The sequence below is a fragment of the Mesobacillus boroniphilus genome (genome assembly GCF_018424685.1).
Taxonomy (GTDB): domain Bacteria; phylum Bacillota; class Bacilli; order Bacillales; family Cytobacillaceae; genus Mesobacillus; species Mesobacillus boroniphilus_A.
Map to the genome: position 1 here is coordinate 519,043 of NZ_QTKX01000002.1, position 230,686 is coordinate 749,728.

At 44.5% G+C, this 230,686-nt stretch carries 236 protein-coding genes, 1 tRNA gene, 1 other RNA gene, 1 pseudogene, 4 riboswitches and 2 other annotated features (2 of these 245 running past the window's edge); of the genes and pseudogenes, 156 read left to right on the forward strand and 83 right to left on the reverse strand.

Annotation, left to right across the window (positions count from 1 at the left end; genetic code table 11):
* Positions 1-1,542 carry the 5' portion of a CoA-disulfide reductase gene (locus DYI25_RS15345; protein ID WP_213370439.1) on the reverse strand. The gene continues 1,038 nt to the left of window position 1, outside the view, so 1,542 of the gene's 2,580 nt are visible here — the first part of the coding sequence; the start codon lies at positions 1,540-1,542; its stop codon lies off the left edge, out of view.
* Positions 1,543-2,096: 554 nt separating this feature from the next.
* Here DYI25_RS15345 and DYI25_RS15350 point away from each other — a divergent pair.
* The 8 genes from DYI25_RS15350 (at position 2,097) to DYI25_RS15385 (ending at position 11,132) form a co-directional block, all read left to right on the forward strand.
* Positions 2,097-2,960, forward strand: coding sequence for a YitT family protein (locus tag DYI25_RS15350; RefSeq protein ID WP_213370441.1), 864 nt, complete (start codon positions 2,097-2,099; stop codon positions 2,958-2,960).
* A 51-nt stretch (positions 2,961-3,011) separates the two neighbouring features.
* Entirely contained in the window at positions 3,012-3,326 is a 315-nt protein-coding gene (gene cccB, locus DYI25_RS15355; protein ID WP_213370443.1) for a cytochrome c551, read from the forward strand.
* 435 nt (positions 3,327-3,761) lie between these two features.
* On the forward strand, positions 3,762-4,448 hold the full coding sequence (gene ftsE, locus DYI25_RS15360) for a cell division ATP-binding protein FtsE (protein ID WP_213370445.1): 687 nt from the start codon (positions 3,762-3,764) through the stop codon (positions 4,446-4,448).
* Positions 4,438-5,331 (forward strand): permease-like cell division protein FtsX, encoded by an 894-nt coding sequence (ftsX, locus tag DYI25_RS15365; protein WP_213370447.1) that lies wholly within the window; start codon positions 4,438-4,440, stop codon positions 5,329-5,331. Before ftsE ends, ftsX begins: the two co-directional genes overlap by 11 nt.
* 116 nt (positions 5,332-5,447) lie before the next feature.
* Entirely contained in the window at positions 5,448-6,758 is a 1,311-nt protein-coding gene (locus tag DYI25_RS15370; protein WP_213370449.1) for a murein hydrolase activator EnvC family protein, read from the forward strand.
* A gap of 165 nt (positions 6,759-6,923) precedes the next feature.
* Positions 6,924-8,003, forward strand: a complete 1,080-nt coding sequence (locus DYI25_RS15375) for an HD-GYP domain-containing protein (RefSeq protein ID WP_213370451.1) — start codon at positions 6,924-6,926, stop codon at positions 8,001-8,003.
* Between the two features lie 140 nt (positions 8,004-8,143).
* Positions 8,144-9,595: a S41 family peptidase gene (locus DYI25_RS15380; protein WP_213370453.1), complete on the forward strand. Its 1,452-nt coding sequence runs from the start codon at positions 8,144-8,146 to the stop codon at positions 9,593-9,595.
* 343 nt (positions 9,596-9,938) lie between these two features.
* Positions 9,939-11,132, forward strand: coding sequence for a PDZ domain-containing protein (locus tag DYI25_RS15385; RefSeq protein WP_213370455.1), 1,194 nt, complete (start codon positions 9,939-9,941; stop codon positions 11,130-11,132).
* A gap of 48 nt (positions 11,133-11,180) precedes the next feature.
* Here DYI25_RS15385 and DYI25_RS15390 read toward each other — a convergent pair whose 3' ends face one another.
* The 4 genes from DYI25_RS15390 to DYI25_RS15405 form a co-directional block, all read right to left on the reverse strand.
* Positions 11,181-12,308 carry a Ger(x)C family spore germination protein gene (locus DYI25_RS15390; protein WP_213370457.1) on the reverse strand — a complete coding sequence of 376 codons (1,128 nt, stop codon included), beginning with the start codon at positions 12,306-12,308 and terminating at the stop codon, positions 11,181-11,183.
* Complete coding sequence (locus tag DYI25_RS15395) at positions 12,289-13,416, reverse strand: GerAB/ArcD/ProY family transporter (RefSeq protein WP_213370459.1); 1,128 nt, start codon at positions 13,414-13,416, stop codon at positions 12,289-12,291. Before DYI25_RS15395 ends, DYI25_RS15390 begins: the two co-directional genes overlap by 20 nt.
* Before the next feature lie 16 nt (positions 13,417-13,432).
* Positions 13,433-14,941 (reverse strand): spore germination protein, encoded by a 1,509-nt coding sequence (locus tag DYI25_RS15400; protein ID WP_249745469.1) that lies wholly within the window; start codon positions 14,939-14,941, stop codon positions 13,433-13,435.
* A 129-nt stretch (positions 14,942-15,070) separates the two neighbouring features.
* Positions 15,071-16,408: a sodium-dependent transporter gene (locus DYI25_RS15405; RefSeq protein WP_213370463.1), complete on the reverse strand. Its 1,338-nt coding sequence runs from the start codon at positions 16,406-16,408 to the stop codon at positions 15,071-15,073.
* Positions 16,409-16,494: 86 nt separating this feature from the next.
* Positions 16,495-16,731 (reverse strand) — a binding site (T-box leader).
* 111 nt (positions 16,732-16,842) lie between these two features.
* Here DYI25_RS15405 and iadA point away from each other — a divergent pair.
* Positions 16,843-18,012: a beta-aspartyl-peptidase gene (gene iadA / locus DYI25_RS15410; RefSeq protein ID WP_213370465.1), complete on the forward strand. Its 1,170-nt coding sequence runs from the start codon at positions 16,843-16,845 to the stop codon at positions 18,010-18,012.
* A gap of 288 nt (positions 18,013-18,300) precedes the next feature.
* On the opposite strand, the gene chrA is transcribed toward iadA, so the two are convergent.
* From chrA to DYI25_RS15430, 4 genes are read right to left on the reverse strand one after another with little or no spacing between them, the layout of a single operon-like run.
* Positions 18,301-19,494 carry a chromate efflux transporter gene (chrA, locus tag DYI25_RS15415; RefSeq protein WP_213370467.1) on the reverse strand — a complete coding sequence of 398 codons (1,194 nt, stop codon included), beginning with the start codon at positions 19,492-19,494 and terminating at the stop codon, positions 18,301-18,303.
* On the reverse strand, positions 19,491-20,285 hold the full coding sequence (locus tag DYI25_RS15420) for an ABC transporter permease (RefSeq protein WP_213370469.1): 795 nt from the start codon (positions 20,283-20,285) through the stop codon (positions 19,491-19,493). Before DYI25_RS15420 ends, chrA begins: the two co-directional genes overlap by 4 nt.
* Positions 20,285-20,920 carry an ABC transporter ATP-binding protein gene (locus tag DYI25_RS15425; RefSeq protein WP_213370471.1) on the reverse strand — a complete coding sequence of 212 codons (636 nt, stop codon included), beginning with the start codon at positions 20,918-20,920 and terminating at the stop codon, positions 20,285-20,287. Before DYI25_RS15425 ends, DYI25_RS15420 begins: the two co-directional genes overlap by 1 nt.
* Before the next feature lie 13 nt (positions 20,921-20,933).
* Entirely contained in the window at positions 20,934-21,242 is a 309-nt protein-coding gene (locus DYI25_RS15430; protein ID WP_213370473.1) for a PadR family transcriptional regulator, read from the reverse strand.
* A gap of 253 nt (positions 21,243-21,495) precedes the next feature.
* Here DYI25_RS15430 and DYI25_RS15435 point away from each other — a divergent pair, with 253 nt between their 5' ends.
* Positions 21,496-22,122 carry a nitrite reductase gene (locus tag DYI25_RS15435; RefSeq protein WP_213370475.1) on the forward strand — a complete coding sequence of 209 codons (627 nt, stop codon included), beginning with the start codon at positions 21,496-21,498 and terminating at the stop codon, positions 22,120-22,122.
* Positions 22,123-23,270: 1,148 nt separating this feature from the next.
* Here DYI25_RS15435 and DYI25_RS15440 read toward each other — a convergent pair.
* A complete protein-coding gene (locus DYI25_RS15440) occupies positions 23,271-24,800 on the reverse strand; it encodes a multicopper oxidase family protein (protein ID WP_249745470.1) in 1,530 nt (509 codons plus the stop codon).
* A 205-nt stretch (positions 24,801-25,005) separates the two neighbouring features.
* On the opposite strand from DYI25_RS15440, the gene DYI25_RS15445 reads away from it, so the two are divergent.
* The 15 genes from DYI25_RS15445 (at position 25,006) to DYI25_RS15515 (ending at position 40,861) form a co-directional block, all read left to right on the forward strand.
* On the forward strand, positions 25,006-25,524 hold the full coding sequence (locus DYI25_RS15445; protein ID WP_213370477.1) for a hypothetical protein: 519 nt from the start codon (positions 25,006-25,008) through the stop codon (positions 25,522-25,524).
* Positions 25,525-25,548: 24 nt separating this feature from the next.
* Positions 25,549-26,436, forward strand: a complete 888-nt coding sequence (locus tag DYI25_RS15450; protein WP_249745471.1) for a hypothetical protein — start codon at positions 25,549-25,551, stop codon at positions 26,434-26,436.
* Between the two features lie 105 nt (positions 26,437-26,541).
* The gene (locus tag DYI25_RS15455) at positions 26,542-27,948 is read left to right on the forward strand and encodes an MATE family efflux transporter (protein ID WP_213371246.1); all 1,407 of its coding nucleotides are present in this window, start codon (positions 26,542-26,544) and stop codon (positions 27,946-27,948) included.
* A 110-nt stretch (positions 27,949-28,058) separates the two neighbouring features.
* A complete protein-coding gene (locus DYI25_RS15460; protein WP_213370479.1) occupies positions 28,059-28,541 on the forward strand; it encodes a hypothetical protein in 483 nt (160 codons plus the stop codon).
* On the forward strand, positions 28,528-29,058 hold the full coding sequence (locus DYI25_RS15465; RefSeq protein ID WP_213370480.1) for a hypothetical protein: 531 nt from the start codon (positions 28,528-28,530) through the stop codon (positions 29,056-29,058). The genes DYI25_RS15460 and DYI25_RS15465 overlap by 14 nt, the downstream gene beginning before the upstream one ends.
* Before the next feature lie 36 nt (positions 29,059-29,094).
* Positions 29,095-29,442: a hypothetical protein gene (locus DYI25_RS15470; RefSeq protein WP_213370482.1), complete on the forward strand. Its 348-nt coding sequence runs from the start codon at positions 29,095-29,097 to the stop codon at positions 29,440-29,442.
* Positions 29,443-29,474: 32 nt separating this feature from the next.
* Complete coding sequence (locus tag DYI25_RS15475) at positions 29,475-29,942, forward strand: ABC transporter permease subunit (RefSeq protein WP_249745472.1); 468 nt, start codon at positions 29,475-29,477, stop codon at positions 29,940-29,942.
* Positions 29,939-30,865 carry a peptide ABC transporter permease gene (locus tag DYI25_RS15480; protein WP_213370486.1) on the forward strand — a complete coding sequence of 309 codons (927 nt, stop codon included), beginning with the start codon at positions 29,939-29,941 and terminating at the stop codon, positions 30,863-30,865. Before DYI25_RS15475 ends, DYI25_RS15480 begins: the two co-directional genes overlap by 4 nt.
* A 222-nt stretch (positions 30,866-31,087) precedes the next feature.
* Positions 31,088-32,956 carry a GAF domain-containing sensor histidine kinase gene (locus DYI25_RS15485; protein WP_342032529.1) on the forward strand — a complete coding sequence of 623 codons (1,869 nt, stop codon included), beginning with the start codon at positions 31,088-31,090 and terminating at the stop codon, positions 32,954-32,956.
* Entirely contained in the window at positions 32,931-33,587 is a 657-nt protein-coding gene (locus DYI25_RS15490) for a response regulator (protein ID WP_213370488.1), read from the forward strand. The genes DYI25_RS15485 and DYI25_RS15490 overlap by 26 nt, the downstream gene beginning before the upstream one ends.
* Before the next feature lie 169 nt (positions 33,588-33,756).
* A complete protein-coding gene (locus tag DYI25_RS15495) occupies positions 33,757-35,184 on the forward strand; it encodes a S8 family serine peptidase (protein WP_249745474.1) in 1,428 nt (475 codons plus the stop codon).
* Between the two features lie 546 nt (positions 35,185-35,730).
* Entirely contained in the window at positions 35,731-38,187 is a 2,457-nt protein-coding gene (locus DYI25_RS15500; RefSeq protein WP_213370491.1) for a S8 family serine peptidase, read from the forward strand.
* Between the two features lie 57 nt (positions 38,188-38,244).
* The gene (locus DYI25_RS15505) at positions 38,245-38,943 is read left to right on the forward strand and encodes an HAD family hydrolase (RefSeq protein WP_213370493.1); all 699 of its coding nucleotides are present in this window, start codon (positions 38,245-38,247) and stop codon (positions 38,941-38,943) included.
* A gap of 279 nt (positions 38,944-39,222) precedes the next feature.
* Positions 39,223-40,488, forward strand: a complete 1,266-nt coding sequence (locus tag DYI25_RS15510) for an EAL and HDOD domain-containing protein (protein ID WP_213370495.1) — start codon at positions 39,223-39,225, stop codon at positions 40,486-40,488.
* Between the two features lie 139 nt (positions 40,489-40,627).
* Positions 40,628-40,861: a CsbA family protein gene (locus tag DYI25_RS15515; protein ID WP_213370498.1), complete on the forward strand. Its 234-nt coding sequence runs from the start codon at positions 40,628-40,630 to the stop codon at positions 40,859-40,861.
* 138 nt (positions 40,862-40,999) lie between these two features.
* Here the strand turns inward: DYI25_RS15515 and DYI25_RS15520 are convergent, their stop codons facing one another.
* Entirely contained in the window at positions 41,000-41,185 is a 186-nt protein-coding gene (locus DYI25_RS15520) for a hypothetical protein (protein ID WP_213370500.1), read from the reverse strand.
* Positions 41,186-41,589: 404 nt separating this feature from the next.
* Between DYI25_RS15520 and uvrB the strand changes: the two genes are divergently transcribed.
* The 6 genes from uvrB to DYI25_RS15550 all read left to right on the forward strand — a co-directional run bounded on the left by uvrB (position 41,590) and on the right by DYI25_RS15550 (position 48,865).
* The gene (uvrB, locus tag DYI25_RS15525) at positions 41,590-43,569 is read left to right on the forward strand and encodes an excinuclease ABC subunit UvrB (RefSeq protein WP_213370502.1); all 1,980 of its coding nucleotides are present in this window, start codon (positions 41,590-41,592) and stop codon (positions 43,567-43,569) included.
* 7 nt (positions 43,570-43,576) lie between these two features.
* Positions 43,577-46,456 carry an excinuclease ABC subunit UvrA gene (gene uvrA, locus DYI25_RS15530; RefSeq protein WP_213370504.1) on the forward strand — a complete coding sequence of 960 codons (2,880 nt, stop codon included), beginning with the start codon at positions 43,577-43,579 and terminating at the stop codon, positions 46,454-46,456.
* 389 nt (positions 46,457-46,845) lie between these two features.
* Positions 46,846-47,160 carry a DUF4870 domain-containing protein gene (locus DYI25_RS15535; protein ID WP_213370506.1) on the forward strand — a complete coding sequence of 105 codons (315 nt, stop codon included), beginning with the start codon at positions 46,846-46,848 and terminating at the stop codon, positions 47,158-47,160.
* Positions 47,161-47,174: 14 nt separating this feature from the next.
* Entirely contained in the window at positions 47,175-48,284 is a 1,110-nt protein-coding gene (locus DYI25_RS15540; RefSeq protein WP_213370509.1) for a DUF4097 family beta strand repeat-containing protein, read from the forward strand.
* 29 nt (positions 48,285-48,313) lie between these two features.
* Positions 48,314-48,505 carry a PspC domain-containing protein gene (locus tag DYI25_RS15545; protein WP_213370511.1) on the forward strand — a complete coding sequence of 64 codons (192 nt, stop codon included), beginning with the start codon at positions 48,314-48,316 and terminating at the stop codon, positions 48,503-48,505.
* A 3-nt stretch (positions 48,506-48,508) separates the two neighbouring features.
* A complete protein-coding gene (locus tag DYI25_RS15550) occupies positions 48,509-48,865 on the forward strand; it encodes a phage holin family protein (protein ID WP_213370513.1) in 357 nt (118 codons plus the stop codon).
* A gap of 33 nt (positions 48,866-48,898) precedes the next feature.
* Here DYI25_RS15550 and DYI25_RS15555 read toward each other — a convergent pair whose 3' ends face one another.
* The 8 genes from DYI25_RS15555 to DYI25_RS15590 form a co-directional block, all read right to left on the reverse strand.
* Positions 48,899-49,621 carry an N-acetylmuramoyl-L-alanine amidase gene (locus DYI25_RS15555; protein ID WP_342032536.1) on the reverse strand — a complete coding sequence of 241 codons (723 nt, stop codon included), beginning with the start codon at positions 49,619-49,621 and terminating at the stop codon, positions 48,899-48,901.
* A 185-nt stretch (positions 49,622-49,806) separates the two neighbouring features.
* A complete protein-coding gene (locus DYI25_RS15560; RefSeq protein WP_213370517.1) occupies positions 49,807-50,034 on the reverse strand; it encodes a DUF2164 domain-containing protein in 228 nt (75 codons plus the stop codon).
* 188 nt (positions 50,035-50,222) lie between these two features.
* Positions 50,223-50,948 (reverse strand): GntR family transcriptional regulator, encoded by a 726-nt coding sequence (locus DYI25_RS15565; protein WP_213370519.1) that lies wholly within the window; start codon positions 50,946-50,948, stop codon positions 50,223-50,225.
* Between the two features lie 41 nt (positions 50,949-50,989).
* On the reverse strand, positions 50,990-51,715 hold the full coding sequence (gene nagB, locus DYI25_RS15570) for a glucosamine-6-phosphate deaminase (RefSeq protein WP_213370521.1): 726 nt from the start codon (positions 51,713-51,715) through the stop codon (positions 50,990-50,992).
* A 27-nt stretch (positions 51,716-51,742) separates the two neighbouring features.
* Positions 51,743-52,912: an N-acetylglucosamine-6-phosphate deacetylase gene (gene nagA, locus DYI25_RS15575; RefSeq protein WP_213370523.1), complete on the reverse strand. Its 1,170-nt coding sequence runs from the start codon at positions 52,910-52,912 to the stop codon at positions 51,743-51,745.
* A gap of 133 nt (positions 52,913-53,045) precedes the next feature.
* On the reverse strand, positions 53,046-53,960 hold the full coding sequence (murQ, locus tag DYI25_RS15580; protein WP_213370525.1) for an N-acetylmuramic acid 6-phosphate etherase: 915 nt from the start codon (positions 53,958-53,960) through the stop codon (positions 53,046-53,048).
* Positions 53,941-55,026, reverse strand: coding sequence for a DUF871 domain-containing protein (locus DYI25_RS15585; protein WP_213370527.1), 1,086 nt, complete (start codon positions 55,024-55,026; stop codon positions 53,941-53,943). Before DYI25_RS15585 ends, murQ begins: the two co-directional genes overlap by 20 nt.
* An 81-nt stretch (positions 55,027-55,107) precedes the next feature.
* Positions 55,108-56,481, reverse strand: coding sequence for a PTS transporter subunit EIIC (locus DYI25_RS15590; RefSeq protein WP_213370529.1), 1,374 nt, complete (start codon positions 56,479-56,481; stop codon positions 55,108-55,110).
* 270 nt (positions 56,482-56,751) lie between these two features.
* Between DYI25_RS15590 and hprK the strand changes: the two genes are divergently transcribed.
* From hprK to DYI25_RS15615, 5 genes are all read left to right on the forward strand, one after another.
* Positions 56,752-57,687 carry an HPr(Ser) kinase/phosphatase gene (gene hprK / locus DYI25_RS15595; protein ID WP_213370531.1) on the forward strand — a complete coding sequence of 312 codons (936 nt, stop codon included), beginning with the start codon at positions 56,752-56,754 and terminating at the stop codon, positions 57,685-57,687.
* 88 nt (positions 57,688-57,775) lie between these two features.
* On the forward strand, positions 57,776-58,588 hold the full coding sequence (gene lgt, locus DYI25_RS15600; RefSeq protein ID WP_213370534.1) for a prolipoprotein diacylglyceryl transferase: 813 nt from the start codon (positions 57,776-57,778) through the stop codon (positions 58,586-58,588).
* Between the two features lie 75 nt (positions 58,589-58,663).
* The gene (locus DYI25_RS15605) at positions 58,664-59,608 is read left to right on the forward strand and encodes a nucleoside recognition domain-containing protein (RefSeq protein ID WP_213370536.1); all 945 of its coding nucleotides are present in this window, start codon (positions 58,664-58,666) and stop codon (positions 59,606-59,608) included.
* Complete coding sequence (gene ppaX / locus DYI25_RS15610) at positions 59,598-60,242, forward strand: pyrophosphatase PpaX (protein WP_102264312.1); 645 nt, start codon at positions 59,598-59,600, stop codon at positions 60,240-60,242. The genes DYI25_RS15605 and ppaX overlap by 11 nt, the downstream gene beginning before the upstream one ends.
* Position 60,243: 1 nt before the next feature.
* A complete protein-coding gene (locus tag DYI25_RS15615; protein ID WP_213370538.1) occupies positions 60,244-60,783 on the forward strand; it encodes an acyltransferase in 540 nt (179 codons plus the stop codon).
* Positions 60,784-60,948: 165 nt separating this feature from the next.
* On the opposite strand, the gene DYI25_RS22625 is transcribed toward DYI25_RS15615, so the two are convergent.
* Both DYI25_RS22625 and DYI25_RS15620 read right to left on the reverse strand, forming a co-directional pair.
* Positions 60,949-61,077, reverse strand: coding sequence for a hypothetical protein (locus DYI25_RS22625; protein WP_274609519.1), 129 nt, complete (start codon positions 61,075-61,077; stop codon positions 60,949-60,951).
* A gap of 65 nt (positions 61,078-61,142) precedes the next feature.
* On the reverse strand, positions 61,143-61,694 hold the full coding sequence (locus tag DYI25_RS15620; protein WP_213370540.1) for an HAD family hydrolase: 552 nt from the start codon (positions 61,692-61,694) through the stop codon (positions 61,143-61,145).
* A 252-nt stretch (positions 61,695-61,946) separates the two neighbouring features.
* On the opposite strand from DYI25_RS15620, the gene DYI25_RS15625 reads away from it, so the two are divergent.
* The 8 genes from DYI25_RS15625 (at position 61,947) to hisIE (ending at position 68,505) form a co-directional block, all read left to right on the forward strand.
* Entirely contained in the window at positions 61,947-63,122 is a 1,176-nt protein-coding gene (locus tag DYI25_RS15625; RefSeq protein WP_213370542.1) for an ATP phosphoribosyltransferase regulatory subunit, read from the forward strand.
* On the forward strand, positions 63,119-63,742 hold the full coding sequence (hisG, locus tag DYI25_RS15630; RefSeq protein WP_213370544.1) for an ATP phosphoribosyltransferase: 624 nt from the start codon (positions 63,119-63,121) through the stop codon (positions 63,740-63,742). The genes DYI25_RS15625 and hisG overlap by 4 nt, the downstream gene beginning before the upstream one ends.
* 29 nt (positions 63,743-63,771) lie before the next feature.
* Positions 63,772-65,037: a histidinol dehydrogenase gene (gene hisD / locus DYI25_RS15635; RefSeq protein ID WP_213370546.1), complete on the forward strand. Its 1,266-nt coding sequence runs from the start codon at positions 63,772-63,774 to the stop codon at positions 65,035-65,037.
* Between the two features lie 32 nt (positions 65,038-65,069).
* The gene (gene hisB / locus DYI25_RS15640; protein ID WP_213370549.1) at positions 65,070-65,657 is read left to right on the forward strand and encodes an imidazoleglycerol-phosphate dehydratase HisB; all 588 of its coding nucleotides are present in this window, start codon (positions 65,070-65,072) and stop codon (positions 65,655-65,657) included.
* A 79-nt stretch (positions 65,658-65,736) separates the two neighbouring features.
* Positions 65,737-66,378: an imidazole glycerol phosphate synthase subunit HisH gene (hisH, locus tag DYI25_RS15645; protein ID WP_213370551.1), complete on the forward strand. Its 642-nt coding sequence runs from the start codon at positions 65,737-65,739 to the stop codon at positions 66,376-66,378.
* A complete protein-coding gene (gene hisA, locus DYI25_RS15650; RefSeq protein WP_213370553.1) occupies positions 66,375-67,106 on the forward strand; it encodes a 1-(5-phosphoribosyl)-5-[(5-phosphoribosylamino)methylideneamino]imidazole-4-carboxamide isomerase in 732 nt (243 codons plus the stop codon). The genes hisH and hisA overlap by 4 nt, the downstream gene beginning before the upstream one ends.
* Entirely contained in the window at positions 67,106-67,864 is a 759-nt protein-coding gene (gene hisF / locus DYI25_RS15655) for an imidazole glycerol phosphate synthase subunit HisF (RefSeq protein WP_213370556.1), read from the forward strand. Before hisA ends, hisF begins: the two co-directional genes overlap by 1 nt.
* Positions 67,861-68,505, forward strand: coding sequence for a bifunctional phosphoribosyl-AMP cyclohydrolase/phosphoribosyl-ATP diphosphatase HisIE (gene hisIE, locus DYI25_RS15660; protein ID WP_213370558.1), 645 nt, complete (start codon positions 67,861-67,863; stop codon positions 68,503-68,505). Before hisF ends, hisIE begins: the two co-directional genes overlap by 4 nt.
* Before the next feature lie 47 nt (positions 68,506-68,552).
* On the opposite strand, the gene DYI25_RS15665 is transcribed toward hisIE, so the two are convergent.
* The gene (locus DYI25_RS15665; RefSeq protein ID WP_213370560.1) at positions 68,553-69,524 is read right to left on the reverse strand and encodes a nuclease-related domain-containing protein; all 972 of its coding nucleotides are present in this window, start codon (positions 69,522-69,524) and stop codon (positions 68,553-68,555) included.
* A gap of 392 nt (positions 69,525-69,916) precedes the next feature.
* Between DYI25_RS15665 and DYI25_RS15670 the strand changes: the two genes are divergently transcribed.
* Positions 69,917-71,425 (forward strand): tetratricopeptide repeat protein, encoded by a 1,509-nt coding sequence (locus tag DYI25_RS15670; protein ID WP_213370562.1) that lies wholly within the window; start codon positions 69,917-69,919, stop codon positions 71,423-71,425.
* A 479-nt stretch (positions 71,426-71,904) separates the two neighbouring features.
* On the opposite strand, the gene DYI25_RS15675 is transcribed toward DYI25_RS15670, so the two are convergent.
* The 9 genes from DYI25_RS15675 to tenA all read right to left on the reverse strand — a co-directional run bounded on the left by DYI25_RS15675 (position 71,905) and on the right by tenA (position 79,310).
* The gene (locus tag DYI25_RS15675; RefSeq protein ID WP_213370564.1) at positions 71,905-72,924 is read right to left on the reverse strand and encodes a MoeB/ThiF family adenylyltransferase; all 1,020 of its coding nucleotides are present in this window, start codon (positions 72,922-72,924) and stop codon (positions 71,905-71,907) included.
* Positions 72,921-73,688, reverse strand: a complete 768-nt coding sequence (locus tag DYI25_RS15680) for a thiazole synthase (protein ID WP_213370566.1) — start codon at positions 73,686-73,688, stop codon at positions 72,921-72,923. The genes DYI25_RS15675 and DYI25_RS15680 overlap by 4 nt, the downstream gene beginning before the upstream one ends.
* Before the next feature lies 1 nt (position 73,689).
* Positions 73,690-73,893 carry a sulfur carrier protein ThiS gene (gene thiS, locus DYI25_RS15685; protein WP_213370568.1) on the reverse strand — a complete coding sequence of 68 codons (204 nt, stop codon included), beginning with the start codon at positions 73,891-73,893 and terminating at the stop codon, positions 73,690-73,692.
* Between the two features lie 14 nt (positions 73,894-73,907).
* Positions 73,908-75,029 carry a glycine oxidase ThiO gene (gene thiO, locus DYI25_RS15690; protein ID WP_213370570.1) on the reverse strand — a complete coding sequence of 374 codons (1,122 nt, stop codon included), beginning with the start codon at positions 75,027-75,029 and terminating at the stop codon, positions 73,908-73,910.
* Entirely contained in the window at positions 75,022-75,639 is a 618-nt protein-coding gene (locus DYI25_RS15695) for a thiamine phosphate synthase (RefSeq protein WP_213370572.1), read from the reverse strand. The genes thiO and DYI25_RS15695 overlap by 8 nt, the downstream gene beginning before the upstream one ends.
* An 81-nt stretch (positions 75,640-75,720) precedes the next feature.
* A complete protein-coding gene (locus DYI25_RS15700; protein WP_213370574.1) occupies positions 75,721-76,521 on the reverse strand; it encodes an energy-coupling factor transporter transmembrane component T family protein in 801 nt (266 codons plus the stop codon).
* Positions 76,505-77,980 carry an ABC transporter ATP-binding protein gene (locus DYI25_RS15705; RefSeq protein WP_213370576.1) on the reverse strand — a complete coding sequence of 492 codons (1,476 nt, stop codon included), beginning with the start codon at positions 77,978-77,980 and terminating at the stop codon, positions 76,505-76,507. The genes DYI25_RS15700 and DYI25_RS15705 overlap by 17 nt, the downstream gene beginning before the upstream one ends.
* 14 nt (positions 77,981-77,994) lie before the next feature.
* Entirely contained in the window at positions 77,995-78,576 is a 582-nt protein-coding gene (locus DYI25_RS15710) for an ECF transporter S component (protein WP_213370578.1), read from the reverse strand.
* Between the two features lie 44 nt (positions 78,577-78,620).
* A complete protein-coding gene (gene tenA / locus DYI25_RS15715) occupies positions 78,621-79,310 on the reverse strand; it encodes a thiaminase II (RefSeq protein WP_213370580.1) in 690 nt (229 codons plus the stop codon).
* A gap of 122 nt (positions 79,311-79,432) precedes the next feature.
* Positions 79,433-79,541: riboswitch (TPP riboswitch) on the reverse strand.
* A 376-nt stretch (positions 79,542-79,917) separates the two neighbouring features.
* On the opposite strand from tenA, the gene trxB reads away from it, so the two are divergent.
* The 6 genes from trxB to DYI25_RS15745 all read left to right on the forward strand — a co-directional run bounded on the left by trxB (position 79,918) and on the right by DYI25_RS15745 (position 85,117).
* A complete protein-coding gene (trxB, locus tag DYI25_RS15720) occupies positions 79,918-80,868 on the forward strand; it encodes a thioredoxin-disulfide reductase (RefSeq protein ID WP_213370582.1) in 951 nt (316 codons plus the stop codon).
* Between the two features lie 541 nt (positions 80,869-81,409).
* The gene (locus DYI25_RS15725; RefSeq protein WP_213370584.1) at positions 81,410-81,868 is read left to right on the forward strand and encodes an NUDIX hydrolase; all 459 of its coding nucleotides are present in this window, start codon (positions 81,410-81,412) and stop codon (positions 81,866-81,868) included.
* A 36-nt stretch (positions 81,869-81,904) separates the two neighbouring features.
* Positions 81,905-82,798, forward strand: coding sequence for an RNase adapter RapZ (gene rapZ, locus DYI25_RS15730; protein ID WP_213370586.1), 894 nt, complete (start codon positions 81,905-81,907; stop codon positions 82,796-82,798).
* Entirely contained in the window at positions 82,795-83,778 is a 984-nt protein-coding gene (locus DYI25_RS15735; RefSeq protein WP_213370589.1) for a gluconeogenesis factor YvcK family protein, read from the forward strand. The genes rapZ and DYI25_RS15735 overlap by 4 nt, the downstream gene beginning before the upstream one ends.
* Before the next feature lie 112 nt (positions 83,779-83,890).
* Positions 83,891-84,838, forward strand: a complete 948-nt coding sequence (gene whiA / locus DYI25_RS15740; RefSeq protein WP_213370591.1) for a DNA-binding protein WhiA — start codon at positions 83,891-83,893, stop codon at positions 84,836-84,838.
* Between the two features lie 21 nt (positions 84,839-84,859).
* Positions 84,860-85,117, forward strand: coding sequence for an HPr family phosphocarrier protein (locus tag DYI25_RS15745; protein ID WP_041967465.1), 258 nt, complete (start codon positions 84,860-84,862; stop codon positions 85,115-85,117).
* 65 nt (positions 85,118-85,182) lie between these two features.
* Here the strand turns inward: DYI25_RS15745 and clpP are convergent, their stop codons facing one another.
* Positions 85,183-85,788, reverse strand: a complete 606-nt coding sequence (gene clpP, locus DYI25_RS15750) for an ATP-dependent Clp endopeptidase proteolytic subunit ClpP (RefSeq protein WP_213370593.1) — start codon at positions 85,786-85,788, stop codon at positions 85,183-85,185.
* Between the two features lie 341 nt (positions 85,789-86,129).
* On the opposite strand from clpP, the gene DYI25_RS15755 reads away from it, so the two are divergent.
* The 19 genes from DYI25_RS15755 to DYI25_RS15845 all read left to right on the forward strand — a co-directional run bounded on the left by DYI25_RS15755 (position 86,130) and on the right by DYI25_RS15845 (position 104,133).
* A tRNA-Arg gene (locus tag DYI25_RS15755) sits at positions 86,130-86,201 on the forward strand.
* 288 nt (positions 86,202-86,489) lie between these two features.
* Positions 86,490-86,840 carry a hypothetical protein gene (locus DYI25_RS15760; protein ID WP_213370595.1) on the forward strand — a complete coding sequence of 117 codons (351 nt, stop codon included), beginning with the start codon at positions 86,490-86,492 and terminating at the stop codon, positions 86,838-86,840.
* Positions 86,841-87,031: 191 nt separating this feature from the next.
* The gene (locus DYI25_RS15765; RefSeq protein ID WP_213370597.1) at positions 87,032-87,346 is read left to right on the forward strand and encodes a hypothetical protein; all 315 of its coding nucleotides are present in this window, start codon (positions 87,032-87,034) and stop codon (positions 87,344-87,346) included.
* 178 nt (positions 87,347-87,524) lie between these two features.
* Entirely contained in the window at positions 87,525-88,868 is a 1,344-nt protein-coding gene (gene rpoN, locus DYI25_RS15770; RefSeq protein WP_213370599.1) for an RNA polymerase factor sigma-54, read from the forward strand.
* Between the two features lie 173 nt (positions 88,869-89,041).
* Positions 89,042-89,302 (forward strand): glutaredoxin family protein, encoded by a 261-nt coding sequence (locus DYI25_RS15775; RefSeq protein ID WP_213370602.1) that lies wholly within the window; start codon positions 89,042-89,044, stop codon positions 89,300-89,302.
* Between the two features lie 121 nt (positions 89,303-89,423).
* Complete coding sequence (locus DYI25_RS15780) at positions 89,424-90,449, forward strand: sugar-binding transcriptional regulator (protein WP_213370604.1); 1,026 nt, start codon at positions 89,424-89,426, stop codon at positions 90,447-90,449.
* A 49-nt stretch (positions 90,450-90,498) separates the two neighbouring features.
* Entirely contained in the window at positions 90,499-91,506 is a 1,008-nt protein-coding gene (gap, locus tag DYI25_RS15785) for a type I glyceraldehyde-3-phosphate dehydrogenase (protein WP_213370605.1), read from the forward strand.
* A gap of 129 nt (positions 91,507-91,635) precedes the next feature.
* Positions 91,636-92,820 (forward strand): phosphoglycerate kinase, encoded by a 1,185-nt coding sequence (locus DYI25_RS15790; RefSeq protein WP_213370606.1) that lies wholly within the window; start codon positions 91,636-91,638, stop codon positions 92,818-92,820.
* Between the two features lie 352 nt (positions 92,821-93,172).
* Positions 93,173-93,934 (forward strand): triose-phosphate isomerase, encoded by a 762-nt coding sequence (gene tpiA / locus DYI25_RS15795; RefSeq protein ID WP_213370607.1) that lies wholly within the window; start codon positions 93,173-93,175, stop codon positions 93,932-93,934.
* Positions 93,927-95,465, forward strand: coding sequence for a 2,3-bisphosphoglycerate-independent phosphoglycerate mutase (gpmI, locus tag DYI25_RS15800; protein WP_213370608.1), 1,539 nt, complete (start codon positions 93,927-93,929; stop codon positions 95,463-95,465). The genes tpiA and gpmI overlap by 8 nt, the downstream gene beginning before the upstream one ends.
* Before the next feature lie 25 nt (positions 95,466-95,490).
* Entirely contained in the window at positions 95,491-96,789 is a 1,299-nt protein-coding gene (eno, locus tag DYI25_RS15805) for a phosphopyruvate hydratase (RefSeq protein WP_213370609.1), read from the forward strand.
* Positions 96,790-97,034: 245 nt separating this feature from the next.
* Entirely contained in the window at positions 97,035-97,784 is a 750-nt protein-coding gene (locus tag DYI25_RS15810; RefSeq protein WP_213370610.1) for a polysaccharide deacetylase family protein, read from the forward strand.
* A gap of 109 nt (positions 97,785-97,893) precedes the next feature.
* Complete coding sequence (gene secG, locus DYI25_RS15815; RefSeq protein ID WP_102264285.1) at positions 97,894-98,127, forward strand: preprotein translocase subunit SecG; 234 nt, start codon at positions 97,894-97,896, stop codon at positions 98,125-98,127.
* Positions 98,128-98,298: 171 nt separating this feature from the next.
* Entirely contained in the window at positions 98,299-99,045 is a 747-nt protein-coding gene (locus DYI25_RS15820) for an alpha/beta hydrolase (RefSeq protein ID WP_213370612.1), read from the forward strand.
* Positions 99,046-99,131: 86 nt separating this feature from the next.
* Positions 99,132-101,507, forward strand: coding sequence for a ribonuclease R (gene rnr, locus DYI25_RS15825; RefSeq protein WP_213370614.1), 2,376 nt, complete (start codon positions 99,132-99,134; stop codon positions 101,505-101,507).
* 305 nt (positions 101,508-101,812) lie between these two features.
* The gene (smpB, locus tag DYI25_RS15830) at positions 101,813-102,280 is read left to right on the forward strand and encodes an SsrA-binding protein SmpB (RefSeq protein ID WP_102264282.1); all 468 of its coding nucleotides are present in this window, start codon (positions 101,813-101,815) and stop codon (positions 102,278-102,280) included.
* Positions 102,281-102,429: 149 nt separating this feature from the next.
* Positions 102,430-102,788: a transfer-messenger RNA gene (gene ssrA / locus DYI25_RS15835) on the forward strand.
* A gap of 186 nt (positions 102,789-102,974) precedes the next feature.
* Entirely contained in the window at positions 102,975-103,412 is a 438-nt protein-coding gene (locus tag DYI25_RS15840; protein ID WP_213370616.1) for a GNAT family N-acetyltransferase, read from the forward strand.
* A 208-nt stretch (positions 103,413-103,620) separates the two neighbouring features.
* Positions 103,621-104,133 (forward strand): hypothetical protein, encoded by a 513-nt coding sequence (locus tag DYI25_RS15845; protein WP_213371306.1) that lies wholly within the window; start codon positions 103,621-103,623, stop codon positions 104,131-104,133.
* 93 nt (positions 104,134-104,226) lie between these two features.
* Here DYI25_RS15845 and DYI25_RS15850 read toward each other — a convergent pair whose 3' ends face one another.
* A complete protein-coding gene (locus DYI25_RS15850; RefSeq protein ID WP_213370618.1) occupies positions 104,227-104,961 on the reverse strand; it encodes a TIGR02206 family membrane protein in 735 nt (244 codons plus the stop codon).
* A 132-nt stretch (positions 104,962-105,093) separates the two neighbouring features.
* Between DYI25_RS15850 and DYI25_RS15855 the strand changes: the two genes are divergently transcribed.
* Both DYI25_RS15855 and DYI25_RS15860 read left to right on the forward strand, forming a co-directional pair.
* A complete protein-coding gene (locus DYI25_RS15855; RefSeq protein ID WP_213370620.1) occupies positions 105,094-105,528 on the forward strand; it encodes a DUF2935 domain-containing protein in 435 nt (144 codons plus the stop codon).
* 113 nt (positions 105,529-105,641) lie between these two features.
* A complete protein-coding gene (locus DYI25_RS15860) occupies positions 105,642-106,205 on the forward strand; it encodes an FAD-dependent oxidoreductase (protein ID WP_213370622.1) in 564 nt (187 codons plus the stop codon).
* Between the two features lie 107 nt (positions 106,206-106,312).
* Here the strand turns inward: DYI25_RS15860 and DYI25_RS15865 are convergent, their stop codons facing one another.
* Positions 106,313-106,579, reverse strand: coding sequence for a DUF2188 domain-containing protein (locus DYI25_RS15865; RefSeq protein ID WP_213370624.1), 267 nt, complete (start codon positions 106,577-106,579; stop codon positions 106,313-106,315).
* Positions 106,580-106,670: 91 nt separating this feature from the next.
* Complete coding sequence (locus DYI25_RS15870; protein WP_213370626.1) at positions 106,671-107,222, reverse strand: DUF6944 family repetitive protein; 552 nt, start codon at positions 107,220-107,222, stop codon at positions 106,671-106,673.
* A 184-nt stretch (positions 107,223-107,406) separates the two neighbouring features.
* On the opposite strand from DYI25_RS15870, the gene DYI25_RS15875 reads away from it, so the two are divergent.
* From DYI25_RS15875 to DYI25_RS15885, 3 genes are all read left to right on the forward strand, one after another.
* A complete protein-coding gene (locus tag DYI25_RS15875) occupies positions 107,407-107,835 on the forward strand; it encodes a cell wall hydrolase (RefSeq protein ID WP_213370628.1) in 429 nt (142 codons plus the stop codon).
* Positions 107,836-107,873: 38 nt separating this feature from the next.
* A complete protein-coding gene (locus DYI25_RS15880; protein ID WP_213370630.1) occupies positions 107,874-108,017 on the forward strand; it encodes a hypothetical protein in 144 nt (47 codons plus the stop codon).
* 260 nt (positions 108,018-108,277) lie between these two features.
* A complete protein-coding gene (locus DYI25_RS15885) occupies positions 108,278-108,820 on the forward strand; it encodes a GNAT family N-acetyltransferase (RefSeq protein WP_213370632.1) in 543 nt (180 codons plus the stop codon).
* A gap of 50 nt (positions 108,821-108,870) precedes the next feature.
* Here the strand turns inward: DYI25_RS15885 and brnQ are convergent, their stop codons facing one another.
* The gene (gene brnQ, locus DYI25_RS15890; protein WP_213370634.1) at positions 108,871-110,202 is read right to left on the reverse strand and encodes a branched-chain amino acid transport system II carrier protein; all 1,332 of its coding nucleotides are present in this window, start codon (positions 110,200-110,202) and stop codon (positions 108,871-108,873) included.
* 96 nt (positions 110,203-110,298) lie between these two features.
* Positions 110,299-110,542 (reverse strand) — a binding site (T-box leader).
* Positions 110,543-110,702: 160 nt separating this feature from the next.
* Here brnQ and DYI25_RS15895 point away from each other — a divergent pair.
* The 3 genes from DYI25_RS15895 to DYI25_RS15905 all read left to right on the forward strand — a co-directional run bounded on the left by DYI25_RS15895 (position 110,703) and on the right by DYI25_RS15905 (position 112,215).
* The gene (locus DYI25_RS15895; protein ID WP_213370636.1) at positions 110,703-111,599 is read left to right on the forward strand and encodes a selenium metabolism-associated LysR family transcriptional regulator; all 897 of its coding nucleotides are present in this window, start codon (positions 110,703-110,705) and stop codon (positions 111,597-111,599) included.
* 69 nt (positions 111,600-111,668) lie between these two features.
* The gene (locus DYI25_RS15900) at positions 111,669-111,941 is read left to right on the forward strand and encodes a ubiquitin-like small modifier protein 1 (protein WP_213370638.1); all 273 of its coding nucleotides are present in this window, start codon (positions 111,669-111,671) and stop codon (positions 111,939-111,941) included.
* A 1-nt stretch (position 111,942) separates the two neighbouring features.
* Entirely contained in the window at positions 111,943-112,215 is a 273-nt protein-coding gene (locus DYI25_RS15905) for a hypothetical protein (protein WP_213370640.1), read from the forward strand.
* A gap of 349 nt (positions 112,216-112,564) precedes the next feature.
* On the opposite strand, the gene DYI25_RS15910 is transcribed toward DYI25_RS15905, so the two are convergent.
* Positions 112,565-114,406: an aldehyde ferredoxin oxidoreductase family protein gene (locus DYI25_RS15910; RefSeq protein ID WP_213370642.1), complete on the reverse strand. Its 1,842-nt coding sequence runs from the start codon at positions 114,404-114,406 to the stop codon at positions 112,565-112,567.
* A gap of 146 nt (positions 114,407-114,552) precedes the next feature.
* On the opposite strand from DYI25_RS15910, the gene DYI25_RS15915 reads away from it, so the two are divergent.
* Both DYI25_RS15915 and DYI25_RS15920 read left to right on the forward strand, forming a co-directional pair.
* Positions 114,553-115,581, forward strand: coding sequence for a ThiF family adenylyltransferase (locus tag DYI25_RS15915; RefSeq protein WP_425374524.1), 1,029 nt, complete (start codon positions 114,553-114,555; stop codon positions 115,579-115,581).
* Between the two features lie 104 nt (positions 115,582-115,685).
* A complete protein-coding gene (locus DYI25_RS15920; protein ID WP_213371254.1) occupies positions 115,686-116,999 on the forward strand; it encodes an FAD-binding oxidoreductase in 1,314 nt (437 codons plus the stop codon).
* Between the two features lie 278 nt (positions 117,000-117,277).
* On the opposite strand, the gene DYI25_RS15925 is transcribed toward DYI25_RS15920, so the two are convergent.
* Complete coding sequence (locus DYI25_RS15925; RefSeq protein ID WP_213370644.1) at positions 117,278-118,297, reverse strand: YeiH family protein; 1,020 nt, start codon at positions 118,295-118,297, stop codon at positions 117,278-117,280.
* 184 nt (positions 118,298-118,481) lie between these two features.
* Between DYI25_RS15925 and DYI25_RS15930 the strand changes: the two genes are divergently transcribed.
* The 5 genes from DYI25_RS15930 (at position 118,482) to DYI25_RS15950 (ending at position 123,273) form a co-directional block, all read left to right on the forward strand.
* On the forward strand, positions 118,482-119,687 hold the full coding sequence (locus tag DYI25_RS15930) for an MASE3 domain-containing protein (protein WP_213370646.1): 1,206 nt from the start codon (positions 118,482-118,484) through the stop codon (positions 119,685-119,687).
* 378 nt (positions 119,688-120,065) lie between these two features.
* Positions 120,066-121,442, forward strand: coding sequence for an N-acetylglucosamine-specific PTS transporter subunit IIBC (gene nagE, locus DYI25_RS15935; protein WP_213370648.1), 1,377 nt, complete (start codon positions 120,066-120,068; stop codon positions 121,440-121,442).
* A gap of 107 nt (positions 121,443-121,549) precedes the next feature.
* Positions 121,550-121,762, forward strand: coding sequence for a hypothetical protein (locus DYI25_RS15940; RefSeq protein ID WP_213370650.1), 213 nt, complete (start codon positions 121,550-121,552; stop codon positions 121,760-121,762).
* Between the two features lie 317 nt (positions 121,763-122,079).
* On the forward strand, positions 122,080-122,997 hold the full coding sequence (locus DYI25_RS15945; protein WP_213370652.1) for a haloacid dehalogenase-like hydrolase: 918 nt from the start codon (positions 122,080-122,082) through the stop codon (positions 122,995-122,997).
* 84 nt (positions 122,998-123,081) lie between these two features.
* The gene (locus DYI25_RS15950; RefSeq protein WP_213370654.1) at positions 123,082-123,273 is read left to right on the forward strand and encodes a hypothetical protein; all 192 of its coding nucleotides are present in this window, start codon (positions 123,082-123,084) and stop codon (positions 123,271-123,273) included.
* A 54-nt stretch (positions 123,274-123,327) separates the two neighbouring features.
* Here DYI25_RS15950 and DYI25_RS15955 read toward each other — a convergent pair whose 3' ends face one another.
* The 10 genes from DYI25_RS15955 to DYI25_RS16000 all read right to left on the reverse strand — a co-directional run bounded on the left by DYI25_RS15955 (position 123,328) and on the right by DYI25_RS16000 (position 131,906).
* Positions 123,328-123,483, reverse strand: a complete 156-nt coding sequence (locus DYI25_RS15955) for a hypothetical protein (protein ID WP_213370656.1) — start codon at positions 123,481-123,483, stop codon at positions 123,328-123,330.
* A gap of 219 nt (positions 123,484-123,702) precedes the next feature.
* The gene (locus DYI25_RS15960; RefSeq protein ID WP_213370658.1) at positions 123,703-124,005 is read right to left on the reverse strand and encodes a hypothetical protein; all 303 of its coding nucleotides are present in this window, start codon (positions 124,003-124,005) and stop codon (positions 123,703-123,705) included.
* Positions 124,006-124,056: 51 nt separating this feature from the next.
* Positions 124,057-125,406: a sensor histidine kinase gene (locus DYI25_RS15965; protein WP_213370660.1), complete on the reverse strand. Its 1,350-nt coding sequence runs from the start codon at positions 125,404-125,406 to the stop codon at positions 124,057-124,059.
* 201 nt (positions 125,407-125,607) lie between these two features.
* A complete protein-coding gene (locus DYI25_RS15970) occupies positions 125,608-126,360 on the reverse strand; it encodes a (S)-benzoin forming benzil reductase (RefSeq protein WP_213370662.1) in 753 nt (250 codons plus the stop codon).
* Between the two features lie 55 nt (positions 126,361-126,415).
* Complete coding sequence (locus DYI25_RS15975; protein ID WP_213370664.1) at positions 126,416-126,886, reverse strand: hypothetical protein; 471 nt, start codon at positions 126,884-126,886, stop codon at positions 126,416-126,418.
* 112 nt (positions 126,887-126,998) lie between these two features.
* Positions 126,999-127,730, reverse strand: a complete 732-nt coding sequence (locus tag DYI25_RS15980) for an ABC transporter ATP-binding protein (RefSeq protein WP_213370666.1) — start codon at positions 127,728-127,730, stop codon at positions 126,999-127,001.
* Positions 127,727-128,425, reverse strand: coding sequence for an ABC transporter permease (locus DYI25_RS15985; protein WP_213371256.1), 699 nt, complete (start codon positions 128,423-128,425; stop codon positions 127,727-127,729). Before DYI25_RS15985 ends, DYI25_RS15980 begins: the two co-directional genes overlap by 4 nt.
* A 51-nt stretch (positions 128,426-128,476) precedes the next feature.
* Entirely contained in the window at positions 128,477-129,325 is an 849-nt protein-coding gene (locus DYI25_RS15990) for a substrate-binding domain-containing protein (protein ID WP_213370668.1), read from the reverse strand.
* 4 nt (positions 129,326-129,329) lie between these two features.
* Positions 129,330-130,238, reverse strand: a complete 909-nt coding sequence (locus DYI25_RS15995; protein ID WP_249745476.1) for a substrate-binding domain-containing protein — start codon at positions 130,236-130,238, stop codon at positions 129,330-129,332.
* 885 nt (positions 130,239-131,123) lie between these two features.
* Positions 131,124-131,906 (reverse strand): undecaprenyl-diphosphate phosphatase, encoded by a 783-nt coding sequence (locus DYI25_RS16000; RefSeq protein ID WP_213370670.1) that lies wholly within the window; start codon positions 131,904-131,906, stop codon positions 131,124-131,126.
* Positions 131,907-132,348: 442 nt separating this feature from the next.
* On the opposite strand from DYI25_RS16000, the gene DYI25_RS16005 reads away from it, so the two are divergent.
* Positions 132,349-133,524 carry an FtsW/RodA/SpoVE family cell cycle protein gene (locus DYI25_RS16005; RefSeq protein WP_213370672.1) on the forward strand — a complete coding sequence of 392 codons (1,176 nt, stop codon included), beginning with the start codon at positions 132,349-132,351 and terminating at the stop codon, positions 133,522-133,524.
* A 32-nt stretch (positions 133,525-133,556) separates the two neighbouring features.
* Here DYI25_RS16005 and DYI25_RS16010 read toward each other — a convergent pair whose 3' ends face one another.
* From DYI25_RS16010 to DYI25_RS16025, 4 genes are all read right to left on the reverse strand, one after another.
* Positions 133,557-134,624 carry a Ger(x)C family spore germination protein gene (locus tag DYI25_RS16010; protein WP_213370674.1) on the reverse strand — a complete coding sequence of 356 codons (1,068 nt, stop codon included), beginning with the start codon at positions 134,622-134,624 and terminating at the stop codon, positions 133,557-133,559.
* Complete coding sequence (locus DYI25_RS16015; protein ID WP_213370676.1) at positions 134,611-135,708, reverse strand: GerAB/ArcD/ProY family transporter; 1,098 nt, start codon at positions 135,706-135,708, stop codon at positions 134,611-134,613. The genes DYI25_RS16010 and DYI25_RS16015 overlap by 14 nt, the downstream gene beginning before the upstream one ends.
* Before the next feature lie 19 nt (positions 135,709-135,727).
* The gene (locus DYI25_RS16020) at positions 135,728-137,272 is read right to left on the reverse strand and encodes a spore germination protein (RefSeq protein ID WP_249745477.1); all 1,545 of its coding nucleotides are present in this window, start codon (positions 137,270-137,272) and stop codon (positions 135,728-135,730) included.
* Between the two features lie 343 nt (positions 137,273-137,615).
* A complete protein-coding gene (locus DYI25_RS16025; protein WP_213370678.1) occupies positions 137,616-138,578 on the reverse strand; it encodes an ABC transporter substrate-binding protein in 963 nt (320 codons plus the stop codon).
* 220 nt (positions 138,579-138,798) lie between these two features.
* Between DYI25_RS16025 and DYI25_RS16030 the strand changes: the two genes are divergently transcribed.
* The 5 genes from DYI25_RS16030 to DYI25_RS16050 are packed head-to-tail and all read left to right on the forward strand — an operon-like array spanning position 138,799 to position 142,717.
* Positions 138,799-139,803 (forward strand): FecCD family ABC transporter permease, encoded by a 1,005-nt coding sequence (locus tag DYI25_RS16030; protein ID WP_213370680.1) that lies wholly within the window; start codon positions 138,799-138,801, stop codon positions 139,801-139,803.
* The gene (locus DYI25_RS16035; protein ID WP_213370682.1) at positions 139,800-140,855 is read left to right on the forward strand and encodes a FecCD family ABC transporter permease; all 1,056 of its coding nucleotides are present in this window, start codon (positions 139,800-139,802) and stop codon (positions 140,853-140,855) included. The genes DYI25_RS16030 and DYI25_RS16035 overlap by 4 nt, the downstream gene beginning before the upstream one ends.
* Positions 140,856-140,877: 22 nt before the next feature.
* Positions 140,878-141,699 (forward strand): ABC transporter ATP-binding protein, encoded by an 822-nt coding sequence (locus tag DYI25_RS16040; protein WP_213370684.1) that lies wholly within the window; start codon positions 140,878-140,880, stop codon positions 141,697-141,699.
* A complete protein-coding gene (locus tag DYI25_RS16045) occupies positions 141,696-142,472 on the forward strand; it encodes an IucA/IucC family C-terminal-domain containing protein (protein WP_213371262.1) in 777 nt (258 codons plus the stop codon). Before DYI25_RS16040 ends, DYI25_RS16045 begins: the two co-directional genes overlap by 4 nt.
* 2 nt (positions 142,473-142,474) lie before the next feature.
* Positions 142,475-142,717: a YusU family protein gene (locus DYI25_RS16050; RefSeq protein WP_213370686.1), complete on the forward strand. Its 243-nt coding sequence runs from the start codon at positions 142,475-142,477 to the stop codon at positions 142,715-142,717.
* Positions 142,718-143,063: 346 nt separating this feature from the next.
* Here DYI25_RS16050 and DYI25_RS16055 read toward each other — a convergent pair whose 3' ends face one another.
* Positions 143,064-143,411, reverse strand: coding sequence for a spore coat protein (locus DYI25_RS16055; protein WP_213370688.1), 348 nt, complete (start codon positions 143,409-143,411; stop codon positions 143,064-143,066).
* A gap of 42 nt (positions 143,412-143,453) precedes the next feature.
* On the reverse strand, positions 143,454-143,738 hold the full coding sequence (locus tag DYI25_RS16060; RefSeq protein WP_213370690.1) for a hypothetical protein: 285 nt from the start codon (positions 143,736-143,738) through the stop codon (positions 143,454-143,456).
* A gap of 217 nt (positions 143,739-143,955) precedes the next feature.
* Here DYI25_RS16060 and DYI25_RS16065 point away from each other — a divergent pair, with 217 nt between their 5' ends.
* Positions 143,956-144,873: a proline dehydrogenase family protein gene (locus DYI25_RS16065; protein ID WP_213370692.1), complete on the forward strand. Its 918-nt coding sequence runs from the start codon at positions 143,956-143,958 to the stop codon at positions 144,871-144,873.
* 32 nt (positions 144,874-144,905) lie between these two features.
* Here the strand turns inward: DYI25_RS16065 and DYI25_RS16070 are convergent, their stop codons facing one another.
* A complete protein-coding gene (locus DYI25_RS16070) occupies positions 144,906-145,037 on the reverse strand; it encodes a YuzL family protein (RefSeq protein WP_213370695.1) in 132 nt (43 codons plus the stop codon).
* 241 nt (positions 145,038-145,278) lie between these two features.
* Between DYI25_RS16070 and DYI25_RS16075 the strand changes: the two genes are divergently transcribed.
* From DYI25_RS16075 to DYI25_RS16210, 28 genes are all read left to right on the forward strand, one after another.
* A complete protein-coding gene (locus DYI25_RS16075; protein WP_425374525.1) occupies positions 145,279-147,660 on the forward strand; it encodes a 3-hydroxyacyl-CoA dehydrogenase NAD-binding domain-containing protein in 2,382 nt (793 codons plus the stop codon).
* Positions 147,661-147,720: 60 nt separating this feature from the next.
* The gene (locus DYI25_RS16080; protein WP_213370699.1) at positions 147,721-148,896 is read left to right on the forward strand and encodes an acetyl-CoA C-acetyltransferase; all 1,176 of its coding nucleotides are present in this window, start codon (positions 147,721-147,723) and stop codon (positions 148,894-148,896) included.
* 55 nt (positions 148,897-148,951) lie between these two features.
* Positions 148,952-150,736, forward strand: coding sequence for an acyl-CoA dehydrogenase family protein (locus DYI25_RS16085; protein WP_213370701.1), 1,785 nt, complete (start codon positions 148,952-148,954; stop codon positions 150,734-150,736).
* A gap of 228 nt (positions 150,737-150,964) precedes the next feature.
* Positions 150,965-151,321, forward strand: coding sequence for an arsenate reductase family protein (locus DYI25_RS16090; RefSeq protein ID WP_213370703.1), 357 nt, complete (start codon positions 150,965-150,967; stop codon positions 151,319-151,321).
* 53 nt (positions 151,322-151,374) lie between these two features.
* On the forward strand, positions 151,375-151,755 hold the full coding sequence (gene gcvH / locus DYI25_RS16095; RefSeq protein ID WP_213370705.1) for a glycine cleavage system protein GcvH: 381 nt from the start codon (positions 151,375-151,377) through the stop codon (positions 151,753-151,755).
* 325 nt (positions 151,756-152,080) lie between these two features.
* Complete coding sequence (locus DYI25_RS16100; RefSeq protein WP_249745478.1) at positions 152,081-152,323, forward strand: YusG family protein; 243 nt, start codon at positions 152,081-152,083, stop codon at positions 152,321-152,323.
* A 317-nt stretch (positions 152,324-152,640) separates the two neighbouring features.
* On the forward strand, positions 152,641-152,997 hold the full coding sequence (locus DYI25_RS16105) for a toprim domain-containing protein (protein ID WP_425374526.1): 357 nt from the start codon (positions 152,641-152,643) through the stop codon (positions 152,995-152,997).
* Positions 152,998-153,003: 6 nt separating this feature from the next.
* Positions 153,004-153,315, forward strand: a complete 312-nt coding sequence (locus DYI25_RS16110; RefSeq protein WP_213370709.1) for a thioredoxin family protein — start codon at positions 153,004-153,006, stop codon at positions 153,313-153,315.
* A 146-nt stretch (positions 153,316-153,461) separates the two neighbouring features.
* A complete protein-coding gene (locus DYI25_RS16115; protein ID WP_213370712.1) occupies positions 153,462-154,727 on the forward strand; it encodes an MFS transporter in 1,266 nt (421 codons plus the stop codon).
* Positions 154,728-154,909: 182 nt separating this feature from the next.
* Positions 154,910-155,248: a hypothetical protein gene (locus DYI25_RS16120; protein WP_213370714.1), complete on the forward strand. Its 339-nt coding sequence runs from the start codon at positions 154,910-154,912 to the stop codon at positions 155,246-155,248.
* 86 nt (positions 155,249-155,334) lie between these two features.
* Positions 155,335-155,437: riboswitch (SAM riboswitch) on the forward strand.
* Between the two features lie 84 nt (positions 155,438-155,521).
* Positions 155,522-156,838 carry an O-acetylhomoserine aminocarboxypropyltransferase/cysteine synthase family protein gene (locus DYI25_RS16125; protein ID WP_213370716.1) on the forward strand — a complete coding sequence of 439 codons (1,317 nt, stop codon included), beginning with the start codon at positions 155,522-155,524 and terminating at the stop codon, positions 156,836-156,838.
* A gap of 113 nt (positions 156,839-156,951) precedes the next feature.
* A riboswitch (SAM riboswitch) is annotated at positions 156,952-157,066 on the forward strand.
* A 286-nt stretch (positions 157,067-157,352) separates the two neighbouring features.
* Positions 157,353-158,378 (forward strand): methionine ABC transporter ATP-binding protein, encoded by a 1,026-nt coding sequence (locus DYI25_RS16130; RefSeq protein ID WP_213370718.1) that lies wholly within the window; start codon positions 157,353-157,355, stop codon positions 158,376-158,378.
* Positions 158,371-159,039: a methionine ABC transporter permease gene (locus tag DYI25_RS16135; protein WP_213370720.1), complete on the forward strand. Its 669-nt coding sequence runs from the start codon at positions 158,371-158,373 to the stop codon at positions 159,037-159,039. The genes DYI25_RS16130 and DYI25_RS16135 overlap by 8 nt, the downstream gene beginning before the upstream one ends.
* A 14-nt stretch (positions 159,040-159,053) precedes the next feature.
* Positions 159,054-159,893 (forward strand): MetQ/NlpA family ABC transporter substrate-binding protein, encoded by an 840-nt coding sequence (locus DYI25_RS16140; protein WP_213370722.1) that lies wholly within the window; start codon positions 159,054-159,056, stop codon positions 159,891-159,893.
* Between the two features lie 105 nt (positions 159,894-159,998).
* Positions 159,999-160,370: a carboxymuconolactone decarboxylase family protein gene (locus DYI25_RS16145; protein ID WP_213370724.1), complete on the forward strand. Its 372-nt coding sequence runs from the start codon at positions 159,999-160,001 to the stop codon at positions 160,368-160,370.
* A 1,665-nt stretch (positions 160,371-162,035) separates the two neighbouring features.
* Entirely contained in the window at positions 162,036-162,821 is a 786-nt protein-coding gene (gene sufC, locus DYI25_RS16150; RefSeq protein ID WP_213370726.1) for a Fe-S cluster assembly ATPase SufC, read from the forward strand.
* 18 nt (positions 162,822-162,839) lie between these two features.
* Positions 162,840-164,147 (forward strand): Fe-S cluster assembly protein SufD, encoded by a 1,308-nt coding sequence (gene sufD, locus DYI25_RS16155; protein ID WP_213370728.1) that lies wholly within the window; start codon positions 162,840-162,842, stop codon positions 164,145-164,147.
* On the forward strand, positions 164,147-165,376 hold the full coding sequence (locus tag DYI25_RS16160) for a cysteine desulfurase (protein WP_213370730.1): 1,230 nt from the start codon (positions 164,147-164,149) through the stop codon (positions 165,374-165,376). The genes sufD and DYI25_RS16160 overlap by 1 nt, the downstream gene beginning before the upstream one ends.
* Positions 165,366-165,812, forward strand: a complete 447-nt coding sequence (sufU, locus tag DYI25_RS16165; protein WP_213370732.1) for a Fe-S cluster assembly sulfur transfer protein SufU — start codon at positions 165,366-165,368, stop codon at positions 165,810-165,812. The genes DYI25_RS16160 and sufU overlap by 11 nt, the downstream gene beginning before the upstream one ends.
* A gap of 114 nt (positions 165,813-165,926) precedes the next feature.
* Entirely contained in the window at positions 165,927-167,324 is a 1,398-nt protein-coding gene (gene sufB / locus DYI25_RS16170; protein WP_213370734.1) for a Fe-S cluster assembly protein SufB, read from the forward strand.
* Between the two features lie 315 nt (positions 167,325-167,639).
* The gene (locus tag DYI25_RS16175) at positions 167,640-168,488 is read left to right on the forward strand and encodes a DUF72 domain-containing protein (RefSeq protein WP_213370736.1); all 849 of its coding nucleotides are present in this window, start codon (positions 167,640-167,642) and stop codon (positions 168,486-168,488) included.
* A 66-nt stretch (positions 168,489-168,554) separates the two neighbouring features.
* The gene (locus DYI25_RS16180; RefSeq protein ID WP_213370738.1) at positions 168,555-169,934 is read left to right on the forward strand and encodes a bifunctional metallophosphatase/5'-nucleotidase; all 1,380 of its coding nucleotides are present in this window, start codon (positions 168,555-168,557) and stop codon (positions 169,932-169,934) included.
* A 137-nt stretch (positions 169,935-170,071) separates the two neighbouring features.
* Complete coding sequence (locus DYI25_RS16185; protein ID WP_213370740.1) at positions 170,072-170,374, forward strand: YunC family protein; 303 nt, start codon at positions 170,072-170,074, stop codon at positions 170,372-170,374.
* Between the two features lie 267 nt (positions 170,375-170,641).
* Positions 170,642-171,751: an HD-GYP domain-containing protein gene (locus DYI25_RS16190; protein WP_213370742.1), complete on the forward strand. Its 1,110-nt coding sequence runs from the start codon at positions 170,642-170,644 to the stop codon at positions 171,749-171,751.
* Positions 171,752-171,873: 122 nt separating this feature from the next.
* Positions 171,874-172,647 carry a sporulation protein YunB gene (gene yunB, locus DYI25_RS16195; RefSeq protein WP_213370744.1) on the forward strand — a complete coding sequence of 258 codons (774 nt, stop codon included), beginning with the start codon at positions 171,874-171,876 and terminating at the stop codon, positions 172,645-172,647.
* A gap of 66 nt (positions 172,648-172,713) precedes the next feature.
* Positions 172,714-172,897: riboswitch (Lysine riboswitch) on the forward strand.
* Positions 172,898-173,038: 141 nt separating this feature from the next.
* A complete protein-coding gene (locus DYI25_RS16200) occupies positions 173,039-174,625 on the forward strand; it encodes a Na+/H+ antiporter NhaC family protein (protein WP_213370746.1) in 1,587 nt (528 codons plus the stop codon).
* Between the two features lie 249 nt (positions 174,626-174,874).
* Positions 174,875-176,386, forward strand: coding sequence for a sodium-dependent transporter (locus DYI25_RS16205; RefSeq protein ID WP_213370748.1), 1,512 nt, complete (start codon positions 174,875-174,877; stop codon positions 176,384-176,386).
* Positions 176,386-176,487, forward strand: a complete 102-nt coding sequence (locus tag DYI25_RS16210; RefSeq protein WP_213370750.1) for a methionine/alanine import family NSS transporter small subunit — start codon at positions 176,386-176,388, stop codon at positions 176,485-176,487. The genes DYI25_RS16205 and DYI25_RS16210 overlap by 1 nt, the downstream gene beginning before the upstream one ends.
* A 38-nt stretch (positions 176,488-176,525) precedes the next feature.
* Here DYI25_RS16210 and DYI25_RS16215 read toward each other — a convergent pair whose 3' ends face one another.
* On the reverse strand, positions 176,526-177,521 hold the full coding sequence (locus DYI25_RS16215) for a M23 family metallopeptidase (RefSeq protein ID WP_425374527.1): 996 nt from the start codon (positions 177,519-177,521) through the stop codon (positions 176,526-176,528).
* A 470-nt stretch (positions 177,522-177,991) separates the two neighbouring features.
* Between DYI25_RS16215 and lipA the strand changes: the two genes are divergently transcribed.
* Positions 177,992-178,906, forward strand: coding sequence for a lipoyl synthase (lipA, locus tag DYI25_RS16220; protein WP_249745479.1), 915 nt, complete (start codon positions 177,992-177,994; stop codon positions 178,904-178,906).
* A 42-nt stretch (positions 178,907-178,948) separates the two neighbouring features.
* Here lipA and DYI25_RS16225 read toward each other — a convergent pair whose 3' ends face one another.
* Positions 178,949-179,647, reverse strand: a complete 699-nt coding sequence (locus tag DYI25_RS16225; protein ID WP_213370752.1) for a YhcN/YlaJ family sporulation lipoprotein — start codon at positions 179,645-179,647, stop codon at positions 178,949-178,951.
* Between the two features lie 157 nt (positions 179,648-179,804).
* On the opposite strand from DYI25_RS16225, the gene DYI25_RS16230 reads away from it, so the two are divergent.
* Positions 179,805-180,086 (forward strand): YutD family protein, encoded by a 282-nt coding sequence (locus tag DYI25_RS16230; RefSeq protein ID WP_213370754.1) that lies wholly within the window; start codon positions 179,805-179,807, stop codon positions 180,084-180,086.
* A 121-nt stretch (positions 180,087-180,207) separates the two neighbouring features.
* Here the strand turns inward: DYI25_RS16230 and DYI25_RS16235 are convergent, their stop codons facing one another.
* From DYI25_RS16235 to glpX, 3 genes are all read right to left on the reverse strand, one after another.
* The gene (locus tag DYI25_RS16235) at positions 180,208-180,495 is read right to left on the reverse strand and encodes a cytosolic protein (protein WP_213370756.1); all 288 of its coding nucleotides are present in this window, start codon (positions 180,493-180,495) and stop codon (positions 180,208-180,210) included.
* A 77-nt stretch (positions 180,496-180,572) separates the two neighbouring features.
* Positions 180,573-180,839 carry a DUF3055 domain-containing protein gene (locus DYI25_RS16240; protein WP_213370766.1) on the reverse strand — a complete coding sequence of 89 codons (267 nt, stop codon included), beginning with the start codon at positions 180,837-180,839 and terminating at the stop codon, positions 180,573-180,575.
* A gap of 30 nt (positions 180,840-180,869) precedes the next feature.
* Positions 180,870-181,838: a class II fructose-bisphosphatase gene (gene glpX, locus DYI25_RS16245; RefSeq protein ID WP_213370768.1), complete on the reverse strand. Its 969-nt coding sequence runs from the start codon at positions 181,836-181,838 to the stop codon at positions 180,870-180,872.
* Positions 181,839-182,953: 1,115 nt separating this feature from the next.
* Here glpX and DYI25_RS16250 point away from each other — a divergent pair.
* From DYI25_RS16250 to DYI25_RS16260, 3 genes are all read left to right on the forward strand, one after another.
* Positions 182,954-184,189 carry an EAL domain-containing protein gene (locus DYI25_RS16250; RefSeq protein WP_249745480.1) on the forward strand — a complete coding sequence of 412 codons (1,236 nt, stop codon included), beginning with the start codon at positions 182,954-182,956 and terminating at the stop codon, positions 184,187-184,189.
* A 22-nt stretch (positions 184,190-184,211) separates the two neighbouring features.
* The gene (locus tag DYI25_RS16255) at positions 184,212-184,649 is read left to right on the forward strand and encodes a DUF86 domain-containing protein (RefSeq protein ID WP_213370772.1); all 438 of its coding nucleotides are present in this window, start codon (positions 184,212-184,214) and stop codon (positions 184,647-184,649) included.
* 146 nt (positions 184,650-184,795) lie between these two features.
* Positions 184,796-185,560 carry a TIGR01457 family HAD-type hydrolase gene (locus DYI25_RS16260; RefSeq protein WP_213370774.1) on the forward strand — a complete coding sequence of 255 codons (765 nt, stop codon included), beginning with the start codon at positions 184,796-184,798 and terminating at the stop codon, positions 185,558-185,560.
* 59 nt (positions 185,561-185,619) lie between these two features.
* Here the strand turns inward: DYI25_RS16260 and DYI25_RS16265 are convergent, their stop codons facing one another.
* A complete protein-coding gene (locus tag DYI25_RS16265) occupies positions 185,620-186,129 on the reverse strand; it encodes a phosphatidylglycerophosphatase A family protein (RefSeq protein WP_213370775.1) in 510 nt (169 codons plus the stop codon).
* Positions 186,130-186,400: 271 nt separating this feature from the next.
* On the opposite strand from DYI25_RS16265, the gene yutH reads away from it, so the two are divergent.
* The 5 genes and pseudogenes from yutH to thrB all read left to right on the forward strand — a co-directional run bounded on the left by yutH (position 186,401) and on the right by thrB (position 191,993).
* Positions 186,401-187,408, forward strand: a complete 1,008-nt coding sequence (yutH, locus tag DYI25_RS16270) for a spore coat putative kinase YutH (protein ID WP_213370776.1) — start codon at positions 186,401-186,403, stop codon at positions 187,406-187,408.
* A gap of 160 nt (positions 187,409-187,568) precedes the next feature.
* Positions 187,569-188,473: pseudogene (locus DYI25_RS16275) on the forward strand (2-hydroxyacid dehydrogenase).
* Positions 188,474-188,701: 228 nt separating this feature from the next.
* Positions 188,702-190,000 carry a homoserine dehydrogenase gene (locus tag DYI25_RS16280; protein WP_213370777.1) on the forward strand — a complete coding sequence of 433 codons (1,299 nt, stop codon included), beginning with the start codon at positions 188,702-188,704 and terminating at the stop codon, positions 189,998-190,000.
* Positions 189,997-191,058 (forward strand): threonine synthase, encoded by a 1,062-nt coding sequence (thrC, locus tag DYI25_RS16285; RefSeq protein WP_213370778.1) that lies wholly within the window; start codon positions 189,997-189,999, stop codon positions 191,056-191,058. Before DYI25_RS16280 ends, thrC begins: the two co-directional genes overlap by 4 nt.
* Positions 191,055-191,993 (forward strand): homoserine kinase, encoded by a 939-nt coding sequence (gene thrB / locus DYI25_RS16290; protein WP_213370779.1) that lies wholly within the window; start codon positions 191,055-191,057, stop codon positions 191,991-191,993. The genes thrC and thrB overlap by 4 nt, the downstream gene beginning before the upstream one ends.
* Before the next feature lie 46 nt (positions 191,994-192,039).
* Here the strand turns inward: thrB and DYI25_RS16295 are convergent, their stop codons facing one another.
* Complete coding sequence (locus tag DYI25_RS16295) at positions 192,040-192,276, reverse strand: NifU family protein (protein WP_041966137.1); 237 nt, start codon at positions 192,274-192,276, stop codon at positions 192,040-192,042.
* 151 nt (positions 192,277-192,427) lie between these two features.
* Between DYI25_RS16295 and DYI25_RS16300 the strand changes: the two genes are divergently transcribed.
* Positions 192,428-192,754: a YuzD family protein gene (locus DYI25_RS16300; protein ID WP_213370780.1), complete on the forward strand. Its 327-nt coding sequence runs from the start codon at positions 192,428-192,430 to the stop codon at positions 192,752-192,754.
* Between the two features lie 305 nt (positions 192,755-193,059).
* Here DYI25_RS16300 and DYI25_RS16305 read toward each other — a convergent pair whose 3' ends face one another.
* Positions 193,060-194,127, reverse strand: a complete 1,068-nt coding sequence (locus tag DYI25_RS16305) for an NAD(P)/FAD-dependent oxidoreductase (RefSeq protein ID WP_213370781.1) — start codon at positions 194,125-194,127, stop codon at positions 193,060-193,062.
* Between the two features lie 246 nt (positions 194,128-194,373).
* Between DYI25_RS16305 and DYI25_RS16310 the strand changes: the two genes are divergently transcribed.
* A complete protein-coding gene (locus tag DYI25_RS16310) occupies positions 194,374-194,613 on the forward strand; it encodes a YuzB family protein (protein ID WP_213370782.1) in 240 nt (79 codons plus the stop codon).
* A gap of 61 nt (positions 194,614-194,674) precedes the next feature.
* On the opposite strand, the gene DYI25_RS16315 is transcribed toward DYI25_RS16310, so the two are convergent.
* On the reverse strand, positions 194,675-195,370 hold the full coding sequence (locus DYI25_RS16315) for a DUF2225 domain-containing protein (protein ID WP_213370784.1): 696 nt from the start codon (positions 195,368-195,370) through the stop codon (positions 194,675-194,677).
* A 188-nt stretch (positions 195,371-195,558) separates the two neighbouring features.
* Here DYI25_RS16315 and DYI25_RS16320 point away from each other — a divergent pair, with 188 nt between their 5' ends.
* Complete coding sequence (locus DYI25_RS16320; RefSeq protein WP_213370785.1) at positions 195,559-195,738, forward strand: hypothetical protein; 180 nt, start codon at positions 195,559-195,561, stop codon at positions 195,736-195,738.
* A 35-nt stretch (positions 195,739-195,773) separates the two neighbouring features.
* Positions 195,774-196,136 (forward strand): HesB/IscA family protein, encoded by a 363-nt coding sequence (locus DYI25_RS16325; protein WP_213370786.1) that lies wholly within the window; start codon positions 195,774-195,776, stop codon positions 196,134-196,136.
* A 66-nt stretch (positions 196,137-196,202) separates the two neighbouring features.
* Here DYI25_RS16325 and DYI25_RS16330 read toward each other — a convergent pair whose 3' ends face one another.
* Positions 196,203-197,198: an NAD(P)/FAD-dependent oxidoreductase gene (locus DYI25_RS16330; protein WP_213370787.1), complete on the reverse strand. Its 996-nt coding sequence runs from the start codon at positions 197,196-197,198 to the stop codon at positions 196,203-196,205.
* A 376-nt stretch (positions 197,199-197,574) separates the two neighbouring features.
* On the opposite strand from DYI25_RS16330, the gene DYI25_RS16335 reads away from it, so the two are divergent.
* The 5 genes from DYI25_RS16335 (at position 197,575) to DYI25_RS16355 (ending at position 201,047) form a co-directional block, all read left to right on the forward strand.
* Positions 197,575-198,792, forward strand: coding sequence for an NAD(P)/FAD-dependent oxidoreductase (locus tag DYI25_RS16335; protein ID WP_213370788.1), 1,218 nt, complete (start codon positions 197,575-197,577; stop codon positions 198,790-198,792).
* A 131-nt stretch (positions 198,793-198,923) separates the two neighbouring features.
* Entirely contained in the window at positions 198,924-199,406 is a 483-nt protein-coding gene (locus DYI25_RS16340) for an NUDIX domain-containing protein (RefSeq protein ID WP_213370789.1), read from the forward strand.
* Positions 199,407-199,560: 154 nt separating this feature from the next.
* Positions 199,561-199,686 (forward strand): YuiA family protein, encoded by a 126-nt coding sequence (locus tag DYI25_RS16345; protein WP_158651598.1) that lies wholly within the window; start codon positions 199,561-199,563, stop codon positions 199,684-199,686.
* A gap of 144 nt (positions 199,687-199,830) precedes the next feature.
* Entirely contained in the window at positions 199,831-200,151 is a 321-nt protein-coding gene (locus tag DYI25_RS16350) for a YuiB family protein (protein ID WP_213370791.1), read from the forward strand.
* A gap of 185 nt (positions 200,152-200,336) precedes the next feature.
* Positions 200,337-201,047 carry a 3D domain-containing protein gene (locus tag DYI25_RS16355; protein WP_213370793.1) on the forward strand — a complete coding sequence of 237 codons (711 nt, stop codon included), beginning with the start codon at positions 200,337-200,339 and terminating at the stop codon, positions 201,045-201,047.
* Between the two features lie 59 nt (positions 201,048-201,106).
* Here the strand turns inward: DYI25_RS16355 and DYI25_RS16360 are convergent, their stop codons facing one another.
* A complete protein-coding gene (locus DYI25_RS16360) occupies positions 201,107-201,874 on the reverse strand; it encodes a cobalamin-binding protein (RefSeq protein WP_213370795.1) in 768 nt (255 codons plus the stop codon).
* 15 nt (positions 201,875-201,889) lie between these two features.
* The gene (locus DYI25_RS16365) at positions 201,890-202,363 is read right to left on the reverse strand and encodes a divergent PAP2 family protein (protein WP_213370797.1); all 474 of its coding nucleotides are present in this window, start codon (positions 202,361-202,363) and stop codon (positions 201,890-201,892) included.
* A gap of 123 nt (positions 202,364-202,486) precedes the next feature.
* Here DYI25_RS16365 and DYI25_RS16370 point away from each other — a divergent pair, with 123 nt between their 5' ends.
* The 5 genes from DYI25_RS16370 (at position 202,487) to DYI25_RS16390 (ending at position 206,990) form a co-directional block, all read left to right on the forward strand.
* On the forward strand, positions 202,487-202,864 hold the full coding sequence (locus DYI25_RS16370; protein WP_213370799.1) for a DUF309 domain-containing protein: 378 nt from the start codon (positions 202,487-202,489) through the stop codon (positions 202,862-202,864).
* Positions 202,865-202,960: 96 nt separating this feature from the next.
* The gene (locus DYI25_RS16375; protein WP_213370801.1) at positions 202,961-204,469 is read left to right on the forward strand and encodes a leucyl aminopeptidase; all 1,509 of its coding nucleotides are present in this window, start codon (positions 202,961-202,963) and stop codon (positions 204,467-204,469) included.
* A gap of 232 nt (positions 204,470-204,701) precedes the next feature.
* The gene (locus tag DYI25_RS16380; RefSeq protein ID WP_213370803.1) at positions 204,702-206,015 is read left to right on the forward strand and encodes a Na+/H+ antiporter family protein; all 1,314 of its coding nucleotides are present in this window, start codon (positions 204,702-204,704) and stop codon (positions 206,013-206,015) included.
* Between the two features lie 92 nt (positions 206,016-206,107).
* A complete protein-coding gene (locus DYI25_RS16385; RefSeq protein WP_213370805.1) occupies positions 206,108-206,704 on the forward strand; it encodes a sulfite oxidase-like oxidoreductase in 597 nt (198 codons plus the stop codon).
* Between the two features lie 94 nt (positions 206,705-206,798).
* Positions 206,799-206,990 (forward strand): hypothetical protein, encoded by a 192-nt coding sequence (locus DYI25_RS16390; RefSeq protein ID WP_213370806.1) that lies wholly within the window; start codon positions 206,799-206,801, stop codon positions 206,988-206,990.
* 374 nt (positions 206,991-207,364) lie between these two features.
* Here the strand turns inward: DYI25_RS16390 and DYI25_RS16395 are convergent, their stop codons facing one another.
* Positions 207,365-207,724, reverse strand: a complete 360-nt coding sequence (locus DYI25_RS16395) for a hypothetical protein (protein ID WP_213370807.1) — start codon at positions 207,722-207,724, stop codon at positions 207,365-207,367.
* Positions 207,725-207,929: 205 nt separating this feature from the next.
* Here DYI25_RS16395 and DYI25_RS16400 point away from each other — a divergent pair, with 205 nt between their 5' ends.
* Positions 207,930-208,562: a DedA family protein gene (locus DYI25_RS16400; protein ID WP_213370808.1), complete on the forward strand. Its 633-nt coding sequence runs from the start codon at positions 207,930-207,932 to the stop codon at positions 208,560-208,562.
* 49 nt (positions 208,563-208,611) lie between these two features.
* On the opposite strand, the gene DYI25_RS16405 is transcribed toward DYI25_RS16400, so the two are convergent.
* Positions 208,612-208,794 carry an asparagine synthase gene (locus DYI25_RS16405; protein ID WP_213370809.1) on the reverse strand — a complete coding sequence of 61 codons (183 nt, stop codon included), beginning with the start codon at positions 208,792-208,794 and terminating at the stop codon, positions 208,612-208,614.
* A gap of 96 nt (positions 208,795-208,890) precedes the next feature.
* On the opposite strand from DYI25_RS16405, the gene DYI25_RS16410 reads away from it, so the two are divergent.
* On the forward strand, positions 208,891-209,283 hold the full coding sequence (locus tag DYI25_RS16410; protein WP_249745481.1) for a hotdog fold thioesterase: 393 nt from the start codon (positions 208,891-208,893) through the stop codon (positions 209,281-209,283).
* Positions 209,284-209,862: 579 nt separating this feature from the next.
* Here DYI25_RS16410 and DYI25_RS16415 read toward each other — a convergent pair.
* The 8 genes from DYI25_RS16415 to DYI25_RS16450 all read right to left on the reverse strand — a co-directional run bounded on the left by DYI25_RS16415 (position 209,863) and on the right by DYI25_RS16450 (position 216,934).
* Complete coding sequence (locus DYI25_RS16415; RefSeq protein WP_213370811.1) at positions 209,863-211,017, reverse strand: FAD-dependent monooxygenase; 1,155 nt, start codon at positions 211,015-211,017, stop codon at positions 209,863-209,865.
* A 150-nt stretch (positions 211,018-211,167) separates the two neighbouring features.
* Positions 211,168-211,542 (reverse strand): monovalent cation/H(+) antiporter subunit G, encoded by a 375-nt coding sequence (mnhG, locus tag DYI25_RS16420; protein ID WP_213370812.1) that lies wholly within the window; start codon positions 211,540-211,542, stop codon positions 211,168-211,170.
* Positions 211,520-211,810 carry a Na(+)/H(+) antiporter subunit F1 gene (locus tag DYI25_RS16425; RefSeq protein ID WP_213370813.1) on the reverse strand — a complete coding sequence of 97 codons (291 nt, stop codon included), beginning with the start codon at positions 211,808-211,810 and terminating at the stop codon, positions 211,520-211,522. The genes mnhG and DYI25_RS16425 overlap by 23 nt, the downstream gene beginning before the upstream one ends.
* Positions 211,810-212,286, reverse strand: a complete 477-nt coding sequence (locus DYI25_RS16430) for a Na+/H+ antiporter subunit E (protein WP_213370815.1) — start codon at positions 212,284-212,286, stop codon at positions 211,810-211,812. Before DYI25_RS16430 ends, DYI25_RS16425 begins: the two co-directional genes overlap by 1 nt.
* A 6-nt stretch (positions 212,287-212,292) precedes the next feature.
* A complete protein-coding gene (locus DYI25_RS16435) occupies positions 212,293-213,774 on the reverse strand; it encodes a Na+/H+ antiporter subunit D (protein WP_213370817.1) in 1,482 nt (493 codons plus the stop codon).
* On the reverse strand, positions 213,767-214,108 hold the full coding sequence (locus DYI25_RS16440; RefSeq protein WP_213370819.1) for a Na(+)/H(+) antiporter subunit C: 342 nt from the start codon (positions 214,106-214,108) through the stop codon (positions 213,767-213,769). The genes DYI25_RS16435 and DYI25_RS16440 overlap by 8 nt, the downstream gene beginning before the upstream one ends.
* On the reverse strand, positions 214,108-214,530 hold the full coding sequence (locus DYI25_RS16445) for a Na(+)/H(+) antiporter subunit B (RefSeq protein ID WP_213370821.1): 423 nt from the start codon (positions 214,528-214,530) through the stop codon (positions 214,108-214,110). The genes DYI25_RS16440 and DYI25_RS16445 overlap by 1 nt, the downstream gene beginning before the upstream one ends.
* Positions 214,517-216,934, reverse strand: coding sequence for a Na+/H+ antiporter subunit A (locus DYI25_RS16450; RefSeq protein WP_213370823.1), 2,418 nt, complete (start codon positions 216,932-216,934; stop codon positions 214,517-214,519). Before DYI25_RS16450 ends, DYI25_RS16445 begins: the two co-directional genes overlap by 14 nt.
* A 217-nt stretch (positions 216,935-217,151) precedes the next feature.
* Between DYI25_RS16450 and DYI25_RS16455 the strand changes: the two genes are divergently transcribed.
* Both DYI25_RS16455 and DYI25_RS16460 read left to right on the forward strand, forming a co-directional pair.
* Entirely contained in the window at positions 217,152-217,355 is a 204-nt protein-coding gene (locus DYI25_RS16455; protein WP_213370825.1) for a hypothetical protein, read from the forward strand.
* A 153-nt stretch (positions 217,356-217,508) separates the two neighbouring features.
* Positions 217,509-218,066, forward strand: coding sequence for a YufK family protein (locus tag DYI25_RS16460; protein ID WP_213370827.1), 558 nt, complete (start codon positions 217,509-217,511; stop codon positions 218,064-218,066).
* Positions 218,067-218,245: 179 nt separating this feature from the next.
* On the opposite strand, the gene DYI25_RS16465 is transcribed toward DYI25_RS16460, so the two are convergent.
* Entirely contained in the window at positions 218,246-220,039 is a 1,794-nt protein-coding gene (locus DYI25_RS16465) for a transglycosylase domain-containing protein (protein WP_249745482.1), read from the reverse strand.
* A 339-nt stretch (positions 220,040-220,378) separates the two neighbouring features.
* Here DYI25_RS16465 and kapD point away from each other — a divergent pair, with 339 nt between their 5' ends.
* Positions 220,379-221,002: a 3'-5' exonuclease KapD gene (gene kapD, locus DYI25_RS16470; protein ID WP_213370831.1), complete on the forward strand. Its 624-nt coding sequence runs from the start codon at positions 220,379-220,381 to the stop codon at positions 221,000-221,002.
* 51 nt (positions 221,003-221,053) lie between these two features.
* On the opposite strand, the gene DYI25_RS16475 is transcribed toward kapD, so the two are convergent.
* Positions 221,054-221,440: a kinase-associated lipoprotein B gene (locus tag DYI25_RS16475; RefSeq protein ID WP_213370833.1), complete on the reverse strand. Its 387-nt coding sequence runs from the start codon at positions 221,438-221,440 to the stop codon at positions 221,054-221,056.
* Between the two features lie 107 nt (positions 221,441-221,547).
* Here DYI25_RS16475 and DYI25_RS16480 point away from each other — a divergent pair, with 107 nt between their 5' ends.
* The 3 genes from DYI25_RS16480 (at position 221,548) to DYI25_RS16490 (ending at position 223,322) form a co-directional block, all read left to right on the forward strand.
* A complete protein-coding gene (locus DYI25_RS16480; protein ID WP_213370835.1) occupies positions 221,548-222,285 on the forward strand; it encodes a peptidylprolyl isomerase in 738 nt (245 codons plus the stop codon).
* Between the two features lie 68 nt (positions 222,286-222,353).
* Positions 222,354-222,572, forward strand: a complete 219-nt coding sequence (locus DYI25_RS16485) for a hypothetical protein (protein ID WP_249745483.1) — start codon at positions 222,354-222,356, stop codon at positions 222,570-222,572.
* A 300-nt stretch (positions 222,573-222,872) separates the two neighbouring features.
* Positions 222,873-223,322 carry a hypothetical protein gene (locus tag DYI25_RS16490; protein WP_213370839.1) on the forward strand — a complete coding sequence of 150 codons (450 nt, stop codon included), beginning with the start codon at positions 222,873-222,875 and terminating at the stop codon, positions 223,320-223,322.
* 71 nt (positions 223,323-223,393) lie between these two features.
* Here the strand turns inward: DYI25_RS16490 and DYI25_RS16495 are convergent, their stop codons facing one another.
* Positions 223,394-224,563, reverse strand: a complete 1,170-nt coding sequence (locus tag DYI25_RS16495) for a MalY/PatB family protein (protein WP_249745484.1) — start codon at positions 224,561-224,563, stop codon at positions 223,394-223,396.
* An 84-nt stretch (positions 224,564-224,647) separates the two neighbouring features.
* Here DYI25_RS16495 and DYI25_RS16500 point away from each other — a divergent pair, with 84 nt between their 5' ends.
* On the forward strand, positions 224,648-224,908 hold the full coding sequence (locus DYI25_RS16500; RefSeq protein WP_213370841.1) for a DUF1871 family protein: 261 nt from the start codon (positions 224,648-224,650) through the stop codon (positions 224,906-224,908).
* A gap of 32 nt (positions 224,909-224,940) precedes the next feature.
* On the opposite strand, the gene DYI25_RS16505 is transcribed toward DYI25_RS16500, so the two are convergent.
* The 3 genes from DYI25_RS16505 to DYI25_RS16515 form a co-directional block, all read right to left on the reverse strand.
* Positions 224,941-225,795, reverse strand: coding sequence for an alpha/beta fold hydrolase (locus tag DYI25_RS16505; RefSeq protein ID WP_213370843.1), 855 nt, complete (start codon positions 225,793-225,795; stop codon positions 224,941-224,943).
* Positions 225,796-226,125: 330 nt separating this feature from the next.
* Entirely contained in the window at positions 226,126-226,371 is a 246-nt protein-coding gene (locus DYI25_RS16510) for a helix-turn-helix domain-containing protein (protein ID WP_213370845.1), read from the reverse strand.
* 93 nt (positions 226,372-226,464) lie between these two features.
* Positions 226,465-227,808: a sodium-dependent transporter gene (locus DYI25_RS16515; RefSeq protein ID WP_213370847.1), complete on the reverse strand. Its 1,344-nt coding sequence runs from the start codon at positions 227,806-227,808 to the stop codon at positions 226,465-226,467.
* 274 nt (positions 227,809-228,082) lie between these two features.
* Between DYI25_RS16515 and DYI25_RS16520 the strand changes: the two genes are divergently transcribed.
* From DYI25_RS16520 to yugI, 3 genes are all read left to right on the forward strand, one after another.
* Complete coding sequence (locus DYI25_RS16520; protein WP_213370849.1) at positions 228,083-228,640, forward strand: RNA polymerase sigma factor; 558 nt, start codon at positions 228,083-228,085, stop codon at positions 228,638-228,640.
* Positions 228,633-230,321 carry a hypothetical protein gene (locus DYI25_RS16525; RefSeq protein WP_213370851.1) on the forward strand — a complete coding sequence of 563 codons (1,689 nt, stop codon included), beginning with the start codon at positions 228,633-228,635 and terminating at the stop codon, positions 230,319-230,321. The genes DYI25_RS16520 and DYI25_RS16525 overlap by 8 nt, the downstream gene beginning before the upstream one ends.
* A gap of 120 nt (positions 230,322-230,441) precedes the next feature.
* Positions 230,442-230,686: the 5' portion of a S1 domain-containing post-transcriptional regulator GSP13 gene (gene yugI, locus DYI25_RS16530; protein WP_213370853.1), read on the forward strand. 151 nt of this gene lie beyond the right edge of the window; 245 of the gene's 396 nt are visible here — the first part of the coding sequence; its start codon is at positions 230,442-230,444; its stop codon lies beyond the right edge, outside the window.

A 230,686-nucleotide genomic window follows, 5' to 3' on the forward strand; every position in this document is an offset into this window, starting at 1 on the left:
CACCTGGCAGTAAACGTAAACTTCTTTCGTCGGGATTTCACCTAGTCGTTCGCGAAGTTCCCCAAGCGGGATGTTTACAGAGCCTTCTATCATGCCCATATCGCGCTCGATCGGCTCGCGGACGTCGATCAGGTAACCACCATCAGCTAGAATGTCATTAATCTCATGCCATTGAACAGTTTCCACAAGTCCCTCGGCAATATTCTTAGCAGCATAGCCAGCCATATTGACTGGGTCTTTTGCGGAAGAGTATGGCGGTGCGTAAGCCAGTTCTAGGTCTGGCAGGTCAAAAATTGTCATGCCGCCTTTGATGGCAGTTGCCAGAACGTCGATACGCTTGTCCGCGCCATCATAAGATACAGCCTGTGCACCGAAGATTTTTCCTGTTTCTCGGTCAAAGATCAATTTTAGCGCGATCGGGAATGCGCCAGGATAGTATCCAGCGTGAGAGCTTGGGTGAACGTGCACGACATCGTAAGAGATGCCAAGACGTTTTAAAGTCTTCTCGTTATTACCTGTTGCCGCAACCGTCATGTCAAATACCTTCGCAATGGATGTGCCAAGTGTGCCCTGGTATTTTGAATCAATGTCGTTGATATGGTCAGCAACGATGCGTCCCTGGCGGTTGGCCGGCCATGCAAGCGGGATGTGAGTCGCCTGTCCGTTGATATAGTCTTTCACTTCAATCGCATCGCCAATTGCGTAAATGCTATCATCAGTAGTCTGCAGGCGCTCGTTGACACGGATTGCTCCACGCAAGCCTAGTTCAAGGCCAGTATCTTTCGCCAGCTTGTTTTCAGGTGCCACACCAATCGCAAGGATCACTAAATCAGTGTCAATTTGCTTTCCGCTGTTCAGGTTGATCAGCTTGCCGTTCTTCTCAAAAGTTTTAACGCCATCTTCAAGAACAAGGTTTACACCTTTTTCACGAAGATGCTGATGTAAAATAGAAGCCATTTCAAAGTCGATTGGCGCCATGATCTGGTCAGCCATTTCAACGAGTGTTACTTCAACACCGCGTTCCCAAAGGTTTTCCGCCATTTCAACACCAATAAATCCACCGCCGATGACGGTTGCCTTCTTCGGTTGTTGTTCATCAACATATGCCTTGATTTTATCAGTGTCAGGAATGTTACGAAGCGTGAACAATGCTTCAGCTTCATTAATGCCTGGGATAGGAGGCTTGATTGGGCTAGCTCCAGGTGATAAAACTAATACATCATAGTTTTCTTCATATGTTTCACCAGTTTTAAGGTTCTTGATCTCAACTACTTTACGCTCGCGGTCGATGCGCGTCACTTCACTCAGGTTGCGGATGTCCATATTGAATTTTCTGGACATGCCTTCAACAGTCTGCACAAGCAATGCGTCGCGCTCTTGGATCGCACCGCCAATATAATAAGGAAGTCCGCAATTCGCAAAAGAGATATATTCACCACGTTCGATCATCACGATTTCTGTTTTTTCATCTAATCTTCTTAAACGGGCAGCTGTTGTAGCTCCGCCAGCAACTCCACCTACGATCACAACTTTTTTAGACATATTCATTACCCTCTTTCTGAACAATTTTATATAGTTTCGTTTTGTTTTTGGTTAATTGCTCATTCGCTTTTCCGTTATAAACCGTAATCTACAGTCTGGCCAGATGCTGAGCACGGCTATTGTGTAATGGTGAGCAAACAAGGTTTAAAAAATGTATTTTTCTTTTCTACAGGAAAGACTAATCAATGTGATCGCCTCCTTATACGTGAAATATATCACAAAGTACTACTAGGGGTAAGGGTATATGATTAATCGTCAAATAATGTTCATAAATTCACAAACTTAACTTGTCAGTTTGAAATTTAGCCTTGCAAAAATAACAATACTAATTGTTTAGATATAATAATCACCTAAGAGGCCATACTCAAGCTAAATGCAATTATCTATCTTAAAATAAAAATTCAATAGTGTTTCTTTAATAAACGTTTCGTATAAAGCACTGAAAACAAAAGACCAAACTTTTGCCCTTTAACACGGCGCACTATTAGCGTTTACAGGAAATTCGACACGTGCTATACTCACTGACGGCATTAAAGGAAAAAGGGGATAGGACTTTGAAGAAAAGGCGTAATCATACATTAAATCCAACTTTAGAAAAGCTTTTTGAATATTTTTATGTACTGGTAGGATCAGCGATTGTTGCAATCTCTTTCAATGTGTTCTTGCTGCCGAATCGGGTAGCTTCCGGAGGGGTCAGCGGGATCAGTACGATTTTGGATGCGACGCTTGGCTGGGAGCCGGCCTACGTTCAGTGGGCCTTTAATATACCGTTGTTTATTGCCGGGGTTGTTTTACTAGGGCGCCAATATGGGTATAAAACTCTTGCAGGTACCATTTTCCTTCCATTTGTAGTGTTTCTGACAAATGATGTGAAGCCGTGGACTCTAGATCCTTTGCTTGGATCTTTGTTCGGCGGTATCGGTGTCGGTCTGGGCCTTGGCATTGTATTTAGAGGAAATGCGTCAACTGGCGGTACAGATTTGGCGGCGCAAATCATCCACAAGTTCACAGGGCTCTCGCTTGGTACCTGTGTGGCGATGATCGACGGATTGATTGTATTATCAGCTGCAATTGTATTCGATATCGAACGCGGTCTATATGCTTTAATTGGGCTGTATGTTACTAGTAAAACGATTGATCTTGTGCAGGTCGGAATTGGGCGCTCGAAGATGGCGATGGTCATTACAAACCGCCAGGATGAAGTTCGTGAAGCGATTTTGAATAAAATTGATCGTGGAGTGACAAAACTATCAGCATACGGCGGCTATACGGACCAAGAACGGCCAATTATCATGTGTGTTGTGGACCAGACGGAGTTCACAAAATTGAAACAATTGGTCCAATCCATTGATCCATCTGCATTTGTCATTGTAATGGATGCTTCTGAGGTTTTGGGTGAGGGTTTTAAAAGGGCTTGATATTGGTATAAAATAGTCGTGTATGCAAAATTTTCTTAGGGGGAGTTAAGTTTGAAGAAGAAATTATTAGCTCTATTAATGGGAACCTCCTTGGCACTGGCAGCTTGCGGTGGCGGCGATGAAGCTGGCGGAGGCGGAGACACGGCTGGTGCAGATCCAGAAAAGCTCTATAATCAAAAATGCTCTAGCTGCCATGGCGGTGATCTAGAAGGCGGCGTAGGACCGAAACTAAGCGATGTAGGTTCACGTTTATCTCAAGAGGACATTGAAAGTGTAATCGCAAACGGCCAGGGCTCAATGCCTCCAAAACTGCTTGAAGGCGAAAATGCGTCGGCAGTTGCTGAATGGCTGGCAAACAAAAAATAAGAGTTATAAGGGAAACGTCCTGAAATCGTCAGGGCGTTTTTTTGTGCTGTTTTTTCCAATACATATATGGTGGAAATGCTGTCTTTATGCATTTTCGTAAAATCGCCAAATTATTTAGCAATTCAGCAAGCTTCACAATTTGTACATACAAGTTATGACAAAACCTTGTTACACTATAGTAATAAAACTGAAAATTCTAATTAATAAGAAAGACGACGATGACAGGATTTTACTAGGTAAATAGCTAAGTTCAACATTCATTATATTAGTTAGAATAACCTTCAAAGGAATTTAATGGGACTTTAATTGAGATTTGAAAAGAAACTGTAATATTTAAAAGGGTTTTTTTGATAGAGGGAGATGCTATAATAGGTTTGTTACAAATTGTCGAAGTTTAGCCGCGTGACAAGACTAACTATCTAAGGTGATACAAAAATGATAGATATGCAGGATGTTTATAAAACATATTCCAACGGTATCACAGCCGCTAACGGGATTAATGTTCATATAGATGCAGGTGAATTTTTATACGTAGTGGGACCCAGCGGTGCTGGAAAATCTACTTTTATAAAAATGATGTACCGTGAAGTTAAGCCTTCTAAAGGTTCCATCATTATAAATGGTGTCAATCTAGCAAAGCTAAAGGACAGCAAAGTACCATTGCTTCGCCGTAATATTGGCGTCGTGTTCCAGGACTTCAAATTGCTGAATACTCTTTCAGTCTATGAAAATGTCGCTTTTGCGATGGAAGTTATCGAGGAATCGCCCCAATATATTAAAAAGCGCGTCTTGGAAACTTTGGAACTTGTTGGCCTGAAGCATAAAGCTAGAGCACTTCCTACTGAGCTTTCAGGCGGGGAGCAGCAGCGTGTTGCCATCGCTCGCTCAATTGTGAACGCACCAAAAGTGGTGATTGCTGACGAACCTACAGGAAACCTTGACCCTGATACGTCATGGGAAATCATGAACATCTTCGAAGAAATTAACTTAAGGGGAACCACGATCGTCATGGCCACCCACAACAAAGAAATCGTCAACACAATCAAGCATCGCGTCATCGCGATCGAGAACGGCAGGATTGCCCGTGACGAAGTGAAAGGTGATTACGGATATGAAAGCTAGAACATTTCGCCGCCATGTCCGAGAAAGTTTTAAGAGTCTGGGGCGGAACGGCTGGATGACGTTTGCATCCGTAAGCGCCGTTACGGTTACCTTGCTTTTGGTCGGTGTCTTTTTCGTCATTATGATGAATTTAAATAAAGTCGCAACCACAATCGAGGAAGATGTTGAAATCCGAGTCCATGTGGATGTAGCAGCGAACGACAAAGATAAAGAGGTATTGGAACGGCGAATCAACCAGATTTCTGGTATCAAGAATGTAACCTATTCTTCCAAGGAACAAGAACTTGCGAGCCTTATCGAAAGTCTTGGAGATGAAGGGGAAGCCTTCCAGCTGTTTGAACAGGACAATCCTTTGAACGATGTGTTCGTCGTAAAGACGAAAAACCCTACTGACACAATGAAAGTTGCCAAGCAGATCGAGAAACTCGACTACGTCGCTACTGTAAAGTATGGGCAAGGCAAGGTGGAAAAATTATTCAGTTTTATAAAAGTAAGCCGCAATGTCGGGCTGATCTTGATTGTAGGACTTCTTTTTACAGCAATGTTTTTAATCTCTAACACTATAAAAATTACGATAATGGCACGTAAGCGAGAGATTGAGATTATGAGACTCGTTGGTGCTACAAATGGTTTTATCAGATGGCCATTTTTCCTTGAAGGTCTCTGGTTGGGGATTCTTGGGGCAGTTGTGCCGATTGCGGTTGTCTCCGCAGCCTATTATTACGCTTATGACTTCATAAACGATAAACTGAAAGATCATTTTATAAAATTGCTTGAATTCAATCCGTTTGTTTACCAGTTATCAGCCATCCTGATTATCATGGGAGCGGCAATAGGAATCTGGGGTAGTCTCATGTCCGTCCGCAAGTTCTTGAAGGTGTAAGGGACTGAATTTTCGGGCCTTACCGGAAATTCCCCCTAAACACTACATAGCCAATAGACGATAGATAGAAAGACAAAGTTACGAAACTATCATGAGTAAGAGAGGGGAAAGATCTAGTGAAAAAGCAGATACTCTCACTAGCAGTAGTCAGTACTTTAAGCCTGGGTTCATTGTTAAGCCCATTAACTTTAGATCAAGTAACAGCAGCCAGCATTTCGGAAATGCAGAAGCAGAAAAATGAATTGAAAAACGAACGTTCAGGCATCAATGCTGAAATAAATGAGAAAAAGTCTAAAATCGGCGAGCTGCAAAACGAGCAGAAGAGATTAAATGACCAAATCAAGCAGCTTGATTTTGCCGTAAGTGATGCTGAACAGAAAATCGAAGCAAAAAATAAGGAAATTGCGCAGACAACTGAAGAAATTGAAATATTAAAAGTGGAAATCGCAGAATTAATCGAGCGTATTGAAAAGCGCAATGAAATGCTTAAAGATAAGGCGCGTTCTTTCCAGGAAAACGGTGGAACGGTAAACTATATTGATGTATTGCTCGGAGCAAATAGTTTCAGCGACTTCGTTGACCGAGTCAGTGCGGTTACAACAATTGTAAATGCAGATAAGGATATCCTTGCACAGCACAAACAGGATAAACAAGACCTTGAAACGAAGCAACAGCAAGTGGAAGCCAAACTTAATAGCTTACAAGACATGAAGAAGGATCTTGAAGCATTAAAAGTAAGACTCAACAGCCAGATCAAAGAAAAGAATGAACTTATGAGCACTCTTAAGCATGAAGAAGAGCAAATGCATGCGGAAGCAATGGAAATGGAAGAAGAAGCACAGCTTCTAAAAGAACAGGAAGCTGCAATGGCACAGGTAATTGAATTGGAGCGAAAACGCCAAGCCGAGAGAGCAAGACAGGCTGAACTTGAAAGACAAAGGAAAGCAGCAGCAGCGGCAGCAGCAGCTAAGAATAACAGTGGCAGCGGAAGCTCGACTCCAGAACCAGTTTCAGCTGAACCACCAGCATCAAGCGGCATGCTTCAAATGCCAGCAAATGGTCGTATAACGTCTGGAATCGGACAGCGTTGGGGAACTTTCCATGCTGGTATCGACATCGCTAACAGAGCAGCTAATGTTCCGATTGTCGCAGCAGCAGATGGTGTGGTAATCCGTTCTTATTATTCATCAAGCTACGGGAATGCGATTTTCATTGCCCATTCAATCAATGGGCAAACTTATACAACTGTGTATGCACATATGAGTAATCGTAAGGTGAGCAGTGGACAAGTAGTATCCAGAGGTCAGCGTATCGGAACAATGGGTAACACAGGCCAATCTTACGGCCAGCACTTGCATTTCGAATTGCACAAAGGCTCTTGGAATGCATCTAAGTCAAATGCGATCAATCCAATGCCTCACTTTTAAATACACTTCCAGGAAGAGACTCATGTCTCTTCCTTTTTTCCTTTCCCGAATATAAATCTGGGAAACTTGTAAATAATGTAAATTGAATAGTTTGTTGACAACCCTATAAGAGAAGCTGATAATTTTAATAGGTATATTTCCCTAAAAGGATCTGGGGTGGACATATTGAGACTGGTTTCCATACATAACTGCGAGGAAGGGTTTATCCTTGCGAAGTCAATATTTGACCAAAGCAACCGTATTTTATTAAGTGCGGGCAGTGTCATGACAGACAGCTTTATTCAGAGGCTAAAAGATAAGAATGTACACCACATCTATGTTAAATCCGAGATTACGGAAGATGTTGAAGTGAATGATGATTTAAACCCTAAATTAAGATTTGAAGCGGTTCAAAAGTTAAGCGAAGTCTTTAATACTCTCCAAGAGGGCATAACAGGAAAGAATGCCGCTTTAGGACGGGTAAAATCGATTCGAAGCATGTCAGATGTTTTCAGCCAAATCATGAACGAGATGAACTCATCCAAGCATCTGCTGAATTTATTAAGCCATATGCAATCCTCTGTCGATACCATGTTTGATCATTCTATTAATACGGGTCTTTATTCTTTGACAATGGGAAGGCATCTTGGTCTAAAAGAAAAGGAATTGCAAATTTTAGGTCTTGGGGCACTATTCCATGATATAGGAAAGCTTCAATTGGAGGCTGTAACAAAATCGAATCGTAAAGAGTGGGAAAGACACCCCGAACTGGCATTCCAGGCTCTCAGAAAAGAATCAAGCCTGCACCTGCTGGTGGCACATTGCGCATACCAGCATCACGAACATGTGGATGGGTCAGGGTTTCCGAGAGGTTTAAAGGGGCAGGATATTCACTTATACGCAAAGATCATAGCGGTTGCAGAAGCCTTCGACTACTTAATTAACAGCAAGAGTTTGCTGCCTCACGAGGCCATGGAGGTCATTGTTGCACGAACCTTTACACGTTACGATCATCAGGTAGTAGAAGCGTTTAAAAGTGCAATTGCCATTTACCCTATTGGTGTAACAGTTATCCTGAATACCGGAGAAAGTGGCGTGGTGATTGCTTACAATAACAAATATCCACAGCGGCCAGTAGTGAGGGTATTTAAAGATCGGTATGGCAGAAAGATAAATGAATTTTACAATATTGATCTTATGGCTTCATTAAATACAATGATTGTTAAATGTGATGCCGTAATTGAAAGAGAACCTGTTAAGAGCTAGCTGCAGCTTTTAGCAGGTTTTTGCTTTTCCCTCTTAAAATTAATCCTTCATACCCTGTCCTAGTTCATCATATAATTGGAATCAAAGAAAATTTTACGGCGGAGGAGCAGTTGAAGCGGTAAACAGGGAGGAGTTTGGCAATGGAACGTAAGTGGATTGCCATTTTGATGGCGGGCTCGCTGCTGACAGGTGCGGGGAGTACATACGCCGGAATGCAATGGTACGAGAGCAAGGCGGGGGTTCTGGAACGCCAGATTGTTCCTTTCAAAGATAATGTGAGGGCAGAATCTGGCGAGCCGGGCAGCCTTGAAAAAGTCGAGCAGGCATACAGTTTGATTTTTAACAGTTACGTTGAAAAGGTAGAGGAAGAAAAGCTGGTTGAAGGAGCGATCCAGGGAATGCTATCCACCCTGGAAGATCCGTATTCGGTCTATATGGACAAAGAAACCGCGAAACAATTCAATGAAACGCTCGAGTCGTCCTTTGAAGGAATTGGTGCCGAGGTCAGTACGGTCGATGGAAAAATCGTGATTGTTTCACCTTTTAAAAATTCCCCGGCAGAAAAAGCAGGCTTGAAGCCGAATGACCAGATTTTAAAGGTCGATGGTGAAAGTATCGAAGGATTGGGTTTGTATGAGGCGACATTGAAAATCCGCGGCAAAAAAGGAACGCCTGTTGTACTGGAAATTGAGCGTAAAGGTTTGAATGACACGCTGAAGGTAAAAGTGATTCGTGACGAGATCCCGCAGATTACCGTCCATGCTGATATGAAAAAGGTGAACGGTGAAAAGATTGGTTACATGGAGATCACCTCGTTTTCAGAAGATACATCCAAAGAGTTCAACAAGGAGCTTAAAGCTTTTGAAAAAGCAGGAATGGATGCGCTGCTGATTGATGTCCGCGGAAATCCCGGGGGACTGCTTTCAAGTGTGGAAGAGATTTTACGAGAATTGATTTCGAAGGAGAAGCCGCTTTATCAAATTGAAGAGCGCAGCGGCGATAAGACTCGTTATTTTTCCAATCTGGAAAATGCGAAAAAGTATCCGATCGCTGTGTTGACAGACGACGGCAGTGCCTCAGCCTCGGAAATTTTGGCAGGTGCAATGAAGGAAGCAGGCGGCTATCCGATCATTGGCGAGAAGACCTTCGGCAAGGGGACCGTCCAGCAGGCTGTGCCGATGGGGGATGGCAGCAATATCAAGCTGACGCTGTTCAAATGGCTGACACCGGACGGCAACTGGATCCATAAAAAGGGCATCGAGCCAACCGTCGAAGTCAATCAGCCAGCTCTATATGATACCCATCCAATCCAGGCGGAAAAGCCGCTCAAGCTTGATATGAATAATGAGCAGGTCAAAAACGCCCAGGAAATCCTCGGTGGTCTCGGTTTTGAGCCGGGACGTACGGATGGCTACTTCAGCAGCATGACTGAAATTGCCGTCAAAGCATTCCAGCGGAAAAGCGATATGAACGTTACTGGTGTGATAGATGCAAAAACAGCTACCGCTCTCGAGGATGCGGCAAGAGAAGCAATGAAACAAGAAGAAAATGACCTTCAGCTGCAGACCGCATTGAGGCTGCTGGCGAAATAAGTTGATTGACGCTGTACCTTGAAGCGAGGTGCAGCGTTTTTTATTAAGTGCTTAACCAGTATTATGGAAAATGTAGAGATTATCTATTATTTCGTAGAGAATAAAGCATTTTTCGTAGAGAATAAGTAGATGTTTGTAGAGAATCTACTTGAAATCGTAGAGAATAACCTGTATTTCATAGAGAACCGTTCTATTATTAATCTATCTTGGTGACATAACAGCTTTCTTTTTTACCACAAGAAAAAAATCCCATCAAGATTCCACAACTATTGATAGGTTTTACCCAACAGATTTGGTAGAATAAGCTTAATATCATTTAATCTTAAAGGCTGGTGACATAGGGGTGGCACAAGATTGGTTCATTGAACTTTTGAAAGGGATGGGCAGGCTTCTGCTTCACCCTGTGTTCTATTATTCTATATTTTTGGCTGCGGTCCTTGGTGTTTCACGCGTGAAGAGGGAGCGGAAAAACTTTACGGTGAGGGCGAAGGATGCTTATTTTGAGCTCAGGCAGCTGTTCCCGCTGGGATTGCTGGTCGGGCTGATTGTCTCAATCATGATCACTGCGGCGGGCATTGCGATTCCATTCGCGGCAATTGTTTTAGTTGCTGCAGCAACACTGCTATTGAGTTTGACAACAAGAGTCAGGCTGCTCGCGCCAGCATATACGGTCGGCGCCGCGTTTTTCGCGTTGATCTTCCTTTCAGGAAAAGAAATCGAACTTCCATTAGCAGGCGACTTATTTTCAAGCCTTGATGAAAAAATCTATCCATCCATTGCGATTTTGTTAGCATTATTAACTATTGGCGAAGGCTTCCTTATTTTAAAAAATGGAAAAAAAGGAACTTCCCCTAAATTGATCAAGAGCAAGCGCGGACAGACGGTCGGTGTCCACGAGGTAAAGCGCCTCTGGGTTGTGCCGGTATTCATGCTTATTCCGGGCAGTGTGCTTACACTCCCATTTGAGTGGTGGCCTGTGTTCACGCTTGGTGACAATACATATTCGCTGATTCTTGTTCCATTTGCGATCGGTTTGCATCAGCAAATCCAGGGGTTGCTCCCAAAAGAAGCTATCCAACAGCTAGGAAGCCGTGTGATTGGCCTTGGAATCCTAATCTCACTCGTTGCTGTTGCAGGACACTGGTACCCAATCGCTTCAATCATTGCTGTCGTGATTGCAATTATTGGACGCGAAGCCTTGACGCTGGCACAGCGAATAAAGGAAGAGAATATGCCGTTCTATTTTTCAAAAAAGAACCAGGGCGTGATGATTCTCGGTATCCTGCCCGAATCCCCGGCCGATAAAATGGCTCTTGGTGTAGGCGAGCTTATCACAAAGGTCAACGGCACGAATATTCATGATGAACAAACATTCTACGAGGCTCTGTCACGAAACAGGGCGCATTGCAAGCTTGAAGTCCTTGATACAAACGGGCAAATCCGCTTTGTGCAAAGGGCATTGTATGAAGGCGATCATCACGAATTGGGCATCCTTTTTGTTCTGGATGAAAAGAAGTGGGATAGTGCTGTTGTATAAAGCGGGAGCCTTATTAAAGGCCTCCCGCTTTTTGTCTTTCCGGAACTTCTACTCCACAACCCCGGTCCTAACAATCTCCAAGTCAACCTTCACATTGACCTTGCTATCGGGATACATCTCGTGCCATTTCTCGGTCGTTAAATTTGACCCTCTGACGCTTTTGCGATAAATTTCTCCGAGTCCGAATGGGTCTGAACCTAGTTCTTTTGCTTTTGTGATGAAGTCTCCTAAGTCTTTTTCGATTTTTTCGCTAAGTTTTTTGTCAATCTGCTTTAGATTGGCAGGGTTCTTGAGGTCGACCGCCTGGTTGATTTCCAATAGCCTCGTGTTCAGTTTAATTTTCAATTCAAATTCAAGCTTCTCTTTGTTAGTGAGGGTGATCTCACTATTGCTTCTAATCGTATCCAAAACGACAACTACTGCCTCAGAGCCTTCCGGTTCCTGAAGATATTGTAATCCCTCATTGCTGAGTGACATTTCAATCGAACCAGCTGTATAGCGGTCATTGATCAATTTTAAATAAAAGGAATCTTTGATATTGATTTTACCGACCATCTTGTCACTTTTAATCAGTGCCATTCCAGCGATTTCAATTTCCCCGTTGCTCGCTTTTAAAATAGGCATAGATGGGTCGATGCCATCAGAATAGTAATCATGCATGACTTCCTGCAGGGTTGCTGAAGGGATGTTTTCTCCTTTGATGTTCTGGTCCAATTCCTTATAAATTAGCTGGCTGATATCAGAAAATTTTCTGTTCTCTAGATTTAGCAGGTCATTCACACTGCCTTCTACAACGGCTAAATAAGTAAGATCGCTGATGGAAGGGTCTCGTGCAAGGGTATCAGCCAGATTGACAAGCCCTTTCCTGACGACTTCTTCACTGAAAAGGGCCACCCGGAGCTGCCCTGATTGCAATTTCTTAGGGCTCTTCATGTCTGCCTTTATTCTTGCCCCTTTAGAGGTATCTGCTTTAGTAGTAAGAATCACGAAATTCTGTGGGGCTTCCGGATCGATTTGCAGCAGCACCATTGTTGTTAAAACCTTTCCATCCTCCGCCACATCATAACCAATCGTTGTAATCAAACCCATTCGCTCAAGAGTCTTGGGTTCGGCACAGCCTGTGAACAGGATGGCCACGAGGAACAAAGCCGTCAGCCTAGTGATGGTTTTTTGCATTCGTACCACCCTTTTTCTTGAAAAATTTCTTCTTAACTAAAACAGCGGCGTAAAGGAGGAAGGGATACCCAAAGATGACATAAAATGCTCCTTTGGCAAAGTAATCATTCATCATGTTGATTTCGGTCCTGGTCATAGGATAGATCAAGCTTAAATAGATAATCCCCATCAGGACCCATCCGACTTTTTTCTCCTTTTTATTTAGCATTCTTGCCACTCCGCGTGTTGCTGCCCACAGGTACAGCATGAGATTAGGGAGAATAATCAAGATCCAGAATGTGATCGCTACATATTCAAATCGTTCAATAAAAGGGAAGCGGACGATTTTAAAAAGCGACAGAGTTCCCCAGATGGTTCGTTCAAGCTGGCCGCCGCTGAAATAAGCAAGGGAGATGACCATAACCGCAAGGTACAAGATGGTGGTGAATAGCAGGCCTAATTGCAAATGCTTATGGACCTTCTCTTTTTCTTTTAAAAAAGGAAAAATCACCAGGATGATTTCAAACCCGATTACCGTAAAGGTCATTTGTTTGGCTCCCATTACTATTTCTGTAAGGTTGGACTCAAATAAGGGAAATAAATAATCCCAATTGGCAAACTGAAATGGATATGCGAGCATGAGAATCAGCCACAAGGATAGAACCACGCTGAAGAAGCTGACGCCGACAATTGTCCGCAGCCCGCCGTTCAGTCCGTAATACACAAGAAAGACAAGCGTAAAGGCCAGCAGCCAGTTGGGAACCTCTGGGAAAATCCACGCCTGGATGACTTCAATATAGTTGCGGACAATGATATGAAAGGCGCCAAGAAAGTATAAGACGAATAGGATATTCAAAAAATTCCCGATCCATCTCCCTAACACATCATACTGAATCCCAAAAAGGTCTGAGGATTCATAGGCAGCCATTATTTTAACCATGACAAAGCCAACAACAGCGCTGAAAATACCGCCGAGGATAACGGAAATCCAGGCGTCATGCTTTGCTTCAAGGTAGATAATCCTTTGGAAGCCCTGGATTCCTACCCCTATCTGCATGGAATGGACAATAAAAATCAGCAGGAAAGTATTGACCATTGTATGAGGTTTTGGCTCAATTAACACCTTCATTTGTAACACCACAACTTTACTTTTTATCAGATTTGCGAGCGTCGTATTTCTGTTTGTCCTCTGGCCTTGACTGTGCTGGTCTTGTATTTGTCCAACCAATAGGCAGACGGACAATGCTGTCCCGCCAATCGGCAAACCGCGGTGGATAAAATGGCGCCAAAAAAGGGCTTCCCAAGCTGGATTGTCTGAGTAGGTGAATCAAAAGGAAACAGAAGCCGACCATAAGTCCATAAAAACCCCAAAATCCTGCAAGGGCAATTAACGGGAAGCGCAGAATCCTGATGACATTGCCCATCATATAATTTGGAGTCGTAAAAGAAGCAAGTGCACTTACGGCGATGATGATAATCAAGATGTTACTGGTGAAGCCAGCGTCAACTGCAGCGGTTCCAACCACTATACCGCCTACGATACCCATCGTTTGGCCGACTTTTGTAGGCAAGCGGGCTCCAGCTTCCCTCAAGAGCTCAATCATCGTCTCTAACAACAATGCCTCAATGATAGGAGGGAAGGGAACCTTTGACCTTGATTCACCCAAAGGGATGAGCAATGTCTGAGGGATGATTTCGTAATGGAACGTTAATGAGGCAACATAAATCGGCGTAAAAAAAATGGACACAACCATCGAAAAAATCCTCAATCCGCGAAGGAAGGTAGCGATTTGCCAGCGTACACTCTGATCTTCCATGCTTTGGAAAAATTCAATGAAAGAATGGGGCGCCCCTATGACTTGTACACTTCCGTCTACGAGGACAACCAGTTTTCCATTGAGCAGCCATGCACAGGCACGGTCTGGCCTTTCTGTCATCAGCATTTGCGGAAAAATGGCCAGTGAATTATCCTCGATCAACTGGACCAGGATCGAACTATCAAGAATGCTGTCAATTTGAATGTTCTTGATTCTTTCCCGCATCCTGTCAACCATCTCTTCATCAGCAAGTCCTTTCATATAGAGAAGTGACACCCCAGAACGTGTTTGTTTTCCTACTGTGAAGCTTTCATTGCAAACATTCGGGTTGGTTAAATACCTTCGGATAAGGGAAATGTTCGTCGCCATGCTCTCATTGAAGGCGATTTGCGGCCCTAAAACCTGTGACTCATTTTCCGGGCGTGTCAATGATCGGTTTTCCTGGGTACCAACCATTGCGCTGATGATGACGGGGTGGCCTGGCGAATGAACCGCCACTGCTCCATGCAACATTGAATCAACCACATCATCTACATATTTATGTTTAGAGGTACTTGAAACTGTTATATGCTTAAATGCTTCGTCTGGGGATGCTTGAGCATCTTCGAGACGAGCGAGAACATCTTCATTCATCATCCTCTTATCTGTCAAAGTATCAAAGTAAATAAGTGTAAAGCCATTAGGGAGTTCCTTGATATTTAAATCCGCACTATCGTGAAGGCGCTCCTTCATTTTTTGGATGAAATCATCCTTATTTACAGGGATTAGCTCCTTGTCGTCGAGGTTTTTTTGATTCATCCTTTTGTCGACTTCGCCTTTCTTTTTCTTGAAGAACATCAAAAATCCCTCCGATGCAGTCATCTACTCAATATCTTCTGCCTTAATGGAAAAAATTATACGGATGATAGTTTTAGTGATTGCATGAAAAAGGGAGCTGACAAAAAAGTCAGCTCCCCATTTGAATAGTTATAAAACTCCCAATGAATCAAGAAACACTATAATAATGAAGACCGGCACGATGAATCTCATCACATTGTACCAGAGGTTAAAGAGAAGGCTGCCGCTTTTTGAGTGCTGCAGCAGCTCCTGGCGCAATACTTCCTTCTTGATTTTTAACGGAACAAATATCGAAATCAGCAGCACTCCGAGCGGCATCAGGATGTTGCTTACAAGGAAATCAGCTGTATCAAAAATATTCTTCCCAAAAATCGTTGCTTCCGCCATCGCCCCGAATGATAGGGCAGAAGGGATGCCAAGCAGGAAAATCAAGCCTCCTGCAATCCATGCAAATTGTGGCCGCTTTTTTTGGTTACCTTTTGCGAGTGTTGCTACAACAATCTCAAGCATTGAGAAGGCGGATGTCAGTGTCGCAAATAGGAATAATGCCAAAAACAGAAGCAGGAACAGCTCACCGAAAACCATTTGTTCAAAAACAGCAGGGAGGACAACAAACAGCAGTCCCGGACCTTCCGCTGGTTCAAATCCGAGCGAGAAAACAGCAGGGAAGATCGCCAGCCCGGCAAGCAGCGCGATAAATAAATTCATCCCTACAACCGACAGGGCGGGCTGGACGATGCTGCCTTTTTTCGGCAGGTACGAGCTGTATGTCACCATCACTGATACGCCGATGCTCAAAGAGAAGAAAGATTGCCCCATCGCGAACAAGATGCTTTCCGAAGTGATGCTTGAAAAATCAGGCTCGAGGAAAAACCTCACTCCATCAAGCGCGTTTTCAAGCGTCAATGAGCGAATGATCAAGATGATAAACAGAAGGAACAATGCCGGCATCAGCACTTTGCTCGCTTTTTCAATCCCGGATTGAATTCCTCTGGCCACAACAATAATCGTAATCAATAAGAAGGCAGCTTGTGCAGCGAGCACGCTCCATGCACTGCTGATCGTCTGTCCGAACAATTCCCCATAATTAGCTCCTTCTTCTATTACTCCGCCAGCCAGTCCTTTTACAAAATACAGGCTGATCCAGCCGCCGACAACACTGTAAAAGCTGAGCAGCACAAAGCTAGTGACGACACCGAGTATCCCAATCAAATACCATTTACTTTTAGGCGCGATTTCCAAATAGGCGCGGATCGCTTCCTTGCCAGTACTGCGACCGATGACAAACTCCGCAAGCAATAGTGGCAAGCCAATGAATAATGAAAACAAGATAAACATCAGGAAAAATGCCCCGCCGCCGCTGACGCCGGTTACATAAGGCAGCTTCCAGATTGCTCCTATGCCAATTGCCGAACCGGCAGCGGCAAGGATGAACCCAATTTTTGATGACCATTGTTCTTTCTCCATGTGTAGTCTCCCTTTTGCTCTCTATTTCAGCTGAAATGATTGATGTCCGGGCAAAATAAAAAGCCACGCCGCTATCCATCAATCTGGATAGGGACGTGGCTGAACACGCGGTACCACCCTATTTGGAAGCAACAAACGCTTCCCGCTCAAGTTTCATGATAACGGCAAAAAACCGCCCTATTAAGGATCTGTACAAAAATAGACCTTTATCAAGGGAAAGCTCCAAGAACGAAATTCACCTGGCCTTTGTATCAGTTTCCACCATCCACTGATTCTCTATTAACAGGGAGACCGGCTTAATAGACTCTCTTCAACGCTTCAACTTATTAAAATGTTTTTTGAAATTATAGTATGATAATAAAAAAGTGTCAAGTTATTCTGTCTATTTAATTTATAATAAGGATACATTGCTCGGAAAAAATGGAGGAATTCAAATGCTAACGCTGATAAAAAATGGAGAGGTTTTTGCCCCCGATTATCTTGGGAAAAAGGATCTTTTAATTGTGGATCAGAAAATTGGCTTCATAAAGGAGGAAATCGAGTTTCCTGAAAACTTCGTAGAAATAAAGGTCATTGATGCGACAGGGAAGAAGGTCGTACCGGGATTCATCGATTCCCACGTACACCTGATTGGCGGAGGCGGGGAAGGCGGGTTTCGCACGAGGACGCCAGAGATTCAACTGACTCAGGCTACGACTGCCGGAATTACGACTCTTGTCGGTGTGCTTGGCACAGATGGCACGACACGAACGATGCCAAGCCTGATTGCCAAGGCCCGCTCGCTTGAGGAAGAAGGGATTACCACCTATGTTCAGACAGGTTCCTATCAGGTCCCTGTTAAAACGCTTACCGGCAAAATTGAGGATGATATCATTTTAATCGATAAAATAATCGGCGCCGGTGAAATCGCGATAGCAGACCATCGTTCATCGCAGCCAACAGCCGAGGAATTGGCCAAAATCGCTTCGGATGCAAGGATTGGCGGTATGCTTTCCGGTAAAAGCGGCATCGTCAATATCCATGTCGGTGACAGTCTGGACCATTTGAAGCTGATCGAGCAGGTGGTTGAAAATACCGATATCCCGATCAGGCAATTTTACCCGACCCATATTAATCGCAATCCACATCTGTTTGAAGCCGGGATTGAATATGCGAAGAAGGGCGGATGGGTCGATTTCACAACCAGTTCCATTCCAAAGTTTTTAGAGGAAGGCGAAGTGAAATGCAGTGCCGCATTGAAAAGGGTGCTGGAGGCCGGAGTGGATATCAGCCAGATTACTTTTACTTCCGACGGACAGGCTAGCCTGCCAGATTTCGATGTAAATGGCGAATTGATCGGCCTGCAAATTGGCCAGGTTTCATCTTTGTACGATGCGGTTAAGGAAGCCATTTTAGCGGAGGGGATTCCGCTCGAAACGGCTATCCGTGTGATTACCGCAAATCCTGCTGCGGTTTTAAAGCTTTTGCAAAAAGGGCGGATTGAAACAGGGCGTGACGCAGACCTGGTGCTGCTAGATGAAAACCTGGAAATTGATACGGTCATCGCAATGGGCAAGGTTATGGTAGAAAATAGAGTTCCGTTGGTGAAAGGAACATTTGAATGATAAAAAGAACCTTGACCGTGAGTGGTCAAGGTTCTCTTTTACTCTGAACTATTATTTTTTGCTGGTATGTATGTTCCACTTGGTCGATATATTTGTAAAAGTGGTCGATATATTCGAAAAAGTGGTCGAAATAATAGAAAATCCGCCAATATATTCAAAAATGTGGTCGAATAAATCATATTTTCGCCAATAAAACCACTTTAGCGTGAATCTGAAACGAATTAAAAGTGCTTATTTAAATATTTACTGGTAAAACAGCAAAAAAACCAGACAAACGCCCGGTTTATTTTAAAAAATCATATACAAAACCAATCCCCCGACAGCTCCGGTAACAACGACAATCCATGGAGCAAGCTTCCAATACACGAGCATGCTGAACAGAACGGCGGCAAAGACGAAATCGATCGGTGCCAGAATGGAACTCGTCCAAATAGGATAGTAAAACGCCGCAATCAAAATCCCTACGACTGCTGCATTGACGCCCATCAAAGCTCGGCTGATTTTGCTGTTTCGTCTCAATGCATCCCAGAAAGGAAGCGTCCCAAGGATCAGCAGGAACGCCGGCAGGAAGATTGCAGCAGTCGCGAGCAAACCACCTTGCCAGCCATTGATGATCGCTCCGATATAAGCGGCGAACGTGAACAATGGGCCAGGAACCGCCTGGGCAGCGCCGTAACCTGCAAGGAAGGCTTCTTCACTCAGCCAGCCTGTTGGCACGAATTCACGCTCCAACAGCGGCAGGACAACATGGCCGCCGCCAAATACAAGCGAACCTGAGCGGTAAAAGCTGTCAAACATCGCAATCCAGTTCAATGAAGTCGCTTCTCGTAAAATAGGCAATAAGATCAGCAATCCGAAAAACAGTGCCAGGCTGACATATCCTACGCCTTTGGAAATCGAGAAAGTCATCCTTTTATCATCTGCGACAGTATGGGACCTGAATAAAACATATCCCAAAATTCCAGCGATAATAATGACACCGATTTGCGTGAACGCGGTTTGCCACAGCAAAGTTACTGCCAGCGCGACTAAAGCAATCGTCTTCCTCGGCAAATCTGGAGTCAGTTTTTGTGCCATTCCTAAAATAGCATGGGCAACAACAGCGACAGCAACGATTTTCAGCCCGTGAACCCAGCCTGCATCCCCGATATCGAAACCTTTCAGGATCATCGCAAATAAAATAAGTGCAAGAACAGAAGGCAGCGTAAAACCTAGAAAGGCAAACAATCCGCCCAGCAATCCGCCGCGCATCAGCCCTACACCGATACCGACCTGGCTGCTTGCGGGTCCGGGCAGGAACTGGCATAATGCCACCAAATCTGCATAACTTTCTTCATCCATCCACTTTCTGCGGCGGACATATTCCTCATGGAAATATCCAAGGTGGGCGACAGGGCCGCCAAAAGATGTCAGGCCGAGCCTGGTGGAAACCATCAATATCTCCAGCAATGATTGGAGCGTAATACTTTTTTTCTCTGTCATTTCTTTAACTCCTTCATAACTAATTGAAAACGCTCATTAAAAAAAGATTTATAGGCCATCTGCAAATACAAAATCACTGTCAGTGACACGCTTCCGACAATCCCGAGCATAATGGCAATCTGGTATTCAACGGCAACGATTGGGGAAGTGCCAGATAGTATTTGTCCCGTCATCATTCCTGGCAAGAATATGATTCCCATTCCGACCATCGAGTTAATCGTCGGCAGCATCGCTGAGTCAAATGCCTCGTTGACGACCTTTTTGGCGGCATCCTTTGGAGCGGCGCCAAGCATCAGGGCTCCTTCAATCTCAGCCCTGCGCGATGAAAATCCCGAGATCAAATGATTCACTCCTAGCGAAACACCGGTCATCGAATTCCCGATGATCATCCCGGCAATCGGGATGAAATAACGAGGCTCATACCATGGCGTGACATCCAGGACAACCAGAATGAAAAAGAATAAGCTCGTCAGGATGCCAATGGCCATTGCATAGGCGATGTGCTTTTTCATCCCGACGCCAAGCGGATGCTTCGTCCGTTTGTAGACATTATAGATCGCAAATATTTGCATGATGGCGATGATCACTAATGTATAAAAGGGATTCGGATTATCGAAAAGATAGACGAGCAGGTACCCGACCAGGACAAGCTGGAGGGACATCCGCACAGTTGCCAGGAGGATTTCTTTTTCCCGCGGAATCCTGCGAACCCTGACAATGACGATCAAAATCAGGATGAAGATATATGCTGCAGCAAGCTGTAAAAAGGATAGATCCATCACATCATCCATCAGCCCACCCCGCTTTCAATGGAATATTGCGACATGTCTATCGTATTCTCGGAGACAAGCTCGGCAAGCTCTCTCGAATGGGTGATCATGATGACTGTTTTTGCATTTTGCTTTGAATATTCATAAAACCTTGTTAACACAGTACGGGCTGTTTCCTCATCCAGCGCGGAGGTCGGCTCGTCCAGCAAAAATACTTCGGGATCAAGCAGCATGGTCCTTGCCCAGGAAAGCCGCTGCTTTTCGCCTCCGGATAAGTGTTCTGCATCTTCGCTGAGCTTTTTATCCAGCATAAACAGCTTTAACATCGATTCCATTTCAGGCACTTCAGCTGCTTTTTTTTCGGAAAAAGTAAGGCCGATTTGCAAATTATCTTCAATGCTGCCATCAAAGATGACTGGCGCCTGTGACAACATTACAACCGTTCTTCTGAGCTGTAGCGGTTCGATTTCATTGATGAGCTTGTTTTTGAAAAAAATCTCCCCTTCGTCAGGACTGGACAGATCATTCAAAAGCCTCAACAGCGTTGATTTGCCGCTTCCGCTTGGTCCAAGGATACAGGTAAATTGATTTTCCGGAATTTTCAGCTGCTCGATTTGTAAAATACCGTTCACTCTGACATTCTTCAATTCAAACATTCTATCCCTCCAATCAATCTTTGATTTCCTTGAATAGTTCATACGCCTTCAATTGGGCTTCCTCAAGCACGCTATTCCCTTTATCCGTTGTCCGATAGTATTTGCGGATTTTACCCTCGACATTTCTTTCTTCTTTTATAAGCAAGCCGTCTGATTCCATACTGTGCAGAATCGGATATAGAGTGCCAGCGCTCAAACTGTAGCCATGTTCTTTAAGCTCTTCCAGCATCCACAACCCAAAAATCGGCTGTTCCTTGGCGTGATGCAAAATATGTATCTGGATGAATCCGAGAAAAAGTTTCCTGAGAACTTTATCCTCCATGAAAAATTCCTTCTTTCTTTGATATCGAAACTCAATAACGAAACCCGATATCATTTTAGCGTATCTGAAAGATTATTCAACTATTTTTACTTTATGTTTGACATAGAAGAGGGGAACTCTGCAAAAATTTTGATAGGAATTTTATAGAAATGCCATTCGAGGGAAATCTGCACGAATTCTTCATTTTTTTACGATATGATAGAATTAATTTTGAATTTTCACGAAAATAAGGTGAAGGGAGACTATACTTAAATTGGAAGCGACAGAAAAGACAATAAAGCTGGCTGTTAATGGCGGCATAGATTTTGGCTCCAAGCTGAATGCCAAACAACTGCTCGTCCTGGCAAAATATCTGGAAGATGATCAGGAACTGGAGCTGACAACGTTTCAGCAACTGTATATCGAAATTCCGGAAAGTCGTAAAGATGAGGCAATAGCTGAATTTGAACAGGCTGGACTCAGCTGTTATCCAGTAGGGAGCTTTGTGAAAAGCCTCCGCACATGTAATTTTTGCAAAGGAGCGGAGGAGGAAGGTATGCCAGTGGCAATCGAACTCAACAAAAGGATTGCCGGCAAAGCTGTGCCTTTCACCCTCAAACCCGCCTATACCGGCTGCCCGGTTGGCTGCGGCGAACCACTGATCAACGACATCGGCATCATGAAAGTGAAGGACGGATACAATCTGTATGCGGGCGGAAAATCAAAGGGCCAGGACGCTGCGGCTGGCAGCTTGCTATTCGAACAGCTTAGCCCGGATGAACTCTATCAAAAGGTTGATAGGCTTATCGAAATATATAGCGAGCAAGGGAAAAAGCGTGAGCAAATGCATAAATTCATTAATCGCTTCGGAAAAGACGCGTTAATTGATCTATTAAATTAGGGGATATTAACATAAAAACTAGCATAGGCCATGAACCTATGCTTTTTTCATTGAAAAAAGAACCCATTTACAAAACCGGAGCTTAAATACGATTTCAGACCAGAGTTTCGCCTTTTCCTCATGATTTTGTCCGAAGTCAAGCCATGTTCGGACAAAGTCACAGCATTGCCTCTAGATTTTGTCCGAAGTGATGCCATGTTCGGACAAAGTCACAGCATTTCCTCTAGATTTTGTCCGAAGTCAAGCCATGTTCGGACAAAGTCACAGCATTTCCCTCTAGATTTTGTCCGAAGTCAAGCCATGTTCGGACAAAGTCACAGCACTTTCTCTAGATTTTGTCCGAAGTGATGCCATGTTCGGACAAAGTCACAGCACTTTCTCTAGATTTTGTCCGAAGTGATGCCGGGTTCGGACAAAGTCATAGCATTTCCTCTAGATTTTGTCCGAAGTCAAGCCATGTTCGGACAAAGTCACAGCATTTCCTCTAGATTTTGTCCGAAGTCAAGCCATGTTCGGACAAAGTCATAGCATTTCCTCTAGATTTTGTCCGAAGTGATGCCATGTTCGGACAAAGTAACAGCACTTTCTCTAGATTTTGTCCGAAGTCAAGCCATGTTCGGACAAAGTCACAGCATTGCCTCTAGATTTTGTCCGAAGTGATGCCATGTTCGGACAAAGTCATAGCATTTCCTCTAGATTTTGTCCGAAGTCAAGCCATGTTCGGACAAAGTCATAGCATTTCCTCTAGATTTTGTCCGAAGTCAAGCCATGTTCGGACAAAGTCACAGCACTTTCTCTAGATTTTGTCCGAAGTGATGCCATGTTCGGACAAAGTCACAGCATTGCCTCTAGATTTTGTCCGAAGTGATGCCATGTTCGGACAAAGTAACAGCACTTTCTCTAGATTTTGTCCGAAGTGATGCCATGTTCGGACAAAGTAACAGCATTACCTCTAGATTTTGTCCGAAGTGATGCCATGTTCGGACAAAGTCACAGCATTACCTCTAGATTTTGTCCGAAGTCAAGCTGTGTTCGGACAAAGTCACAGCATTACCTCTAGATTTTGTCCGAAGTCAAGCCATGTTCGGGCAAAGTCACAGCACTTTCTCTAGATTTTGTCCGAAGTGATACCGGCTTCGGACACGGATTTATTCTACATTAAACTGTCCCATCATCCCGGCATCCTCATGCTCAAGGATATGGCAGTGGTACATGAACAATCCTTTATGATCGAACGTGGCAATCGCACGTACTTTTTCACCTGGTGCGACCAAAATCGTATCCTTCCATCCGCGTTCGTTTGGCGGCGGCGGATTGCCATCCCGGTCGAGGATCAGGAATTGGGTACCGTGTCCGTGGAAGGGGTGAGCCATTCCCATGTTATTGCCCATCATTCCCATGCCTTCGTTCGAAATTTCCCATATCTCGGTATCATGAAGCTTGAGCTGCTCGTCAATCCGGTCCATGTCCATCTGTTTGCCATTGATAGTGACATTGCGGCCCATTCCAGACATGACAAACTCCCTGGTTCTTGCAGCCATTGATTCGTTCACTTCCGGAATGTCCACCAACTTGGAAGGGATTTCCTCAGGTCCTTTTTCTTCACCAGTAACGACGAATTTCATAAAAGAAGTGCCCTGGTCAGTCAGTTCGACCCTTTCACCCTCTTCATAATCGGAAAAATCTACAATCAATTCCGCTCGCTCTGCAGAACTTAAAATAAGGCTATTCAGCTTTACCGGTTCTTCCAGAAGTCCGCCATCTGTACCGATCTGGTAAAATTCCTGTCCATTGCTTAGTGCGAATTGATAGATTCGTGCATTCGAGCCGTTCAACAGCCTGAAGCGGACCTTGCCTTTTGGAACCTCGACATAAGGATTAATGGCTCCATTGACCATGATGGTGTCCCCCTGAAGGCCCATCATCACATCGTGCATGCTCAAATCATAATCAAACTGTCCATTTTCATCGAGCTGTTTATCCTGGACGACCAGCGGGATATCATTGACGCCATATTCATCTGGCAAGTCCAGTTTTTCGCTTTCTTCATCATCGATTAAAAATAAACCAGCAAGCCCTTTATAAACATGTTCTCCTGTTTCATGAAGCAGGTGGGGATGATACCATAATGTTGCGGCATTTTGTTCAATCGTGAACTGTGGATTCCAGGTTTTGCCTGGCTGGATTCCGGAATGAGGTCCGCCATCATCCTCGCCATCGACCTCTAGGCCATGCCAGTGTACCGTTGTGGCTTCATCAAGTTCATTTTTCACCTTAATGGAGACATCATCGCCCTTTTTGACGCGAATGACCGGCCCTAAATAATCCCCATTGTACCCAAACGTGTCTGTTTCTTTCCCTTCTAAAAACTCCATTGATCCTTTTTGCGATACAAGAGTGAACTCTGCTTTGTCTGGGTCAGGATTCTCGTCTTCAAGGATTGGCGGAATCGGAAGGGGCTTTTCTCCCTCGGTAAAAGAGTCGTTCTTCATATCCTCGACCGAGCCGGAACCTCCGCCCATCATGCCGCCATTTCCCATACCGCCGCCGTTCATCATGCCTCCGCCTTGGCCTGGCATATTGCCTCCTGTGCCGCCGCCCATCATCCTCATGAAAAGCCAGCCACCGCCTATGACTAAAACAAGAATGATAATTGCTGCAATTCCAACCTTTTTCATTTTGCGCCTCCTCTGATGTCTTTATTATTTTTCACAACATGCCGTGGTTACATTCTATATACCTCAGCCTGTATTTTATAAGCGCCATTTTCTATATGCAAACAATTGATACCATATCAGCTGAATATGCATTTTTTGTGGAGTTTAACTGTTCCTGATAGTGGTAGAGATAATTTGAACTTTAAAATATGAGGAGGAATCTTATATGTTACTTCCAGCATCAGATTTAGGATTGATTACGACACACTTACCAGCTCATGACGGCATGATTATGAAAGTAAAGCTTTTAGCAAAAGAAGCAAAGGATGAAAAATTACTGGAGTTGCTTAATAAAAAAGTAGGAATCATGAGAAGCCATGTGCGCATCATGATGGACATGCTTGATCCTGATAAAAGCGAATTTGAGAAACTGCCTGGCTTTGATGAGATTCCGGAAGATCAATTGGAAACGACTACTAGAGGAACAGAGAAGATGGACAAGCATATCGCCATGGAGATAAAGGCTTCTACAGAGGCAATGGCAAAAGATAATTTCGTTTCAGCATTGAAAATGAAGGACCCAAAGGTCAAGCAAACCCATGTTGACATGGCCCTCCAGCAAGTGCAGCTGCTGAACATGATCACCGAATTCCTTAAGGAACATGAAGCGGACGTAACACCACTCGGTACGCCGGAAGAACAAAAGAAAGTAGTGGATCATTTCAGCCATATGATGGAAGAATAACCTTATAGTTGGGAGGTTGAAAAGATGAATCGTGAACCGGAGGAACGTGGCAGTGGGACCCGTCACAGCCACTCACAGCAAGATAGCTTAACCGGAGAAAGCAGGCAGGCCGGGGTAACTACACATGACACCAGTGCTCATCATCAGCCGCATAACATGCAGAGTTCGAACGCTGGTCACGCCGGCCATCACGGCCACGGCCAGCTTTCAGGTGAGGTTAATGCTGCCAAAGTCAAGGTTGAGTGGAGCTCAAACCCGGAACCAATCCAAAGCAATCAGGAAACAGACATATTTCTTGATATCAAGGATGCATCCGGCAAGCCTGTCGAGATTTTTTCCGCTGTCCATGAAAAAGAAATGCACCTCCTGGCCATTAAAAGGGGTTTATCTGTGTTCAAGCATCTTCATCCCGATTACCTCGGGAAGGGCAGATTCCAAATCAAAACGATTTTCCAAAAGGCAGGGAGATATAAACTGTACGCAGACTTCCTGCCAGAAGGTGCGAATCAACAGCTGGCATCGCATGAGCTTGTAGTTACCGGACAGGAATCCATTGATGAGGTCAATGCAGATAAAGTTCTGAAAAAGAAAGTAGACGACCTTGAAATCGAGCTTATCCTTCCCGAAGCAAGAGTGGATGAACATATAAAGTTGATTTTTGCGCTCAGCGATGAGTCAGGAGAACCAGTTACTGAACTGGAGCCTTATCTTGGTTCTGCGGGACATGTGGTGATTGTCAGCGAGGACATGAATGAATTCCTTCATGTCCATCCAGCGGACGAGAACACCAAAGGACCAAAAGTAGAGTATATGACAAGTTTCCCTAGTGTTGGATTGTACAAGATTTGGGGGCAGTTCAAGTATAAAGGCAAGCTCTATACCGTTCCTTTTGTCATAGAGGTCCAAGAGTAAGCCATACTAAAAACAATTGCACACTGTTATAGTGTGCTTTTGTTTTAGTTCCTCAGTAAAGGAGGCTGGAAGTTGAAGGATCAAGTTACTGAAGGGAAAATCAATATGCCGCAAACGAACAAAGGGCGGCTGAAAATCATTATTGTGCTGGCAATCCCTGAAGTCATCGAGAATTTTTTTCAGACCATACTAGGCTTTGTTGATACTTACTTTGTTTCAAAGATCGGCCTGGCCGAAGTTTCGGCGGTAGGGGTGACCAATGCCGTACTCGCCATCTATTTCGCATTATTCATGGCAATTGGGGTAGCAGCCAATGTCAGGATTGCGAACTTTCTCGGTGCGAACCTGCCGGAAAAAGCAAGGCATATCTCTCAGCAATCGATTGTGCTCGCAGCTGTTTTTGGCATATTGACGGGCATCATCACTTTAATATTTGCCGAACCTCTGCTTAAACTGATGGGCATCGAAGCAGAGGTGCTTGAGGCCGGCGCCCTTTATTTCAGGATTGTCGGTATTCCGTCAATTGTTATGAGCTTCATGTTTGTATTGAGTGCCATCCTTCGCGGGGCAGGCGATACAAAAGCACCGATGAAGGTCAGTATTGTCATCAATATCGTGAATGCGATTTTGGATTACGTCCTTATTTTCGGTTTTTTGTTCATACCGGAAATGGGTATTGTCGGAGCGGCATTGGCAACGGTATTCTCACGGCTGATTGGCAGCATGGCATTATTTTACTATGTGAATCGTACAGAAACACTTGCATTTCGCAAGGATTACTGGAGTATTGACAAGACTCATTTGATGGAGCTGACAACCCTGGGAGCACCAGCAGCTGGTGAGAGGCTGGTCATGCGCGCGGGACAAATCGTATACTTCGGTTTCGTCGTTGCCCTCGGGACCAGCGCATTCGCCGCCCATCAGATTGCTGGCAATGTCGAAGTGTTTTCCTATATGATTGGTTACGGTTTTGCGACAGCGGCGACGATTCTCGTCGGCCAGCAAATAGGAGCAGGAAAGCTGGAAGAAGCAAAGCATTATGCCAGATTATCCACTTATCTCACGGTTGGTTTGATGACCGTGCTTGGAGCCTTGCTTTTCTTCCTCGGCGATTGGGCCGGCAGCTTTTTTACCGAGGATCAGCAGGTCATTGACAATATCGGTACAGCATTGAAAATCTCAGGGGTTTTCCAGCCATTCCTTGCCGTATTGATGGTGCTGACAGGTGCCTTCCAGGGTGCAAATAACACCAAGTTCCCGATGTACCTGACAGGATTCGGGATGTGGGCTGTACGGACTGTGCTAGTCTATGTCCTGGGAATCAAGCTGGGCTGGGGCCTTGCAGGTGTCTGGATCGCCATAGGCATTGATATCGCATTCCGTGCAGTTGTCCTCGCTATTCAGTTCAAAAGAGGAAAATGGATGGCACTCGAAAAAGCTCCAGACCCAGAATCACACTGCCACCCACAAACTACAAAAGAAAACATGTCGGCCTGCGCCAATAATTATTGACCACAAGCATACAGTTCCGGCTGTATGCTTATTTTAATTCAAATGGTTAGTATGCTTGAAGATGGACAAAGTAAGGAGTGAAAAAATGAATTTTAATTAAGGATGTTAATATGGTTCTCTCGATATATTTCACAATTACAATCTTGCTGCTTCATTTTGCCTATCATCTGCAAAAACCGCTGAATTTCCTGCAAAACGCGCTGGTCTTCATGGTGGTTGCGATCATTACGCGCCAATGCGTGACGCTTTTTGCGCTGGAATGGAAACTTTTAAAAATGACCGAGGATCATTGGTTGTTCGTTTGTATGCTCCTTTGCCGGGACGTGCTGACTCCGATGTTAACCGTGCTTTTTGCCAACTATTATGTGCGCGCCCACTCGCCGCTTTATAGAACAGTAATCTTCTTGATTTCACTGGTAGTAATGGTTAGCATTCATGAGTTGACTGTGCTATTTCATATCCTCACATATGTTAAGTGGAACTTTTTCTATACGATTTTATTGAATGCCGGCTTCCTGCTCTCGGCGGTAGCTGTTTTAAAGCTGGTATCATTCATACAGACAATGGAGAATGAACAAAATGAAAGTTTATGATCATGCGTTTAATGAAAATGAATGGTTCGTGATCATCAGCATCATCGTCATGAACCTCGCGATTTGGTTCGCCCCAAAAATTTTCAGCAAGCTTGAGAGTTTTGGATATTATATTTTCGGCATCTACATAGGCTTGTTTTATGACCATACCCTCTCAATCAAGCCCTGGGATTATTATGACGTCAACGACAATTCATCCTATCAGTTCATCGATTTTCTTAGCTATGTGATGTACGGTCCTTATGGATATTTCTTTCTTTATTTTTACGTAAAATGGAACATTAAAAGGCTTAAAATTATTCCTTATATCCTTTTATGGTCATCCTTTTCAATGGCGATGGAATGGGTTGGCCTCAAGGTCGGCCTGTTCCATTTTGACAAAGGCTATAAAATGTACTGGTCCTTTCCGATCTACCTGTTTTCGCAAAGCTTGATCATCATTTTTTATCAACTAAGTATAAATTCCAAAAAGAGTGGTCATGAAATAAATGGAAAATCCAAGAAAACTCAACTATAATTTAAGTACTAAAATTCTAGCTGGGGAGTTTCGGAAATGGTGAAAAAAGGGACACTGCGATTAGCTCAAGTGTTAACACAGTACTTAATAGGAGTGTTTATTTTTATTATTATTGGCAGCCTGCCAGTCCTTTTAAGGGATTTGACGTTCGACACGGAGAGCTATTTTCACAGTGTAAGGGATTTGGCTGTTAAAATTTTCACTTTAAGTAATTTGACTTACGATGGCCAGCATGAAATGCTGCCGGCGGTAATCGACCGTTTTTTCTATTCAATGAAGATATTGGGAATTGCATTTTTTACGGCATTGGCTTTTGCTTTCATGCTTTCTTATTTGATCATCCTCTTTTTTGAAAAGAAAAAAGACTATATTTTAAGTTTTTAGAAATTATTAGATCTGTACCTGACGTGTTATGGATGTTCCTGCTGCAGGTCTTCTTTATCTGGATCTTTCGGGTTACTGGAGTGAAACTAGTCCAGACTGTTTCATTGGGAGATGGCAATCAGGCGTTTCTGCTGCCTCTCATCAGCTTGAGTCTGCCGATATTTCTTTTTTTAACACAAATCATTGTCCTCAAAATTTTTGAGGAATTGGATAAGCAGTACATTATCTACGCAAAGGCAAAGGGATTATCGAATTTTTATTTGCTGAATATCCACGTGATACGGAATATCAAGCAAGACCTTGAGGGTCATCTTAAGACGGTTATTTGGATGATGCTTTCTACCCTTGTAATGGTCGAATACATCTTTAACCTGGATGGAGTAATGATGTTCAATATCAAAAATCTTTCAGTAGAGCTTTTCGTCTTCACTTGTATATTGTTTTTTACAGTGTTTTTCGTCATTTATAGATTAATAGAGCTAAGAAGGTATTCAATATGAGCTTGTTAAGAACGAAAAAATTCCTATTCGGGTCTTCATTCCTGATTATTTTAATGACATTAAGCATCCTGAATACTGTGTTGAATGATGGGGAAATCAGACAGGAACCGTTTTTCTATAATGACGATGGAACGATCAATAAAGCTCCGCCATATCCTCCTTTCGATGTCTTTCCTTTAGGGTCAGATATGTATGGCTATGATATGCTTCATACGGTTGTCGAGGGAGCAAAGTACTCGATTGGCATCGTTTTGGTCGTTGCTTTTTTAAGAATGTTTTTCTCAGTTGTTCTAAGTTACTTTTTATTCCGTGTTCCAGAATCGGTCTTCAAAGCTTTAAAGACATTCGCTGAACCATTATCTTTTTTTCCGCAAACGCTGATTGCTTATTTTCTTCTCAGCACGGTAGTACTATATACAATCCACGGCTTCCATCATCCTTTGTGGGTCAGGGTGAGCTATGAATTCATCATCTTGATCTTAATCGCGATGCCATCTCTGAATGTCCAGTTGATTGAGCAAAAACGCAGGGTGTGGAAGGAAGAATTCATACAATCGGCAATCACGCTCGGCGGGAGCAAACGGCATATCTACTTTAAGCACATCCTTCCGCAGCTGTATGAAGAATGGATCTTAATGTTCGGCCAGCAGTTTTTGCAGGTGCTGGCGCTGCTTGTCCATCTTGGGGTCCTGCACGTCCTGTTTGGAGGAACCATCATGGGTGAGGGTCCGCCTTCATCGGTCACACATGAATGGTCTGGGTTGATTGGCCTCAACAAACGCTTCATGCTGACATATGAATGGATTGTCTATGTACCGATCATGTTTTTCGCGCTGACCGCCATAAGCGTGGCAATGATCAATAAGGCTTTGAGCGACCTTTTCAAACATAGGGAAATGGTCAGGAACAATAGGGATATGTAGGGGAGCACCTCGCTATAACACTTTTGTACTATAAGAATACCCCATTTGATGAATAGTCTGAGCGCGCAAATTTTGCCATAATAGTTTTCAACTAAACTCTTCATGAGTTTGGCCCATTCATTGGCTAGTGGCACCCCCATTCGGCCAGTGAGTGGGTTTTATTTGTGTTTTGAGGACCTGCGCGATAAAATTAATTAACTGAAAATTCTAAACTTAAAGGGGGTGCATTGTTTGGAAAAGGCACTTTCGCAAAAAAGGGAGAAAGCTGCAAAGTTGTTTATGAATACGGTCTCCCTGATTGGCTGGCTGCTCATCCTTTTTTCCTTTGTAAAATTGGAACCGCCCGGCGAACCGATTGTTTTGGCCCTTTTATTTATATTCCTGCTTATTAGCGAGTACTATCCAATGCCGGTTTGGAGAGGCCATACGGCCATCACGTTCCCGGTTGTCTACGTGTTATTTTTGCTGTATGGATTCCCGTATACTGCGATTGCCTATGCAGGAGCAGTCCTGATTGTGAACCTCATCCACAGAAGGCCGCTCCGGATAGTATTGTTCAACCCCGCCCAGCTAGTGATTAGTTTTTACGTTGCCGCAATGATGCTGCCTCTAACGGAAGCTCTATTGGAAAAGCTGGCACTCACACCTATTATACAAGGGGTGTTAGCTTATATTTTTTTGCTAGCAGTCTATGTTCTGGTCAACAACGTGATTGTCGACCTCGTTCTTTTTATCAGGCCGCAGCATTATTCTTTTAAAATGTGGAAGCAAAAGACTCTTACAGAACTTAATAGTGCGGCGATTTCCTTGATTTACGGAATTACCCTGTATGTCGTTGGCAGCCAAAATCGCGGTGAAATCGATGTCTTTGCCTACTTCTTCTTTTTCTCGCCGCTTGTCGGGATTTCCCTGCTGAGCGCGACGATTACCAGGCTGAAAAGAGAGAAGAATCGTTTGAAGCTTCTTTTTTCGATCACTTCCGAGTTGAACCAGATGCTTCCTTCACAGGACTGGCTTTCAGCTTTACGAGGGAGCTTCAACGAGTTGATTGGGGCAGAAGCAAGCATATTATGGATCAAAAAGGATGGTGAATGGGAACTGAGCTTCAAGGATGGCAGGACGGTTTCGAAGTGTGAACTACTGCCAGAGGCTTTTGCTGAATTCGATGGGATGCGCAGCCCGGTAATCTATAATGACCGTAAAAAGGATGGCGGTGTCGCGTCCTCTTGCTTTGAAGAAGATGTAAAAGCATTCGTATACTCGCCGCTTGTCATCGAGAATGAAACAATCGGAATGTTCATCATCGCCAGGAGCCGGACGAAAAGCTTCGAGGATCACGATGTTCAATCCATTGCGACGCTCGCCAACCAGCTTGCCGTCATCATCAAGACTCGGATTCTTTTTACCGAAAAAGAAAAGCGGATTGTCCTTGAGGAACGGAACCGGATTGCCCGCGACATCCACGACGGTGTGGCCCAGACACTTGCCGGGGCGGTCATGAAGCTGGAAACAGCGGGAAAGAAGTTCACTAAAAATCCTGAAGAAACGAGGAAGCTTGTGGACGAAAGTGTCATTGGCCTCAGGGAAAGCCTGAAGGAGGTGCGCGAATCCATCTATGCATTGCGCCCGTATCCAACTCAAAAAGCAACACTGGCAGAAGCGATTTTAAGAAAGATCGAAGCTGTCCAAAAGGAATACCGGCAGGATATCGAATTTGAGATCAGGGGGCAGGAGCAGGAGCTTAGCCCGATGGTTGAAAAGGTTCTGTTCGACACTTTCCAGGAAAGCCTGCACAATGCCATCAAGCATTCGCAGGCAATGAAGGTAGAGGTTCTCTTAAGCTATCAAACGGAGCATATACTTTTAAAAATCAAGGATGAAGGAAAAGGATTCTCGCTGTTCCAGGCGATGCTGAAGGCGAGGAACCAGCCGCATTTCGGCATCCTGCAAATGAACGATGCAGCAGAAAAAATCAACGCTTCCCTGCAAATCGACAGCAAGGAAGGCTCGGGAACGGAAGTCAGCATCACTGTTCCTAGAATGGGAATCGAGGGGGAAAACACAAATGATCAGGCTCATGCTAGTGGATGACCATGCCGTGCTGCGCGATGGGCTGCGGAATATAATATCAGTTGAAGAAGATATCGAAGTCGTTGGTGAAGCCGTATCTGGTGACGATGCACTTTTACAGGTGGAAAAATGCAAGCCGGATATGATCTTAATGGATATCAACATGCCGGTGAAAAATGGCGTCGAAGTCACGGGCATTTTGAAAAAGAAATATCCCAGTATCAAAATCCTTGTGCTGACAATGCACAGCCACGAGGAATATTTCATGTCAGCGATCCGTGAAGGAGCGGACGGCTACTTATTGAAGGACGCGCCTTCCGACCAGGTCGTCGAGGCAATCCGGACCGTCGCCCGCGGCGAATCGGTCATCCATCCTTCAATGACGAGAAAGCTGCTCGCCTTTCATCAGCAAAAACAAACCGAGCAGGAGGACACAACCCTGACTGAGCGGGAAAAGGAAGTTTTGCTATGCCTGGTCGAAGGGCTCAGCAACAAAGAAATCGCAGACCGCCTGTTCATCAGCGACAAAACCGTCAAAATCCACGTCAGCAAAATCTTCAAAAAGCTGAACGTCAAAAGCCGCTCCCAGGTCGTCATCCACGCCGTCCAGCACCAGCTCGTACCAATCCCGCCGACATCCAGCGGGGCATAGATTAATTTTTGAGAGTCCCTGAGAAAGGGGCTCTTTTAATTTTTGGATACTACTTTAGTAGTAACCAAGATTAGTACGGAGGTTATTATTTTTTAAATACAATGCAGAATGGTTTTCATGTAAATATTGTGGGAATATTAAGAAAAATAGCTAAGGAGCTGAAAATTGAATGAAGTTTAAAGCTGCATTTTTATCATTTATTCTCATGGCCGCGACGGTCTTTGCTTCGATTGTTCCTGGAACAACGACAAAGGCAGTGGAGCCGGTCAATGCTGTGGTTGACTCCGAGTTGACAAAGTCTCTTTTATCCGCGATAGGTCCAGTGGAAGCGATTGTTACTTTTAAAAGTGAAGAGGGTGTCCTGCCGGGGCAAGTAAAGCTTCTTGAAGAAATCGGCATCACAAAGGGGCTGACATTCGAAAGCCTGCCGATTGCAGGAGTATTAGCGACAAAAACACAGATTGATAGCCTCGCCCAAAGTGATCAAGTTGTATCTATCTATTTAAACAAGAAGCTTGAATACGAAAATGAGGAAGCGACTGACCTTACTGGCGTTGACCAGGTTCGGACAGATGAAACAATGAGAAAATTGAACGGCGGCTTGCCGGTAACTGGCAAGGGAATTGGCGTCGTCATCAATGACAGCGGTGTTGACGGAACGCATCGTGACCTGGAGTTTGGCAGCCATCTTGTCCAAAATGTGCTGGGCTCGACAAATCTGAATGCACTTAGCACCCTATTGCCTGTTTCTTATGCTGAAAATGTACCAAATACAGACACCAGCTCTGGCCATGGTACACATGTAGCCGGAATCGTTGGCGGGACAGGCGAAATGTCAGGCGGCAAGTATGAAGGTGTCGCACCAGGCGCGAACTTGATTGGTTACGGATCAGGCGCGGCGGTTGCAATGCTTGATACGATTGGCGGGTTCGATTACGCCCTTACTCATCAACAGCAGTACAATATTCGCGTGATCACGAATTCTTGGGGAGATACAGGTGATGCCGGGACTGACTTTGATCCATACAACCCTATTAATATCGCAACGAAAAAACTGTATGACCGCGGAATTGTGACGGTTTTCTCTGCAGGGAATTCAGGTCCGGACGCAAAAACCATTTCCGGGAATTATAAAAAAGCTCCTTGGGTAGTCACCGTAGCAGCTGGAGATAAGTCCGGCAATCTTGCTGATTTCTCTTCACGCGGCGAAGAGGGACGGGGCGGAACTGTCACAGTTGATGGCCAGACATGGAAATGGGCAGACCAGCCGACAGTGACATCACCTGGCGTCGACATCATTTCCACTCGGGTTATTAGCCCGCTCGTGGTACTTGGTGCGACTGCTGATGCTGAATACATTGAACCGGCATACCTGCCTTATTACACGACGATGAGCGGGACATCGATGGCCGCTCCGCATGTCGCCGGCACCATTGCCTTGATGCTTGAAGCTAATCCGTTGCTGTCACCCTCTGAGGTAAAATCAATCCTTGAAAAAACAGCCACATCAATGCCAGATTACGCGGTATGGGAAGTCGGCGCAGGCTATGTAAATGCTTATAAAGCAGTAGATGCAGCTTTTAAGAAGAAATACTGATGATTAGTGATCTCCCTTGCCCGGGCAAGGGAGATTTTTACTCCGTCGCGCTAGAAATTCACACTGCTGAGATGAAAAACTTACGAATTAAGCGTGAAATTGGCCGGAAAATGCTTTCCTGCATGGAATAGGGGACTTCGAATCTAGAAAATTTCACTTTTCAAGAGAAAATCACCTCTGAAAATAAGCCATTTTCAAACTGGAAAAATTATTCTCTTAATCAGCATCAATAATTGCCCTAAACTTCACCGGAATCTCTCAATTAACCACGGTAATTGCCTGAACAATGACGATAATTGAGCAAAAAAACAAGATAATCGTGCCGTCATCCTAATTTTGGAAAAAGCACGCCTGCCTTATTTAGAAACTTGAAGAGATCGTACGATAAAAAACAACAGCACTACACATCTATAACTTTAGTACGATGCCAGAATAGACATTCCGGAAAATGATTTTACAACCTTTGAAGAATAGTTTTCCAGAGGGGCTTTCATGATAATTAAGTTAGGAATATTCAAAATTTTAATAGAATGAGAGGAGAATACGATGAAACGTTTTATGTATCTGCTGTTTGCTTTGTTGCTCACATTTCCGGTATTTGCTGCACCCCAGGGGAAGGCGAGCAGCCTGGCGGTCATTGATCCGCTTGTCAGCAAGGCGCTTGACACTGCAAGCTCGCTAGAAGTCATCGTCACTTTTAAAGGGGACGGGGCTCCAACAAGCTCGCAATTATCGTTATTAAAAACGCTCGGCATCGAAACAGGGGTAAGTATGAAATCCCTGCCGATTACCGGAGTTATTGCAACAAAAGAGCAAATCGAAAAGCTTGCGGCAAGTCCGGAAGTACAGTCGATTTACATGAATAGAAAGCTTACTTACTTCAACGCAGATGCCACAGCAATAACTGGCGTTGATAAAGCGAGGACGGACGACAGCTTCCGCAAAGCAAACGGCGGGTTACCTGTTTCAGGAAAAGGAATTGGTGTCGTCGTGAATGACAGTGGTGTTGACGGAACACATAAAGACCATGAATTAGGTAAAAATCTTGTCCAGAATGTAATGGGTTCAACAAACCTGAATGCACTTGCACCAGGCTTGCTGCCAATCACATACCAGGAAAACGTACCGAACACGGATACAAATTCAGGCCATGGGACGCACGTAGCCGGCACGGTTGGCGGGACTGGAGCGATGTCTGGCGGTAAATATGAAGGTGCTGCACCAGGTGCGGATTTAATTGGTTACGGTTCAGGTGCTGCATTATTCGTTCTTGATGGCATCGGCGGTTTTGACTACGCGATTACACATCAGTCACAGTACAATATCCGCGTCATCACGAATTCGTGGGGTTCATCAGGAGACTTCGATCCGAACGACCCAATCAATATTGCTAGCAAAAAAGCGCACGACCGCGGTATTACGGTTCTTTTTGCGGCAGGTAATGAAGGGCCCGGGGAAAACACGCATAACCCATACGCAAAAGCTCCATGGGTCATTTCAGTCGCCGCCGGAGTAAAGGATGGAACGCTGGCTGATTTCTCTTCAAGAGGCACGAAAGGTGTAGGAGGCACTTTTACAATGGATGGCAAGGAATGGACGTGGAAGGATGAACCGACCATCACTGCACCTGGGGTGGATATCGTTTCTACCAGGGTCCTCGCCCCAGTATCAAGCCTTTCAGCAGACCAGGATGCTGAAACAATCGAAACAGCGTATTTGCCCTACTATACAACGATGAGCGGGACATCGATGGCGACTCCGCATGTCGCAGGAATCGTCGCTTTGATGCTTGAGGCGAATCCATTATTGTCACCTGCTGAGGTAAAACAGATTCTTGAGCAGACAGCCACGAATATGCCAGGTTATGAAACCTGGGAAGTTGGCGCAGGCTATGTGAATGCTTATAGTGCCATTGATAAAGTCTTCAACGATACGGCTTATGGTTCGACGTTAAATTCAAACCAGACATTTTATAGTAATGTCGAATCTTCAACAGAAAGAAAGGAATTTTCGGTTGATTACAACCCGCTGACATTTATATCTGATAATCAATATGAGTTCACAGTCGAAGAAGGAATGGCCAGCCTTATGGCAAAAGTAGATGGAGCAGGCCTAATCGAACAAACGGGCAATCCGGTCAATCTTGTGCTGATTGCTCCAGACGGCACAGAGTACAGCTCGGGTGTCAGCCTGTTGTTCCCTCTCTACTATGATCGCACCGTATCAGTTACTTCTCCGGCATCCGGGGCATGGAAAGCAGAAATCCGCGGACTTCGTGGCGCTGATGCCAATCCACTCGGCATCGCCCTGCCTGAAACGGTAAAAGGTGAAATGGCCTTCACGAAGGTCAGCGGTTTCTCGGGATTGAACGACATTGCCGGCCACCCGGCAGCAGATGCGATTAAAATGGGCGTGAGTGAACGATTATTCGATGGCTTCTCGAACGGAGCCTTCAAGCCGGATGCACTTTTAACAAGAGCAGAGCTGGCAAAATATTTGGTGATGGGTGCTGAGATTAAGCAGACGATGCCGGCGACACCGAGCTTTTCCGATGTTGCAGGAGCAGACCTTCCATTCGTAGAAGCAGCAACAGCAAAAGGAGCTTCCTTCCGCGATCAGCAGCATATCCAGAAAGGGGTCATCTTGCCGAAAGCACACGGCAAATTCGCACCAAAGGATGGCGTGACCCGCGCTGAGCTGGCATATTCACTGGTCCAATCATTAGGTCTGCAAAAAGAAGCGGAGGAATTCGACGGGCAGCTGACTGTCCAGTATAACGACGAAAGAATTGCGATTTCAGATGCTTCTGAAGTACCAGAACAACTGAAAGGCTATGTCCAGGTAGCTCTCGACCTGAATATCCTTAATGCGAAATTCGCTGTGACACAGGGGCCATATGACTTGAAACCAAAGGTAACAGCAAGCTTCAACCCATCTGTAAAAAATACACGCGGTGACTTTGCAGTTGCAATGACACGCTACTATAACGCCTTCCTAAAATAAGGTAAAATGAGAACAGGCTGAACTGGCCTGTTCTTTTACCATATAGGGGGAGTTTTTATGCGTAAAATAGAAGCCGTGTTTTTTGACCTTGATGGCACTTTACTGGACCGCAGTGCTTCTGTCTTGAAATTTATCGAAGATCAGTATGAACGCTTTCGTCCTCAATTAAGTTTGATAGATAAGCAACTGTATAAAAATAGATTCATTGAATTGGACGCCCGCGGTTACGTCTGGAAGGACAAAGTATACAGCCAGCTTTTACAGGAATTGAACATAGCGTCCCTGACATGGGAAGAGCTGCTGGAAGATTACATAATCAATTTCAAGAATTCGAGCATAGGGTTTCCGAATCTGCATGCTGTGCTCGGAAAACTCAGGCAAATGGGAATTAAACTGTGCCTCATTTCGAATGGCAAAACCCTTTTCCAGATGGCTAATATAAAAGCTTTGGGAATCGAGGGGTACTTTGATTCGATTTTAATCTCGGAAGCAGTGGGATTAAGAAAGCCTGATATCCGGATTTTTCATAAGGGGATGGAAGATCTTTCGGTATCAGCATCACGCAGTATATTTGTAGGCGACCATCCTGAAAATGATGTGAAGGCCTCCAGAAGTACTGGGATGATTGGTATTTGGAAGCGTGACGACTATTGGGACAGGGCGGAAGCGGATTTTACCATTGATGAACTGGTAGAATTGTTAGGTATTATTCAAACAGGAGCGGAAGAGCATGACCAATTTTCATGTTTCATATAAATCCTGGAAAATCATAGGGTAAGTCATGAATTACAAATCCTTTACAAGGCAGGAAGAAAAGCTGGTACTAGAATGGTGATGCTGTGGGGAAATGCTGGCAGAAATCGCTGATATGATCGGACAAGAAAGTCCATCTTCATAAATTCAAATGGTTTACAAAGATCATCTCGTTTAAGCTTAGCCAACTCCTCTTGTAATACTTGTTAAATAATAGTATATTTTTCCTTAAATAATATTTTTATATTAACCCGTTGTTCATAGTTCTCTGGAGGAGTCAAGATGGATATTTACGTTGCCAGGCAGCCGATTTTTAATAGAAATGAAGAAACAGTGGCTTATGAGCTGCTATATCGTAGCGGCAATACAAACAGCTATCAGCATACCGATGGGGACCAGGCTACTACTGATGTACTGGTGAACAGTTTCATGAACATTGGCATCAAGGAAATTTCACATGGAAAACCTTGTTTCATCAATTTTACTGAAAAACTATTAAAGTTAAGGGTGCCTTCCCAGTTTGATCCTGGTACAGTTGTTGTTGAAATATTGGAGACGGTTGAGATCACGGATGAAATTTTAGAGATATGCAAGGAGCTTAAGGAAGCAGGATATAAAGTCGCACTTGACGATTTTTTTATCTCAAAATGGAATGAACGGACAATCAAACTGCTTGATCATGTACATGTAATCAAGATAGATTTCAGGGCAACTACGCGCACTGAGAGAAAAATCTTGCTCCGTTTCATTAAGTCTAGGAATAGCAATATCGAGTTTCTCGCCGAAAAAGTGGAGACCCTTGAAGAATATGCTGAAGCAATTACCGATGGTTTTACGTATTTTCAGGGCTTTTATTTCAGCAAGCCAGTCATTTTAAACAGTTATGATATTCCTGGATACTATCATTCTTATTTCCAAATCCTGAATGAAATCGAAAACCCGGAGCCTGATATCGACAAAATTAAAGATGTGATTGAGAGGGACCTATCCCTTTCCTATAAGTTGTTAAAACTGATCAATAACCCGACATTGAGACCTAGAAAAGAAATATCTTCTATTAAACAGGCAATCGTCCTGCTGGGCCTTACAGAAATAAAGAAATGGATCTATGTACTTATGCTTCGCGGTAGAGAGAACGGCAGTGGAGCTGAAAAAGAAAGAGAAATCATCCATTTTTCTCTGGTAAGAGGGAAGCTTGGGGAGCTCATTGGCTACAAAATGGGTGGAGAAACACGGGCATCAAAATACTTCCTTTTAGGAATGTTCTCACTGATGGATACACTGATGCACATTCCAATGGCTGACTTACTGGAAGACCTTCCATTAAGCTTTGATATTAAGGAAGCGCTATCAGGGAATGAAAATGAAGCAGCTGATATGCTCCGTTTTCTGATGGAAATTGAGCAAGCCTTCCACCATGGAAAGGTATTAGAGAAAAATCCTACGGCGATGAAAATAGATGAACTTTTCAAGCTGTATGCAGAGGCAAGCGATTGGGGCACGAAAGTATTAGTTGAAATTAGTGCTGCCACTATGGCAACAAATTAAATCCTGGCATGCAGAGTGATCTTTCTGCATGCTTTTTTTTATAATTAAAGATTCTTGTAACCTTCCTCTAAAAAAGATATATTTTTAAATAGATGATCGAAAAATTTCGTAATTTTCTCTGAATGAGGTGTTTAATCAATTGGTGCTGAAATATTTGTCCGCACTGTTCCTGCCTGGTTTCATGGTCGTGTTTTTCACCAGGGTTGCCTATAACCACATCCTTGCGCTCGTGTTGACGGTCGCGTTGATTGCGGCTTCTGTTTATAAAGGATACACAGACTCTTTCCTGCTGATTGTCGTCGATGCCTTTTCATTGACTGTCGGTTTCTATTTTGCGAACCGGATGATGAAGCGCAACAGCAAGAAGTCATAATTTTAAAAAGTAAGCCTGTCGGATTTTGTTCGGCGGGTTTTTCTTGTTGTCCAGGAAATTATAAAATAATTTCGTTGTGGATATCTATATATGGTTTTCTTAATCCAGCTCCAGCGCCTAGCCCCTCGAGTCGCTTGTCTAGCTGCGGCTCCTAACTCCTCGAGACGCTTGTCTAGTGTCGCCTCCTAGAAACTCCGAAACTTCAACTCCGCCGGCAGAAGCAAAAAGCGCTTCTTTGTCGGAGTCTCCAGTTTTTGCGTTTCTGGGCAGTCGGCTATACATTTCGTTTTCGGTCCGCCCAATGAAGTCAAAGAGCGCCTTCACCGGTCGGCCCTCTAAGGCACAGAACGTGCAGACCCGCCAGCCACACGATGTGGCGTTTTAGGCGGGCATCTCTTGTCAGGGCTGAACGAGGTGCTTGCGCTTTTTGCTCTTGTAAAAGGATTGGATCCACTTTAATCAAACGTTTGTTTAACGAAGATTCGACAACCTACAACATCGCCTTTTAAAAGCAAGATAACAATTCGAATGTTTGTTCGCTTTTTGTTGGTTTGTTTTACCTTCTTTGTGGTAGAATGAGGATATGACTTTTTGACAACTATGTAAGACTTATATATTAGGAAAGCTCTTTTCGAAATAGTTTCTGAATCAATGAATGCATTAAGGCTGTGAATCCGACTAAGTTTACGAAAAGAGCCTAGAAATTTAAAATTACAGGAGGCTTTTCTGTGAAGGACCAATTTGAATTAGTCTCGAAGTATTCTCCGCAGGGAGACCAGCCTGCGGCAATTAAAGAGCTGGTACAAGGAATCCGTGATAACAAGAAGCATCAGACTCTCCTTGGCGCGACAGGAACAGGGAAGACATTCACGATTTCGAATGTCATTAAAGAAGTGAACAAGCCGACGCTTGTCATCGCCCACAATAAGACTTTGGCCGGCCAGTTGTACAGTGAGTTCAAGGAATTTTTCCCGAACAACGCGGTTGAATATTTCGTCAGCTACTATGATTATTATCAGCCAGAGGCTTATGTGCCGCAGACGGATACATTCATTGAGAAGGACGCGAGCATCAATGATGAGATTGACAAGCTGCGTCACTCAGCTACATCCTCTTTATTTGAGCGCAAGGATGTCATCATCATTGCCAGTGTTTCGTGCATCTACGGTCTCGGTAATCCGGATGAATACCGTGACATGGTTGTATCGTTGAGAACCGGGATGGAAATTGAGCGAAACAAGCTCCTCCACAAGCTAGTCGATATCCAATATGAACGGAATGATATTGACTTCAAGCGCGGGACGTTCCGTGTCCGTGGCGATGTGGTCGAGATTTTTCCGGCATCACGTGATGAACACTGCATGAGGGTCGAGTTTTTCGGTGACGAGATTGACCGGATCCGCGAGGTTGATGCGCTGACTGGCGAGATTATCGGTGAACGTGACCATGTCGCGATCTTCCCGGCATCCCACTTCGTAACCCGTGAGGAAAAGATGAGGGTTGCGATTGAGAATATCGAAAAAGAACTGGAAGAGCGACTGGAAGTAATGCGCGCTGAGGAAAAGCTTCTTGAGGCACAAAGGCTTGAGCAGAGGACAAGGTATGACCTTGAGATGATGCGTGAGATGGGATTCTGCTCCGGCATCGAGAACTATTCGCGCCATTTGACTTTAAGACCTGCGGGTGCGACTCCATATACTTTACTTGATTACTTCCCGGACGACTTTATGATTGTCGTTGATGAGTCGCATGTTACATTGCCGCAAATAAGGGGAATGTTTAATGGTGACCAGGCACGTAAACAGGTGCTCGTTGAGCACGGTTTCCGCCTGCCGTCAGCGATGGACAATCGCCCGCTGACTTTCGCGGAATTTGAAAAACATGTCAAACAAGCCGTTTTCGTTTCGGCGACTCCAGGGCCATATGAGCTGGAGCATACTCCGGAAATGGTACAGCAGATTATTCGTCCGACAGGGTTGCTGGATCCAACGATCGATGTAAGGCCGATTGAGGGCCAAATTGACGACTTAATCGGGGAAATTCAGGAACGGACAAAACGAAACGAGCGCGTATTGGTAACGACATTGACGAAAAAGATGTCCGAAGATCTGACTGATTACCTGAAGGAAATCGGAATCAAGGTTCAATACCTCCACTCAGAGATCAAAACGCTTGAGCGGATTGAAATCATCCGTGAGCTGCGGCTTGGTAAATATGATGTCCTCATCGGGATCAACCTTTTGAGGGAAGGTCTCGATATTCCAGAGGTATCACTCGTGACAATTCTCGATGCAGATAAGGAAGGCTTCCTGCGTTCGGAAAGGTCGCTGATTCAGACGATTGGACGTGCAGCGAGAAATGCAAGCGGACATGTCATCATGTATGCAGACAGGATGACCGATTCAATGGAAAAGGCGATCAGTGAAACGAAGCGCCGCCGGGAGATCCAGGAAGAATATAACGAAAAGCATGGCATAACGCCACAAACGATCCAGAAGGATATCCGCGACGTGATCCGCGCAACGATTGCTGCGGAGGAGCAGGAAGACTACAGCCCGGCAGAAGGCTTGAAGAAATTGACGAAGAAAGATCGCGAACAAGTGATTTTAAATATGGAAAAAGAGATGAAGGAAGCGGCGAAGGCTCTCAATTTCGAACGGGCAGCCGAACTTCGTGACCTCATTCTTGAGTTAAAAGCGGAAGGATGACGAAAACATGGCTATGGATAAACTGATTGTCAAAGGCGCCAGGGCCCATAATTTAAAAAATATTGATGTCACCATTCCGAGAGACAAGCTTGTTGTGCTGACAGGACTTTCCGGTTCCGGGAAGTCCTCGCTGGCTTTCGATACCATCTATGCAGAAGGACAGCGCCGTTATGTAGAGTCATTGTCTGCTTACGCTCGCCAGTTCCTTGGCCAGATGGACAAGCCAGATGTCGATTCGATCGAGGGACTGTCCCCGGCCATCTCCATCGACCAGAAAACAACAAGTAGAAATCCCCGTTCAACGGTTGGAACGGTGACCGAGATTTATGATTATTTACGTTTGCTATTCGCCAGGGTTGGGCGTCCAACCTGCCCGGTGCATAATATAGAGATTTCATCCCAGACAATCGAGCAAATGGTCGACCGGGTGCTCGAATATCCTGAGAGGACAAAGCTGCAGATTCTTGCACCGCTTGTTTCAGGCAGAAAGGGCACCCACGTCAAGATCCTTGAAGATGTGAAAAAGCAAGGCTATGTCCGTGTCCGTATTGACGGAGAGATGCATGATCTTGGTGATGAAATCGAACTTGAGAAAAACAAGAAGCATTCGATTGAAGTGGTCATCGACCGGATTGTCGTCAAGGAAGGCATTGCTGCCCGTTTGGCAGATTCACTGGAAGCTGCGCTAAAACTAGGCGAAGGTAATGTCCTCATCGACGTAATCGGGGAAGAAGAGCTGATGTTCAGCGAGAACCATGCCTGCCCGATTTGCGGCTTCTCGATCGGCGAGCTTGAGCCAAGGATGTTCTCTTTCAACAGTCCGTTTGGCGCCTGCCCGGAATGTGACGGACTCGGTGCAAAGCTGGAGGTCGACGTGGATTTGGTCGTTCCGAACAAGGAGCTATCATTAAGACAGCATGCAATCGCTCCGTGGGAACCAACGAGCTCCCAATACTACCCGCAGCTGCTCGAATCAGTATGCAATCATTATGGAATCGATATGGATGTCCCGGTAAAAGACCTGCCTGACCATGAGATGGACAAGATACTTTTTGGCTCAGACAAGGACCGTATTTATTTCCGATATGAAAATGACTGGGGCCAGGTACGTGAAAACTATATTGTTTTCGAGGGTGTCCTTAAAAATGTCGAACGCCGCTATAAGGAAACAGGCTCTGATTATATCCGCGAGCAAATGGAAAAGTATATGGGCGAGCATGCCTGCCCGACATGTAAAGGCTACAGACTCAAGCGAGAAAGTCTTGCTGTCCTTGTGGATGGCCGACATATCGGTGAAGTGACTGTCTTGTCTGTAGAGGAAGCGCACCAATTTTTCCAGAGCCTCGAGCTTTCGGAAAAAGAAATGAAGATTGCCAACATGATTTTCCGTGAGATCACGGAACGTCTCGGCTTCCTGATCAATGTCGGATTGGACTACCTGACGATGAGCCGTTCTGCTGGGACACTTTCCGGCGGTGAGGCCCAGCGAATCAGGCTGGCAACCCAGATTGGCTCGCGTCTCACCGGAGTCCTTTACATCCTTGATGAGCCGTCCATCGGTTTACATCAGCGTGACAACGACAGACTGATTGATACGCTAAAAAACATGCGTGACATCGGCAATACATTGATCGTCGTCGAGCATGATGAAGATACGATGCTCGCCGCTGATCACTTGATCGATATCGGTCCTGGAGCAGGTGTCCATGGCGGTGAAATCATTTCACAGGGTACTCCTGCAGAGGTGATGGATGATCCAAATTCATTGACAGGCCAATACCTGTCCGGTAAAAAGTTCATCCCGCTTCCAATTGAGCGCCGCAAACCAGACGGCCGCTATATCGAAATTAAAGGCGCGAAGGAAAACAATCTTAAAAATGTAAATGTGAAGTTTCCGCTTGGAACCTTCATGGCCGTCACTGGTGTATCAGGTTCGGGTAAAAGTACATTGATCAATGAAATCCTTCATAAATCGCTCGCGATGCAGCTGCACCGTGCAAAAAGCAAACCAGGCGAGTTCAAGGAAATCAAGGGCGTCGATCATCTCGATAAGGTCATCGACATTGACCAGTCACCGATTGGCCGTACGCCAAGATCCAACCCTGCTACCTATACTGGTGTGTTCGATGATATTCGTGACGTGTTTGCATCAACGAATGAAGCGAAGGTCCGCGGATATAAAAAAGGACGCTTCAGCTTCAACGTAAAAGGCGGACGCTGTGAAGCATGCCGAGGCGATGGAATCATCAAAATCGAAATGCACTTCCTGCCAGACGTATACGTTCCATGTGAAGTGTGCCATGGCAAGCGATATAATCGTGAAACTTTGGAAGTTAAGTATAAAGGAAAGAACATTTCCGATATCCTTGATATGACAGTCGAGGCTGCGGTGGAATTTTTCGCGAACATCCCGAAAATCGCCCGCAAGCTGCAGACAATTTACGATGTCGGACTTGGCTATATCACACTCGGCCAGCCTGCGACGACTCTGTCCGGCGGGGAAGCGCAGCGTGTCAAGCTGGCGTCCGAGCTGCACCGACGATCAACCGGCCGTTCGCTGTACATTTTGGACGAACCAACAACAGGCTTGCATGTCGATGACATTTCCCGCCTGCTGGTAGTCCTGCAGCGTCTCGTTGAAAACGGCGATACCGTGCTGGTGATTGAGCATAATCTCGACGTCATCAAGGCAGCCGATTATATTGTCGATCTAGGCCCAGAAGGCGGAGACCGTGGCGGTACAATCTTAGCTACGGGAACACCGGAAAAAATCGCCGAGGTTCCTGAATCCTATACCGGCAAGTATTTGAAGCCAATCCTCGAACGCGACAGACTGCGGATGAAAGAACAAATCGAGGAAAAAGAAAAAAGCACAAGCAATGCATAATAGTTTTTAACAGCCCTTCCGGTTTTGGAAGGGTTTTTCTTTTTGGGGAGGCCTATGGCAACCGAAATAGCGGAAATATGGAAAAAGAAGTCACCAATGAAGCCAATTGGCGCCCGAAATAGCGAAAAAACGGAAAAAGAGGTCACCAATGAAGCCGATTGGCGCCCGAAATAGCGAGAAAATGAAAAAAGAGGTCATTAATGAAGCTATGCCGCAATCTGCTCGGCCGCTATAACTTAGGAACCCCCCCATATCCCTCATTCACAAAACTTTCACCAGCCAGAACTGGATTTTAACAAGGGTTACATGACAATTTGTCGAACTAATTTCATAAAGATATGAAACTTCTCTGGTTCCTGAGCGTATTAATTTCTAAGGAGATGAAGAGGATGGATACGAAAAGAATACTGTCTGCTTTGTGCTATTTCAGTATTATGTTTGCCGGAATATTGTTTCCGCTTGTTGCCTATTTTGCTTCAGAGGATGAGGATGTAAAGATTCATGCAAAAAAGGCTCTGCTTTCGCATCTTATCCCGTTGATTCCGCTGCCGCTTATTTTAATTGCCGTTTTCATCGATATGAGCGGAGGAACGGGAGATTTCCCTGTACTCATGTTTAGCAGTGCAATACTAATGGTTATATTGAGTTTCATTGTACTAATCTGGAACCTGGTTAAAGGGATAAAAGTACTTAATATAAAATGAGGGGGATGAACCTTATGAAGGAAGAACGGAAACGGATACTCAAGCTAGTTGAGGAAGGGAAAATGACGGTTGATGAAGCTTTATTCCTGATCGAACAGCTCGAGCAGGGAAAGATGCAGCAACAGGAAAAATCAACGGATCTGTCAACGGATGTAAAGTTTGAAGAATCGAAAAAGGAAGAGTTCAAAAAAGAAGATTTCAATACGTATAAATTTAATTCTGTAAAAGATAAGGTGCTGGATTTTATGGATTCCGCATTCAAGAAAATAAGAGATTTTGATCTGGATCTTAATTTTGGCCAGTCAGTCGATATCACACATATTTTCCAGCAGGGCGACGCTTACTTAAACCAGGTGGATATTGATATGGCGAATGGTTCCGTAAAAGTGGTGCCGTGGGAGCAAAAGGATGTGCGGATTGAGTGCAGCGCTAAGGTGTACCGTGTCGAAAACCAGGATGAGGCACGCAGGAAGTTTTTAGAGGACGCCATTTTCACAATTGAAAACCAGAAACTCCGGTTTTCAGTCCAGCAGAAGTGGATGAAGGTCGATGCGGTCATCCATATTCCGAAAGAAGAATATGAAAATGTCCGGATTCGTTTGTTTAATGGCTCCATCGAAAGTGAAAACTTAGCAGTGAAGGATTACCGAGCAAAAACAGCGAACGGGAAAGTTTTGCTTGGAAATCTTGAGTGCGGCAAGCTGGAAACAGAAACAGCGAATGGCCAAATCAATATCAGTAGAAGCGCAATCAAAGACCTTGAGGCTGAAACAATCAATGGAGCAATCAAGGTTGATGGCTTTTTTGACAATGTCGATCTTCAGTCTTTCAATGGAAATGTGACTTGCACAGTGAATAATAATGATTGCGAAAGTGTGGAAGTGAAGGCGACTACTGGTAGCATTGAAGTCTTCCTGCCAGAAAAAACGCCAGCCAGCGGTGAACTGAAATCGAACCTTGGCGGCTTTACAATTGAACTCGACGGCATTCAGGTTGTTGAGGAGAAGAGTGACATGGTTCAAAAAAACCTCCGCTTCAAGCCGGCTGATGGAGGCCAAAAAGCTGTCAGGCTCCATGCGGATACAAAAACCGGCTCAATCGCTGTGAAGAAATTAATCCAATAGTATTGTGGAAAACAGGAAGGGTGTTTGAAATGAAATTAACCCGCTCAAGGAAAAATCGAATGCTGGCAGGGGTGCTCGGAGGCATGGCTGAATCCTTTGGAATGAGTGCTGCGCTGTTACGCATATTATTTGTAATCTTGACGTTCAGTACCGCATTCTTTCCAATGGCTGTGATATACCTGGTGCTTGTGTTTGTGCTGCCGAACAGGGAAGGGTATTAAAAGATGAGATGGATGTTAGGAATTGTCATTAACGCTGTTCTCTTCATGGCTCTCGCCGGTTACTTCGAGAATGAAATTTATCTATCTGGTTTTGGCGCCGCTCTTGGAGCCAGTTTCATTCTATCGATATTGAATGTTCTGGTTAAGCCGGTCTTGATTTTGCTGACGCTTCCAGTGACGGTGCTTAGCTTGGGATTATTCTTGTTTGTCATCAATGCGATCACTTTGATGCTGACAGATAGTTTGATGGGAAGCTCATTCGAGATATCCAGTTTTGGAATGGCGCTGCTTACGGCGATCATTATGTCAGTCGCAAACCTGATTATCCAGAACACGTTATTGCGTAAATCAAAAGAATAGAGAAAAGGCCGGCACATAAGTGTCGGCCTTTATCTATTCTTTGTCTATATAGACATCAAAGCCAGCTTTCCTTAAGCGCTCAGCAAGCTCTTGGGCGTTTTCTTCATCTTCGAACGCTCCTGCCTGGACTTTATAAAGCCCGTCTTTCTTGGCTGAGGCAGGGGATTTGGAAGATGGCGCATCAGGTGCCGGTGTTGGTGCAGTATTGGCCTTGCGCTGGAGCCTGAACTGTTCGGCTAATGCTTTTACAATGCCTTCCGCAATCGTTCGGCGGTATGTTTCAGAACGCAGTAATTTGATTTCATTCCGGTTTGTCATGAATCCACATTCCACTAGCACGGCGTCCATTTTCGTTTCCCGTAGGACATGGAAATCGGCTGTTTTTACACCACGGTTTTCTAGGCCCGTTGAGATGACAAGATTGCGCTGAATCTTTTGGGCTAACTGATAAGCCACAGGCGGCCTTGTTGGATAGACAAAAGTTTCAATCCCGCCGACATTGCTCCAGCCGCCACCACCAAATGCATTGGCATGAATCGAAACAAATATATCTACATTCAGGCTGTTCGCCTTATCTGTCCTAGCCTTCAATGATACATCCCGCTGATCGGAATGAGAAAAATACACTGTGACATTCTTATAGTTTGCCAGCAGCTGTTTGGCATAATTCGCCACAGCCCTGTTAAACTCATATTCTCTCATACCATCAGGACTTCGCTTACCCGGGGTGTTGTAGCCATGCCCAGCATCAAGCATGATCTTCAAGATTATCACACCTTCCGATAAAAGATTTCCTCATCAGTATATATATGACCAAAGGCGGAAAAAGGACATAGTGACATTTGATAATGGCTGTTTTTAAACATAATATTGTTTATTGTAACCAATCTTCCAACCGCTTTTACAAAGATTTCGGGGTCTTCCTCCAAAAATTTCAGCAATTACTTATTTAATTCGAAAATATCTTCCACCCGCTGGGACATAAATTCATGGGCATCCTGGATTCCGATGTTATAAAAATGAGGTGCGAGCTTATCGGCAACAAATTCAAGAACCAGCAAGGCAGCCAGATCCCCTAGCTCCTCACCGCGTTCTTCAAGGAAATATTTTTTAATTTCATCCGTCATTTGGTTCTTCACGTGATCATCAACCTGGAAATTCTTAAGCATGGTATCTACTCCTTCTTGGTAATCTATTACCCCATTCTAATCCAATGAGACAAACATTTCGACAAATGCGTTCGATTATTTCCGTGGAAATAAGCTAGGATTAACTTGCCTTTCGACATTTCGTGAAGACTGGCTCAATTTCGATCTATTAAAGAAAAAAGAGACCCTAATAGGATCTCTTCAAATAATCAGCCACGCTGCATGGTGTGTACGAATTTGTATCGGTCTGCTCGATAGGCTGATTTGACGAATTCAAATGGAGTGCCATCCTTTAAATAAGAAGTCCTGAGAATCAGCAGGACGGGGGAGCCTTTTTCGATTTCCAGGAGGCGCAGTTCCTGTTCCTTCGCAATAGACGCTTCTATTTGCTGTGTGGCCTCGTGGATCGTAAGCGATAATTTCTCTTCGATATAATGGTAAAGTGACTGGTTGATGATTTCCTCTGTCAATCCCTTGACCAGATTTGCTGGCAGATAGGTGGTTTCAAGGGCCATTGGTACATTATCTGCAAGCCTGACACGTTTGATTTCGTATACTGGTGTATTTTCACTTATCTTGAGACGATCGGCTACTTCCCGTCCGGATGGAATAATTTCAAACGAAACAAGTCTGCTTCCGGGAGTGAAGCCGCGTTCTTTCATATCTTCTGTGAAACTTGTCAATCCCTGCAGACGCTGTTCGACCTTCTTTTTGTTCACGAACGTGCCTTTGCCTTTTTGCCGGTATAAATATCCGTCATTCACAAGGTTTGTCAATGCCTGCCTGATGGTCATCCTGCTGATTTGGAACATGTCTGCATAGACGCGTTCTGAGGGAATCGCTTCATCTGGCTGGAGGTCGCCGTTGTCGATTTGGGCTTTGATATACTCCTCAAGCTGGTGGTAAATAGGTATTGGTGAATTTTTATCAATCATAGGTCATTCTCCTGACTGTTGCAATTTTTCAGAAGGAGGCTTTAAAGAAATGCTGTCGCTTCTTTATCGGCGAAAATCGTTACATTTTGGTGAGTTTTGAGAACAGAGGCAGGGAATTGCTCGTTAATTTCGCCATTCATTAAACGAGCAAGTGCTTTTGCCTTTGAAGCACCTGAAACAAGCAGGAAGATTTCTTTACAGTCCATAATTGAGGCGATTCCCATGGTAATTGCTTGCTTAGGAACGTCTTCTAATGATTCGAAAAATCTTGCGTTTGCCTTGCGCGTGCTTTCTGCCAGGTCGATGATATGCGTTCTGCTATCGAAGGGTGTTCCTGGTTCGTTAAAACCAATATGGCCGTTCTGTCCAATCCCGAGAATCTGGAGGTCGATGCCGCCATGTTCGTTAATGAACTGTTCATAGCGACTGCATTCCTCGTCCAGATTCTTCGCCGTTCCATCTGGAATATGCGTCTGGTCAAGCGGAATATCAATGTGTTCAAATAAATTTTCACACATAAAGTAGTGATAGCTATTTCGATCTTTTTTCGGGATGCCAATGTACTCATCCAGATTGAACGTGTTCATTTCTTTGTAGGAAGTCTTATTTTGCTTATGGTCTCTGATGAGCTCTTTATAAAGGCCCGTTGGCGTACTCCCGGTAGCAAGTCCAAGGTTTAGTGATGGGTTTTTCTTGATTTGTAAGATGATTTCCTCTGCAGCTAGCTGGCTAAGCTTCTCGTAATTTGATGTAGAAATCAGTTTCAAATGTCATCACCTCTTTCAAAGCTTAGTTTAACGGGTATAGCTGAAGACTCCACGGCAAAACGCCATGGCGACCTCATGGTTACGGTCCAGTATGACAAGGTCGGCGTCCTTACCTGAAGCAATGCTACCCTTTCGGTCAAAAACCTTCAGCTGCCTGGCGGGATTTTCACTGGCAAGCTTCACTGCTTCTTCAAGGCTGATGCCTGTGAATTCCATCATGTTTTTCAAAGAGTCTTTCATTTTTAAAATACTTCCAGCAAGCGTGCCATCAGCTAAAAGAGCTTTTCCGTCTGCAACACTGACTTCCTGTCCGCCAAGGTCATAGATGCCATTTTTAAGGCATTTCGCTCTCATTGAGTCGGTGATCAAAATGACACCATCAGTTCCTTTGGCGCGAATCGATAAATCGAGCATTTCGGGGACGACATGGATGCCGTCTGCAATCATTTCAATTTTCAACTCGTCAAAAAGCAGGGCGGCACCAGCGACACCTGGATCTCGATGATGCATCCCGCGCATGCCATTGAATAGATGGGTAACATGGGTTGCCCCGGCTTTAACGGCTTCTGCCATTTGGCCGTAGGTAGCATCCGAATGTCCTACCGAAGCGATGACACCATTCCCGGCTAAATAAGCAATGAGTTCATTGCCATTTTCTTTTTCTGGGGCCAGCGTGACAAGTTTGATATTGTTTCCCGACGCTTCCTGCATCTTTGCGAACAGTTCGATATCCGGTTCGATAATATGTTCCTCAGGCTGGGCTCCTTTGCGGGATTCATTGATGAAAGGTCCTTCCAAATGGATTCCGAGCATCTCTGCTTTACCTGGCTTGTTATGATGGCTGATATAATCAGCAGCATTTTCCAATCCTTTTATTATGGCTTTTTGCCCCTGGGTGATGGTGGTTGCCAGGAAGCTCGTTGTTCCTTCCTCAGGCAGAATTGATGCCATTGTCGACAATGCTTCAGTGGTTGCATCCATTGCGTCGGCTCCGCCAGCACCGTGGATATGCACATCGATAAAGCCTGGAACGATTGTGCTGTCCTCAGGAAGCTCAATGACCTCGGCCTGGTATTGGGGGAGGGGGGAGGCAAGCCCTGTTTCAGCAATCTTCCCATCCTTTATATAAATGTATCCTTTTTCAATCATACCCTCTTCGGTCAATACGCTGGCATTGATGAGCAATAAATCCTTCATTTTATATCACCTGAAAGTTATGTCCTCGTTCTTCTTTTCTTTACCCTCTGTTACTTATATTATACAAATACCTGCAGGGGTTGTCTATACCGCACTTAATTACGCAAGGTGACTACAAGGTGGTATAGACAATCTATTTTGCGCCACCTTTGTAAAAATTGCTGATGGCATCCCGCAGGTAGCCGTCGTGCTTTTCCAATAGCTCTTTTACTTCAGTTCCCCTGAGCCCCGTAGTGATTTGGAGTATGGCAGCTTTCGTATGATAGTTTTGTTCCTTGATTGCCGCTCTTGCTTCCTCATCAGAAGCACCGGTTGCCATCTTGACGATATTGACGGCGCGGTTATGTAGCTTTTCGTTCGTCATCTGTACATCAACCATCAGGTTGCCATACACTTTGCCCAGTTTGATCATTGAAGCGGTAGAGAGCATGTTCAAAATCAATTTCTGGGCAGTGCCAGCTTTCATCCTTGTGGAACCGGTGATGACTTCCGGCCCGACGACTGCGGCAATTGTGTGTTCGGAGATTTTCTCCATTTCGGAGTCCTTGCTGCAAACGACAGATACAGTCAGGGCACCGATTTTCTTTGCATACTCTAGTGCACCAATCGTATAAGGTGTGCGTCCGCTGGCAGCGATCCCGACAACGATGTCTTTATCCGTAAGATTGATGTTTACCAGATCAGCCTTACCCAGCTTTTTGTCATCCTCGACACCTTCGAGTGCTTCGGTCATAGCTTCCTTGCCGCCGGCTATGATTCCGATGACAAGTCCTGGATCGGTTCCGAACGTGGGAGGGCATTCGGAAGCATCGATTATTCCGAGTCGTCCGGAAGTCCCCGCACCAATATAAATAAGCCGGCCGCCTTTATTGAAGGCAGCGACAATCCTGTCGACAACCTCCGAAATATTCGGAACCTGCCTTGCGAGCACGTTCGGAACGAGGGTGTCCTCCTGGTTGATGATGGTGATGATTTCCTCTGTCGACATCAAGTCGATATTCATTGATTTCGGGTTTTGCTGTTCTGTATTAAGCTTTGCGATCTCCATGTCCATCCCTCACAATAAACTGAAATTTTTGCCCTGCTTTGACTTCTGTAAGCAAAGGCAAGTCTTCTTGTATTACTTTTCCGATGCAATTCACTTTTTCATCCTTTGGCAGGTCATTGGTCGCAATCTGCAATTCACCTGCATACCGCCCGTATAGCTCGTTGTCGATGGTGATTGTCCCGCGTTGCCTTTCCTCCTGATTATAAGGAGGGATCAGATTTTCTCCTTTTGAGGCAAAGGCACGTGATTCAACTGCTCTGATTACATCGCGGGCAGGATCCATCCGGTTGGTCAGCGGCGTGCCGAATAGTTCGGAATGCTCCCAGCTTTCGGCCTCAATCCGAAGCGGAATGATTTTTTTATCAAGAAAAGTCATTAACTCCAGCTGTTCGTCCGTTGCAGTGTGGTCCCCAATCAAGATCTTATCGGTAAAACAAGAAAACATTAGCTCTGCAGCAGCTATGTGCGGCAGCTGGCCGCGGTGCTTTTCTAGAGTTGGAAGACCGGAAAACACGGGCCCGCGAAAATCCTTGTCCCCTGGAATGAAAGCCATTGTCGTAATGCCAAATGAATGGAGCAATTTATTTCTTTCAATAAGGAAATTCTTGTCCAATCCTGTTTCAGGCCGTGGATAAAAATTATGCCACGCTTCGACGTTCTCAGTCTTTATCCCAGCCTCTTTCCATGCCAGAAGTTCATCTCTAGTTACCGTGCTGGCGTTGATTCCTATCTTCATTTTATGCGAAAGATTGACAATCTGACTGGTTGTGAACCCATAATCAGCCCTGATTCCAGATAGTCCCCAATGGAGCAGCTCATCATAATGCTCCCAGTCCAGCCCGAGGTAATCCAATGAGCGGGGGGATACATCAGCCATCAGCTCCATGCTGTGTTTTTTCGCCAGGGAGCCGAGATTTTGTAAAAGCTCTTTGTACTCAGCTGGATTATCTTCGGGAATATGTAAAGAGGTGAAGATTGAGTTCAGTCCGTATCGAGCTGCTTTTTCAATCCAGGCAGCATTTTTCTCCATTCGGTCCTTGTTCAAATATACGGAAATGCCAAGCATGGGCAATCCCTCCAATCAAAACAAATTAATAGAAAAGAAGAAAGGAGGAAAATAGCTCTCCTCCTTTACTGTATTTGCATCTTAGATACCTTTAGCCATTTCTTCCTTGAAGCCAAACGTCCAGGTGAAGATGAACCCGAATACGTAGGCAATCAGAAGTCCAAGCAAGTAGATCAGTATTTGATTTGTATGGACAAGGAATGCAAGCGGGATACCAGAAACCCCGATGGCAATCGTTGCGATTTTAAAGAATGCCTGGAATGCTCCGCCGACTGCTGCCCCAAGGCATGCCGTGATGAAGGGACGGCCAAGCGGCAGGGTAACACCGAAAATAAGCGGTTCGCCGATGCCAAGCATACCTACTGGCAGTCCGCCCTTGATGACCTTTTTAAGTCTCTCATTCTTTGTTTTAAAATAAATCGCGAATGCTGCGCCTACCTGTCCTGCACCACCCATTGCGAGGATTGGCAGCAGCGGGTCATCACCAATAGTGTTGATCAATTCCATATGCACAGGAGTCAAGCCTTGGTGCAAACCTGTAACAACAAGAGGAAGGAATGTCCCGGCAAGAACCAGTCCTGCCAGGATTCCGCCGACATCAAGAAGGCCGAGCAAGCCCTTTGTGATCAAATCGGAAATCCATCCGCCAACAGGCTGAAGCACGAATAGTGTAGCGATACCAGTAATCAATAATGATAGAGTAGGAGTAATGATGATATCCAAAGAAGACGGAACGAATTTACGGATCCGTTTTTCAAGCAATGCAATGAAAGCTGCAGCAAGCATGACGCCAATCAAACCGCCACGTCCAGGTACGAGCGCCTCACCAAACAAGGTGATATTCGCAAGACCAGGGTTGATGATCAGGATGCCGGCAGCGCCGCCAAGTGCAGGTGAGCCGCCGAATTCACGGGCCGTATTAATCCCGACAAATACACCAAGATAACCGAAGATACCCCAGCCGATCAGGTTGAGAAACTGAATAAGCGTCGATTCAGGATCAGCACCAGAACGGATAATGACATTCGTAATTCCCGCAATCAAACCAGATGCGACAATAGCCGGAATCAGCGGAATGAAGATACTGGCGATCCTTCGCAGGAAAAGCTTGAACGGAGTTGCATTTTTCTTGTTAAGTTCGTCCTTAGTACGGCCGGCAAGTCCCTCTAAAGGATCCGGATCGGACTCGTCTACTAGATTGGCAGTCTTGCCGGTAATCTCTGAAACTTCATTCGCCACTTTAGTGACAATTCCAGGTCCCAAAATAATCTGTAACGTTTCTGCTTCTACGACACCGAGCACGCCATCAATTTTCTTGATGCCAGCAAGATCGACTTTGCTGTAGTCTGCTGGCTTGACGCGAAGGCGGGTCATGCACGAAGCAACATCTGCAATATTGTCCGCGCCGCCAAGCTGCTCAAGTATCTCTCTTGCCAGGCGTTCTTCATTACGCATGGTGTTTCCCCCTCTTATTATAAAATAATCAGAAAAGAATGAATTCGCTTACAAAATGATGATAACAAGTCTACTGTATAGTTGTCTATACCTTTTTGAAAAAATATAGCTTTGGTACTAGCAGGATCGAGTGGATAATACCAATTCAAATAATCCAAGTGAACCAAAGCTGTTTTTTATTCCTTATATTTGGTTCTTCATGAAAAAGTGCTAAAATAAAAGGTATTGTGATCATGTGGAAATTAACGTTCTAATAAAGGAGGAACTTCTTTGCCAAAAGTCCGTACTAAAGACCTCATCAAGAAATTCGACATGGAATTGGTAAGTGGAGAGGAAGGGGTCAATCGTCCGATTACGACGACTGACATCTCTAGACCAGGACTAGAAATTGCTGGTTATTTTGAATATTATCCTGCGGAGCGCCTGCAGCTTCTCGGAAAAACTGAACTGACCTTCTTTGAGAAATTGGCTCCTCGCGACAGGGCTGAGCGGATGCAAAAGCTGTGTACTGATATAACCCCTGGAATCATTGTCACAAGAGACATGGAGGTTCCTGCTGAGCTGGTCGAAGCAGCTGAAAAGGAATCAGTACCTCTCTTGCGTTCGAAGCAAAAAACAACAAGGCTCTCGAGTCATTTGACCAACTATCTCGAAAGCAAGCTGGCCCCGACTACTGCAGTCCACGGGGTACTGGTTGATTTGTATGGAATCGGCGTCTTGATTACGGGCAAAAGCGGTGTCGGTAAAAGTGAAACCGCGCTTGAATTGGTAAAGCGCGGCCACCGTCTCGTTGCGGATGATTGTGTTGAAATCCGCCAGGAGGATATCGGCACCTTAGTCGGGAACTCACCGGATTTAATTGAACACCTTCTGGAAATCCGCGGTGTAGGAATCATCAATGTGATGACGCTGTTCGGTGCTGGTGCTGTACGTTCACATAAACGGATTTCCCTGATCATAGACCTTGAGATTTGGGACCAGAAAAAATCATATGACAGACTGGGCCTTGATGAAGAGAAAATGAAAATTCTCGACACCGATATCACCAAGCTGACGATTCCCGTCCGCCCAGGCCGAAATCTCGCTGTCATCATCGAGGTAGCGGCGATGAACTTCAGGCTGAAGCGCATGGGTGTCAATGCAGCAGAACAATTCACCAACAGACTGTCTGACGTCATCGAAGACGGCGACCATGAAGAACATTAAGCACCATTTCCAATTTAATCAAACGTTTGATTAAGAACGACCAAAGTGTTGGTGCGACTGATTTTTTTATAGAAAAAGGGGAAATGACATGGAAAAAAATATTCAGCCAATCGACCCGATTGCTTTTTCACTTGGGCCTATCCAGGTGCACTGGTATGGCGTCATCATCGGCCTTGGAATCGCGCTCGCATTATGGATTGCCATGCGTGAAGGTGAACGCCGCGGTCTGCCAAAAGATATTTTTGCGGATCTGATGCTCTGGGCAATACCAATCGCGATCCTATCTGCAAGACTATACTATGTAATCTTCCAGTGGGATTACTACAGCCAGTATCCTGGCGAGATTTTCAAGGTCTGGAATGGCGGCATCGCTATTCACGGTGCATTGATTGGATCTGTTGCAACCGCTTATTTCTTTACGAAGTCCAGGAATGTTTCTTTCTGGAAGCTGGCCGATATCGCGGCTCCCAGCATCATCCTTGGCCAGGCAATCGGACGCTGGGGAAACTTCATGAACCAGGAAGCGCATGGCGGGGAAGTAACAAGGGCGTTTTTGGAAAACCTGTACCTGCCAGAGTTCATCATCAATCAGATGTATATTAATGGAACATACTATCATCCAACCTTTTTGTATGAGTCCATCTGGAATTTACTTGGCTTCATCCTGCTCATGTCATTGCGCAGAGTCAACCTTGGCCGCGGGGAGATTTTCCTCAGCTATGTCATCTGGTACTCAATCGGCCGCTTCTTTGTGGAAGGAATGCGTACCGACAGCTTGATGCTGACGGAATCATTGCGGATTGCCCAGACCATCTCGATTGCATTGATTGCTGTTGCAATCGGCTTGTGGATTTTCAGAAGAGTCAAGGGCTATTCAAAGGTGCGTTATTTGGAAAACTAAGAATTTCGGGTTGCTAAAAAAGAGAACGCATAAATAAATATAGTATTAGTCTGAAAAAATGGGAGAGATGCTTCGATGGGTTCTACATTGAAAAGAGGGTTGTTTGTTGGCTTGAATACGACTTGGGCGCTCGGGAAAGTCATTTTCCCTGTCACCCTGATTGTTTCGATCCTTCAATATACACCTGTCCTGCCGTGGGTAATAGAATTGATCACGCCGTTGATGTCAGTGCTCGGTTTGTCAGGTGATGCGGCGATTCCTCTTGTCATCGGGAATTTCCTCAATCTTTACGCGGCCATCGGAGCGATCCTGACGCTTGATCTGACGGTAAAAGAAGTTTTCATAATTGCGGTGATGCTGAGCTTTTCGCATAATATGCTTGTTGAATCGAGTGTAGCTCTCAAGGTCGGAGTCAAGCTGTGGATCATCGTCCTCGTCCGCCTCGGGCTTGCGTTCATATCTGCAGTGGTCATCAATCTTGTTTGGCACGGCGGTTCTGAAATCGCAAAATACGGCATGGTCCCTCCTAAAAGTGAAGAAGTTTCTGGATGGGGAGCGATTCTGCTTGAAGGCATCACGAAGGCAGGAATCGGCATATTTCAGCTGGCCATCATCGTCATCCCGCTGATGGTCGTCGTGCAAATCATGAAGGATAAGCAATGGCTTGCTGTTTTTTCAAGATGGATGGCACCGGCAACAAGAGCGCTTGGCATGAAAGAAAACACTTCGACGACGATGGCAGCCGGCCTGCTGATCGGGCTTGCGTACGGCGCAGGTGTGATGATCCAGGCAGTCCAGGAGGATGGAGTCAGCAAAAAGGATGTCACGCTTGCGTTCATTTTCCTTGTTGCCTGCCACGCAGTCGTTGAAGATACTTTGATTTTTGTTCCGCTTGGAATTCCAGTCTTGCCGCTGTTATTGATCCGCCTAGGTGTGGCGATATTATTGACAATAACAGTCGCGATTATCTGGAACCGCGCGGACATCGCAAAAAGAAAGGAAGCAGTGTATGAGCAATAAAATAGATACGGTCCTGTTCGATCTTGACGGGACTTTAATTGATACAAACGAACTAATTATTTCATCCTTTCTCCACACGATGGAGACCTATTATCCCGGCCAATATAAACGGGAGGATGTCCTTCCGTTTTTGGGGCCGTCTCTTCAGGAAACTTTCCAGCCAATGGATCCCGAAGGCTACGAAGAAATGATCACCACTTACCGAACTTACAACCTGGCTAATCACGACCTCTTGGTAAAAGGTTTCGAGGGAGTGTATGAAACGGTCCGAACTTTGAAGGAGAGCGGCTTCCATTTAGGGATCGTTACCACGAAGCGTTCGGATGTAGTCCAGATGGGCTTGAAGCTGACAGGATTGGACGAGTTTTTCGAGGTTGTCGTCGCGCTCGACCATGTTGAAAAAGCGAAACCTGATCCCGAGCCGCTTTTAAAAGCGCTTGACCAGCTTGGTTCCTCGCCGGACCGTGCGATCATGGTCGGAGATAACCACCACGATATCCTCGGCGGTAAAAACGCCGGCACAAAAACTGTCGGAGTAGCCTGGTCCATCAAGGGAAGAGAGCATCTTGAGCAGTACAACCCGGATTACATGTTAGAGAACATGGCTGACATCCTGCCAATCTTGGGAGTATAACATGAGAAGGACGACTCGTTACCGAGTAGAAGGCGCAAACTCACTCTGGCATGTTTATAAAACCGTCCCATTCTGGAAGGTCGTCAAAAATTTCGTCGTCATCCAGGTGGCTCGATACACGCCATTTCTCGGCATGAAAAACTGGCTGTATCGCAATTTTTTGCGTATGAAGGTCGGCGACCAGACATCCTTCGCGCTGATGGTCATGCTCGACGTTATGTTCCCGGAAAAAATCTCTGTTGGCCGCAATACGGTCATTGGCTACAACACGACCATCCTGGCACATGAATATTTGATCAAGGAATACCGCCTCGGCGACGTCGAGATTGGCAGCGAAGTCATGATCGGCGCAAACTCCACGATCATGCCCGGCATCAGGATTGGTGACGGCGCCATCGTCTCCGCCGGAACACTCGTCCACAAAGACGTCCCAGCCGGAGCCTTTGTCGGCGGCAATCCGATGCGCGTAATCTACACAAAGGAAGAACTCGCTGAACGCTGGGCTGATGACGAGATTTATGGACAAGCACCAACAAAATAGAGCGAAGCGGATTTGACTCCGCTTCGCTCTATTTTATTGTGAAAAATTGGATGTGGTCGAAAAAATTCAAAATGTGGTCGAAAAAATTCAAAATGTGGTCGAAAAAATTCAAAATGTGGTCGAAAAAATTAAAAATCCGCCAAAATAATTTAAAATGTGGTCGAATTATTTTGTTTTTCGCCAATAAATGAAAATCAGCCATTTTATAGAGGTGATTTTAGAAGTAAATCCCCAAATGTAGCCGATAAAATGATCCGCCATCTGTAAAACAGTCGGCTGGCCGCACTTTATCATCAATTTTTCTCCATCAACGACTCTTCTATGCTCTGGAACAGCAATCTTAACAATCCATTTCGCTTCTACTGATAAGAAAATTCTGAATAACAATAGATCTTTTTGTCGGCATACTCGTTTGCTTCACGGAACGAGCATGTCTTAAGGCCAATCTTCCTGGCGGGAATCAGGTCAGTGCTTTGGTCGCCTATAGCCATGTCCAATCCATATCTATCATGCAGGTATTTATAGGCCTGGATATCCGGCTTTAATGAATAGCCATCATCGGCAGGGCAAATGACCTCCTCAAAATAACGGCCGAGATCCCAGTGTTCAAGCAGTTCTTCTGTTGAGCGCCGATTGCGATGGGTCACGAGTACATTTGCGTCCGAGGCAGATAATACCTCTTTGACATACGGGAAAAGTGGTTTCCGATCATTCGGCAAGGTGCGTTCAATCTCTCGGAATTCTTTCACCTTATTTTTATCGACACCGTAAAATTTATATGCTGTACCATATTTCAGATGAGGAAGGACTTCTTCATACGGCAGGTCTTTTTTCGCAACGACCGTGAACGCCTCGACCAGTGTAGGCCATGTATCAAGGATTGTCCCATCCAAATCCCACAAGATCTTCACTGCACAAGCCTCCTTTATATAAAAAAATCACTTCGAGATTTCCTTGCGTATTTCTGATTGCCATCATTCTAACACCCTCATTTTAAAAATCAAACATGAACAGCTTTTGGTTGACGAATAATAGAATGAACGATAAACTACATATAACTTCATCTTGTTACCATATTAGCGGACTAAAGGATTTAGATAATTAAGACACAGCTTATTTGGGTAGAAAGATATAAAACACCAGCAACGAAGAGGGTGAAAACAATGAGCAGATTATTCATGTTTGAAAAGCCGCTTGGCATGCGGGATACACTCCCGGAATTGCATGAAGCGAAGGCAAAGGTCCGAGGCTCAATTGAAAAAGAAATGAAGCAATGGGGTTTCCAATTTATCGAAACACCAGCGCTCGAATATTATGAAACAGTAGGCACGGCATCAGCGATTCTTGATCAGCAGCTGTTCAAGCTGTTGGACCAGCAGGGGCATACGCTTGTACTGCGTCCGGATATGACCGCGCCGATTGCCAGGGTTGCGGCGTCAAAATTATTCAAAGACCAGGTTCCATTAAGATTGGCCTATTCAGCAAATGTCTACCGTGCCCAGCAGCGCGAAGGCGGCAGGCCGGCAGAATTTGAGCAGATTGGTGTCGAGTGTATTGGCGACGAGTCCGTCAGCGCTGATGGCGAGATGATCTCACTTGCGATTTCTTCGCTGAAAAAAGCTGGCTTGGAACAGTTTCAGCTTTCTGTAGGGCATGTTGGCTTCGTCAACGAATTGTTCGTACAGATTCTTGGTACAGAGGAACGGGCCAGGGAACTGACGAAATTTTTATATGAGAAAAATTATGTCGGGTATCGTGAGCATGTCAAAGCACTTCCGCTGTCATCAATCGATTCACAAAGGCTTCTTGCTTTCCTTGAACTGCGCGGAGGTCCGGAAGTGATTAACAAGGCATCCGAGTTGATAGAGAACGGAAAAGGCAGAGCGGCGCTCGATGAGTTGAAGCTGCTCTGGGATATCATTGAAGACTTCGGTGAAAGCAGCCGAATCAAATTTGACTTAACCATTGTCAGCCACATGAGCTATTATACTGGCATTTTATTTGAGGTTTACGCAGGAATGGTGGGCTTCCCAATCGGCAACGGAGGCCGCTATGACAAATTGCTCGAGAAGTTCGGAAAAACGACAGGGGCAACAGGATTTGCGATCAGGCTTGACCGCCTGCTTGAAAGTCTTGGCAACCTGGGTGAACCCGAGCCGGTCACTTGCATTCTTTTCAGCCCTGAACGGAGAAAGGAAGCTTACCAGCTTTCGGCACAGCGCAGGGAAGACGGGGAACGGGTTATCCTCCAGGACATCAGCGCCGTGCGAAATCTTGATGCTTGCTCCAATGCTTTTGCTAACGTCGTTTACCTAGTTGGGAAGGAGGGAGTGCAATGAATAAACAACTGACGATCGCGATGCCAAAGGGCAGGATATTTACCGAGGCAGTTGAGCTGCTGCGGAACGCTGGCTTTGATTTGCCTCCTGAATTTGATGATTCCCGCAAATTGATTATCGATGTGGAAGAAGAAAATTTCCGATTCATCTTAGCGAAGCCGATGGATGTGGCAACATACGTTGAACATGGTGTCGCGGATCTCGGGATTGCCGGCAAAGATGTCCTGCTTGAGGAAGAACGCGATGTGTATGAGCTGCTTGATTTAAAAATCAGCGGCTGTTATCTTGCTGTTGCAGGACTTCCGGATACAAAAATGAATGATGTCGCTCCTAAAATCGCGACGAAGTACCCGAATATCGCTGCAGCGTATTTCCGTGAACAGGGCGAGCAAGTTGAAATCATCAAACTGAACGGATCAATTGAGCTTGCACCCTTAATCGGGCTATCAGACAGGATTGTCGACATCGTTTCAACCGGAAGAACCTTGAAGGAAAATGGTCTGGTGGAGTACGAAACGATTACAAACGTGACATCAAGGCTGATTGTCAATCCAGTCAGCTATCGGATCAAGGATGAACGGATCAGCGAACTGGTTAAAAGGCTGAACGAAGTGATATAGATTGTGAATCTGAAAGGATTTGATTCTACTTGGAAATTTTACAGATAGATGGAAGTTTGTCACTCAAACGGACGGTTGATGGCGGAACGGAAGAGCAGCGCAAAGCCGTACAGGCCATTATCGCGGAAGTCCGTGCTTACGGCGACCAGGCACTAAGGACTTTTACCGAAAAATTTGATTCTGTTGCGCTCGATGAATTTCTTGTCACAGAAGATGAAATTTCAGAAGCTTATAAAACTGTTAGCAGTCAGCTCGTGGACATCATTACTGAGGCAGCTGCCAATATACGCAGATATCATGAAAAACAGCTGCGCCCTTCCTGGATGACGACGGAGGAAAACGGCACAATGCTTGGCCAGAAGGTTACACCGCTCGATTCTGTCGGAGTATATGTGCCTGGTGGAACGGCTGCTTATCCATCGTCGGTATTAATGAATGTCATTCCGGCAAAAACGGCGGGTGTCGAGCGGATCGTCATGGTATCGCCGCCAGGCCGGGACGGGAAGCTTCCGGCAGGCGTGCTCGTTACTGCAGATATAGCCGGGGTAAAAGAAATCTATAAAATCGGCGGAGCCCAGGCGATTGCCGCTCTGGCTTACGGAACGGAAACAATAAAACCTATCGATAAAATCACTGGTCCGGGAAACATCTATGTTGCCCTCGCCAAGCGCGAAGTTTTCGGCGACGTCGCGATTGATATGATTGCCGGTCCGAGTGAAATCGGAATTTTGGCGGATGAAACGGCACGTGCCAATGAAATCGCGGCCGACCTGCTTTCCCAGGCAGAGCATGATACTCGGGCATGTGCGGTTTTCGTGACAACATCCCGTGCTCTTGCTGAAGATGTTCAAAATGAAGTCTATAAGCAGCTTTCTCAATTACCGAGAAAAGAAATCGCCACTCAGGCAATCGAAAACTTCGGGGCGATTTATGTGGCAGCTGATATGGATGAGGCGGTAAGTGCAATCAACCAGCTCGCACCAGAGCATCTTGAAATCGTCACGGAGAATCCTATGGAATTGCTCGGTAAAATAAAGCATGCCGGCGCCATTTTCCTTGGGAGGTATAGCTCAGAGCCTGTAGGAGATTATTTTGCTGGACCGAACCATGTCCTGCCAACGAACGGGACAGCGCGCTTTTCAAGCCCGTTGAGTGTCGAGGATTTCCAGAAGAAATCCAGCATCATCCTCTACAGCGAGAAAGCGATGAACGACAACGGTGCAAAGATCGCCGAGTTCGCAAGGCTTGAAGGGTTGGAAGCCCACGCTCGGGCTGTGGAAGCAAGACTTAAATAGAGGATGCAGAATATAGGATGGAGGGAACGCTCATGGAACGCACGGCAACGGTGAATCGATATACAAATGAAACAAAAATAGATCTGGATTTTAGCATAGATGGCGAGGGGAAAACGGAACTTGAAACTGGTGTACCTTTTCTTTCTCATATGCTCGATTTATTCGCAAAGCATGGCCAGTTCGATTTGAAAGTTGATGCAAAGGGAGATGTTGAGGTGGATGGCCACCATACAACCGAAGATATCGGTATTTGTATCGGACAGGCGCTTCGCGAAGCACTTGGCGACAAAAAAGGAATCAAACGTTATGGGAACGCCTTTGTCCCAATGGATGAGGCGCTTGCACAGGTTGTCATCGACCTCAGCAACCGCCCGCACCTCGAAATGCGCGCAGAATTCCCTGCCCAGCAGGTTGGTACTTTTGACGTCGAGTTAGTACATGAATTCCTGTGGAAGCTTGCGCTTGAAGCAAGAATGAACCTGCATGTCATAGTCCATTACGGAAAAAACACTCACCACATGATTGAAGCGGTATTTAAAGCACTTGGCCGGGCGCTTGATGAAGCGACGACCGTCGATCCCCGTGTAAAAGGCGTTCCTTCTACGAAAGGGATGTTATAAGGGATAGTAAGAAAGGGATCTAATAAGAGACGTTCTACGGAAAGATAAACCGCAGTCCGAAAAGGAAGGAAGTTAACTCATGATAGGCATCGTCGATTACGGCATGGGCAATCTGTTCAGCGTCAGCAAAGCGCTCGAACGGCTGAATGCACCATACTTTATCTCACAATATAAGGGCAATTTGATGGAAGCAGATGCATTGCTCGTTCCTGGTGTCGGTTCTTTCCGTGATGCGATGAAAGTATTGGACCGCACAGGTTTGACTGAAATGATCCAGGCTTTCGCCACTACCGGCAAGCCTGTGCTCGGAATCTGCCTCGGCATGCAGCTGTTGTTCGAAGAAAGCACGGAAAATGGACTGACGAAGGGTTTGAACCTGCTGCCTGGGAAAGTGGAACGTTTTACCGGCCAGACGGCAGAAGGGGAAGCTTATAAAGTTCCGCATATGGGCTGGAACAAGCTCCGTTTTACGGGTGATTCGCCATTGTTGGCATCCCTTGATGAAGATTATGTTTACTTTGTCCATTCCTATTATGTAAAAACGAATGATCCGGGCGTCCTAGTGGCAGTCGGCGATTATTATGATGTTGAAGTGCCGGCTATCGTTGGCAGGAACAATATCTTTGGGATGCAATTCCATCCGGAAAAAAGCAGTGATATGGGAATGACACTGCTCCGCAATTTTGCGAACCTTGCAACAGAAAGGAAGACAGACCAATGAAATTCACAATCTACCCGGCAATAGACATGCGCGGCGGAAAATGCGTCAGGCTGCTGCAAGGTGATTATGACAAGGAAACCGTTTATGGAGATTCTCCTTTTGAAATGGCGAAAACATTCGCTGGCGAAGGTGCAGAGTGGATTCATATGGTCGACCTTGACGGCGCACGGGACGGCAGGCGGGTCAACGATAAATTCGTCATCCAGGCGGCTCAAGAGCTTGGCGTCAATGTCCAGATTGGCGGCGGAATCCGCACCGAGACAGATATCAATCACTATCTTGAAAATGGCGTCACTCGCGTTATTATAGGCAGCATCGCCGTATCCAATCCGGAGTTCGCTGAGGAAATGGTCCGGAAATACGGGTCCCGAATCGCAATCGGACTTGATGCGAAAAATGGATTTGTCGCGACACATGGCTGGCTGAACACTTCCGAAATGAGTGCTGTCGAGCTTGGCAAAAGATTCGCTGATGTCGGGGTGGAGACGTTTATTTTTACCGATATCGCTACAGACGGCACGCTAGCAGGACCGAACACGGAGGCAACTCGTCAGCTCGCATTGGAAACAGGCAAAAGTGTCATCGCTTCCGGAGGAGTCAGCTCACTTGATGATTTAGCCGCTCTTCGACAGTTGAGTGAAGATGGTGTCAGCGGTGCGATTGTTGGCAAAGCCATTTATGAAGGACGCTTTTCGGTAAAATCTGCGTTGGAAGCGGGGGATGCCTGATGCTAAGCAAACGGATCATTCCCTGTCTCGATGTAAAAGAAGGACGCGTCGTAAAAGGAGTGCAATTTGTGCAGCTCCGCGATGCCGGCGATCCCGTCGAGCTAGCGCGTTTTTATGATGAGCAAGGAGCCGATGAGCTCGTTTTCCTTGATATTTCCGCTTCCGTTGAAGGAAGAAAGACGATGGTCGAGGTTGTCAGGGAAGTAGCCTCAGAGCTGGCAATTCCGTTCACAGTAGGCGGGGGCATCAACACACTAGAGGATATGAAAAGGATGCTCCGCTCAGGTGCTGATAAAGTGTCCTTGAACACCGCGGCTGTCAACAATCCGAAATTAATTGGTGAAGGCTCAGACTTCTTTGGCGCACAGTGCATTGTCGTCGCAATCGATGCAAAATATGACCCGGAACTTGGATCATGGCGGGTTTACACCCATGGCGGACGGACGCCGACTGAGTGGGAAGTGATCGAATGGGCAAAAGAGGCTGTCCGCCTTGGAGCGGGGGAAATCCTGTTGACAAGCATGGATAGTGACGGCGAGAAGAAAGGCTTTGACCTTAAGCTCACCCGTGCCGTAAGTGAAGCGGTCACAGTCCCGGTCATTGCCTCAGGCGGTGCCGGAAACGCGGACCATTTTGCTGACGCTTTTAACGAAGGAAAAGCAGATGCCGCACTTGCAGCATCGATCTTCCACTATCGTGAAACCTCTGTAAAAGAAGTGAAATTCCATCTCCGTGAAAAAGGAGTGACCGTAAGATGAAAATGAATGAATTGAAGTTCGATGCCAATGGCTTGATTCCCACAGTCATCCAGGATGCGGCGACACGTGAGGTCCTGACAGTTGCATATATGAATGAAGAATCCCTTGCCAAGTCGCTTGAAACAAGAGAAACCTGGTTTTACAGCCGATCACGCCAGGAGCTCTGGCATAAAGGCGGAACGAGCGGCAACACCCAGAAAATCGTCGAGATAAAATACGACTGTGACGGAGACGCTCTAGTAGTACTAGTGGAACCGGCAGGACCTGCATGCCATACTGGCGCCGTCAGCTGTTTTTCGGAAAATCTGCTGGAGCGTTCGGCTGACCAACTGACCACATTGGGCGATTTTGCCGTCGTGCTCGAGCTCGAAAAAACGATCCGCCAGCGCGAACAGGAAATGCCGGAAGGCGCCTACACCACCTACTTATTTGAAAAAGGCGTCGACAAGATTTTGAAAAAAGTCGGTGAAGAAGCCTCAGAAGTCATCATCGCCGCCAAAAACCGCGACTCCGAAGAGTTGAAGTGGGAAGCCGCCGACCTGCTCTACCACCTGATGGTCTTGCTGCAGGAACAGAAGCTGCCGCTAAAAGAAGTACTGGCCGTATTGAATAAAAGGAAGAAACCCAGCGCAGAAGAATAGATTGCGCTGGGTTTTTACTTTATATTTGGCTGCCGTAAATACGCTTTTTAATCAAAGAAGTTTTTTTCCGGAAAGTAGGTTCGCCCTTTGGTCGTGCCGTCAAACGTCAGATCCATAGAAGATAACAGGCGTTTCGCAGTTGAAGGAGATCCGACATTCATGAATTCTCGGAATTGCTTGCTTGTTATAGAAGGGCCATAAATGAGGAAATAATCCCTCAACGCCTGAATATGGGCATCCGCAGATTTATGTCCACAGCTTATGCAAGTCCATTTCCCCTGGTGGTAGTCCATCCCGAATGCCTCGCAGGCAGGGCACTGCACACCTTGAACCATATTATCAAATGGGAGGTTCATCGATTTTGGGTCGGGAACAAATGGTTCATGCGCCTTTACTAAATGTCTGGCGATTTTCTTCATGTCATTTTTAGAAAGGCGGGGTTGTGTATGCTTTTGATAGAAGGGAGGAAGCTTGAAGGCAACATTTGATGACCTGAAGACTCTATAACTAACTTCTTTGTCATTGGTTGGGTTTTTTATGAGAGCCTGCGTATTGCTAATCGCAACAAGGTATTCGATAGGAGAAGGCGTTAGGTGGTGCTTTTCAAGAAATGTTTTTAATTGAGATGCCTGAATTTTTGTCTGGAGGATTGGGTCGGGAAAAACTTCTTCAATATCGTTCAGTATACGAATGAGTTGATTGAATTCAGGAAGAAAAATGAGTGTCCCTGTGTAATTTTTGGAATCGATGATGAGGAGAAAATTAATGGTGATGAGGAGGGTGTCGATTTGGAAGTGAGTACTGTTGATCGGGATTCTTAAATCGTGCAGAATCAACATTTCCGAGTGGTCAATTTGTGCTAAAAAGTAATCCAGCGTCTTTTCTCCTTTGTAACCTGCACGTTTCCGGTAAAGTTTCTTCTCGAATTCCGCTTTTCTGAAATCATCTGGAGGGAAACGTCTTACTATCGTTTCTAAAATCATGATTTCTTTAGGATATTCTCTTGTTTTTCCAATCAAATGCTATCACTCCTTAAAGTTTTAACTTTTATATTCGATTTCATCACTGAAAATACCTTCTTGTATAATGGTATTTAAATTTATTGGCGAAAATTAAATTTATTCGATCACATTTTGAATTATTTTGGCGGATTTATAATTTTTTCGACCACATTTAAAGATTATTCGACCACTTTTCCTAATAATTCGACCAACCGCTAAAAAACCACACTTTCTTAAGCAACTGGATATATTCATAAACTACAATTTCAAATCCACACCTTCTCGAATACTCTGTCCGTATGTTATACTACATTAGTTAAAGTTGCTTCGATAAAACACTGTATGTGTATTCTTATACAATTCTAAGGTTCAAAGGATATAGTTTTACTAAAATATAAATGGAGGATCATATGGGAAAAGACTCTAAAGCGATGAAGCAAAAAGGTCAATTGCTGTCATTTGTTCCTACTGGTGAATACTACTTCACCAAAGGGGTCAAGGCTTTCCACAGGCGGGACCTAAAAAAGGCTGAAAAGTATTTCCAGCGTGCGATGCACCTTGAGCCCGGCGAACCGATGATCGTTTGCCAGCTGGCGATCGTGCAGTCGGAGCTGGGTGAATACCAGCAGTCTAACCGTCTTTTGCACTTGGTCCTCGAAGAACTGGATGAAAACATGGCGGAATGCCACTATTTCTTAGCGAATAACTATGCTCATTTGGGCTTATTCCGGGACGCGTTCAGGCACGCAAATCTTTATTTGGAATTGAATGAAGATGGCGAGTTTGCCGAGGATGCGAACGATCTGCTTGAACTTCTCACGATGGAAGCTGAAGAGATGGATGAGGATTATTATGAAGAGGATGACCTTATCGTCAAGCAGGAGGAAGCGCGCAATCACCTGGAATCTGGTGAGTTTCCGAAGGCCATTGAGATTTTCGAGGAGGTCATCGTGGAGTATCCGGAATACTGGTCAGCGTACAATAATCTGGCGCTAGCGTATTTTTACCTTGGAGAGACCACTAAGGCTCGTGACATCCTGAACGATGTCCTCGAACAGAATCCTGGCAACCTGCACGCGCTGTGCAATGCTCTAGTGTTCGCGCATTACCAGGGACAGGAGAAAGAAGCCCAGGATCTTAAGGGTAATCTAGGAAAAATACATCCTATCCACTTTGAACACCAATTCAAGCTTGGCGCAACGTTCGCGCTAGTCGGTGAGTATGAACTGGCTTACCGCTGGCTGAAGAAGCTGCAAAAAACAGGCTTTGAAGGCGACGGAGCTTTCTATTACTGGCTCGCGCATGCTTCTTATTTTACCGGCAGGGAAAATACAGCACGGAATGCCTGGAAAAAGGTACTCGAGTACAGTCCTGAAAAAGAGGGAATGGAGCCCTGGGCAGACAAACCAGGCATAAAGTTCGAAGCGCAGGTTTCGGCGATCCTGAACCAGCTGAACAGCGATTATCCCGAGGAACGCCTTTTTGCGCTATTCCTTACATCTGTATCTGCGAAAAAGAAGGAAATTCTCGCGGCGGAGACATCGACGGATAAAATGACGGAAATGGAAAAATCATACCTAGCGTATGTAACTTCCGGTAAACTGAACAGCAAGGAAGAGGAAGTAAAGGGTGCCCATGAAACAGCGAAGCTCCTTTATGACCACCATCAGCCGATCGGGAAAAATGAAGCTGGTGTCTACATCATGTGGTTCTCAGTATTCGAGCAGGCAGCTGAGGCTGGCTACGACTTCAAAAACAAAAAAGCATGGGCCGCAGCGGTAGATTATCTCTGGGATAAGCTAAGAAATATCAAGACATCAAAAGCGGCAGTCGCGCAAAAATACGGATTGTCTGTATCCACACTTACCAAATATATAAATTTGGCAAACGAGTTTCTTCAGGAAGAAGACAGCATTTAAATTTTTCAAAAGGCTAACCCATCTCCTTCTCGGGATGTGTTAGCCTTTTTTATTTAGGCTCTTTTCTCAAACCTTGTTGCTATTGACTACAAAATAGGAGTGAATGGACTATTTTTCTTCTCAAAGTAGACTCTTGTTATGAGAAAAGAGCGTGCAAACTTAATATCGACTACAAAATGGCGTTATATTACGTTAAAATCGGCTTTAGGATTTTAACAACAATCTTTACGTGAACAGCCTTTATTTTATATAAAAAACAGATAAGTGCCATCCCTGACAATGGGAATGGCACTTATCTGTTTAGTTCAGCAGCATTTCAGCAGCAAGTCGTGGGTTTTCGCACATGCTGATTGCAGATATAATTGCGATCCCGTCTGCGCCGGCAAGGTTTTCAGGTCTGCCTGGATTCCGGCGAAGCCGCCGCTGTCCGACCCTGCAATGCTCTGTATACTGTCATTATACTCACCTCTTGAAAATTATCATCCAAGGTACCGATGGTATAGGGTTTTGGCCTCAGCAATGTCCTTAACGCCATGGACGAACACCCTTCCATCCTGGAAGGCGACCATCCTTGCTGAACCAACTGGAAAGGAAAGCAGGAAAGGGTTGCGCTGTGTTTTTATCCCTAGAGCGCCGAGTGTTTCCTCTAATTGATCGAGGTCTCTGGCCTGGATGGTTCCGGGTCTGATCTGTACAGTGTCCCTTCCGCAAAGTACGGCTGCCTTTGTCTGGTTTTCATAGGATAGGAAAGGATATGACCGCTCCTGTCCGCATGAAGGACAGGATTCTTTTTTCAGGGAAGAGACATTGACTGCGCTATAGTGATTTTTCCATACATCAAAAGAGACAAGCTTATGGCGCAAAGATTCGAGGTCCCCGGTCAAAATCTTCAAAGCCTCCGCCGACTGGTGCGCGACGACCATCTGGATGGCAGGCTGGATCACTCCTGCTGTGTCGCAGGTAATCCCTCCCAATGGCATGGTCTCCAATAAGCAGCTGAGGCATGGGGAAACTCCTGGTATAACCGTAAAGCTTAAGCCGTAGCTTCCCACGCAGCCCCCGTAAATCCACGGGATTTCGTATTTCTGGGAGATATCATTTATCATCAGGCGAATATCAAAATTATCTGTTGCATCGATAATCAGATCCACACCTTCAATCAACTGTTCCAGTTCCATCGCCCCAACATCGATTATGAACGGGGAGATGTCGACTTCGGAATTAATGGACCTAAGCCTGCTGGCTGCTGCCATTGCTTTCGGCATTCTCTGCAAAGCATCTTCTTCACAATATAGCTGTTGGCGCTGAAGGTTGCTCCACTCAACATAATCACGGTCGACAATCGATAGCTTGCCAATCCCTGCACGGACAAGCAGCTCTGCGTTTGCTGCACCCAAAGCACCCGCTCCGATCAGTAATACATGCTTACTCCGCAGCTTTTCCTGCCCTTCTTTGCCGATGGGAGCGAATAATTCCTGGCGAGAGTATCGGCTGCTCAACTAAAAATCATTCCTTCGGAAGGACTGCTTGCGGATGCGTAGCGTTTTTTCGGCATTCTTCCTGCCTCAAACCCAAGTCTGCCTGCCTCGATTGCTAGTCTCATAGCTTGAGACATCTTTACTGGGTCATTTGCCGAAGAGACCGCTGTATTCAGCAGCACACCGTCCGCACCCAGCTCCATTGCTGCAGCTGCATCGGCAGGACTGCCAACTCCTGCATCAACTATGACCGGCACAGTCGCCTGTTCAATGATGAATTTGAGATAAAGTGGGTTGATGATTCCTTGCCCCGAACCAATTGGGGAGGCACAAGGCATGACCGCATGACAGCCAAGCTCCTGGAGTTTCCTGGCGAGGACGACATCATCCGATGTATAAGGAAGGACGATAAATCCTTCGTTTAATAACATTTCTGAAGCTTTCAACGTTTCCACGGGATCAGGCAGAAGTGTTTTGTCACAGCCGATGACCTCAACTTTCACCATGTCACAGAGCCCAGAAGCCTTCGATAATCTGGCAATCCTTACGGCTTCTTCAGCTGTTTTTGCTCCTGCGGTATTCGGGAGAAGCTTATATTTCTTTAAATCTAGCTGTTCAAGAAAGTTCGGCTGGTTTGATTCGAAAATATTCATGCGCCTAACCGCAAAGGTGAGCACTTCTGTTTCAGAAGCCTCCACCGCTGCCTTTTGGATTTCAAAGCTAGGATATTTTCCAGTTCCCAGCATTAAGCGAGAGTTAAATTCGTATGGTCCAATTTTCAACATATTATCCGCCTCCTACAAAATGTACGATTTCTATCCGATCACCATCTGAAAGCAAGGTGTTTTCATGCGTGTTTTTTTCCAAAATAGCTTCATTCAATTCCACGATCAAAACCTTATCACTGAGCTGGAAATAATTCAGAAGCCCGGATACAGTTTTAGCAGTGTCTGGTATATTCATTTTTTCGCCATTAATTATCAGATCCATTTTTCAGTCTCCTTTCAGGCATGGATACCCCCGGAAATGCGCGAAAGCCGGAAGGGACCCAAATCTTCAACTTTTCCATCCAATAAATCAGCCATTAGTTCTCCGGTTGCCGGTGACAGGAGGATTCCGTTACGGAAATGTCCTGCCGCTATATACAGCCCTCTGTACGAAGGATGTTCCCCTAAAAACGGTAAACCATCATCAGAAAGCGGACGGATGCCGGCCCAAGCACGTTCCAATTCTGCATCAGCGATACCAGGCACAAGAAGCTGCGCTTTCTCCATCAGTGCGGATATTGCGCTCACGGTCACCTTCTCATCAAAGGTATTGGGCTTCATGGTTGCACCAACTACTAATCTCCCAGATTGCTTTGGAACGATATAGCACCCATGCGAAAAGACCGTGCCATTAATAAGCGGCTTTTTTGCAATCGCTGAGAAGCATTCGCCTTTCACGGGGGATATGGGTATTGAAAGTCCGGTTTTTTCGAAAAGAAATTTGCTCCATGCGCCTGTTGCTGCGACGACAGCCTCAGAATGGATAGGTCCCTGATCTGTTTGGACTCCGATCACCTTGTCACCCTGTAGGATAAAGTCATTCACACTTGTATACTCAAAAAACTCGGCACCAAGAACCATTGCGGCTTTGGCAAAGGCAAGGGACAGCCCGCGGGCATCAACCTGGCCATCATTGGGAATATACATGGCACCAAGCAGGCTGCTGGAAACGTTAGGCTCGTGTTTTAGCAATTCATTGTTTGGCAGCCATTCCGCTTTTTCACCCGCTCTAGTTTGGAACTCGATCAAATCCTTTAATTCAAGGAGCTGATCCTCGGTTGCTGCAACCTTGTACATTCCTTTGTTTTGATAGCCGGTAGGGACTCCGGAAAGCTCTTCAAGTTCTTTGACCAATTCGGGGAACATTGTCCGACTCTTCCTTGCAAATTCAAACAAGGGACCATCCTCTGTCAGTTCAGTTTGTGCACCAAGAATCCCGGCGGCTGCACCTGATGACTTACAGGCGAGCCTTTCCCTTTCAAGGACGGCGACTTTGCGGCCTCTTTTTGCCAGTTGAAAGGCAATCGAGCTGCCATTGATGCCCCCGCCAATGATTATTGCGTCATATGTGTTATCCATGGGCAATACCTCCTTGGTTTAATTTCTCGTAATATAGTCTTGCGGCTTTGAAAGGATCTTCTGCATGGAGGATCCCGGACATCACAGCTATTCCGTCAGCGCCGGATGCCATCGCCTGATGGACGTTTTCGGGCTTGATGCCGCCGATCGCTATAACCGGAGTATTTATTTTTCCAGCTATCGATGTTAATTCACCAAGCCCCTTTGCAGGCAGTCCTTCTTTTGAACGAGTCACGAATACGTGGCCGTAAAGGAGATAATCTGCACCGTGCCTTGCTGCCTCAATGGCTTCACTGTAGGAGTGTACAGAACATCCTGCTGTCAATCCCGGAAAGCTTTTTTTGACCTGATGAATCGGAAGGCTATGATAGGCAAGCTGGACACCGGTGTTAGATGACCAGGCAACATCGGCCCTGTCATTGATAATGATTTTCTGAAGGGGTATTCCTTTATTGACGAGCAATTGGATACCTTTGGTTAAATCCTTTGCAGTTGACTGTTTTTCCCTCAAATGAAATTTGTCTGTGAATGGCTCGATTTTTCCGGCGATGTCAGCAAATGCATCGAGTGTAAGCTTGCCGTCTGATATGACATGTAATTGTTTCTTCATTATATATCTCTCCATGCTGCCGATAGTTTGACAGTTAATGTTTTGATATTCTTACAGTTATAGGGAAAGCAGAAAACTTCATCATAGTGAACGAACATCAACTGCAGGGAAGAGCGGGTACTGTCCGGAAATAAAATAGGCCAGTGACAGGAGGGCAGCAAAATAAGCGATAAAAAACAGGTCGTACCTGGAAAACTCGATGCTGTAATAAAAAGTCCTGCTATCAGTCTGGGAGAAGCGCTTCGCCTCCATAGCCACTGCGATCCTGTATGCACGCCGAATACTTTGGGATAGAAGCGGAATAGAAAAGCTTCTAATAGAAGAAAAGATTCCACCCAAAGAATAGGACTGCTCCACACCTCTTACGGTCCGGGCATACCTGATTGTTGTGAACTCTTCAATCATGATTGGAACGAGACGGATTCCAGCCATGAAGCTGTAAGCATACTTTGGTTTAAGCTTCAACTGCTGCATCAGTGAATAAAACAGCATGACCGGACGGGTCGTAAGGGCAAATGTTAGGCCAAGCATGGCATAGATTAGCGCCCTGAATCCCAGGTGTATCCCTCTGAACAGGCTTTCCTGAGAAATATGCACCAACCCCCACTTTAAAAGGGTTGTTTCCCCTTTGCCGAAGAGAATCATCGACGAAGAGGTGGAAACAAAAATCAGGATGAACGGGATGGAGAAAAGCATGATTCTCCTGAATGGGTGTCCGGTGAAAAAGAGAAACAAAATACAGGGAGCTAAAGTGAACAGGACAATCAGGTTGATGTTATGGATGAACAATACGACGAAAAACAGGGAGGCAAATGTCAAAAGCTTCACACTTGGATTGATTTTATGAAGCCATGTCTCTTTGCTGTCAAATTGTATATGCATGGATGTCCTCCACTGAAATCTCGATTTCATCTTCTTCAAAGTTTTTTTCTGCCACAGTCACCTTACCCTCGCTGACATTCCACACCTTGGTAGCAAAGTGCTCAATGATGTGCCGGTCATGGGTTGCCATGATGATGATGCACCCTTTCGCCTGGTATTTCTCCAATAGTTCAAGGAGTGCGAATGTGTTTTGTGAATCTTGGCCAAAGGTGGGCTCATCCAGCAGGAGAATAAAAGGGTTTTGCGCAAATGCTGTTGCCACGCTGAGACGGCGTTTTTGCCCCATCGATAATTGGTAGGGATGAAGGTCTTGTTGATCAGCGAGTTTGAATAACAGCAGCAGCTCAGAAACCTTCTGCTGAACCGCAGTTTCATCTTCCTTTTTTTGCATGAAAGTAAAGGCAAGCTCGTCATATACCGTATTGGCCACGAATTGGAATTCCGGATTTTGAAATACAAATGCAGCATCCTTTGATACATCCTTGTTTTTGTGAATCATCCTGCCATCGATTTCATATGTGCCAGTTGTTGTCAGTAATTGAATCAGTGACAAGAGCAAAGTGCTTTTACCGGCACCATTTTTACCCGCCACAGCAATCCAGTCGCCAGACTCCGCCACAGCCCTCTCAATATGGATCTTCACGTTCTTCTTCCGGAAGCCTTTGAAATTCTCCAAAACTAGATGTTTTTTATTCTGTAAATCTAGCTTTTTTGATGGTGGTCTGGCAGTTTTATATTGTTCCCATACGCCTGGAAACCATATGCCGTTTTTCTGGAATTCGTTTTTATAAGAAGCAAAAACAAGCTCTGGTGTGCCATCGGCGATGATTGTTCCGGCATCGTCAAACACGATAACCCGGTCGATAAAATCAGCGACATGTTCGATTTTATGCTCGACGATAATCACGGTTTTATCTGAAGAAATCTTTTTAACCGTCTCCCAGATCATCTTTGTCCCTTCCGGATCGAGCATTGCAGTGGGCTCGTCAAAAAACAGGACGTCAGGATCAAGGGCAAGGACAGAAGCGATTGCCAGCCGCTGCTTCATCCCGCCTGAAAAAGTCTGGATGCTGGAATGTGGGCCATCAAGCTCAAGGCCCACGACTGAAAGTAGTTCGGCAATCCTTTCCGGCATTAATTCTCTTGGCAGCTGAAGGTTTTCAAGAACAAAGGCAATTTCTTCATCTGCATATGGCATACAAAATTGAGTATCCGGATCCTGGAAGACAAATCCCCAGGAATCTGGATAGATGGCACGTTCATAATGGATGGGAATCTCGACAGACTTAGGAATCAATCCAGACAGCGCCTGTAACAGAGTCGATTTTCCGCATCCCGTTGGCCCGAGCAGAAGAACCTTTTCTCCTTTTTCAAAAGTTATGGACAGGTCTTTGAATAGGAGCTTTTCAGCCCCGGGAAACTTTAATCTCAGTTTTTCAAACGATGATATAATTGACACTTGATCACTCCTGCTTATTGATTCAAGGAATCAAAGTCTTCCTTTGAAGCTGGTCTCAGGACATTTGTAACACCAGTCCGCTCAAGGGCCTTCACGATTACATGTGCAAGCAGCCCCGAGAAAAGAATGGATCCTGCAACCCTCATGACGACTAGTAAGGTAAGGTTCCATGCTGCCAAGTCCTCGATATAACCCTTATAGAAATCCATGATTAGAGAACCACCGCACGCTGCGATACTCGCGAGGCTGACGACAAACACTCCGGAGCGCTTATAGCCAAAAGCCATCAGCACCAGCTCGGCAAACAGTCCCTGGATAAACCCATACAATAGAACTTCCAGGCCCCATTCCGAGCCCATCAGGAATTCCCCCGATGAAGCGGCTACTTCAGCAAGGAGTGCCACACCTGGTTTCCGGATAATCAAGAACGCCACGATAGCAGCAATGAACCACATTCCGTATATAAATTGATCCAGGTGAAGTCCCAGTGGCTTGAGAGCATAATATAGTGGTCCCCATAGCTTATAAACAATTCCAAACGCAATCGAAATGACCACGGTCACTAAAATATCTGTTAGTTTTAACCCTTTTGACATCTTCAATCTCCCTTTCTTGAAGCAGTGGACTAAATCCCTGCAACTTACTGTGCTAAAGCATCGGTAATATTTATTGGCCAGCCTTCAAGCGAGTATGCCATTTCCCAGAATTGCAGCTCATATTGACTGCTGATTAAAAAGTGTTGCTTCATCTTTTCTTTTTCCTTTTCTGAAGCAGTTTCTGCAATAGCATCCAGAAAGTTAAGCTGCTCCATCACCAGCTCTCTGAACCAGTCGCCGCCATAGGCGGCAATCCATTCCTGGTAAATCGGATGATCCGGAGACGCATCTTTGAGCATTAGCCCAATCTCATAGTAAATCCAATAGCAGGGAAGGATCGAAGCAATGATTTCCCCAATGCTTCCTGAAGCAGCGACCCTGTAAAGGTGAGAGGTATAGGCATAGGCAGTCGGCGCTGGCTCAAATCCTTGTAAATCTTCCTTGGTGACTCCGAGCTGTCCCATAAACCTTTCATGTAAACTGAGTTCGGCCTGATATGTACCTTGTGCATGGGCAGCCATTCTTGCAGTTGTAGATAAATCCTCAGCCCTCGAGGCTCCGATTGCCTGAATACGGGCGAAATGGGAGAGGTAATAGGAATCCTGTAAAAGGTAATATCGAAAGGATTCAAGTGATAAAGTCCCGTTTGCGATTCCCTGGACGAAAGGGTGATTGAAATTCGCCTCCCATACCTCGTTTGCTTCTTGACGGATCATGCTTGTGAATGTTGACATAACAACCTCCTGAGTTTCAAAATTCAGCATCCTGCCGGCGAAGGATGCCGTTTTTTCCAATAAAAAAACCACTTTCTGCAGGCAGAAAGTGGTTGTATTGGCAGCAAATCGAAACAGTGAAAGCTACAGATACTCCACTTCCCTACGCTGGTATGATCCAGATCAGGTTCGAAGGGTCTTAAAGTTTCACTTTAATCTCAGCCTTAACAAAAGGCTCCCCCAGTAGATATATTTCGCTATTAAATTAATATCTGAGCTCATCATATCATGCTTCACAAAATTGTCAAACAATAATGTTGATTATAAATTTTATTGTGCTCAGACCTTAAATTCAACAAATAAAGGGGAAAGAATGGGGAAGGAGTAACAAAGAAAATGCATTGTTATGTTTCTTTTTTCAAGACGATCGTACTACTTTGTTGCAGCCTTAAGCATTTATTTTTTTACTCCTCTACCCATTTTGTCAATCCTGTGAACAACTGCTTTCGTTAAGCATATTTTTGGACTATGCGCCACTTGTTTTATAGGATATGTTTAGGCAGGAAATACTAATTTCGAATGAAGACCGAAAATTAGCGGATTATGATATTCAAAGGAGTTGTACACCATGTCAGAAGAGAAAATTTATGACGTCATTATCATCGGTGCCGGACCGGCTGGGATGACGGCTGCTGTTTATACTTCACGTGCGAACTTGTCTACACTGATGCTTGAGCGCGGCGTGCCGGGCGGACAGATGGCAAATACAGAAGAAGTTGAAAACTATCCAGGCTTTGACCATATTCTTGGACCTGAGCTTTCAACGAAAATGTTTGACCACGCGAAAAAATTCGGTGCTGAATATGCTTACGGTGATGTAAAAGAAGTCATCGATGGCAAGGAATATAAAATCATCAAAGCTGGCAACAAAGAATATAAGGCGCGCTCCATCATTGTTTCTGCTGGTGCAGAATACAAGAAGCTGGGGGTTCCTGGCGAGCAGGAGCTTGGCGGCCGTGGTGTTTCTTACTGTGCGGTATGTGACGGCGCATTCTTCAAAGGAAAAGAACTTGTTGTTGTTGGCGGCGGAGACTCAGCTGTCGAAGAGGGCGTTTATTTGACTCGCTTCGCTTCAAAAGTGACAATCGTTCACCGTCGTGATGAGCTCCGTGCGCAAAAAATCCTTCAGGATCGTGCATTTGCCAATGACAAAATTGATTTCATCTGGAACCATACTGTCAAGCAGATCAACGACAAAGATGGTAAAGTCGGCAGCGTGACTCTTGTTTCAACACAAGATGGCGAAGAAAGAGAATTCGCGGCAGATGGTGTATTCATCTATATCGGAATGGTTCCATTGACTAAGCCATTCGAGGGCCTTGGAATCACGAATAGCAATGGCTATATCGAAACAAACGAACAGATGGAAACGAAAGTGCCGGGAATCTTCGCAGCTGGCGACATCCGTGAAAAGACACTTCGCCAAATCGTTACAGCAACTGGCGACGGTAGTATCGCGGCACAAAACGCGCAGCATTATGTCGAAGAATTGATCGAAGAATTAAAAGCAAACGCATAAAAAAATACCAAACCCGCTGTATATGATTCAGCGGGTTTTTATGGGCTTTTCCCAATACGATGGTAAAAACAGCATGTCTCGGCATAAATTAACAAAACGTAATTATATATTAATTCTCCTGTAACAGTAGTGAAACAATCATGGGGTATTATAGGAATAGAAATTGACCCCCTTTTAAAAATATAATCCTTTGACGGCACAGGTTATCCTGTGCTCTTTTTTTTGCATAAAAGTGAAACAGGCCGTTGTATCGGATTATAACACCATACGCTTACCGAAATTTGTATCTGCTAAACTCACTTATTCCTTAACAAAAATATCATCTTTGTATTCATTGTGGCGAAAAACTAAAAATAGTATAATGGAAAGAATAAAAGTTCGGCTTTTTTGCAGGACTGTTTTTTCCGCGATTGCTGCTTTTTTTGATGTTGATTGGAATCGAAAAACAGGAGCCATTTCTGTGTGAAAAACAGCAGAGCTTACGAAAACTTTAAAGTGCCTTGATGGCCTTTACGCACGCACATATAAAGAGGTGGATTTGATGCAGCGAGTGACGAATTGTGTTTTAGTAAAAGATAATAAGATTTTGCTGCTGCAAAAGCCGCGCCGAAATTGGTGGGTGGCTCCAGGCGGAAAAATGGAACCAGGAGAAACCGTGAAGGATTCATGTGTCAGGGAATTTCGCGAAGAAACAGGGATTTACCTGCGCAATCCGCAAATAAAAGGGATTTTCACATTTGTCATCAAGGAAGATGATCAAGTTGTATCCGAGTGGATGATGTTCACGTTTTACGCCACTGAGGCAGATGGCATCAACCTGGATGAATGTGAGGAAGGAACACTTGCCTGGCATGAGCTTGACGGCATAAAAGACCTGCCAATGGCAGCGGGAGATTATCACATCCTGGAATACATGGTCCATGGACAAGGAATTATCTATGGCACTTTTACTTATACACCGGATTTTGAGCTGATCAATTACAGGCTCGATCCAAATTGATACCATAAATAACTTTATTTGCAGGGGGAAAGAGATATGAGTACCGGTTCAAGCACTGATACCCAGCTCGTGATTATAACAGGTATGTCTGGCGCAGGTAAAACCGTCGCCATCCAGAGCTTCGAAGACCTTGGTTTCTTCTGCGTCGACAACCTGCCGCCAACTTTGCTGCCGAAATTCCTTGAGTTAATGAAGGAATCTGGCACGAAAATGAACAAAGTGGCACTGGTCATGGATTTGCGAGGACGCGAATTTTTTGACTCTCTATTTAAAGCGCTGGATGATTTGGCTGAAACTTCATGGGTGACACCACAGGTATTGTTCCTTGACGCGGATGACTCGACTCTTGTGCGCCGCTATAAAGAAACGAGACGTTCGCACCCGCTTGCTCCATCCGGACTGCCGCTTGAAGGCATCCAGCTTGAACGAGAGCTTCTGGAAGAACTGAAGGGTAGAGCGCAGCTTATCTACAAAACAACAGGAATGAAGCCGAAAGAACTCCGTGAAAAAATCCTTGAGGAGTTTTCGGTGAACAAGAAGACGATTTTTACGGTCAATGTCATGTCCTTTGGTTTCAAGCATGGAATACCAATTGATGCTGACCTTGTTTTTGACGTCCGCTTTTTGCCAAATCCACATTATATTGAACACATGCGTCCAAAAACAGGTCTTGATGAAGACGTGTCGACATATGTTTTAAAATGGAACGAGACGAGCAAGTTCCTTGAAAAGGTGACTGATTTGCTGGGTTTCATGCTCCCTCACTATAAAAGGGAAGGAAAGGCTCAGCTAATCATTGCCATCGGCTGCACAGGCGGCCAGCACCGTTCTGTTGCCCTGGCGGAACACATCGCCAGATTTTTCGAGAAAGACTATCATACCCGTGTGACCCACCGTGATATCGATAAAAGGCAGGGACATATAAAATGATGACGGATGGACTGCCAAAAATCGTCATCATCGGGGGTGGAACGGGTCTCCCTGTCCTGCTGCGGGGCTTGAAAAAACACCCAGTCGACATCACTGCGATTGTCACGGTTGCTGATGATGGCGGCAGCTCTGGCCGATTGAGGGAGGATATGCAAATTCCTCCACCGGGGGATATCCGGAATGTCCTTGCAGCACTTTCAGATGTGGAGCCGTTGATCGAAGAGATGTTCCAGCACCGATTCAATACAGCCAATGAATTGTCCGGCCATTCGCTTGGCAATCTAATCTTGGCCGCGATGACGTCGATCACCGGCAATTTTGTTCATGCGATACAGGAAATGAGCAAGGTCCTGAATGTGCGCGGGAAAGTACTGCCGGCGGCAAACAGGAGCGTTATGCTTAATGCGGTGATGGAGGATGACAGCATCGTCAGGGGAGAATCCAAAATACCTTACTCCGGAAAAAGGATCAAAAGGGTCTTTTTGAATCCAGAAGGAGTAAAGCCATTGCCTGAAACTCTCCAGGCCATCAGGGAAGCTGATTTGATTGTGATCGGGCCGGGCAGTTTGTATACTAGCATACTGCCGAATTTGCTCGTAAAGAGACTTGGCAAGGAAGTTTGCAAAGCCAAAGCACGCAAGGTGTATATTTGCAACCTGATGACCCAGGCAGGGGAGACACATGATTTTGCTGCCAGTGATCATATTAAAGCAATCTATGACCACATGGACTGTGCTTTTATTGATACGATTCTTGTGAACAGTGAGACAATCCCGCCGGATGTTGAACTACGTTATAAGGAAGAGCTTGCCCAGCCTGTCCATTTTGACCTTGACCGGCTGATGTCATTAGGGATTGAAGTCGTCCAGGATGAAATCGCTGAGCTGGATGGCAATGTCATCAGGCATGACACGAAAAAAGTTTCAGAAATTTTATATTCTATGATAATAAATGAAACCAAAAAGAGATATAACGCGTAAATATATGATGCAAGCGTTTGTCTCTTTTGAATGCATTGAGCAAAAAAATAAAAAAGACAGCTGCTGCGCTGGCTTGCCAGGGTGTCAGCGCTAAATAACAGGGGGTGAGAAGGTGTCGTTCGCTTCGGAAACAAAAAAGGAACTCACGAATATAGACGTGAAGGGCTGCTGCGCCGACGCGGAACTGTCCGCTTTAATCCGGATGAATGGTTCCCTTTCCTTCTCAAATCGCAAACTCATCGTAGACATACAGACGGAAAATGCCGCGATTGCCAGGCGTATCTATACCTTGATCAAAAAAAGTTATCAGGTTCAGGTAGAGCTCCTTGTGCGCAAAAAGATGCGGCTGAAAAAAAATAATGTTTATATTGTCCGCCTTAAGGAATCAGCCAGGGAAATTCTGGAGGATTTAAAGATATTAGGAGAAGGTTTTGAAATAATTTATGACATATCGCCTGAACTAGTGAAAAAGAAATGTTGTAAGCGTTCTTATCTAAGAGGCGCTTTCCTTGCGGGAGGTTCTGTGAACAACCCGGAAACATCCTCCTATCATTTGGAGATTGCCTCCATGTATCAGGAACATAATCACTCATTATGTGAGCTGATGAATACGTTCGGGTTGAACAGTAAAACGCTTGAGCGAAAAAAAGGCTTCATCACATATTTGAAGGAAGCGGAAAAAATCACTGAGTTTTTGAACATCGTTGGTGCACATAATGCGTTGCTGCGATTCGAGGATATCCGGATTGTCCGCGACATGAGAAACTCGGTTAATCGCCTCGTGAATTGTGAAACAGCTAACTTGAATAAAACAATTGGTGCTGCACTACGACAGGTAGAGAATATCCGCTTCATAAGGGATACAGTCGGCCTGCAAATTTTACCGGAAAAGCTGAGGGAAATCGCTCAGCTCCGTGTCGATTACCAGGATGTCACCCTTAAAGAGTTGGGCGAGATGGTAAGCGGTGGAACAATCAGCAAATCAGGAATCAATCACCGGCTGCGAAAGATCGATGAAATTGCGGATAAACTGCGTGCCGGACAAATTACAAATAAATAGAGGGTTAGAGGAGGAAAAGCAATGGTGGAAAAACAGGTGGAAGTAAAATTGAAAACTGGTTTACAGGCTCGCCCTGCGGCGTTGTTCGTGCAAGAAGCAAACAGGTTCTCATCTGATATATTTCTAGAGAAGGACGGAAAAAAGGTGAACGCGAAGAGCATCATGGGATTGATGAGCCTTGCCGTTAGTGCTGGCGCATCCGTGAACCTGATCGCAGAAGGCAATGATGAGGAAGAAGCAGTGGAAAAGCTCGCTGAATATATCCAGAAAGAAAACTAATCCTATAAAATAAGGTTGAAAAAACAAAAACTCGCTCCCTTTAAAGAGCGAGTTTTTAAATCGGATTATTTATCCTTCTTTTCTTCAAGCACATTGCGAGTGATGATCTGGTCAACAAGACCATATTCCTTCGCACGGTCAGCAGTCATGAAGTTGTCACGGTCAGTATCTTTCGAGATGACTTCAAGTGGCTGGCCAGTACGCTCAGAAAGGATTGTATTCAGCTTTTCACGAAGGAAAAGAATGCGCTTCGCAGCGATTTCAATTTCTGTCGCCTGTCCCTGAGCACCACCCAGTGGCTGGTGAATCATGACTTCTGCGTTCGGAAGTGCATAACGCTTCCCTTTTGTACCAGCAGCGAGAAGGAATGCACCCATGGAAGCAGCCATACCGATACATATTGTTTGGACATCTGGCTTGATGAACTGCATAGTATCGTAGATTGCCATACCGGCAGTGATGCTGCCGCCCGGGCTATTAATGTAGATGGAGATGTCTTTTTCCGGATTTTCAGCTTCCAGGAAAAGCAACTGAGCTACGATTGAGTTGGCAACATTGTCATCAATCCCGCTTCCCAGCATAATGATGCGATCCTTTAAAAGGCGGGAATAAATATCATATGCCCTTTCGCCCCGATTCGTTTGTTCAATGACTGTAGGAATCAAGTTCATGTTTGTTTTCCTCCTTTAACGTAAAGATCATTTACTGCCCTTAAAAAAGCAGTTACTGCCTTTATAAAGGCAAATTGCAGGCTGGCATAAACTGGTTCGTTTGCCAGAACACCTATGTAGTTTCATGATACACGCATGGTCAATAAAGGTCAAACGAATCGCTTGCATAGTCTGCAGAAACTGTTCGACAATAATATATATTCCAATTTACTGTACCGTATCCATCTTACCCAAGATTGTCATTTTTAAACAACCTTACTGGCTGCCCTTCCAAAAAATCATTCTTGCAAACCGGGAAAACTTAACCTATAATAGGTAAGCGTAACGCTAACTTGTAACATGCCCTCGTGGTGCAACGGATAGCACGTAAGATTCCGGTTCTTGAGATGTGGGTTCGATTCCTGCCGAGGGCGTCATTAAAATCCCGCTGAGTCCAATTTTGGCTCAGCGGGATTTTTTTTATTTTCAGCCACTACAATATGTGGATTTTCCTATTACTTTCAAAATAGTGTATACGACTAGGAGCATTCACCTAAACAAGCATTTGCTCTCTTTCATAGAGCAATAGAGAGGTGCATTTCCACCTCAATATTTTATGAAAGGAAGATGTAAATGCCACATTTTAAGTTATTGCAGCAAGTGCCTGACACGTGCTTTGAACCAGTTTTGATTGAAGTTGATGATGCAACGTTTCATATACTTTGCTGGATATCGAACGTTTTGGCACAGGTTATAGGTGGATTTACCGCATCGACAAAATAGACGCTGAAAGCGCTTTGAGTGATTGGGTATTAGGAATTGATGCACCTTGTCTAGATTTTATTGGCGAGGCTTTTATTAGTGAGGTTTTCACTGGAGATGATCTGGCAGATTTGATTCCATTGGACGAAGTTACAAGTGGTGAAACCTTTGAAAATCCTGGCACTGCCCCAGACCCTTGCCCTGAGGGATCTCCATGTAGTGAAGGTCTGCGGGTAACTGGTTTTAAATTTGATGATTTGGGAACAGAACAACCAGAAGGGCTTGGCTTTTTAGAAGCTGGCAGTTCCTAATTATTCGCCTTTGTCTTTAACCTGCCGCCAGTAGTCGATGAGGAAGTATGTGCAGCACTAAAATTTGGACCACTTGAAGCTTGCGGTGTTATTTGCGGTCCAGCATGTATCATATGCCCAGATGCTTGCGTATGCCCAGAAGAAGATATCGACACTTTTGATTGCACAGCAACAGTTCCTGAAAATTCGACATGTTTCACAATCCCGGAAGCTGTACCTACCGAAGTTTTACATGCAATATTGATGATAATCCATTCCCAGAAGAAACACTTACATGTGAGGATATTGACATTATCATCAACTCTGAAACAGTGAATGATGCAAGCACAAGTGCTGTTATCAACTATACAGTTGAGTTGCCTGAGTGTGTAGTACCTGAAGAAGAACCGCCAGTAGTAGGAGCACAACCTGGAAATTATTGTCCGCCTGCGCCAACTACTCCTATCCGCAATACTCAAATTAGAAACACTCCAGCCGTAAACAGATCTATCAGACGCAGAAGGTAACATGAAATCTTAGGAAAGCAGCGGAATCTTAGAGGATCCGGCTAAAATTTGCTGCTGAAAGCCTCTTGCCTGATTTCAGGCAAGAGGTTTTTTATATACACGAAGTAGATGTCATACCAAATTCTTTCCATACACGAAAGCCTGTTTATCATGTAAAATGATTGCAGGGGTGATTTTGATGGATTTGAAAGCTGGTTTATGGCAAAAACAGACGTTAAAATTGGCGATGACTCAGGAGCTGACCCAGGCAATCGCACTCTTGCAATACTCAGCACAGGAGCTTGCGGCATTTCTTGAAGCTAAATCAATGGAAAATCCCCTGATGCAAGTAGACTTTAAAAACATCTCTCATTTTGATGCCAGTATGGACCGTACACGAAAAACGAAAAGAAAGACATTCGAACGGGACCAGAAAAACTTGATTGAGCAGATTGGCTCGGGTGAGAGTGACACGCTCGAAGACTATCTACTTTCTCAATTGAATTTGCTAAAAGCGTTGCCTGAAGAAAAGTTGATTTTACAAGTATTGATTGAAAACATAGATGAAAACGGTTACTTGACCATTGAAAGAGAAAACCTCGGGGAAAAGTTCGGAGTGGAGGAAGAAATCATCGATTCCGCTTTCTTCAAACTCCAGTCATTGGACCCGGCTGGTATTGCGGCAAAGGACCTTCAGGAGTGCCTGTTGCTTCAATTAATAAGACAAAGCCGGACATCAGAAAATGAACTGGCAATAACGATTATCCGCGACCACTTCCTTCTTTTTGCCGAGAAAAAGTGGAAGGCAATTGCGAAAATGCTGAACGTTGGTTTGAAGGACATCCAGAAGGTCCATGACGATATCCAGCAGCTGAATCCAAAACCAGGTGCGACTTTCCAGCGTGAAAAATCTGCCTATATTGTGCCTGACGTGGTAGTCAAGCGTGATGGTGACGAGCTTTCAGTCAGCGTGTTTGACGCGCTGATTCCGAAGGTTTCCTTTAATGACGGATATTTCAGACAGCTATCTGGGCACCGGGACCCTGAAGTGAATAAATTCCTTCAGGAAAAGCAGGGGGATTACCAGTGGATTCAGCGCAGCCTGGAACAAAGGAAGGAAACGCTGCTGAAAGTATCGATGAAAATCATTGAAAAGCAGCGGGATTTCTTTTTGATCGGATCTGCCCATCTGAATCCTATGACGATGAGGGAAGTTGCCGATGAGCTCGAAATCCACGAATCGACTGTAAGCCGCACTGTCCGGGAAAAATACATGCAGACACCATCCGGCACATACGAATTGAAATCATTTTTTACAAGTGCGATAGCCACGACAGAGAATGACCAGGCTTCCTCACAAAAAGTAAAAGCAGCAATCGAGCACTATATTAAAGAAGAAGATAAAAAGAAGCCCATTTCAGATCAAAAACTAGTAGAAATGCTTGAGGAACGAGAAGGAATGGTCGTCTCACGCAGAACAGTCGCAAAATACAGGGACCAGTTGGGCATACCATCATCGTCGAAGCGGAAACGATTTGATTAGAATTGGTAAACTCTTCCGTTTTGCGAATGAATAGTGATTATTTGCGAATAAGTATATTTTTTTGCGAATAAAGCTCCTGGATTTGCGAACAAAATTCTTTTTTTGCGAACAAAGCACCTAAATCTGCGAATAACCACCAAAGTAGGCTAAGAAACCAGTCTAAGGAGACTAAAATGAAAAAAACAGTCAAACTCTACTCACGTCCGCGCTGCCATTTGTGCGAAACGGCACGCGAAATCCTGGAGGAACTCCAGCAAGATTGGAATTTTACAATAGAAGAGATCAATATCGACCTTGATGACAAGCTTGTCGAGAAGTATGGAATTATGATTCCTGTTGTAGAATTGGACGGCGAAGAGCTGCAATATGGCATTGTGAACAAAAAGTTCATAAGTGAAGCGTTTTCACGAAAAAACCTTGAGTTTATAAGTTGATTAAGGTTTTCACTCCTGTTAAAATGAAATTTGTAGCAGGGGTGATTTTTTTTACCGCAAGTGGGACATAATATGTCTTGGCGGGACATTTGAAGTCCAACACTAAAAGGAGAATATCAACATGGACCATTCGCTCATTGATATTCAAAAAAGAATATTGCCCGATTTACTGCAAGTTATGCAAAAACGATACCTCATCCTGCAGTACATAAACGTGATGCAGCCAGTCGGCAGGAGAAACCTTTCAGTTAGCCTCAATCTAACTGAGCGGGTATTGCGTTCTGAAGTGGAGTTTTTGAAAGACCAGAATCTGATTTCGATGTCGGTTCAGGGAATGACGCTGACTCAAGAGGGAAAAGATATACTGGAAAGTCTTGAAAGAGTAATGCGAGACATTATGGGTATAAACACCTTAGAACGTCAGCTTCAGGAGCGCATGGGCATACGGAAAGTCATTGTTGTTCCAGGGGACAGCGACCGGTCACCATGGGTGAAAAGTGAGCTGGGGCGCGCTACAGCCAATTGCATGAGAGATCTCCTCCAAAGCAAGAATATTATTGCTGTGACTGGGGGATCGACGATGGCGGCTGTTGCTGATATGTTGACACCCGACTTCGGGGAGAAGGACCTGCTGTTTGTCCCGGCAAGGGGCGGAATAGGCGAGGACGTCAAGAATCAGGCAAACACGATTTGTGCGATCATGGCGGACAACACGAATTCACGCAACAGAGTCTTTTATGTACCCGACCAGGTCAGCACGGAGGTTTATAAATCCTTTATCAAAGAACCGCTGATTTATGAGGTTTGGAATTTAGTCAAATCAGCAAGCATGGTTTTACACGGTATTGGAGACGCTATTACAATGGCAGAACGTCGCAATACCAGTCCAGAGGATTTACATAAGATCCTCGATGGAAAAGCAGTTGGCGAGGCTTTCGGCTATTATTTCAACGAAGCCGGGGAAATCGTCCATAAAGTACTGACGATCGGCCTTCAATTGGACGATCTTGAAAATGTGGGAGATGTCGTCGCGGTTGCCGGAGGAGAGTCGAAGGCAAAGGCGATCAGAGCCTACATGAAACAGGCACCTTCCTCAACCATCCTGATTACGGATGAAGGAGCCGCTAAACAATTGTTACAAGGGTAACACCTTAATATAAACAACACCTTTAAGGAATCAAAGGAGGAAATACACAATGGCAGTAAAAGTTGGTATTAACGGATTTGGCAGAATTGGACGCGTAGTTTTCCGCGCAGCATTAAACAACCCTAACGTAGAAGTAGTAGCAGTTAACGATTTAACTGATGCAAACATGCTTGCTCACCTTTTAAAATATGACACAGTTCACGGTACTTTAAATAAAGAAATTACAGTTGACGGTGACTACCTTGTAGTTGACGGCCACAAAGTAAAAGTACTTGCTGAAAGAGATCCAGCTCAACTTGGCTGGGGCGACCTTGGCGTAGAAGTAGTTGTTGAATCTACAGGACGTTTCACTAAGCGTGCTGACGCTGCGAAACACTTAGAAGCAGGCGCTAAGAAAGTTATCATCTCTGCTCCAGCATCTGATGAAGATATCACTATCGTAATGGGCGTTAACGATGACAAGTACGATGCAGCTAACCACCACGTAATCTCAAACGCATCTTGTACTACAAACTGCTTGGCTCCATTCGCGAAAGTATTGAACGACAACTTCGGAATCAAGCGCGGTATGATGACAACTGTTCACTCATACACAAATGACCAGCAAATTCTTGACCTTCCGCACAAAGACTACCGTCGTGCACGTGCAGCTGCGGAAAACATCATTCCTACAACTACTGGTGCTGCAAAAGCAGTTTCTCTAGTATTGCCTGAACTTAAAGGCAAATTGAACGGTGGAGCTATGCGTGTTCCAACTCCTAACGTATCATTGGTGGACCTTGTTGCTGAGCTTGACAAAGACGTAACAGTTGAAGAAATCAACGCTGCATTCAAGAAAGCTTCTGAAGGCGAACTTAAAGGAATCCTTGGCTACAGCGAAGAGCCGCTTGTATCAAGCGACTACAACGGCAACGCTTACTCTTCTACAATCGACGCACTTTCAACAATGGTTATGGAAGGCAGCATGGTAAAAGTAATCTCTTGGTACGACAATGAGTCTGGTTACTCTAACCGCGTAGTTGACCTTGTTGATTTCATCGCTAAAAAAGGTCTGTAAGCTATTATTGGATAAACCATCCATTAACGACTATAATGTAGTGGGATGAATTGGGGAGCGGGGAAAAGTCCCTCTCCTCTTTTTCTGCTTAAACGCGCATTAGCGCGATTTTAAAGGAGGTCTCTAGCCTTGAATAAAAAGACAGTTAAAGATGTGGATGTAAAAGGAAAACGAGTTTTTTGCCGCGTTGATTTTAACGTGCCGATGAAGGATGGACAGGTTACCGATGATACAAGGATCCGTGCAGCCCTTCCAACAATCCAGTATCTAGTTGAGCAGGGAGCTAAAGTCCTTCTTGCAAGCCACCTTGGCCGTCCAAAAGGGCAGGCTGTTGAAGAATTGCGTTTGACTCCAGTAGCAAAGCGTTTGTCCGAGCTGCTTGGCAAAGATGTAAAGAAAACAGACGAAGCACATGGCGAGTCTGTGAAATCTGAAATCGACAGCATGAACGAAGGCGATGTCCTGCTTCTTGAGAATGTCCGCTTCTATCCTGGCGAAGAGAAGAACGATTCTGACCTTGCACAAGCATTTGCAGAACTTGCAGACGTGTATGTGAATGATGCATTCGGAGCTGCCCACCGTGCGCATGCTTCAACAGAAGGCATCGCGAAGCATCTTCCTGCAGTTTCAGGCTTCCTAATGGAAAAAGAGCTTGAAGTTCTTGGAAAAGCATTATTAAATCCAGAGCGTCCGTTCACAGCTATCATCGGCGGCGCGAAGGTTAAAGATAAGATCGGCGTAATCGACAACCTATTGGAAAAAGTAGATAACCTGATCATCGGCGGCGGACTTGCTTATACTTTCGTAAAAGCACAGGGCCACGAAATCGGCAAATCTCTTTTAGAAGAAGATAAAATTGAGTTGGCTAAGAGCTTCATGGAAAAGGCAAAGGCGAAGGGTGTTAACTTCTACATGCCTGTTGACGCCATCGTTGCTGATGATTTTTCTGCTGATGCGAATACAAAGGTCGTTGCGATTGAAGAAATTCCTGCGGATTGGGAAGCTCTTGATATCGGGCCAAAGACAGCTGAAACTTACCGCGATGTGATTCAAAAGTCCAAATTAGTCATCTGGAACGGACCAATGGGCGTATTTGAAATCGACAAGTTCGCAGGAGGTACGAAAGCTGTAGCACAAGCTTTAGCCGATGCTAATGATACATATTCGGTTATCGGCGGAGGAGACTCTGCAGCGGCTGTAGAAAAATTCGGCCTAGCTGAAAAAATGAGCCACATTTCCACTGGCGGCGGTGCTTCCCTTGAATTCATGGAAGGCAAGCAGCTACCAGGCGTAGTGGCATTGAACGATAAGTAAGTTTTGTTTTATAGAATACAGGCGGTGCCGGCAGCAGTGTATGGGTGCGGATCTTGACCACTGCTGTAGCCATTATTTTTGAAAAATGGCTGTGTAAAAGCTTACTACATTTTTAACACCTGTTGATTGCAGTGGAAGGCGCGCAGACTCCTGCGGGATCAGCTGGACAGGTGAGACCCCGCAGACGCCAACGGCGACGAGGAGGCTCACCGCCAGCCCCGCGGAAAGCGAAGCGCCTGGAACGGAAATCAATAGTCTAATTTAACATAGCTAATTAAGCCCAACATCCAGAGGCATTTTTAAAAGCATTAAAATGCTGCATTGTGCAGCAATCTTGAAAGGAAGTGTCAGCATGCGAAAACCTATCATTGCAGGTAACTGGAAAATGCATAAAACGCTGCCTGAAGCAAAGGATTTTATTGAAAAAGTGAGCGGTCTTGTTCCTTCAAAGGACAAGGTTGAATCTGTTGTGTGTGCTCCTGCTTTGTTCCTTGGACAGCTAGTTGAGCTAACACAGAATTCAGCCGTTGAAGTCGGGGCGCAAAACATGCACTTCGAAGAAAGCGGAGCTTTTACAGGCGAAGTCAGCCCGAAGGCATTGGAAGACATCGGTGCGAAATATGTCATCATCGGACACTCAGAACGCCGTGAAATGTTCAATGAAACAGATGACTCTGTTAACAAAAAGACTTTGTCTGCATTCAAATATAACCTGACTCCAATCGTTTGCTGCGGTGAAACACTTGAGCAACGCGAGAATGGCGAAACAAATGAGTTCGTTGGCGGCCAGATCAAAGCAGCTCTTAATGGCCTAACTGATGAGCAGGTCAAGCAGACTGTCATCGCTTATGAACCAATCTGGGCGATTGGAACTGGTAAGTCTTCTACTGCTGAAGATGCAAACGAAACTTGCGCACACATCCGCAAGGTGGTTGCAGAGCAATTTTCGCCAGAAGTGGCTGAAGCAGTCCGCATCCAATACGGTGGAAGCGTAAAGCCGGCTAACATCCAGGAATACATGTCACAGCCAGACATCGACGGCGCATTGGTTGGCGGAGCAAGCCTTGAGACGGATTCCTTCTTGCAATTATTGGAGGCAGGTACTCATGAGTAAACAGTCACCAACAGCTTTGATTATTCTGGACGGCTTCGCGTTGCGAGGCGAACGGATGGGAAACGCCGTTGCCCAGGCGAAAAAGCCGAACTTTGACCGCTACTGGAACCATTTCCCGCATGCACAGTTAATTGCGAGCGGTGAAGCGGTAGGCCTGCCAGAGGGCCAAATGGGTAACTCGGAGGTTGGACACCTGAACATCGGTGCTGGCCGCATCGTTTACCAGAGTCTTACACGAGTGAATATTTCGATTCGTGAAGGCGAATTTGAACAAAATGAAACCTTCCTTGCAGCGATCAAGCATGCAAAGGAAAAAGGCACTGCCCTCCATTTGATGGGATTGCTGTCTGACGGCGGCGTACACAGCCATATTGAGCATATGTTTGCTTTGTTGAAGCTTGCTGCCAGCGAAGGTCTGGAAAAGGTATATGTACACGGATTCCTTGACGGACGCGATGTCGGACCGAAAACAGCGCCAGGATATATTGAACAAACATTAGAAAAAATGAACGAAATCGGTGTCGGTGAATTTGCGACGATTTCTGGGCGATACTATTCTATGGACCGCGACAAGCGCTGGGAACGTGTGGAGAAATCCTACCGTTCGATGGTGTACGGCGACGGACCTACGTATTCGAACCCTATGGAATTAATCGAAGATAACTATAATAACGGAATCTTTGATGAATTCGTTGTCCCATCTGTCCTTGTGAAAAAAGATGGTTCACCTGTTGCGACGATCCAGAACGACGATGCTGTAATTTTCTACAACTTCCGTCCTGACCGCGCAATCCAGATATCCAACACTTTTACAAATAAAGACTTCCGTTCATTCGACCGAGGCGAAGCTCATCCTGAGAACCTTCACTTTGTCTGCTTGACTCACTTCAGTGAGACCGTTGACGGTTATGTGGCGTTCGAGCCATCTAACCTTGATAACACAGTCGGTGAAGTGATTTCACAGGCTGGAATGACTCAGCTTCGTATTGCTGAAACGGAAAAATATCCGCACGTAACGTTCTTCATGAGCGGCGGACGTGAGCAGGAATTCCCTGGCGAAAAGCGGATCCTGATTAACTCGCCTAAGGTTGCAACATATGACTTGCAGCCGGAAATGAGCGCTTATGAAGTGACGGATGCATTGCTCAAGGAAATCGAAGCGGAAAACTTCGATGCGATTTTGTTGAACTTTGCGAACCCTGACATGGTTGGACACTCAGGTATGCTTGAGCCAACAATCCAGGCTGTCGAGACAGTTGACGAGTGCCTCGGACGTATCGTTGACCTGATTGTTTCAAAGGGTGGAACGGCGATCATCACTGCTGACCACGGTAATGCAGACGAAGTCGTGACACTTGAAGGAAACCCGATGACAGCCCACACAACAAATCCCGTGCCTGTCATTGTCACAAAGGAAGGCGTTGAGCTTCGTAAAGACGGAATCCTCGGCGACCTTGCACCGACTATGCTAGAATTACTTGGACTCGATAAACCAGCCGAAATGACTGGAACATCATTGATTAAAAAATAACTTTTAACAATAAGGAGAGATTGCCATGCCATTCATTACAGACGTATATGCACGTGAAGTATTAGATTCCCGCGGTAACCCAACAGTTGAGGTAGAAGTTTTCACAGAATCAGGCGCATTCGGACGCGCATTAGTTCCAAGTGGTGCTTCAACAGGTGAATACGAAGCAGTTGAACTTCGTGACGGCGATAAAGGCCGCTACCTTGGAAAAGGTGTATTAAAAGCAGTTGAAAACGTGAACGAAATCATCGCTCCATTCTTGGTTGGCGAAGAGTTCAACGTTCTTGACCAGATCGGTATCGACCAGGCGCTAATTGAATTAGATGGAACAGAAAACAAAGGTAAGCTAGGCGCTAACGCAATCCTTGGCGTATCCATGGCTGTTGCCCACGCTGCTGCAGACTATCTAGATCTTCCTTTATACCAATACCTTGGCGGCTTCAACTCCAAGCAGCTTCCAGTTCCAATGATGAACATCGTTAACGGCGGCGAGCATGCTGACAACAACGTTGACATCCAGGAATTCATGGTCATGCCTGTTGGCGCTGAAAACTTCCGTGAAGCACTTCGCATGGGAGCTGAAATCTTCCACAGCCTGAAGGCAGTTTTAAAAGAAAAAGGCTTGAACACAGCTGTAGGTGACGAAGGCGGATTCGCTCCAAACCTAGGTTCAAACGAAGAAGCTCTTCAAACAATCGTAACAGCGATCGAAAAAGCAGGCTATAAGCCAGGAGAGCAAGTAATGCTAGCTATGGACTCTGCATCTTCTGAGTTCTACAACAAGGAAGACGGCAAGTACCACCTTTCTGGTGAAGGCGTTGTTAAGACATCTGCTGAAATGGTTGACTGGTACGCAGAAATGGCTTCTAAATACCCAATCATCTCAATCGAAGACGGTTTGGATGAAAACGACTGGGAAGGCCACAAGCTACTGACTGAGCGCCTTGGCGGCAAAGTTCAGCTAGTTGGTGATGACCTGTTCGTAACAAACACGAAGAAGCTTGCTCAAGGTATCGAGCAAGGCGTTGGCAACTCAATCCTGATCAAGGTTAACCAAATTGGTACTTTGACAGAAACTTTCGACGCAATCGAAATGGCGAAGCGCGCAGGCTACACAGCTGTAATCTCTCACCGCTCTGGTGAAACAGAAGATTCAACAATCGCTGACATCGCAGTAGCAACAAACGCTGGTCAAATCAAGACTGGTGCACCATCACGTACAGACCGCGTAGCGAAGTACAACCAGCTTCTTCGCATCGAAGACCAGCTTGGCGAAACAGCTCGCTTCAACGGAATCAAATCTTTCTACAACCTTAAGAAGTAATATTACGGAGTCAACTTAACTCTCCGTAAAATATGACGCCGGTAGCATGACGATGCTGCCGGCGTTTTTTTGTAAGCTCTAAAGGACAAACAGAAGAGGAATTTCGAGAAAAGTGTCCGATAGTAAAAGTACTCTGACGGTTACTGGGTCAAAATTGGCCTCAAAAAACATCCTCTCCAAGAAATAAACTGGCTGACAAATCCTCACAATAGTAGTTAGAAACTAAAAGATTGGAGCGGATCCAAATGAAGAGAATCATCCTGGCTGCTGCCCTGATGATGGTTTTAACTATAAATACTGTCGAGCCAGCATCAGCCACACCTTCCTCAATCAAAAGAGCAAAATTCGAGAAGACTGGGCATGTTTATTGGGATATTCCTGTGGAGGAGAAGTTAGTTGCCTTCACATTTGATGATGGGCCGGATCCTGCCTATACTACGCAAATCCTTGATGCTTTAAAGAAATACAATGCTAAGGCTACTTTTTTTGTGATTGGTGAAGAAGCTGAAAAATACCCTGAAATCATTGAAAGACAGGCAGATGAAGGGCATGAGATCGGCAATCATACGTACCGCCATCGTTTCCGCGACGGCTACTCATCAGCCATGCTGAAAAAAGAACTCGAGAAAAATGCCGCTGTTATCAAAGGGATAACTGGTGTCACCCCAACCCTCTTTCGGCCAATCGCTGGTTATTATGACAAGGAAATCGTCGACACTGCCATAGAGGCTGACTACAATGTGATTCTCTGGTCATGGCATCAGGAGACAAGGGATTGGAGCAGGCCTGGAGCGGCAAAAATCACACAAAATGTTATCTCTGACACAAAGTCTGGAGATATCATTATTTTCCATGATGCAGGTGGAGACCGTTCGCAAACGGTAAAAGCGGTGGAAGACATTCTTAAAATCTTATATAAAAATGGATATCAATGTACGACAGTTTCTGATTTGCTATACAGATCTCACTCTATTCTCCCGGCTCCATTACGCTAACAGTTAGTTTTTTATGCATAAATTAGGAACTGTTCGGACAAGTATTGTTTCATTCCTGAAAATGTGATAAATTAAAAATACTGTTAACAGTTTTATCGGGAGGTACGTCATGCATACATTGTTAGTTGTTCTTTTAGTGATCGTCAGTATTGCTCTTATTGGAGTTGTTCTTCTTCAATCAGGAAAGAGTGCTGGTCTGTCCGGTGCGATTTCGGGCGGCGCTGAGCAATTGTTTGGCAAGCAGAAGGCAAGAGGCCTTGATCTTGTCCTGCACCGTGTCACGATCGTGTTGTCTGTTTTATTTTTTGTTTTGACTATTGCCGTTACTTATTTCGAACTATAATACACACAATGACCCGGCTTCATAGAGGCCGGGTTTTATTGTGTTTACTTAAGCAAAAAACTCACATATTTCTGGTGAATATGGGTATTTACATATTTAAAGGCTTTTAATTGAATGTTACAAGTATGTTTGTTAAAACTAAGGAAGATATCTGATAGAGGGAGTAGGAAAATGAGAAAGTTAGTACCAAGACCTTTTACATTTAAATCTGGAAAAAGAGCGGTATTGCTGCTGCATGGATTTACCGGTAATTCTGCGGATGTCAGGATGATGGGCCGATTTTTAGAAGGAAAAGGATATACATGCCATGCGCCTGTTTTTAAAGGACATGGTGTCCCGCCTGAAGAACTGATACATACTGGTCCTGAGGATTGGTGGCAGGATGCGCTTGATGGCTACGAATTCCTTAAAAACGAAGGCTATGAGGAGATTGCGGTAGCTGGTTTATCTCTGGGCGGTGTCCTTTCGCTGAAACTCGGATATACAAAGCCACTCAAGGGAATCGTGCCAATGTGCGCACCGATGCATCTTAAGACGGAAGAGTTGATGTACCGGGGTGTCCTTGAGTATGCACGCGAATATAAGAGGATGGAAGGCAAGCCTGAAGAGCAAATCGAGGCGGAAGTAAAGGAGCTCGAACAAAAATCGATGGCCACTCTGAAAGACCTCCAGGAACTCATCAAGGAAGTCCGAGGAAGCATCGACATGATTTATACCCCGACGTTTGTTGTCCAGGCGCGACATGATATCATCATTGACCCTGACAGTGCGAATATCATCCATGACAACATCGAGTCTGAACATAAAAAGCTGAAGTGGTATGAGGAATCAGGGCATGTCATCACTCTTGATAAAGAACGTGATCAGCTGCACGAAGATGTTTACGAGTTTCTTGAGTCATTAAATTGGAAAGAATAAAAACATATGAAAAATTTATTGTGTTGTTTTTTTGCACCATGAGCGACAATATTACGAAAATAGCCCAATAAAGGAGGGATTTATTAATGGATGAGAATATTAAAGGCCATATAGACAGGCTATTGCATTATATGAAGGATGAAGCTTACAAACCTCTTACAGTCCAGGAACTGGAAAGCGCCTTTGGGATCGAGGACTCCTCGACATTCAAGGATTTTGTAAAAGCGCTAGTGGTTATGGAGGAAAAGGGGCTAGTCGTTAGAACTCGAAGTGATAGGTACGGACTTCCTGAAAAAATGAATCTCGTACGCGGACGTTACAGTGCTCATGCCAAGGGGTTTGCATTTATTATCACCGAAGAACAGGGCATGGACGATATCTTCATTCCGCCGAATGAAACGAGCAATGCGATGAACGGTGACACAGTCCTTGTGCGAGTATCATCGGACAGCTCTGGGCAGCGCCGAGAAGGAACAGTTGTCCGCATTCTCGAAAGAGGTGTCTCGCAAATCGTTGGTACCTATACCGAAAGCAAGCATTTCGGTTTTGTGATTCCGGATGATAAAAAGTTTACAAGTGACATCTTTATTCCGAAAGAGGCAGGGATGGGTGCAGTCGAAGGGCATAAGGTCGTCGTAAAATTGACGAGCTATCCTGAAGGACGGAAAAGTGCTGAGGGTGAGGTTACCGCGATCCTCGGCCATAAAAATGACCCGGGCGTCGATATCCTGTCGGTCATCCACAAGCACGGATTGCCTATGGAGTTCCCGGATGAAGTTCTCAAGCAGGCGAATGAAGCGCCGGACCAGATCAATGAGAGTGAGATTGCGAACCGCCGTGACCTCCGTGATGAAGTCATCGTCACAATTGATGGCGCCGATGCAAAGGACCTTGACGATGCAGTCCAGGTCACAAGACTTGAAAACGGCAACTATAAGCTTGGTGTCCATATCGCCGATGTTACGTACTATGTAACCGAGGATTCTCCAATTGACCGTGAAGCAGAAGACCGTGCAACGAGTGTTTATTTGGTTGACCGGGTTATCCCAATGATTCCGCATCGCTTATCAAACGGTATTTGCTCGCTGAATCCGAAAGTCGACCGACTGACGCTGTCTTGTAATATGGAGATCACTCCAGATGGACAAGTCGTAGACCATGAAATCTACCAGAGTGTCATCAAGACGACAGAGCGAATGACGTATTTCGATGTGAACAGGATTCTCGTTGATCAAGACGAAGAAACGCGCTCACGTTACGAATCTCTTGTGCCAATGTTCGAGATGATGGAAGAGCTTGCCGCTATCCTTCGTAAAAAAAGGATGGAAAGAGGCGCCATCGATTTTGATTTTAAAGAATCAAAGGTACTGGTTGATGAAGAAGGTCACCCAACGGATGTCGTTTTGCGAGAGCGTTCAGTCGCTGAAAAGCTGATCGAGGAATTCATGCTGGCGGCGAACGAAACGGTCGCCGAGCATTTCCACTGGCTTGATGTGCCATTCATCTATCGTATTCACGAAGATCCAAAAGAGGATAAGCTGAGAAAATTCTTTGATTTCATTACAAACTTCGGATACCTTGTCAGAGGATCCGCAAACGGAGTGCACCCAAGAGCCCTGCAGGAAATCATCGAGGAAGTCCAGGGGAAGCCGGAGGAAATGGTGGTTTCAACTGTCATGCTCCGTTCGATGCAACAGGCGAAATACTATCCAGAAAGCCTTGGACACTTTGGTCTATCAACAGAGTTCTACACGCACTTCACATCACCAATTCGTCGTTATCCTGACTTGATTGTCCACCGCTTGATCAGGACCTACTTGATCGAAGGCAAGCTCGACCAGGCAACGAAGGAAAAATGGAATGCAATGCTGCCGGATATCGCCGAGCATTCATCCAATATGGAGCGCAGAGCTGTTGAAGCCGAACGTGAAACAGATGAGCTGAAGAAAGCCGAGTACATGGAAGATAAAGTTGGGACGGAATACGATGGAATCATCAGTTCCGTTACGAACTTTGGGATGTTTGTCGAGCTTCCTAACACAATTGAAGGCCTAGTACATGTCAGCTACATGACAGATGATTATTACCGCTATGATGAACGCCATCTAGCGATGATTGGCGAGCGAACAGGCAATGTCTTCAGAATCGGGGATGAAATCACCGTCCGCGTCATCAAAGTCAATAAAGATGAGCGCTCTATCGATTTCGAAATTGTCGGCATGAAAGGTACTCCAAGACGTGAACGCCCTGCGGCACCAAAGGTCTTCAAGACTGGCAGCAGCGAGAAGAAGCCGCGTCGCGGAAAAGAAGAGGAAGGCAAACGTGGCGGCCGAGGATCTGGCGGAAGAGGATCAGGAGGCGGCAGAGACGGCTCAGGCTCCGGTTCAAAACCAAAGAGCAAGAAGAAAAAGTTCTTTGAGAACGCCCCAGCCGCAAAACGCAAACCCAAAAAGAGAAAATAGGCAAACTGAAAAAGAGAGCTCCTGATGAAGGGGCTCTCTGTTGTCCTTTAATAAAAAAGTATACTTAGATTAGTGTCTAGCTCCAGCGCCTAGCCCCTCGAGCCGCTTCGGTCCGCCCAATGAAGTCAAAGAGCGACTTCACTGGTCGGCCCTCCGAGGCACACGATGTGCTAGACCCGCCAGCCACAGGACGTGGCGTTATCGGCGGGCAGCGCTTGTCGGGGCTGACCAAGGCGCTTGCGCTTTTCATTGTGACAGCGTTCGTTATTTGCTAAAATGTTAAACAATAGAAGGGGGAAGTTTTTATGCCAAAAGGTGAGGGAAAAGTCGTCGCACAAAATAAAAAAGCAAACCACGACTATTTCATCGAAGAAACTTATGAAGCCGGAGTAGTTCTTCAGGGAACAGAGATTAAATCAATCCGTAACGGACGCGTCCAGCTAAAGGATTCATACGCGAAAGTCCATAATGGTGAGTTATTCTTATATAACCTGCACATCAGCCCATATGAACAGGGAAACCGTTATAACCATGACCCGCTGCGGACAAGAAAGCTTTTGCTTCACAAACGCCAGATCAATCAGCTGATTGGTGAAACGAAGGAAGCAGGATATGCGCTGGTGCCATTGAAGATTTACCTAAAGAACGGATACGCGAAGGTTTTAATCGGTCTTGGTAAGGGTAAAAAGAACTATGACAAGCGTGAGACGCTAAAGAAGAAGGAAGCAGGCCGTGATATTGAGCGTGCATTCCGCGAACGCCAGAAAATGTAAGCTTGTCAGCTGAGGAAGAGTGTACCAGTTGAAAAAAGTACTCAGTGTGTTATAATAATAATTGTCACCAGTTAGTGACAGCATAACTTAATGCTCGGCTTACCGAGTTCTCCTAACGTCTGTATCATGGATACAGCAACCTTTTATATGGGGACGTTACGGATTCGACAGGGGTAGTTTGAGCTTAGGTGGCGAGTCGAGGGGATCGGCCTCGTAAAAACGTCAACGCCTATAACTGGCAAAGAAAACAACAACTTCGCTTTCGCAGCTTAATACTGCATAGCGGTTCGCCCCTCCATCGCCCATGTGGTAGGGTAGCGGACTCACTCTAAGTGGGCTACGCCGGATTCCACCGCCTGAGGATGAAGGAAGAGAACAACCAGGCTAGCTGGCCGGCCGCCTGTCGGTAGGCAAAAGGACCAGCGAATCGCCAATATGCCGACTACACTCGTAGAAGCTTAAGTGCCAATATCTTTGGACGTGGGTTCGACTCCCACCGTCTCCACCAATACATATGTTGGTGGATTTTTATTTTGTTTTGTGACGTAAAGCATAAAATTTCCGTTTGGAAACTTTATGCTTTATTTTTTTTGGTGATTTTTTTTGTGATATCAATTCTATGTACAAAGCCAAGCACCCATATCGGAGACTTTCTATATATTAGTACATATTAGTTTGAATTGAGGTCTTTTTAATGACGATCAGAAGAGCGACTCAAGCAGAGGCAAACTATATTGTTCAGCTTTCTGGGAAGGTGATGAAGGAGAGCTCGATGGGATACGCAGAAAACAGTGTTCAAAATGCTTATAACTTATTTATGCCCATCATCCAATCCGGGGGCTATTTTCTCATTGATGAAGAGAATCGCCGGCTGAAGGGATGGATATTGTTGGCTACAGAGTTGAATATGGTGAAGAATCAGGTCATTGGGAACCTTCTTAGTGTATATGTATTTCCAAAATACAGAAAATCAGGTATTGGCAAGGACCTAACAGCAGCGGCGATTCAAGAGTTTAAGGGACAGGGGATAAGGACGATCCAGCTTAATGTGTTCGAAGGGAACCCTTCCAGAATCCTCTGCGAAAACTTAGGTTTTAAACCGATTTCAACGGTAATGGAATTGGATATTTAACAACGATTCGGCAAGGATGTAATGGATTTACTTGATGTAATACGAACTTCATCTAGCACAATTCAATGACCTACAGTTTTGGCTCCACTTTAATCAGTCATGACTGTATGAACGCTGATTTAAAAAGAACCCCGGTCTCAATACTCACTGGGCCCAAACGAAAACAAAGGGTGGTGCATATAACATTAAGAAGAGGAGGTTCGTCAGTATGTATCCATATGTGAATTACAATCAACCAAATGACTATAGATTCGGCGCTGGTATCGGATGGTGGCCGTTTTTAGGTGGTTTAGCAGGTGGGTTTGCGGGTGGATTACTTGGTGGTGCATTTTCTTCACCACGTCCATTGCCACCGCGACCATACGGGTATCCTGAAGCTGGATTTCCAGGAGGTTCCTACCTTCCTCCTGCCGGTTATCCTGGAGCAAATATAGGAGGATATCCAGGCGCGGGTATAGGAGGATATCCAGGCGCGGGTATAGGAGGATATCCAGGCGCAGGTATAGGAGGATATCCAGGCGCAGGTATAGGAGGATATCCCGGTGCAGGTATAGGGGGATATCCGGGATCTGTCGGAGAGGGCTACCCAGCTTTAGGCGGAGCCGGATACCAGGATAATGCGTACCCATTTGTCGGCTATTCGGGATTAGACTCGGTAGGATCAGGAACAGGATATCCTCCAGGTGCCCGAACAGCTTATCCAAAATTTTATGGAGTATAAAAAGGTCCTTATGTAGGCCCGACAAGTTTTTCAAGCAGATAAAAATAAGGAGCTCAGAGAATATTTCTGGGCTCTTTTTTGCTTATAGCTTGTTTATTGTTGCGGCTTTTGTCTGTCCAGCCGCTTTGTAAGCCAGAACGGCAAATATAAAATAAAGAAGGTAACAAGCGTAATGGCTTCTAATGAAAGGATGTACCACGGCCATGGTCCGAGATAGTCAATCAGCGACGGATTGACGGGTTTTTCGGAGATGTACATATAGTTTCCTTCAATCAGGAAGTTGACGATAAATACGATGAGTGTATAGACGTTCAGCCAGAGAAACGCTTTCCAAATGGATTTCCCGGTCGGCCTGTATCCGGCTACAAATACCATGAACAGGTTGGCTACCACAGTTCCTCCATGGGAAACAAAGAAATGGATATAGCGGTAGTGTGGGAAGGTATACAGGCTGATGTCCGGCGTGATCATCGCCTGCAGCGCGCTGCCGACACCGACAAAATAGGTGAATTCAAACAATGCATATCTTTTGGTTAAAAGTAAAAGGGCTGAGAGGATGAGTGAGATACTGCTCAGATGAAGGGGCAGCGAATATTGGTAGCTCCAATGGCCGCTCCACCAAAGCCAAGCCTGCAGGCTAATTTCGGAAATGATCAGCACAAGAAATAATCCAACCCGTGCAATAACATTAATACGGGGATTTCTCAGCGGTTTACGAAGCGAGAATAGCAGGATTATCATCAGCAGGAATGCTGCAAGTGTATACTGATGAACACTAGAAAATAGCTGAAAGACAGCTTCTGTACCCGGCTCAAAGAGTTCCCTCATAAGCACTCCTCCAATCGCAATTTAGTTTTATTTTTCCAAATCACACTCCTACTTTAACATATTCTCAGCTAGCATATATATGGTTAGAAAAACATACATTTCATACGATTACATTTTTGAGGAGGGGAGAACATGCAGTTCTACTATGGCCAGCAGATGCCCTTGCGGATATTGGATGAAGCTGAGTTCTGGAAACATCAGGAGGAGGAACATACTGTTGTGATCAGGGAGTTAACGCCTGATCTGGAACAAAAATATGTAGATGCCCTGAAGCAATGGGAAAAGGTATTGGGGGAGACCCGCCATCAAGTTTTAAGATTCATCGAGACGGTGACGAGGTCGGCCAATTATATACCAGCCCAGCTTCATCAGCATGTATTGAAGCTGACCTCTTATTATTTGCAGGAAAGTCTCGAGTTCATTAAATTGTGCGAGCAAATTAAAAATGAAAGTGAAGCGGTGAAAAACAACCCAACCGCCAAAGTGGTACTGGACCATATCATCCGGGAATCAGAATACTTTGTCGGGATTGCACAGGCGCTCTTGTATCAGCAGACAACTCAATAATAAAATCAAAATAAGCCATGTTATTGAGACTGAAATCCTAGTTTTAAAATATTCGCTTATAGAAAGAAATCTGTTATGATTATATTGAAAAAAAGAAAAGGAGGAATTTTCCTATGTATGATGTAGCAATTATCGGAGCAGGCCCCGCAGGTGGAAGCGCAGCAATTTTCACAGCAAAGGCTGGCAAAAAAACAATCGTGCTGGATAACAATAAAAGCGTAACGAAGCGTGCCTGGATGGAGAACCACTACGGCGCTCCTGAAATCGCAGGACCTGACTTAGTTGAAACTGGCATCAATCAAGCCAAAAAACACGGTGCTGAAGTTGTTGAAACAACAGTGACTTCTGTCAGTAAAACAGACAACGGCCTTAAAGTCGTAACGGAAAACGGCGAGTATGAAGCAAAGCATGTCATCATCGCGTCAGGCATGATGACTGATGTAGCGGAAGCATCAGCTCTTGCAACAAAAGATGGCACAGAGCCAAGAATCAAGACGATTTTCGATGTCGATGCTGCCGGTAAAACAAATGTTGAAGGCGTTTGGGCTGCAGGCACTTGCGCTGGCGTAAGCATGCACACAATCATCACAGCTGGAGACGGTGCGAAGGTTGCAATCAACGTCATCAGTGAGCTGAACGGCGAGCGTTATGTAGACCACGATGTGTTAAAAGCTTAACTGTAAAAGCCTTGCAGTAATCTGCAAGGCTTCGCTTATTTTAATAGATTGCCAGAGACATTTGCCATTTGGTTAAAGTGATACTCTGCTAAAAATGTCCGTGATTCTTAGTTGTTATATTTAAACTGGTCCTTGATCTTCCCATCCTCGTCGTGGATGTAAGCCATCGTTCCGGCTTCCTCTGCCATTCGCTTAGCTTCGCTCACAGCCTCGGATCTTGAGTCAGTAGTAAGTTCCGGGTCATTCTGTCCTTCTTTTTTAACAGCCCAGCCTTCTTCATCATGGGGAACAGCGTGGAATCTAGTATCACCCGTTCCAGCGCGGTCCTTGAAATAATCTTCACGTTCCATTCTGTTGTCATTATTCTTTGCCATGTAAATTACCTCCTCGATTGCTGGATTACCTATTAAAGGTATTATGAATTTACCCGAGCTAATCTGAAGGAAACAAGAATATTTCTGCTTTTTAACCAGTTTCATCCAAATGATCTCTGGTGGAACCCAACGCCTGGATAACGGATCCAGCTGCCTGGATCCAGCTTCCTGCGGTATTGATATTATCGCCGTCCCGACCCCGAAGCTCAATGATGCCTGCGATTGCTTGCATGGAATTCCCGATAATTTGAAGCAGGTTTCCATATATATTGTAGAGGGATTCAGCTGACCGTTTCTCTCCTAAAGTGTCTGTGAGGGCAGCACTGCCTCCGAGAGCCTGCATTAAATTTCCTCTGATATCGAGTTCCTGTCCCGTGACATCTTCCACAGGAAGAATAATGCCAGCGATTACAGTAAGGTTCCCTGCTGCCTGGATTTGGTTTCCTATTTTCTCCATTGTAATAAGGACTTCACTATCTGCAATCAGTGCATTTCCTAAAGCCTGAAGCTCGTTCCCCCACAGATTAAAGCTGGTCAACTGGCTTTCGGTAAAATTCTTCAAGGGGGTGCTTCCGATTGCCGCGAGAGTGGTTCCGGATGCCTGAATCCATGCGCCAAACAGTTCCTTACGCTCATTTTCCATGGTAATCTCCACCTTTGACCTGCTACCATCTTATACAGGCAAAAGGGGATTTGTTATACAAAAGAACAAGAAATCTGTATAGCCCAAGCTTTTGAAAAATAGGATTAGAAGTGAAGGAGTGTAGCCCGAGAAACAGGTGGGTTATCCCCCTATGTACTGAGAATCCGATGGTGGAGGTTTTGCCATGGCAGTAGTAAAGCATACGGAGGCTGATGTCGATCTGTTGGCGCGATTGTTAAGAGCGGAGGCTGAAGGTGAAGGGCAGCAGGGCATGCTGATGGTGGGAAACGTAGGGATCAACCGGATACGTGCAAACTGTTCAGATTTTAAGGGCTTAAGGACTGTGCCACAGATGATTTATCAGGAACATGCTTTTGAAGCAACACAAAAGGGTTATTTTTATCAGCGGGCAAGAGAGACCGAGAAGAGACTCGCAAGGCGTGCGCTTAAAGGGGAGAGGCTGTGGCCGGCAAAGTTTAGCCTATGGTATTTCCGTCCGCCAGGGGATTGTCCACCGACATGGTACAATCAGCCACATGTCGGCCGATTTAAGCTTCACTGTTTTTATGAACCAACAGGTGAAGAGTGTGCGAATATTTATAACACCTTTTAAATAGCCGGACTGCCTGGGTTATACCTGGCAGTTTTTTTGTGTTCCTATTGAACGGGCAGGAGCAGATTGTTGCAAACCTCCCTAAGCTAAGAAATGATTTGACTGGAATAAGTGCCGGACAGCAGCAGTTGTTAGCCGGATTTGGCACCCAGTTGAATCAGCTCACAGACGTAAGAGTATAGGCAAGGCAGATTTCGAATGAATCATAGTTTTGAAAATAGAACACACATGAAAAGAGGCATATCATAATGGCTGCCTTTCTCTACTGTTAGCACCCATCCACTCCGCATTGATAAACTTTCAGGGAAATTTTTATTGCCTAAAATCCACGGAAACCATAAGATGGAAATATCAAACTTAAAGGGGATAGAATATTGCGTATATATAACTTGTTTTTTTCAGATGAAGAGGTGAAATTAATACTAGAATAGGAGAAAAAATAATGAAAACGAATCTTTTTCGCGGACAAACACTAAAGCTTACAGCTAAAAGGGAAGGGGATACAGATATCATCGCTTCCTGGGATGAGGACCCGGAGTACCTGAGAAATGTTGACACAGAAATTGCGATACCTCGGCCGGTGGAGCATTTTGAAGGTGAGGGGGATCCTAGTTCGAACAGCTTTTACTTCCGCTTACGTACTATTGAGGATGACAGGCTGATTGGATTTATCGTTATCCACAGCATCGAATGGAATAATAGGGCAGGAATGCTTGCAATGGGCATCGGAAACTCCAATGATCGAGGTAAAGGATTCGGGTCCGAAGCATTGCAGCTCATCCTTCGCTATGCCTTCCAGGAGCTGAACCTGCACCGCGTCGGCCTGGATGTCATCGAATATAATGAGCAGGGGATACGTGCATATCAAAAAGCCGGCTTTCAAATCGAGGGCAGGATCAGACAAGCAGTTCATCGTGATGGCAAAATTTACGACCGAATCAATATGGGAATCCTAAGGTCGGAGTGGGAAGAAATGAATAGCTAAAAAAAAAGGACCGGGCACCTCATGCCCGGTCCTTTCATTCTATCTGGTTTTTACTCTGAAGCCGTCTTTAACTCTTTAGATGGTACCAGCCTGTCAAAAGCCCAACCGGCAAGTGCGCCAACTAGCGCAGGCAGAAGCCAGCCCAGTCCCTCCGCATAAAGCGGCAATGATTTTAGAAGGGATGCGAGTCCTTCTGATTCAACTCCGAATGTCTTCAAACCATCAACTACGCTAACAAGTGTGGTTGCAAACACCGCCCCGACATAGACTCCGCGTGCTCCCTTGAAGAAGCGGTCCAGGAAGGATAGGATGACTAGCACGATTGTAATCGGATAAAGAACGATCAATACGGGTACCGAAATTGAAATGATCTGGTTAAGACCAAGATTGGCGATCAATAAGCTGACCAATGTTACAACGAGTGTGTAAGTCTTATAAGAAACCTTTGGCATCATCTTGGCGAAAAATTGGCTTGTAGCTGCTACAAGGCCAACTGCCGTTGTGAAGCAGGCAAGCGTTACGATCAGGCCGAGCAACAGCATGCCAGGTGCCCCGAACATCAGCTTTGCCAATTCTGTTAAAATCGTACCGCCATTTTCGTATTCACCAACCGAAGCCATTTTAGCTCCAAGAAGGCCGACGGTTACATAGACAAAAGCTAATCCGATGCCAGCGATTATGCCAGCTTTCAATGTTTCCCTTACAACCTGCTTGCGTTCCAGCGCTTTTTTCTGCTGGATAGCCCCAACAACAATGATTCCGAAGGCCAAAGCAGCAATTGTATCCATTGTCAGGTACCCTTCAAGGAAACCAGTAGCAAATGGCGCTGCTGCGTATTTTTCAGATACCGCTCCAAACGATCCATCCAATTTTAAAAAGCTGCTAATCACGAGCAGAACGATTGCAGCAAGCAAAACAGGCGTCAAAACGCTGCCGATCCTTTCGACCATTTTTGAAGGATTTAATGTAACCCAGAAAACGAGTGTGAAAAAGACTAACGTAAATACTAAAAGTACTAGGGAATTCGTACCAGATTCCCCAAGGAAGGGCTTAACGGACATTTCAAAAGCGACATTAGCGCTTCTTGGAATTCCAAAGAAAGGCCCGATTGAAAGATAAACAGCAGCGCTGAAAACAATGGCAAAAACAGGATGAACCTTTGAGCCGATTTCTTTTATCCCATCCTTAGCCATGGAAATGACAACAACAGTCAATAATGGGAGTCCAACTCCCGTTACAACAAAACCTAGCATGGCTGGCCAAAAATTCACTCCAGCTTCCTGTCCTAAAAACGGCGGGAAAATCAGATTCCCTGCTCCAAAGAATAATGCAAATAACATCAGACCGATTGTGAGTGTTTCTTTACCCCTTAAGCTTCCCATTCTTTTTCTCCTCCTAATATAATGTTCTGGCACTGAGAGTATAGGAATTCCGGAACGGAATGTTATAAAATGAAAAACAAAAAACTCGCCCCTGAAAATAGGGACGAGTTGCGCTCGCGTTACCACCCTGATTCCGCACAAACATGCGGCTCTCATCAACGTACCATCATACGTGTTCCATTTAACGGCGGACAAGCCGGCAAAAGCTTACTACATCTAGGATTCAGCTTTGCATCTCAGAGATGATGTTCCTCTATAATCTGAACACCGGCTTGCAGCAAATCACCGGCTCTCTGGGGATCAGTTTCCATAAAGGACGTGTTCTCGTCATCGATTTTATTATTGTAAAATATATTTACAAGAACTATATTAATATTCAGATAATAATATGTCAATACTATTTTGAAAGTAAAATTTTGCATCGTTAAATATCTTGCCTATAATGGGCCATTCCATATTAAAATGAATATATAGAAGTCGGAAATAGAAGATGGAGTAAAATGATGAATCTAAAAAAGCTAGAGGCATTCATAATGGTTGTCGAAAAGAATAGTTTTTCCGAAGCAGCGGCCGCGCTCAAAAGCTCACAGCCTTCTGTCAGCCTGAAAATCAAAAGCCTTGAGGGTGAGATAGGATTTGAACTGCTTGACAGGGGAGCGGCAGGAATCAGGCCGACGCCAGCAGGAATGCTGGTTTATGCAGCGGCAAAGGATATTGCCAGCCGGTGGAGAACGCTTGAGGGAGAACTTGGCGAATTCCAGGGAACCTTAACAGGCACACTGACAATTGGGGCGAGTACAATACCTGGAACCTATTTACTTCCCGGCTGGGTTAAAAAGTTTCGCAGCCTTTTTCCAAAGGTGGATGTCAAAATCGAAATTGGTGATTCGAAAAAGATACTTGAAAAACTGCAGAACCACCAGATTGATGCTGCGATCATCGGGATGAAGATCGAATCCCGCTTGTTAAAAAGCAATCCGGTTGCCGTGGATTCCCTGGTGTTAGTTACGCCAGAAGATCATCCATTAGTCCATACGGCATCAGCAGATTTTTCGCAATTTCAACAATATGATTTCGTCCTCCGTGAGGAAGGGTCTGGCACGCGTAAAATGATGGAGCGTTACTTAGCCGAAAAGGGTCTATCGTTTGATGATTTGAAGGTTGCTGTTTCCATTGGAAGCACGGAGTCTGTCATAGCTGCCGTTGAAGCGGGGCTGGGAATTAGCTTTATTTCCAGGCTGGCAGCTATGCCTGCAGAAGGAGCCGGACGCATAAAAATCGTCGATACCTTTGAACCATACGAACGGGAGTTTTATATCGTGACCCATACAGATGATGAAAATCGGCCAATTATAAAGCAGTTTACTGAAATAGTCGATGCAGCCAGCCGACATTGAAGAAGAAAGAGCTAATGACATTTTTCATTTTTCAATTTATTATTAAATTAGGAGAAAGGGGCGTTTGGGATGCAGGTTAAGGTATTTGCTAACCTTAGGGAGATTTGCGGAGGCGTAACCGTCGAAGTGAAGCCTGATGGAGACCGGGTAATGGATGTACTTGATAAAATGTGCGAAATGTTCCCGGATTTACACGAAGAAATTTATACAGAAGAGAAGACGCTCAAGCCATTTGTACATGTATATATCAATGGCCGTAACATCGTCCATGACAATGAACTTGAAACGCATGTAAAAGAAAGCGACCAGTTCGCGCTATTTCCTCCGGTTGCCGGTGGCTGATATGGTTGAGAGAATACTAGAATTTCGCGGAATCAACAGGGAGCATCTTGGCATGTACTTTGAAGAACTGGGCGGCACGCTGGTGACCGATTCCTTCCCGTTTGTGTATGAAGCAGAGAACTGGAGAGCGGAAATTTTAAGCGAGGATGAGCTTGCTTTTACGAAAACGTTCATCGTCAATGCCGTACATATCCGCTTTGAGGCGGCAAGCCTGGAAGAGCTCGAGCAGCTGATTAAAAATTACCGTTATAAAACAACCCGGGTTGGCGGGTAGCAGGTTTCGGCATATGATTGCCGGAACCTTTTTTATTTTTGCTATCTGAAACTATTATTTTCCGGTTGAAATCGGGGATTATGGCACTGCATATGGCTTTTTTAACGATTATTAGGAAAAAAAGAAGGGAATTCACACCTGAAACGAGTTCACTTTTAAATATATCGACCACATTTTGAATTTTATTGGCGAATTTTGAATTATATCGACCACATTTTAAATTTTATTGGCGAATTTTAAAATAATTCGACCACATTTTCAATTATTTCGACCAAGTTGCTCCATCCGCTTATTCAAGTCTTTCAATATAAAAAAACCAGGCAAAAATCGCCTGGTTTCTTTGAAAATATTAAACTTCTTCTGTAGCTGGAGATGTTTCTTCGCCAATGATGCCCAGTTCGCGAAGTTTTTCTTCTGTAACAACGCCGTCTTTCCAGCCGCGGACATTGTAGTAATCATCAAGCATGATGTCCATGCGGGAAACAAGTCCTTCACTGTTGCCTGAAGCGCCTTCTTCAGTGAAGCGTTTTGGCAGGAAGTCGTCCTCACGCTTGTTGAAGCCAGCGAGGTTATTGTAATAACGCTCAAGGTTATAGATTCTTTCTCCTGCAAGCATGACATCATCAGCTGTCATCGGAATGCCAGTCATTGTGCTGTATTGCTCAGCATAGTGCTCTGCATTTTCAGAGAAAGAAGAGAACTTACAGATATTCATAGAGTCAGAGAATGAAAGCAGGTTCTGGAATACATTCAGAAGCTCAGCTTTGCCTTCTGCTACTGTACGGTCAGTTGGTTCAGGAATGCCGGCGATTTCAGATGCGATTGTGTAGCCGCGAAGGTGGCAGGCACCACGGTTACTAGTCGCATAGCCAAGGCCGATACCCTGGATACCGCGTGGATCATAAGCTGGGATAGACTGGCCTTTAACTGACATCGACAGTTCAGGAACACCCCATGCAGCTGTCGCGCGTGCAGGACCTTCAGCAAGGATGCCGCCGAAGCCTTCACGGAACGCGATTTTGCGAGCAATTTCAATCATGCCGTCAGCGTCGCCCCAATCAAGCTTCTCTTCAACGATGCCTTTTTCATAGGCTTCCATTGTGACAGAGATAGCGTGGCCAAGCTCGATTGTATCCATACCGTATTCGTTACAGATGTCGATTAAGTATGCGATCGCTTCAGAGTCGCTCAATCCGCTGTTCGCACCAAGTGCCCATGCAGATTCAAACTCAAAGCTTTCTACGCGAGTCTTATATTTGCCTTCCTTGACTTCAACCTCAATCTTACAACCAACCGGGCAAGCGTGACATGTGTTGTTGGCAACAAGCAAATGCTCGTTAACCCACTCGCCGGAATGCTTTTCTGCTTCATCCCAGTGTGTCAATTGAGAGTTGCGAGTTGGAAGCGCTCCCACTTCATTGATCAAGTTAGTAAGGACGTTTGTTCCGTAAACGGATAATCCGCCTTTATTAGGAGCAGTCAGGCCGCCTTCAAGAATCGCTTTAACCGCTTTCTTGTTAGCCTGGTTGTAATCATCTTTCTGAGCAGGTTCAGGCATATTGCCTTTTTGCGCTGCCTTGATGACGATTGCCTTCAATTTCTTGAAGCCAGCAACCGCACCAGTACCACCGCGTCCAGCTGAACGGTCATGCTCGTTCATGAAACCAGCAAAACGTACGCCATTTTCACCAGCTTGCCCGATTGTCATAACGCTTAGGTTTTCTTCGCCATGAGCGTCTTTCATAGCCTGTACAGTCGCGCGAGTGCTCAATCCCCATAATTCAGAAGCATCGCGGATTTCAGCCTGGCCATCTTCAATGTATAGGTAAACCGGCTTGTCACTCTTGCCTTTGAAAATAACGTTGTCGATGCCAGCCCATTTCAAACGAGCAGCAGTCCATCCACCCATGTGTGAGTCAGTAACCGTACCAGTCAATGGCGACTTCGTAACGACTGCAAGACGTCCGCTCATCGAAGAACGTGAACCTGTAACAGGCCCTGTCATGATACACAGGATGTTTTCCTCTGACAAAGGCTCTACTTCAGGCCCGTTGTCAAGAACATACTTAACTCCAAGACCGCGGCCGCCAACATACTTTTTCACGTCGTCTTCATTGATGCCTCTGTAATCGACCGTACCGTTTGACAAATCAACTACGACTTCTTTGTTTTTAAATCCCCCAAAATTCATCTTAACTAATCCACCTCTTTCATTTAGTATGGATAAATAATAATACAAGAGGCCTATTTTCCTCTTAATCTTAAGTATAGTGAAAATTCAGCCTAAAAAAAAGATTTATTTAAAGATATAATCTAAATAGAAGTGAGGGGATTTGCATGAAAGAAATGGAGCGTTATTCACGACAGATTTTATTCCAGCCAATTGGAAGCGAAGGTCAGGAGAAACTTTTAAAAAGTTCTGCAGTCATTGTCGGCATGGGCGCGCTTGGAACGGTGATTTCCAATCATTTGGTCCGTTCAGGTGTCGGGCATGTGCGGATTATTGACCGTGACCTGGTGGAGCTTTCCAACCTCCAGCGCCAGACTCTCTATGATGAAGATGACGCGCGTGAGAATCTGCCGAAGGTCATCGCCGCTGAAAAAAAACTGAAAAAAATCAATTCCGAGGTAAAAGTAGAGCCAATCATCGCTGATTTGACGCTCGACAATGCAGAGGACCTGCTTGCAGGCTTTGATGTGATCGTCGATGGAACCGATAACTTCATGGCCCGTTATCTCATAAATGATGTGGCCGTCAAACATGGCATTCCGTGGGTGTACGGCGGCGCTGTCAGTTCACGTGGGATGTTCGCAGCCATCAAACCGGGGGAGACCCCTTGCTATAGGTGCTTGTTCCCATCCGTTCCTGCTGGACTGGGAGAGACATGCGACAGCATTGGAGTCTTGTCGCCCATCACTGATATCATTGGATCCTTTGAAGCAGTCGAGGCGATTAAGCTGCTCGTTGGGGCAGAGTCGAACCCAAATCTTGAACAGATGGATATCTGGTATAACTCCACCTTACAAATGGACGTCAGCAAGGGGCGCAATCCTGAATGCCCGGCATGTGTCCACCACAACTACGAATTTTTAGACCGGTCTTCCGACCAGCAAATAAACTTTGCATCCTTATGCGGGCGCAACACGATCCAGATCAACCCGAGGCAAAAAACAAAGCAGGATCTGGAAAAGCTCGCTGGCCGACTGAAAAATAATGGCGAGGTCAAAGGCAATCCATTTTTGCTACGCTTCATGCCGGATGATGAAATAACGATGGTTATTTTCCAGGATGGGAGAGTGCTTGTACACGGCACGAATGATACGGTAAAAGCAAAATCGTATTATGCGAGATACCTGGGTTCATAAGAGGAAAATACTAATTTGCTAGATGATTTTTTAAAAAAGGGGAGATTGACTTGGCAGGCTATATTGATGAGTTGAAGAGAGTCATAGGTGAGGAACTTGTAACTATGAATGAGACAATATTGGAGCTTCACGGACGGGATGAATCTTATCACGAACCACGCCTGCCGGATGTCGTTGTATTCCCGCGGAATAAAGAGGATGTCAGCAAGGTGCTCAAATTTGCGAACGAGCGGAAGATTCCAGTTGTCCCATTCGGATTGGGAACAAGTCTTGAAGGGCATGTCATCCCAGTGAATGGCGGGATTTCTCTCGACCTTTCACAGATGAATGCCATAATCGAAGTGAAGGAAAGTGACTTTCTTGTCAAAGTCCAGCCCGGCGTCACGAGGTCGGTCCTGAACAAGGAACTAAAGAAATACGGCTTGTTTTTTACAGTCGATCCTGGAGCCGATGCGACACTTGGCGGGATGGCGGCAACGAATGCGAGCGGAACGACCTCTGTCCGCTACGGCATCATGCGCGATCAGGTCAGGGACCTTGAGGTTGTGCTTGCGAACGGTGACATTATCCATACTGGCAGCTTAGCCGCGAAATCTTCATCAGGTATCCACTTGAACGGCATGTTTGTTGGCTCGGAAGGAACACTTGGTGTCATAACAGAGCTCACCCTGAAAGTATATGGAATCCCAGAGGCGATTACCGCAGCACGGGCTGTTTTTCCTTCTGTAAAAAATGCCGTCGACGCCGTAGTTGGTATTTTAGCTGGCGGTATTCCCGTAGCCCGGATTGAGTTCGTCGATGCCGAGTCGGTGAAAAAAGTGAATGAATACATGGAAACAGATTACGAAGAAAGCACGACGCTGTTCATGGAATTCCACGGCAACGAAGCGGGACTGGCCCAGGATGTTGAGTTCGCCAGTGAAATATTGAAGGACCACGGGTGCTCGAACTTCCAATTCGAGGCAGACTCAAAAGCGCGCAACCAGCTTTGGGAAGCCAGGCATAATCTGCTTTACGCCTATAAACACACAGCCGGCAAGAAGAAAATCATGCTGACGGATGTCAGTGTCCCGGTTTCTGAATTGACCGGCGCGATTCTCCACACCCGTGAATTGATCGATGCTTCTTCGATCGAAGGCTCGATCGTCGGCCATGTCGGGGACGGAAACTACCATGTTTTGCTGCTGATGGATAATGAGAATCCTGAAGAGGTAAAAGAAGGTGAACAGATCAATGAAGAAATCGTCCACTACGCACTGAAGCGAGGCGGCACCTGTACCGGAGAACATGGAGTTGGTCTTGGAAAAGCGAAATACCAGCGACTTGAACATGGCGCTGCCTATGAAGTCATGAAATCCATTAAGAAGACCCTTGATCCCAATGGAATTTTGAATCCTGGGAAGATATTTATAGATTAATATGAATGGAAGCGGCGGCAATTGCCCCGCTTTTTGTCTTTCTCTACGAAATGAAGGATAATCTCTATGAAAAGGCTGTTTATCTCTACAAAATAGACGATAATCTCCACGAAAATCTACTTAATCTCTACGTTGTAAACGATAATCTCTACTTTTTCCAAAACAATGGAAAGGTTTAAATCATATTTATAGGCTTGATTGTTTTTCAAAAAAATACCAAAAAAAATAGACCATCACTAGATGGCCTATTTTTAGATAGGGGGCACATTTTACTGCAGTTAAACAAAAACCCGAACCAACAAATACCCAAACACCGATAGCAGTACCGAACCGGCAAGCCCTGCTGACAAAGCCTTTCCGCCCATCTGCCTGAATGATTTAAAGTCAACATTTAATCCCAGTCCTGCCATTGCCATGCCGATGAGCAAATAGGCAAAGCTGACTATTGAGGATGCTGCGCCTTCGCTGATCATTCCAGTCGTATTGAACGCACTCACTGCCAGGAATCCGAGGATGAACCACGGGATTGGCAGCGTGGATAAAGTCATTTTTTGACCAGCGTTACCGCTTTCCTTCCGTTGGATAAGCAAACCAATTAAAATCGCAACCGGAACAAGCAGCGCCACCCTGGTCAATTTTACGATAATGGCGAGGTCGAGTGCAGCCTGGCCGGCCGGGTCGGCAGCAGCGACGACATGTGCGATTTCATGCAGGGTGCCTCCCGCAAAAACACCATAGTCAAGTGCTTTCAAATCAAGATAAGAGAATATCAAGGTATAAAGTATCGTGAAAATCGTGCCGAGCACAGCAACATTGGCTGCACCCACAGCGGTTTCTTTTTCATTGGCCTTGATGACTGGCGCGATGGCGACAACTGCTGCCGCTCCGCAAATTGCTGTCCCACAGGCAGTCAGGATGCCAAGCCTTTTTTCGACCTTGAAAAGTCGGCTTAATCCATAGACAGCGATTAAGGCAAAGGTCAGATTCGCGAATGCAATTAAAAACACCGTTGATCCGGCATTGTAAATATCGTACAGATTCAGCCTGAATCCTAGCAAAATGATTCCGAGGCGGAGCAGCTTTTTGCTGGAATATGAGGCACCTTCCAACAGCCCGCTATTCACTCCGATAGACGCCCGCCACACCATTCCCAGCATGATGGCAATGACAAGCTGGCCCATGATCGAAAAGAAGGGCAGGCCAGCAATCAATCGAGCAGCCAGCGCCAGCGCCAGAGTAAGGGCAATACCCTTGATGACGGGCAAAGTAAAACGGGGCAAAAGTTCATTCATTTTCATTATTACACGTCCTTCAAATCTGTCTAACTACCACTTTACCGAATAAAAGAAAAATAGCAAAACCCATATGTGTATCTTAACTGAATTGTCAATATTCACAAAACGGATATATGTCTTCTAAGCAGGGGTCTTGGATGGTGCTTATAATATAGATATCTATATCCTCCTTAAGCAGGTGAGTAAAATGGAGAAAAGCATGTCAGAGGGAAGGTTTCTCTTATATATTATAGCTGCGGTCATGCTTTTGATGTTGATTCATCTCTATCATGCCGACCTTTCGTCCTATTTGAACCCTGAAAATTATATTGCCATCCATACGATTTTGGAATTTTTCAGTATAGCCGTTTCTTTTTCGATTTTTTCATACGGCTGGAAGGCGTTTGGCTTTTCGCAGTCCAGAAAAATCCTGCTGCTGAGCTTTTTATTTTTCATTGTTGGGATGCTCGATTTATTGCATACACTTACCTTTAAAGGAATGCCTTTTTTTATAACCGAAAGTTCCATCGCGAAAGCGACTTGGTTCTGGGTGGCGGCCCGAATCATTGAGTCATTGTTGATAGTACTTGTCCTCATCCTGCCCGAACGGAAGCTTCAGCAGGATCCAAGGCGCATCTGTTTGGCAATTTGCACTGTAGTAATAGGAGCCATTATGTTCGTGATTTTCAAGTACGAACAAAGCCTTCCGCTGCTGGTCATTGAAGGCAAAGGGACAACCATCTTGAAAAATCTAATAGAATACGGTGTCAGTTTTCTGCATTTCATCTCAATTGTCATATCGCTTTATTTTTATAATGAAGGCAAGAACGGACAGCATCTGTACGTAGCGCTGGCATTCACATTTTTATTTTTATCCGAGCTCGTTTTCACCATCTACCAGAGTGTTTATGATATCGACAATTTCACGGGCCATCTATATAAGGCGCTTGGTTACTTTTTCATCATGAGGGGATTCTACTTCTCTACGCTTGCGGACGACAGCTTCCTGAAGGATCCTCATGAAAAATTATGGCGTAAGACGGAGGAGATGATCCAGAGCCATTATGGGATCATTTTCAAGATTTCAAAGCAGGGCGATGATTTCATCCACCACATTATTGGCGGCGGGCTGCTCGATGACCTTGGCTTCACCCCGAATGAGATCAATGGCAAGACCCTGGGTGAATTCCTGCCCGATAAGGCGGGGAGGATTGAAAGATACTATGACTGTGTCTGGAAAAATAATGAGAAGATTGTCTTCGAAATCGAAATTGGCGGTCATACTTATGCGATATCGCTCATGCCTGTTATGAACAATGGAGAGGTAGTGGAGATTGCCGGAGCCGTTATGGGAATCGTCAAGTATTCACGGTTGGACCGCTGTGCACGAAATACAAAAGCAAATGCTTTGTAAGATTGGATTGAGCCTGCAGGAATGCAGGTTTTTTTGTTTCAAAGATAAGAAAGTATAAATTTCACTTTGAGAAATGTCCAGCTCCAGCGCTTGTTGGGGCTGGACAATGCGCTTGCGCTTTTCTAATTGCCCTCCAGTGCCGAAAGGAATTTTATAAAAATCAGCGAATAAGCTATAAGTATCAGCCCTGTCCGAGTTAAGGGCGACGAACTCAAGAAGGGAGCGCTTGATTTCTTTGAAGACGAAATATTAAAAATAGTCTATTTTTAGGATATTCTTTAGGGAGTCGAACTGTTAAACTGGGTGTGTGTTTACAAATTTCTACAATGTTCCTGAAAAATGTAAGCATTTACAATTTTAATGGAAGAGGTGTTGAAGGTGCTAGGATTTTTACAAAGAATCGGGAAGGCTTTGATGCTTCCAATCGCTGTTTTACCTGCAGCTGCTTTATTGCTGCGTCTCGGGCAGCCGGACTTATTGGATATTCCTTTCATTTCTGCAGCAGGTGACGCGATTTTTGCCAATCTTGCATTATTGTTCGCGATCGGTGTGGCAGTTGGTATTGCCAAGGATGGGAATGGTGCGGCTGGACTCGCAGGTGCGATCGGCTATTTCGTTTTGACAAAGGGTGCAGGTGCTGTCAATGAAAGCATCAATATGGCCGTGCTTGGCGGGATTTTATCCGGGGTAATCGCCGGTTTGCTCTACAACCGTTATCACGATATTAAGCTGCCGGACTGGCTCGGCTTCTTCGGCGGAAAACGTTTCGTTCCGATCATTACTTCATTGGTGATGATTGTTTTAGCCGGTATTTTCGGCTATGTTTGGCCGCCAATTCAGGCAGGCATCAATAATGTCGGTGAATGGATCGTCGGCGCCGGTGCGCTTGGAGTAGGCGTATTCGGTTTCTTGAACCGTTTATTGATTCCGATGGGCCTTCACCATGTTCTGAACACGCTTGTCTGGTTTGAATTTGGTGAATTCACGAATGCAGCAGGAGAAGTTGTAAAAGGTGACCTGAACCGTTTCTTCGCAGGTGACCCTAAAGCCGGTATCTTCATGAACGGTTTCTTCCCAGTCATGATGTTCGGACTTCCAGCTGCAGCATTCGCGATGATTGCCGCAGCGAAAAAGGAACGCAAGAAGGCTGTTACAGGTGCGCTTGTCGGTGTTGCCTTCACCTCTTTCCTGACCGGGATCACTGAACCAATCGAATTCTTGTTCATGTTCCTATCTCCTGTCCTTTATGGAATTCACGCTGTCTTGACTGGTTTGGCAATGTCCATTACCTATGTGCTTGGTATCCATCATGGATTCGGATTCTCAGCCGGTGCAATCGACTATGTGCTGAACTATGGGATCGCCCAAAAGCCATTCCTGCTCCTCGGTGTCGGCCTAGTTTACGCAATTCTGTATTTTGTGATTTTCTACTTCCTGATCATCAAGCTTGACCTCAAGACTCCAGGACGTGAAGACGAGGTTGAGGGCGAATTCACGGAAAGCGGTGCTTCAAAAGGCAATTACGCAGAGCTTGCAGATCATTACCTTGCAGCATTAGGCGGCAAAAGCAACCTCAAGGAACTAGACAATTGCGTAACACGCCTTCGTTTAAAAGTCGATGATATGGCAAAAGTAAATGAATCAGAGCTGAAGCGCCTTGGCGCAAAAGGCGTGTTAAAACTTAATAAAACAGACCTTCAAGTCATTGTAGGAACCGATGTAGAATTTTTGGCTAATGAAATGAAGCGGAAATAGGAAAAGCGCAAGCACCTTGATCAGCCCCGACCAGCGCTGCCCGCCGAAAACCGCCACGTCCTGTGGCTGGCGGGTCTAGCACATCGTGTGCCTCGGAGGGACGATTAGTGAAGTCGTTCTTTGACTTCATTGAGCGGACCGAAATCGAAAAGTATAGCCGACTGCGCAGAAACGCAGAAACTGGAGACTCCGACAAAGAAGCGCTTTTTGCTTCTGCCGGCGGAGTTGAAGTTTCGGAGTTTCTAGGAGGCGACACTAGACAAATCGAAATGCGGAGGCGACTGCCCAACTCCGACAAGCGCTGGAGGGCCAGGCAGTGAAGTCGCTCTTTGACTTCATTGGCAGGACCGAAGCGTCTCGAGGAGTTAGGAGCCGCAGCAAGACATGCGACTCGAGCTGCTCAAAGCTAACGCTTCTCGCAAGATACTCGAGGAAGCCCTCTCAGGGATGAAAACTGGCTAGGTGCTGAAGCTAGACACTAAGGAAGACAGACTTGGCGGTATTTCTTCGCCAGGTCTTTTTTTATAGAGGCTTGTAATGATCGACTCAATACTTCAAGGACGATCAGAATGATCTATCTAAAATGAAGTTAAAAAGAAAAAGTTTACGAAAATAGTCAAAAATGGGGGGATATATAATGAAGCGTCTGCTTGACTGCACAGCATCTGATTTTGAACAAATGACGGGCCAGGATTTGAAGAAGGCGATCATCGCTTCGGAAGGACGGACGATTTTATCTGAGGTAATTGGAGCATTTTCGCCGCTTTATCCTGCCGTGACGAATGCGGAACTGGCAGCGGCATTCGGTGCGGACCTTATCCTGCTGAACTTCTTTGATGTGATGAACCCTTCCATAGAGAGCTTGCCAGATGCAGAACCGTCGGAAGTGGTCCGCCAATTAAAGAAGTTAGTTGGCCGTCCTGTAGGCTTAAATCTTGAGCCTGTTGACTTCGAGGCGGACAAGCTTGAGGCGTTACAGCAGCTGCCTGAAGGTAGGATTGCTACTGATGCTTCCCTTAAAAGAGCGAAGGAGCTTGGCTTCGATTTCGTCTGCTTGACAGGCAACCCAAAAACAGGTGTGACGAACGCTGAGATTACAAAAGCAATTGAAAAGGCTCGTGCAGCATTCGGACCAGAAGGAATGATCATTGCCGGAAAAATGCATGGCGCAGGAGTGGCCGGTGAGACGGGCAGCTCGATGATGACGGAAGAAACCTTGCATGCCTTTGTCGAGGCGGGAGCAGACATCATCCTGATACCGTCACCGGGCACTGTCCCAGGTTTTACGGTTGGAAAGACTGCGAAGCTTGTTGAACTTGTCCATCAAAAAGGAGCTCTCGCCATCCTGACGACAGGAACAAGCCAGGAGGGGGCAGATGAGCAGACGATTAAACAAATCGCGCTAAATAGCAAGATGGCTGGTGCTGACCTTTACCATATCGGGGACGCCGGGGCAGCGGGCATTGCTTCTCCGGAAAACATCATAGCCTACTCAATCGTCGTTCGTGGCAAAAGGCATACGTATGTCCGGATGGCAGCTTCAGTTCGGAGATGATTCCTTATTTTTCAAGTTCGTATCAGCTATAATCCGGGTAAAAGTAAAGCATAACGCTGATACTAACATCAGGAGGGATACAACATGGATAAGGATAAGTTTGTCAATATCGATTCAAAAGCGAAGCCTGTAAATCCAGATTCTGAACAAGAACAAATGGAAACAGCGGAAGCGAACATGAAGCTCCAGGATGCTTTTTACGATGAAAACAAAAGCAACGGAGTAGATCCTGCAAACCTGAATAACCAGACAGCCATCCTGACTGATATGGACTAAAAGCCGGCAATCGTTTGCCGGCTTTTTCTAGCTCTTTTATTCTCAAAAGCATTCCTAATGATGTTGGTCTGTTTTATCGCTCTGGTCTTTGTTGTGTTTGTTCCCCTTGCTGTTGTCCCCGCTCGTCAATTCACCAGAAAACTCGGCCATCTGGTTTCCGAGCTTGGGAGAATTTTGGTTTTTGCTGCCCTTATTGAACTTTTTCGTCATTACAAGCCCTCCTTATAGTGAGTACAAAACTAGTTTTCCCGGTATAAGGCTGGCAATACACGGAGAGGATTTTATCTGGGCGTTGAAATCTTGAAAAACAAAATTTATTTGCAAGGATTATACTTTTATTCGCAAAACCGCACTCTTATTCGCAAACAAAATAAATGAATTTTTTTCAAATCAATACAAAAGACAGCTTACAAAAGCTGCCTCTTAGAATCACTTTTCAATTAGTTGGTCAATTTCTTCCTCGTCAACTAATGCAACCTCGGCGAGACCTTTCAACTCTTGAATCAGCTCGTTTGCTTCCTCATACAGCGTGTCGTCCGTAAATACCTCTGAGTAGTAAAGGGAATCATTCAGCACAGCTTTCACGTGGAGCCTTGTGCCGGATTCTGTGTCTTCGTCACCCAAAGTGACAGCGGAGCGTGAGGTTTCGTGCTGATTGAGCAAGACTTTATTGCCATTGCTTTCTTTCTTCACAGCTTCAACAATTTCCACCAACGAATTAACTCGTTTCAATGACATCACCCCTCTAGTTATGTATTCCATGTTTCAGGATTTTAAAACCATTCAAATAGTGATTTCGAAAGTTGTACCTTTGCCCAACTCGCTTCTGAGCGAGATTTTTCCGCCATGCGCTTCTACAAGCTCTTTTACAATCGCAAGTCCGAGTCCTGAACCTCCTAAAGCTTTTGACCGTGACTTGTCGACCCGGTAAAAGCGGTCAAAAACCCACGCCTGGTCTTCTTCAGGGATGCCTTTTCCTTCATCCTTCACTGTGATATGAACTCGGCCGCTCTTTTTGAAAACCTGGATTGTTGTCGTAGACCCTTCTTCAGAATATTTTCTGGCATTATCCAGCAGATTAATGATGATTTGTTCAAAACGGACCGGGTCAGCCTCGATATAGAATTCCCTGTGACAGGCAAAATTAAGCGTCATATTTTTTTCGATAAACGATGGTGCCAACCTGGAATGAATTCCGCGTATGAAGGCACAAAGCTCCAAACGTTCTTTTTGAATGGTAAAAGTGTTTTCGTCCATTTTTGCGAGGTCAAATAATCCTTTGACCAGACCAGAAAGCTTAGTTGCCTCTTCATGGATAATTTGCAAGTACTGGCTTCTGTCCTCAGATGTTATTCCTTCTTTACCTGCGATGTCTGCATACCCTTTTATATAGGTGAGTGGCGTCCGCAATTCATGAGAAATGCTCGCAAGGAACTCATTCCGCTGCCTCTTCATGTGGCTAAGGTCGTCGGCAAGCACCTGAATCGATTCTGCAAGCTCGCCCAATTCATCGTTACCACGGTGGGGCAGAGTGACGGAATAGTCGCCCTGGCGGATTTTTGAAGTCGCTTCATTCATCTTGATGACTGGCTTAGTAATGAATCTGGATAAGAAAAGGGTAATCACAGCCATTGAGGTCAACAGCAGGATTCCAGCAAGCCAGAAATGCTTGTTCAGCTTGGCAATCAGGCTTTGGACCCGCTGGGTGTTTTTGAACATATAAACAGCACCGTTGTTCTCCAGGGGGCTGACTGACGCAATATATTGCTTATCCTGCCAGTCATCTTCTAATATCAAGCCAGTCTGGGGAGCATCCGATGGGGCTTCTGTGATGATGTTTTGTATGGAGTCATCAGCTGGAACGGAAGAGGAAACGATCACGCCTGTTTGATCAGTGATAATAACATGGGTGTCCGTTTTCGATTCCATGGTGGTGATATGGTGGATTGTTTCCTGGGAATAGGAATTTTCCAGAATATCACGATGGTTATTGCCTCGCGTTTGCAGGGAAGCCAGCTCCTCATCGATCCTTGAATGGATGATAGAAGAGTGAAGGTAGTAGAATAAGATACCTTCGACCAGCAAAATTGTTATGAAAAAAACAGCCCCGATTTTAAAAGATATTCGATCCATTTATGACACTCCCATGATCAATCTTAAACCCATCATACTAAAAAAATATCCAAAAACAGAGCAGAATCATAAATTGGTGGATAAATTGAAAAGAATATTCCCTTCTTCATCGAAACCAATGGAAAAGCCCAAATCTACCAGACGAAGGAAACAAATATAATGCAAAAAGACGAAGAAGTAGTGCTCCTTCGTCTTTTGAAATCATAACAAATCATTCACCTTATAAATCTTCCCATTTTCAAGGTTATCAGCCAATGCAAGTTTTACAAGTGCTTCAGCAACATTATCAGGGCTGCGAAGACTGCCGCTTTCTTTGTAATTCTTGAAGGTATCCACATCTGCGAATGCATCTTCGGAGGAAGAACGGATTGTCACCTGCATATCAGTATCCATCAGACCAGGGCTAAAGGCGATGACCTTACTGTTGCTTCCATTGTTCTCAAGCTCAAGTCCGGCGGTCATCGTGAACATATTGACTGCCGCTTTCGTGCTGCAATAAATGCTCCAGCCCTGAATTGGGCGCTCACCAGCGCCAGAGGTTACATTCGCAATGATGACTCTGGTGCCGGTCTCTTTTGCTTTTTGTAAAAATATATTACTGATCAGGATCGGTGCCGTCAGATTGACCTGGACATTGGTCTGGACTAATGAAGCGTCAAGCTCCCCGGCCACATCAATCGGTTCGATGACTCCTGCATTATTGATGACATAAACGGCTTCTGCATTTTTAAAAACATCCGCTGCAATTGCTGCGAATACGCTTTGGACCTGGACCTCGGAGCTTAGGTCGCAGCTGTGATGGGTATAGCCGACCCTGGCTTTTTCTGCAGCCTGCTTCAAAAGATTGTTTTCATTACGAGACACGGAAATCACATGGATACCTTCGGACAGCATTCGCTGTGCGGCAGATGCCCCGAGTCCCCTCGATGCCCCCGTGATGATTGCGTATTTCATTTCAGACACTCCTTTATGTAAGGATTTTTAAGGTCAGTTTCTTTTTTTTTCAAAATCAGACTGGAATTGCCCCAGTTCTGACTGATTCAAGATTTTTCAAAAGCCAGTTTTTATTATCTTCATGTTCAACTTTTTCAGCCGTTTGCAGCGCCAATGAAAGATATTTTTCCTGTTCGGCAGAATTGTCAGCAACATGATAGGCACGCGCCAGTGCTTCATAGGCGAACCCAAGGTCAAAATCACCAAGATGGTGCTCTGTGCAAAGTGTTAATGATTTCTTGGCATGCTGGCGAGCAGCCTCGCTTCTTCCAAGTATCGCATAGACTCTTGAAATCTGCCATTCGCCGCGGGCAAAATTCAGGGGTGTGCCTACTATTCCCCAGTGGTAGCGTGAGGCCATCGCCGCATAAAGCATCGTATCATCTTCTGTTTCCGTCCGATCCTGTTTCTCAATCAAATCCCAGGTAAGGTTGAACAAATCAACCGCCATTTGTTTATGGGTTGTAAATTCCGTATTCATTTCCATGTTAGCAGACTCCTTTGAAGGTTTTATAAAACATAATTAGACAGTTATTGTGAATTTCCTCTTTTTAGGAAAAAAAAGAGCACGGCTTTCTGCAGCCATGCTGGTGGACGAGCTAATTGATAAGGCTTTTCCAGTCATTTATAAAGGTGGCAGTGGATGTGTTTGGGGATGACAACACTTCTTCTGTGGGACCGGTTTGCTTCAGCTCGCCATCCATCAGTATCGCCAGCGTTCCGGCCAGGTATTTCAGCTCCATAAGGTCGTGGCTGACAAACACGGTCGTCGTTTTCGTCAGGGCAATGATCGACTTAATGTCCTTTAATAGCTGCACCTTGGTAGGGAAGTCAAGGGCAGAGAAGGGTTCGTCGAGGAACAGTACTTCTGGCTCCAGCACCATTGCTCGTGCCAGGTTGACACGCTGGGCCTCACCGCCTGACAGATGTGCTGCTTGCTTTTTGGCAAGATGGCTGATCTGGAATTTATCAAGCCAGTAGGCGACCTTATTTTTCACATCCTGGCGGGGAAGATTCCTTAGTTTCAGTCCAATCGCGATGTTCTGGAAAACGGTCGTATCAAGAAGCAGCGGCTGCTGCATCGCGACAGCGAACTTTCTCCGTATCTCCAGCGTAAGGTCAACAGTAATATCCTGTCCCTTTAAAAAAATTGAACCCTGGGCAGGTCTTTCTAGCAACGATAATGCTTTGATGAACGTACTTTTTCCTGCGCCATTCGGACCCATGACCCCAAGGACTTCCCCCTCTTGAATCTCAAAATGGGGGATGGAAAGCAATTTCTTTTTACCTGCTGTCACTTCTAATTCTTTAACAGTAATCAGTGGGATCATAGGCTTCGCTTCCTTTGCTGTAAATAAGTCAAGCTGAATGTAATGATGAATGCCAGCGTCATCAGGATGAATGAAAGTGCCAGGGCAATGTCGAAGTTTCCTTTGGATACTTCCATGACAATAGAGGTCGTAAGGATTCGCGTCTCGCCGCTGATATTGCCGCCGACCATCATGGCCGCGCCAACCTCGGCAATGACCCGGCCAAACCCGGCAATAATCGCCGCAAGGATGGCAAGCTTGACTTCCTGCATTAAAATCCAGTACATCTGGAGCTTAGTTGCTCCGAGTGCTTTAATCTGAAGGATCAATTTAGGGTTGATTTGCTGGAATGCTGTGCTTGTCAATGCTGTCACAATTGGCAATGAAACCAAAATCTGCGCAAGGATAATCGCTGTTGGCGTATAAAGCCAGGACAACTCGCCAAGCGGACCTGACCGCCACAGGAAAAGGGTAATCCACAGGCCAGCGACGACAGGAGGGAGGCCCATGCCGATATTGATGATGGCAAGGATGAACCGCCTCCCTGGAAAACGGGCAAGACCCAGAAACATCCCTGCTGGAATGCCAATGAATGTGCTGATCAGCACGGCCGTAATCGACACCCTCAATGTCAGCAAGGTGATCTCCAGGATCTCGGGGTCACCTGACAAGATCATCTCTATTGCTTTTTTTAAACCTTCTAGTAAAAGTTCCATGGGCAATCAGGCTTTCCTTCTAAATTTTCTGCATAGTGAAATTATACATTATCATTCAAACAGGAAGAATAGAGGCTGGCCGTATTCTTCCACACCAAAGTCCTTGATGATCTTCTTTGTTTCTTCGGAAACCATAAATTCTACGAATGCCTTAGCGCCTTCAGCATTCACTTTTTCATGCCTTTCATTATTGACCTGCATGACATGATAAATATTCAGCAGGCTCTCGTCGCCTTCTACTAAAATTTCAGTGTCAGGCATGTTTTTCTTCTGAGCCAGGAATGTCGCGCGGTCTGTTAAAGTGTAGCCTCTTTTCTCTGAAGCAATCTGGAGTGTCGCACCCATGCCTTGTCCGGTTTCGATGTATGATTCACCAAGGCTTTTCTGGTCAAGTGATGAGTCCTTCCAAAGCTGAAGCTCCTTTTTATGTGTACCTGAATCATCACCACGAGATACAAATGAAGCTTTTGATTCGATGATCTTCGTCAATGCCTCAGGAACAGATAAACCTTTCATTTTAGCCGGGTCTTCAGCAGGGCCGACCAGGATGAAATCATTGTACATGACCTTCTGGCGGTTGATGGCATCGCCGCTATTAACAAGTTCCTCTTCTGCAGCTGGAGCGTGGACAAGCAGGACATCCGCTTCGCCGCGCGTTCCCATTTCAAGTGCCTGGCCAGTGCCAACAGCAATGATTTTAAGGTTATAATTGTGCTTCTCCTCAAATTCCGGACCCAGGACATCAAGCAGCCCGCTGTCCTGAGTGCTGGTAGTGGTCGCAAGAATCAGATCCGTTTTTTTCTCTTTTGCAGAAGTTTCCTTTGGCGATGAATCCGAACAACCAGAAACAAGTGCTAACATAAGTACAAATAAGATAGAAAAAAATTTTTTCAGTTTCATTGTTTTATGCCTCCGAGTTACCATAAATGATTTTTCCGAAATCCTCTGCATTATAGCCATCCAGTTCTGCGATGCTTTCTTTGAAATTGGTGAGCTGGATCAGGTCGATTAAATGCTTTAGTGCCCCTTTATTTTCGGGAGTCCAGCGGAACACGATGTCGAACTGTTCCCTGGTGGCTGGGATGAAATCCAATCCAAGCTGGCTAGCTGCGCATTTGATCCCAAAAGCGGCATCGGCTGTACCTCTGCTTATATGTGCCGCAGCGCCCAGGTGAGTCCATTCCTCATTTTCATATCCTTTTACAGCTGATGGCTCAATTTTTTCGTTTGCAAGGAAGGAATCAAGCAGGAAGCGGGTTCCAGCTCCTTTTTGCCGATTGATAATTTTGACATCATTCCTTGCCAGGTCTTTGACTCCGCTGATGTTCTTTGGGTTTCCTTTTGCGACAATCAAGCCCTGTTCCCGGGAAGCAAGCCTCATCACTGTAATTGGCTCGTGGACGAACAATTGACGGATGAAAGGAAGGTTGTATTGCTGTGATGCCGGATCCAGCAAATGAACAGCAGCTATGTCAGCACTCCCACGATAAAGCATCATCAACCCTTCAAGACTGCCGATGTAAGAGGGAGTAATGGAAAGACCAGTACTCTCTGAAGCTATGTACTTAACAAGCTGCTCAACAAGGAAATCATGGCTGCCCGCCAGCTGCAGGGTATGCAGGTCCTTTGATTCTTTAGTTCTCGCTGAAGTTGCGGACATACTGGCTTTATATCTTTCAAACTCACTTTCTTCTATTCGCATTTTATTGCCCACTTTAAAGGCAGACAGGTCACCACGCTTAATCAATTCATAGACGGTATGCTTAGAAATTTTCAGCATCGAAGCAATTTCATCAGGAGTATAGATTTGCAAATGTATTCCCTCCTTTTCTTACTAATCTAAATATAATAAAATATTAGTTGGAAAGGTATAGTTTTTTGTTAAGTTTTGTTAAGTTTTGTTTGGTTTTATCATGATGTTATCGAAAAATGTTCACAATTAAGGTAAATGATTACCAAAAATAGTCCGTTTTTTCCAAATACAACCTTCACAAAATACTCAGGGCAGTATTGTGTATTTCTTATAGATACCATGGTAAACTAAGCGTTAGACAGAATTGATGTAGAAAGGAAAAGGGAGAATGCAGATTTCAGATAAAGCACGCGACATCTTAAAAGAAATCCTCGGTGAGCGCAACGCAGCAGGTATCCGCGTCTACTTCGGCGGCTTTGGCTGAGGAGGCCCGCAGATTGGCCTGGCTCTGGAGGAGCCGGAAGAAGATGATCATGTAACAGTAATCAATGAAATCCAAGTCGCAATCGAATCCAATATCGTCGACTATACTCAAGGTATGGCACTTGAATATGACGAGTATCGTGAAGGTCTGGTCCTGATGGGCGGAGACGGCGGCTGCTGATAAAATAGAAAATGCACACCATTTTTGTGAATGGTGTGCATTTTTTATACTGATGGACAATTGGAAAAAAACGCGCGAAATTTCCAGTTTGCCAATAAATCTGGATTATCGCCAATAAAATTGTGAAAATCGCCAAAAAAATGAAAATATCGCCAATAAAATTGTGAACTCCGCCAATAAAATTGTGAACTCCGCCAATAAAATGAAATTATCGCCAATAAAGTTGTAAAGCATCGCAAATTAAACTTATAAAGCTGTGAACTACCGCCATAAAAACAGCTTTTCATCATTATAATTTGTAAACATCGCCAATAAAATGAGATTTTCTCCATTAACCAGATTTAAAACTGCCCGGTGAACTGAAAATACAAGACAACAAGCCCCATTAACCACACATAAATAGCAAAAGGCTTCAAAGAATGATTTTTCAAATAGCCGATCATCCATTTTACAGCGATATAACCGAAAATCGCAGCTGAAATGATGCCGATTAACAATGCCTGAATCGAAATTGTCTCACTTCCGCCGCTGAAAAGGTCTTTTCCTTGCAGGACGATTGCTCCAAGAATGGCTGGTGTCGACAGCAGGAAGGAGAAGTATGCCGCAGTCTCACGGTCTAGCTTACGCCAAAGCGCTGCGACAATCGTCAAACCCGAACGGGAAATCGCCGGAAAAATGGCCGCCGCCTGGAAGCTGCCAATCACCAGCGCATCAGTATAGCTGATATCATCCATCTTTTTGCGGCCATTTTTGATCGAGTCGGCGAACCACATTAATGTCCCGGTAATCAGGAACTCCCAGCCAATCGTCATACCCGTCTTGGATATCTCATCAAAATAATCCTCAAACAGCAATCCGACAACAACAGCCGGCAGCGTACCGACAACAAGGAGGAAGGTCAACTTTCCAAACGGATTTTTCAAAATCTTGATGAATTCATATCTATAAAACACAAAAACCGCCAGCAGCGTACCTAGGTGAAGCATTGTGTCGAGCAGCAGCCCGGCCTCCTCAAGACCGAACAAATTTCTGCCCAGATAAAGGTGTCCAGTACTGCTGATCGGCAAAAACTCAGTCAGCCCCTGGATAATCCCAAGAAGGAAAGCTTCAATTTTTGATAGCATATAGAATCCCCACTTTTTCAAAGACTTTGTCCCTTACAAAGCTATGAAACATGTCCCATCAGTATGCACGAATATTTACAGCGGACACCCTGACGGTCACAAATCCTCGGTAAAAGAAAAAAACTGTCCGTCATCAGGCCAATAGTGACGAACAGAGATAAGTCATTCTATTGCTTACCAACTACCACTAGAAGGGTAAAGCAAATAATTTAGCCCAACAATCAAAAAGGAAGCCTGATCCATTTACCTGCGCCCAATTGCCTGAATTAAAATATTTAGATATGTAATAATAACCATTTCATAGTCAGAAGTTGTGATTTATTGTCGAAAAAAATATAATGAAGTATTGAACAGTTCTTCATTTAAGGTTCGATTCTAAGCCTTATAAAAAACTTCCTTAGTTCTCAGTTGGAAACTGCCTTCATTTAAAAGGGGAATAAAAATGACTTCGAATCCAAAAACGAATTCCCGGCTCGACTACGGGCTGGTTACGATATTGATCTTATTATTTCTTTCAAGCTGTGTTGCGATTTACAGTGCACAGACGACGGGGCAGTATGGCTCTGAAAACTTTTTGATTAAGCAAATCATCTGGTACACCATCGGTGCTGGCATCATTACCGCGGTCATCACCCTTGACTCGGACCAGCTGCAAAAGTTGAGCTGGTACGCGTATGGCTTTGGATTGGTCCTGCTGGCAGGGCTTATCGTAGCGCCGTCAACCATCGCTCCTGTCATCAATGGTGCGAAAAGCTGGTACAGGGTACCGGCAATGGGGACACTCCAGCCATCGGAATTAGTGAAGGTCTTCATCATCCTGGCGCTGGCAAGGGTCATTGTTGAACACCATCAGAAATACCGCTTGAAAACGATTCAAACAGACTTCTGGCTTTTGCTTAAAATCGGTATTGTAACGATGGTGCCGCTCCTACTCGTCATGCAGCAGCCTGACCTTGGTACTTCGCTTGTTTATATTGCGATCATGCTTGGAATGATTTTCATTTCCGGCATCACCTGGAAGCTGCTTGTGCCTATTTTTGGGACAGGCCTCACCCTGATCTCCATCATTTTTTATTTTGTGATCTGGAGGCCTGAAATCCTTGAGAAATATCTTGGTGTGAAAGAATACCAATTCGGCCGGATCTATTCCTGGCTTGATCCTTATAACTACCAGAGCACTACCGGTTTCCAGCTTACGAGGTCACTGCTGGCAATCGGCTCAGGTGAAACAGTGGGGAAGGGCTACGGTACAAGGGAAGTATATCTGCCTGAAAGTCACACTGACTTTATTTTTAGTATCATTGGCGAGGAATTCGGCTTTGTCGGAGCAAGTATCATCGTAAGCTTATTTTTCCTGCTGATCTATCAAATCACAAAAATCGGCATGGAAACGAAAAACGATTTTTACACCTATATTTGTGTAGGTGTCATCAGCATGATTACCTTCCACGTCTTCCAGAATATCGGTATGACGATCGGACTGCTGCCAATCACGGGTATTCCGCTGCCGTTCATCAGCTATGGCGGAAGCTCGCTGATGGGAAATATGCTTGCGGTAAGCTTGATTTTCTCAATACGGTACCATTATAAAAAATATATGTTCTCAACAACTTCATGAAAAAGAGCAGGAATCAGCGGATTCCTGCTCTTTTATTCAACGACCCCTACTTCTGTGATAACAGCATCTGATTTGACCTGTACAATTAAATTCTTATAGTCATCTTTCCATTTATTATAATCGAAGCCTCTTGTTTTGCTTTTGACAAAATGCCCTAAGCCAAGTGGGTCAATACCTTGCTCCTGGAAGCTGGCGATTAATTTTGAAGCTTCTTCGTTAACCTGTTTCTCGACGTTTTTCTCGATTTTTTTTATGGTCGCTGGCTTCAACATTTCTCCGGTGTACTCTCTGATGACACCTTCAATTTCAATTTCAATCAAAATCTTGTAAGGGTCTCGCTTAACGAGCTTTATCTTATGCTTTGACTTCAGGTCCTTGATAGCAGCATGCTTGCTATCTATATTAACTTTAAAGCTTCCCTTACTGAACTTATCTGTCAATAGCTTAAAAAAGAACATTTTATCTGGCGGTACAGTATCGACCATTTTATCTCCTGAAAAAAGCGCGATACCGACGATTTCAATGACTTCGGGCTCAACTTTTTTTAAAATAGGCAGGTAAGGGGTATTCCCCTTTTGATAAAAATCAAAAAGGAACAAATGCAGATTGGTTTCTGGTAAGTTTTTATTTTCCATATTATGCCGGATTAAATCTGATAAATGAATGCCATTCCCTCGGTTTCCGTATGTCCCTGTTAGAATATCCTTTGCGTTCTCTTGGCCAACGGCAAGAAATACCCTTGCTCCGATACTTGGGTCCCTTTCAAATGAGTCGATTACTTCGATGATTCCATTCTTGGCCATCTCCTCGCCAAAGACAGCGATTTCAAGTGATCCAGTAACAATAGGCTGTGCGGATTTTCGCTGGATTTCCTGCAGTAAATCCCTGCTGCTGGTTGCTGTTGCGGAATAGGTGAAATTGCCAATATTCTTGTCAGGTTTGAAGATAGGCACCATGATTGTCCCTTCAAACTCTTCCTTTTCTTTGAGGTCATAGCCGATGCCAGTTTCGATGTTAACATCATCAATGATTTCTTTCTCGACGCAGCCAGCCAGCAAAAAACAGGCGGCGATTAATGGAAGGAATTTATTTATTTTCATTTTTTTTCACCTTCTTGGTAATCATGGTGGCTATAAACAAGAAAGGTATATAAATAAACGTAACCATAAAGCCGATCTTCCCTGTCCAGTCGTTGAGAAAATTTATTTTTGCCCGGTCATCAAAAAAAGTGATTGCAACTAAACAAAGGAGGGCTATAATGATAACTCCTTTTCTTTGCTTAAGCTTAAAGGCTCTTTTTAAAATCATGCTTGATCCCCAGAGGGAGATGCAGATGTTAGGCAATACAATCAGGTTCCAGTTCGCGATGCCGATGTATTCAAATCTTTCCACAAAAGGCATACTGACAATTTTCCACATTTCAAGAGTAGCCCAAATTGACCCGGCAAGCTGGTCTTCGGAAAAATAGGAGAAAGTAATGATTGCCAGGATGGTATAGATGATTGTCGTTAATAGGACGCCTAAATGTGCCCATTTCTGGGACTTTGGGGCGTCCTTGATAAATGGGTAGAAAAAGATTGGGATTTCAAAACCAATGTAAGTGAGTGACATGTTATAGGCGCTGGATAGCAACTCTTTTGCCGAGTGGTCAAGCACAGGCATCAGGTTCCTGAATTCTGCAAATTTTAATGCAAAACCAAAAGTCAGAAGTAAATAGCTTGGGAGGACAAGACCGAAAAACGCAATTCCTGTCACAGTCCGGAACCCCCCATAAACAATGTATATCGATAAAAGTAAAAAAACTGCGCTGAACCAGAAAATACTCATTTCCGGAAAAATCCATACCTGAATCACTTCTATGAATGTCCGCAAAACTGCTAAAGCAAAAATCACCAGGTAAATGACAAAAAAAGAACTGATCATGTTGCCGATTATTTTACCGAAAACATAAGCGTTAGCAGAAACAATGTCCCCATTGGTGACAGCACATATTTTATAAATCATCCAGATGATGATATGTATACTTAATCCCGCCCCAAGCACCGAAATCCAGGCATCATAGCCAGCAGCCTTGGCAATGATTCGCTGGTAGCCCAGGACCCCGATTCCGATTTGCATGGACATGATTAAATAAAGGACGAGAAACGGCGATACTTGCAATCTTTCAGGTACTGGCTGCTGCATATTTCAAGACCTCCAATGTTTATTCATCAATGTCCTTCTTTTCCTTAGCCTTTTGTTTGCTGAATCGCACCGGATTTTCTGTCCTTAAGTACTGCGGTCGTAAATACTGGCTGGTGAATGGCAGCCGAATGATCGCATCCTTGAAGTCTGTTGCCCTAGGTGGGTACAAAGGTTCCAAAAATGGCCTTCCCAATGAAGTAAGCCTAAGTAAATGTGTCAATAAGTATGAAAATGAAATGACAATCCCTAGCAAGCCCCATAGCTCGGCAAAAAATAAAAATGGAAAGCGGAGCAAACGGATTGTATTGCCCATACGGTATACAGGTGTAGTAAACGATGCAAGGGCCGCCAAAGCTACAATGATAAGCAGTACGTTACTGGTCAGTCCAGCCTCAACCGAAGCTGTCCCGATAACTATTCCGCCCACGATACCGATTGTCTGACCGACTTTGGTAGGGAGGCGGGCTCCGGCCTCACGCAGGAGCTCAATCGTCAGTTCAAGGAACAAGGCTTCCAAAATAGGAGGGAGCGGAATCTCTCTTCTTGACGTAATTAACGTACTTAGCAGGTCCTTGGGTATCAATTCGTAGTGATAGGACAGGGCAGCTACATAAATCGGCGTGATCAGGATCGAGAATGCAACGGCGAATAAACGGATTAGCCGGAAAAAAGAAGACAGTAAATAATTTAGGAAATAGTCTTCGAATGATCCGAAAAATTCTACTAAGGTCGTTGGCCCAATCAAAGCGTGCGGCGAGCCATCTACAAGTATGGCGACTTTTCCTTCAGCAAGTATTGCCGCAATGCGGTCCGGTCTTTCCGTATCGAGCAACTGCGGGAAGGGAGAATTCTGGTTGTCTGAAATCAGCTGGACAATATAAGAGCTGTCAGTGATTTCATCAAACTCAATCTCTTTGACCCGCTGTACAACAGTATTGACGTTATCTTTATTTGTAATCCCATCAATATACAGGATTGCCACGGCTGATTGGGAAAGCGAACCTACAGTGTAATTTTCGATGACAAGCTCTTTCACAGGGACCCTTTTGCGAATCATATTGAGATTCTGGTCAATTGACTCCACAAAAGATTCTTTTGGCCCGATGACGCTGAACTCTACTTCAGGCTGTGCGACTGTTCGGACAACTTCCTTTTGGGCGGCAATAAAGGCAAAGAACTTCTCTTCACCCTCGAGCGTCAGGAGAACGTATCCATTAAACATTTTTCTTTCAATTTCCGCGTTGTGTTCTGAAACCTGTACATCGGCAATAGGAATCAGCTTTTTAACATCTTCGATCTCCCTGAAATCCCCTTCTAATAAATAGGGTAGGGCATTGTTCTGAAGAATGCTTTCATCCACAAGTGTTGACATGAAAGAGAAGCAGAATTTCTTTCCAGTCCGTTGATTTACATAAAATGTTTTCTTAAAATCATGGGATCTTAAGAGCAGGTTTTCCCATTCATGATCATTCAGATATTGATCAGGCTTTTGGCCCTCTGTATCCTGTCTTGCAGCTTCTTTTTCAATCTCTTTCATCAGTTTATTCTTGAATAACTGTTTCATAGCAATCTCCGCCAATCTGGATTTACGCTTATCATTTCCGAAAATGGGAGGATTATGAAAACTCTTTCCGTAAACTTGTCATTAATATAGCCAAAAAGAAAAACCCGCAATTTTTTGCGGGTTTTCTGCTTATATATATTGGGAAGGATTAGTTTAATAAAATCTTGGGGGGATTTTATTAAAAGGCTGCTTTCGTAACGATTGTTAACGGATATGAATCCATTTTGCTTTTCTGTATTAAGTTTGCAAGCTCTTTTCTCATAATAGAGAGTCAAGTTTGCAAAGAAAATATGTCATTCAATGCTATTTTGTAATCAAAAGCAACAAAGTTTGAGAAAAGAGCCTATTTCAACAGATGTTTTTCAAGATCATCCAGCATCAGATTAGCAGCCTTTACGCCGCCTGCTGTATTCCAGATTGCGTCATCTACTTTGTAGACTTCACCTTTTTTCGCTACCTCAAGGTTTTGGAATAGTGGGTCCTCGATCCATTCCTTTTCAACTTCAGTCGCTTTGCCGTCACCTTCATCATATGTGAAGTAGAAGAGGATATCTCCGTCCATTGCCGGAATTCTTTCCTTGGTTACGCCTTTTTCGGCAAAGTCATCTTGATCCTGGCTTTCTGGACGAGCCAGGCCAATCTGTTCAAGGATGACGCCGGAGAATGAATCTTTGTGATAAATACGTACGTCACCGGCCATGAAACGGACCATGGATACTTCCATATTTACTTTATCTCCAAGCTTTTCTTTTAAGTCTTCGATACGCTGATCATAAGCGGCAAGTACTTCCTTGCCTTTTTCTTCTTTGTTTACAGCTTTTGCATAAAGTTCAAAGTTGTTTTTCCAGTTTCCGCGGAGATCCTCGGCAAACACAGTAGGTGCGATAGCTTTAAGCTGTTCATAAATATCTTCCTGGCGCATTTTATTGCCAATGATTAAGTCTGGCTGCAATGCCGCGATTGCTTCTACGTTAACCTGGCTTTCGACACCGACAACCTGGACATCCTTCATTTCATCGGCGATATGGTCATACCATGGGTCACCCGTCCAGGACTGGACTGCCCCAACAGGAGTTACTCCAAGCGCAAGAAGTGCTTCCGTACCTTCATTTGTCAGGATCACGACTTTTTCAGGAGTCTTTTCCAAAGTGGCAGTACCCATAGCATGTTCAACAGTATAGCTTTCATCTTTTTCCTTCGGTTTCTCTGCTGTGTCTTTTTCCTGATCTGCACCAGTGCCGCATGCAGCTAAAAACAGGACTGTGAGGATGGTAATAAGAGTCAGTAAGAGTTTTGAAGCTTTCATATGTATTTCCTCCTAGAATGTGATTGATAATCATTTTCAATTACTGCATCCTTATGATAAAATGCAAGTGAAGACATTGTCAATACTAATTGATAATGATTTTCATCATCATTGACGATTTTGTGAACATGTCAGGTGAACTGGTGAAAATATTCTTCTTATCACGTAAAGTTAAATAAACAATATAAGCAACTTCTTAACATAGAAAGGTAAATGAATCATGCTGCTGAAAACCAACGGCCAAAGATGGATTGGTCTAATGATCGCGATTTTGTTTGTTTTATTTTTAATATGCGCAAGTATTGTTTACGGATATACAGATACAACATGGGTAACCGCGTATGATGCTTTCACGGATTATGACGGTTCAAATGAACATATTATTATTCAATCAGTTCGCCTTCCAAGGGCATTGATTGCAGCTGCAGTTGGTGCAAGCCTGGCAATCGCAGGTGTCCTGATGCAGACATTGACGAAAAACCCACTCGCATCACCTGGTATTTTTGGCGTAAATGCGGGGGCTGGTTTCGCTGTGGTAGTAGCGGTGACGATTTTTTCTGTCGGCAGCCTCCAGGCGTTCGCATGGATTTCCTTTTTAGGTGCTGCTCTGGCGGCAGTCAGTGTCTATGTCATTGGCTCGGCAGGCCGTGAAGGATTGACCCCAATGAAATTAACGCTTGCCGGCGCGGCGATGACCGCGATGTTTTCATCGTTCACCCAGGGCTTGCTCGTATTGGATGAGGCTGCTCTCGAACAGGTCCTATACTGGCTTGCAGGGTCTGTACAGGGACGTAAGCTGGAAACACTCATCGGTGTCCTGCCATATCTAGCAATTGGCTGGATAGCAGCCATTATTATTTCCTCGAAAATGAACGTACTATCAATGGGTGAGGACGTAGCGAAGGGGCTTGGTTTGAATACAGGCTTTGTCAAGCTTGGTACTGGTGTCATTATCGTTCTTTTATCGGGTGGGGCTGTCGCTGTCGCTGGTCCAATTGGTTTTATCGGGATTGTGATCCCGCACTTGACGAGGGCAGTCGTTGGCATAGACCACCGCTGGGTCATTCCTTTCTCGGCGATTTTTGGAGGGATGCTGTTATTGGCGGCGGATATCGCTGCCCGATACGTGTTGATGCCGCAGGAAATCCCTGTTGGTGTCATGACGGCGATGATCGGAACTCCATTTTTCATTTATATTGCGAGAAAGGGGTTCAACGGAAAATGAGCCAGTACAAAAGCTTAAGATTTTTTAAGGATAAAATCTCTTTTTTGATTGATAAAAAAGCCGCCGCAATTTTTCTCGGCCTGCTGGTTACGGCATTTGCCGTCTTTGTTATCAGTACGGGCCTGGGCGATATGGATATAAGCCCAATTAGTGTGCTTGCTGTATTTTTTGGCGGGGGAAGCGATATGGAGAGATTGGTCGTGCAATCGTTCCGTCTTCCAAGAATTATCGTTGCTTTGATGGTTGGAATAAGTTTGGCTGTTGCCGGGGGACTTCTGCAGGGGATGATTCGGAATCCGCTTGCTTCACCAGATATTTTGGGAATCACCGGTGGTGCATCGGTGGCAGTTGTTGGATTTTTAGCTATTTTCAGTGATGATAATAATGCTTTGACAGTAAGTATAGAATGGATGCCGGTTGCCGCATTCGCAGGTGCCGCAATCGTAGCATTCCTGGTTTATTTTCTTTCCTGGAAAAATGGAGTTTCGCCTGTGCGCCTTGTATTGATTGGCATCGGGATTTCCGCAATGATGCAGGCTTTGACTACACTGATGATGATCATGGGTCCAATTTACCGGGCTAGTCAGGCGAATATCTGGATCACGGGTACGGTCTATGGCTCGACATGGGGAAATGTAGCGGTGCTCGTACCCTGGACACTCATTATGCTCTTGATTGCCTTCATCTTTGCCAGGAATGTGAATGTGCAAGAACTTGGGGAAGATATAGCCACAGGTGTTGGGGGGCATGTCCAGCGCCAACGCTTTACGCTTTTGCTAGTCAGCACGGCACTAGTTGCCAGCTCAGTTGCTTTTGCGGGAGGAATTGGTTTCGTTGGCTTGATGGCCCCGCATATGGCCAGAAGGCTTGTCGGGTCAGCATTCGGTGCTCTTTTGCCAGTTTCAGCTTTGATTGGCGGGATCCTTGTCATGCTTGCTGATTTGATTGGGCGCACAATGTTTTCACCATTAGAAGTCCCGGCGGGCGTTTTTACTGCAGGGATTGGAGCGCCATATTTTATTTACCTGCTATTCAAGACACGAAATTCTTAAGTTGACAGAAAGGGGAATGGACATGACCCAGGCAATCGAAACAGATAAACTGACGCTCTCCTATGGAGATTCGATTATCATAAATGAACTAGACATACAAATACCTAAAGGCGAGATTACTGTTTTTATCGGAGGAAATGGCTGCGGAAAGTCGACCTTGCTCCGCTCGATCGCAAGGCTGCTTAAACCCAGAGAAGGATCAATCCTGCTTGAAGGCGAGTCTATTGCAAAGCTGTCAACAAAGGAAGTTGCCCGCAAGATGGCCATCCTTCCCCAATCTCCTTCAGCGCCAGAAGGGTTGACGGTCCTGCAGCTTGTGAAACAGGGCAGATATCCTTATCAGACATGGCTGAAGCAATGGTCGGAAGAGGATGAAAAGAATGTTGAAAATGCGCTGAAGGCGACAGGCATCGATCATCTCAAGGATCGTACAGTCGATTCATTGTCGGGGGGACAGCGACAGCGAGCATGGATTGCGATGACCTTGGCCCAAGACACAGAGATTATACTTCTTGATGAACCGACAACCTATCTGGACATGACACATCAAATTGAGATTCTTGATTTGCTGTATGAATTGAATGAAAATGAAGGCAGAACGATTGTCATGGTTTTGCATGATTTGAACCTTGCCTGCAGATATGCTCATAACATCGTGGCGATAAAGGACCAGAAAATCTTTGACCAGGGAAAGCCGGAAATTGTCATTAACTGTGGCCTTGTGAAGCATGTATTTGGAATGGATTGTGAAGTGACGATCGATCCGCTGTTCGGTACACCATTATGCATTCCTCATGGAAAAGGACGATGTATCCTTAAAGATAAAGTGGGAGCAACAACATGATGGCTGAACTAACCCAAAATGAAATAGCAATTCTCGCGAACTATCGTTTTGTTGTTGCTGAACCTGAAAAGGATGTGCAAATCGATTTCAGGCCTTTTTTGGATGAAGCCACGATGGGCGTTTACTTGAAAAGGTTCAATAAAGGGCTAAAGGCTCCTGATATGAAGACGGCAGCATCTGTTTTTATGAAAAGGCACGCTTTTCTCGCAGTCCTCTACTTATATTCAATGAGCGTTTTTAACAAAAAGCTGAACGTTTCACCTGGGAATATCATTCTGGCAGATGCCATTAAGGATGGACTTTGGCTGCCGGAGTTTTATCTGAAAAACAAAAGCACCGACGTGTGTCCAGCTGCTGGGAAGCGAGAAGAGTGGAGGATGGAAGCGGTCAGGCATTTGTTTGTGGATAATCTGTTTCCGGTTATGGATGCCATCTCGAAATCTGCGAAAATCTCAAAATTGATCTTATGGGAAAATGTTGCTGTCTATATTTTCTGGCTTTATGAAAAGATCTTAAGCCAAACCGAGGATCATGATGTGAAGGCGAGAGCAGCAGAAGACTTTTCTTTTCTGGTCAAGTCGGCCCCCGGCAAGCTATTTGGACGCCATCATAACAATCCAATTGCGAGATTTTACAGTGAACCAGTCTATCTGGAAGAGACAGATTCTTATATCAGGCTACGAAAAACCTGCTGTTTCAGCTATATGCTCAAGGAAAAAGGCAGTTACTGCAAAACCTGTCCCAGAACATGCGGATTAAATGAGGGAGTGTGAAAATGGATAAAAATATTACAGAACAAATCGATGGATTGCTGGAAAAATACACAGAGCTGGTGGTTGGAGAAGGTTCCGCTGAGAATGTCGAGAAGGTAAAAACATGGATATTGTACAGCCATATCGCCAAGTCGATGCCTCCTCTAGCAAAGCACTGGAATACAGAGTATCCGGATGCCAAGGATCAAATCAAGAACGTAATCGCACAAGTCAAAGAAATGAATGAGAAGAACCGCCAGAAATAAAGAAAGACCATCTCACGTGCGAGGTGGTTTTTTTGTGCATAATAGGTTGAAATTTGTGGCGATATTAATAAATCTATTTTCAGTCCCAAAATCCAAGAAGGGCAACGCAATGGGGCTTTCAGCACTCCAACGATGGTGAAAAGGGATGAAAGGGAAATTAAACGAGGTGAAAGGTGGAGAAGGAAAGAAACCGAAGTTTAAGTGCCCGACCGATAGTGAAAAGACTAAGAAAGGGAAAGCAGCCGATGTACTGTGAGAGTATCATCATGCCCGCAAGGAATCTACGAAAAGAACCGGGCGTATTTGCCCGGTTCAAGAATGCCGAATCATCAAGCTAAGACGTAATTTATTGAAGCTGTTGGCCGCCGTATGGGAATTGGTTTGAGTATCCCTGGAATTGTTGGTGTGACTGCTGCAGTTTTTGCGCATCTGCCGCTTCCACTCCATACCAGCCTTTTTTGAACATGAGATTATATAGACTACGCTGAGCATTGGCTGTTTCTGTATAGATGGCAAGTAAATCCTGATAGAGCTGGTCATGGCTTAATTCATTTAGCGCCGTATCATAACCTCGAGTCATGTATTTTTCAGTCGTTAAAATATCATTGATGAAATCACGGTCATTCATCTGCGGTGTTTTTTGGACTTGTGTCTCTGGATTCTGGATTTTTTGTTGGTTCTGGTTCTGATTCATCCGCTTTTCCTCCTGTAAAATTCAGATATTTTGCAGCCTTGTTTATTGCATACCTGGAGTTCCTGAATAGGCCTGGTTTTGTGGGCTATTAAGGTGTGTCAGGATCTTTTGATAATGTTTCTGATGCATTTGGCCGCACTTTTCGATTTCCATCTTCAGCTCCTGGTCCTGGCACTGCTGGGCAAAGAAATGTGCTTTTTTCATGGCAAGTAAATTCCATGAGAGCATATCAGTTAAATATAAAGAATCTTTAGTTGAAACGACAGACGGCGGCGTCTGCATGATTCCTTGCTGCTGACCCTGAAAATTCATGTTTTGCTGCTGCATATTTGAACCTCCTGATTTTTGATAATTCCATCGGATATTATCGTTCCCGGGGCGAAATAAAGTATACAAAACAAGATTCGTCAAAAAAGAACATTTTTCTACGAAAGTAATATTCAAAGTTCTAAAAAAGTGATAAAATGATTCTGCAAAATAGATATAGATGAAGTAATTTTTTTAAAGGGCATTGTAATCGTTTTCATTAAGGGGAGGAAAAGCTATGGAACAATTAATGAGGAACTTTTTTCTTTTTTTATCGAAAAATAAATTTTTCACGAAAATGGCCAAGAAATACGGTCTTCGTTTAGGGGCAAAACGTTTTGTTTCAGGCGAAACGGTTGAACAGTCAGTGGAAGTTATCAAGGAACTAAATAGTAAGAACCTTGCGGCTACCGTTGATTTTCTTGGCGAATTCGTCGACAATGAAAGAGAAGCGAATGAGAGAGCCGAAAGTTCAATTGAGATGATAATAGCGATTGGACGTGAAAAATTGAATGCCCAGTTGAGTGTTAAGATGACTTCGCTCGGCTTTGATATTTCTGAAAAAGTAGTTATGAATAATATGCGCAGGATCATGGACACTGCCAAAGAAAATAATGTTTTTGTGACCATCGATATGGAGGACTATGAGCGCTGCCAGAAGACTCTTGATATTTTTAAACAGCTGAAGTCCGAGTACGATAACATCGGTACGGTCATCCAGGCTTATCTATACAGGACTGAAAAGGATATCGAGGACTTGAATCAATATTCCCCGAACCTCCGTCTTGTTAAAGGAGCTTATAAAGAGTCACCAGAAGTGGCCTTCCCAGAGAAGAAAGATGTCGATGAAAACTTCAAGAAGATCATCAAAATGCATTTGTTGAATGGCAACTACACTGCAGTTGCTTCACATGATGACAATATCATCAACTTCACAAAAGAATTCGCCAAAGAAAACAATATCCCGAAAAGCCAGTTCGAATTCCAGATGCTTTTTGGAATCATGCCGGAAAGGCAGTTGCAGCTTGCGGCAGAAGGTTACACGATGCGCGTCTATGTCCCATTCGGTACTGACTGGTACGGCTATTTCATGCGCCGCCTTGCAGAACGCCCGGCAAACGTGGCATTTGTTTTAAAAGGAATGTTGAAGAAATAAACATCAGGCTGACCGTGTCAGCCTGTTTTTATTTACTTTTTATACTGGCTGTTCTGGCTGTTCTGTTTTCTTTCGCCGCCCTGTCCCATTGACGGGCCCGCATCTCCTTTGACGCTGGCTGCACTGACTCCAGCCTTTGATGGATTCTTTTTCATCCTTGCCATGATCATTACCTCCGTGTTTTTTAATGATAAGAGTATCGCTTGTTTAGGATGCCCAAGTCTTTGGAAATAAGCATAAGCATTAAAAATTCAAAAAATTTTCTTTTTTCCGCACCTTATTATTGCGGAAATTTTTTAAATATTTTATAGTAGTAATTAACAGAACTCATTTATATGCATATTTTTTTGGTGCAAAAATGAATGAGTATTCATTCAAAAAGAGTCAAAGGGGGAGACAAATTTGATGCGACAAATTCAAAAGGCAGCGGTGCTTGGTTCAGGTGTCATGGGATCAGGGATTGCCGCACATCTGGCAAACATCGGGATTCCGACATTGCTGCTGGATATTGTACCTCGGGAATTAACGGAACAGGAAAAAGCGAAAGGCCTGACACTTGAAGACAAGCAGGTGCGCAACCGGATAAGTGCAGGAGCACTGCAAAAGTTATTGAAGCAAAAACCAGCGCCTTTGGCCTCCAAAAAGAATCTTGCTCTAATTGAAGCGGGCAACTTCGAAGATGATATGGAAAAACTTAAGGATGTAGACTGGGTAATCGAAGTAGTAGTTGAAAACCTTGATATTAAAAAGAAAGTTTTTACTGATGTAGATAAATACCGCAAGCAGGGAAGCATCATCAGCTCAAATACCTCAGGAATCTCTGTCGAGGCAATGGCTGAAGGACGTTCCGAAGATTTCAGGAAGCATTTCCTTGGCACGCACTTCTTCAACCCGCCACGCTACTTGAAGCTGCTTGAAGTGATTCCTACTAAAGATACGGATCCTGAAGTTCTTTCCTTCGTGAAGAATTTCGGTGAAGACCAGCTCGGGAAAGGTGTCGTTGAAGCGAAGGATACACCTAACTTCATCGCGAACCGAATCGGTACCTACGGATTGCTGGTCACAGTAAGAGAAATGGTAAAAGGCGGATTTAGTGTTGGTGAAGTCGACTCAGTGACTGGTCCAATGATTGGACGTCCTAAGAGCGCAACATTCCGCACACTGGATGTAGTTGGTCTAGATACTTTTGCACATGTTGCGAAAAACGTGTATGACCAGGTTGAAGGGGAAGAAAAGGAAGTCTTTGAAGTACCTGGATTCATGAAGAAGATGCTTGAGAACGGGTGGCTTGGAAGCAAGTCAGGGCAGGGATTCTTCCTGAAACAAGGAAAGGAAATCCTCGAACTTGATCCACAGACACTGGATTACGGACCGCGCAAAAAATTAAAGACAGCGTCTACTGAAATGGCCAAGCAGGAAAAAGGGCTTGCCAATAAAATGAAAGCGCTTGTTTATGCGAAGGACCGCGCTGGTGAGCTGTTATGGAATATTTTCAGCCCTGTGTTGGTTTACTCCGCTGACCTTCTCGGCACGATTGCTGACGATATCGTCGCGGTTGACCGAGCGATGAAGTGGGGCTTCGGCTGGGAAATGGGTCCTTTCGAAGCATGGGATGCACTAGGTGTAGAAAAGGCCATCAGCAAAATGGAAGCTGAAGGCAAGACTGTCCCTGCATGGGTAAAAGAAATGGTCGAACAAGGCTTCACTTCATTCTACAAAGAAGAAGATGGCAGACTGAGCTATTACCACAATGGTGAATACGTTGCAGTAGAAGAAAATCCAAAGGCAATCAACCTGAAGCTTTTGAAGAAGCAAAATGGAGTCATCAAAAAGAATGGCGGAGCAAGCCTGATCGACCTTGGCGATGGCATCGCATTGCTGGAATTCCACTCACACAGCAACTCAATCGGGCCTGACATCCTTCAGATGATCAACTTCGCGATTGATGAAGTTGAAAAGAACTATAAGGGTCTTGTAATCGGCAACCAGGGCAAAAACTTCTCAGTTGGTGCGAACCTGGCAATGATCCTGATGGAAGCTCAGGACGACAACATCTGGGATCTTGATATGGTCGTTCGCCAATTCCAGCAGACGACTATGAAAATCAAATACAGCTCCAAGCCAATTGTAGCTGCTCCATTTGGAATGACTCTGGGCGGCGGAGCGGAAATGTGCTTGCCGGCAGCCCATATCCAGGCTTCGATGGAAACATATATGGGACTCGTAGAAGCAGGTGTAGGCCTGATTCCAGGCGGCGGCGGAAACAAGGAGCTTTACATCAAGCATCTTGAAGGACTGCCAAAAGGTGTTGATTTTGATCTTCAAAAGGTTGCCAATAAAGTCTTCGAAACAATCGCGATGGCTAAAGTCTCCACTTCAGGAGAGGAAGCCCGTGAAAATAACTTCCTGAATGAAGCAGATGGCATCAGTGTGAACAGCGATCACTTGTTATATGATGCGAAACAGGCTGCATTGAATTTATATGAAAGCGGTTATAAGGCGCCAGTGAGAAAGAAAGTACCTGTAACGGGCGAGCCGGGATATGCAACACTGCTGCTGGGTGCTCAAACAATGCAACTGTCAGGTTACATTTCTGAACACGACTTGAAAATCGCCAAGAAACTAGCGTATGTGATCTCTGGCGGAAAAGTGCCATACGGAACCGAAGTAGATGAGCAATATTTGCTTGACCTAGAAAGAGAAGCGTTCCTAAGCCTTGTGGCAGAACCGAAATCACAGCAACGCATGCAGCATATGCTTGTTAAAGGAAAGCCATTGCGCAACTAATAGATTGATAGTTTCAAAGTGAAATATACATTTAACATCAGAGGAAAGAGAGGGAATGAGATGAGAGAAGCGGTAATCGTAGCTGGAGCCCGGACACCGGTCGGAAAAGCAAAAAAAGGAACTCTTGCTAATGTCCGGCCTGATGATCTTGGAGCTCTTGTAGTAAGAGAAACTCTAAAACGAGCAGGCAATTATGAAGGGAATATTGATGATTTAATCATTGGCTGTGCAATGCCAGAAGCAGAGCAAGGCTTGAATATGGCGCGTAATATTGGTGCACTTGCCGGACTGTCACATGAAGTGCCGGCGATTACAATCAACCGTTATTGTTCTTCAGGACTGCAGGCGATTGCGAATGCATCGGAAAGAATCATGCTTGGGCATGCAGATACAATCATCGCTGGAGGAGCGGAATCAATGAGCCTGGTGCCAATGATGGGCCATGTCGTCCGCCCGAATGCGAAATTGGCTGAAACGGCTCCGCAATATTATATGGGAATGGGCCATACAGCTGAGGAAGTAGCCAAGAAGTACGGAATTTCCCGTGAAGAACAGGATGCTTTTGCAGTAAGAAGCCATCAGCGCGCGGCAAAAGCAATTCAGGAAGGCAAATTCGAGGATGAAATCGTTCCAGTCGATGTAACCCTCCGTACAGTAGGAAAAGACAATAAGCTTGTTGAAAAGACAATCCAATTCAAACAGGATGAAGGCGTACGTCCTGACACGAACCTGGAAACACTTGCGAAACTGCGACCGGCCTTCAATATCAAAGGGACAGTAACTGCAGGGAACTCCTCTCAGACTAGTGACGGAGCAGCGGCAGTCATGGTCATGGATCGCGAAAAGGCAGAATCTCTTGGATTGAAGCCGCTCGCTAAATTTAGGTCATTCGCTTTAGGTGGAGTACCGCCTGAAATCATGGGAATCGGTCCCGTGGTAGCGATTCCTAAAGCATTGAAGCTTGCTGGGCTGCAAGTTTCAGATATCGGTGTGTTCGAACTGAACGAAGCCTTCGCTTCCCAATCGATCCAGGTCATCCGTGAGTTAGGCCTTGATGAAGATAAGGTCAACGTGAACGGCGGAGCGATCGCATTGGGCCACCCGCTGGGAACAACTGGTGCGAAACTGACTTTAACAGTGATCCACGAAATGAAACGCAGAAATGAGCAATTCGGTGTCGTTACAATGTGTATCGGCGGCGGCATGGGTGCAGCTGGAGTCTTTGAACTATTATAAAACAATACATGGAGGGGCTGAGGCCCCTCCCAAAAATGGATAGGAGGAACAATAAATGGGTAACCAAACAGAAAAGCTTGTAAAAGGCGGAAGTTTCTTAATCGAAGACGTAACATACGACCATGTCTTCACTCCAGAGGATTACACAGATGAGCACAAAATGATCGCAAAAACAACTGAGGATTTCGTCACGAACGAAGTATTGCCTCAGGTTGAATATATCGAGCAGCACGAGTTTGACCGCACTGTGAAACTATTGAAGGAAGCTGGAGAGCTTGGCCTTCTTGGAGCAGACGTTCCAGAAGAATACGGCGGTTTGAGCCTTGATAAAATCAGCTCAGCTTTGATTGCTGAGAAAATGGCAGTTGCAGGCGGATTCTCTATCTCCCACGGTGCACACGTAGGAATCGGTTCATTGCCGATCGTGCTTTTCGGTAATGAAGAGCAAAAGCAAAAATACCTTCCTGCACTGGCAACTGGCGAAAAGCTTGCAGCCTACGCACTTACTGAGCCAGGTTCAGGATCAGACGCATTAGGAGCAAAGACAACAGCTAAGCTGAATGCTGAGGGCACTCACTACGTGCTTAATGGTGAAAAGCAATGGATCACAAACGCTGGCTTTGCCGACGTATTCGTTGTTTACGCTAAAATCGATGGCGAACAATTCACAGCTTTCATCGTTGAAAGAGAATACCCAGGAGTATCAGTCGGTGCAGAAGAGAAGAAAATGGGTATCAAGAGCTCTTCTACTCGTACATTGATTCTTGAAGATGCACAGGTTCCAGTTGAAAACCTACTTGGTGAAGCTGGAAAAGGCCACCTTATCGCATTCAATATCCTTAACATCGGACGCTACAAGTTAGGTGTAGGCGCAACTGGCGGAGCAAAGCAGGCATTCGGGCTGACTGTAAAGTATGCTAACCAGCGTCAGCAGTTCAAGACGCCGATTTCCCAGTTCAATCTTACAAAGGAAAAGCTAGCTACAATGGCTTCCAAAATCTATGCAACAGAAAGTTCTGTATACCGTACAGTAGGTTTGTTCGAAGAGAGAATGAACCAGTTGTCTGAAGAAGAAATCAACAACGGCAAAGCAGTTGCTGACTCAATTGCTGAGTACGCAATCGAGTGCTCGATGAACAAAGTATTCGCAACTGAAACACTTGACTATGTTGTTGATGAAGGTGTACAGATCCACGGTGGATATGGCTTCATGCAAGAGTATGAAATCGAAAGAGCTTACCGTGACTCAAGAATCAACCGTATTTTCGAAGGAACAAACGAAATCAACCGCTTATTGGTACCGGGAACATTCCTGCGCAAGGCAATGAAGGGTGAGCTTCCATTATTGCAAAAGGCACAACAGCTGCAGGAAGAGCTAATGATGCTTATGCCTGAAGAGCCAGGCGATGAGCCGCTGGCACAGGAAAAATATCTTGTGAAAAACGCGAAGAAAATCGGCTTGCTTGCAGCTGGTTTGGCAGCTCAAAAGTTCGGCAAAGCATTGGAAAAAGAGCAGGAAATCCTCGTTAATATCGCGGATATCATCTCAAATGCTTATTCTATGGAATCTGCTGTGCTTCGCACAGAAAAGGCAATCGACAAAGATGGGCTTGAAAAGAGCAAGCAAAAGCTTCTTTACACACAAATCTTCTGCCAAGAAGCATTTAATGAAATCGAGCGTGACGCAAAAGAAACTCTTGTTGCAACAGAAGAAGGAGACGCGCTTCGCATGTTGACTTCAGCATTGCGCAAGTTCACAAGACATACTCCAATCAACGTCATTGCGAAGAAACGTGAAGCAGCTGAGAAGCTGATCGAAGCAGAGCGTTTCATCGTTTAATCTGATGATATTTGAACACTTCTCCTGTTTTCTGGGAGGAGTGTTTTACTTTTTATGAACTACCTTTTAATTCATGCAGGAATTTTGCGAATTATGTTGAATTAAGTAATGGATGCCGAAAATATTGGGGAAATTAAACACGGAATGTTAGTATTTTTCAGCCTTATTATGTTACTATCCGATTAGAGGGTTTCATTAATGGGATACTAGCAAAGGGTGGTGAAAAATATGGCAAAGACGTTTTATTGGTACCCTAAATGCGGTACATGCAGGAACGCCAAGAAATGGTTGGACCAGCATGAAGTGGACTATAATGAAGTACATATTGTCGAAAATCCACCTTCCCAATCTCAGCTTGAAGAAATGCTGGATAAAAGCGGCCTCGATATTAAGAAATTCTTCAATACGAGCGGCCAAAAGTACCGGGAACTGGGGATGAAAGACAAAATCAAGACAGCATCCAAAAGTGAGCTGCTGGAACTGCTTGCATCTGACGGCATGCTCATCAAACGCCCGCTGATGACAGACGGGGAAAAAGTAACTGTGGGCTTCAAAGAGGAAGAGTTCGAAAAAGCCTGGCTGTAATTTTGGTCCCATCGATATTAATCGATAGAGATATACAATTGGAGGGATAGTCAATGAATGCACCGAAAGAGTTGCGTTATTCTGAAGAACACGAGTGGGTAAAAGTTGAAGGAGAAAAGGTTACCATCGGAATCACGGATTTTGCTCAATCTGAACTAGGCGACATCGTATTCGTCGAACTGCCAGAAGTAGGCGACGAAATCACTGTTGACCAGCCATTCGGAAGTGTAGAGTCCGTAAAAACGGTATCAGAGCTTTATGCACCAGTAAGCGGCAAGGTAGTGGGAATTAACGAAGAGTTAAATGACAGCCCAGAATTCGTTAACGAATCTCCATACGAAAAAGCATGGATGATTACTGTCGAGCTATCTGACAGCAGCGAAGTAGAAAAGCTTATGACAGCTGAACAATACGAAGAAATGATCAAAGAATAAATTCGCCAAAACGCCTTGATGCATTCAAGGCGTTTTCTATTGAGAAATATTTTATTGTTAAATCGAAAATTGTCTAGCTCCAGCGCCTAGCCCCTCGAGTCGTTTCGATCCGCCCAATAAAGTCAAAGAGCGACTTCAGTGGGCGACTCTCTGAGACACGGGACGTGTAAACCCGCCAGCCACAGGACGTGGCGTATTAGGCGGGGAACGCTTGTCGGCTGAACAAGTTGCTTCTGCTTTTCTAATAAGCTCCTTCATTTTTCCATCAATTCATTCCACGAAATAGGACAAACTAAAAGTAATCGACTATCCAAGAAGGGTGAAAATGATGACACTAAACAAACAAAAACTTGATATAACTGACAGGGTGACAGGAAAGCTTGTAAACGGCCAGGTACAGCTTTATCTGGAAAAGGAACACATTGGAACAATAAAGCTTCCAGAAGGAATGCAGATGGAATTGGAGCATCACTTTGAAGCGGAACAGAATAAGATTTACCAGCATGTATCAGTGCCGGATCAATCGGAACCTCGGTATACTGATTGTGATGAAGGCGGCTGGTGTTAAACAAATCCAAACAGCGGCCAGCCATGCCGCTGTTTTTTTATAAGGGAGAGTTCTCTATCAGCCCGAATGGAGGGGCAGGTTCGCAAAGGTCGTATAGAAAGATTCTATAAGCCTATAAAGGAAGTTAGACGGCCTACAAATTCACATAGGCAAAGTTATTGTAAAAATAAAGCATAATGTCGTACCCGCAGGCTGGTCTAAATTTTTGCAATCTCCCATAAAAACAGTAACAATAGAAATACGAAAGTTAACCGCACAAATGAATTATTAATGTTTATAATGTTGTAAAGTAATTATTTTCTGGTGCATAGGTGGTTATGACGATGGACGAAAATCACAAGGTGATCATAGTAGAGGGTTCGTCAGACAAAAAGAAAGTGCAAGCCGTGCTAAATGAACCGGTCGAAATTATTTGTACAAATGGGACGATTGGTGTTTCAAAGCTTGATGAGCTGATTGATTCCCTTTTTGATAAAGACGTATATATCCTCGTGGATGCGGATGCATCAGGGGAAAAGCTGAGAAAGCAATTCAAGAGGGAATTTCCTGAGGCTAACCATTTGTACATTGACAGGATGTACAGGGAAGTGGCGACGGCACCGGAAAATCACATTGCTACAGTTTTAATTGGAGCAAATATCGACGTTCATGCAGAGTATTTAGAAAAAGGATGACTGTAGATGGAAGAATGGACAAAGGCAGAGATGGAAAACTTCCTGGAGGAAAAACGATCAGGATACCTATATTTCTACACGCCAATGTGCGGAACATGCCAGGTGGCAAGTAAAATGCTGACGGTTATAGAGCAGCTGTTGCCTGATGTACTGTCGGGAAAAGCAGACTTAAATTACCTGCCAGAGATGGCAGCACGCTTTGAAATACAAAGTGTTCCATGTCTGATTGTGTTAAAAAAAGGAGAGGTTCAGGAGAAAATTTACGCTTTTCAATCTGTTCCGTATCTATTCGAAAAACTTAAAGAGGTAAAAGTTTAAATAAGCGGCTTAGCCGTTTTTTTTTGTCTAATTTACATTCAGGTAGTACAGAAATTTTACATAACTTCATTAACTTAAAAAACATTTACATATCGTTCCAAAAAGATTATATTTAGTATATCGAAATAATTGAGGGGCGAAATAAAATGGCTCTTTATCATGAATGGGCTACCCACATTAAAAGCTATAATCGAAACATAAAACTTACATTCTTGGCAAATATCCTCACCCAGGTAGGCCTTGGAATCTTCATGGTTATTTATAACTTTTACATACGTGAACTGGGATTCAATGAACTGGTTAACGGAAAAGTGATTTCTATGACTTCTCTAGCAACAGCCCTGATTCTAATTCCAGCAGGAATTATGAGCGACAAGGCTGGCAGGAAAAAGCTAATGTTTTATGGGGCTATATCGACAGGTTTTATCCTATTCGCCCGGAGCATGGTCGAGACCCAATCTTTGCTGATTCTGTTTGCGTTCGGGACCGGACTGGCGTCAGCATTCATTCAGGTTTCGATTATTCCCTGGCTTGCGGAAAATTCTAAGCCCGAACAAAGAGTGCACCTATTCAGTATTCATTTCGCTGCGATGACTGCCGCAAACGTGGTGGGAAGCCTTTTAGGCGGAATTCTTACAGATTTATTTTCTATGGCCGTTCCTGAATTGGAGAGTATTCGGTACACATTGATCATTGGTTCGGGTCTATTTATAGCTGCTCTTATCCCGATTATGAGCTTGAATGAAAATCGGCCATCTCTTATATCGGTTAGCGATATAAAAGAAAAAACTAAGGGCATTCCCCACAAAGTCAGCTTCAAAATCATTCTGCTGTTTGCTGTAGCGCAATTGATGATAGGCTTCGGCGCAGGTTTGGTCATTCCGTATTTGAACCTTTATTTTGCAGACCGGTTCATGGCTTCCAATTCATTGATTGGTTTGGTTATTTCACTTGGGCAGGGTGCCACTGCTGTAGCAATGATTATCGGGCCTATGGTCGTACGCAGACTTGGTGAAGTGAAAGCAGTAGTTGTTTTGCAAATGCTCTCGCTGCCGTTTCTGTTGCTGACAGCGTATACACAGAATTTTTGGCTGGCTGCTCTAGGATTTTTGTTTCGACAGGCACTTATGAACGCCGGCAATCCGATCCAGATGTCGTTAATGATGTCGAAGGTTGATGATTCCATGAAAGGTTTGGCCAACTCTGTAAATCAAATGGTTTTTAATCTCGGTTGGGCAGTTATGGGACCGGTGTCGACTGGAATCGTCCTGAAGTACGGTTCATATTGGGGATACGCGACTGTATTTACCATTACTGCAGGTTTATATTTAGTAGGATCCTCTTATTTCTTCATAGTTTTCAAAACGATGGATAAGCCAAATTCCGGCATGGTGAATACAAAACCAGCTTGATTACTGTATTTCTTTGGATATATTTCTCGGGAAATGAAAGACAATGCCGAAATATAAAACGGTATTGTCTTTTTTACGTTATTCACAATGCAAATTCCATTATTAGCGAATTATTTGTCGAAGGATTCCAACAGGTTTTTCCCAAATGGCAAGGAATATTTAATATAAGGGAGTTGATCGGAATGCGAGAAATAATTGACAGGTTTGTGAATGAAATTCCGAACAAAGAGCATGTTCTTCAACTGGTAGATAAACTAGACTTAAACTTAAAAATAGTAGCAGAGAGTGACACATACTACTTGTTTTTCAGGGATGGCAAGGTGGATTGCTGCGAAACCTGGATAGATACAGGAACCAATGCAAAGATTTCAGGAAGGGATGCACATTTAGAGCAATTATTTAATGGAGATCTTAAACTGCGGCAGGGAGTAAAAATGAATTACTTTACAATCGATTGTCCTTTTCGAGCCCAATTGGTGCTGGAATCGTTATTTTATCTTGCAAGACCACTTCCTGTATAAAATTTTATCTGAATAGTCTAAATATATTGACTGTTAATTTGGGACGTGATATTATCACTTTAACGCAGTAAAAACGAAATTGAATATTCTTATCCAGAGAGGCGGAGGGACTGGCCCCATGAAGCCCGGCAACCGGTTGTGAAACACGGTGCTAATTCCAGCAGAGTTTTTGCTCTGAAAAGATAAGGAGAGATGATAAATGACCCTCTTCTTAGGAAGAGGGTTTTTTGTATCAATTTTTCCAGATAAATTATTTAGATTGGAGAGATGAAGATGGCTAATGGGCAAAAAAATTACAGAATTGAAACACTAGGGGTACATGGTGGCCAGGCACCCGACCCAGTAACCGGTGCAAGGGCAGTTCCCATTTATTCGAGCAATGCGTTCCAATTTCAAAATACAGAGCATGCAGCAGATTTATTCGCGCTTAAAGAACCGGGCTACATTTACTCACGGATACATAATCCGACAGTTACTGCCCTGGAAGAAAAAGTGGCATTGCTTGAGGGTGGTATAGGTGCTCTCGCATTATCAAGCGGGATGTCTGCCATCACGATGGCCATCCTGAACATTGCGCATGCGGGTGATGAGATTGTCGCTGCTTCTAATCTATATGGAGGTACTTACAATCTATTTGCTGTAACCCTGCCTAAGTACGGAATAAAAGTTCATCTAGTCGATTCAACTGACCCTGACAATTTTAGAAGGGCAATCACTCCGAAAACAAAAGCAGTCTATGCAGAAACAATCGGCAATCCAAGTCTCAGGGTCCTGGATATTGAAGCTGTTGCGGAAGTTGCCCACGAAGCTGGTGTTCCGCTGGTTATCGATAACACATTTGCAACACCATATCTTTGCCGGCCAATTGAACATGGCGCAGATATCGTCATCCACTCGGCAACCAAATGGCTATTAGGAAATGGCACTGTCATGGGCGGGATCATTGTGGATGGAGGGAAGTTCGATTGGAAGTCTCCTAAATTCCCAGGCTTCAATGAGCCGGACTCCAGCTACCATAACATTGTGTATAGTGAGGCAATCGGAGCTGCCGCATATATCGTTAAGGCAAGAGTCCAGCTTTTACGTGACCTTGGACCGGCGATCAGTCCTCAGAGTGCATTCCAATTCAATCTTGGGGTAGAAACTTTGCATGTACGGATGAAGGAACATGTTGTGAATACATGTAAAATCGTAGAATACCTTGAATCGCATCCTGCTGTTACCTGGGTCAGTTATCCGGGGCATGAATCCCATCCTGATAAAAAACTCGCTGATCGATATCTTCCGAAGGGAGCCGGAGCAGTTGTCATATTTGGAATCGAAGGTGGCAGGGAAGCCGGGGCAAAACTGATAAACTCATTAGAATTATGGTCCCACCTTGCGAATGTTGGTGATGCAAAAAGCCTGATCATCCACCCAGCAAGCACAACACACCAGCAGCTAGATTCAGACGGTCTTAAAGCAGCGGGAGTACCTGAAGATTTAATCCGACTTTCCGTTGGGATTGAAAATGTCGAGGATATAATTGAAGACCTGGAGCAGGCAATCGAAAAGGCGACCGGTGTGCCAGGAATCCCGGCAAGGGCTTAAATATCCATAATATCCTAAAAAATATTTAAAAATAATTTTTATTGACACTCTTTTTTACTACGTGCTACAATCACACTCGTAACTTAAAACCGATTAGATAATTTAATAGCGTGCTCTTATCAAGAGAGGTGGAGGGAAGTGCCCTATGAAACCCGGCAACCGTCAGTAAGCATTGCTTGCTGAAATGGTGCCAATTCACACAAAGCAGATCGCTTTGGCAGATGAGAGAAAGGAATCCACTATTACTATGCCTTTCTGCTCACTTGCAGGAAGGCTTTTATTTTGCCCTTTTCGAAAAAATGCTTAAAAGTTATAGCCGAAAAGCTTGTTCGAAAAGATTTTACCACAAGAGCACAATCTTCCCGTTTAGGATAAGAGACTATTGCCCGTTTTCGCTGAGTTTGAATTTTTTCGGTTAGGGAATGGGAAACTAGATTGATAACCTTCTTATTTTTAGGGAAATTTAACGGTTTTAATAAGTGTGTAATACTCGGTTGCAAAGAGGGGGAGTCAATTGATTACGATAAAAAATGCCAGAAAGATTTACCCTTCCAACAAGGGAGAGGTTAAGGCGGTAGATGATGTCAACCTTGAAGTCAAGGAAGGCGAAATTTATGGAGTCATCGGCTACAGTGGTGCCGGCAAAAGTACTTTGATCCGGATGCTGAATGGCTTGGAAATCCCGACATCAGGCTCTGTAGTAGTAGCTGGCAGGGAAGTTTCAAAGATTAAGGGAGCGAAACTGCGTATGGCTCGCCAGGAAATCAGCATGATTTTCCAGCATTTCAACCTGCTCTGGTCAAGAACAGTAGCAGAGAATATCTCGTTCCCGCTTGAAATTGCCGGAGTGCCAAAGGCTGAGAGAGAGAAACGGGTAAAAGAATTAATCACACTTGTAGGTCTTGAGGGCCGGGGAGATGCCTATCCTTCACAGTTAAGTGGCGGTCAAAAGCAGAGGGTTGGAATCGCCAGGGCTCTGGCTAATAACCCTAAAGTACTTCTTGGGGATGAAGCAACTTCAGCGCTTGATCCGCAGACGACTGACCAAATCCTTGATCTTCTTGTGGACATCAACAAGAGGCTGGGTCTTACGATTGTCCTGATCACTCATGAAATGCATGTTATTAGGAAGATTTGCCATCGAGTCGCTGTAATGGAAGGCGGAAAGATTGTTGAAACAGGACCTGTATTGGAAGTGTTTAAAAATCCTCAGCAGCCGATTACGAAAAGATTCGTCCAGCAGGTGACAGAACCGGAAGAAACAAAGGAAACAGTTGACCACTTGCTTGAGCGATATCCACACGGTCGCGTTGTACAGCTGACATTCGTAGGTGAAGGAACAGAACAGCCTCTGATCACCAACTTGATTCGTGAGTTTTCAATAACGGTCAATATTGTCCAGGGGAAAATTTCGCAGACCCAAAATGGTTCGTATGGAACTTTGTTCATCCATCTTGATGGTTCCGAGGGCGAATTGGCTCGGGCAATTGAGTATATCGGCCAGCATGAAGTCGGCGTGGAGGTGATCTCAAATGGTTGAAACATTGTTCCCGAATGTTAACTGGGACCGAATGTGGGAAGCGACAGTTGAGACACTATACATGAGTGCCATTTCCGTTGTGGCTACCTTCATTCTTGGAGCAATCCTTGGACTGCTGCTCTTTTTGACCTCTAAGGGCAATATATGGGAAAACAAACCGGTCAATTTAGTATTGAGTGCGATCGTGAATATTTTTAGGTCAATACCTTTCATTATTCTAATCGTCCTTTTAATACCTTTTACAAAGTTCATTATTGGAACGATGATTGGGGAAAACGCGGCATTGCCAGCATTGATCATTGGGTCGGCTCCATTTTACGCAAGGATGGTTGAAATTGGCTTGCGTGAGATTGATAAGGGAGTCATTGAAGCAGCAAAATCAATGGGAGCCAAGACGACGACGATTATCTGGAAGGTGCTATTGCCGGAATCGATGCCAGCACTGGTTTCCGGTATCACGGTGACGGCAATCGCGCTAGTCAGTTACACAGCGATGGCCGGGGTCATCGGAGCAGGCGGTCTTGGCAACCTGGCATATATGGAAGGTTTTCAGAGAAGCCGGAACGATGTCACCTTGATGGCGACAATCGTTATTTTAATTATCGTGTTTATAATCCAGTTTGTTGGTGATTTCTTCACTAGAAAATTAGATAAAAGATAAAGGAGAGATTTGAATTGAAAAAATGGTTATTAGCTCTATTAGCATTAGTTTTAACTGCAGGACTTGCTGCTTGCGGAACTTCTGAGGAAAATACTGGAGGAGAAGGCGGCGATGAAGAAAGCAAAAAAATCGTCGTCGGTGCTTCAAACGTACCGCACGCTGAAATTTTAGAAGAAGCTAAATCGCTTCTAGAAGAAAAAGGTTTTGAAATGGAAGTCAAGACATTCAATGACTATGTTGTTCCTAACCAGGCTCTTGAGTCAGGAGAGCTAGATGCAAACTACTTCCAGCATATCCCTTACCTTGAGTCACAAATGGCTGAACACGGCTATAAGTTTGAAAATGCTGGCGGAATCCACATCGAACCAATCGGTGTCTATTCTCAGGAGCACACTACTCTTGACGATTTGCCAAAAGGTGCCCACATTATCATGAGCAGCTCTGTCGCAGACCATGGCCGTATCTTGACAATGCTTGAAAAAGAAGGCTTGATTACTCTTAAAGAAGGCGTAGATAAAGTAAAAGCGACTGTTGATGATATCGCAGAAAACCCTAAAGAATTGAAATTCGATACAGAATATGAAGCAGCATTGCTTCCACAAATCTTCAACAATGGCGAAGGCGATGCCGTTTTAATCAACTCTAACTATGCAATTGACGCTGGATTGAACCCATTAAAGGATTCAATCGCAATCGAGGAAAGCGATTCTCCATATGTGAACGTAATTGCCGTTCGTGAAGGAGACAAAGACAAGCCGGCAATCAAGGCGCTAGTTGAAGTACTTCATTCAAAAGAGATCCAGGATTTTATCCTTGAAAAATATGATGGTGCTGTCGTGCCAGTCAAAGAATAAATTTTCGAAAGAAGCAGGCGTGCAGCCTGCTTTTCTTTTTTGCCGCATAACCGACTCCGAAATTTAACATACTAACCGAGAAAAAAGCAGAATGGAGTGGAAGCAATGGAGCATCATTATGAACCTCGAAATTCAACAGAAGCAGCTCTTCATGAATATAAGCAAGGACTGGGAGTTTTTACCCAAAAAATGCCTGAGCTCGCCAGCCATTATAATGCGTTCACGGAAGTTTGTTTCCAGGAGGGTACATTGACGCAAAAAGAAAAGCAATTGATTGCTTTAGGGATTTCATTGTATTCACAGGATGAATATTGCATTATCTATCATTTAAAAGGCTGCCTTGACCAGGGGGCGACTGAGGAACAAATTCTGGAAGCTGTTGGAGTTACAGCAGCATTTGGCGGCGGTGCGGCAATGAGCCAGGCCGTGACTCTCGTCCAGGAAGCAATGGTCGAACTGAATACTTTGAAGCAGTAAAAGCTGTTTATTAAAGATAAATTGGCTGTTAAGTAACAGGATAGGCTTCATTTGGGAGGAATTTGCCAGTATTCTACGAATGCCAGAGCTGAAGTAGCGTTAAGCCCCCTTATTCCACCACATCCAAAAATTAACGGTTTTAAACGCTTTGATAGTGGTAAACAAAAGGTGTTACCATTGCAATAACAAAAAAACGCTTATTAAAGCGAAAAACCGAAGGGATGATTCACTATTAGTCAGCTAAAACTGAACTACACAAGTGAAATGGAAAAAGCGATGCATGGAGCTCATGGAATTAGTTACGAGGTATACAGCATGAACCATGACGCAAGAATGGAAGTCGAAAGAAAACGTGAAAGAGACTATATCAAAAGCCAACGGATGGTCGCTGACCTAGACAGAAAAGTTCACTCATAAGCAATAGAATATATAATAGTAGAAATGCTTTGGAACCAGTGTGATTTATGCACTGGTTTCTTTATTATGTGATTAACATGAAGATGTTTTGAAAGCACCTGTAGGATTTGTTTTTTGAGATGTCTAGATTGTCATGTCCCCGAGCTGTTGTGAGGGGGAAAAACGAGAAGCTGTCTGGATCAAGCCGTTATTATGACAGGTTTGAGGTGTTAGGAGGAAATGCTGTCAAGAAAAGGCTGTTATTGTGACAGCTTCGGGGTTTCAGAGTGAAAAGCTGTCAAGAAAAAGCCGTTATTGTGACAGGTTTGAGGTGTTAGGACGAAAAGCTGTCAAGAAAAGGCTGTTATTATTACAGGTTTGAGGTGTTAGGACGAAAAAGCTGTCAAGATTAAGCCGTTATTATGACAGGTTCGAGGTGTTAAGGCGAAAAGTAGTCAAGAAAAAGCTGTTATTATGACAGGTTTGAGGTGTTAGGACGAAAAGCTGTCAAGAAAAGGCTGTTATAATGACAGGTTCGAGGTGTTAGGAGGAAAAGCTGTCAAGAAAAGGCTGTTATAATGACAGGTTCGAGGTGTCAGGAGGAAAAGCTGTCAAGAAAAGGCCGTTATTATGACAGGTTTGAGGTGTTAGGGCGAAAAGCTGTCAGAAGTAAGTCCAAGTTCAGACAGGTTCGGCGCCCAAAGAGGGATGCTGACCGAACCAGGAGTGACTTCGGCTTCTCGGTACATTTTTTTATAACAGAAGGTAAAAAATAAAATGATGTACAAGCTTTGAGCGGTTATCCCGACTTTAAATTGCTTGGTCTGTTAAAATGAAGTAGTAATTTTGCAGTCGCCTTTCAGCGAGCTGAAAGGCGGGGGCGGGGGAAGTGGAAGGAAGACAAGGGGATCAATCTGCAGATTTAAATGTATATCAGAATTCCTGCTGATTTTGGGCTCACTGTCGTGAAGCTAACGCTTCACTGGCTTTCCAGCTGGCGCTGAAAAGCAGCCGAGTGGAAATGAAACGCTGCGGGCAAATGAATTTGCTCGGTCGTTTCCTTCCCACTCGGCATGAGCCAAAAATCTAGGTAGTTGTTGCTTTGCAACTTGACAATAATCTACAGGGTTCGTTGTATTTCTTTCCACTTCTAAAGTGTTGCTAACACTTTCTATTTGTTATAAGATTGTAATGAGAATAAAATGAGAATAGAGCTTTTGACGGCAAAAGTCGGCTTAAAATCTTTTCTATATTGACGGAGGTATTATTATGGCAGGATCTGTATTATCAATTAAGGACCTTCAAGTTGAGATTGAAGGCAAGCAGATATTAAAAGGTGTGGACATTGAAGTTAAAGGTGGAGAAATCCATGCGATCATGGGACCGAATGGTACTGGTAAATCTACTTTGTCTTCTTCAATCATGGGACATCCTAAGTATGAAGTAACAAATGGAACAGTTACGCTTGATGGCGAAGATGTTCTTGAAATGGAAGTTGATGAGAGAGCACGTGCTGGATTGTTCCTTGCTATGCAATATCCAAGCGAAATCAGCGGTGTAACGAATGCTGACTTCCTACGTTCTGCTTTGAACAGCCGCCTTGGCGAAGGTAACGAAATTTCACTTATGAAATTCATCCGCAAGATGGATAAGCAAATGGAATTCCTTGAAATGGACCTAGATATGGCACAGCGTTATCTGAACGAAGGTTTCTCCGGCGGTGAGAAGAAGCGTAACGAGATCCTTCAATTGATGATGCTTGAACCAAAAATCGCAATCCTAGACGAAATTGACTCAGGACTTGATATCGATGCATTGAAGGTTGTTTCTAAAGGAATCAATCAAATGCGCGGCGAAGATTTCGGCTGCTTGATCATCACTCACTACCAGCGCCTTCTTGATTACATCACTCCTGACTATGTTCACGTTATGATGCAGGGCCGCATTGTGAAGTCCGGCGGACCGGAGCTTGCACAGCGCTTAGAAGCAGAAGGATACGACTGGATTAAGAAAGAACTAGGCATCGAAGACGAAACAGTTGGGCAAGAAGCTTAAGCGTTGGGGGGATTTATAATGACTACGGAAACGAAATGGGCTTTTGACCAGGATTACATTACTTCCTTCTCAAAAGAAATGAACGAACCGGAATGGCTGACAGAGCTTCGCACACAGTCTCTTGCAAAAGCAGAAGATCTCTCTATGCCAAGACCGGATAAAACAAAAATCGATAAGTGGAATTTCACTCAGTTTGAAAAACTGCTTGTAAAAAGTGATGTTTTTTCATCCATCGAAGAACTTCCTGAAGATGTAAAAGCGCTTGTTGACCAGGAAGCAAAAGAAAACAGCCTATATGTGCAGCGCAATAACAAGCCTGCGTACCTCCAGCTTTCAAAAGAAATGCAGGAGCAAGGCGTTGTTTTTACAGATATTTTCACAGCAGCACGCGAATACAGCGACCTGCTGAAGAAATACTTCATGACGGCTGTGAAAAACGACGAGCACCGCTTGACTGCTCTTCACACAGCATTCATGAACGGTGGAGCTTTCCTTTATGTTCCTAAAAATGTTCAGTTGAACAACCCAATCCAGGCAATCTTCTTGCATGATGATGCAGAAGCGAACCTGTTCAACCACGTGCTTGTTGTTGCGGAAGATAATAGCTCTGTAACTTATGTTGAGAACTATATCTCAACAACTGGCAAAGTGAACGGATTGGTAAACATCGTAACGGAAGCAATCGCAGGACAAAATGCGAAAATCCAATATGGTTCAGTTGATACACTGGCTGAAGGACTTACAACATATGTGAATCGTCGCGGTCATGCGGGAAGAGATGCTCGTATCGAGTGGGCTCTTGGCATGATGAACGATGGCAACACAATTTCAGAAAACACTACGAACCTGGTTGGAGACGGCTCATACGGCGACACGAAGACAGTTGTTGTCGGACGTGGAGAGCAGACTCAGAATTTCACAACTAGCATCATCCATTTCGGTAAAAATTCTGAAGGCTATATCCTGAAGCACGGTGTTGTGAAGGATAGCGCGACGTCTATTTTTAACGGAATCGGAAAAATCGAGCACGGCGCTTCCAAATCAAATGCTGTACAAGAATCACGCGTACTAATGCTTAGCGAAAAAGCACGCGGGGATGCTAACCCAATTCTTCTAATTGACGAAGACGATGTAACAGCAGGACACGCGGCTTCTGTTGGGCGCGTTGATCCATTGCAGCTTTACTACTTGATGAGCCGCGGTATTCCGAAGCACGAGGCAGAGCGCCTTGTTATCCATGGATTCCTTGCGCCAGTTGTAAATGAGCTTCCGATCGAGGGAGTTAAAAAGCAGTTGGTTGAGGTAATCGAAAGGAAAGTTAAATAATGAACGCCCGCGAAATTCGTGAATTATTTCCGATTTTAAATCAGGAAGTCAATGGCAGCCCGCTTGTCTATCTGGACAGCGCGGCGACATCACAGAAGCCGGTGCAGGTTATCGAAGCGCTGGACAAATATTATCGCGAATACAACTCTAACGTACACCGCGGTGTCCATACTCTTGGAACAAGAGCCACTGACGGTTACGAAGGAACAAGGGAAAAAGTCCGAAAGTTCATTAATGCAAAATCAATTGAAGAAATTATTTTCACTCGTGGTACTACTACTGCAATCAACACGGTAGCTGCAAGCTATGGCCGTGATAATATCAAAGAGGGCGATGAAATCGTCATCTCTTACATGGAGCATCACAGTAATATTATTCCGTGGCAGCAGGTAGCAAAACAGACGGGTGCAACATTGAAATATATCGATCTGCAGGAAGATGGCACGATTTCACTTGATACTGTAAGAGAAACGGTTACAGAGAATACGAAAATCGTCTCCATCATGCAGGTTTCCAACGTACTGGGTGTCATGAACCCAATCAAGGAGATTGCCGAGATTGCCCACCAGAATGGTGCGATTATGGTTGTCGATGGCGCTCAAAGCGCTCCGCATATGAAGATAGATGTTCAGGACCTAAACTGCGATTTTCTCGCTTTTTCCGGACATAAGATGTGCGGGCCGACTGGTATCGGCGTATTATATGGCAAGAAGGCACTTCTTGAAAAAATGGAGCCGGTTGAGTTCGGCGGTGAAATGATTGATTTCGTAGGTCTGTACGAGTCAACATGGAAAGAGCTGCCGTGGAAATTCGAAGGCGGAACTCCGATCATCGCTGGTGCGATCGGTCTTGGTGCCGCAATCGACTTCCTGAATGAAGTTGGTCTCGATAATATCGAGAAGCACGAACACGCTCTTGCGGCTTACGCGATGGATAAAATGTCTGAAATTGAAGGCATGACCATCTATGGACCGAAGGAAGCCGGCAAACGTGCTGGACTTGTAACATTCAATATTGATGACGTGCATCCACATGATGTGGCAACTGTTTTAGATGCTGAAGGAATCGCCGTCCGCGCGGGCCACCATTGTGCACAGCCGTTGATGAAATGGCTGAAGGCATCCGCCACAGCACGTGCAAGCTTCTACCTGTACAACACAGAAGAAGATATTGACAAGCTCGTAGCCGGTCTTGTCAAAACAAAGGAGTATTTCAGCGATGTCTTTTAATAATTTAGATAACCTTTATCGGCAAGTTATTATGGATCACTATAAGAACCCTCGCAATAAAGGTGTTTTGGAAGAAGGCAGCCTGACTGTTAATATGAACAACCCGACATGCGGCGACCGCATCCAGTTGACGATGAAAGTCGAAGACGGAAAGGTAGCGGACGCAAAATTTGAAGGGGAAGGCTGCTCGATTTCCATGTCCTCTGCTTCAATGATGACGCAGGCGGTCAAAGGAAGAAACATCGAGGAAGCTTTAAAGCTTTCAACGGTTTTTTCTGACATCATGCAGGGAAAAGATTATGAAGAGGATGACCTTGACCTCGGGGATATCGAAGCACTACAAGGTGTGGCGAAATTCCCTGCAAGGATCAAATGTGCTACTCTTGCATGGAAGGCAATGGAGAAAGGCCTGAAGGAAGAGGAAGACAGCCAATAAGAAATCATCGCATGGTGATTTCTTTCCGAAAGGGCTGCGGGGGATTGGCCTGCAGCGAACAACTACAAAGCAGGAAACCTGGTTTCCTTGCTTTAAGAATGGAGGAATTCGACGATGGCTAAAAAAATGCCAGAGATCGGTGATTATAAGTACGGATTTTCCGACAAAGACGTTTCCATCTTCCGGTCTAAGCGCGGCCTGACGCGTGAAATCGTTGAAGAAATTTCAAAAATGAAGGAAGAGCCCCAGTGGATGCTGGACTTCCGTTTAAAATCATTGGAGCACTTCTACAATATGCCAATGCCTCAATGGGGCGGAGACATGGCTTCATTAAACTTTGATGAAATCACATATTACGTAAAACCTTCTGAACGCTCTGAAAAATCATGGGATGAAGTTCCTGATGAAATCAAGGCAACATTCGATAAGCTTGGGATTCCTGAAGCTGAGCAAAAATACCTTGCAGGTGTTTCTGCGCAATACGAATCAGAAGTTGTATACCACAACATGAAGGAAGAGCTTGAAGAGCTAGGAATCGTCTTCAAAGACACAGATTCTGCTCTGAAAGAAAACGAAGACATTTTCCGTGAACATTTCGGAAAAGTCATTCCTCCAACTGACAACAAGTTTTCAGCATTAAATTCTGCGGTCTGGTCTGGCGGATCTTTCATCTATGTTCCAAAGGGAATCAAAGTAGATACTCCGCTTCAGGCGTATTTCCGTATTAACTCTGAAAACATGGGACAGTTCGAGCGTACACTGATCATCGTTGATGAAGGCGCACACGTACACTATGTTGAAGGATGTACAGCTCCTGTTTACACAACGAACTCCCTGCACAGTGCGGTCGTTGAAATCATTATCAAAAAAGACGCATATTGCCGTTATACAACAATCCAGAACTGGGCAAACAACGTCTTCAACCTTGTTACAAAGCGTGCCGTCTGTGAAGCGAACGCGACAATGGAATGGATCGATGGCAACATCGGTTCCAAGCTGACAATGAAATACCCAGCAGTCATCCTTAAGGGTGAAGGCGCACGCGGTATGACATTATCAATCGCGATTGCTGGTAAAGGCCAGCACCAGGATGCAGGTGCGAAAATGATCCACCTTGCTCCAAACACATCATCAACAATCGTATCAAAATCAATCTCAAAACAAGGCGGAAAAGTAACATACCGCGGAATCGTCCACTTCGGACGCAAAGCCGACGGCGCTCGCTCAAACATTGAGTGCGATACGTTGATCATGGATAACAAGTCTACTTCAGACACAATTCCATACAATGAAATCCTGAACGACAACATTTCTCTTGAGCACGAAGCGAAGGTTTCCAAGGTATCAGAAGAGCAATTGTTCTACCTGATGAGCCGTGGAATCTCTGAAGAAGAAGCAACAGAGATGATCGTAATGGGCTTCATCGAGCCATTCACAAAAGAATTGCCAATGGAATACGCAGTCGAAATGAACCGCCTAATCAAGTTTGAGATGGAAGGTTCAATCGGTTAATAATGATAATTACGGGAATCCACCTGCTTTGCGCAGGTGGATTTTTTTCTTTTATTGTAAAATGTAGAGATTCGGGCTCTTTTCGTAGAGATTATTTTCAATTTCGTAGAGATTATATAGAAAATCGTAGAGATTATTATCAAAGTCGTATTGATTATTAGGCAAAGCGTAGTGATTCCATCTAAAAACGTAGTGATTTGCTGTCTCCACAAATGCTTTTTCCACTTCTCTAAACGGGAATTTAGTTGAAACGATGTCTTAGTTCTTATTCGGAAGCTAATTATGCTATCATGAAGATAAAATGGAGGTGCACAGATGATTATTGTTGGCTTAACGGGCTGGGGAGACCATGACAGTTTATATGAAGGCAAGGTTTCACCGCGTGATAAACTGAAGGAGTACTCCAGCCACTTTCCTGCAGTTGAGGTCGATGCCTCTTTTTACGCTGTGCAGCCTGTGAGGAATGCTGCGAAATGGGTAGAGGAAACACCTGACAATTTTCAATTTATCGTTAAAGCGTACCAGGGAATGACCGGGCATCAGCGCGGTGAAATTCCTTTTACTGATAAAAATGAGATGTTCAATGCATACAAAGAGTCACTCAAGCCTTACCTCGAAGCAAATAAGCACGCAATGACGCTTTTCCAGTTTCCGCCGTGGTTTGACCTGCGCAAGGAGAATGTCGATTATTTGCGCTGGTGCCGCGATCAGATGGGGGATATCGACTGTGCGCTCGAGTTCCGCAACCAGACATGGTTCACAGATGAAATGCGAGAGAAGACACTGGATTTTATGAAAAAAGAAAAGTGGATCCATAGTATCTGCGATGAACCACAGGCAGGTGAGGGCTCGATTCCGACAGTTCTCGAGTCTTCATCGAAGGATAAAGTTCTTGTCCGCTTTCACGGCCGTAATGTCCATGGCTGGAACAAGAAAGGAAGAGGTCAGGACTGGCGTGAAGTTCGCTATTTATATCGCTATAATCAGGCAGAATTAAAAGAGTGGGCAGATAACCTGCAAAAGTTAAACGAAAGCACATCACAGGTTTTCGCATTATTCAACAACAATTCCGGCGGGGATGCTGCTGATAATGCTAAACAAATGGTGGAGCTATTGGATATAGAATATGAAGGGTTAAACCCGAGGCAGTTGGATTTGTTTTAAGATTCTGGACCCCTCCTGGCAACATACAGGGGGGCACTTCATTTTTACAAGAGGATGGATGGTTAGATGGAAGAAGTTATTCATATTTACCATACGAATGATTTACATAGCCATTTGGAGCACTGGCCAAGCATCCATAAGCTTGTGACCGAACGCAGGCGCTGGCATGAGGAAGCGGGCGACGAAGTTCTTGTGTTCGATATCGGCGACCATATGGACCGCTGGCATCCATTATCAGATGCGACCAGAGGAAAGGCGAATTGCCGTCTTTTGAACAATGCTCGCTATGATGCTGCGACAATAGGGAATAACGAAGGCATCACTCTCCCTTTCGAAGATTTGGATTCAATGTATCTTGAAAAAAATTTCGAAATGCTTGTAGCAAATCTTTATAAACAGGATGGAAGCAGGCCGGAGTGGACGAAACCATATCATGTATACATAAGCAACAGCGGGACGAGAATTGGTGTCATTGGCATCACAGTGAATTTTGGACAGTTTTATGCACAGCTGGGCTGGAAGCTGAACGACCCGATTGATGATTTGAAGAAATGCGTCGATCAATTAAAAGGAGAAACGGACATTATTATCCTTCTATCACATCTTGGAATCCATGATGATGAAATGATTGCGGGGATGTTTCCGGAGATTGACGTCATTTTAGGCGGCCATACCCATCATATTTTACACGAGGGCAAAGAAGTTGGCTCCAGCTTGCTGGCGGGAGCCGGGAAGTTTGGGTACTATACCGGGCATGTAACCCTGAAGGTGGATAAGGATACAAAACAAATTTTACACAAGAATGCTGTTCTTTATGATATGAATGAGGCAGATCAAGCTCAAGACGAACAGGAAAAGGCAGAAGGATATTTCAGAGAAGGAAAGAGGCTGCTGACAGAAACGGTTGCTTTTCTTCAAGAGGACTTAAAGGCAGACCCACTGCAGCATTCTGAGCTTTCCAGGATGCTTACCCAGGCATTACGGGAATGGTGCAATGCCGATTGCTCGTTCATGAATGCTGGCATGATCCTTAAAGGCCTGGACCGGGGAGAAGTCACGAAATTCGACTTGCTGGAAATCTGTCCACATCCGATTAATCCTTGTACGATCAGGATGTCAGGAGCGGAGCTAAAAGAAGTGCTCCTGCAGACCAGGGATGAAAAATGGCCCCATCTGCAGATAAAGGGTCTTGGCTTCCGCGGCACCGTCATGGGGGTCATGGAGTACGATGGTATCGAGTTTCAGTCAAAAGGGAATTACACTCAGATCTTCATCAATGGCAAGTTGATTGAAGCAAAGGAACACTATACATTGGCCATCCCTGATATGTTTACGTTCGGCCGCTTTTTCCCTGAGATTCAACGGGCAGAGGAAAAGAAATACTGGCTGCCAGAGTTCCTCCGCAATATGCTTGAGTGGAAGCTAGCTTCTTATTCGGGTATATAAGAATGCGTAATTGATTTTCTGGACAGCATACCTGTTATCTGAAGAGGGTAAAATCCAACTAATATTTGATCAAAATATCACGCTTTTCCTCTCTCCTTCATAGAGTGTTATTGGGATTGAAGGAAGGAGTTGTGGTCATGATCGACATGTCACCTATTGAAATAGAAGGCAGGACATTTTTATGCATTTCTGTAAAACTGCCGAAGACAAACCTGCTTGTTGTTACTGGAGATAAAGGATACATTATGTGCGGCGCTCTGGATGTCGCTCTTCTTAATGAGAAGCTGAAGAGCAGAAAGGTTATTGCTGGCAGGGCCGTTGGCGTGAAAACAATTGAAGAATTGCTCGAAGCCCCGCTTGAGTCCGTCACGTACGAAGCAGAGAACCTTGGTGCAATAAAAGGCATGATTGGCAAAGAAGCTTTGCTGCTCATGAATTAAAAAGACAGCCTGAGTGGGCTGTTTTTTTGCGTGATTTAGTGAATATATTGTGGCAAATGTTAATAAACAATGTGGTCATCCGATATATTAATTGAACTACTTTTTTCCCAACTCAAAAATGAAACGGAATCACAATTTTTTTAAAAATTGTGATAAAATATATAAAAATATTGTCGTTTTAAGTAAAATTTTCTTGTTTTTTGGCTTTTTTTGGTAGTTATCTGCGAAAATAGCCACCACCAACTAACAAATAAAGTGGGAATTGACATGAGACTCGTAGCCACCACTTCGGTAGAGGAAGGGGCTTTACTCGGAAAAGCCATCTATAATGACAAGGGCCAAGTTCTGCTGAATGTAGGGGCACGGCTCGAGTTGAAGATCCTCAGACGCCTTGAAGAGTTTGGGATTGATTATATTTATATTAAAGACCCTGATACCGATGATATCATCGTGGAAAATTCAATACGGGATGAATTGCGCATCAATGCAATCATGACGATTGGAGATACATTCAAGCAAATCCAGCTGGATTCAAAAATTTCGCAAACCTTTGTACTGGAAAAATCGGCGAGGAAATTTAAGAGGTTGATTGCTGATTTACTGGAGGAACTGCAAGGTAGCAAGGAACTTCTGAACTTGCTTTCGGATGTATTCCTTCATGACGACTATATCTTTTCGCATTCTTTAAATGTAACACTCTACGCTCTTGCGATTGGAATAGAAATGAAGCTGCCGCCAAAGGAACTGGAACAGCTGGGGCTTGGTGCGATTTTACATGATGTTGGAAAAATGATGGTCCCAGAAGAAATATTATCAAAGCCAGGCAAGCTGACTGCGGAAGAATTCCAAATCATCAAGGCTCACGCTGAGGACGGCTTCCAGCTTCTCAGGAATATCCCGACCGTTCCGCTGATTGTGGCTCATTGTGCATACCAGCATCACGAACGATTGAATGGTGCAGGGTATCCACGTGGATTGAAGGGTGATGAAATCCACTTATTCGGCAAGATACTTGGTGTGGCTGATGTGTTCGATGCCGTTACTTCGAATCGTGTTTACAGACCGGCCATGCTGCCGCATGAAGGTCTTGAAATTCTTTACTCGGGCTCAGGGAGCCTGTTTGATTCAAAGGTAGTCGACGCCTTCCGAAAAGCGGTTGCGATTTATCCAGTCGGCCTTACCGTTATTTTAAGCGATGGACGAAAGGGAGTTGTCGCTGCTCAGAATCCAGGCTTGAGTGAGCGGCCAGTTGTCCGGATACTCGAAGACCAGGACCAGAGAGTGGAACCGTATCATCTTGATCTGAAGTCGAATCTATCATTGATGATTGTCAGCTGCGATACAATCATTAAATATGAGTACGCCAACAGTTATTGATTTTCGTGCTTAAGCCATAGTGATAAAAATCCATAAAGACAAAGTTTATGAAAAGAGCTTATAGTTTTTAGGCTAGTTCCCCCCTTTGAAGCATACATATAGCTTTAGAGGGGGGATTTGTTTTGGCAAAATTCGGCCGGCGGCTGCCTCGGAAAGGACCTTTGCCTTTCAGGTATGTATTCCTGCTGACATTCGTCTTTTTTTCCTTTTCAACAGCAGCAGGACTCTGGATCATAGATAAAGGGCTCGAGCCAACTTTGATGAAATACGCAACATCCCAGACAAGGAAGATTGCGACCCTGGTGATCAACAAGGCCATCAATAAAAAAATCGTCAGTGGTATGGATACTGATAAAGTCATAGAGTTTGTTCCTGTGGATGGCGGAACGACCACTGTAGTGAAATTCAATACTGAAATCATCAATAGGGTAAAAGCAGAAACGACAAACATTGTGCAAATGAACCTTAAAGAAGCTGAAAGAGGGAATCTCACCTCGCTAGAAATGCTTTCAGATGTAGAACTGGTTACAGATGAAGAGGACAGGGAAGCAGGAATAATCTATTACGTCCCATTGGGCCAGGCCACCAATAATGCACTTCTAGGTAATATGGGCCCGAGAGTTCCAGTGAAATTCAATGCCATCGGCGATGTGACAGCGGATGTTGTCTGGGATACAGAAGAACACGGAATCAACAATACGCTGATCAATGTTTCGGTCAGGGTAAAAGTCAATGTGCAGATTATTATTCCTTTCGCGACCGAAATTGCGACTGTGCAGGAAAATATTCCGATTGGCAGCTTCTACTACCCTGGAAAGGTACCGCAATTTTATAATGGCGGCGGCGGTGGGGTCATACCACCTGCGATTCAACTTCCTGGCCAGCCTGGTCAATAATAACAGTTGTCAAGTTAGCGATATTGTTATATTATAAAATCAATTGAATAATAAACCACATCATTCCGATGGGGTAGAGGCGCAGGGTTCAAGATTAAGCTGTGTGAGGATGACAACATTGATCGCAGCTGAAAGGGAATTTTGCCGAAGCAATAATAAATGAGTCACATTTTTTATTGCTGGGGATACTTTGAACAAGAGTATCACTGTCATTATGGAGGTATATCCATAATGGGGAGCTACAGATCGTGATGGAGACACTAGTTGCTTATTAAGGGCAGCGATAGAATGTTCTCTATCGTTGCCCTTTTTTATTTATTTTTAAAAAAGCAACTAAACTCTTGTCATGTAAAAGTTTCCCCCTGTCAAAAACAAGGAGGAGAAAGAAATAATGGAGAACACAATTTTTTCATTGCTGCCGCCATTAGTGGCAATCTTAATGGTAGTAATCACAAGGCGAGTGCTGTTGTCATTGGGGACAGGCATCGTCGCAGCGGCTTTTTTGCTTGCTGGATTTAATATCGCAGAAACATTTGCTATTATGTGGGACGCGGCCAAGGGCATTGTCGTCGCAGATGGAGAACTGAACACATATAGCCTGTACATTATCCTATTCTTATTATTATTGGGTACAATCACAGCATTCATTTCCATTTCTGGCGGAAGCCGTGCGTTTGGCGAATGGGCGATGAAGCGCGTAAAAACAAGAGTCGGAGCACAGCTTGTTGGTGCATTTTTAGGAGTTATTATTTTCATTGATGATTATTTCAATGCTCTGGCAGTCGGCCAAATTACACGTCCGATCACAGACCGACAAAAGGTTTCGCGTGCAAAACTAGCATATATTATCGATTCAACTTCAGCACCTATGTGTGTTATTTCACCGATTTCCAGCTGGGGTGCCTATATCATCGCATTAATTGGTACAATTCTTGCTGCACACGGTGTAAATGAATATAGTGCGTTCTCAGGATTCATGCAAATTGTGCCAATGAATTTCTACGCACTTGCAGCATTAGCAATGGTCTTTATCGTATCTCTGCGAAACATCGAAATTGGGCCGATGAAAAAGCATGAAGAACGTGCGATCACAGAAGGAATTGTTGTTCCTCAGGACAAGCCTGTACCGGGAGAACTGAAGGATGACCTTCCTACAAGTACAAAAGGGACCGTTGGAGACCTTGTATGGCCGATTGTTGCCCTTGTCGCTGGAACGGTTGGCATGATGCTTTGGACAGGCGCAAGTGCTGTTGAAGGAGAAGTAACCATTTTCGGTATCTTTGAAAATACAGATGTAACTAAGTCTCTTGTTACTGGCGGATTGCTTGGCCTTGCTGTAGCGCTGATTCTTTTTGTAAGGCAGGCAGTTGTTTTAAAAGGCGTTAATGCCAATGTTTTTGGAAAAGGAATTGTTGAGGGCATTAAATCAATGCTCCCAGCTATCTATATCCTGATCTTCGCATGGGTCATTGTTGACTTGATTGGAAGACTTGAAACTGGAAAGTATCTTGCTGGTATTGTTGAAAGTTCTAATATCAATATCTCATTCCTGCCGTTCCTGCTATTCCTCGTAGCTGGAATCATGGCTTTCTCAACAGGAACTTCATGGGGATCATTCGGCATACTGCTTCCGATTGCAGGTGATATCGCTGCTGCAGCTGATATAACCATCATGCTGCCAGCATTAGCAGCAGTATTGGCGGGCGCGGTTTTTGGTGACCATTGTTCACCAATATCCGATACTACGATCCTTTCATCAACTGGCGCTGGCTCACACCACTTAGACCATGTCATGACTCAGTTGCCATACGCTCTGATTTCCGCTGCGATTTCTTCTGTTGGATTCCTGATCATCGGATTCACCGGAAGCACTCTGACAGCTCTTGCGGTGGTGGCAATCCTGCTTGCTGCTTTTGCTTTCATATTCGGAAGCAAGACAACTCAGGAAGAAGTATTAAAAGAAAATCTTGCAGAATAATGTTAAGGCTGTCTGACTTTCAGACAGCTTTTTTCATATTTTTAAAAAAGTGGTAATAGAATCCCATTTAATAGGGAGTACCGTATAGTTGGGAAAATTTTTTTAGGAATATTTTTATTATGACTAAAATAATATTTTGACAAGCAATTAAAAACTAGCTATACTATTCCTAGACTAAATAATCTGAAAATATAAAACTTTCTAATTATCAACATTTTCCAGATGATTAGAAGGCAAGGGGGACTAAAAATGGAAAATCGTCCACAGTGGGGAACGAGAGCAGGATTCATTCTTGCCGCGGTAGGATCGGCAGTCGGGTTGGGAAATATTTGGCGCTTTCCAGGAGTAGCCTATGAGAATGGAGGGGGAGCATTTTTCTTCCCATACTTGTTCGCGCTCTTGACAGCAGGTATTCCAATTCTGATATTAGAGTTTACACTAGGCCATAAGTATCGTGGTTCTGCACCGTTAAGCTTTGCAAGATTTAATAAAAAATCTGAATGGATTGGCTGGTGGCAGGTTGCTGTTTCCTTCGTGATCTCAACCTATTATGCAGTCATCATTGCCTGGGCGATGTCTTACGCCTATTTCTCGCTAAGCAAACAGTGGGGAGACGACCCTCTGACATTCCTAGTCGGTGATTATTTAAAAGTAGTTGACGCTGGTCAGGTTGGAAGTATCGTACCTGGTGTATTCCTTCCTTTGGTCATTGTATGGGTCATCACTCTTGGTATTTTGCTCAAGGGAGTAAAGAAAGGGATCGAAGTTGCGAACAAAATTTTTATTCCGGCACTCGTCATTTTATTCTTTGTGATCGTAGTTCGCGCTTTAACTCTAGATGGAGCTATTGATGGCGTAAATGCATTCTTTAAACCAGATTGGAGCCAAATCCTGAATGGTAAAGTTTGGGTTGCGGCGTATGGACAAATTTTCTTCAGTTTATCAATTGCTTTTGCAATCATGATCACTTATTCAAGTTATCTTCCGAAAAAATCTGATATCACAAATAATGCATTCATTACAGCGTTTGCTAACTCTTCCTTTGAGTTGCTGGCTGGTATCGGGGTATTTGCTGCATTGGGCTTCATGGCAATGCAATCAGGTCAACCAGTTAACGAAGTAGTAAGCAAAGGTGTTATCCTTGCATTCGCGGTATTCCCGCAAATCATTAATGAACTGCCTGCATTCAGCGCGGCATTCGGAGTACTATTCTTCGTCAGCTTGACGCTTGCTGGACTGTCTTCATTGATTTCAATCGTTGAGACTTATGTAGCGGGTGTCCAGGACAAATTCAATGTTTCCCGTACAAAAGCTGTCCTAATCGGCGGCGGTCTATCTTCTTTGATTTCAATCCTGTTTGCGACTCAGGGAGGATTGAATTTCCTTGATTCAGCTGATGCTTTTATCAACAACTATGGTGTAGCTCTTGCTGGACTTGTCCAGGTGGTATTCATTGCCTGGGTTGCCAAGGAACTTGACAGCCTTCGTGCACATGCTGATGGTGTCTCTGACATCCGCCTGGGAAGCTGGTGGAATATTTCACTTAAATATGTCACGCCTTTGGTACTTGGCGTCATGATGGTAATGAATATCATTACAGATATCAAAACAAGCTACGGCGGCTACCCGGTGATGTTTAATGTTTACTCTGGATGGCTAGTGGCAATCGGTGCGATTGTAGCCGGATTCGTGTTCACTAACGCAAAGAAATGGGATAACTCACTTTATGAAATTCCACAAGACAAGGGGGTTTCTAAATAATGGACCTTAGTGCAGTAGTAATGATGGTTGTAGGTATGGTGATTATCTGGGGAGGACTTGCAGCGAGTGTCATATATGCTGTAAGGAAAGCACGTTCATAAAATAGTAGGGCCAACCTGTTGAGGTTGGCCTTTTTACTTTATTTTTTTTTCAACCTGGCTCTTTCTTGTCTTGCCCATAATTTCAAGTGAGGGTACGGATCAAATGACCATTCCGTATAGCCATTATCCTTATACATTCCGTAATGCAAGTGAGGAGGAAACTTTCCGCTTGTTCCCGGTGGGCCATACCCAGAGCTTCCAACACCGCCAATCACAGTGCCAGGCTCGACGATTTGTCCTACTTTAAGGTCCTTGGAGAAGCCACTCAAGTGCGCGAAATAGTGATAGGTGTTATTGATGTCACGAATGCCCACACGCCATCCGCCATACTTGTTCCACCCCTTCATTTCAACGATTCCGTATCCTGTCGCACGTACAGGCACTCCATAGCCAGCAAAAATATCTGTTCCTTCATGAATCCGTCTGCCGCCCCAGCCTCGGGCGTCACCCCACGTATTGTTATAGCTGTGGTTGCTTCTTAGTGGCATAGGAAAGACATGAGTATCAAGGTCTAGACGTCCGAAATGTCTGTAAATCATCGCTTTGCCAATTATGATACCAACTGTTTTATCACGCTTATAGTAATTCCAAAGGCCAATTTTTATATTCTCATGGTCTGTCCCGTAAGTTAAGAGGTACTGGGCAAATGCCTGCAGCACATCTTCATCGTCCTTCAGGCTCGCTTTGCCGTCCCCGTTCCCGTCGAATCCAATCCCATTGAAAAATTGAATGGAGACAGGATTATTATCCTCAAGATTAGGATTCAGAAGTCCAGCCCACTCTTCGGGTTTAAAATAAACCCCGGCAATCCCTTCTGCCTTGGGTAAATCCTTTCGTGCCTGGCGGACATTCCGCTCATACTGATCCACCGCGGCAATATAATACCAGGGAATCTGGGTAACAGCTTCTACTTTGGTATAGAGTTCCATTCTTTTTTTATAAACATCTTCGTCCTGCTCTGCTGCAGATGCTTGATCCACAGAAAGGACAGGGCATAGTAAAAAAAGAACAATAACTGCTTTAAGGAATTTCACCGTAATCCTCCCTTCAAATTATGACTCCTTTATTTTCCAGCGCCAGCGTACTTTTTTGGGAAAATCGGCTATGCGCTTTTCTTTGTCTAGCTCCAGCGCCTAACCAGTTTTCGTCACTGAGTTCGCTCCTCGATTATCTTGCGAGAAGCGTTAGCTTTGAGCAGCTCGAGTCATTTGTCTAGCTACGGCTCCTAACTCCTCGAGACGCTTCGGTCCTGCCAATGAAATCAAAGAGCGACATCACTGTCAGGCCCTCCATCGCTTGTCGAGGCTGACCAAGGCGCTTACGCTTTTCTTGTTATAGTTTGCGATGATGGGGATTTTTCATAAATATCAAATAATGGTAATCCCAAGTTTATCGTACTTGTCGATATTTTTTCGTTGTGGTAAAGTGACATCAGAAGCTGTATACCGGCCTTGATTTTTACATGGTGTTCTTGATGTAATGCAGCAGGAATGGAGTGAAAATAATGAGCAAAAAAGAGGTACAGAGAAAGCCTGATTGGCTGAAAATAAAGTTAAATACGAATGAAAACTATACTGGCTTGAAAAAGATGATGCGCGAGAAAAACTTACATACTGTTTGTGAAGAAGCCAAATGCCCGAACATCCATGAGTGCTGGGCAGTAAGAAGGACCGCTACCTTCATGATCCTTGGGGATGTATGTACGCGTGCATGCCGTTTTTGTGCGGTTAAAACTGGTCTACCGACTGAGCTTGACTGGCAGGAACCAGAAAGAGTGGCTGATTCAGTGACACTTATGAACCTGAAGCACGTCGTCGTAACTGCCGTTGCCCGCGATGACCTGAAGGATGGGGGAGCAGCTGTTTTTGCGGAGACGGTAAGAGCGATCCGCAGGAAAAATCCGTTTACCTCTATCGAAGTATTGCCATCTGACATGGGCGGTGTGTTGGAAAATCTCCAAGCATTGATGGATGCCCGTCCAGATATCCTGAACCACAACATAGAAACTGTTAAGCGTTTGACGCCAAGAATTCGTGCTCGTGCTACTTATGAGCGTTCACTTGAGTTCCTGCGCCGTGCGAAGGAAATGCAGCCGGATATCCCGACGAAATCCAGCATCATGGTTGGATTAGGTGAAACGAATGAAGAATTGATTGAAGCAATGGATGATTTACGTGCAAACAATGTGGACATCCTTACGCTGGGACAGTATTTACAGCCATCCAAAAAGCATCTTGAGGTTCAAAAATACTACCATCCAGATGAGTTTGCCGAGCTCAGGGAAATCGCGCTTGAAAAAGGCTTCAGCCATTGCGAAGCAGGTCCTCTTGTTCGTTCATCCTATCATGCAGATGAGCAGGTTAATTCAGCAGCAAAACATAAACAACAGCTTGCAGAGCAGGAAGCCAAGCAGGCGTAATTTAAAGAAGAGTTCAGCAATCATATGCTGAACTCTTTTATGTTATTTGCCCTGTTTCATTTGAGTAGAAATATCGTCTTTGTCCGTTTCTTCGTTCAATTCGCCCTTGGCTTCACCATTCGCATTTTCACCAGTGCTCATGTCACGGCCTTGAGGAGATTTAAGCATTTGTTTGACGACTCCATCAATTAACTCATCAACATCCCTGCTATCTGTATCGAGTGAGGCAAAGTTCTCAACTTCATTGCGCAGGCTTGTATCGTCTGAAACGTAAACATGGAACCAACGCGGAACCACTGACATCGCCATTCGTTTCACCTGGTCCGCGGTCTGGTCGCGGTTTTCAGAGTCTGTTTCATATACAATCAGCACTTCTTCATCAGTCACGAGTGTAGAAACATCATCTACATTCTGTGCCATCAAACTAAACCTGCCAATCATGTCCGCAATTTGCTCGCGGTCGATTGATTGATATGCATTCTCCATATTGTCCGCGCCCATTACACCTGTTTTCTGATGGCGCACATAACCGAAGTCCTCGCTTCTATCCTTGAATCCTTTTCGTCCATCTTCGTTGTATAAGTCTGGACGCTGGTCATTGACATTCAATGTATTCCCGCTCTGCTGGTAAATACCAGTCCTGCCATCACGATCTCCAGGTGAGGCATTATTATCTGCTGCCGCGCAGCCAGTCAAAGCAACTGTTCCGCAAATGCCAAGAGCCATTATTGCTTTTTTCAATTAAAACACCCCCTAATCATTAGAATGGCTTTGAAATTATTTTTTTTGCTTAGTAATTGATGGGGAATAAGTTATAATTAAGAAAAGTGCAAGCGCTAAGGCTTGCCAATAGACAGAGAACTATTCAGACGTTACGGAAAAAGAGGTGGACCTACCGATGATTTGCATCAATAATCTATGCTATGAAATTGTGGACGAAAACAGGGATGGCTTTAATGAGGAAGCCTTTCGCGCCAGATACAGCGAGATTTTAACGAAATATGACTATATTGTTGGCGACTGGGGATATGGACAGCTACGGTTAAGAGGCTTTTTCGATGATCAAAACCAGAAGTCAACTTTCGATACGAAAATCAGTACCGTCAGCGAGTACTTATATGAGTATTGCAATTTTGGCTGTGCTTATTTTGTCGCTAAGAAAGTAGCAAAACAAGGATAATACTAAAAAAACAGACCTGGATGAAATTGATCCAGGTCTGTTTTTGTCTGGAAGAGAGTCAGGAAAAATGTTCCGAACATGAAGAAATGCTCCGAGCAACTGCAAGGAGCATTCTTCATACTTATAAATCACTATACGGCGGCTGTTCACTTTCACTCGGGTCATCATGGGTTGGGTGGGCACCCGCTTCTTTACGCGGTGTTCCTTGATGAAGGGACTTGAACTCGTAGTTGAAGTTGCTGTATGATCGCTGTCCCTCACGCCAAGGAGTGCTCTTGCCTTCTACTGGTTCATCTTTCCTGAACGGAGAGCCATAGGGACCCTCAGGATAATCTTCAGCCGATATATAGTTTTTTTGCGCTTCTACATTTGAAAAATCAGAGTATTTCTCACTGTCTTCCTTACTCATGAACTCACCTTCTTTTGCTTGTTGTCCTTTTAGTATTTCTTAGTAAAGACAAATCAAACAAACAGTTCGTTCCAGATTTAAAGAATCGGTCGCAGGAATGAGCGAAGTTCTTCCGCGTCTTCTTCAGAAAGGTTGTAGGCAAATTCAAGATAACCTTCTTCATCAAGATCATCCTGGCCGAGGATGGCGAATCGGCTTCCCTGGATATCCATCACGATACTCTTTCCATAATAACGGCTAGTTTGCAAGATGGCCAGGTCAAAGCGCTGGTTATCACCTACAAAGCTTACATAACGCGTTTTTGTTTCTTCGGCTTCATCGTATAAAAAAAATTGATCGGTCATCGTGATCCTCCTAAAATGTATGTATCTATTCTATACCATCACAAGATGCGGCTTGTGCTCAAGGTGATGGTGTGCTGTGATGTAACGGACAGTTTTGGTTTTTGAACGCATGACAATTGAATGTGTTTCTACAAGGTCTCCGCCGAGGAAACGGACTCCGTCAAGCAATTCACCACTCGAAACCCCAGTCGCGGCAAAAATCGCATCGTCCCCAGAAACAAGGTCAGTGAGCATCAGCAATTGTCTTGGATCCTTCAAGCCCATTGCAATGCAGCGCTCTTCTTCCTCTAACGTCTGCGGTACGAGCCTTGCTTGCATATCGCCGCCCAGAGCTTTAATGGCTGCAGCCGAAATGACTCCCTCTGGTGCACCGCCTGTTCCCACGAAAAGATCAACACCTGTATGTGGCAGGGCAGTCGCAATCGACGCACCTACGTCACCATCGCCGAACAGCTTTACTCTGGCACCTTTTAGCCTTACACGCTCAATCAGATCATCGTGGCGGTCACGTTCCTGAATGATGACGGTTAAATCCTGGATTCGTTTATTGTTGGCTTCTGCAACGATTTCTATCGTCTTCTCAATTGGATCATCAAGATTGATTTTGCCAGCGGCGTTTTTGCCAACAGCGATTTTTTGCATGTACATGTCAGGTGCATGAAGAAGGGTGCCTTTGTCGGCGACCGCAATGACGGCCATTGCATTATTATGTCCCTTGGCGACAATATTCGTCCCTTCCAGCGGGTCAACCGCGATATCAACTTTAGGACCCATTTTTGTGCCAAGCCTTTCTCCTATATAAAGCATCGGAGCCTCATCCAATTCCCCTTCACCAATAACGACAATCCCATCCATATTGACTGAATCGAACATCTTGCGCATTGCAGTTGTTGCTGCATCATCCGCTTCATTTTTCTTGCCGCGTCCCATCCACTGGGCAGATGCCAGCGCGGCAGCCTCCGTAACTCTGACGATTTCAAGTGCCAATTCGCGTTCCAAATGTTTCTCCTCCATTTTCGACAGCATTCTCACTCATCATCAATCTTACCAGAAAAACAATCATTTCTGAATTTTTCATGGATTTTTTATGGTTTGAAAAAAGGCGTTGTAAGACTCAATAAGATCAAGCACCATATTAAGACAGTTTTGTCGGAGGAGAGGGAAAGCTGTCAGAAGCAGCATCAAGTTCGGACAGGTTTGTTCGAGAAAGAGGGAAAGCTGTCAGAAGCAGCATCAAGTTCGGACAGCTTTGGTCAAGAAAGAGGAAAAGCTGTCTTAATAAATCCGTAATTATGACAGGTTTGGAGTAGAAATAGAAAAAGCTGTCAAGAAAACCTCGTAATTATGACAGGTTTGGAGGAGAAGTAGAAAAAGCTGTCAAGAAAACCTCATAATTATGACAGGTTTGGAGGAGAAGCGAGAAAAGCTGTCAAGAAAACCTCATAATTATGACAGGTTTGGAGGAGAAGCGAGAAAAGCTGTCAAGAAAACCTCATAATTATGACAGGTTTGGAGGAGAAGTAGAAAAGCTGTCAAGAAAACCTCGTAATTATGACAGGTTTGGAGGAGAAGTAGAAAAAGCTGTCAAGAAAACCTCGTAATTATGACAGGTTTGGAGGAGAAGTAGAAAAGCTGTCAAGAAAACCTCGTAATTATGACAGGTTTGAAGGAGAAGGAAGAAAAGCTGTCAAAATAAAGCGGGAATTAAGACAGGTTTGAAGGAGAAGCAGGAAAAACTGTCAAAATAAAGCCGGAATTGTGACAGGTTTGAAGGTCAAACAGGAAAAGCTGTCAAGATAACTCCATTATTAAGACAGGTTTGAAGTAGATGTGATCAAACCTGTCAAAATAAAGCTAGAATCACGCAGACTTCTAAACAAAAAACTATGCCCACCTCTCCAAATCGATAAATAATACATTCCAACCCCCTTCTCCACATTCCCACCATAAAAAAGAGTAAAAATATTTCGAAATAACTATCTAGGAAAAAAGGTCTATTTTAGCTAAATATGGTACAATTAAGAAAAAGTTCTAGTCATCGTCTGAGAGGATTGAAACCTATGGCCCGCCGTGTTACTAGCATTTTATACAACCTGCTTGGTTGGGGAAAAATAATGTTGCCGCATTCATCAATTCGTTATTACCCTCCTCAGTTCATTTTGCGAAACCCTGTTGTCTCAGGGGTGAAGAAAGCTTTCAACAGTGGCTTTGAAGTTGCTGTTATTGCATACACAATTAAGAATCACCAGGAGCTTGCTTCGCAGCTTGGTGAGGAGAGCTGGAAGTTTCATAAGGCTTTGAAACGGCATTTCAAAATCGTTATTGAAAAAGAAATCGACAAAGAGGACATGATTGTCCTGCATGATTACTATAGCGACAGTCTGAGCCTGTTTATGCGGATTGACCATAATAGGTACTGTATTTCTGAAATTGATGCGAAAATGAAAAAAATCCTCAGGGAAGCGGAGAGTAGGATTTTTCATGAGTATCCTACTGTCCAGCCTATCTTTGATACAGGTTTTATTTTTATTGATAAATCGGTGGGCTCTGTTCACGGTGCTGTATTAAAGGCACACCAGCAAGCCTTTGCGATGGCTGAAAAACGAATCCAAACCGAATTTAATGAAATGGTTTATGAAATGAAAAGAATTATCGCGCAGCAAAATATCAAGCTTTTAGCGCAGCCTATCATAGACGTTGCGACTAAGGAAATCCGGGCGTGGGAGATGCTGACCAGAGGACCGGAGGGAACTGCACTTGAGAGCCCATTGCAGCTTTTCTCTGTTGCACGGCAGACGAATACGCTCTATGACCTAGAAATGATCGTATTGAGAAAAACGCTGGACCAAATCACTTCAACTGGCTGCCTGGATGATATCTTTATCAACTTTACGCCGATCACCCTCGGGAATTCCCGATTCGTCCGGGACCTGAAAAACATGATGCAATCATATGACAACATCCAGCCAAATCAGATCACTTTAGAAATTACCGAGAGGGACTCGATTGAGGGAATCGAGAATTTTATCTATAATATAAAGGTGTTAAGAGGAATGGGAATTAAAATAGCGGTTGATGATACTGGAGCGGGATATGCCAGCTTGAATACGATCAGTGAAATCATGCCGGATGTCATCAAAATCGACCGTTCTGTCATCGAAAATATTGATAAGAACTCTGTGAAAGAGTCAATGCTGAAAGGGCTGCTGCTTGTTGCAAGGGAAGCGGGGTCCACGGTCATTGCGGAAGGAATCGAAAATGAGCATGAAGCATCGGTCCTCTCACGGAACAAGGTTGAACTGGCACAAGGTTATTTTTATGCCCGTCCTGGATTACTGAAAACCGTCTAGCATCTTTATGAGGTGATAATGAATGTACTTTGTCGACAGGGATCAAATCGAAGAAACATTGCAATTTTTAGACAGGCAAATCGACTTTTTTGAAAGTAATGGACCATGGGAAACGCCAATGGAAAAATCAGCTCTCGAGCGGACAGCACATACGATGGTAGAAGCTGTACTCGATGTGGGCAATGCAATGATTGATGGCTTCATCATGCGCGATCCGGGAAGTTATGAGGACATCATTGATATTTTGGATGATGAAAAAGTAGTCACTCCGGAAATGAGCGGAGGACTGAAAAAAATCGTCCTGTTCCGGAAGATGCTTGTCCAGCAGTATACTGAAGTGGACCATGTCAGTTTGATTGAAACCTTCAAGTCCGAGCTTCCTCATCTGAAGCTTTTTTCGGTAAAAGTGAGGGAATACCTAACGAATGAGCTAGGGCCGGTTTCCGCTTTTAAAAAGTAAGTATGCCAGAGACCGTTATAATTGCGGTCTCTTTTCTTTTAAACAAAAAGTGAGCTTTGTCCTTTGCACTCGCTGCATTGCTTTTATAAAATGGGTGTATTCGTTTTATAACGATAAGGAACGATAATAGGCAGGAGTGATCATTTATGAAAAAATATAATGGGTATTTAATCGACTTGGATGGGACAATGTATCGAGGCTCAGAACGGATAGAAGCGGCTTCTGATTTTATAAAAAGGCTGATTGAAGCTGAAATCCCATATCTGTTCGTTACGAATAATTCATCGCGCACACCTGCACAGGTGGCGGAAAAGCTCCGCGGCTTTGATATTCCAACGACTGAAGAGCAAGTGTTCACAACAAGCCAGGCAACAGCGAACTATATTTATGAACAAAAACAAGATGCGACCGTATATGTGATTGGCGAAGAGGGAATCCAGACAGCGATTCAGGAAAAAGGTCTGAAATTCGCCGGGGAAGACGCTGATTTCGTTGTTTCAGGAATCGACCGCGGCATTACATATGAAAAGCTGGCTGTCGGCTGCCTTGCGGTAAGAAATGGGGCGACCTTCATTTCGACAAATGGGGATATCGCAATCCCAACTGAACGAGGCTTGCTGCCGGGGAACGGTTCGTTGACTTCCGTAATTGCTGTATCTACGCAAACAGATCCCATTTTTATCGGGAAGCCGGAATCTGTGATTATGGAACAGGCTTTAAAGGTACTTGGTACAGGCAAAGAGGAAACTCTTATGGTCGGGGATTACTATGATACCGACATCCTCGCAGGCATGAGAGCAGGGATGGACACACTCCTCGTCCATACAGGGGTAACGACCAGGGAACTGTTGAAAGGGTATAAAGAAATGCCAACTTATACAGTGGATTCGCTGGACGATTGGGAAGTTTAAAAACAAGGGACTTGAGCCATCATTGGCTCCAAGTCCCTTTTGTTTATGCTCAAGCTTTTTTAATCCTCTATATTTGCCGCTCTGTGGGCAAGGCGGCTTGATGCTGCAGCAGCGACTGCTCCAACTATGTCATCAAGGAAAGTATGGCACTTGCCGGTAGCTTCTTTATCATTAAGCTTTTCCAGAATGCCTGGTTTCGCTTTATCAATGAATCCATAATTTGTGAAACCAATAGAACCATATATATTCACGATTGAAAATGCAAGGATTTCATCCACGCCGTACAAGCTTTCGTCTGTTTCAATAATGGATTGCAGTGGTTCTCCAAGCTTCTTTTGCTCTGCGAGGATATCCAATTGTATTCCTGTCAATATTGCATTCTGGACTTCACGCTTGGATAGAACTCGTTCAACATTTTCGATACAGTCATCCATCTGCAGGTCTGGATGGTACTTTTCCTGCAGGAAATAGACAAGATTGGCGATATCTTCTATTTCAACTCCACGTTCATGGAGCCACTTCCGGGCAGTTTTCTCTGTCATATGGATGGCGCGTTTCTTTTCTAACATCTGCATCACCTTTCTATTTTTAACTGTGATAAGAAAGTGAAAATTTCACTTCGAGAATTGTCCAGCTCCAGCGCCAAGGCGCTACGCTTTTATATCAGCATACTCATATCCTATTTAACCTAAAATATTCCGCTTAATCCGTTTTAGTGAAAGAAATCATTCCTTTAAATCATTTCCTTAATGATGCCGCTTATTCATTGTAATGTTCATTCAAGTTTTACAATCCAATACATATATTTGTAAAAGAGTGGCTTGGAAAAGAGGTGCTAATATGTTTCAAAAGTTGTTAAAAGAAGTATATGGGATTTCGGCAGATTCAGAAGTATCTCTTGGAAGATATCATGGATATAAGCTTAATGAAGGGCTTTATTTGATTATGGACGCTAATGGTGTAAAAGAGCAAGAAATAAGCGAGCTGGCGAGGATTGCTGACCATATGCAAAAAGCTGGGGATCGGAATGTATCGATGCTGCTTGCGGACAAGGAAGGGAAGCAAATTTGTGATTGGGAGGGCAGGAAATACTGTGTGTTGATGAACCGCGCAGTCCCTATGCCTGAAAAAATAAGAACAGGCAGAAAGCTGGCCAAATTCCACGGAAGAGGCCGGCAAATCCCATTCAAAGTAGAAAGCATGAACAGGGTGGGCCAATGGAAACAGCTCTGGGAAAAGCGGCTCGATCAGATGGAGAAGGTTTGGAGCGGAAAGCTTTATACTGAACCGGAGAACGATTTTGAGAAGATGTTCATGGAATCTTTTCCGTATTACATGGGGCTATCTGAAAATGCAATTCAATATCTAGCTGATACAGAGATTGATGATAAGCCGACAAAAATTGACCATGGGACTGTTTGCCATGAGCGCTTTACTAACAGGGTCTGGAGAGGAACGTATTTTGTGAAAAATCCTTTTGAATGGGTATTCGACCACGGCAGCCGGGACATCGCTGAATGGGTCAGAGATCGTTATTTTGCCAACATCCAGACGAGCCAGCCGGAAATCAAGAACTTTCTGGCAGAATACCAATCAATCACCGTGCTGTCACCGTTCTCATGGAGGCTGCTTTACGCCAGACTGCTGTTCCCACTCCATTACTATGAGACAGTTGAAAATTACTATATAACACAATCAGAACAGACGAAGCGACAGCTTGAGGACCGCTTGCGGAAGTATCTGAATCAAAGCAGTGAACATGAGCGGTTCTTGAGCCATTTTTACCATCTGAGTGATGCACCGGTAAAAGCAGCGAAACTTCCGGCAGTCGATTGGTTATTACGATAGTCGAAGCTTTTTAGCTAAGGAAAGTGTGCTGATGTGGTAGAATAAAATTATTCTATTATATGAAACGCTTTCAAAAAGGAGTTAGACTATGAAACCGTATGTATATATCACCAGGAAATTGCCTGAAGAAACAATAGCTGATATCACCAAGCTTTTTGAAGTGAAAATGTGGGACCTTGAGGATATCCCTGCCCCAAGGGAAGTTATTTTAAAAGAAGCCCAAAAAGCCAGTGCTTTAATCACAATGCTTTCTGACAAAGTTGATGAGGAAGTGTTGTCTGCAGGTGAAGACCTTAAAGTGGTCGCGAATCTGGCGGTCGGCTTTGACAATATCGACATTGAAGCAGCAACAAGGCGCAGAATTATCGTTTCGAACACACCCGATGTACTGACAGAGACAACAGCAGATCTTACCTTTTCTTTGCTGATGGCGTCCGCAAGACGTATTGTCGAAGCGGCGGAATATATAAAGGCTGGCAAGTGGGGAGGCTGGAGTCCGTACCTGCTTGCTGGGCATGATGTTTATGGGAAGACAATCGGGATTGTCGGCATGGGTAAGATTGGTGAAGCGGTCGCTCGCAGGGCTAAAGGCTTCGGCATGGAGATCCTTTACCATAACCGCTCCCGAAAACATGATGCTGAAACAGAATTGGGCGCTGTCTACAGCTCTTTCGAGAATCTTGTGGCGAAATCTGATTTTGTGGTGTCACTAGCACCGTTAACGCCAGAAACGAGAAATCTTTTTACTGCCGATGTCTTTGCAAAAATGAAAAAAGCTCCATTTTCATTAATGCCGGCCGCGGCCCGGTTTTGGACGAGCATGCTTTATACGAAGCACTTAAAAATGGTGAGATTGCGGCAGCAGGACTCGACGTCTTTGAAAAAGAACCCATTTCCGCGGACCATCCACTGCTCGAACTGCCAAACGTAACTGCGATCCCGCACATTGGCAGTGCAAGCACAGAAACCAGGACAAACATGATCAAGCTGTGTGTCACAAATGTTAAAGCTGTCCTGACAGGAGACAGCCCAAAGACAATCGTCAACAAAGAAGTGCTCCAATAATCTTCAAATCCTTCCCGTATGAACGGGAAGGGTTTTTTTATTGCTAAGAAAAATTCTAAAAATTAAATTTTTTATAATTTTTTACTCTTACAGCCTCATATGATTAAGCGTTTACACAGGAAAAGCATCCTAAATATTCCTTGTAAAAGCTATTTTTGGTCTTTATAATGTCTACTATACAAATACAAATGTACATTTGAAACAGACATGAAGAGAGGGGAAGAGAAAATGCAGGCAATCTCGGTTGGACTTCTTGGTTTGGGAACAGTAGGGTCAGGAGTGGTGAGGATCATAGAAAATCACCAGGACAAATTAATGCATCAGGTTGGGTGCCCGGTAAATGTGAAAAAAATCCTCGTTCAGGATGTTGAAAAAGAAAGGTCGGTAAAAGTAGACCCTTCTCTCCTGACGGTGAATCCAGCCGATATTATGGAAGACCCGGAGATTGAAGTGGTAATCGAGGTTATGGGCGGAATTGAAGATACTCGAGAACATTTGCTTCATGCATTAAGGAGTAAAAAGAATATTGTGACCGCAAACAAGGATTTGATGGCTATCCACGGTTCAGAGCTTTTAACAGTTGCCAATGAAAATGGCTGCGACCTCTTTTTTGAAGCGAGCGTTGCCGGAGGAATTCCAATCCTGCGCAGTCTGGTGGATGGGCTTGCGTCTGATAGAATCACAAAGATGATGGGGATTGTGAATGGCACAACAAACTACATTTTAACAAAGATGAGCCAGGAGGGACTGGCATATGATAGCGTCTTGAAGGAAGCGCAGCAACTCGGGTACGCTGAGGCAAATCCTGCATCTGACGTAGAAGGACTGGATGCGGCGCGAAAAATGGCGATCATGGCTACTTTAGGCTTTTCGATGAAAATTGATCTTGATGATGTCAAAGTGAAAGGAATCACTTCTGTTACCGAGGAAGACCTGCAATATGGTAAGCAGCTTGGCTATACGATGAAACTGCTCGGCATCGCCGTCCGTGAAGGTGATAAAGTCGAGGTATGCGTTGAGCCGGCATTGTTGCCGTCATCGCACCCGCTTGCGTCTGTCAATAATGAGTACAATGCGGTGTATGTGTATGGGGAAGCAGTCGGGGAAACAATGTTTTACGGTCCAGGAGCTGGAAGCTTGCCAACCGCAACAGCAGTGGTCTCGGACCTTGTTGGTGTCATTAAAAACCTGCGCCTTGGTGTAAATGGCAGTTCTTTTGTCACTCCGCAGTATGAGAAGCAGCTGAAGGATGATGGAGAAGTGAATTCAAAGTACTTCCTACGTCTCCATGTACATGACGAAGTCGGTGTATTCTCGGAAATCACCTCTCTTTTCGCAGGCCATAATGTCAGTTTTGAAAAAATCCTTCAGATGCCATTAAAGGAAAAGGAGCTTGCGGAGATTGTGGTCGTTACACATCAGGCTTCCTTGAAGGATTACCAGAATATTTTAATGGAGCTGCGTGACTTAAGGGTTGTGAAGGCAGTCAAAAGCTCATACAGGGTTGAAGGAAGTGTCAGCGCATGAGATGGAAAGGGTTGTTGAGTGAATACCGTGAATACTTGCCGGTCAATGCCGGGACACCATTACTCACTCTGCATGAAGGAAATACCCCACTGATCAGGCTCGACCAGCTGTCAGAGGAGTGGGGGATCGATTTATATGTAAAAGTTGAAGGGGTTAATCCTACCGGTTCCTTTAAGGACAGAGGGATGGTCATGGCAGTCGCGAAAGCTAAGGAGGCAGGCAGTGACACAGTAATCTGCGCCTCAACAGGGAATACTTCTGCCTCGGCGGCTGCCTATGCAGCAAGGGCAGGATTAAGGTGTATCATCGTCATTCCTGAGGGTAAAATCGCGATGGGCAAACTTGCGCAAGCTGTGATGTATGGCGCAAGCATTGTTTCGATTGAAGGCAACTTCGACGAAGCATTGAAAATGGTTCGGGCAATCAGTGAAACCGAACCGGTGACCCTCGTGAATTCAGTCAATCCTTACCGCCTTGAAGGGCAAAAAACAGCCGCGTTTGAAATTTGTGACCAGTTGGGCGGCGCTCCTGACATCCTGGCGATCCCGGTGGGGAATGCCGGAAATATCAGCGCTTATTGGAAAGGGTTCAAAGAATACAATGCCAGCAAGAGTACTGGTTTGCCGCGGATGTTCGGTTTCGAGGCGGAAGGGTCTGCCGCAATTGTCAAGGGGCAGCCGATTGAACAGCCGGAAACGATCGCCACGGCAATCCGCATTGGAAACCCGGCAAGCTGGGACCTGGCCGTTGCAGCCCGTGACGAATCAGAAGGAAAAATCGATTTCGTCTCAGATGACGAGATTTTACAAGCATACAGCAAGCTGGCGGTTTCTGAAGGAATTTTTGCTGAGCCTGGATCCTGCGCATCGATTGCAGGTATTAATAAACTTTTACAGCGAGGAGAAATACCTCGAGGTTCCAGAATAGTTGCCGTGCTGACCGGAAATGGATTGAAAGATCCTTCAACTGCGATTGACATCAGTTCGATTTCACCAATGCTGCTTCCAAATGACGAGAATATCGTCAGCGAATATATCAGGGGAGTGGTCCGGCAATGAAGGGAGTCGAGGAACCATTAGTTAAAGCTGGGGTATCGAGAGGGAAAGTCTTATCGGTAAAAGTTCCGGCCAGCTCAGCGAACCTGGGACCAGGTTTTGACTCCCTCGGCGTGGCTTTGAACCTCTATATGGAAGTTCAGGCTGAACGAAGCGAAAAATGGAAGGTAACCCCCTTATCTCCTTCATTATCAGGCTTTCCTAGGAATGATAAAAATTTCATTTGCCAGATTGCCAAGAAAACAGCTGATTTATACAAGGAAGAAATGCCTTCGCTCCATGTCTCTGTGCAAAGTGAGATTCCGCTTGCGAGAGGACTTGGTTCCAGCGCAGCAGCTATCGTCGCGGGAGTCGAACTGGCCAACGAATTTTGTGGTTTACAAATGACTCAATCTGAAAAGTTGGCGGTCGCTTCGAGGTTTGAAGGCCATCCTGATAATGCCGGGTCGAGCCTGTTCGGTGGCGTCGTAGTTGGAAGTCAAATCGGAGATGAGTTCGATTTAACCGTTCTTGACCAGATTCAGTTTGACCCGGTACTTGTCGTTCCTAAGCAGGAGCTTCTGACAGAAACGTCACGTGATGTCTTGCCGGCCGTGATGGAATTTCAGCGAAGTGTCCAGGCAAGTGCAGTTGCTAACCAACTGCTTGCCGCGCTTATGACACAGAATTGGGCACTCGCAGGTAGGATGATGAGGGCTGATCAATTTCATCAGCCATATCGGAAAGCACTTGTGCCATTTTTTGAAGACGTCCATGAGAAAGCAATCCAATCGGGCGCGTTCGGCACCGCACTAAGCGGGGCTGGACCATCGATTCTCTGCCTGGCTGAACCCGGGAAAGGGGAAGAAGTAGCAGGGGAATTAAGGAAGCTGCTAGTGGAGTTCGAAATCTTCAGGCTGCAGATTGACAGGGAAGGGTGCAGGTCATCGTGGTCATAAAAAAAGCGGTTTTGCCGAGAGGCAAAACCGCTTTATTATTGGTTAATTAGAATACCTGTTCAACCTCAACAACACCAGGTACTTCTTCTAAAAGCGCGCGTTCGATTCCAGCTTTAAGCGTGATTGTGGAGCTCGGGCAGCTACCGCATGCACCTAGCAGGCGAAGTTTAACAATGCCATCCTCGATATCAACTAGTTCGCAGTCTCCACCATCGCGAAGAAGGAATGGGCGCAATTTATCTAATACTTCCTGTACTTGCTCAAACATTTGCTGTTCAGTCATGCAAATCGACTCCTTTCATAATACTTATTATAATCTTATCAGCCGGAAAAATCTATCCAATTAACTGAAAAACCAGTGAACACAGTTTTTTCCTTATGCATCCTTTTCATCGTATAGTAAAATAAAAGAAAATAACAGGGGGTAATTGATAATGGAACGTAAAGAGGTAGAAATTGTCGTTTACGGTGCAGAAGTATTATGCCCAAGCTGTGTTAACCTTCCATCCTCAAAAGAAACATATGAATGGCTCGAAGCAGCGATCAGCCGCAAATATGCAGACCAGCCATTCAACATTATTTATGTCGATATCCATAATCCTCCAGCAGAGGAAGAGAAAAAGGAATTTGCCGAAAAAGTAATCGAAGAAGACATGTTTTACCCTGTGGTCCTGCTCGAAGGCAAAATCGTCGGCGAAGGAAACCCAAAATTGAAAACGATTTACGCAGAATTAGAGAAATATGGGTATGTTCCGGCTTAAAGCATTCCAATTTGGGGTGCTTTTTCTATCTGAGGGGCGTAGTTGGAGCTCGATTAAGGTTATTCAAATGATGCAAAACGTTTTATTGGCGAAGTTCACAACTTTATTGGCGATTTTTTAAATTTATTGGCGATTTTCAATTTTTAATGGCGAAAATCCCTTTTTAATGGCGATTTTCACAACTTTATTGGCGAACTGGAAATTTTCATTGATTTTTACCAGTTGAGAAATAAAAAATGAGCACGATCCGCTGATTTTTATGAGAAAATAAAAAACCGGGCATCCTGGCCCGGTTGAATTAATGATTAGCCATTATGATATTTATACATCCACAAAATCCCGGATTTCAGCAAGCGTGCGACGCGGCCTGTAATTGGGCGTTCGGCGACAAGCCCGAAGCCGTGTTTTTTGCCTAGTGAACCAATGACGCCTTTAAGCTTGATCGGCGGGAATGATTCAGGTGGTTCCTCGCCTTTCCAGCGCTTTTGCAGTACCTGGACGATTTGTTCCGCCTGGCCTTCTGCAAGCTGTGCACTTGGTGCGTGCGGCAAGCTTGCGCAGTCTCCGACTATATAAACATTTTTATACCCTGGCAGATTATGCTGCGGAGTTACCATTGCGCGGCCCATGCCGTCTTTTTCAACGTCCATCTCGCGCACTAGTCGATTAGCCTGGATTCCGGCCGTCCATACGATTGCGTCACAGACAATCGGCTCATCGTGGTTATAAAGAACATTCTTCTGGACTTCCGTGATATTCGCGTTGTTGATGATTTCAACATTGTGATTATCGAACCAGTTTTCCACATACGTGCTCAGGCGTTCAGAGAAGGCAGACAAGATGTGGTTACCGCGGTCAAAAAGCTTTATTTTCAAGTCTTTGCGGCTTTCAGCCAACTCACTCGCAAGCTCAACACCACTTAAGCCTGCACCGACAATCGAAACAGTTGAACCTGCTGGCAAATTATTAAGTGCCTGATAGGTTGCGCGAGACTTTTCAATAGATTGGATACTGTATGTGAACTTGTCAGCACCTGGGACATTGTGATACTTATCTTCGCAGCCGAGACCGATAATAAGGTCATCATATTCTACGGCGTCATTGCCTTGCAGTTCAACCTTCTGATCCTCAAGATTGATGGCTGTTACTTCCGCATATTTTATCTGAAGGCGGGGATGCTCAGGAAATGCCACTCTGATATGCTGGTCAGAAATCGTGCCTGCAGCCAGTGCATAGTATTCTGTTTTTAAACAGTGGTATGGAACACGGTCAATCAACGTAATTGACACATCTTCTGGCAGGTCATTCGGCAGCAATTTTTGAAGCACACGCATGCCGCCATAGCCGCCTCCAAGGATAACGAGATTTTTCATGTGAATTTCCCCTTTTTAACTCTTCGCAAACAGTTAATGAAGTTTTTCCAGCTCGTTTTACAAAATCCGCAAACGGATACATTTTTCGAAATTATTCTGCAATATTTTTATGTTCAATAAATCACCATAAAAAGTATAACGAAATTGTGACAAAATAACAACAATTTTATGGATGCTATAAGCCCGGGAAATTGACGATTTTTTAGAAAAAGGGTACGATTAAAAATTAGTAGAGAGGTGAAACAAATGATTAAGCCAATCATTGAATTTTGTATCAGCAATCTAGCAAGCGGTTCGCAAAAGGCGAGGGCAGAGCTGGAGAAGGACTACGATCTGGACGTCATAGAATATGGCTGCCTTGGTTACTGCGGGAAATGCGCACAATCCATGTTCGCGCTCGTAAACGGGGACCCAGTAGTGGGAGAAACACCCGAAGAACTGGTAGAAAATATTTATAAATATTTGGACGAGAATCCGATGTTTTAATATAGAAAAGGGCTGGCGTGGTATTCTACCATCGCCAGCCTTTTTCATAGTAGGGTAGAGCTTAGTTGCCCGAAACGACTTTCTCTTCACGCATTTCCTGCCACCGGTCTTTTGCCAGCTGGATGATCTGGGGTTCAACTGACTGCCTCTGCTTTTCGATGACTTTTGAGAAAAAGCGGACGGCGTCCTGGGTATGGCCAATCCTTCTTGAGAGATCGCCAATCAGGTACATCAGCCGCAGCTCTGATACTTGTGTTCCTTTATAATCTCCGGTGCTGTACGACTCAGTATATTCCTTCAGGGCGAGTTTTAAAAAACGTAATTCCTGTTCGTGGTTGTCTGTTGAGCGATACAGCCAGGCAAGTCTTATGTACAACCCAGCTGAAACGATATGTTTCTCTTTTTTCAGAGTCGAGCTATAAGCTGCGAGTTTGAAAGTGTTCATAGCTTCCTGGATTGTTCGCTTATCTCCATAGTTATGTGGAGCCCATTGACTGCATATTTTATCCTGGATCTGTTGTTTAGCGCCCGGCGTAAAATTAGCACTGAAATCATCGGTAAACGAGTAGCCGCAATTCGGGCAGACATTAATATAATATAGATTAGGGTTTTCAAAGCCTTCGGCATAAATAGGGGCGAAATCAGTATCAAAACGGAGGACTTTCACAAAGCGGGAACGCACTTTTTTAGTGGTAAAAGCTTGTTCGCACATTTCACAGTGATATTTTTTATCATAGAGCGGTTCTATTTGAGTCATTTTCGTCACCTGCCAATTCCCTATTAGAGTACGGGTATATTATACCAATTTATTTGGATGTTCGGTTGTGAAATATGAATATAATTCTTTTTCGGTCTGATTGGTTGAGGATTGGAAAAATGCTGTATATACTATAAGGAAAGCGTAAGTGCCTTGGTCAGCCCCGACAAGCACTGGAGGGCCTGGCAGTGAAGTCGTTCTTTGACTTCATTGGCAGGACCGAAATAGAAATGTTTAGCCGACTGTCCAGAAACGCAGAAACTGGAGGCTCCGACAAAGAAGCGCTTTTTGCTTCTGCCGGCGGAGTTGAAGTTTCGGAGTTTCTAGGAAGCGAAACTAGACATGCGTCTCGAGGGGCTAGGCGCTAGAGCTGGACAAAGAAAGGGTTCAAGGAGGTTTTATCGTGGATAATATTGTGATTCTTACTGAAGAAGCTGCATTGCAGGTTAAAGATATGATGAAACAAAACGAGACGGAAGACGCGTACCTGCGTGTATCTGTAAAAGGCGGAGGCTGCAGTGGTCTTTCTTACGGAATGGGTTTCGCCCATGAAGTGGAAGAAGGGGACCAACAATTAGAACAGCACGGCATCAAAATCCTTGTAGATAAGGATAGCGCTCCAGTGCTGAATGGCACAACAATCAGCTACAAGCAATCCCTGATGGGCGGCGGCTTCACAATCGACAACCCGAACGCCATCGCATCATGCGGCTGCGGTTCTAGCTTCAAAACGGCAACTCGTGAAGGAACACCTGAAGAATGCTAAACAAAAAGCAAGGTCCGCGGACCTTGCTTTTTTTGCATTAAGAGAAGCGCTTGCGCTTTTCAGTTTTTATTTAAACATAGATGAACTGTGAAGCGGCTGTGTCTTCGCTTTTGGATCCATATAGGATTTTGCGTTGTTGACAGCTGTTGGAGCTTCACCGAACCCAGTCGCGATTAATTTTACTTTACCTTCATATGTGCAGATATCGCCTGCAGCATAAACGCCCGGGATATTTGTTTCCATTTTAGAGTTGACGACGATTGAGTTCTTTTCGATTTCAAGGCCCCATTCCTTGATTGGTCCAAGGGATGAAACGAAACCGAAGTTGCAGATGACTGCGTCAACGTCCACGGCTACCGTATCTTCGCTGTTTGCGTCCTTAAGAACGATCTGGCTGATTGCATTGCCATCACCAATTAGTTCAGTTGGCACATAAGGAGTCTTGATATCAACCTTTGAGTTTTGCAGGTTTTCAACACTGTGCTCGTGCGCGCGGAACTTATCGCGTCGGTGGACGATGGTTACTTGTTCAGCGATTGGCTCAAGCATCAATGCCCAGTCAACAGCTGAATCTCCTCCGCCTAAAACTGCAACCTTTTGGCCAGCGAACTGGTTCAAGTCATCAATAAAATAGTGCAGGTTTTTGCCTTCGTACTGTGCAGCGCTTTCAAGTTCAAGCCTGCGTGGCTGGAATGCACCGTTTCCTGCTGTGATGATAACTGTTTTTGTATAATGAACTTCTTTATCAGTAGTCAGCTTAATTGTTCCATCTTCCAGTTTTTCAAGCTTTTCAACAGATTGCTCAAGAGCAGTAGCAGGCTCGAATTTCGCCATTTGCTCTTTCAGATTGTTGATCAGCTCCTGGGCACGGACTTTTGGGAAGCCAGCAACATCGTATATGTACTTTTCAGGATAAAGTGCTGATAATTGCCCGCCTAATTGTGGCAAACTTTCAATAATCTTAACAGATGCTTGTCTCATTCCGCCGTAGAAAGCTGTGAACAGACCAGCAGGACCCCCGCCGATAATCGTGATGTCATAAACTTTTTGATCTTCTTTCACTCCATATCCCCCTCACTATGTAGTAAAATTGCTCCAATTTTTATAATACCATAAATTGAAAAAATAAACTCCTAATCATAATAGAAGATTCCTTGTGGAACAATATATTTCATAGAAAATTACCTTTACAATACGGTAAAATAGTGAAATCAGCCTATTTTCTGAATATTTCTAAGTTAACTTAATCGCTTGAAAATGCGGCGCAAAAAGAATAAGATGAATGGTAGGCAATAATGTTAAGATTTTGTGACATTTTCAAGGCATTTTTTTGAACATTCTAGTGAATAATATCACAAACTTATCCGGAAAAAAGATGGCGGCAGATAGAGATGAGCCATTCGACCAAAAATATTTTAAAAAGGTGGAAGTGATCACTTTGAGAAAGCCAAAGATCGTAATTTTAGGAGCAGGATACGGGGGATTAATGACAGCTACCCGTTTACAAAAAGCTGTTGGAGTAAACGAAGCTGACATTGTCCTTATCAACAAAAATGATTACCACTATGAAACTACATGGCTGCATGAAGCATCAGCAGGAACTTTACACCATGATAAAGTCCGTTACGATGTACGTGATGTAATCGATCGCCATAAGGTTGAATTCGTCCAGGGAGCTGTAGAAGAAATCAAGCTGGATGAGAAGCGTGTAATCCTCGAGAACGGTGACATTGTCTATGATTATCTTGTCATCGCCCTTGGTGCTGAACCTGAAACTTTCGGTATTAAAGGCTTGAAAGAGTATGCTTTCTCTATCGTCAACGTCAATTCAGCTAGACAAATCCGGGAGCATATTGAATATCAATTCGCAACTTACAATACAGAAGCGGAAAAGAAAGATGAGCGCCTGACAATCGTTGTCGGCGGTGCAGGCTTCACAGGAATCGAGTTCCTTGGTGAACTGACAAACCGAGTACCTGAACTTTGCCGTGAATATGATGTTGATTACCATAAAGTGAAAATTGTATGTGTTGAAGCAGCACCAATGGTTCTTCCAGGTTTCGATCCTGAGCTTGTGGACTATGCTGTAGCTCAGCTTGAGAAAAAAGGTGTGGAATTCCGCATTGGCACAGCAATCAAAGAAGCGACTCCAGAAGGCATCATCGTTGCTAAAGGCGAAGATGAAGTTGAAGAAATCAAAGCTGGCACTGTTGTTTGGGCAGCAGGTGTCCGTGGAAACTCTGTTATCGAAAAATCTGGAATCGAAGCAATGCGCGGCCGCGTAAAAGTGCAGCCAGACCTTCGCCTGCCAGGTTCAGACGACGTTTTCATCGTAGGAGATTGCTCACTAATCATCAACGAAGAAATCAACCGTCCATATCCTCCGACTGCACAAATCGCCATGCAGCAAGGCGAGGTATGTGCTAGGAACATTGCGGCACTAGTTCGTGGTAAATCCGAACTAGAGACATTCACTCCAGATATCAAAGGAACAGTATGTTCTCTTGGTGAAGATGATGCGATCGGCGTAGCATTCGGCAAGAAAATGGTCGGAACGAAAGCTTCCTTCATGAAAAAAATGGTCGATAACCGTGCGCTGTACATGATCGGCGGACCTTCATTGGTTCTTAAAAAAGGTAAATTCAACGTTCTATAATAGATATATTGAAACAGGCTCCTATGGGGTCTGTTTTTTCTTTATTTATATGAAGTGCAGACTGATACCCTGACGAATCCCAATCGATAGGGTACAATATTTGTATGAATTACATAGGGGACGGGAAATGAATGGGGAAACGTGAGAATGTCTGGCTTGGTGTGGCCGGTGTTGTTATTTCGGAAGGTGGGCGCTGGCTTGTCGTCAAAAAGCGGTATGGAGGCTTGAAAGGCAGCTGGTCGCTGCCAGCTGGCTTCGTAGATGAAGGGGAAACGGCCGATCAGGCAGTCCTCCGGGAAGTGAAAGAAGAAACAGGTGTGGAATGTACGATCACCGGGCTCCTTGGCTTACGTACTGGTGTGATCCGGGAGTCCATCAGCGATAATATGCTCGTTTTTCTATTGTCCCCGTTACCAGGTCAAAGGGTGATGGCCGAGGAAAGTGAGCTGTATGATGCAAAATTCATGTCGCCTGACGAATTGACAGCAGACCCTGATACCTCGCTGCTGCTGCACTACCTTTTAAATAAACCAATTGGTCAAGTTGTGCCCGGATCCGCGGGGATGGATCCAGGACAGCAATTTCATTATAGTGCATATAAATTGTTTTTATAATTTTCTGAAATTTTGAGAAAGTGACAGATATTTAAAGAAAATATAGGATGTATCCGTTTACAATGTGGTTTTTTGGTCAAATTTGGACCTTTTCAAAAATGAAGAATGTCTGATATATTATCAGAAAATTCAATCATAAAGGAGAGGTTTATAAATGAAAATGCATACACATGATTCAAAGGAATGCCCATACTGCTCTGGTAAAGGTTATTTCCAACTGTTGCTCGGTGGTTCAGAAACATGCACATGCTGCAGCGGATCCGGCAAATCAAAAAAATAAGGCAAGGCATCTTTGACCTTCGCATAATGCGGGGTTTTTTCTTTTTGTCCAAAAACATGATCCAGATGAAAGTCACACCATTTCATTGACTCGAAAACGGACAAACAGTAAACTAGAAATGATGTTTAATGGGGGGATATAGACATGATGACGGTTGTAACACTGATCATTTCGATGTTATTGTTTTTTGTCCTGTTTTTCGGGATTGGCTTTTTATTGAATATGCTGCTGAGGATGTCATGGATCATGGCGGTAGTTTATCCATTAATTGCGATATTCATTATTGATAAGTATCCGTTTATCGACTATTTCAGGAATAGCGGTGAAGCCTTCGGTGATCTTGGTCAGCGGCTTTCGCAATTGGCAATGGCAGACATACTGATTTTAAGCAGCGGTCTAGCAGGTGCCATTTTAGCTGGTATAGTCATCAGGCTTTTGCGAAAAAAAGGATATCAAATGTTCTAATACAAGAAACCTTCAATTATTTGGAGGTTTTTTTTATGCATAAAATCAAATTCGTGGTGGATACTATAAGTAATATTTTACTTTTAATGGAAGTTTAAATAGGTCTTTTGGCACTTTTTTGCTCCTTTTGGAATATTTCTTGTTTCGTTGGGAAATTAATAGTTTTGGGAGGAGTGAAAAATTATATGAATATTTTAAAAATGTGTGCAAGACGCTCAGCGATGGCAGTTTTATTTTTTGCTGCTATAACTTCTACGTTCCATTCGATTTCGGGAGTTGAAGCTTCCACTGTTTCTACATACGTTTTTGATAGTGCGGGAACACAACAAGAAGAAAACTCAAGTCTAGACCATAAAAAGAAATCCTTAGGACTTGCCTTTAAATTTTTGAAAAAGATATCTGACTTCACAACTAAAATTTCTTCAAGTGAAAAGGTTGCTGGAACGCAGCCAACGCTGGAGGAATCCTTGAACTGGTCGCAATACCCTACAAAGAAAATCATAGCAACAGGGTACACAGCCGGTGTTGAATCCACTGGCAAAAATCCGGGACATCCCGGGTATGGAATTACTTATTCTGGTGTCAAAGTTAAACGTGACTTATATTCAACTGTCGCGGCTGATTTAAATGTATTCCCGATTGGGACAATCCTTTTCATTCCGGGATACGGATTCGGTGTGGTAGCCGATAAAGGTGGCGCAATCAAAGGAAATAAAGTTGACTTGTATTATGATACGGTAAAGGATGTATACGAGCAGTGGGGAAAAAAGACATTGGATGTATATGTAATTGAGATGGGGAACGGCAAGCTGACAGAAGCCGATTTAAAAGCCCTTAATGAGAACGAGTCCATGCAGGTTTTCCGCCAGCAATATGCAGGCGGCAAAAAATCATAAAAGTTTAGGCACTTTCCTTTGGAGGAAAGTGCCTTTTTTAATGATATTTGAGTTCGTCATTAGTTATGGATGAGATGATGCAATTTTTCCAGTCCATCCAAAAGCCGTGGTGATGGACGACAGTATAGTTCTTCTTCGAGGATGAGGATCCGGTCATTTTTGATGGCATCAAGTTCTTCCCAGCCAGGCCTGTTTGTGATCAATTCCTTCTTCACCTTTTGCTTCCTGACACCGACCCATGCGATGCATATGTAATCTGGATTACGTGATTTCACATCATCCCAGTCCGTTTGAACACTTGCAAGCTCAACGTCTTTGAAAACATTTTCGGCTCCGGCTGCCTCGGATACTTCTGTCAGCCAGTTGATGCTCCCAGGAGTGAAAACGGGCTTGGGCCACCATTCCCAGTAAAGCTTTGGGCTCCAATCGGCTTTGGCTCCTTTTTGCTTGATTGCCTCCAGCCTGCTCCTGAACTGGGCAGCTGCTTCCTTGCCGTGTTCAGGCATGTTCAAGGCATTAGCTGTTATGATCAAATCGTTTTCTATATCCGCCAGTGATTGCGGATTCAAAACGATATGCGGAATGTTACGAGCTGCTAAACCTTCAATATTCTTCTCCATCCCCGGAACGCTTAAAGAGGCGAGGACGAGGTCTGGCTTCAATTCCTCGACGAGGTCGAGATTAATCGACAGGTCTGAACCTAGCTGTGGCAGTGATTTTACCGCTTCTGGCCAGTCTGAAAAATCATCGACTCCGACAAGGAGATCTGTCAGTCCCAGGAATTCCATGATTTCTGTATTGCTGGGACATATTGAAATAACTCTCATGTCATTCACCTGCCTTTAAAGTAGATAGTGCAGCAGTAGAGTCAAGGCTACACCGGTCAATCCTCCGAAAAACACCTCGATTGGTTTATGGCCGAGCAATTCCTTCAGCTCTTTTTGCTTCTCTTTTTCAGGCTTACCTTGCCAGCCTTTTGCCTCCTGAGCGAATCGGCTAAAATCAGCTACAAGCTGGTTCAAGACGATAGCCTGCTCCCCTGCCTGCCTGCGGACACCTGATGCATCAAACATCGTGATAATAGCAAAAACAGCGGCGACCGCGAAAACGGCTGAATTCAAGCCAGTTTCAAGCGCTACACCAGTAGCCAATGCTGTAACCGCAGCGGAGTGTGAACTTGGCATTCCACCTGTGCTTGTCAAAAGCGACCAATCAATTTTCCTCGTCGCAATATATTGAATTGGGACCTTAACGAATTGCGCGAAGAAAATCGCAGCAAGCGAAGCCCATAATGGAAAATTCGTAAATAACTCCATGGCTGTTCCCCCTATTTATAAAAAAGTACCTTATTAAGTAATACCCAAGTTCAATTATAACATTACAGCTAATTTCTAAGGTTTGTTAAAATAGTTCTAAACTCCAGGATTGAGGTGAGGGATTTGACGGACTACCCTTTTGAGTATTACGAGTTCTTTATTAAGTTCAACGAAGGAGACTATTATACCTGCCACGACTTACTTGAAGATATGTGGATGACTGATAAAGGCAACCTCTTTTTAAAAGGCCTGCTGCAAATGAGCGTTGCGATTTACCACTACAGCTATGGGAATGTGAAGGGTGCCCGGCTGATGATGCAGGCGGCTCATGACTATTTGCAAGCCTACCGCCCAGTCCATTGGGGGCTTGATTTAGAAAAGGTCTATCCTTTCATCGAAAAGTGCCAGAGGACATTCCCTGCGGAACTTGATCGGGTGCCATATGAGGAAGTTGTGATGCTGCCCGTGCTTCCTGTGTTATTTTTGTATCTCGAAGACTGAGGCGAGTAAAGAAAGAAAGTGCCATCAAGATTAGGAAGTCGAAATATTTGTACGGTTTCGATATAATGAACTTATAAATTTGTAGGGGTGAATGATTTGTTTAAAGTTAATAATCAATTTGATTTTTCAAACAGCCATGAGTGCCTGGTGATTGGCTTGTTCCACAAACCGTCTGGCCTGGAAGGTGCAGTTGGTGAAGCCGACGAGCTTTTTGCCGGACAGCTGACAGAACTGGTTAAAAGCGGAGATATTTCAACTAAGAAAAAAGCGGTTTCCAAGATACATACTTTCGGTAAAATTGGTGGGAGAAAAGTATATTTTGTCGGACTTGGGCATGAAAAAGAATACAATTTCGAAACATTAAGGGACGCATTTGGCCGCTTGTTCAAGACTGCAAAGAAAGAGAAGTGGACGGAAGCAGCCGTGCTTTTAGATACTTTTACAAGCGATAAGGTTCAGCTTAATGATGCAGCCCATGCATTAGGTGAAGCTTTCCCGATGGCTACATATGAATTCGAAGGCTACAAGCAAAAATCAAATGAACCCGAAAAGCGAATTGAAAGCCTGACTATTTACAGCGCAGACGAAGAGGGAGAAGTGGAAGCAGCGGTTGAGGTTGGCTATGCATTCGGGAAAGGGACGAATTCGGCTCGTACACTGGTGAATACGCCGGGTAACCTTTTGACCGCGACAGACATGGCTGAATATGCGATGAAGCTTGCAGAGAAATATGAATTCGAAGCAGAAATTTTAGAAAAAGAAGAAATGGAAAAGCTCGGCATGGGCGCGCTGCTTGCGGTCAACCAGGGATCTTCACAGCCGCCTAAAATGATCGTCCTGAAGTACCAGGGAAAGGAAGAATGGAAGGATGTAATCGGCCTTGTCGGCAAGGGAATCACATTTGATACAGGCGGTTATTCCATCAAAACGAAGGCTGGCATCGTCGGCATGAAGTCCGATATGGGCGGTGCGGCAGCGGTGCTTGGTGCAATGGAAATCATCGGAGAGCTGAAGCCGGAGCAGAACGTTGTTGCGGTTATACCATCAACAGACAATATGATCTCTGGTACAGCTTTCAAACCAGATGATGTCATCACGTCAATGAGCGGCAAAACAATTGAAGTATTGAACACAGATGCAGAAGGACGCCTCGTACTTGCTGACGCGATGACTTACGCAAAGCATCACGGCGCGAACTATCTAGTGGACATTGCAACCCTGACAGGCGGTGTGATTACGGCGTTAGGACTGCACACTTCCGGAGCGTTGACAAACAATGAAGAGTTGTTTGAACAAGTGTTAGAGGCTTCTTATGAGTCCGGAGAGCCGATCTGGCGTCTGCCTTTGTTCGAACGCGACATTGAACGTGTCCGCGGCAGCAAAATCGCCGACCTGAATAATTCACCAGGCGCAGAAGGCCATGCCATCATGGGCGGAGCGTTTGTCGGCGAATTTGCAGAAGGCACTCCATGGGTGCACCTCGACATCGCCGGCACAGCGACTACCAGCAGAGAACATGACCTGGGCCCAGCAGGAGCAACTGGCGTCATGGCCCGCACACTTGCATTGCTAGTTGAAAGATTTGAAACAGCGGATAAAGAATAATGACGGTTACCCCAAAGCCTAAGAGGCTTTGGGGTTTTTCTATTTTTATTTATAGCAGGCAATACAACATTATCCGCTCCTCAACATATTTAAAAACTATTAAAAAACCCATTGACACAAAAAACAAATCTATGATAATTTAATACTTGTCATTTTAATTCTCTACCAATTTACCATACTAAAGCGAATTAAAACTAACCAAATTATAAAAACACCGAGAGGAGCACTCACTATGAATGCAGTTGTTATTGCTGTCCTTGCTATGCTGATCTTGAGCTTGCTTCGCGTCAATGTTGTACTGGCATTGATTGCTGGAGCGCTGATTGGCGGGCTGACAGGCGGCTTGAGTATAGAGAAGACGATAGAAGTTTTTACAGGAGGGCTTGGCGGCAGTGCCGAGGTTGCGCTTAGTTACGCGCTGCTTGGAGGATTCGCTGTTGCTATTTCCAAGACTGGCTTGCCCAATTTGATGGTTGACTGGATTGTCGGCATGATTGGCAAGAATGGAGAGTCGAAAGCTAAGACGTATTCTAAAGCGATTATTGTCATCCTGATTTTAATGATGGCGATTTTCTCACAAAACCTGATTCCGATCCACATCGCATTTATTCCAATCTTGATTCCGCCGTTGTTGATTGTCTTCAACGAGCTGAAAATTGACCGTCGTTTAATTGCTTCTGTATTGACGTTCGGGCTGACGGCACCTTATATTTTGCTGCCAGTAGGATTCGGTGGAATTTTCCACGACATCCTGGCTACGAACATGGCTGACAGCGGAATGGAAATCGATATGGGTGATATCCCAGCAGCGATGCTTCTGCCTGTAGCTGGCCTTGTTGTTGGTTTGTTGATCGCGATTTTCGTATCCTACCGAAAGCCTAGAATTTATCAGGATCATCAAGTGGTCCAGGTTGAGAAAAGTGAATACTCCAAAATGGGAATCATTTTCTCCATCGTTGCCATTGTTGCAGCGCTTGCTGCCCAGCTTTACTTTGGATCGATGATTATCGGTGCTCTGGCTGGTATCCTTGTCGTGTACGCGAGCGGAGCGATTAAGTGGCGTGAAGCTGATAATCTTTTAACAGAAGGCATGAAAATGATGGCGTTCATCGGATTCGTCATGCTTGCTGCATTCGGTTTCGCTGATGTGTTGAAAGAAACTGGACACGTTGAAACGCTTGTAGCGCAGGCAGCTGATGCGATTGGCAATAATAAAGGCCTGGGTGCTTTAGCAATGCTTGTTGTAGGACTTTTGGTTACAATGGGAATCGGTTCTTCATTCTCGACGATTCCAATCATCGCGACAATATTTGTACCTTTAAGCCTTCAACTTGGATTTAGCCCGATGGCGACGATTGCGATTGTGGGAACGGCTGCTGCACTTGGTGACGCAGGATCTCCTGCATCTGACAGTACACTTGGACCGACAGCCGGTTTGAATGCTGATACGCAGCACAACCACATCTGGGACACGGTTGTTCCGACCTTTGTTCACTATAATATTCCTTTGATTATTTTCGGCTGGATAGCCGCGATGGTTTTATAAGTTCGGAAAACAGTCCGTCCTGCTCTTTGGCAGGGCGGCTTTGTTTATTTTAGATTAGAAATTCGGTAGGATAATACAAAGGGGTGATCAATATGTATTTCGGAAAAGCGCGTAAAAAGGGCCCTTCGGACAGAGTCCCGCCGAACCAAAATGTTACGACCTCTTTCCCTGTCCTGCATTATGGCAATGTGCCAAATTATAAGAATCTCGATGATTGGACCTTGAAGATTTTTGGTCTTGTAGAAAAAGATGTGGTTTTACGTTATAAAGATTTAATGGCTCTCCCGCAAACGACCTCCGGCAATGACATTCACTGTGTGACTGGCTGGTCCAAGCTTGATAATGTGTGGGAGGGGATTTCCGCTCAGGAGCTAGCCAGACTGGCCATGCCAAAGGAAACAGCGAAATATGTCATTCTCCATGCTGAGGAAAATTGGACGACGAATCTGCCGATTGAGGACTTTCTTAAGGAAACAAGCCTGCTTGCCCATTCCCATAACGGGCAGGAGCTTACCCCGGAACATGGCTATCCATTGAGAGCTGTCATTCCGCATCTATACTTCTGGAAGAGTGCGAAATGGGTCAGAGGGATTGAATTCTCATCTGAAAACCGGCCTGGTTTTTGGGAGGAGAATGGATATCATATGTATGGAAACCCATGGAAGGAACAACGGATGATCTGGGACTAGGCTTTTTTTCTAGTGTATTGGACAAACGCCCATTCAACACCCTCGTTAATTGCATATGAAGTAATGTAGGCAAATATATGAGGGAGGTAGCTTTATGAATAGAAGAAGACCATTCTATGGCGGCAGACGTCCATTTGGGTTTGGCTTTGGTGGTCCTTTCGTTGGAGGAGTACTTGGGGGACTTTTAGGCAGCGCGTTATTATATCCACGTCCATATCCTTACGGTTACGGCGGTTATCCGCCATACGGCTATGGATACGGATATGGATATCCGTATTACTATTAAATTTAAAAACTATTTGCATGGCCGCTGTTCAGTGAACAGCGGATTTTTTTAAAAAAGTATAAAATTCACTTCGAGAATTGTCCAGCTCCAGCGCCTAGCCCCTCGTGACGCATGTCTAGTTTCGCTTCCTAGAAACTCCGAAACTTCAACTCCGCCGGCAGAAGAAAAAAGCGCTTCTTTGTCGGAGCCTCCAGTTTCTGCGTTTCTGGACAGTCGGCTAAAAATTTCTATTTCGGTCCGCCCAATGAAGTCAAAGAAACGACTTCACTGGTCAGCCCTCTTAGGCACAGGACGTGCAGACCCGCCAGCTACACGATGTGGCGTTTTAGGCGGGCAAGGCTTGTCGGGGGCTGACCAAGGCGCTTTCGCTTTTCTTATTCCCACCTCAGCTGCGTGATGATATGACAGCATTCTTTGTCTCCTGCATAATCCACGAAGTTCATTGTGAGTCCATCGGGGTTATAAGTGATTTTTGGTTTCTTTTTAATACCGGATGATTGGATTAATCTTTCTACTTCTTTTTGATTGGATTGCTGTGCGGCAGCCATTAATTCACTGGAATAAGAAGTGGAGGAAGTTATTTTAGTCATCACAAGGTTAACGTCTTCCATTAAGGAAATTGCTTTATGTGCTGAAGTTCTAAACAGTGTTGCATTCACTTCTGGATAAGGACGAGCTGTGTCAGTCACGTTACCATCAGCCATCCTATTTTTATGAAAAAATAAACAATGCATAAGTAGCTTCCCCTTCCTAACGGGTAAGTTTTATGACCCTTTTCAATGTATGAATATAAACCCTCAAGTATGAAAATGGGAAAAGCTAAAAGCACTTCAAAAAGGAAAAAAAGAGGGGATATAAAGAAGAAGGGAGAATTGTTATACATATTAACTTCTATCGTGAAATAGAATCGGACCAAGATGGGATGAAGGGGGGAGACCCATGGATCTGGAGCTTGTAATCAATATTATTGAAGATAATGGCTATATAGGTTTGTTTTTGTGGCTGTGGTTCGGGGTTTTCGTCATTCCTGTCCCCAACGAGGTGATCCTAATGACTGTAGGGCTTGCTTCAGCTAAAGGGACCTTGAACCCTATCCTTGCATTTTTGGTTACATACATGGGGATTTCTGCGGCATTTACCTCCAGCTATCTGCTGGGGAGGGTAATAGGGAGAAGGCTGCTTCGGTTATTGGGAAAAAGGAAACGGTTCGCGAATTCGATTGAATCAGCAATGAAACTGATGGAGAAGTACCATGCTTTTTCATTGTCGTTAAGCTGTTTTGCTCCAGGTGTCCGATATTTGGTGCCATTGCTTTATGGCTTCAGCAGGCTTCCGTATAAAACCTTTGCCGTTTTTGCCTATAGTGGCGCTTTCGTATGGGTCTCAATCATTTTCGTGCTAGGCTATCTATTTGGAGATAAAATGGACATAGTCATAAAGTATAACCAAGAGATTTGGTTGGTGATCCTTGCTTTCGCGATTATCTTGATCATGTTCGTCCTCCGCCGAAGAAAAATAAAGGACGCGATTAGGACTGAAGAAGTCATTCTTCAGGAAAGGCAGCAAAAATAGCCGCCTTCCTTCAGAAGCACTCTATTGCAGTGAAGTATAAGCTAACTTGCTAAAATTCATTCCGGTGCTCAACCAAATCAATGGCCCCTAGAACGATATGGGCCAATCCGAAACCGAATATGGTGTTTGAAACCATCTTATCGATTTTTCGATTTTGTTTCATAGCGAAACCAGCTGCTGTAACAGCTGTTCCTAACACAGCAGGAATCATGCCTTCACGAATTCGGTTCATATGGATCACCTCATTTTTTTGATGCGTCCTTTGCTAAGGACAATAATAGCTTTTCCTGGATTTCATCGTAAATTGTTTGCCAAATATAAGGAGGTAATGAAATTGGAACTTAACAGCACACTGCTTGGCTCACTAGGAATTGAAATAACAGAACTGCAAAGAGGAAAGGTTGTCGCCACAATGCCTGTCGATGACCGTACAAGGCAGCCATTTGGCTTGCTGCATGGAGGTGCATCTGTCGCTCTGGCAGAAACGGTCGCCAGCGTTGGAGCATTCGAACTAGTCGACAAGGAAAACGAAGTGGTGGTCGGCCTTGAAATCAATGCCAACCATATCAGGGCAAAAAAGGACGGTCTGGTTACTGCTGTCGGTACTGTCCTCCACCAGGGAAAAACAACCATGGTTTGGGATATAAAAATCACCGATGAAGATGAAAAGCTTGTCTGCATATCAAGATGTACGATTGCTGTTATTAAACGCAAAAAGTAAACCAGCCTTTGAGCTGGTTTTTCTTTTGGAGTTTAAGAGTGATTAGGACAATTTTAGAAAGTAAGGGTGCCAAAGTGGACGAGAACCGTTGTTATTCAGACAGGTTCAGAGGCATACGAGTAAAACCTGTCAAAAAACAATCGTTATTCAGACAGGTTTGGAGTGGGAGGCGTAAAGCTGTCAAAATAACGTCCGGATTCAGACAGGTTTGGCAAATAGAAGCAAAAAGCTGTCAAAATAACGTGCGGATTCAGACAGGTTTGCCCAGCAGAAGCAAAAAGCTGTCAGAAAAACGTCCGTATTCAGACAGGTTTGGCAAGTGAAAGCAAAAAGCTGTCAGAATAACGTGTGGATTCAGACAGGTTTGCCCAGCAGAAGCAAATAGCTGTCAGAATAACGTCCGTATTCAGACAGGTTTGACCAGCAGAAGCAAAAAGCTGTCAGAAAAACGTCCGTATTCAGACAGGTTGCCAAGCCGAAGCAAAAAGCTGTCAAAAAACGTCCGTATTCAGACAGGTTTGGCCAGCAGAAGCAAAAAGCTGTCTGAATCCTGCGCGAAACGAGCAACTCCTAAAAAAGTCACTGAAAAGTTTCCATATCCCCTTCAATTTCAACTAATTTCCTCAGCTTCGCATTATGGTATGAAGCAGGTGTCATCTGAAGAAGTTTATTACGTATTGAGCAAAGTACGGGGAAATCAATCCGTGCTGCCAATCCGTAAATTTTCATTTCATCTTTCACTATCTTCATACGCTCCTGCCTGTGTGTTTCATACTTAAAGAATGCCTTATCAATTCTTTCTTCGCTGCTGATCCAATTTGCCAGGTAAACGGCATCTTCAGCAGCCTGTGATGCTCCCTGGCCTATATTGGGCATTGAAGCGTGTGCTGAATCTCCGAGTAGCAGGATATTACCCGATTGGAGTGGAGTTAAAGGTTTTATTTCATACAAATTATCGTAAATGATACGGTCAGGAGAGGTATTTTCCAAAATTTCCTGAATTGGTTCATGGTAATAGAAAAAGTTGAATAATAAATCAATAGGGGACCATTTGCTCATGTCGCTGTTTTCCGTCGAGGATCTTTTCAAGGCATACCAAAACACCTGATTATCTTTTAATGGTGCAATCCCGAATCGTCCCCTCGGTCCCCAGGTTTCAGTATAATCAGGGACATTCATTGGCGGATTTTCAATGATGCCTCTCCAGCAGGAGAAACCTGAATAAGCCAGGCTGCTATTTGGGAACAGTTTTGTGCGAATTTGTGAAGCTGCACCGTCGCAGCTTATAAGATAGTCTGTTTCTATACTAGTACCATCTTTGAAGAATAATGTCATTGTATTGTCGTGTTTAAAATCAATCATATGCTTATCAAAATGGAGAGAACCAGGGAGGAGTGCATCTGTCAAAATTCTTTGGAATTCAGAACGGTGGATAAACAGGTAATTAGGGATATGTGATGGTGAATGATAGGCGAATTCAGCAATGTTATTTCCAGAATCGGATTTTAGCAGACAGCCATCAGAATCCATTCCGCTTGCACGCAGTTTGGCTCCTAATCCCATAATGTAGAATGCTCTTATGGCGTTACCACTTAAGATGATTCCAGTATCCGGTTCATGTACTTTTTTTTCTTTTTCATACACATTCGCATGGATTCCTTTACTCTGCAGGGCAATCGCTGTGCATAACCCGCTGATTCCGCCGCCGGCAATTGTGATTCTTGCATCGCTCATAAAACGTAACCTCCATTCCGCAAAACAGGAATCATAACTCTATTTACTTTAACTATACTTGACTGATCCTTGGTTGGTATGGATAAAAATTGAATTTTTCATGTACAAAAAAGCCATCAGGTGGATATACCTGATGGCTGTTCATCATCATTATTTCGAATGGCCTTCCGCTTCCAACTTTTTCCGTGCTTTTGCAAGGTCATCCTGGACAGTGCGGTCCGAAAGCTTAACCCCGCTGTTATAAGCTGCCCTTGCAATTAAATGCCCTGCAACAGGAGAAGTGAGGAAGATGAAAACAACTCCCAGCAATAGTCGGGAATTGAAATGATGTTCAATCAACCAAAAATAGAGGAAGGTGCCCAGCAAGACGAGCATGACCCCCATTGTAGCACTTTTCGATGCTGCATGGTTCCTTGTATAAACATCTGGAAGCCTGATCAGTCCAAAGGCAGTCACAAGGCTAAGAAATGCACCTAACAGAATAAACAATCCTGCAAAAAACTTAACGATTTCCATCTCTGTCATATTCCATGATTACTCCCTTCTCAAGGAATTTTGAAAAGGCAACTGTTCCGATGAATGCCAGGATACCAATCAGCAGGATGATATCTAGAAAAGCACTAGTTTCAAGAACAATTGATACTAAAGCAATCACAGAAACAAGGCTGATGCCGATTGCGTCGAGGGCAACTACCCGGTCTGCTACGGTAGGCCCCTTGATCACTCGATAAATAAGGCCGATCATCGCAAGTGATATGAAGGTAACTGAAATCCACAAAACCGCTTCAAACATTATCGGCTCACCTCCATAATCGCTTTTTCAAACGTATTCTTGATGCTCTGAATTGCTTCATCAGCATCACTGATATCCATGGCATGCACATACAAGATCCTGTTGTCAGGTGAAACATCGACGACAAGCGTACCAGGGGTCAAAGTAATCAGATTTGCGAGCATCGTAATCTCCCAGTCTTCCTTCAATTCCGTCGGGAATGCGAAGATACCAGGCTTGATATTAAGCTTTGGCCTAAGTACTGCCTTTAAAACTGCAATATTCGAAAGGAGCAGTTCCTTTGAAAAAATATAAATTAAGTTCACCACGGCCACTACCCTCAATAAATAGAAGCGGGAAGTGAAGAAGCGGCGGAAAATATAAATGATGAGCAGGCCAAAGAAATACCCGACGAAAAAGGAGGCCGGGGAGTAGGATGTCTTAAGGAACATCCAGACAAAGGCCAGAATAAAATTCAGCAAGATTTGAAAAGCCATGGCTCATCACTCCTTTAAAACAGCATTGATGTAGATTTCCGGATTGGCAAGCGTTTCTGCAGCTGTTGAAATAACCGGATAAATAGCTTCAGTTCCGAAGCCGTATAGCACAGCAAACACAGTGAGAAGTGCTGGTGCAATGAGCAGCCATTTTGCAGGTGCTTCATCCTCATTCTTATAGGCTCTTGGAGTTCCCCAGAAGCCCCTGATAAAAATCCTCATGACTGAAAGCAGTACAAGCAAGCTCGACATCAGAACAACAAAAGCACCGATATAGTTTTCAGTTTCAAATCCAGAGCGCACAATCATAATTTTGCCTGCGAATCCACTGAGCGGCGGAATGCCGGCAAGTGCGGCTGTGGCAATGAAGAACGTCCAGCCGAGTGCAGGGTACCTGTTGATCAGACCACTGATTTTCTCAAGGTCGCTAGTTCCGGTGATTATGACGATAATACCGACCAACAGGAACAGTGCCGCTTTAATGTTCATGTCGTGGATCAGGTAAAAGACCGCGCCAGTGAGTGATTCAGTTGTCAGGAGGGATACTCCGAACAGGATAACACCGACCGCAACAATGATGTTATAAATAATGATTTTTTTGATATCAGTATAAGCCAGTGCCCCGATGACTCCGACAATGATCGTTATGACAGCGAGGATTTGCAGCAACTGATGAGTATAACCGGCATCATGGTAAAAGAACAATGTATATGTTCTTGTGATCGAGTATACGCCAACCTTGGTCAGAAGTGCCCCGAACAGTGCCATTACTGGTGCTGGCGGTGCGTAATACGATCCTGGCAGCCAGAAATAAAGCGGGAAAATCGCGCCTTTCAGTCCGAATACAATCAAGAATAGAACGGCAATTACCGTAATGATTCCTGCATTCCCGACCTCACTGAGCCTCACAGAGATATGTGCCATGTTCAGCGTCCCTACAACTGAATACAAATAGGCGACAGCGATAACGAATAAGGCAGATGAAATAACGTTCACGAGTATGTATTTAATGGATTCACGGAGCTGGATTTTCGTCCCGCCCAATACAATCAATACATATGAGGACATCAGCATCACTTCGAAAAATACAAACAAGTTGAAAATATCGCCCGTTGTAAAGGCCCCATTAACCCCGACAATCAAGAAATTGACGACAGGATAATAGAAAAATCTTTCACGAGCTTCTCCTATGGATTTGAAGGAGTAAAACAAGGCCGCAAAAGCGATGATACTTGTTGTCAATACTAGCAGGGCGGAAAGCATATCCGATACAAGCGTTATGCCGTATGGTGCTTCCCAGTTGCTGAGATCCATCGTCTGGATGCCATTCCGATAAACATGGTTTGCCAGCATGAAGGAGGCGATAATCGTGAGTAGACTGCTTATCGCTGAAATCCATCGCTGGGCCATGATGTTTTTTGTGAAAAAAATAAGTACAACCCCTGTAATCAGAGGAATCAAGATGGGTAAGATGATTAGATTATTCATGTCCTTCCTTTCCTCTCAAGCGATCCATATTATCGGTTCCAAGCTCCTGGTAGGCACGGTAGGCCAGAACCAGGAAGAATGCTGTCACACCAAAGCTGATGACGATCGCTGTCAGGATCAGTGCCTGTGGCAGCGGATCGGCATAGGATGGGGCATGTTCTCCCAGGAGCGGAGCCGCACCTCTTTTTAAGCCTCCCATTGTCAGCAGGAGAAGGTGGGCGCCGTGACTTAACAGCCCTGTCCCGATAATGATCCTGAGCAAGCTTTTTGAAAGCATGAGGTAAGTGGCTGTCATAAATAAAATTCCAATTAGAAAAGCCATTAAGATTTCCATTATTCGCTCTCTCCAATCGTTTGAATAATGGTCATTGTCACACCAATGACGACAAGGAAGACCCCTGTATCAAACAAAACCGCTGTATGCAGAGATGTCTTGCCTAGGAGCGGCAAATAAACATAAGTGTAAGCATGTGTCAGGAACGGCATATTGAAAAATAACGCACCGGCACCTGTTCCAATCGCAATGAGCAGACCGACAGCCACAACTTTAATGTAATCGAACGGTAAAATCATCTTGACCGTCTTGATATCGAATGCAAGCAAAAGCAATACAATCGCTCCAGAGGTCATCAATCCGCCGATGAATCCACCGCCTGGATAATAGTGGCCTGCAAAAAACAGGTGGATTGAAAATAGGATAATGACAAACAAGGTGAACTTCGTAACAGTCTGGAGGATGACATCATTTGTTTTCATCCAATTCTCTCCCCCTTGTCAGCCGAAGCTTGATCATCGCAAAAATACCTAGGGCAGCGATGCCAAGGACGGCAATCTCAAACATTGTATCAAAGCCGCGGAAATCAACAAGGATAACGTTGACCATATTTTCGCCGCCGGCTTTTTTATAAGTATTTTCAACATAATACTCTGAAATCGAACCGAACATCTTGTTACTATGGGCAGATAAAGCGATCATCGTCACAATCGCCCCTACTCCAATAGAGATCAGCGCGTTTGTAGCCCTGAAGCGGATTCTCTCCTCATTTCTCCTGATTTGCGGCAGATGATAAAACGCCAGCAGGAATAGTGCAACAGATACAGTTTCAATGACCAGCTGTGTCAGTGCCAGGTCAGGTGCCCTGAAGAGGACGAAGAATAGTGCGACCGTATAGCCAACCGCGCCAAGAAGGATGATGGAAGTCAGCCTTGATTTGGCAAACAGGATGGTAATCGCTGATACGGCCATGATTAGCACAAGCACGACTTCAAAAAAGCGGATCGGTGCAACATTACTAAAATCCAGTTTGAATGCGTCTTTGAAAATAAGTGTCGAAGCCAGAGCCAAAATAAAGAATGAAAAGATATAAACGAGATATGTCCTGATAAATCCGGTCATATACGACCTTGTAATGTTTCTTGATGTTATCTCCATGAGTTCAAGGCCACGATCATAGAAACGATTCAGTGCCAGGCGCTCAGGGAATTTGCGATAAACCCCGGTCCATTTGGGCATGAACTTATAGAGCAAAATTCCAATCGTGATAACGCCAATTGTCATGAACAATTCAGCAGTTGGCCCGTGCCAATGTGTGATATGGACATCGAATCCTTCACCGTTTTCGAGCAATGATGGAAGAATCGAACCCATTGCTGGTGAAATGATGTTATGTGACAGTACATTCGGAAAAATCCCGAAAATAATTACAAGTGATGCAAGGATAACCGGCGAAATCAGCATTCCGATTGGTGCCTCATGTGGTTTCTTTTCCAATTTCTCAGGCTGGTATTTGCCCGTGAAGGTCTTGAATACATACATCATACTGTACAGGAACGTGAAAACACTTGCTGTCCAGGCAATGATTGGGAATAGGATGCCCCAAGTATCCATATTGAAAATATCCATTTCCGCTACACGAAGCATTCCGGTGAAGAACATTTCTTTACTCAGGAATCCGTTGAAAGGCGGAATCCCAGCCATTGAAAATGTTCCGATGATGGCAAGTGTGAATGTGATTGGCATGAAATTCATCAAACCGCCAAGCTTGCGAATATCCCTTGTCCCCGTTTCATGGTCAATGATGCCTGTCACCATGAACAAGCTTCCCTTGAATGTGGCATGGTTGATCAGGTGGAATACCGCGGCAGTAACCGCAACAATATAATAGCCATCCTTTATCGTGCCATAATGAAGTGCTGCAGCACCTGCTCCAAGAAGAGACATGATCATCCCCAGCTGGCTGACAGTTGAGAAAGCGAGGATCGCTTTTAAATCAGTTTGCTTTACCGCTGAGAAGGAACCCCAGAATAACGTGATAACCCCAACTCCGGCTACGAGCCAAACCCAAATATCTGAATGTGCGAACACAGGCGTCATACGGGCGACAAGATAGATCCCCGCTTTAACCATAGTCGCAGAGTGCAGGTACGCACTGACCGGCGTAGGTGCTTCCATCGCGTCAGGAAGCCAGATGTGGAATGGGAACTGAGCTGATTTTGTAAAAGCCCCTAGCAAGAACAAAATCAGTGTCGCAGTGAATAATGGATGGTTTACGACTTCATTAGACATTTGGATTGTTTCAGAAATGCTGAAGGTCCCTGTGATGATATAGAGCATCAGGATACCACCAAGCATTGATAATCCCCCGAAAACAGTGATCAGCATTGACTTTTGGGCACCATAGCGGGAGCGTTCGCGATGGTTCCAATATCCAATCAGCAAGAAAGACGAAAAGCTTGTCAATTCCCAAAAGGTATAAAGCACAATCAGGTTGTCCGATAAAACTACCCCTAGCATCGCGCCCATGAACAAAAGCAGGTAGACATAGAAAGTATTGAGCTTTTCTTTGTCCGGATTTAAATAATAAATCGAATACAGCACAACCAATGCGCCGATTCCAGTGATCAGCAGGGCAAACAATAGCCCAAGGCCGTCAACTTTTAACGTAAAATCAATCCCAAGTGAAGAAATCCAAGGAACAGTTTCCATTTCGGTACCGCCATGGCTGGTCGTACTGATGAATTGCAAGAAATAAGCAAATAGCACGGCAGGCAGCGGCAAAAGGAACCAGCCTGTATGGATGTTCTTGAAATACTTATGTAAAAATGGAATTAAGATCGCGAGTAAAAGCGGTGATAAAACTGCAAGGTGAAGTAAAGACAAATGATAATACCTCCTTATTTAATTCCAAATTCATGGCTTAACATTATATTTTTTGCCAAATTAATCAAGTTCATGCCCCCAACTCACTGATGAGAAAATTATATCGTAAAAAAGATGGAGATGCATGTCATCGACCTTGATAAGTCAAGGTTTTGTCAATCCTTGAATAAAATTGTCGTTCTTTCTGCATACTAACAGTAAATAGGGGGGATAAGCCATGGCCCGAAAGCTGATTGTATGCATTGGGATATTCCTTAGTTTATTTTCGGGGTTCATGTTTCTTGATAACAGGGATGACAAAGAGTTGTCAAAGCAAGGACCTGGAGTGCTGAAAGTCCAGCAATCAGAGTTGGACGAGGTTGAAACTGCCACATATGTACCATTCGGTTCAAGAGAATACGTCCGGATCGTGCCACAATAACACCAACCTGTCTATACGGACGAGTTGCTAAAAAGGTTTCAAAAAAAATTAAAGTTCCTGCAAAGGGGCTTTTTTTCTTTTAGTTGTCGATTTTCACTATTTCTTTCATAATAACCCTTAGTAGGAATACGAAAGAATTGAGTGAAGATTAATATGAGAAACCCATACTTAACAAGCTACTTTCCGCTGCTGTCCATCATTATGTTCAGTTTGGCCCTATCCGTGCGCACGGAAATGGAGTTGCTCTCCATTCTGAAAAATGCCGGAATTTATGATGGAATGCTGGAATTCTTTTCTGAAACGGGGATTAAATTGTCTTTGCTGGCGTTGCTGATGGTGGTATATTTCATGGTGTTCGCGGCTATGAAGCTGATTGCCGATACAATAAACGAGGTCAGCCTCTTGTTTTTCTCGAAGGATCACGAAGGGGAGAGCCTGTATCTGATTCGCCATGGCGCAACGATTTATTTTGTGGGCGGTATCTTATCCCTGCTCAGCTTCTACAGCTTTATCGGAATAACGGCCATTTTCGCAGTTGCGACAGTGGTATATTTTATTTATTTTGTCTATAAAATCAGCCCCAAGCTCGCCATGGCCGGATTGATCGGAATTGTGTTTTTCCAGGTCATCCTCTGGAGTACGCTTGTGCTCGGCATCATTTATCTTGCAATTAAAGTGTATAACAGCCTGGTTGCCAGCTTGCCGATTTAAGTGCGGTTTTTTTTGGAGGAATGGTTTTTTTATAAAGGCCAGACAAACTTATCTGTAGTCATTTCTGGGTCATAAGGGTGATGACGGACAGGAATGGGCGAAAAGAAAGAAAAAGTGTCCGTCATAAAGTGATTGTGCCCCAAAATAATAAGTGGAACCGGGCGGAATTTTTGCCCGGTCTATTTTTTAACGATATCGCGCCAAATTAAAAGGTGCGGCGAAAGACGATTTATGGCTTCCAAGCTTTCTGGTTTGTCTTTGCCGATCCACACGCCTGCAGTTAATGGCCCGTTGAAGCCTATGAACCAGAAATCTTTGAAATCATTCGTCGTTCCGGTCTTCCCTCCAGCATTAGGCCCGGCACCTGCTGCTTTTCTTGCTGTGCCTGAAGAAACGGTCTTTTGCATAAGAGACTTTACTTTTTCAACGGTACTTGGATTCCAGACCTGGACAGGTTCGTCTTCCCATTTATATAGGATTTTTCCAGAATGATTGGTTACTTTCGCAATCGCTCTTGGTTTCAGATAAATCCCTTTGTTGCTGAAAACAGTATAGGCTGATGTTAACTCAAGCGGACTTACTCCAGTTGTGAAACCACCGACTGCAGCTGCGAGTACATGGTCTTGCTCTGTAACTTTTCCAAATTCGAATGTTTTAAGGTCATCGAACGCTTTGTCCACGCCAACCTGCTGTAAAATCCTCACTGCTGGAGTGTTGTAGGAATGGATGAATGCTCTTTCAAGTGTGACCATCCCATAGGTTGAGCCTCCGTAGTTCTTCGGACAGTACCCCTTGATGCAGAGCGGACCCGCGTCAATTTGAGAATCCCTTTTTGCATCAAACCTTTCAAAGTAAGGGGCATAAACAAGCAATGGCTTGATTGATGAGCCCGGCTGGCGAAACGCCTGGTAGGCACGGTTGAAGTCTCCGCTCTGATAATCCTTTCCTCCTGTGATCGCTACAACCTGTCCAGTTTCATGGTTTATCACTGTGGCAGCTCCCTGAACCTCTTCATCTGGGAGGTGATCTGTGACAGACTGGACAGTCCTTTTTTGCAATGCAATATCCAGATTTGTATGAATCTTCACTCCAGAACGAAGCAATTCCTCAATCCTTCCGGTTAGTTCGTCTGTGTTATCGATATTTTCCTGTTCGGAAATCAGTTCTCTCAGTTCGTGTAATGCATAGAAAGAATAATCTGGATATGAATTTTTACGGGAATCGACTTTCAAAATAATCGGTTCCTTTTTTAGCGTCTCAGCTTTATCAAGTTTGATTTTGCCATGTTCAGCAAGCTGGCTGAGCAGCCGTTCCTGGCGCTTTTTTGTCCGTTCGAAATGCTTGATTGGGTCATAATAGGACGGGTTATTAGGAATGGCGGCGAGGAAAGCCTGTTCCGACTCAGATAATTTCAAAGGCGTTTTTTTAAAGTAAAAGTCCGCTGCAGCCTTTATTCCATACGCATTATTGTGAAAATAAATCGCATTCATGTACTGCTCGAGAATTTCTGATTTGGAAAAAGTCTTCTCCAGCTGGTATGCATATAAAACTTCACTCAGCTTGCGATTATACGATTTGTGATGGTTTAAATATTGATTCCGTGCCAGCTGCTGGGTAATGGTGCTCGCACCTTGTTCAATGTCATCGGAGTGAATATTGATTGCCAGCGCGCGCCCAATTGCGGGCAAGTCAAAACCGGGATGCTTTTCAAAATTACGGTCTTCAGAAATAATGAACACATCTTTTATAAAATCAGGAATTTCATGCCCCGAAGCATAACTCCTGTTCATAGGACGATAAATCTCGGTGATGACCTCATCGTTATTGGCAAGGATTAAACTGGTTTGAGACAGTTTCGTCTCCGTAAGATCAATCTTTTCACCAAGAGTATCACTGAAGCTTACGGCATTGTCTGCTTCGGTATAAGTTAAAATGACAACTGCGACAAACGCTGGGACCAATAGTAAAATCAAAAGATAGCCTGTTATAATCCTCACGGTAATTCCTTTCTTTGAGCTCTAAAGAGAAGCTTTTGATTAAGCACGTTTTATATCGGATGACCGAGCCGATTATTTACTTCCTTATGATCATGTGACGCTTTTACATAACTAGTCTGGACAACGATTTTTATGTATTTTAACACGAAAAATAAAGGTGGGCTTGAAAATTACGAAAGCCGAAAAAAATGCAGAACTTAAATTGCAGAAAATTTAAAAATTTACAAAGAAACGTGATATAATAGAAAAAATAATCGACCGAAAAGCATATACTGGTTACATACAACTACTGGCTTTTCAGAAAGTTGGGGAAGCATGAGCGAAAAAGAAAGGACAACATTATTTATTGATTTTGAGTTTACGATGCCTGACCGGAGCAGCAGGAGACGGGGCTTTTACCCGGAAATCATTGAAGCTGGCGCTGTCCTCGTCGAGAACAGCAAGGTAGTTGAAGAATTTTCTTCGTATGTACGGCCGATGCGTTTCCCGATTTTGACAGAACGCTGCCGTTCATTCCTGAACATCTCTCAGGAACAGGTGAATTCAGGTATCACGTTCAAAGCTTTGGTAGATAAGCTTAAGTCGATGGCTGGAAGCAAGAATTGCCAGATTGTCACCTGGGGCAATATGGACATGAAGGTATTGCAGCAAAATTGCCAGCAGGCTTCAGTAGCTTTTCCGCTGCCGGGGAAGCAAATCGACCTTTCGATGGAGTATAAACGTTTCTTTGGCGACCAGAATCAGACGGGTCTATGGAAGGCTGTGCAGGAGTATGGCAGGGAAGGGACCGGTAAACACCACCGCGCTCTTGATGATGCTTTGACGACCTACCATATTTACAAGCTCGTGGAAAAAGACAAACAATATCTTCAGAAACCGGAACCCGCAACAATCGGGGATATGGTCGATTTTTCCAAACTGCTCAATAAATTCGCATAGAAAAGCCAGATTGGAAAATACAATCTGGCTTTTTGCGTTATATGGCTGGCATTACAGGTTTTTAAAATAGTCCTTTTCCAGTGACTCAAGGTTTCTCAGGCTTTGTTGTGCCCATGCAGAGTCATCGTCTTCGAGTTCGGCACGGAGCTTGTTGGTCGCTTCTTTTAAGGATTCCAAATATTCAGGGATATCACCGTCGAATGGCTTGACCATTTTTTCAGGGATGTTTGCCTGTTCGCGGTAAGACAGTGCTTTTCTTTCGTGGAAAAAGCCAACAGCCGCGTCCTTTGGATTATGGAGGTCGCCCTGCATAGGATGTTTTGCGACTGCCAATACTCGGACAAGATAGTGCTGTGGGCGGCGTTCCGTGATTTCGCCTATGTATTTGCCGGTTTTATAAATGGCAGTTACTTGATCGCCAATGTTCAATTCAGCCATGTTGGAAGCTCCTTTCGGGTTCGAGTTAATTTCTTATATTATAGCAAAAAAGACAGATGCAAAACATTTTGTAATCGTTTAAAGTGTCTATAGGAGGGATACATACAATGACTAAAAAAATATTGGCAGTACTATTTGCAATGATGGTTGTTCTGGCTGGCTGCGGCACAGCTGATGAGAAGCAGGAGGCAGACCAGCAGAAGGAAGAAACGACGAATGCTGGACAAGCTGGACAAGCAGGACAAGCCGAGGAAGATCTTGATTACCCTCAAGCGACAGCAGAAGTCCAGGAAAATGAAAGGCTAGTGGAAATGGTCACTTCCATGGGAACAGTTAAAATTAAGCTTTTCCCTGAGCAGGCTCCCAAGGCGGTAGAGAATTTTATTAAGCATAGCGAAGAAGGCTACTATGAAGGAGTCACCTTCCACCGCGTGATTGACGGTTTCATGATCCAGGGCGGCGATCCTGATGGAACTGGAATGGGCGGGGAAAGCATTTACGGCGGCCCATTTGAAGACGAATTTTCAAAGCAGCTTTTCAACATCCGTGGTGCATTGTCGATGGCCAATTCAGGGCCAAACACGAACGGCAGCCAATTTTTCATCGTGCAGAATAAAGAGCTGGATGCTAGTTTGCCAGAGAAGATGAAGCAAGCAGGCTACCCAGAAGAAGTACTCAAGATGTATGAAAATGGCGGAACGCCTCATCTTGATGGCAGACATACCGTATTCGGCCAGGTAGTCGAAGGAATGGATGTCGTCGACAAGATTGCCGCTGCTCCAACAGGTGCTGGGGACAAGCCTGAAAAAGACGTCGTGATTGAAAAAATTAACGTGCTGAAATAAGGCAATACCTTCATATTGGACGGATTTCGAAAGCTTGTTATAATGTTTGGAGAGCTGAAGAAAGGAAGATGAGAGTGAGTAAGTGGTTTATCATCTCATTGTTTTTATATTTCCCAGAAGACAAGACTGAATATATCCCGGCTGGAATAACTTCACTCGTTTTTCTGATCGGGGCGATCCTGACGATGAGATACATCATCAAAGTTTCCAAAAAGGAAGCGCAGAAAGCAAAGGAACACGAGCAGGCAATTATGAAACATATGAACGATACGAAGGAGAACAGCTGATTTATTGGCTGTTCTTTTTTATGACTGGGAACTTCAACTGGAAAAAACCGAGCAGAATTTCCAGTTCGCTATATAATCTTTATTTTGGCTATAAAAAATCAAAATTCGCTATAAAATTTTCTTTTTCGCTATATAATCAAATTTTACGCTATAAAAATATAAATTAAAGAATTATCCTTACAAAAATAGCAGCAAAAAAGGTTTATCCACCCAAAAACCGGGGTAAAAGTCATGTTTTCATTATTTTACAAAAGCGTTATAATTCAATTTATATTCAAAATCAAAGAGTAGGGGTATAAATTGAAGAACTTACAGATAGAGAATATTGTTGAAAGAATTCTTGTCCAATCTGGCAGCAGTGTTCAAGTTGTACTTGAGGATTTTTTTCCAGGCGACCGGTTTGCGGGCGGGAAATATAGTTTTGGGACTCATACGATTACTTTATATATTGAAGAGATCAAGGAGCAATGCCTGCAGCTCTTTTCGTCATTAGATCATTTTGAAGATTATCTTGCTGTCGTTTTTGCTCATGAAATTGGGCATGCCGAGGACCGCGAACTTTCGGAGTTAATACAGCAGATGGATGTAACTAGCCATGACTTCACGCGTAAGGGAATTGCCCTCAAGATTGAGGAGAATGCCTGGGACTATGCACGTAAGCTGATCCCGCAAAAGCTTCATTCATTCATGGATACAATTATTCATTACTCATTGCAGCCATATCATGAAGCGCTTGAAGTAAGCGCGTAAAAAATGGAGCCACCCAAAAACAGGGAGGCTCCATTAGTTTTTTATAATGTTAAGCTCTTTCAATTAGAACCTTAACTAAACGCCTTCTTCAGCCTTTCAAGCCCTTCGTTCAAGGTTTCGCGCGGACAAGCGAGATTCATCCGTACAAAGCCTTCGCCACCTTCACCGTACTTTGTTCCTGGCTCAAGCCCGAGTTTCCCTTTTTCTAGAAGGAGGTCCTTTATTTCATCATCACTCAAACCAAGCTCCCGGCAGTTGATCCAGAGGAGGTAGGTGGCATCAGCCTTCATTGGCTTAAGTGCAGGCAGGTGTTCTGCTATAAAGTCGGTAGCGATTTTCATATTCTCATCCAGATAAGCTAGTAGCTGATCTAGCCATTCCTCACCGCCGCGATAGGCTGCCTCCATTCCGGCAATCGCAAAGGCATTCAAGGTGAAAAAGCCTTGCTGCTCATGGATCTCCTTGAATTTGGCCTTCAACTCCTTGTTCGGAATCAGTGCGGCAGATGCCTGGAGTCCAGCGAGATTGAAGGTTTTGCTTGGCGCAACGAATGTTGTCGTGATATCCCTGAACTTTTCTTTCATTGAAGCGATTGGGATATGGACATTAGGCTTGAACACTAAATCGGAGTGGATTTCATCAGATACGATCAGGCATTCATGCTTCACGCACAGGTCGCCGAGTTTTTCCAGCTCATCTCTCGTCCATACCCTGCCGCCCGGATTATGCGGGTTACAGAGGATGAACATTTTGACTCCTTCTTTCAGCTTTGCTTCAAAGTCGGCAAAATCGAGTTCGAATCTCCCGTTTTCATATAGCAGGTTAGATGTTACGAGTGTTCGCTCATTATTTTTGACCATGTTGAAAAATGGTGTGTACACAGGAGAATGAACAAGTACTTTATCGCCTTTTTCCGTAAATGCCCGAATTGCGGTGCTGATGGAAGGGACGACCCCTTCGCTAAAAACGATTGAAGATTTCTTAAAGTCGCAGTCATGGCGTTTTTTCATCCAGTCCTTGAGGGCTTCTGTCACTGACATCGGGACGAATGTATAGCCAAAAATCCCGTGGTCAATTCTGTCTTTCAGTGCATCGGTAACTGCCTGGGGAGGATGAAAGTCCATATCCGCGACCCACATTGGCAGAATATCATCTTTGCCAAAAACCTTATCGATCGCATCCCACTTCACTGAATGCGAATTGCTCCGGTCGACTACTTTGTCAAAATCTATTCTTTCCATATGTACGCACCGCCTTTTCCTGGTAAATTTATCTCTTTCTAACTTTATGATAAGATATTTCTAAAAAATAATCAGGTGATTGAATTGGAATCTAAAGAACTAAGCTATAAATTGATCAATGTTCTAAATAAATGGGACCCTTTCAACGTAGGGGAAGGAGAATTCGATCCGGAAATCGCTGATATTCTGCAGGCCGTCCACGATTATGACGAAGCAGATAAAGTTGCCCGCAGGATCCAGTCTGTATTTGAATTTTCTTTTGAAAAAGTTTTACCTTACAAAGAGTGCCTTTCGATCGCGAACACCTTGCTGGCAATCAAGAACGAAGATAGCTGTTCCTTATAACGCAAATAAATGACTAGCAGAAACGGCAGCCATCACAGGCTGCCGTTTGCTGTTGCTTCTGCTTTTTCCTCTGCTGCTATGAACCTGTTGATCAGTTGGTGAACATCTTCGGGGCGTTCCTCTGGGACGAGATGCCCTGTTTCCTTTAAAATGATCAGTTCGGAATTCCTCAAATCCTTATTCAACCGTCTTCCAATGCGGACGGGGACGACTTTATCGTGTTCACCCCAGATCAGCAGGCATGGTGCTTCTATTTTCCGCAATTCCTCAGTTGAAAGGTCGCCCTCTCGGTGGCGGATCATCATCGTTAAGGCTTTGAAAATATCATCCTCAAAAAATGGAGAGAGATAGCCATACAGCATTTCATCATTGATCATTGAATGGTCATATACGACGTTCTGCAAGTTCTGTTTTACTCCTGAGCGTGCCAGGTGAAACTTAACATAGAGGTGGAAATATGGGATGTAGCTTGAAAGGACTAGCGGCAGCTTAGCCCTTTTCAAATATCCAGAACTGCAAAGCAGGATTCCTTTTTTCGCATATTCCGGGTGATGCAGCAGAATATTCATGGCAATTTGGCCGCCCATTGAATGGCCTACGACATTAAATTCGCGGATGCCAAGTGATTTCATCAATTCAACAACCGTTGCGGCCAGGTTTTGATAGGAATATTTAAAGCTGGAAATCTTGCCGCTTTTCCCAAAAGGGGGAAGGTCCACAGAAATGACGTTATAATCCTCTTTAAGCAGGGGGATCAAATGCCTGAAGCTGAAAGTGGAGGACAGAAATCCATGAAGCAAAACCAGTGTTTCCTTTGATTCAGAGTTCTGGTGGTGCTCATAGTAAAGGTCGATTCCTCTTACGGTTTTATTCCTGGCGAATTCCATCGGCTTTCACTCCTGACATTATTAGCGAATTAGGCAAGGTATGCCATTTATTTTCCCCGCAAATCACAACTTCACACAAAAAAATGACTGTAAACCCAAAAAAAATGGACACCAATGCTGGTGTCCATTAAAAAGGGGGGGAATACTAGAAAGCCTTATGGGACTAGGTTAACCAGATTGACAGAATAGTATACCTTTATTTTCAAATTTTTTTTGGTGTCTGGGTACTGTTTCACTGATGTCATCCTTCACAATCGTGCACTTTTCCAGTACCAAAAAATAGAGCAGGCAGAAGCCTCTGCCTGCTAAGGAGTTTTATGATCATGTAGGTTATAAGCTGCTTGGTTTTTGGTCGAGTTCAGGCGGTGCAGCGTAATAAATCTCTCCCATTAACTCTGACGCAGGGACATCAAGGGCAGTCGAAATCTTTAGGATCGTCTGCAATTTAGGTGTATGCTCGCCACTTTCGTATCTTTGGATTGTCCGCGTACCTACCCTGATTTTTAAAGCGAGCTCCTCCTGAGAAATTCCGACTCGTTCACGGCACATCTTGATATTCTGTCCAATTGCAGTCATCGCTCATCACCTCCAAAAATAAAATATCTCTTACTATAAGTTTATCATTAAATTTTTGAAAATATCGACAATAATGTGAACGTTTTCTTAACTTTAGATTATACCAATCGAATGTAAAAAAACAATGCCAATACCTATTGGTACGATGTAGCGGATAGAGAAGTACCATATGTTGAACAGTACCGGATTGCTTTGAGTGCCTTCCTCCATTTCACGTCTGACCATTTTTCGTGGAAGCACATAGCCGACGAATATGGCGATGAAAAAGGCGCCAAGTGGCAGGGCGATATTGCTCGTCAGGAAGTCAGCGAGATCGAAGAAGGTCTTACCGAAAAATTTCACCTCTGACAAGACACCGAAAGATAGAGCATTCGGAATTCCCGCTGCAAATACAAGCAGGCCCGCAATCCAGGAAAACTTTTTCCGATTATTTTTGTCCCCTTTTGATAGTACTGCGACGATGATTTCAAGAATTGAAAACGCGGAGGTCAGTGTCGCGAAAAGCAGTAAAATCAAGAAAATCGTCAGGAATAAACCGCCAAATGCTAATTCATTAAAAACGGCAGGCAGTACAACGAAAACAAGTCCTGGTCCTGCTTCTGGCTCAAAACCAAGCGCGAATACAGCCGGGAAAATGACTAGGCCGGCAAGCAGCGATATGAGAATATTCAAACCGACTACGGAAAATGCGGATTTTGCAATGCTCTCACTCTTGGACAAATAAGATGCATAAGTTACCATTACTGACAGTCCGACACTTAAAGCAAAAAAGGACTGCCCCAGTGCCATCAAAATGGTTTGTCCTGTTACAGCTGACCAGTCAGGCTTCAGGAAAAATTCTACCCCGGCCATCGCTCCATCAAGTGTTAAAGACCTGATTGCCAGGATGATAAATAGGATGAACAGAGCGGGCATCATGTATTTACTTGCTTTTTCAATACCCTGCTGGATTCCGCCTTGTACGACCCAAATGGTCAGGATGAGGAATAACAGCTGTACAGCAACTGCTTCAATTGGATTGGATATGATTCCTTCAAATGCGGCTCCATATTCTGCCTGTGTCAATCCTGAAAGTGATCCGGTGAGGCTTCGCGCCAGATAAGAAAGAATCCAGCCGCCAACTACACTGTAGAAAGAAAGAATCAGGAAGGAAGCAATGACACCGCCATATCCAAGCAATGGCCATGCGCTTTTTGGAGCCAGGTGTTTATAAGACATAACGGCGTCCTTTTGGGTGCTCCGGCCAATTATGAATTCAGCCAACAGAATAGGCGCGCCTATAAAAATAGTCATCAGTAAGAAGAAGATGAGAAAAATGCCGCCCCCATTTGTACCCGCCATGTAGGGGAATTTCCAGATTGCCCCGAGCCCAATGGCAGATCCCGCCGCAGCCAGGATGAACCCGAGCTTTGAAGTCCATTGTTCGTGCTTGTTCATAAGAAAACTCCTTTAAAAATCTGAATATTTATATTTTCTGACAAAATAAAAAAATACCTTTTCATGTTACTATTTTTTCAGGAAAAAGCATAGCATTTTCAGGCTTTAAACAATTATTTAGCTTTTTGTTATTTTTTTGAAACAAAATGAAAAATATGCCGTTTTACAGTAAAAGTGGTTTTCACTTGAAGAAAACGGAACGTATTCGGCCGCTATCGTTACCGTTAATTGAAAGCAACTGACTAAAGATATGTACCAGTTTGGGGGATCCAAAATGAATGATGATGAATTAGTGTTCCGGGCCCGGAATGGCAATGTGCAGGCTTTTGCGGAGTTGATTGATATCCATACTCCAACCGTCAAGCGCTTTGCCTTCCAGCTTGGAAACAAATATGACGACATAGATGATATCACCCAGGAAGTATTCGTAAGGGTGTACCGCTTCCTCGACCAATTTTCGCATGCGAAATTCACAACCTGGCTCTATAAAATCACCTTGAATGTCACGAGGGATTTTTCACGAAATAAGCAAAGGCAAATTAAAAAGGTGCTGAAGATTGGCAAGGAAAGGACATACAACGGGAAGACAGCAGAAGAAAGCATCCTTCGGTATGAAGAAGACAGGACATTACATGAATGCATTCAAAAACTTGATGAAAAATATCGCGTACCAATTGTCCTCTATTATTTTCACGATAAAAGCTACGACGAAATTTCAGAAATAACAGGTGCATCGCTGGCAAATGTAAAGACACGGATGTCAAGAGCGAAGGAACACTTGAAGAAACTGCTCACTCTAGCCGAAAAGAAGGAGGGTGAAAACCATGGATGATCAATTATTGGAGAAGCGTCTAGAGAGCCTGAAGAAAGCATACGATGATATGCCGGAAGACGAGAATCGTTCAGCGATCCTTGCGGCCATCAAAAAGGACCAAAAGAAGAAGAATCAAAATAAATGGTTTCACTTGCCGTACGCCGCAAGTTTTATTGGGGTAGGGATGATTGCTGGGGTTTTGATGATGCAATATATTGGCGGAAATGGACCTTCAACAGATCAGCCATCTCAACACCAGCCTTCAGGCGAACAGGTGAAGACTGGGGAGATGGATCCTAAAGAAGTAGAAGAGCAGTTCAAAAGGGTTGAAAAGCATTTTTATAAAAAGAGGGCAGAAGCCGAAAAGAAAATCGGTGTAAAAGGAATAGCGGATGAAAGGACGTTAGCTCGCGGCATGCTCGAAGAAATAGAAAGTGCCAAAAAGAATATTCTGGCTAACTTGAAAGAATACAACCAGGATGAGTTAAACCAACTGAGGAATGATTTAATAAAGATGATCGATGCTGTATTTACTCTGCCATCAGAAAGTATCAAAAACCTGAAGAATGAGGACAGAAGCCGATATGCGGATATGGAGCTTGAAATGCAGTTGCTGACGCAGCTGGATTATTACCAGTCTTTATACTGGCACCCGGTCGTCCTGCAGGTGTTTGATAAAGAGCTTAAGAAAAATAGCGCTGCAGAAATTGCGGCAAAATTAAATGCCGGCGGAAGTGGAATTGAAAATGAACGCTTAAAGGCACTTGCAGCTGGCGCAAAGGCAAATGGATATTATTTTCAAGCCAATGAAAATGGAACGATTAAGGCTGCAATCAATTACCCATGGGTGGCAGACCAGGTGAAAAATAGCGTACATCCAGATTTTTTAACATACATGCAAATGCTTGATGTGAAAATCCACGATGATGGCGGGAATGTCCGTTCATATAAAGAACTAGGTGAACTGCTCGTTAACTATGAAAAAACTTACCATTCGCTCAAACATGAAATGATCAAAGAATATATCAAGGGCGCAGCCAGGTCGTATTACGCGGAATTTGTACTTGGCCGGATACCGAGCCGTATTTTTGATGAAAATAATGTACTGAAGAATGAGGTAAGGGAAGCGTACAAGGTTATTATCAAGTTATATCCCGATAGTGACACAGGGAAAGCCATTAAAGCCTTCTATGGGAGGCTGGAAGAAAATAATTTCCTGAAACCAAGTGGTTTTGATGAGGAGACAGTCAGGTATCCATTGTATTTGGTTGCTCCCAACAATCTGAAAAATGAAGATGTTTTTTTCGATATCTTCCCTTTACCCAATGCTCTCTTGTCCAGCTATAAGGAATTTGCAGCCAAGAAGAACTGGAATATACTCAAAAATTACAGCCCTTTTGAAATCATGCAGCTTTATTTACATGCTGATAAAGAAAGAGATCATGAAACAATGTACGCACTCTATAGCCATAACGAAGCCCTGCCTTCCTTAGAGCGATATGTAAAAGAACAGGAAGACAGAGGCGGACTTGGCAATTTGCTTAGAGGTTACCAGTTTTCAACATTGTATTATGCTGAAGATGACCCAGACAAGATCGTCGGTATACAGCTTCACTATACAGAAGGTGCTGATTCACTCGTATTCCAAATGACACAGGAAGATGGCTTCTGGAAGGTCCAATATTTACCATTCCAATAAGCTGGTGGGAAACACTAAAATAGAATTATCTTATTCCTTTTGATAAATGCTATAGAATATGATATAATTTTTAATTGCGTATTAATGGGATAAAATAAAACAATTTATAGGAGTGTTTCCATGTCAGAAAATATCGAAGTAGGCAGCGTTTTAACAGGAAAAGTTACAGGAATCCAGCCATATGGCGCTTTCGTAGCGTTAGATGAAAATACACAAGGTCTAGTGCACATTTCAGAAATCACACACGGTTATGTTAAGGACGTTAACGAGCACCTTACAGTTGGCGATGAAGTGAAAGTGAAAGTTTTGTCAATTGATGAAGCTGCTGGAAAAATTGGCTTATCAATCCGTGCTACTGAAGAAGC

Excerpts from the sequence above, each read along its gene's own strand:
- DYI25_RS16250 (WP_249745480.1), top strand. The coding sequence starts at position 182,954 with ATGTTGCCGCATTCATCAATTCGTTATTACCCTCCTCAGTTCATTTTG.
- DYI25_RS16260 (WP_213370774.1), top strand. The coding sequence starts at position 184,796 with ATGAAAAAATATAATGGGTATTTAATCGACTTGGATGGGACAATGTAT.
- clpP (WP_213370593.1), bottom strand. The coding sequence starts at position 85,788 with ATGAACTTGATTCCTACAGTCATTGAACAAACGAATCGGGGCGAAAGG.
- DYI25_RS16495 (WP_249745484.1), bottom strand. The coding sequence starts at position 224,563 with ATGGAAAGAATAGATTTTGACAAAGTAGTCGACCGGAGCAATTCGCAT.
- hisF (WP_213370556.1), top strand. The coding sequence starts at position 67,106 with ATGCTAAGCAAACGGATCATTCCCTGTCTCGATGTAAAAGAAGGACGC.
- DYI25_RS15585 (WP_213370527.1), bottom strand. The coding sequence starts at position 55,026 with ATGCTTGGCATTTCCGTATATTTGAACAAGGACCGAATGGAGAAAAAT.
- sufC (WP_213370726.1), top strand. The coding sequence starts at position 162,036 with ATGGCAGGATCTGTATTATCAATTAAGGACCTTCAAGTTGAGATTGAA.
- DYI25_RS16005 (WP_213370672.1), top strand. The coding sequence starts at position 132,349 with ATGACTTCGAATCCAAAAACGAATTCCCGGCTCGACTACGGGCTGGTT.
- DYI25_RS15845 (WP_213371306.1), top strand. The coding sequence starts at position 103,621 with ATGTATCCATATGTGAATTACAATCAACCAAATGACTATAGATTCGGC.
- DYI25_RS15810 (WP_213370610.1), top strand. The coding sequence starts at position 97,035 with ATGAAGAGAATCATCCTGGCTGCTGCCCTGATGATGGTTTTAACTATA.
- DYI25_RS15955 (WP_213370656.1), bottom strand. The coding sequence starts at position 123,483 with ATGACGAAAAAGTTCAATAAGGGCAGCAAAAACCAAAATTCTCCCAAG.
- DYI25_RS15440 (WP_249745470.1), bottom strand. The coding sequence starts at position 24,800 with ATGAAAAAGGTTGGAATTGCAGCAATTATCATTCTTGTTTTAGTCATA.
- DYI25_RS15945 (WP_213370652.1), top strand. The coding sequence starts at position 122,080 with ATGAAGCGTCTGCTTGACTGCACAGCATCTGATTTTGAACAAATGACG.
- DYI25_RS15970 (WP_213370662.1), bottom strand. The coding sequence starts at position 126,360 with ATGAAATACGCAATCATCACGGGGGCATCGAGGGGACTCGGGGCATCT.
- DYI25_RS16390 (WP_213370806.1), top strand. The coding sequence starts at position 206,799 with ATGAATAGAAGAAGACCATTCTATGGCGGCAGACGTCCATTTGGGTTT.
- DYI25_RS16235 (WP_213370756.1), bottom strand. The coding sequence starts at position 180,495 with ATGAGTAAGGAAGACAGTGAGAAATACTCTGATTTTTCAAATGTAGAA.
- DYI25_RS15885 (WP_213370632.1), top strand. The coding sequence starts at position 108,278 with ATGAAAACGAATCTTTTTCGCGGACAAACACTAAAGCTTACAGCTAAA.
- DYI25_RS15555 (WP_342032536.1), bottom strand. The coding sequence starts at position 49,621 with ATGCTTGATGCTGGGCATGGCTACAACACCCCGGGTAAGCGAAGTCCT.
- DYI25_RS16440 (WP_213370819.1), bottom strand. The coding sequence starts at position 214,108 with ATGGAAATCTTAATGGCTTTTCTAATTGGAATTTTATTTATGACAGCC.
- DYI25_RS16205 (WP_213370748.1), top strand. The coding sequence starts at position 174,875 with ATGGAAAATCGTCCACAGTGGGGAACGAGAGCAGGATTCATTCTTGCC.
- DYI25_RS16355 (WP_213370793.1), top strand. The coding sequence starts at position 200,337 with ATGAATATTTTAAAAATGTGTGCAAGACGCTCAGCGATGGCAGTTTTA.
- secG (WP_102264285.1), top strand. The coding sequence starts at position 97,894 with ATGCATACATTGTTAGTTGTTCTTTTAGTGATCGTCAGTATTGCTCTT.
- DYI25_RS16115 (WP_213370712.1), top strand. The coding sequence starts at position 153,462 with ATGGCTCTTTATCATGAATGGGCTACCCACATTAAAAGCTATAATCGA.
- DYI25_RS15980 (WP_213370666.1), bottom strand. The coding sequence starts at position 127,730 with ATGATCCCACTGATTACTGTTAAAGAATTAGAAGTGACAGCAGGTAAA.
- DYI25_RS15400 (WP_249745469.1), bottom strand. The coding sequence starts at position 14,941 with ATGTTCTTCAAGAAAAAGAAAGGCGAAGTCGACAAAAGGATGAATCAA.
- DYI25_RS16525 (WP_213370851.1), top strand. The coding sequence starts at position 228,633 with ATGGATGATCAATTATTGGAGAAGCGTCTAGAGAGCCTGAAGAAAGCA.
- DYI25_RS15535 (WP_213370506.1), top strand. The coding sequence starts at position 46,846 with ATGGATACGAAAAGAATACTGTCTGCTTTGTGCTATTTCAGTATTATG.
- DYI25_RS15615 (WP_213370538.1), top strand. The coding sequence starts at position 60,244 with ATGAGAAGGACGACTCGTTACCGAGTAGAAGGCGCAAACTCACTCTGG.
- hisA (WP_213370553.1), top strand. The coding sequence starts at position 66,375 with ATGAAATTCACAATCTACCCGGCAATAGACATGCGCGGCGGAAAATGC.
- DYI25_RS16180 (WP_213370738.1), top strand. The coding sequence starts at position 168,555 with ATGGAAGAAGTTATTCATATTTACCATACGAATGATTTACATAGCCAT.
- yutH (WP_213370776.1), top strand. The coding sequence starts at position 186,401 with ATGTTTCAAAAGTTGTTAAAAGAAGTATATGGGATTTCGGCAGATTCA.
- DYI25_RS15480 (WP_213370486.1), top strand. The coding sequence starts at position 29,939 with ATGAGCTTGTTAAGAACGAAAAAATTCCTATTCGGGTCTTCATTCCTG.
- DYI25_RS16070 (WP_213370695.1), bottom strand. The coding sequence starts at position 145,037 with ATGGCAAGGATGAAAAAGAATCCATCAAAGGCTGGAGTCAGTGCAGCC.
- DYI25_RS15775 (WP_213370602.1), top strand. The coding sequence starts at position 89,042 with ATGAAAAAAACAGTCAAACTCTACTCACGTCCGCGCTGCCATTTGTGC.
- DYI25_RS16485 (WP_249745483.1), top strand. The coding sequence starts at position 222,354 with ATGAGAGTGAGTAAGTGGTTTATCATCTCATTGTTTTTATATTTCCCA.
- lipA (WP_249745479.1), top strand. The coding sequence starts at position 177,992 with ATGAGCAAAAAAGAGGTACAGAGAAAGCCTGATTGGCTGAAAATAAAG.
- DYI25_RS16075 (WP_425374525.1), top strand. The coding sequence starts at position 145,279 with ATGCGACAAATTCAAAAGGCAGCGGTGCTTGGTTCAGGTGTCATGGGA.
- DYI25_RS16085 (WP_213370701.1), top strand. The coding sequence starts at position 148,952 with ATGGGTAACCAAACAGAAAAGCTTGTAAAAGGCGGAAGTTTCTTAATC.
- DYI25_RS15545 (WP_213370511.1), top strand. The coding sequence starts at position 48,314 with ATGAAATTAACCCGCTCAAGGAAAAATCGAATGCTGGCAGGGGTGCTC.
- DYI25_RS16020 (WP_249745477.1), bottom strand. The coding sequence starts at position 137,272 with ATGAAACAGTTATTCAAGAATAAACTGATGAAAGAGATTGAAAAAGAA.
- ftsE (WP_213370445.1), top strand. The coding sequence starts at position 3,762 with ATGATAGATATGCAGGATGTTTATAAAACATATTCCAACGGTATCACA.
- DYI25_RS15765 (WP_213370597.1), top strand. The coding sequence starts at position 87,032 with ATGTTTCACAATCCCGGAAGCTGTACCTACCGAAGTTTTACATGCAAT.
- DYI25_RS15780 (WP_213370604.1), top strand. The coding sequence starts at position 89,424 with ATGGACCATTCGCTCATTGATATTCAAAAAAGAATATTGCCCGATTTA.
- DYI25_RS16125 (WP_213370716.1), top strand. The coding sequence starts at position 155,522 with ATGGCTAATGGGCAAAAAAATTACAGAATTGAAACACTAGGGGTACAT.
- DYI25_RS15950 (WP_213370654.1), top strand. The coding sequence starts at position 123,082 with ATGGATAAGGATAAGTTTGTCAATATCGATTCAAAAGCGAAGCCTGTA.
- DYI25_RS16010 (WP_213370674.1), bottom strand. The coding sequence starts at position 134,624 with ATGAAAATAAATAAATTCCTTCCATTAATCGCCGCCTGTTTTTTGCTG.
- DYI25_RS16045 (WP_213371262.1), top strand. The coding sequence starts at position 141,696 with ATGATGGCTGAACTAACCCAAAATGAAATAGCAATTCTCGCGAACTAT.
- uvrA (WP_213370504.1), top strand. The coding sequence starts at position 43,577 with ATGGCTATGGATAAACTGATTGTCAAAGGCGCCAGGGCCCATAATTTA.
- smpB (WP_102264282.1), top strand. The coding sequence starts at position 101,813 with ATGCCAAAAGGTGAGGGAAAAGTCGTCGCACAAAATAAAAAAGCAAAC.
- DYI25_RS15605 (WP_213370536.1), top strand. The coding sequence starts at position 58,664 with ATGGGTTCTACATTGAAAAGAGGGTTGTTTGTTGGCTTGAATACGACT.
- DYI25_RS15930 (WP_213370646.1), top strand. The coding sequence starts at position 118,482 with ATGGAGAAAAGCATGTCAGAGGGAAGGTTTCTCTTATATATTATAGCT.
- gcvH (WP_213370705.1), top strand. The coding sequence starts at position 151,375 with ATGAATGCACCGAAAGAGTTGCGTTATTCTGAAGAACACGAGTGGGTA.
- DYI25_RS16395 (WP_213370807.1), bottom strand. The coding sequence starts at position 207,724 with ATGCATTGTTTATTTTTTCATAAAAATAGGATGGCTGATGGTAACGTG.
- DYI25_RS16025 (WP_213370678.1), bottom strand. The coding sequence starts at position 138,578 with ATGAAAGCTTCAAAACTCTTACTGACTCTTATTACCATCCTCACAGTC.
- DYI25_RS15495 (WP_249745474.1), top strand. The coding sequence starts at position 33,757 with ATGAAGTTTAAAGCTGCATTTTTATCATTTATTCTCATGGCCGCGACG.
- DYI25_RS16105 (WP_425374526.1), top strand. The coding sequence starts at position 152,641 with ATGACGATGGACGAAAATCACAAGGTGATCATAGTAGAGGGTTCGTCA.
- DYI25_RS15565 (WP_213370519.1), bottom strand. The coding sequence starts at position 50,948 with ATGATTGATAAAAATTCACCAATACCTATTTACCACCAGCTTGAGGAG.
- DYI25_RS15985 (WP_213371256.1), bottom strand. The coding sequence starts at position 128,425 with ATGGAACTTTTACTAGAAGGTTTAAAAAAAGCAATAGAGATGATCTTG.
- DYI25_RS16185 (WP_213370740.1), top strand. The coding sequence starts at position 170,072 with ATGATCGACATGTCACCTATTGAAATAGAAGGCAGGACATTTTTATGC.
- DYI25_RS16090 (WP_213370703.1), top strand. The coding sequence starts at position 150,965 with ATGGCAAAGACGTTTTATTGGTACCCTAAATGCGGTACATGCAGGAAC.
- DYI25_RS16505 (WP_213370843.1), bottom strand. The coding sequence starts at position 225,795 with ATGGAATTCGCCAGGAATAAAACCGTAAGAGGAATCGACCTTTACTAT.
- DYI25_RS15670 (WP_213370562.1), top strand. The coding sequence starts at position 69,917 with ATGGGAAAAGACTCTAAAGCGATGAAGCAAAAAGGTCAATTGCTGTCA.
- DYI25_RS15710 (WP_213370578.1), bottom strand. The coding sequence starts at position 78,576 with ATGTCAAAAGGGTTAAAACTAACAGATATTTTAGTGACCGTGGTCATT.
- DYI25_RS16035 (WP_213370682.1), top strand. The coding sequence starts at position 139,800 with ATGAGCCAGTACAAAAGCTTAAGATTTTTTAAGGATAAAATCTCTTTT.
- DYI25_RS16265 (WP_213370775.1), bottom strand. The coding sequence starts at position 186,129 with ATGTTAGAAAAGAAACGCGCCATCCATATGACAGAGAAAACTGCCCGG.
- nagA (WP_213370523.1), bottom strand. The coding sequence starts at position 52,912 with ATGAAGGATTTATTGCTCATCAATGCCAGCGTATTGACCGAAGAGGGT.
- DYI25_RS16055 (WP_213370688.1), bottom strand. The coding sequence starts at position 143,411 with ATGAATCAGAACCAGAACCAACAAAAAATCCAGAATCCAGAGACACAA.
- DYI25_RS15625 (WP_213370542.1), top strand. The coding sequence starts at position 61,947 with ATGAGCAGATTATTCATGTTTGAAAAGCCGCTTGGCATGCGGGATACA.
- thrC (WP_213370778.1), top strand. The coding sequence starts at position 189,997 with ATGAGATGGAAAGGGTTGTTGAGTGAATACCGTGAATACTTGCCGGTC.
- DYI25_RS16135 (WP_213370720.1), top strand. The coding sequence starts at position 158,371 with ATGGTTGAAACATTGTTCCCGAATGTTAACTGGGACCGAATGTGGGAA.
- DYI25_RS16255 (WP_213370772.1), top strand. The coding sequence starts at position 184,212 with ATGTACTTTGTCGACAGGGATCAAATCGAAGAAACATTGCAATTTTTA.
- DYI25_RS16425 (WP_213370813.1), bottom strand. The coding sequence starts at position 211,810 with ATGTTTGAAGCGGTTTTGTGGATTTCAGTTACCTTCATATCACTTGCG.
- thrB (WP_213370779.1), top strand. The coding sequence starts at position 191,055 with ATGAAGGGAGTCGAGGAACCATTAGTTAAAGCTGGGGTATCGAGAGGG.
- DYI25_RS15505 (WP_213370493.1), top strand. The coding sequence starts at position 38,245 with ATGCGTAAAATAGAAGCCGTGTTTTTTGACCTTGATGGCACTTTACTG.
- hisB (WP_213370549.1), top strand. The coding sequence starts at position 65,070 with ATGGAACGCACGGCAACGGTGAATCGATATACAAATGAAACAAAAATA.
- DYI25_RS16415 (WP_213370811.1), bottom strand. The coding sequence starts at position 211,017 with ATGAGCGATGCAAGAATCACAATTGCCGGCGGCGGAATCAGCGGGTTA.
- DYI25_RS16145 (WP_213370724.1), top strand. The coding sequence starts at position 159,999 with ATGGAGCATCATTATGAACCTCGAAATTCAACAGAAGCAGCTCTTCAT.
- DYI25_RS15925 (WP_213370644.1), bottom strand. The coding sequence starts at position 118,297 with ATGAAAATGAATGAACTTTTGCCCCGTTTTACTTTGCCCGTCATCAAG.
- DYI25_RS16280 (WP_213370777.1), top strand. The coding sequence starts at position 188,702 with ATGCAGGCAATCTCGGTTGGACTTCTTGGTTTGGGAACAGTAGGGTCA.
- DYI25_RS16110 (WP_213370709.1), top strand. The coding sequence starts at position 153,004 with ATGGAAGAATGGACAAAGGCAGAGATGGAAAACTTCCTGGAGGAAAAA.
- rpoN (WP_213370599.1), top strand. The coding sequence starts at position 87,525 with ATGGATTTGAAAGCTGGTTTATGGCAAAAACAGACGTTAAAATTGGCG.
- DYI25_RS16385 (WP_213370805.1), top strand. The coding sequence starts at position 206,108 with ATGTATTTCGGAAAAGCGCGTAAAAAGGGCCCTTCGGACAGAGTCCCG.
- DYI25_RS16400 (WP_213370808.1), top strand. The coding sequence starts at position 207,930 with ATGGATCTGGAGCTTGTAATCAATATTATTGAAGATAATGGCTATATA.
- DYI25_RS16475 (WP_213370833.1), bottom strand. The coding sequence starts at position 221,440 with ATGGCTGAATTGAACATTGGCGATCAAGTAACTGCCATTTATAAAACC.
- DYI25_RS16445 (WP_213370821.1), bottom strand. The coding sequence starts at position 214,530 with ATGAAAACAAATGATGTCATCCTCCAGACTGTTACGAAGTTCACCTTG.
- lgt (WP_213370534.1), top strand. The coding sequence starts at position 57,776 with ATGGAAAAAAATATTCAGCCAATCGACCCGATTGCTTTTTCACTTGGG.
- DYI25_RS15855 (WP_213370620.1), top strand. The coding sequence starts at position 105,094 with ATGCAGTTCTACTATGGCCAGCAGATGCCCTTGCGGATATTGGATGAA.
- DYI25_RS16300 (WP_213370780.1), top strand. The coding sequence starts at position 192,428 with ATGGAACGTAAAGAGGTAGAAATTGTCGTTTACGGTGCAGAAGTATTA.
- DYI25_RS16240 (WP_213370766.1), bottom strand. The coding sequence starts at position 180,839 with ATGACCGATCAATTTTTTTTATACGATGAAGCCGAAGAAACAAAAACG.
- DYI25_RS15430 (WP_213370473.1), bottom strand. The coding sequence starts at position 21,242 with ATGGAGGATAAAGTTCTCAGGAAACTTTTTCTCGGATTCATCCAGATA.
- hisG (WP_213370544.1), top strand. The coding sequence starts at position 63,119 with ATGAATAAACAACTGACGATCGCGATGCCAAAGGGCAGGATATTTACC.
- DYI25_RS15905 (WP_213370640.1), top strand. The coding sequence starts at position 111,943 with ATGGTTGAGAGAATACTAGAATTTCGCGGAATCAACAGGGAGCATCTT.
- DYI25_RS15500 (WP_213370491.1), top strand. The coding sequence starts at position 35,731 with ATGAAACGTTTTATGTATCTGCTGTTTGCTTTGTTGCTCACATTTCCG.
- DYI25_RS15975 (WP_213370664.1), bottom strand. The coding sequence starts at position 126,886 with ATGGAAATGAATACGGAATTTACAACCCATAAACAAATGGCGGTTGAT.
- mnhG (WP_213370812.1), bottom strand. The coding sequence starts at position 211,542 with ATGACAGAGATGGAAATCGTTAAGTTTTTTGCAGGATTGTTTATTCTG.
- DYI25_RS15860 (WP_213370622.1), top strand. The coding sequence starts at position 105,642 with ATGTATGATGTAGCAATTATCGGAGCAGGCCCCGCAGGTGGAAGCGCA.
- DYI25_RS15395 (WP_213370459.1), bottom strand. The coding sequence starts at position 13,416 with ATGAAGGTGTTAATTGAGCCAAAACCTCATACAATGGTCAATACTTTC.
- DYI25_RS15390 (WP_213370457.1), bottom strand. The coding sequence starts at position 12,308 with ATGCAAAAAACCATCACTAGGCTGACGGCTTTGTTCCTCGTGGCCATC.
- DYI25_RS16100 (WP_249745478.1), top strand. The coding sequence starts at position 152,081 with ATGATGACACTAAACAAACAAAAACTTGATATAACTGACAGGGTGACA.
- DYI25_RS16315 (WP_213370784.1), bottom strand. The coding sequence starts at position 195,370 with ATGACTCAAATAGAACCGCTCTATGATAAAAAATATCACTGTGAAATG.
- DYI25_RS16295 (WP_041966137.1), bottom strand. The coding sequence starts at position 192,276 with ATGACTGAACAGCAAATGTTTGAGCAAGTACAGGAAGTATTAGATAAA.
- DYI25_RS15895 (WP_213370636.1), top strand. The coding sequence starts at position 110,703 with ATGATGAATCTAAAAAAGCTAGAGGCATTCATAATGGTTGTCGAAAAG.
- DYI25_RS15820 (WP_213370612.1), top strand. The coding sequence starts at position 98,299 with ATGAGAAAGTTAGTACCAAGACCTTTTACATTTAAATCTGGAAAAAGA.
- DYI25_RS16520 (WP_213370849.1), top strand. The coding sequence starts at position 228,083 with ATGAATGATGATGAATTAGTGTTCCGGGCCCGGAATGGCAATGTGCAG.
- DYI25_RS15540 (WP_213370509.1), top strand. The coding sequence starts at position 47,175 with ATGAAGGAAGAACGGAAACGGATACTCAAGCTAGTTGAGGAAGGGAAA.
- sufD (WP_213370728.1), top strand. The coding sequence starts at position 162,840 with ATGACTACGGAAACGAAATGGGCTTTTGACCAGGATTACATTACTTCC.
- DYI25_RS15380 (WP_213370453.1), top strand. The coding sequence starts at position 8,144 with ATGGAACGTAAGTGGATTGCCATTTTGATGGCGGGCTCGCTGCTGACA.
- trxB (WP_213370582.1), top strand. The coding sequence starts at position 79,918 with ATGTCAGAAGAGAAAATTTATGACGTCATTATCATCGGTGCCGGACCG.
- DYI25_RS16365 (WP_213370797.1), bottom strand. The coding sequence starts at position 202,363 with ATGGAGTTATTTACGAATTTTCCATTATGGGCTTCGCTTGCTGCGATT.
- DYI25_RS16430 (WP_213370815.1), bottom strand. The coding sequence starts at position 212,286 with ATGGCTTTTCAAATCTTGCTGAATTTTATTCTGGCCTTTGTCTGGATG.
- thiO (WP_213370570.1), bottom strand. The coding sequence starts at position 75,029 with ATGGATAACACATATGACGCAATAATCATTGGCGGGGGCATCAATGGC.
- DYI25_RS15965 (WP_213370660.1), bottom strand. The coding sequence starts at position 125,406 with ATGGATCGAATATCTTTTAAAATCGGGGCTGTTTTTTTCATAACAATT.
- DYI25_RS15405 (WP_213370463.1), bottom strand. The coding sequence starts at position 16,408 with ATGGAGAAAGAACAATGGTCATCAAAAATTGGGTTCATCCTTGCCGCT.
- DYI25_RS16190 (WP_213370742.1), top strand. The coding sequence starts at position 170,642 with ATGAGACTCGTAGCCACCACTTCGGTAGAGGAAGGGGCTTTACTCGGA.
- DYI25_RS15910 (WP_213370642.1), bottom strand. The coding sequence starts at position 114,406 with ATGAATTTTGGGGGATTTAAAAACAAAGAAGTCGTAGTTGATTTGTCA.
- DYI25_RS16350 (WP_213370791.1), top strand. The coding sequence starts at position 199,831 with ATGATGACGGTTGTAACACTGATCATTTCGATGTTATTGTTTTTTGTC.
- DYI25_RS16435 (WP_213370817.1), bottom strand. The coding sequence starts at position 213,774 with ATGAATAATCTAATCATCTTACCCATCTTGATTCCTCTGATTACAGGG.
- DYI25_RS16160 (WP_213370730.1), top strand. The coding sequence starts at position 164,147 with ATGAACGCCCGCGAAATTCGTGAATTATTTCCGATTTTAAATCAGGAA.
- DYI25_RS15920 (WP_213371254.1), top strand. The coding sequence starts at position 115,686 with ATGAATGAGACAATATTGGAGCTTCACGGACGGGATGAATCTTATCAC.
- rnr (WP_213370614.1), top strand. The coding sequence starts at position 99,132 with ATGGATGAGAATATTAAAGGCCATATAGACAGGCTATTGCATTATATG.
- DYI25_RS15865 (WP_213370624.1), bottom strand. The coding sequence starts at position 106,579 with ATGGCAAAGAATAATGACAACAGAATGGAACGTGAAGATTATTTCAAG.
- DYI25_RS15460 (WP_213370479.1), top strand. The coding sequence starts at position 28,059 with ATGGTTCTCTCGATATATTTCACAATTACAATCTTGCTGCTTCATTTT.
- DYI25_RS16210 (WP_213370750.1), top strand. The coding sequence starts at position 176,386 with ATGGACCTTAGTGCAGTAGTAATGATGGTTGTAGGTATGGTGATTATC.
- DYI25_RS15490 (WP_213370488.1), top strand. The coding sequence starts at position 32,931 with ATGATCAGGCTCATGCTAGTGGATGACCATGCCGTGCTGCGCGATGGG.
- DYI25_RS16230 (WP_213370754.1), top strand. The coding sequence starts at position 179,805 with ATGATTTGCATCAATAATCTATGCTATGAAATTGTGGACGAAAACAGG.
- DYI25_RS16480 (WP_213370835.1), top strand. The coding sequence starts at position 221,548 with ATGACTAAAAAAATATTGGCAGTACTATTTGCAATGATGGTTGTTCTG.
- DYI25_RS15560 (WP_213370517.1), bottom strand. The coding sequence starts at position 50,034 with ATGCTTAAGAATTTCCAGGTTGATGATCACGTGAAGAACCAAATGACG.
- DYI25_RS16515 (WP_213370847.1), bottom strand. The coding sequence starts at position 227,808 with ATGAACAAGCACGAACAATGGACTTCAAAGCTCGGGTTCATCCTGGCT.
- DYI25_RS16405 (WP_213370809.1), bottom strand. The coding sequence starts at position 208,794 with ATGAACCGAATTCGTGAAGGCATGATTCCTGCTGTGTTAGGAACAGCT.
- rapZ (WP_213370586.1), top strand. The coding sequence starts at position 81,905 with ATGAGTACCGGTTCAAGCACTGATACCCAGCTCGTGATTATAACAGGT.
- DYI25_RS15725 (WP_213370584.1), top strand. The coding sequence starts at position 81,410 with ATGCAGCGAGTGACGAATTGTGTTTTAGTAAAAGATAATAAGATTTTG.
- DYI25_RS15680 (WP_213370566.1), bottom strand. The coding sequence starts at position 73,688 with ATGTTGAAAATTGGACCATACGAATTTAACTCTCGCTTAATGCTGGGA.
- DYI25_RS15450 (WP_249745471.1), top strand. The coding sequence starts at position 25,549 with ATGAATCGTGAACCGGAGGAACGTGGCAGTGGGACCCGTCACAGCCAC.
- DYI25_RS16360 (WP_213370795.1), bottom strand. The coding sequence starts at position 201,874 with ATGAGAGTTATTTCAATATGTCCCAGCAATACAGAAATCATGGAATTC.
- DYI25_RS16200 (WP_213370746.1), top strand. The coding sequence starts at position 173,039 with ATGGAGAACACAATTTTTTCATTGCTGCCGCCATTAGTGGCAATCTTA.
- DYI25_RS15455 (WP_213371246.1), top strand. The coding sequence starts at position 26,542 with ATGCCGCAAACGAACAAAGGGCGGCTGAAAATCATTATTGTGCTGGCA.
- DYI25_RS15470 (WP_213370482.1), top strand. The coding sequence starts at position 29,095 with ATGGTGAAAAAAGGGACACTGCGATTAGCTCAAGTGTTAACACAGTAC.
- DYI25_RS15590 (WP_213370529.1), bottom strand. The coding sequence starts at position 56,481 with ATGCGTAATGAAGAACGCCTGGCAAGAGAGATACTTGAGCAGCTTGGC.
- thiS (WP_213370568.1), bottom strand. The coding sequence starts at position 73,893 with ATGGATCTGATAATTAATGGCGAAAAAATGAATATACCAGACACTGCT.
- DYI25_RS16410 (WP_249745481.1), top strand. The coding sequence starts at position 208,891 with ATGAAATTGGAACTTAACAGCACACTGCTTGGCTCACTAGGAATTGAA.
- DYI25_RS16305 (WP_213370781.1), bottom strand. The coding sequence starts at position 194,127 with ATGAAAAATCTCGTTATCCTTGGAGGCGGCTATGGCGGCATGCGTGTG.
- DYI25_RS16040 (WP_213370684.1), top strand. The coding sequence starts at position 140,878 with ATGACCCAGGCAATCGAAACAGATAAACTGACGCTCTCCTATGGAGAT.
- DYI25_RS15900 (WP_213370638.1), top strand. The coding sequence starts at position 111,669 with ATGCAGGTTAAGGTATTTGCTAACCTTAGGGAGATTTGCGGAGGCGTA.
- sufU (WP_213370732.1), top strand. The coding sequence starts at position 165,366 with ATGTCTTTTAATAATTTAGATAACCTTTATCGGCAAGTTATTATGGAT.
- DYI25_RS16175 (WP_213370736.1), top strand. The coding sequence starts at position 167,640 with ATGATTATTGTTGGCTTAACGGGCTGGGGAGACCATGACAGTTTATAT.
- DYI25_RS16455 (WP_213370825.1), top strand. The coding sequence starts at position 217,152 with ATGGCCCGAAAGCTGATTGTATGCATTGGGATATTCCTTAGTTTATTT.
- hisIE (WP_213370558.1), top strand. The coding sequence starts at position 67,861 with ATGAAAATGAATGAATTGAAGTTCGATGCCAATGGCTTGATTCCCACA.
- DYI25_RS15420 (WP_213370469.1), bottom strand. The coding sequence starts at position 20,285 with ATGGATGATGTGATGGATCTATCCTTTTTACAGCTTGCTGCAGCATAT.
- DYI25_RS16000 (WP_213370670.1), bottom strand. The coding sequence starts at position 131,906 with ATGCTATCAAAAATTGAAGCTTTCCTTCTTGGGATTATCCAGGGGCTG.
- tenA (WP_213370580.1), bottom strand. The coding sequence starts at position 79,310 with ATGTCAACATTCACAAGCATGATCCGTCAAGAAGCAAACGAGGTATGG.
- hisH (WP_213370551.1), top strand. The coding sequence starts at position 65,737 with ATGATAGGCATCGTCGATTACGGCATGGGCAATCTGTTCAGCGTCAGC.
- DYI25_RS16340 (WP_213370789.1), top strand. The coding sequence starts at position 198,924 with ATGGGGAAACGTGAGAATGTCTGGCTTGGTGTGGCCGGTGTTGTTATT.
- DYI25_RS16120 (WP_213370714.1), top strand. The coding sequence starts at position 154,910 with ATGCGAGAAATAATTGACAGGTTTGTGAATGAAATTCCGAACAAAGAG.
- DYI25_RS15475 (WP_249745472.1), top strand. The coding sequence starts at position 29,475 with ATGTTCCTGCTGCAGGTCTTCTTTATCTGGATCTTTCGGGTTACTGGA.
- DYI25_RS15465 (WP_213370480.1), top strand. The coding sequence starts at position 28,528 with ATGAAAGTTTATGATCATGCGTTTAATGAAAATGAATGGTTCGTGATC.
- DYI25_RS15445 (WP_213370477.1), top strand. The coding sequence starts at position 25,006 with ATGTTACTTCCAGCATCAGATTTAGGATTGATTACGACACACTTACCA.
- ftsX (WP_213370447.1), top strand. The coding sequence starts at position 4,438 with ATGAAAGCTAGAACATTTCGCCGCCATGTCCGAGAAAGTTTTAAGAGT.
- brnQ (WP_213370634.1), bottom strand. The coding sequence starts at position 110,202 with ATGGGAAGCTTAAGGGGTAAAGAAACACTCACAATCGGTCTGATGTTA.
- DYI25_RS16510 (WP_213370845.1), bottom strand. The coding sequence starts at position 226,371 with ATGACTGCAATTGGACAGAATATCAAGATGTGCCGTGAACGAGTCGGA.
- DYI25_RS15870 (WP_213370626.1), bottom strand. The coding sequence starts at position 107,222 with ATGGAAAATGAGCGTAAGGAACTGTTTGGCGCATGGATTCAGGCATCC.
- iadA (WP_213370465.1), top strand. The coding sequence starts at position 16,843 with ATGCTAACGCTGATAAAAAATGGAGAGGTTTTTGCCCCCGATTATCTT.
- DYI25_RS15840 (WP_213370616.1), top strand. The coding sequence starts at position 102,975 with ATGACGATCAGAAGAGCGACTCAAGCAGAGGCAAACTATATTGTTCAG.
- DYI25_RS15700 (WP_213370574.1), bottom strand. The coding sequence starts at position 76,521 with ATGCATATACAATTTGACAGCAAAGAGACATGGCTTCATAAAATCAAT.
- DYI25_RS15695 (WP_213370572.1), bottom strand. The coding sequence starts at position 75,639 with ATGAAGAAACAATTACATGTCATATCAGACGGCAAGCTTACACTCGAT.
- DYI25_RS15990 (WP_213370668.1), bottom strand. The coding sequence starts at position 129,325 with ATGAAACTGAAAAAATTTTTTTCTATCTTATTTGTACTTATGTTAGCA.
- DYI25_RS16065 (WP_213370692.1), top strand. The coding sequence starts at position 143,956 with ATGGAACAATTAATGAGGAACTTTTTTCTTTTTTTATCGAAAAATAAA.
- DYI25_RS15735 (WP_213370589.1), top strand. The coding sequence starts at position 82,795 with ATGATGACGGATGGACTGCCAAAAATCGTCATCATCGGGGGTGGAACG.
- eno (WP_213370609.1), top strand. The coding sequence starts at position 95,491 with ATGCCATTCATTACAGACGTATATGCACGTGAAGTATTAGATTCCCGC.
- DYI25_RS22625 (WP_274609519.1), bottom strand. The coding sequence starts at position 61,077 with ATGATAAAGTGCGGCCAGCCGACTGTTTTACAGATGGCGGATCATTTT.
- DYI25_RS15850 (WP_213370618.1), bottom strand. The coding sequence starts at position 104,961 with ATGAGGGAACTCTTTGAGCCGGGTACAGAAGCTGTCTTTCAGCTATTT.
- DYI25_RS15510 (WP_213370495.1), top strand. The coding sequence starts at position 39,223 with ATGGATATTTACGTTGCCAGGCAGCCGATTTTTAATAGAAATGAAGAA.
- DYI25_RS15550 (WP_213370513.1), top strand. The coding sequence starts at position 48,509 with ATGAGATGGATGTTAGGAATTGTCATTAACGCTGTTCTCTTCATGGCT.
- kapD (WP_213370831.1), top strand. The coding sequence starts at position 220,379 with ATGAGCGAAAAAGAAAGGACAACATTATTTATTGATTTTGAGTTTACG.
- gpmI (WP_213370608.1), top strand. The coding sequence starts at position 93,927 with ATGAGTAAACAGTCACCAACAGCTTTGATTATTCTGGACGGCTTCGCG.
- DYI25_RS15745 (WP_041967465.1), top strand. The coding sequence starts at position 84,860 with ATGGTGGAAAAACAGGTGGAAGTAAAATTGAAAACTGGTTTACAGGCT.
- DYI25_RS16460 (WP_213370827.1), top strand. The coding sequence starts at position 217,509 with ATGAGAAACCCATACTTAACAAGCTACTTTCCGCTGCTGTCCATCATT.
- DYI25_RS16310 (WP_213370782.1), top strand. The coding sequence starts at position 194,374 with ATGATTAAGCCAATCATTGAATTTTGTATCAGCAATCTAGCAAGCGGT.
- murQ (WP_213370525.1), bottom strand. The coding sequence starts at position 53,960 with ATGGAGATCGCAAAGCTTAATACAGAACAGCAAAACCCGAAATCAATG.
- tpiA (WP_213370607.1), top strand. The coding sequence starts at position 93,173 with ATGCGAAAACCTATCATTGCAGGTAACTGGAAAATGCATAAAACGCTG.
- chrA (WP_213370467.1), bottom strand. The coding sequence starts at position 19,494 with ATGACAGAGAAAAAAAGTATTACGCTCCAATCATTGCTGGAGATATTG.
- gap (WP_213370605.1), top strand. The coding sequence starts at position 90,499 with ATGGCAGTAAAAGTTGGTATTAACGGATTTGGCAGAATTGGACGCGTA.
- DYI25_RS16060 (WP_213370690.1), bottom strand. The coding sequence starts at position 143,738 with ATGCAGCAGCAAAACATGAATTTTCAGGGTCAGCAGCAAGGAATCATG.
- DYI25_RS16080 (WP_213370699.1), top strand. The coding sequence starts at position 147,721 with ATGAGAGAAGCGGTAATCGTAGCTGGAGCCCGGACACCGGTCGGAAAA.
- sufB (WP_213370734.1), top strand. The coding sequence starts at position 165,927 with ATGGCTAAAAAAATGCCAGAGATCGGTGATTATAAGTACGGATTTTCC.
- DYI25_RS16030 (WP_213370680.1), top strand. The coding sequence starts at position 138,799 with ATGCTGCTGAAAACCAACGGCCAAAGATGGATTGGTCTAATGATCGCG.
- DYI25_RS16380 (WP_213370803.1), top strand. The coding sequence starts at position 204,702 with ATGAATGCAGTTGTTATTGCTGTCCTTGCTATGCTGATCTTGAGCTTG.
- DYI25_RS16050 (WP_213370686.1), top strand. The coding sequence starts at position 142,475 with ATGGATAAAAATATTACAGAACAAATCGATGGATTGCTGGAAAAATAC.
- DYI25_RS16345 (WP_158651598.1), top strand. The coding sequence starts at position 199,561 with ATGAAAATGCATACACATGATTCAAAGGAATGCCCATACTGCTCTGGT.
- DYI25_RS15875 (WP_213370628.1), top strand. The coding sequence starts at position 107,407 with ATGGCAGTAGTAAAGCATACGGAGGCTGATGTCGATCTGTTGGCGCGA.
- ppaX (WP_102264312.1), top strand. The coding sequence starts at position 59,598 with ATGAGCAATAAAATAGATACGGTCCTGTTCGATCTTGACGGGACTTTA.
- DYI25_RS15915 (WP_425374524.1), top strand. The coding sequence starts at position 114,553 with ATGAAAGAAATGGAGCGTTATTCACGACAGATTTTATTCCAGCCAATT.
- DYI25_RS16015 (WP_213370676.1), bottom strand. The coding sequence starts at position 135,708 with ATGCAGCAGCCAGTACCTGAAAGATTGCAAGTATCGCCGTTTCTCGTC.
- DYI25_RS15425 (WP_213370471.1), bottom strand. The coding sequence starts at position 20,920 with ATGTTTGAATTGAAGAATGTCAGAGTGAACGGTATTTTACAAATCGAG.